Consider the following 230,686-nt stretch of genomic DNA (forward strand, 5'->3'; position numbering starts at 1 on the left):
GGAATGCCGCTACTCGAGCCGCTCGAAATCATGGCATCAGCATTCCCTGGTGGCCCGGAAGTTAATGTGACAACACCACCTGACAATGCCCAAGGCTCTCGTCTGGCAAGTCTTGGACATGGAAACCATCAGGAAGTTAGCAAAAATGCTAACATTCAATGTGCAGATCGACCCAATAGGGGCGGTGATCGGAACCAGTTGCGCTGCAATCCACCCATGCCCTCTCTATTGAATGGACCAAACCAGGAGTGATCAAACAATAGTCCAGTCGCAAAGGCTGTGCAGGTGCGCGATCAGGCGGGTCGGGCCACCACGTAAACCCGTCGCCATCGGATCTGTCCTTTGCAACGACCCAGCTGTCCGCAAAGCTGTCCCAGTGTAGGTTGTGACCGGTCGCTATGTCATGTTCACCGGTCAAAGCAGTGTATTCCGGACTGTCAGGAACTAAATTGAAATCGCCCAGCATAATTGTACTGTGGGGGGCTTTCGGCTCATGTTCACCCTGAGACCAATCCATGGCGTGGAAATTTGCCAACTCGATAGGGTCATGCTTCGGTGCCGATCCGGTCCAAGATCCACCACGAGCCCGCGCACCCTGATGCAGGGAAATCAGGTACTGCACCTGCAGCAACTTTTCCCGCCGGGACGCAGACGATAAATGCAAAGAATAGACTCGCAGCGGACCGTCCGGGCCGTCCAAGATGCTTTCAAGTGCACCAGTCTCCATGCCAAGGCTGCAAGCGGTGGCAATCTTGGGCAACAGGTGGCGGCGCACCTCCAGGATACGGAATTTAGACAGCAACATTACACCGAACTGGCGACGATGGTTTTTAACCCTGCCGTCTGTGCCAACGCTGCTGGCGTCCATGTCGAACGCCGGAAAATAGCTCCAATGGTAGTCGGGCAGGAAGCCCGCCAATTGTGCCGGCTGGTCTTCCATGCCGCTGCGGCGCCAGTTGCGCTCGACCTCTTGCAAGGCGATGATGTCGGCACCGCGCACCTCATCGGCGATACGAGCGCAATCATAAATCCCGTCCATACCCAGAGTGTAGCGGATATTGTAAGTGACCAATTTCATGGAACTTCTCAATACAGCGACGGGTTGTTTTGGGGCCGCCCACCGCTGTTTTCCGGAGCTTTGATTACAGCAGCCAAGTCTTGACCAGAGCGCCGTCGAACATGGTGCCACCACCCGGATCGCCTTCCCAACCGCCGATCTGTTCGCTGACCCCATCGATAAAATCATTGAACATCGGGATTATGGCGCCGCCTTCGTCGCGCACCATCAAACCCATCTCGTGGTAGAGCGATGTGCGCTTGATCGGATCAAGCTCAGCCTTGGCCTGCAACAGCAGTGCGTCGAAGTCTTCGCGCTTAAAGCGAGTGTCGTTCCAGTCGGCATCCGATTTGTACGCAGTTGAGTACATCTGATCCTGCACCGGACGGCCTGCCCAGTAGGACGCGCAGAACGGCTCCTTGTTCCAGACTTCGGACCAATAGCCATCGCTAGGCACGCGCTGGATCTCAAGCGGGATGCCTGCCTTGGCCGCACTTTGCTGATACAGCGCAGCGGCATCCACCGCGCTGGGGAAAGCGGCGTCCGACACTTTCAGCACAATCGGTCCATCGTGGCCGGATTTTTGGAAGTAATGACGGGCTTGATCCGGATCAAAGCTGCGCTGCTCGATATCCCCGGAAAACAGTGGATAAGCAGCGTTGATCGGCATGTCATTGCCAACGCTGCCAAATCCGCGCAGCACCTTGTCGACCATCTCCTGCCGATCGACGGCCAGTTTCAGCGCCATTCGCAGGTCGTTGTTGGCAAACGGCGGCGTGTCGGTGTGCATGACAAAGACATAATGACCGCGACCCGATATGGTCTCGATCCGCAGGCCAGGCGCGCGACCCAGCAACTTGGCGATCTTGGGCGACACCCGGTTGATGAAATGGACCTGACCGCTCTGCAGCGCTGCCGCGCGGGCGGTGTCATCGTTCAACACCAGGATCTCGATCTCATCGGCGTGGCCGCGGCCCTCGTCCCAATAATTGGCGAATTTTTTGAATGCGTAGCGGGTGCCGGCTTCGTTGACCTCGACAGTGTAGGGGCCGCTGCCAATGCCTGCAGCCGGGTGCGCCATACCACCATCCGGTTGAACCACCAGGTGGTAGTCCGCCATCAGGTATGGAAGGTCTGCATTCGGCGTATCCAGGGAAACGCTAAAATAGTCGCCATCCACCTTCATCGACGCGATACCGCGCATGATACCCAGCGCACCAGATTGTGCCTTTTCGTTTGAGTGGCGCTGCATTGTCTTAAGTATGTCGCCCGGCGTCAACGTTTTGCCATTGTGAAATTCCACACCCTTGCGAATCTTGAAGGTCCAGGTCTTTGCGTCATCGCTCGCCTCAACCGATTCCGCCAGGCGGGGAACAATCTCACCCTGCGGGCTGACTTCCACTAACAAATCGCCAAAGGCCGTAAGCACATTGGCAGTCACGGAGCTGGCAGACAGCGCTGGATCCAGGCTATCGGTGCTGGCGCCGCCTTGCAGGCCCGCACGAATCAAACCACCCTTTTTCGGACCTTCGGCGCGCACTGCAGAGGCCAAAAGGCTGTTAGCGCTGGCAGCGGCCACACCCAGCGCGCCAAGGCGGCCGATGAATTCTCGGCGGCTTATGAAGCCTTTGGCCGCCTGTTTCACATAGTGATTGATGATGTCAGACATGTTTTCCCCTGCTGGCGGCACTGGCCCCAGCAGGGCCATACAGCCTTCTTGTTGTTCATGTGCCCAAGTCAGGGCATTCACAGATTTGTTGGCAGAAAGTGGCTTTATTTACTACGTCCATTTGGGTTAAATGTTGCAAACCAATTTGGAGTTCGCACGTGCCAGGGCAAACCAAGCATTTTGCCCCACTGCCATTTTTGAAACTGGATCGCGAGGCTGGTACACCACTCTATCTGCAACTGGTTCAGCACCTGCGCCGGATGATCCAGAACGGGGAAATAAAACCTGGGCAAAAACTGCCCTCAACGCGCTGGCTAAAAGAACATCACGGAATAGCCCGCAGCACCCTTGTCGCCGCATTTGAGCAATTGGCCAGCGAGGGTTACCTGCAAAGCCAAACCGGTTCCGGAACTTTCGTCAACCCGGAGTTTCCAGGCCTAAACCCCAGCGTCAGGAACGTGCCGGAAACCACCCTTCCACCAAGGTTATCGAAGCGCGGCCAGGCGGTAACAGAGGGCCTGGATTCATCTTACTTCGATCCGGTCTTGGTGCGCCCCTTCCTGGCCAACGTTCCTGCCATAGATCTGTTCCCACACAAGATCTGGGGCCGGATCGAAAACCGAATCCGCAACCGGCTCGACAGTACAATGATGGCCTATGGCCAGCCCGGCGGCTTTGTACTCCTGCGTGAGGCAATCTGTGATTACGTACTGAACCGGCGCGGCCTGAAATGCAGCCCGAGTCAGGTCATTGTCACTACCGGCTCCCAGCAGTCGCTGAATCTGATTGCTGCTCTGCTGCTAAACCATGGCGACAAAGTGTTGATGGAGGATCCATCCAGCCCGGTGGTACGGGCTAGCTTTCTGGCTCAAGGCGGAGCCGTCGTTCCTGTCCCGGTGACGGAAACCGGCGCCGCCGTTCCGCCTGACGGCCCGGATTCTGATGGGGCACGTCTGGCCTATCTGACACCCTCCTGCCAGTATCCTCTGGGCGCCGTGATGCCGATTGCCCAGCGGTTAGAATGGATGGACTGGACCCGCCGCAATGATGCCTGGCTCATCGAGGATGATCTGGACAATGAGTTTATGTTCGGCGGACGCCCTGACCCGGCGATCTACTGCGACGACCATCATGCGCGTACCATCTACGTCTCCAGCTTCAACAACGCGCTCTTCCCGTCGCTGCGGCTTGGCTTCATCATTGCACCCCGGGCGCTGGCCAGGCCGCTGATTGCGCTCAGCGCCGTCACTGACCGCGGCCCCAACACATGGCTGCAGGCGGTTTTGGCAGAGTTTATTGAGCAGGGGCATCTGAACACTCATATCCGACGCATGCACAGTGCATATACACGTCGCCGCAAGGCGATGATTGACAGCTTTGCTCGCATTGCCAACCCGCTTGTGACCTTGCACAAGAACACTAGCGGGCTGAGAGTGATTGCAGACCTGCCTGCCAGCCTGCCGGATACGGAAATGCTGGATGTGTTGGATGCGCACGGCGTGGCGGCCTATGCGCTCTCATATTATTGCATGCAGCGGCAGGACTTGAATGGGTTATTATTGGGTTTTGGCTGCACCCATGAGGATGACATTCCGGCTGCGGTTGCGGGTCTTTGTTCATGCCTCTCTGACTTCAAGAACAATAAAATTTGAGGAAGCAGACTTTCACCTGAAAAAACTGTTACCTTTTGGAGACTTGGGCATTGTCAGGTTGTTTTCATTCGACTGAGAGATGCCATGCCGAGATGGTTTAGGCGGCCTGTTGGCCGCTGTACTGAGTCCACAAATTGTCGGCTTCCGCTCGTGAATGGCGATAAGATCAGGCTGAAAGACGGTTGCGTTTGGGTCGGAATAGGGCGGCGGTTCGATCGTGGACCGACAAGAACGGTTGCGCCTGAGAGGGTGACTTGAACTGGCCCATAACCTTCTGTCACCGCCTCGTATGTTCGTGTATAGCCTTAACACGATTATTCACTCCTTTTTGCTGGCGATGATCAATCTCCAGGGCCGATTTTGCCATATCGCAATATCGATGGCAGCTTTCGCAAGTGACTAGAGCAAACTCATAGTTTTCTCCATGCAGAAGGTGAACAACGAATGCTGTGGCGGGCCACGGGCGCTTTCCGGATGAAGGAAATTATGGCTGAGGGGCACCAAAGAGCATCGCAAGCGCGCACATCGTCGGCCTGATACCCAATGGTAAGACCGCCTACATCGACTCCGTTTGGCCTTAGGACAGCGGATATTGGGAAGCTTCAATGCCCGATTCCGCGACGAGGTGCTGAACGGCGAGACCCTCTACAGCCCACGGGAAGCTCAGGTCATGATTGAACGATGGGGAAAACACAACAACACAAAACGACCACATAGTGTCTTGGGCTACCGCCCACTGACCCCAGAAACCATCGTAGCGATGTACCCAGGCCGATCATGAACTAACATGCTAACTGGCCACTCAAGTGGGGCTGATCAGCGCCGAACGCTCTTGTCTTCGACGTTCCAGTGAAAAAGTTTTTGGATCTGGCCTTCTTGGACAGGTAAGGTTCTGCCAAAGATACGGAAGGTCACGTAGTATCCAAAATCACTTGTTTGCGCTTAGCAACTCACTGGCTTTTTCTCCGATCATAATCGCTGGGGCATTGGTATTGCCGCTGACGATTTCCGGCATGATTGAACAGTCGGCAACGCGCAGATTTTCGATTCCTTTGACCTTCAGGTTTGGATCCACAACAGAGCTTTCCGAGGTACCCATCGCGCAGGTTCCTGTCGGGTGATAGATCGAGACTGAATTCGAGCGCGCCCAATCCAAAGTGCCTTTGTAGTCATCGCGGGACAGATCAGAGGTTGGCCGGAACTCTTCTGAAATCTTAGAAGCCAGTGGATTATGCCGGGCGATGTCCCGCGCGATGTTCACGCCGTCGACGATCGTTCTGCAATCAGTTTCCGTCGACAAATAGTTTGGAATGATCTTGACGTAACTGGCCGGATCGGGGCCATCCAGACGCAGTTCTCCGCGGCTTTCCGGCCTCAGCTGACAGACGGACATTGTGAAGGCAGAAAACGGATGCACGCCCTCTCCGGGGCTGTCGGCAGACCAGGGTTGAACGTGGAATTGAATGTCAGGAGTCTGAACTTCGGGGCGGGTTTTCAGAAATCCGGTGGCCAGGCTGGCCGCCATTGTCATAGGTCCGGCCCGGAATAGCGCGTATTTCAGCGCGATCCGTGCCTGATTGAACAGGCTGCGCACTTCATCATTCAGCGTTGGCTCGTTGCATTTGAAGACCAGGCGTGCCTGCAAGTGATCCTGCAGCCCTTTGCCGACGCCGGGCAGCGAATGAACGGGTTCAATGCCGTTGGCCTTCAAGTGATCCGGGTCTCCGATGCCTGACAACATCAAAATCTGAGGTGAGTTGATGGCACCACCGGACAAGATGATTTCGCGGCGCACTTTGATCGACTTCACTTCACCCGATCGGTCGCGATAAAGAAGCCCGGTTGCTTTTTTGCCGTCCAGTTCGACCTTGGTTACCAATGCACGGGTGATGATGTTCAGGTTCGGCCTGTTCCTGATCGGTTTGAGGTATGCAACGGCCGCACTGCAACGACGACCATTCCGAGTGGTCAGCTGAAAGTAGCCAACGCCTTCCTGATCGGCCCCGTTGTAGTCAGGATTAAACGGGTAACCCGCCTCTTGGGCGGCGGCGACCCAGGCGTCACAGATCGGTCGCTGAATGCGCATGTTGGACACCGACAGCGGGCCGCCTGTACCATGAAATGCGTCTTCGCCGCGCTCTTGATCCTCGCTGCGTTTGAACAGAGGCAAGACGTCATCCCAGCCCCAGCCGACGTTACCCATCTGACGCCAGCGGTCATAGTCCTCTTTCTGACCGCGAACATACAAAAGCCCGTTCAACGAGGATGATCCCCCAAGAACCTTTCCGCGCGGCCAATCGATCGAGCGTCCATTCAAACCTGGATCTGGTTCAGTGCGGTAACACCAATCCAATGAAGGGTTATGCATGGTTTTGAAGTATCCAACCGGTATGTGAATCCACGGGTTGGTGTCAGGTCCGCCAGCTTCCAACAATGCCACTGTTGTGCTGGAGTCAGCGCTTAGCCGATTGGCAATGACGCAGCCCGAAGAGCCTGCTCCGACGACTGCATAATCCACCTCCATGACGGTCTCCTCTCAAGGTAACTGAAAAAAACACTATGCAAATTGCTGGAACTATACTAGCATTTTTTGATACAAAACGTCTCAATAATTGCGATCAGGGAGGTAAGCAATGGAGATCGGTAAGAAACTAAGCGGTGTCTCACGGCGGGATTTTTTTCGTGTGGCCGGGCGTTATGGCATGAGCTCAACGCTGCTGGCAGCGGGTGGCTTTGGCGGCGCGATGAGTTTGGCCAATTTGGCCCAAGCTGCAGAATCAACTTATGAAAAAAGGTTCTCGAAAGAACCCAAGCACACGCTGAAATTCGGTGCATCAGGTTTCAATACGCGCAACCTGCTGATCGAACGGGCAGGGGCCATCGAATTCGCCCGAGATCTGGAAGAACGCACTGATGGCGAGATTCGGATCGAGTTCATTGGCGACAACCAGATCTGCGGACAACTGAGCTGTGTTGAGAAGACTCAGCAGGGAATCGTCGACATTTATGCGGCGTCGACCCAGAACTCTGCGGGCGGTGCGCCATATCTGAACGTGCTGGACTATGCCTATATGTTCCCCAGCAGGGCGGCCCAGTATCATTTCTTCTACAGCCCCGAAAGCCAGCGCATTCTGCGAGACCCCCTCGAAAAGCGCCACGGGCTGAAATTCCTGTTCACCCACTGTGAACTGCGCGGACTGCAAATGGGCTCGACGTTCTCTGACAAGCCAACAGTCACCAAACTGGAAGAACTGTTCGGGACCAAGAACCGTGTGACAGGGACACAGCTTGGCCGGATCGCCATGCAGCTACTGAACCTGAATCCGGTACCGGTGGCATGGGAAGAAACGCTGGATGCGCTCAAGACGGGCCTAATTGATGGGGCCGAAACCTGGGCCTCGGCTGTGGCTTATGCCAACATGTCACCTGTGGTGTCGCAATCGGTGAATCTCAAGTTCTTCTGTGGCACTGAACATACGTCGATGTCGGCCAAGGTGTTCGACGGACTTGGTGGTGAACTGCAGGACGCTGTTATGGAATCGTCCTACTTCACGCAGGCCTTGATTCAGGGTGCAAATGAGGCAGCGTTGCTGAATACCGTGGGATTCTCGGAGCCGCAATTGCCTAACACGATCTTCGCAGAAAACGGTGTGCGTCCTGCCTTCCTGGCGGATGATCAGATCAAACTGGCCGAGGAAATGTGTGCGCCGAACTTCAATCCTGAACCATGGGCGCAGTGGCGCGAACGGCTGAATAAATGGGCTGGTGGCATCGACACATACCAGGAAATCTACGACATCGCGCGCGAGATTCCGGCAGACACACTGCCCGAAAATGTTGAGCCCCGCCGTTGGTGGAAGGGCGCGGCCTGATCTAACATTTAGAGCCGGCCCTTCACGGGCCGGTTTCACTAAACACCGACTGGGAGGACGGGGTTCATGTCTTTATGGGCAGATATCGGGGCAATTTTTGGCGCCTTGCTCAGCCGTGATTCATTCGAGATTCAATCCGCATTGGAATCTGACGCTGCCTGGGTTGTCGGCACAATTTTCGCCGCTCTTGGCGGCCTTCTGGTGATGCAGATCTATCGCAAAGTGCCCTTTGTTGAACGCCACTTTGAACGGTCGGTCATGGTGTATTCGTACCTCGCCATTGCACTGATCATCTTCTGGGGTGTGATCGACCGCTTCGTCTTCAACGATCAGGAACCCTGGTCCACCACCATTCCCCCGCTTCTTTTCATGATAATGGCCTGGTTTGGTGCGTCCTATAATGTCCGCCTACGCACCCATCTGAGTTTCAGCGAGTTTCGCACCGCGATGCCGCGCGGCGGTCAACTGGCGTGTTTGTTTTTGGATGCCATTTTGTGGTTCATCTTTGCAGTAATCGTCATCGTGACTACAACACGCCTCGTTGCGCTGTCAGCCTCGAACTTTCAGATCGTGCTTGGGACAGACAACATCATGCAATGGTGGTTTCTGTTGGCCGCGCCTGTGTCCTTCTTTTTGATGGTCGGTCGCGTGTTTCAGAATCTTGCTGACGACCTGCACAACTGGAAAACCGGAGAGCCGCTGATCAAGCAGGCCGTGATAGGGGCAGACTGATGACAGACGGAACTTTGGTTACACTAATTTCGCTGGGCGTCACGTTTTTGTTCATGTTGGGCGTACCGGTACTGCTGGTCATCGGATACTGGGTGATCGGATGCTCATTCGTTCTGGGTCTTACACTCGACAATATGGGTGCAGAGCTGCTGAACGTGTTTAACAAAGGCTTCGCCCTGTTGGCGATGCCGCTGTTCATCCTGACCGGTGATCTGATCAACAAATCGGGTATTGCAAGGCGGCTGAGCGATTTTGCTTACTCCTGCTTAGGCTGGATACGCGGCGGGCTGGCTATGGCATCGCTTGGGGCATGTGGATTGTTTGCGGCGATTTCCGGATCGAACTCCGCAACGACCGCAACCATCGGCTCAATGCTGCACCCTGAGATGGTTAAAGGCGGCTATGACGAACGCTTTAGCGCGGCCACGGCGGCGGCGGGCGGTACGGTTGGGATCATCATCCCTCCGTCGATCATCTTCATCGTCTATGGGTTTCTGATGAACCTACCCATTTCCGAGCTGTTCGTCGCCGGTATCATACCTGGTGCGCTTATGGTCTTTGGCATGCAATTTGCGTGCTGGATCATCTGTCGGATCAATGGGTGGGGGCACCTGATCCCGCTGCAACTGAATCGGATTCTCAAAACGGCATTTGGTGCATGGCTCGGCTTTTTCGCCATCGGCCTCGTGCTATGGGGCATCTATACAGGCAAGTTCTCACCGACCGAGGCGGCGGGTGTTACCGTTGGCTTCTGTGTCATCGCGGGCTTGGTCAGCTATCCGATCAACCGGATCATGGGCGCGCGGGATAATATCTCGCCCACAGACAAAAGCTTTGCCGAAATGCTGGTTGTCGAAGGCTTCACGATCCCTGAGATCCCCTCGATCGTGATCCGTTCGGCTCAGATCACGGGTATCCTTGCGCCGCTGATCGCAATCTCAGTGGTCATGCAGCAAATTCTGTCGCTGCTTGGAGCACAACAAACGATCGGAGATTTCGTGACTTCGATGGGGGGATATTACGCGGTTCTGTTCACATCGATGGTCATCGTCTTCTTCTCAGGCATGGTGCTGGAAAGTCTGCCGGTCACGATTATCCTTGCGCCGATCCTCGCGCCAATTGCTGCGTCGGTAGGGGTCGACCCGATCCATTTCTCGGTGATCTTCCTTGTGGGCGCATCGATCGGGTTCATCACGCCGCCTTATGGCTTGAACCTCTATGTTGCGTCCGGTGTGACAGGCGTGCCTTACTTCCGGCTGCTGCGCTACACTGTGCCGTATCTTGTGGCATTGCTGTCTGTGTGGATTTTGGTCTCTCTGGTGCCTGATCTGGCCTTGATCCTGCTGCCAAACAACTAGAGTTTAGCGGGATGGAAAACGTAGACACGCGAGACAGAGAATCCCAAATCCCGACGAATCTGCGTTTGCTGGTTATTCTTGAAGAGGTTGCAAAGCGCGGGGTCGCAGTCAAACCGTCAGACCTGATTGAAGCATTGGGTCTGGCGAAGCCGACAATCCATCGCCTGCTTCAAACGGCTGAGGCCGAAGGGTTCCTTCAACGTGATCTGGATGGGCGGTCTTACGGTCCCGGGCCACGTTTGCGGCAGCTTTCGGTGAACACGGTCTCGTCGGAGCACCTTCGGACAGCCCGCCTTGCGATCCTTCGGGGCATCGCCGATGAAATTGGCGAGACCTGCAACCTCGCTATCCCGGATCGGGAAGGAATGATATATCTGGACCGGGTAGAAACGAAATGGCCCCTGAGGATTCAATTGCCGATTGGCACTCAGGTTCCGTTTCATTGCACGGCCAGCGGCAAGATGTACCTGTCCACGCTTCGTGAGAACACGTTGGACGGGTTTCTTTCCGCTCGTAAGCTGAACGCGAACACTAAGAAAACAATAACTGATCCAGAATCTCTGCGCGCCGAAATCATGAACATCGCGCAAAGAGGGTATTCAACGGACGACGAAGAATTCATGCCCGGGATGACCGCCGTAGCTGTCCCTGTTCTGGATGGGCACGAAAGGCTTGTGGCTACGTTGTCTGTTCACGCGCCAACCCAGCGTCACGAATTGGACAGTTTGATGCAGTTTCTTTCGCTGCTGCAGTTTGGAGCGACCAAAATATCGGGATTGCTGGCGTCATAGATGCGTTTTGAAAGACTTGTTACTTAGCGAATCTTCAACAAATTGGTCGTGTCGCTAACTTTTGGTCTTGGCCAACGGCCACCTAGGTTCCAGCGCTTGTTCCCTGCGAATAGTTATCCAACTAGTATCAGGTTGAACTCCCTAAAAGGCTTCCATTTCCCAAAGGATACGGTGCTATACGCTTTGTATTGCTTTCTTCGATTCGCTGTATCCTTTCGCGATTTGGAGAAGATCATGGGTGAACGCGGTGTGCGGGTAGACCATACCATTCAGAACAGGCGCGTTGCGATATTTTTGTCGTTGATCGCAGCGCGAGTGCCGACGAAGATACAACCCGCGCCGATGTCTTGGCGCTTGGACGAAACTTACGTACATGTTCGTCGAAAGTGGACGTACCTCTATCGCGCAGTCGACAAAACAGGAAATAACCTTGACTGAGCCCAGGAACAGTCCGCTGTCAATTAGGTTAATTTACTAAAGTGCTGCCCACAAATGGCATTCCGGACAAGATCGTGATCGACAAGAGTGAAGCCTATGCGGCCGGTACTTGGGAAGTGAACATGATCTTGAAGCGTATTGGCTGTCTTGCAAATATTAAAGCGATAAGGTGCAAGGATTGAATAACATGATCGTACAAGATCATCGTTTCACAAGGCGGCGTGTTCGACACATGTGAGGGTTCATGTCATTCGAAACCGCGTCGGCCACCGTAGATGGGATCGAGGTCGCAAACATGATCGGAAAGAGGCAATTCTCCTGCGCGACGACCTCAAGCTTTCGGTTACTTTCCGAGCTTTCTGGATAAGTGCATCAAAACGAAGACTAATCCCAGCCATTCGGAAGTTTTGTTACACAATCGATTGGAACAACATAAGCCATCTTAAGTAATGCGTTTTTGCGCACAGGGCGGTTCGGCTCCTGCTTTTCAGTATGTACGGTTGTGGCCGGGAGCGTTCGGTCGCGACAGCCCTGGCGATTGGGCACGCGGACTTGTTCCTTGCGTTCAAGCCTATGATCGGTTCAAACTGGGTCCTCGCCAATTGATGTTCGGCTGTCCTAAAGATTGATCGGGTCTTTTAAGGGGCTATCGCGCTGATAAAGAACAACAAGATCTCGTCGAATGTTAGCACCCACAGACAAATCGAAGACCGAACAGCAGATAACTTTCGAGATTTTTGTTCAGGCGGAGTTTGCTTACTTGGAGCTGTCGTCCATCATTGCCGTTTTGCAGACGGCAAACGATGTTCTCAACCGCGATCTCTTTCGGTGGCAGATTACGTCGGACACGCCCGGTCTGGTGTCCAGCTGCTCAGACCTGATTGTACGTGCAACGCCTGCCATCTCTGACCAGTATCTGAGCGATTGCCTGTGTGTCGTGGGCGGTCAGTTGGGAGATGTCAGCACATGGCTGCGACGCGTCCGGGCAATGCAAAAACACAAACGACCGGTTGCCTTGTTTTCGGACGCGGCACGCGAATATATCAAGGCGACAGTGCAACAATCCGGGCCGGTCACGGCACATTGGCGCGACATAGGTTTACTGCGTGAGATTGGGGATTACCCCATGCTTTCTGAAAGTCTTGTTGCCCGAAATGGAACAGTGCTGACTTGCGCCGGGCACGGTCATACCGCGGAGGCGATCATCGGCATTCTGGCTGAGGTTCTTGAGCCTCAGGACAGGGCTGAACTGGCCTGCCAATTGATGCTGAACGACGTTCGGGGCCACGCGCAAGAGCAACCCAAAGGCCTGAGCGCGAACCCGAACTTCCTGGAAAAGCGGCTACAAAACGCGATCCGCATCATGGAAGAAAACACCGAACACCCGTTGCCAACGGCCAGCCTTGCCCGCCGTGTGGGCGTATCCACCCGGCAGTTAGAGCGTCAGTTTATGCTGCACCTGAGTACATCGCCTGGAAAATTTTATAGAAAGATCAGGTTGAAAAAAGCGTTTACCCTGGTTTCGAACTCGCAAATGCCGATTATTGACATCGCCATTGCCTGCGGTTTTGCGTCAACCTCTACGCTTGCCCAGACATTCAAGGCCGAATACGGCAAAACACCAAAGCAATTGCGGCGCACCGATTGACCATTATATGGCCTCTGGAATTTCTGGCAGGTTATGCTGAGGTGCCAAGGGTCTTATCTGCATCGCAAAGGCGGTAGACATTCACTTTCCTTGAACGTCCTTTGACAGTGAATTCGCCGCAGTCGATCAGATGAAAAGCCGGGCTGATCAGGCGCGCTGTGGCATCGCTGATCAAAATCCTGGTTTGCTCGTCACTTGGCAGTTCGCCTACCAGGGTTTCGATCCGGGCGCAGGTGTTCACCGTGTCGCCGATCACCGTGTAATTCATCCTGTCGACGGCCCCGATATTGCCGACAATCAGCGGTCCGGTGTGCACCGCGATTTTGACGCCGTACGCAACGCCAGCCTCAACCAGAGATCGCTTGATGGCCATTGCAGCCCGGCAGGCGCGCTCGGCATGATCCGTCTGGTCCTGAGGGGCACCCCAGAACGCCATCGCCGCGTCGCCGATGTATTTGTCGAGCGTTCCGCCCTCGGCCTCGATACAGCGGTTCAGGATTTCGAAATGCCGGTTCAGCATTGCTGCCGTGGCTTGTGGCGTCATGGCCTCGGATGCGGGTGTGAACCCCACGATGTCGGCGAACATGACGGTCAGTTCGACTTCGCGCGGCAACACAAGGTTAGGGTCTCCGGTCTTTAGCATTTGCCGTACAAGGGTTCGGGGCAAATAAGTTTCAAACCAGCGCAGCCCGTCGAGCATCTTGTTGAAGGCAACAGCCTGAAGGTTCAGTTCTGAGACCCGAGAGGGGGGCAGGTGGTCGATCTGGTTCAGATTCAGCTCGCTGATTTTGATGGCTTCTTCGGTCGACCTGTGAATGGGTGCCGCCAATCGTCTGGCCAACACAAGCGCCGCAATGACCGAAGCGATCAGTAAACCAAGACTGACCAGGGCGGCATCACTCAGCCGGGACCATTGGTTGCTCCAATCGCTCAGCGGAGAATACTGCCCGATCACCCACGGCTCAGATCCGAAGCCGTTGACGATGCTTGTCAAAACCAGGTGTTCTCCGTCCAGCGCCTCGACCACATATCCGACAAATGTTCCATCGTTGCCCTGAAACTCGGGTGGCTGCATCAGCATTTGTGAGATGACCGCGTCATCAAGTGCTGCGACCGAATGCAAGGGGGCGTTTGAGCTTAACGTGTTTGCAGACAGGTTCAGCAATTTGGGATGGGCCAGAACGCGAGCGTCACCGTACAGAACAAAACCGGTTGCCCCGTATTTCCCGCTTAACTCGTCGACCAGGCCCGAGAAATGGTGAACGGTAGAAGAAACGAGCACGGCCCCGAGAAAAATACCGTCTTTATAGGCAGGCACAGTCGCTGAGATATGTGTCCGGCCCTGGTCAAAGAAGGGTTCGTTCCAGAACAAACCATCATAGCCTTTAACATCTTTAAGATACTGAAGCGTGCCTGCAGCCGGAGGCTCGTATGACGTTATTAAACGTGGCCCCTCAACATCCGTGATATGTGTTGAAATGAACAGACTGCCGTCAGGATACACAATGGCAAGATCTGTCAGATACGGGACCGAAGCCACCACGCCTTTGAAATAGGCTTTCAGAAAATCGGTGTCATGCAGATCGACTTCGCCAGTGCTTGCGTCTTCTTGCAGGGACTGTGCCAGTTCCTCGATCGGAGTCGTCAGGCTGAAGATGTCGTCTTCGATGGATTCGACGATCATCGCGGCAGACGTATTCAACAGTTCCGTCGTGTTCTGAAAATTGGCATAAGTCGAAACCAACAGAACTGCGCCAGCCGATATTGCCACCAGTCCGCCAATGGTCAGCGCCAGCAGAGTAGAAATCCGGATTTTCAACCTTGTCTGGCGGTTGCTTTGCGCCTGGGCGCTTTTGTCGATCACGCCAGTGTGCTGCGTATGCTTGTCTTCGTTGACCATCTTTGAACGATATTTAGCTTGGCGACCCGTTACAACGCCTCGTTGACGTCTAAGGCGGGATCACCGTTAGCCAAGATAGGCACGCAGGCTTGGCGGCGGGTTGTCAAAGAGTTCCGCTGTCTGAACGGGGGCATGCACCGTTTCGTCTGCAACAAGTACGGTTTGGTCGGCAATACGGCGTGCATCCTGCGGATCGTGGCTGACCATCAATAGGGTCGTTTGGGTTTCGGCCACCAGATCGGCCACCAAATCTAGCATTTCGGCTTTCAAGGCTGGCCCAAGGGCTGCAAATGGTTCGTCCAATAGCAACAGTTCGCGCCGCTGCACAAGTACGCGGGCCAGGGCAACCCGGCTTTGCTGTCCTCCGGACAGTTCCGAGGGTTTGCGCGCGCCCATACCATGCAAAGAAACCCGGCCCAGAGCGGACTGAACCTGTGCATCCTCGTCTGCGGACAACCGACCGTTTGGGCGCAGGCCCAGGGCGATGTTTTGTTCAGCCGTCAGATGCGGAAACAGGTTTCCGTCTTGAAACAGCATCGCCATAGGGCGCTTGCCGGGATGCAAGTTGGAAATCTGCTGACCACCCCAAAAGATCTGACCCTTTTTCAGATCCCGAAATCCAGCGATAGTCTCCAGCAATGTGGACTTGCCCGCCCCGGACGGGCCGACAATGGCAATGCTGTTGCCAACCTCGATCTGGATATCCGCGTTTAGGGTGAAATTCCCGTTTTCAATCACGCAGCCGTCAAGCTTCAGCATGCCAGCGCCCTCCTCGGTCCAATAGCCAGAATGCGCCCATGGACAGCAGCAACAGCAGTAATGCCCCGCCTGCAGCAGCCTGCATCTGATAGGCACCCATCAAGCGGTAGATTTGCAAGGGCAGGGTCGCGATCTGCGGATCGGCGAACAGTGCGATCACACCCAGATCACCCATTGACAGAGCCGCCCCAAGGCCAGCGGCAAAACCGATCTGTGGACGCATGCGCGATAGCAAGATGCGTGTAAAAAACGTCCATTTTGTCATATCCAATGAAAGCGCGAGACGTCCGTGCCTAGCGGTTATGTCGCGCGCCGCGGGGACCAGAATGCGTAAAGCAAAGGGCAGGGCCATCGCAGCATTCACCAAAGCCGTGACAGGCAGAGCCAATGTCGTCGGGTTTGCCAAAGGCCGGATCAGGATGAACAGGCCCGTACCGATCACCAGTGGCGATGCCGCCAAGCCCAAAATGCCGCTGAGTTCCACAAGCCCGTACCGGCCGCTCGCGACAGCGGTGGCCATGGGCAAAGCAAGCAAAAGCAGGACTGCGGTGCTTGCAGCGGCAACTAAGACCGAGATCAGCGCAGCCCGAAAAACGATTGCGGGCATGTCAAACAACCCGGCAACTCCCGAGATTACGACCGATGCTAAAGGCAGTAGCAAAAAGACGGCCGCTGTGACGATCCAGAATACATCTATCGTCGGCGCACCCCCGTCCCAGCGGCGCAAGGCGCGATCGAGACCTGTTCCGAAACCGTCCCCGCGCGAAAACTTCAGCGCCACTAAAGCGGTCACAGCTGTCAGGGCAAGTTGCAGGGCGGACAACAAGGCGGCGCGGCCCAGGTCAAAATCGTAGGTGAAGGCCTGATAGATTGCCAGTTCGATTGTTGTAGCCCGTGGCCCTCCGCCCAAGGTGAGGGCAACGGCGAAGCTGGTCAGGCAGATGGCGAAGATTACTGCAAGAACCCCGGGCAGGGTCCGTTTGAGCATGGGCATCTCGATCAGTCGAAACATGGCCATGCCATTGCAGCCCAGTTGTGCGGCCAGGCGAAACCGTTCTGCAGGAATTTCCTGCCAAGCTTGCAACACAAGGCGTGTGGCCAGGGGCAGGTTGAAGAACACATGCGCCAGTACGACGCCATGCAAGCCGTAGATTCGTATGGGCGGCAGGCCGAAAATGCCGAGGATGTCCGAGATCCATCCCGACCGGCCAAAGACTTGCAGCAGACCCAGAATGGCAACGATGACCGGCAGGATGAAGGGCGCGCCCAAAAGCGCAATTAAAGCACGTCGGCCGGGGAACCTCCGACGTGCCAAAGCCCGCGCAACCGGCACGGCCAACACCACGCTGAACAATGCGGACAGCGTGGCTTGGGTCAGCGTGAACCGCAGCGCAGCCCAATCGGCGGGGCTGAACCCGCCGCTGGTTTCAGCGCGCAGCGCAACCGCCGCAAGGGTGCCCAGGATCAGCGCGGCGACCAGGGCCGCTGCACCGATACCGGGCCATGGGCTTACTGGCTGAGCGCGTTCTGCCATTCTGCCAGGGCCTGATCCCGCACGGCGGCGGCTTCATCGGGAGAGAATAGCAGCGATTTTGCCGGCACCGTCAGGGTGTCGAACCCTTTCGGCAAACCTTCTGCCGGGGTTACGGCCGGATACATCCAGTTGGTTGTTGGAATGATCTGCTGGAACGTGTCCGAGACCATGAACTCCAGAAACTGATCCGCCAGATCGGCTTGATCTGTTGCGGCCAGCTTTGCCGCTACTTCGACCTGCAGGTAATTGCCTTCGTCGAAAGCTGACGCAGCTTTGCTGCCGTCATCCTCGGCGATCAGGTGATAGGCCGGAGATGTGGTGTAACTGAGGACCATGTCCGACTCGCCCTCAAGGAACAGGCCGTATGCCTCGGACCAACCTTTGGTGACGGTTACGATGTTGTCGGAAAGATCAGCCCAAATCTCTGGTGCTTCGTCACCATAAGCTGCTTTGACCCACATCAGCAGACCCAGACCGGGCGTGGACGAGCGAGGGTCCTGGATGATGATCTTTGTATCGCTGTCCGCCAGCGCCCGGAAGTTCGCAGGCGCTGTCGCATCCGCTTTGTGAACAAAGGCGAAGTAGCCCCAGTCATACGGGGTGAACGTGTCATCGGACCACTCGATCGGCAGTGCGAAGTCGGCTGAGACAGAATTGGGCGCAAACAGGCCAGTTTCCCGGGCCGCTGCAATTAGATTGGTGTCCAATCCAAGCACGACGTCAGCGTCAGAGTTTTCCCCCTCAAGCCGGACACGCGACAAAAGGGCGGCTCCGTCTTCGACGCCAACAAGGTTCAGCTCGCAGTCGCAGACCGCTTCAAAAGCTTCTTTGACCTGCGGGCCGGGGCCCCAGTCGGATACAAAGCTGTCATAGGTGTAAACGGTAAGCTGAGGCTTGTCGGCGGCGATAGCCGAAGTTGCACTCAGAAGTCCCGCAGCAATTAGCAGATGTTTCATGTCATCCTCCATTGCGGCGAGAGGGCAAGGATGGATGAAACCGAAACCCTTCCCTCCGCCGGTTCTAGCCGGTTCAGGTTCTACGGGTTCGCTTGTTAAGCATCTCAGCGCGGCAGGCCGTGCTCCCCGAGGTGAGGCCGTCACTAGGGGGGATTGGCCAGAAAGACAACCAAATTCGGCGCCTCAGCGCGGTGCGTGTCGTATGCGGGCAAGTAAACCTGTCCGGAGTCCGACGCCCTTTGAACCTGTACTACGTTTGGTTCAAAGGGCCATAGGGTCAGAAGTAACGCAGCCAAATATAAACGTTCGCGATCATCAGGGTCAGGATCATGATCGGGAATGCAATTTTGGCGAAGGCGATGAAGCCGATGGGCTGCTTGGCCTTTTCCGCAAAAGCGGCCACCGTCAGGTTGGCGCTTGCCCCCAACAGCGTGCCGTTGCCGCCCAGACAGGCGCCAAGCGCCAGCGACCACCACAGTGGTTCAATCGCGTCCTTGCCGCCAAACGTGTCTGCGGTGGACTCGATCAGGGGGATCATCGTTGCCACGAACGGAATGTTGTCGAGGATTGCGGACAAAATGCCGGAGGCCCAAAAGATGAAGAACGCGGTCCACATCATGTCGCCTTGGGTCAGCTCCAACACTTTCTCACCGAAGAATGCTAGCAGTCCAACATGTTCGACACCGGCAACAATGACGAACAGCCCACCGAAGAAAAAGATTGTGACCCATTCAACTTCACCAAAGATGTGGTGAACCGACTCCGACTGTTCTTCACCGCTTTGATGGCCATAGGCCAGCAGCATCAACAGGCCCGCTCCGGCCAGCGCTGAGGTGCCCGGCTGAATGCCGTAGCCATGCCCAAGCGTGAAGCCCAGCAAAACCAGAGCCAAAACGGCCAGAGACTTGATCATCAAGACAACATCAGTGACCGCCTCGGATTCATTGAACCCCATGATCCGATCGCTGGCCGATTTCGGAATGCTTGCCAGTTCCTTGCGGTTCATCAGGTAAATGATGCCTGTCAGGACAACCAGACATATGGCCGAGATAGGCGCCAGGTTCACCACGAAATCGTTGAAGCTCAGCCCTGCGGCCGAGCCAATGATGATGTTGGGCGGATCACCGATCAGCGTCGCGGTGCCACCCACGTTCGAGGCCAGGATCTCGGCGACAAAGAACGGGAACACACGCGTTTCCAGGGCTTCGGTGATCAGCAGCGTAATCGGGGCGATCAGCAAAACGGTCGTTACGTTGTCCAGCAGGGCCGAGAACACCGCCGTAATGAGCGTCAGCATGATCAGGATGCCGGTTGGATTGGCTTTCACCGCTTTTGCGGCCTTGATCGCCACGTATTGGAACAATCCGCATTTGCTGGTGATCCCCACGATGACCATCATGCCGATCAGCAGTGCCAGAGTGTTGGCGTCCACACCCGCCACGGCCTGTTCCTGATTGATGATGCCAAACAGGACCATCAGGGACGCGCCCAGCATCGTCAGAATGGCGCGGTTAACCTTTTCGGTGATCAGGACCGCATACACCAAAATCAGAATTCCGGTCGCGATCCAAAGCGGATCAATGCCCAATAGTTGTGGAACAGAGAGAGCGGCCTCTCCGTGTGACGTCGAATGCGTAGCCAAGGTTTTAGTCCGGTTTGTATAGGGTTAGCTGAGTGCGCGATCCAAAAGCGAATTGGCGCTTACGGTGCCAACGAAACGGTTGGTTTCGGGCTCAACAAGGATCACGTGCCGTTTGAATTTGTAGATCAGGAAGATACCTTCCATCACCGGCGTATCAGGTGCAGCAACAGGGATGTTCGAGGGCCTCGACATGTTGTCGCGAACCTTTTCGGTCTTCAGCCGCTCCATCTGTTGTTCGAAATCTTCCCGTGTCAGGTTCATGAAGCTGAGCGAGTCGATCGCGACGCGCGACGCATCATCATTCAGACCGATTGTTGCCGCCTTCGGCAGGATCAGTTTCAGCAGTGTCGGGGCGGTGAAGACGCCAACATATGTTCCGTCTTCGGACACGACAGGCAGAAACCGTGCCCGGCTGCCCCTGATGATGTTGAAGGCCGTGGCGATGCTTTCATCCGGCAGAATGGTTTTTTGTACCTCTTGCGGTACCATCACGTCATAGCAGGTTAGGCCCATGCTTTTCCTCTGACTTCACGTGGCTTTCGGGTGAAACGGCATCCAAAAGCCACAAGGCACGCCCTTTTCGGCTTGTGAAAGCGTGTCAGGGCGAATCAAAATTTGTTGATGCGCACTGATTCCATTGCCGGGCGGAATTGACCAGCCCGGTAATGAAATTAAGTTGATAACCTTCCGTCATTGGCGACGTAGGCCAATAACGGAAGGTTGGTTTCAGCTTGCGTTTGTGTCCGCGGCGTTTTGTGCCTCAGCTTTCGTTTCCGAAATAACCGGGGCTGCCTTCGAGGCGTGGAAAGCCGCAGTCGCTCAAAGGCCCGGGTCAGCTGTAATTCGGTGTGCGTTTTTGTAGTTTGGCCGCAACGCTTTCGGCGAAATCTGGGGATTGTAGCTGCGCGGCAAAGATCTTGATTTCTGCGGCCATGTGTCCGGCCACTTCGTCACGCTGATTGCGGATCAGGGCCTTGGACTGTTTGAGCGCTACCGGGGATGAGTCCGCAATGGCTTGTGCGATCTCCTGGACTTTGCCCATCAACTCACCGTCGGCAAAGACGCGCGCGACCAACCCGTGGTTCAGGGCATCGGATGCCGTCAGAACCCGCCCGGCCAGCAAGACGTCATTGGCGACAGCCATACCGAGGGACGCAGGCAGCAACATCGAAGAACCGGCCTCGGGCACCAGACCCAGTTGGACAAATGGAGCGCTGAATGAAGCGCTGTTCGCGGAATAGACCAGATCGCAGTGCAGCAGCATGGTCAGGCCAACGCCAATTGCAGAACCGTTTACTGCGGCGATCAGGGGTTTCGGACAATCCCGGATCGCATTCAGGAACCGAATAATCGGATTTTCAGCGTCACCCGCCGGAAGACCGCCTGTCATAAAGTCCTGCAGGTCATTTCCGGCTGTGAACATATCGCCTTCACCAGTGATGACCAGCGCCCGGGCTTGATCGGTTTGACCGTATTCTTCGATGGCTTTAGCTATCGCGGTATACATGGCAAAAGTGATCGCGTTTTTCTTGTCTGTGCGAGAAATCGTGACTGTGGTGACGCGATCCTGAGTGCTGACGATGATATGTTCGCTCATGGCGTTATTCCTTGGATGTCCGGCGGAATTTGTGCCGCGTCGGCTGTGGGTTTCCTGCATTTGGGCAAGTTCGTATGCGGGCAAATAGCCTGCGTCAACAAATCAGGGCAGTTACCTCACGTCGCCGGGCGAGTGTGCGGAGTTGATCCCGCCGCTCCGGTTTTTCTGCACCGGGCGATCATTCAGGTCAGCCCGTTCTGGATTTCCATGTCAAAACGGGCTGCCCGGTCAGATCACAGACATTCCGCCAGTGTTTTTGCGATGTTCCGGATCATTTGCGGGTATAGCTTAGCCCCGGGTTCAAGATCAGAACCTAGCGGATCTATCACACCGGTATTCGCTTCGGTTCCGTCCAGGACAGTGGCGACGATGCCAGGGTTGAATTGCGGTTCCGACAGAACACAATTGATCCCTTCTTCGCGAATGCGCCCCTGAATCTCAGAAATCCGCGCCGGGCTTGGATCCGACGCGTCGCTGAGCGAAATTGCACCCGACGCGGGGATATCGAAGGCGTTTTCGAAATACTGATAGGCATCGTGGAAGACGATGAAGTTGCTTCCGCGCACAGGTTCCAGAGTTGCACTTACTTCAGCAGAGAGGGCTGCCATCTCTTCGCGCGCAGCCGCCGCGTTTGCAAAATATGCACCCGCATTGTCCGGATCCGCCGTGGAAAGCTGCGCGGCAATAACGTTCAGCCAGGTGTCGGCGTTTTTGGGCGAAAGCCAGGCATGCGGATCATGATCGCCATGCGCGCTGTCATGGTGGTCGTCATGTTCTGCATGATCCTCGTGATCGTGGTCTTCGCCCTCGGCATGCTCTTCGTGGTCATGATCGTCATGGTCTTTGTCGTCGGCATGATCCTCGTGACCATGATCGTCATGGTCCTCCTCTTCAGCGTGATCTTTATCGCTATGGTCGTGCGCCTCAAACAGCGCATCCTCGCGGAAATCCAGTAGGACGGTGCCATCCGCTTCCAGCAGGGGGGTGACTGTCGCGCCGTTGGCCAGGGTCTCGACTGCGCCTTCCATCCATGGGGTCAGGTCCTCGCCCATCCAGAATACCAAATCCGCATTCTGCAAGGCAGCCGCCTCGGAAGGGCGGAGGTTGTATTCATGTGGGGACGCGCCGGTTTGTACGATCAGGTTCGGTGCGCCAACACCTTCCATCACGCGCGCCACTAACGAGTGCACCGGTGCAATATCAACTGCAACATTTGGGACATCGGCCATTGCTGTGCCCCCCATCAACGCAGCTGTGATCGAAACAGGAAGAAGCTTTCTGGACATCAAACCCTCTATGTGATTTTATAACGTTGCGAGCGGCATATATGATATGGAATAACATGACAAGTGAGATGAGACCTGCCCCTGCTGAAGACTCCGCCCTTGTCGGATTCCAAAAGCACGACCACGCGCACTGCGTCGAAAGCAGCCTGACCGTTGCCGAGACCCGGTGCAAAGAAGAAGGTCTGCGGCTGACTCCCGTGCGGCGCAAGGTTTTGGAAATGCTGCTGCAGGAACATCGGGCCTTGGGTGCCTATACAATTCTTGATCGATTGCGCGACGAAGGCTTCGGATCGCAGCCACCAGTGGCTTACCGCGCCCTCGATTTTCTTGTCGAGAACGGGTTTGTCCACAAAATCGAACGGTTGAACGCATTTGTCGCCTGCGCGCATCCCGGGGCAACGCATTCCCCGGCCTTCATGATTTGCAGGAAATGTGATGCTGTGGCCGAAACACATTCAACACCCGCGAAGGGAGAACTGGGTGCAGCCGCGCGGGCAGTGGGTTTCGAGATCGAGCGGACCGTCGTAGAAGCCGAAGGCGTTTGCCCCGACTGCACCGAAAAGGCGTAGAAATGAACCTGATTACCGTAGAAGACCTCAGCGTTAGCTATGGGGCCAATACCGTGTTACGGCACATCAACATGGGGGTCGAACCTGGTGAAATTGTGACCATCGTCGGCCCTAACGGTTCGGGTAAGACAAGCCTGCTGCGCGCCATAATCGGTGCAATCAAACCGTCTGCCGGGCAGGTAAAGCGAAAGCTGGGGCTGAGAATTGGCTACGTCCCGCAAAAGCTGCATATCGATCCGACCCTACCGATCACCGTCGAACGGTTCATGAGACTGACCCATCGCGCGTCAAAGAAGGATTGCGCGACTGCGCTGGAGACGGCCGGTGTGCCGGATCTGTTCAAGCGCCAGATGTCACAGCTTTCGGGCGGACAATTCCAGCGTGTGCTGCTTGCGCGGGCCTTGATCAACCGACCCGAAATCCTGTTGCTGGATGAGGCCACGCAAGGGTTGGACCAGCCTGGTTCGGCCGCGTTTTATCGCCAGATCGAAGACGTGCGTCAGGAAACAGGGTGCGCTATCATCATGATAAGCCACGAACTCCACGTGGTGATGAGCGCCTCGGACCGGGTGATCTGCCTGAACGGCCATGTCTGTTGCGAGGGCTCACCTGCGGTTGTGGCCTCGGCCCCCGAATACCGCGCGTTGTTCGGAACCGGAACAGGTGGAGCGCTTGCCCTTTACCGCCATGATCATGATCACAACCACGATCATCATCATGACCATGGAACTGATTCACAGGAAGCCGCAGAATAATGCTTGATGATTTCATGACCAGAGCCACGCTGGCCGGTGTAGGCGTGGCCTTTGCTGCGGCGCCGTTGGGGTGTTTTGTGGTGTGGCGCCGAATGGCCTATTTCGGCGATGCCACAGCGCACGCAGCCATTCTTGGCGTGGCCTTGTCGCTAACGTTTCAGATGTCGGTTTTTACAGGTGCGCTGGCCGTCGCCTTGTTGATGGCGCTGACCGTGACGCTGTTGGCAGGTCGTGGGTACGCAATGGATACGTTGCTGGGTGTCATGGCACATTCCGCTTTGGCATTTGGTCTTGTGGCGGTTTCATTCCTCTCCGGTGTCCGGATTGATTTGATGGCCTATCTGTTTGGCGACATTCTGGCCGTTTCCCGTTCGGATCTGGCCGTCATCTGGGGTGGTGCTGCGCTGGTCGTAATTTTGATTGCCTGGCGTTGGTCCCAGCTGTTGACGGCGACGTTGAACGAGGAACTGGCCTATGCCAGCGGGTTCGACCCCAAGCGCGAACAACTGATATTGACGCTTGCATTGGCCATCACGGTGGCAGTCGCCATCAAGGTCGTGGGTGTTTTGCTAATAGCGGCGATGCTCATCATACCAGCCGCTGCGGCGCGCAATCTGGCGCGGTCACCGGAAACGATGGCCCTGATTGCAGCGGCAATCGGGGCGACGTCTGCTGTGGCTGGGTTGCGGGCAGCTTATGTCTTCGACACGCCGGCCGGGCCCTCGATTGTCTGTGTTGCCGCCATTTTGTTTGCCTGTTTCAGCTTGCTTGGTTGGCAGCGTCATACCAACTCCTGAAGGTGGTTCAAAAATGGAACGAACAGGATGCCGCGCGAAGCATCCTCGGTGACTGTTAGTCTTTCAAATTCGTCATCTTCCCTTATTTTGCTTGCATCCTTTCGCGGCAGATTTGCCGTGCAAGTTACGCGCCGGGCTACCGTGCGCGGTGTTGCCACGAAAGGCTGGTCGCATTGTGTCTCCTCCTATTTCAATGAAAAGACTGTGATATCAATTCGCGGGATCAAACACCTAGACAAATCCCCCTGCGCATAAGAACCTGTGACCAAACAAAAACAGGGAGAAGATTGATGAAACTGATTGCTGGCCCAGTTCTGGCCTTACTTTTCTCGACGACCTCAGTGCTTGCTGCGGGCGATGGGACCTGCGCCAAAGGCAAGACCCTAACAGAGGGCACCCTGACAATCGCAACAGGTAATCCGGCCTACTATCCTTGGGTTATGAATGACGCGCCCGAAAGCGGCGAGGGATTTGAAGCCGCCGTTGCTTATGCAATCGCCGAAAAAATGGGCTTCGACCAGGACAATGTTACCTGGGTTCGTACAAGTTTTGACGAGGCGATTCAGCCCGGCGCTAAGAACTTTGATTTCAACATGCAGCAGTACTCGATTACTCCCGAGCGGGAAGAAATGGTTGATTTCAGCCTGCCATATTACACCTCGGCCATGGCGGTTCTGACCACCCAGAACGTTGTCGATTCCGGCGCAGAAGCGACGTTGGACGGCCTCAAGGATTTGAAGTGGGGCGCTGTGGCCACGACGACCGCAATCCCGATGCTGAACGACGTGATCCAGCCTTCGAGTGAACCGCTGCTTTACAACGACAACGCTGATGTGAATGCCGCCATCATGGCCGGCCAGATCGATGCCGCAATTTATGACCTGCCTACGGCACTCTATCTGTCGGCCGTCGTGGTCGAAAGCGGTGCATTGCTTGGCCAGTTCCCTCCGGGGCAATCCGAAAGTCCTGATCAGTTCGGCGTTTTGATGGAAGAGGGCAACGCTTTGAAGGAATGCGTCAACGCAGCCATCACAGAACTGACCGAAAGCGGCGAGCTTGCGGCGATTGAAACCCAATGGCTGTCCGAGGCTACAGGTGTGCCGGTCATCGAATAGATGGAAGAAACGTCATTGCAAAAAGACTCGGTTGAGCACTCTGCCGCGACGCCAACGCGTCGCGAGGTTTATGAAGCCGAGGTACGGCGTCGCTCAAATCGCATCGCGCTGATTTCGGCGGTCAGCGTGGCTCTTGCCATCGTCGTCCTCGTCCCACTCGCCCCCGGTTGGGAGGCCGTACAACGCTCGTTTTTCAACGGCCGGGTCTTCGCCGAGACGTTTCCCGGATTGCTCGAAGCCTTTCTGATGAACGTGATGATTTTTGCGTGGTCTGCACCGCTTATTGCGATCACAGGTCTGGTTATCGCGCTGTGTCGGGACACGCGCGCACCTGCGCTTTTTCCGCTGCGGCTGTTCGGCATTGCATATACGGACATCTTCCGTGGCCTGCCAGTGGTTCTTGTTATTTACATTATTGGCTTTGGCGTGCCCGGGTTGGGCCTGCCGAGGCCTTGGAACAGCCCCTACATTTGGGGCACGCTGGCGCTGGTTTTGGTCTATTCGGCCTATGTGGCCGAGGTGATCCGCTCGGGCATTGACTCGATCCATCAGTCGCAGCGATCCGCCGCGGCTTCGCTGGGGCTAAATGATCAGGACACCATGCGCTATGTGGTCCTGCCGCAGGCCATACGAAACGTCGTTCCTGCCAATATGAACCTGTTCATCGCTTTGCAGAAGGACGTGGCGCTATTGTCCTTTATCGGCCCGGTTGAGATTTTCCGTCAGGCTGGTGTTTACAAATCGCTCTATGCCAATTTTACGCCTTATGTGGGCGCAGCGCTTATCTTTCTTGCGCTGACCATACCAGCCACGCGGTATGCGGACTACCTTATGAACAAGCAGAACAGGGCCCGTACATGACAGCAAAGTTATCCTTGCGAGGGGTGCGGAAGCGGTTCGATGATCACGAGGTATGCAAGGGCATTGACCTGGATGTGGCTGAGGGCGAGATGGTGTGCCTGATTGGCGCTTCAGGTTCCGGAAAATCCACACTCTTGCGCTGCATGAACCTGCTTGAACCCATCGATGACGGGGAGATCTGGCTGGATGGGAAAGACATCTCTGAACCGGGGCTGGACCCACAGCCGGTGCGCCAACAGATCGGCATTGTGTTCCAGAGTTATAACCTCTTTCCCCACATGACGGCGGCAGAGAACGTGATGCTCGCGCCACGTCGTGTACGAGGGCTGAGCAGAGAAGACCTGCGCCCACGGGTGACCCAGCTTTTCACGCGCTTTGGGCTGGGTGACCGGATGGAGCACTATCCAGACCAGCTATCGGGCGGCCAGCAGCAGCGAGTGGCTATCATCCGTGCGCTGGCGATGGAGCCGCAAATCATGCTGTTTGACGAGATTACAAGCGCACTGGATCCCGAGCTGGTAGGCGAGGTTCTGGACGTGCTGAGGGACCTGCGAAAGCAGGGTATGACCATGGTGCTAGCCACCCACGAAATGGGTTTTGCACGTGAGCTGGCAGACAAAGTGTGTTTCCTTGATGCCGGACGCATCCTGGAACAGGGCCCGCCCGAGGTGCTCTTTTCCGAACCGCACGAACCACGCACCAAGGCGTTCCTGTCGCGCGTGCTGTGACGTCCCGGAGGTCCTGCATTTTTGAAGGGTTACGCTAAGCGTGATGCCGAAAAACTGGCAGGCCGCAGGGACAAAGAACGCGCAGGATCGGGCGCTGATCTTTTGCAGCAAGAACTTTGAGCGGTCCAGGGGAAAGCAGCGTTTGCTATGCTGCAGATCACAAGTTGTAGAACAGACGCCCAGGCTGCGCTTCGTGACGTGGCAATTTAAGTGCTTTCTGCAGTCCAAAGACCATCGCTTGATTGGAGGTAATGACGGGTTTGTTCAGCGCGGCCTCAATCCGTTCAATCGCCTCGACCGAGCGCATGTCTGTGCAGCTTAGGACGATCGCCTGTGCGTCCGGGTGATCAGCTCTGCACGCCAGGTCGAACACCTCGCCCGGGGTCAGTTCACCTTGCCCATAGTTGCCAAGTTCGCGGCCGACATCGACACATTTGACAGTCTTAATGCCATTGCGGAGCATGAAGTCCATCGCCTGTTCATTGATCTCGCCCAAATAGGGCGATGAAAAACCGACCTTTGTTGCGCCGACTGCTTTGATCCCAGCGATCAACGCCCCTGCAGCGGTCAGCGAAACTGCACCCGAGCCCGCCTTGATCTGCTGGGCCAGCTCTGCATCAAAGGACGGTCCGTGGGTCAGCGTCGCCGAGGTGCAGCCATACAATACCACATCGGGGCGTATGCCCGAGATCATCCGCAGGTCGTGAGTGATATCCGATGCACCCAACCCCGCCATCTGATCCGAGCCGGGGATTTCATCCACGTCATATCCGCCCATGCGTTGATAATGGACTGTAGTGTTGGGCGGCCTCAACAACTCCATATCCGGTTCGAGGTTGGTGTTGGTGAAGGGTACCAGAACACCGATTTTGGCTGCGGTTCGTGTTTCGGTCACTTCAATGCTCCCTTCAGGGCGGTCAGGCACCGATCCATGATCGGCGTCTCGCAGATTGTGGCGCGCAGGCAGTCGGTTAAGCCGTATCCTCCCATGCCGCGCATTAGTAGGTCGTCCGCCCGCAGCGCCGCTTCTGCCCGTTGCGCATCCTGCGTTGAGGCAAAGCGCAATAGCACAAAGTTTGTGTGGCTTTGAGGAACGATTAGGCCCAACGCACGACATTCCACGGCAAATCGTTCACGGAATTCAGTCGTGCGGGCAACCACATTTTGCATATGCGCCTGATCGCGGATCGCGGCAGTTGCCGCCGCCTGTGAAGCGATGGAAATATTGTTTGGATTAAGCAATTTGCGCAGTTCGGCCGCAATCTCGGGCGGGAAGTACCCCCATCCTGCACGCGCTCCCGCCAGGCCATAGGCCTTGGAAAAGGTGCGCATGATCACGGTGTCCCCTCGATCGGTCAGCGCGAAGATGTCGGCCGGATCATGTATGTGATCGGAAAACTCAGCATAAGCCTGATCGACGACCAGCAGAACATCGGTGGGCAGTTCATCGCGCAGACGAAGGATTTCGGAATTGGGGATCAGGGTGCCGGTCGGGTTGCCAGGGTTGCAGACAAAGACGATCCGCGTTTCAGGTGTCACCGCGGCGATGATATCGTCGACGGATACGGTCAGATCCACTTCACGCGCCTTGACGTAATCGGCCTGAACCTGAGCTGCTGCTGAGTCAACAAACGCATATCCGTAATCCGTGCCAAGGACCCGATCACCGCGCCCGGCATAGGCACGGATCAAACAGCCGATCAGCTCCATCGAGCCCGCTCCGCACAGCACCCGTGCCGGATCGATTCCATGCACATCTGCAATTGCTGTGCGCAGCTCCGACCATTCCGGATCAGGATACAATTGCAGATCGGCCATTGCGTCACGACCCGCCTTGATGGCTGCGGGGCTTGCGGGAAATGCGCTTTCGTTCTGGGCCAACGAGATGGTGTTTTGGCCGCCGAGATCGGCCAGCGCATAGGCCGCCATTGCACTTATGTGGGGAACCGGGCGGATCATGATGTGCCCCCATAGGATCTTGCGCCTTCTGCGCTGATCAGACCGCGCGTGAGGTCTAGGGAGATTGCCTGCGGGTCTCGCTCGGCCGGGTCACCAAAACCACCGCCCCCAGGGGTTTCAAAGATCAGGTAGTCGTCCGCTTCAACGCGCAGCTCTCCTTTGCCCGGGATATCATTTTCGCCACCAAGGAAACGAATGCGCCCGGGTGCACCGGGTTTTCCACCCATGCGTCCCAGGGCGGGGAATTTGAGACGCTCAACCGACAGGAAAACGAGAAAGGGTGCACCATTGGCCGAGGTCATCTCGATCCGTTGGCCGAGACCGCCGCGATACTTGCCTGCACCTCCTGAATCCTGGCGTAGTTCGCGTTTCCAGATTGTAACCGGGGCCACGCTTTCCGTGATTTCGACCTGTGATCCGAACACGCCCGAAGGGTAAGCTGTGGCAGACAAGCCATCCGCGTGTGGCCGTGCGCCGGTGCCGCCATTGTGCACAGGCTCGACCGCAAATTCCCGACCTCCATCACGCGTCACTTCGGGTGCGTGCCGCATCGGCAGATCGAACATGCAGGATGCGCCCTCGGCGGGGACCTGATCCGGCAGGGCCTGATGCAGGCATCCAAGCACCAGGTCCGGTGTTACCTGTCCTAGCGTGTGCCGCATTGCTACCGGGGCGGGGCGTTGTGCATTGAGGATGCAGCCTTTTGGGCCGTCCACTGTAAATGGTTCCAACGATCCAGCGTTGTTGGGGATGTCAGACCCGACGATGCAGCGCAGGGCGAAGACGGTATAGGCGGTCGCATAGTTCAGCGGCACATTGATACCCTTGCCCGAGCAGCCCGACGTTCCCGTGAAATCCACATGCATGCCCGTTTTGCTGACCGTTAGTGTCGCGTGCAGTTCCAGTTCTTTTTCATAACCGTCCATCCTCAGAACGTTTCTATAGGTGCCTGCGGGCACTTCAGCGATGGCTTCAAGCGTGCCTCGGCGCGAGGTGTCGATGATATAGCTGCCCAGTTGATCCAGATCGTCGATTCCGAATTCATCCATCATATCGAGCAGGCGGTTCACGCCCGCTTCGCAGCAAGCGATCAGTGCATATATGTCGCCCTCATTCGCAATAGGCTCGCGACTGTTGGCGCGGACAATGTCCAAAAGCAAGGCGTTCGGGACGCCTTGTTCGACCAGTTTGCAGGGTGGGATCAGCAGACCCTCATCATAGATATCCGACCCTTCGGGGCCCATTCCAAGGCCGCCCAGATCCACAAGATGCGAAGTGCATGAAGTAAAGCCGACGACTTTGCCGTTTTTGAAGGCAGGCATCATCAGCAGAAAGTCGTTGAGGTGTCCCGAAGCCAGCCACGGGTCATTGGTCATGTAGATATCACCGGGCCTCATGTCCTGAACAGGGAAATGACCGCGAAGATGCATTGCGGCTTCGGCCATCGTGTTGATGTGCCCGGGCGTTCCGGTGACCGCCTGTGCCAGCATCCGACCCTCGGCGTCAAAAATCCCGGCAGAAATGTCGCCGCATTCGCGTACAATGGGTGAGAATGCGGCGCGGATCAGGGTCTGACCTTGTTCTTCAACCACCGCAAGCAGGCGGTTCCACATGACTTGCAGGCGAGCGGGGGAAAGATCGGTAGGCATCATACACCTCCTTTCTGATCTTGGATAAGGATGAGGTTTCCAATGGCATCCACATGCGCCGAGAAATCAGTAGAGACCAAGGTCGTCGTCTGCGGTTCCGTGATCAGCGCCGGGCCGCAAACCCGGTCGCCGGGGTTCAGGCTGTCACGTGGCACAAAACCAGCCTGCTTTATCTGACCATCTACATCGCAGGTGATGGGGCGGGTTTGGGCCGATGTGATAGTTGTCAGAACTGGCGTTTCCGGCAAATCTGGAACATCCGCATCTGGGGTTGCGACGCGGACAGCCCAGTTCAGGATCTCGATTTGCATTCCGGGCACGGGACGCGAGAATTGTTTACGGTATTCCGCCTCGAAAGCATCGGTCAGCGGTTTTATGTCTTCGAATGTTAGGTCGCGATCGGGCAGGGCAATCTCGATCTCGTGGCCCTGACCGTTGTAGCGCATGAAGGCCATGCGTTGTGTTTGAGTGGGTGCGTCACCGGCGCCTTGGGCAACCACGCGGCTTGCCCCGTCGATCATGTCGGAGAACAGGGTGTTGACCCGTTCCAGATCCAGGGATTCAAGTAGAGAGTAGCGTGATCTGACGATCTCAAAACTGACCGGAGCAAACAGAAAACCGACCGCGGATCCGACGCCCGGATTGGGCGGGATCACAACGCGACGGACCCCGGCGGATCGGGCCACACGGCTTGCGTGCAGGGGGCCGTTGCCGCCAAAGGCGATCATCGTACGGGAACCAAGGTCCTTGCCTGATTCCACTGCATGCATCCGGCCCGCGCTGGCCATACTTTCATCGACGATGCGACTGACGCCGTCGGCGGCCGTTGTGCCGTTCGTGTTCAGACGCGCGGCGATGACCCGGTTCAGCGCAGCTTCAGATGCTTCGGGGTCGATCTTGACAAACCCTTCGGCAAATGTGTCCGGCACGATATAGCCCAGAGTGATGTCGCTGTCAGTCACGGTTGGCTCGGTACCGCCCCGCCCAAAGGCCGCCGGACCGGGTTCTGATCCGGCCGATTTTGGACCCACAGTCAACCGTCCCAGACGGTCGACCCCGGCGATTGAGCCGCCGCCTGCGCCGATCTCGATCATTTCGACAACAGGGATACGTACCGGCATGCCCGACCCTTTGATGAACCGCGCGGCCCGCGCGATTTCGAATTGGCGCGAGGTTTGAGGCCGTGCATTGTCAATCAAGCAGAGCTTCGCAGTCGTCCCGCCCATGTCGAAAGATAAAACCTCGTCAATCCCAGCCCGCGCTGCGATCCTTGCGGCCAAAATTGCTCCGCCCGCCGGGCCGCTTTCGACCAGCCGGATCGGAAAGCGTGAGGCCGTCTGAACGGTGCACATTCCGCCACTGGCCGTCATCATCAGGATCGGACATTTCACGCCTTCTGCCTGAAACCGAGTGGCAAACCGTGCCAGATAGCTTTCCATCAACGGTTGGATGTAGGCATTGGCGACCGTAGTACATAGCCGGTCAAATTCGCGTGCTTCGGGGCTTACATCAGAGGAAATTGAAACTGTCAGGCTGGGGCGTTTTTCCGCCAGAATGTCGCGCAACCTGCGTTCGTGCGACGGGTTGGCGTAGGCATGCATCAAACAGATTGCGACCGCTTCTGCACCGGTGGCATCCAGTTCGGCCAACAGCGCGTCTATCGAACTGGCGTCCAGCGGGATCAGCACATTCCCATCGGCAGCCATTCTTTCGCGAATGGTCAGTGCCCGTTCGCGTGGGACCAGCAGGTCCGGCTTTTCCAGGTTGATGTCATATTGCGCATATCGCCGCTCATACGCGATTTCCAGAATGTCGCGAAACCCTTCGGTCGTCACGGTCGCCACAACAGCGCCTTGCCGTTCGATTAATGCATTGGTCGCCAATGTCGTTCCGTGGATGAAACCTGTCACCTCATTCAACGACCGGCCGGATTCCGCCATGACACGTTTTGCGCCCTCCATTGCGCCATCTGCGGGATTTTGGTGCGTCGTGAGCGTCTTGGTCGAAGCCAATATGGTCTCGTTGTCTGAGGCGAGCACCGTATCGGTAAAGGTGCCGCCGATATCAATGGCCAGGCGTAAGGTTTGAGATGTCATGAGGGTGTCCGAGTTGTCCGTTGTCTGGGCAGATGGCAAAGGGCGCAGAGCGCCTGCCATCATCCACTGACGACGAGGTCACAACCGGTTGCGCGGCGATCCAGAGGGTTTGGACTACAGAGCGGTGCCATATACGCAGTTTGACACGCCCAAGATGTCTCGCAAGTAAATTTGCGACCAAATCGCCTGGAAGCGACAGGTACTTGCATCTTGATTGTCTAAGCTTTTCTGCATCAACAATTCTGAGCGGTCGATGGTTCGCTTAGGATTTCTTGGAAGGAGCAGCCCTGACCAAAACACCATCCATGATGAGCGCCTTCAGGCTGGTCCGGATTTCGCTTTCCGGGAATTTCCCGATGCTCCAATGCCGGAGTGACCAGACATTACAAAGGAAATACAGATAATTGGCCATCAGCTCTGTGTTCATGGGGCGGAACACTTTCTGCTCGACCCCTTTGTCCAGAATGCCTTTCCAGCGGCCCATGAATTCGCGCTCCATATCAAATACACGTGCGCGGTTCTCGGCAGACATGGATCGCGTTTCCGAATAGACCAGATTGATATAGCGGCGATTTTCACCAATGTAGTCGATGTACCGGTCAACCGCTTTTTCAAGGTTCTGATCGGCGGGGCCAGTGAACAGCTCTCCGGTATCGAAAAAGTCGATGATGTCCTGCATGCACATCGTAGTGATCAAGTGCAGTATGTCATCTTTGTCCTTGATGTACTTGTACATCAGCGGAACCGACAGCCCAGATGTTTTGGCAATCTCGCGCATCGATGCATTGCCGAACCCATGCTTGGCGATCACCTTGCACGCGCCCTCAAAGATCTGCCGCCGCCGTTCCTCGGCGGTGTCGGACAGGGCGCGGCGCGGCTTTTCAGCCTGAGTGGATTTTGGCGTTTCCGCCAGTTGTGCTTCGACTGAGAACGTGCAGGTCACTTCCATCAGCGTGGCAGCTTCACCGGGATTGTGCCCGGCCTGAACGATCGAGACACGGTAGGAGGTCAGCAGCGAATCTTCTGGCGACATGCGTATGGCCTGGGCCTCGATTTGCCCCTGTCCCGCAGTTGCCAGATTCGTGGCCGACGTGTTGACCAGTGTTGGTTGCAAAGTGTCGCCGAGACGTCTGAGTTCCTCGCGCGCAGCATCAATCGCCAGCGCAACGCACACGCCATCTAGCTGCGATTTATTAATAAATTCATCAACTTGCGCAGCGGAATACAAAAACACGCGGCTTGCCTCCATAGGACCCTACCTGAGGGCAACATGTTGAAATCCCTATCTCTTGTCCAGTTGGAAATCGTCGCAGTGTCGTTGCGACGTAGGGAAAAACAATTCGGGGCTTGACGAAATTGCCGACCGTATGGGAATGTTAGTGAACGTTCAATCACACGCCAAGGGACGCCTGCATGAAGTTCAAGATTCTCGCCATTCCATTCGCACGCCAGCATGGCGAGGACATTCAGCTTGCTGGACGTGACCCTGCGCGGTTCAACAAGATGATGCACACGATGCGTGATCAGATGGTCCTTGCAGAAGGGCTTGGCTATGACGGCTTCTGCCTGACTGAGCACCACATGCAGGTCGAAGGCGTTGAATGCACCACGAACCCGCTGTTCTGGAACATGTACATCGCCCAGCACACCAAGAACTTCAAAGTTGGTCAGTTGGGGATGAACCTGACCGCGATGAACCCGATCAAGACTGCCGAAGACATCGCCCTGCTGGACCACATGACCGGCGGCCGCGTCTTCGCAGGCTTCTCGCGCGGGAACACGCCGCGCTGGACAGCGACCATGGGGCAGCACCTGGACATCACCTCGGCAGAATCCGACAAATCCGAGGCCGACCAGCGCAACCGTCGCGCGCTGTACGAAAACTGGCGCCTGATCAAATCGCTGTGGACCGACGACCTGACCGAACATCAGGGCGAGTTCTGGAACTTCCCGTCGAATGTCGAGTGGGAGTTCAATCCGACCAAAATCTGGGGCGGTGACAGCCCGGTTGATAGCAACAAGATCCTGCGCAAATCGGGCATCGTTCCCCGGCCGCTGCAAAAGCCGCACCCGAAAGTATATGCGCCGTTCTCGTATTCGATGGAAACCGCCAAGTTCTGGGCGTCGGAAGGGGCCAAGATGGTATCCTTCGTAACCGCCGAAAAAGAAGAATTCATGCCGGTGATTCTTGAGAACTGCCTGAAGGCCGCGCATGAAAACGGGCTGCCTCATACCACCAACAACGACGTTCTGGCTCTGGGTGCGCATCTGATGATGGGCAAGACACCGGCCAAAACCAAACAGTACCGCGAAATGTTCGACAACCTGTGGTTCTCGGCCTACGACGCGCCGCCCTATCACGTCCCATTGGGCCGCGTCTGGGACGGCTCGCGTCAACAGGTTCTGGACCAGGTCGGTGAACTGGCCGAGCGCTATCAGATCGACGAATTCTTTGTCTGGCACCACGTGAACTACTTTGGCGACGAGATCGAACAGGAAGCTCTCATCGAATTTGCCGAAGGCGTCATCAAGCCTCTGAACGGATAAGGGGAAGACCGTGTTCGATCTGCATGAAGTTTATCAGCTGTCGCCCATCGAAGAGATCATTACGGATTGCGAACAAGGCCGTATGGTAATTCTTGTCGACGATGAAAACCGCGAGAACGAGGGCGATCTGGTGATCCCAGCGGCCTGCGCCGATGCGGCCGCGGTAAATTTCATGGCACGCTTTGGTCGGGGTTTGATCTGCATGGCCATTCCGCCCGAGCGGGCCGAGCAGTTCAGCCTTGGCCCCATGACAGCGTTGAACACGGATCCACATCATACGGCGTTCACCATTTCGGTGGATGCGAAAGAAGGCACGACCACCGGCATTTCCGCCAGCGACCGGGCCCGGACCATTGCACTTTTGGCGTCCGACAACGGTTCTTCGGGAGATCTGGTTTCGCCCGGGCATCTGTTTCCATTGGTAGCAAAACCGCACGGTGTGCTGGAACGCGAAGGCCACACCGAAGCCGCTGTTGATCTGGCTCGCCTGTCCGGGCAGGGGGATTCCGGTGTGATCTGCGAAATCATGAATGATGACGGTGAAATGGCGCGCCTGCCGGATCTGCTGGAATTTGGGGCCCGGCACGGCCTTAAGGTCGGCACGATCGAAGACCTCAAACGGTACCGCCAGGATCTGCTTGCAGGCAAGGCCGCCTGACAGCCAACCCCACCTGCGTTTCAAGACACTCATGACCGAGGATATCCTATGACCGCATTTGCCGAGATCGAAACCCTGATGCAGGCGTATATCGAAAACCTGCATGACGGAGACATCAGCAAGACCGACCAGATGTTTCTGCCGGAATGTGATCTTTGCTGCGCCAACGAGGATGGCAGCTATATCCACATGACGCTGGAGAAATACAAAGAGGTCATCGGCGGTCGCGAAAGCCCGAAATCCAAAGGCTATCCTTTCTACGGGCACACAATCTCGATCGATCAATCAGGGCCGAATACAGCCTTTGTCAAGATCGACTGCGCCGTGCAACCCCGATACTTCATCGACTACCTGTCGCTGGTCCGCACAGGCGAGGGCTGGAAGATTGCGGCCAAGGTCTATTACGTCCAGCGCAACCAAGACTGATCCCCTTTATCTGATCGAGTCCCCGAATGACCGCCCCAAATTCCCAACTTTCGGCGCGTGCCATGGTGCAAGCCTTTGCCCGGCTAGAGCTGTCTCCGGTCGAGGTCACGCAGGCTGCGCTGGCCCGTATTGAGTCGGTGAATCCTAGGATCAATGCGATTTACCACGTGGATGCCGAGGGCGCGCTTGAAGCGGCCCGGGCGTCCGAGAAACGTTGGCACGACAACATACCAATGGGTCCGCTGGATGGCGTGCCGACAACAGTCAAGGACGCAATGGATTGCATCGGTATGCCCGCCTATCGCGGCTCGGCGGCAGGTGAGGCATCGGTCAGCACAACCGATCATCCCACAGTCGCACGCATGCGCGAGGCCGGTTCCGTGATCCTGGGCAAAAATACTATGTGCGATTATGGCATTCTTGCAGGCGGAGTGAGCTCAAAGCATGGGGTTACCCGCAATCCATGGGATGTATCGCGCACAACAGGCGCATCATCTTCGGGCGCGTCGGCTAGTGTTGCCGCCGGGATCGAGCCGGTTTCGATCGGCACCGACATCGTGGGATCCATCCGTCTGCCAGCCTCGTATTGCGGCCTGGCCGGGCTGAAGCCCAGCCAGGGGCGAGTGCCCTATTACGTCTGCAACAGCCCGGCGATCACGGCAGGGCCGTTGGCCCGCAATTTTGGCGACGTCGCGCTGCATATGAATGTTCTGACCGGAGAGGATACGCGCGATTTCGCGGCTTTGGCACGGGACGGTGTGAACTATGTCTCGCGCCTGACGCGCGGCGACCGCAAAGGCATGTCGGTACTGGTTATCCCCGAGCTGGGCTTGGGCGAACCGGTGGCGGAAGATGTTGAGGCAGCGCTGGAACGGACGGCACAGGTTTTGCGGGATATGGGCGTTCAGGTCACCTATCTTGAAACCGCACCGTTCAGTCGAGCGGACTGGGGACCCGCCGAGGCGTTCTACAAAATACGTACCCTGTCCGAACTGATGCGCCAACCCGTGGCCGAACAGGCGAAAACGCCCTATATCCGCGACTGGACCAACAATGCACGCGCATTGTCCGCTGTTGAGCATCAGCGGAACTTCGATCATACGCAGGCGTTACGCGAACGTGCGTTGGCGCTGATTGACGGCCATGATTTTGTCCTGCTGCCATCGACACCGGACACCGCCTTTGCTGCCGACCTGCCGGGGTCTGACCCCGATAAGCCGTTCGAAAGCTGGGCCAATACCTTCCTGTTCAACCTCACTGAGCAACCGGCATCCAGCATTCCGGTCGGACTAGACCGCAACGGGTTGCCGATCGGTATTCAACTGGTCGGACGCCGCTTTGACGATCTGGGCGTTTTGCAAATGTCGTGGCGGATCGAACTGGACATCGGAGAAATGCCGCCTGCGCCTCTGTGACGGGCGCAGATGCAGAAAAACACATTAAGAGGCAAAAAATGAGCGCAGAAAAAACGACGATTCCCGGTCAGATCATGACGATGCCACTGACGGTGACTAGCATTTTCCGTCATGGCATGCGTGCGCACCCCGAGGCGGAGATTGTCTGGCGCAACTCGGACATGACGATTGATCGCTACAGCTTTGCGGATATGGGGCGACGGACCCAGCAACTGGCCCACGCTTTGACCGAACTGGGTGTGGGGCCGGGTGACCGCGTCGCGACGCTGGCCTGGAACAACAATCGGCATCTGGAACTCTATTATGCATTGGCTTGCATCGGTGCGATTTGCCACACGATCAATCCGCGCCTGCATCCCGACCAGATCGCGTTTATTATCAATGATGCCGAAGACACGCATATGTTCTTCGACACGACTTTTGCGCCGCTGATCGATGCTGTCTCGGCCCGTTGCCCCAGCGTTCAGGGCTGGTTCAGCCTGACTGGCCCAGATCAGGTGCCGCAGATGAAGACCGCGGTCAGTGACTACGAATCCCTGATCGCGGGCAAGCCCGAGGTATATGACTGGCCCGAACTGGATGAGAACGCGGCCATGGCGCTGTGCTACACATCTGGCACAACCGGCAATCCCAAAGGCGTTTTGTATTCCCATCGTGGGACCGTGCTGCACGCCATGGGCGTGTCCGGCGGCGACTGGCTGGCGCTCAGCTCGCGTGATGCCACTTTGCCGGTGGTGCCGATGTTCCACGCCTGTGCCTGGGGTATTCCCTATGCGGCCCTGATGAACGGCACCAAACTGGTTATGCCCGGACCGGGCATGGATCCGGCCCCGCTGCGCGAACTTATGGACGACGAAGAGGTCACGATGATCTCGGGTGTGCCGACTGTCTGGCTGGGCTTGTTCGAATATCTGGATCAGCAGGGCGCCACGCTAAAAACGGTCAAACGCGCGATGATGGGAGGTTCTGCGGCACCTCTGTCTCTGATCGAGCAGATCGAAAAAGGCCACGGTATCGACGTGGTGCATGGCTGGGGCATGACCGAGCTGAGCCCGGTCGGCACTCTTTCGGTACCCAAATGGGGCGAGGATAAACTGCCAATCGACGACCGTCTTGCGCTGAAAACCAAACAGGGCCGTGCGCTTTATGGGGTCGAGATGCGTATCGTTAATGATGAAGGCGAGTTGCTGCCACATGACGGCATTGCCTCGGGTATGTTGCAGGTGCGTGGTCACTGGGTTGCCGAAAGCTATTGGGGCGGGGCCGGTGCTGATGCTTTTACCGACGACGGTTGGTTCATCACCGGTGATGTCGCGGCGATAGACGCCAAGGGCTATCTGCGTCTGACCGACCGGACCAAGGATGTCGTCAAATCGGGCGGTGAGTGGATTTCCTCGATCGATCTGGAAAACATCGCGATGAGCCACCCGGACATTCTGGAGGCCGCCTGTATCGCCGCCAAACACCGCAAATGGGACGAACGCCCGTTGATCGTTGCCGTCAGGCGTGAGGGCTCGGATATCAGCCGCGAGGACATTCTGGCGCTGTATGACGGCCAGATCGCCAAGTGGTGGACGCCTGACGACGTGGTGTTCCAGGCCGAGCTTCCGCACACCGCGACCGGCAAAGTTTCAAAGCTGCATCTGCGCGAGCAATACGCCGACTACAAGCTGCCCACTGACATCTAATACTTCCTTCAAGGATCAATCTAATGCGTTCTGCTGTAATCGTCTCAACCGCCCGTACTGCAATTGGCAAAGCCTTTCGTGGTGCTTTCAACGACACTCACCCCGCCGTTTATGGTGGCCATGCTGTCGCCGAGGCGGTCAAACGCGCCGGTGTCGACCCGTCTGAAATTGAGGACGTGATCATCGGCAATGCCGTCCCCGAAGGTGCAAATGGCGGCAATCTTGGCCGTCAGGTTGCCATGCGCGCGGGTCTGCCCGTCACCGCGTCGGGTCAGACAATCAACCGGTTCTGCTCCTCGGGTCTTGAGGCGCTGACACGCGCCTGCTCGCGGGTCATGGTCGATGGCTGCGATGTGGTTGTCGGTGGCGGTGCCGAAAGCATCTCACTGGTGATGGGGCGCGACAACACCTATCGCCTGAAAGAGGACTGGATCGCGCAGAACATTCGTGGGTTCTACGATCCGATGATCGCGACCGCCGATACTGTGGCCGAGCGCTATGGCATCACCCGAGAGGCGCAGGATGCGTTTGCCCTGCAATCTCAGCAACGCACCGCCGCGGCGCAGGCTGCGGGCAAGTTCGAAGACGAGATCGTGCCAATCACGGTCACCAAGGCGAACAAGAACAAGGAAACTGGCGAGATCACCTATGAAGAGGTCACGCTGTCGCAGGACGAGTGCAACCGTCCTTCGACCACGCTGGAAAGCCTGCAGGGTCTCACTCCAGTGATGGGTGAGGACATGTGGATCACGGCTGGTAACGCCTCGCAATTGTCCGACGGCGGCTCGGCGCAGGTCGTGATGGAAGAGAAACTGGCTGAAAAGCGCGGGCTCGAGCCGTTGGGTCGCTACATGGGCTATGTCGTCGCGGGTTGTGAACCCGATGAGATGGGTATCGGCCCGGTGTTTGCAGTGCCGAAATTGCTGGAACGCAATGGCCTCAAGGTGGACGATATCGGCCTGTGGGAATTGAATGAGGCCTTTGCATCGCAAGCCCTGTATTGCCGTGACAAGCTGGGTATCCCGAATGAGATCCTGAATGTAGATGGCGGCGCGATTTCCGTGGGCCACCCCTATGGCATGTCGGGCACGCGTATGGTTGGTCACGCGCTGACCGAGGGTAAGAAACGCGGTGCGAAGTACATCGTTGCCACCATGTGCATCGGCGGCGGCATGGGTGCTGCTGGCCTGTTCGAGGTTCTGTAAATGACTGCGATCAAAAAAGTTGCTGTCATCGGATCGGGCGTGATGGGGGCAGGCATTGCCGCCCATTTCGCCAATGCCGGTGCCGAAGTCGTTTTGCTGGACATCGTACCAAAGGATGCCGAAGACCGCTCGATGTTGGCCAAAGGTGCCATTGCACGGATGACCAAGGGCCGCGCGCCGCAACTGGCCGACCCGGCCTATGCCGCCCGGCTGACAGCGGGCAATCTGGACGATGATCTGGATCAGCTTTCGACCTGTGATTGGGTGGTCGAGGTCGTTCTGGAAGACCTCGCTATCAAACACGCGCTCTATGCGAAAATTGCGCCTTTCCTGCGCGACGATGCACTGCTGAGCTCGAACACCTCGACCATTCCGCTGGCCGACCTGGTCAGCCAGATGGATGAAAGCCTGCGCAAGCGCTTCGTGATCGTGCATTTCTTCAACCCGCCGCGCTATATGCGCCTGATCGAGCTGGTGACCGGTCCTGACACAGATCCGGCTGCTGCGGAACGTGCGCGTGCGTTCAGCGATGAATGCCTCGGCAAAACCGTCGTGCCCTGCAACGACCGCCCCGGGTTCATCGCCAACCGTCTGGGCGGGCTGTGGATGAACGCCGCTGCCCGCGAGGCCGTGGCACGTGGCATCACGGTTGAAGAGGCTGATACAGTGCTGGCCCGTCCCTTCGGCGTGCCCGAAACGGGTGTATTCGCGTTGATGGACCTGATCGGCATCGACCTGATGGGAAAATCGCGCCTGTCTATGCGCAACCTGCTCGAGGCTGATGATCCGCAGCAATTCCACACCGAAGGCTTGGAGCTGTTTGACCAGATGGCCGCTAAGGGTTTGGTCGGTCGCAAAGTCGGTGCGGGTTTCTATCGCAGATCCAAGGATGAAAATGGCAAACCAGTCGCCGATGCCGTCGATCTGGCAACGCGGGAGTATCGTGCACAGGCCAAGGGTCCGGAGTTGGCCAAAAGCTTTGGTGTCGACTTCATTGATCAGGCCGGTGATCGGTTGGCTGATTATGCCTGGGCCGTAATGGGGCCGACTTTGTCTTATGCGGCCTATTGCGTGCCCGAGATTACCGCCAACCCGGCGGATATCGATGCAGCGATGGAGCTGGGATATAATTGGCGCATGGGCCCATTCAAGCTGATCGACAAGATTGGTGCGGACAAGATTGTGGCTCGCTTGAAGGCCGAGGGTCAGGATGTGCCGCCCTTGCTGGCGCTGGCCGCTGAACGCGGCGGGATTTATTCAGGTCAGAGCCGTGACCGTAAGGTGCTGTTGCCTTCGGGCGAACAGGCAGACGTGCCGCGTGGGCCCGGGGTGATCTTTGCATCTGACCTGACGGATGCTCCGGTTTTCCAGACCGAGGCTGTTGTGCTGCGTGATATGGGTGATGGTGTCGCTCTGCTGACGATCACCGCACCTAATGCGGCTTTGGACGATCAGGTGATGACTGGTGTGAGCGAAGCACTGGACGTCGTGGGCCGAGATTTCAAAGCGATGGTCATCGGGTCGGACGGCAACCACTTTTCGGTGGGCGCAAACCTGAAAAAAGCGCTGGATCGTGCTGATGCGGGGGAATTGGATCTGGTCGAAGGGCAACTGGCCATCGGTCAGGCCACGATGCGCAAGATCAAGTACGCGCCGTTCCCGGTTGTCTCGGCCGCCTGTGGGCTCGCCCTCGGGGGCGGCTGCGAAATCCTGATTCATTCGGATCGGGTCATGGCGGCTCTGGAAAGCAATGTCGGATTGGTCGAGGCCAATGTCGGCCTGCTGCCTGCATGGGGCGGAACAACCGCCCTGTTGCTGCTCAAGGCGGCGGAACTGGGTGATGCTGTCAAAGGGGCCGAGGCTGCGTTCGATGTGATTTCAGTCGCCTTGATGACTGGCTCTGCCCCTATGGCGCAGCACGCGGGTTACTTGCGGCAAACCGATGGCGTGGTGATGAACCGCGACCGCCTTTTGGCCGAAGCAAAGACGGCAGCTCTGGCATTGGCTGAAGCGTACAATCCCGCGCCTAAGGCCGAGATCACACTGGATGCCGCCGCAATCAATGCCGCGTTGGAGCCGAAGCTGGCCGCGCTGGCAGAGGCGGTGCCCGACGCACCCTACACAGTTGAGATTGCCCGTGAAACAGCGCGCGTTCTGGCTGGCGGTGACGGCGGTGTTCTGGACGAAGAGGCGCTGCACAGGCTGGAAGCCGAAGGCATGATGCGCCTGATCCGTCAGGACAAAACAATTGAACGGATGCGTCACACCATGGCGACCGGCAAGCCGCTTAAGAACTGAGGGATCATAGGTATGGACTATCAACTCCCGCAGCGGGACATTACTTTTCTGTTGGACGAAGTTCTTGACCTCGACAAGACGCTGGCACTGCCAGGGTATGAGCATTGCGACAAAGATACGTTCTTTGCGGTCGTTGACGCGATCAACGGGTTTGTGCGCGACAATCTGGCAACCTGCAATGAGGCAGGCGACAGCCCGGGCGCACGGCTTGAAGATGGTCAGGTCTATGCCGCACCCGGTTTTGGCGACGCCTACAAGGTATTCTGCGAAGACGGCTGGAACGCGCTGGCGCTGGAAGAAGAATATGGCGGCCAACAACTGCCCTTCGTCCTGCATGCCGCCCTGCGTGAAGGTATGGCCGGAACCAATCTGGCTTTTGCCCTGATCCACGAGCTGAACTTTGGCGTTGTCGAAGCGTTGATGGCCTATGGCTCGGACGAACAAAAGGCGGTCTATTGCCCTCAGCTGACGTCCGGCAACTGGGCCGGGACCATGAACTTGACCGAGCCGCATTGCGGCACCGATCTGGGCTTGATCCGCACCAAGGCCGTGCGAAATGATGACGGATCTTATGCCATCACTGGCAACAAGATCTTCATCACCTGGGGCGACCATGACATGTCGGAAAATGTCGCCCATCTGATCCTCGCACGGGTCGAGGGCGCTCAGCCCGGACCGCGTGGACTGTCACTGTTTTTGGCGCCGAAATACATGCTGGATGCGGACAACAACACGACGGACGAGCAGAACACGATCACCATTGCCGGGATCGAGAACAAGATGGGCATCCACGGATCACCCACTTGCGCCATTTCCTTCGAGGACACCAAGGCCTGGATCGTCGGCGACGAGGGTAAAGGTCTGGCCGCAATGTTCGTAATGATGAACGCTGCGCGCCTGTCGGTCGGTCTGCAAGGGTTGGGCGTGGCTGAGGCCGCTGTGCAAACCGCGTCGGCATATGCCCACGAACGCCTTCAGGGTCGCGCGGATGGGGAACCTTTGAACCCGAACGGTCCTGCCGATCCGCTGATTGCCCATGCGGACGTACGCCGCCGCCTGCTGACCGCCCAAGGCGAAATGGACGCTGCCCGTGCGCTGGCCTATTTCGGAGCGGGCCTGCTGGACGAAGCTCATCGTGCCGCTACGTCCGAGCAGCGCAAAATGGCAGACGCGCGCCTTTCGCTACTGACGCCGGTCATCAAGTCCTACCTTTCGGACATGGGATCGCGAATGGCGAATGAGGCTGTGCAGATGCATGGCGGGCATGGGTTCATCAAGGATTACGGCGTCGAACAGCTGGTGCGTGATGTGCGGATCACTGAAATCTACGAAGGCACCAATGCCGTTCAGGCCCGCGATCTGGTTATGCGTAAGGTGCGCGGCGACAATGGTGCCGTCATCAAGGACCTGGTGGCCGACATGCTGGACGAGGCGGGGAAACTGGGCGACGACCTCTCTGACTTAGAGAAAAACTTGCGCGATGCGGCATCCCGGCTTGGGCGTTCGACCGATTGGGTGCTGGGCACGGCGCAAGGTGACGTGCTTTCCGGTGCGTGCGACTATCTGGAAATTGTAGCCCTCAGCGTATCGGCCTGGATGTCCGCCCGGATTGCTCGGGTGGCTAAGGCTGCAGCAGGTTCTCAATCGCCAGAATTCTATGCGGATCGGGTGGATGCAGCGCGCGCCTTTATGGCGCGGGCATTGCCCCGCGCTGTCAGCCACGAATTAATCATGCATGCCGGTGAACCCGGCGTTGTATGTCGGGCTGATCGCTGTCTGTAACTCCTCCTTCTTCACAGACAGCGGTTCTAAAGGGCGTTCTGGAAACAGGGCGCCCTTTTTGCGTTTCTTGACCCAAATCAAGTTTTGTTGAGACGTCAGTGGATAGAGTTTAGCGAACGATCACTAAATTCCGATAATACCATGAAAACACATATCCTTGTGCAACCTTATATGTGTTCAAAGGGCGAAGATGTCGTGCTGCCCGGCTCGGATCCGGATCGGTATGAAACGCTGTTGGAGCGGACGACCGAGCAGATGAAGTTTGCCGACGAAAACGGGTATGCCGGGTTCTGCATGACCGAGCATCACTTTCAGGTGGAAGGGATCGAAACCACGACCAATCCGCTTTTGTGGAACATGCACATCGCTGCAAACACCAAGAACCTGATGGTGGGGCAGGTGGGTATGGCGCTGACGGCGCATCACCCGATGCGTCTGGCTGAGGATCTGGCAATGATCGATCACATGTCCGGTGGCCGACTGTTCTGTGGTTTTGTTCGAGGCAACACACCGCGCTGGCTGAATACACTGGCGCAGCATCTTGATATCACCACAACCCAATCTGACCGGTCCAAGGAAGATGCCCGGAACCGTCGATTGATGGAGGAAAGCTGGGCCGTGGTCAAAAAGGCCTGGACCAACGAAACCTTCAGTCATCATGGCGAATTTTGGAACATCCCTGCCGACAACATCACATGGCCCTTCCCCCCGACCGCAAAGTATGGCGGCGAAGGTGCAGTCGACGACAACGGTAGGTTGCGCAAAATGGGCATTGTTCCGCGCCCGCGCAAGCGGACCGATGGCCGAGATTTTCCGCCGCTCTATGTGCCGTTCTCGTGGTCGATGGAGACGGCAAAGTTCTGGGCCAAGGAAGGTGCCAAGCTGGTGTCTTTTGTGTCCAAGGATGAGTTCATGGATATGACAATGCCGATCTATCTGGAAGAAGCGCACCACCATGGCCACACCGATCTGACGGTCGGAAACACCTTGGTTTTGGGCGGGCATCTGACCATCGGATCGACCGAAGCACAGGCCGAACAGCACTATCGCGATTTTGAGGAACTGTTCAATTTCGCCTATAACGCCCCGCCATATCATGTGCCGATGGGGCGCGTCTGGAAAGGCACCGTAGACCAGGTGATTGATCAGGTTGGTGCGTTGAAAGAGAAATATGGGACCGAAGAATTCGTCGTCTGGCATCACGTCGGTTACTTCACGCAAGATGAAGAGCTTGAGATGCTGGACAACTACGCCAAGGTCATCAAGGCGTTTTCCTGAGCCGAGGCAATAGAAGCAACAGCGCCCAAGCCGCCGTACTAAACGGCGGCTTGACGACTGCAGGTTTCTTACCAGCAGGCGAGGATTGGTCGGCTCTGGTCAATCAACCGCTCAAGGGTAGCCATTCCCGGCGTCGCGCCAATTAGAAGGTCTTGACACAGGCGCTCTAATATCGCTTGTATACTAATGAAAATGGATGAAGGAAGCGCGAAGGCCGAACGGTTACTTGGCATGCCTTTCTTGATCCAAAAATGAAACCGAAATCACACGCCAAATGGGGGATCAGATGGCTGACGCACCAAAAGACATGCCGGAACAGGGTCGCACACTAATCCGCAACATCGGTTTGCTTCTGACCGGTGATCTGGACTCGCCTATTGCGGACAGTGATTGCCTTCTCATCGAAGACGGAGTGATTGTGGGCCTTGAGGCCGGCGATGCGGATCGCATCGTCGATGCCTCTGGTTGTGCGGTAGCACCGGGCCTGATTGATGGCCATTGCCACCCGGTTTTCGGCGATTGGACCCCACGCCAAAGCCAGATCGGCTGGATCGAAATGAATGTTAACGGCGGCGTCACAAGCTTTATTTCCGCGGGCGAAGTCCATCTGCCCGGTCGCCCCAAGGATGCCGAAGGCGTCAAGGCATTGGCGATGGTGGCACAACGTTGCTATTCAAATTTCCGCCCGTCCGGTGCCAAGGTTTTGGCAGGAGCGCCAGTGCCTGAACTTGATTTTGATCGCGATTTCTATGCGGCAATAAAGGCGGCCGGTATCCGGCATATTGGTGAGATCGGCCTTGGGACAGTAGCCAAAGGCCCCGACGCGGCACGCGTCACCGGCTGGTGCCGGGAATTGGGAATTGAAACCATTATGCATACTGGCGGCCCTTCGATTGCGGGCTCTCACGATGTTCGAGCAGCAGATGTGCTAGAGGCGCAACCGGACGTAGTCAGTCATATCAATGGTGGACCAACCTCAATTTCCCAGGATGAAATCCGAGAGCTTTGCCGCCACGCGAAAGGGGCGCTTGAAGCGGTACACAATGGCAACGAGAAGTCGGTAATTGTGACGCTGGAAGGCGCGTTGGCCGAAGGTCGCCTTGCCGATTTCCTGATTGGAACAGATGCCCCAGCGGGGTCTGGTGTACAGCCGAATGGAATGCTGCGAATGGCAACTCTGCTGGCCAGTATTGGCGGATTGCCTGCCGAACAGGCGTGGTGCTGTGGCACCGGAAACGTGGCAAAGAGACGGGATCTTGCACAAGGCATCGTCGCACCAGGCCGCCCAGCCGATCTGGTGTTCATGGACCGCCCAGAAGGATCGGACGGTAAGAACGTTTTGGAGGGCATGGCGGTCGGCAACATCCCCGGAGTTGGGGCCGTTATGATTGATGGCAAAATGCGAACCGGACGGTCACGTTCGACCCCTCCTGCAGCGCGCGTACCCGTACTTTAAAGACACGGGAAACGTAGGTTTGATGCCTAAGCCCGACCGCCAGATGAGCAGTCGGGCTTAGGGCTTTCCCAAAAATACGAAATAGGATTGTCTGCTTCTGACGCTAACTGACCCTTGCCGAGGGTTCGTCTTCGGTAGGTTGCGTTCTATCGCATTGGCAAAGCCTCAAACTTTGGGGCGGGGGGGCGCATTAGCCCCCTTGATCGTTTAAAGCGCCGCTTCGCTGCCCAGAACGGTCGTGAACTCGTTCGAGAACGTGCCGCCGTTGCCATGGGCAATCGCAATATTCACATCATCGATCTGACGATTGCCGCCGTCGCCCCGTATCTGGGTGGCCGCCTCGATCAAGCAGAACAGGCCGTACATGCCGGGGTGAACACAGCTTAGCCCACCGCCATTGGTGTTAACCGGCAGCGAGCCGCCCGGCGCGATGTTGCCATCGGCCACAAAGGCCCCGGCCTCACCTTTCTTCACAAAGCCCATGTCTTCGAGGAACAGCAGCGTGTTAATCGTGAAGGCGTCATAAAGCTCGACGACGTCAACGTCTTTGGTAGTGACGCCGGCCATCTCGAACGCACGTTTCGAACTTTCGGTGGCACAGGTGGTGGTCAGCGTGGCGGCCTGACTGATCTCGCGGTGGGAAATCGCGTTGCCGCCGCCCAGGAAATAGGCGGGCTTTTCCTGATAATCCTTTGCGCGGTCGGCTGAGGTCACGATGATCGCGGCACCGCCATCCGACATCAGGCAACAATCCAGAACCGCCAATGGATCGGCAACCATGGGCGAGTTCAGATACTCCTCCATCGTCAGGTCATCCTGCATTGTCGCATCGGGGTTCAGCTGGGCCCATTTCCGGGCCGAGATGGCGACATGGCCGAAATGCTCTTTGGGTACGTTGAACTCGTGCATATAGCGTTGCGCGGTGAAGGCATATCCCGGCACCGGCACCATTGGTTCATAGGCGCGTTCCCATTGCGGGGTTTCGATCAACCCGTTGAGATCGCGCGCGGATTTCGCGTTCGAGCCGTAGCAGATCAGCACGTTCTTACACAAGCCCGCCTGAATCGCCATGGTCGCTTCGACCAGATAGGACATGAAGGACGATCCGCCCACCATGTCCGAGTTCGCCCAGGTTGGCTTGATGCCCAGATACTCGGCGATCGAGAGGGTGGGGAAGAAGTGGTAGAAGGTGCCGCCACAGACGCCGTCGATCTCGGACAAGTCCATGCCTGCATCGGTCAGCGCGTTCTGCGTGGCTTTGGCGATCAGTTCCATTGGTGAGGTATTGGGCGTTTTGCCCAGCCCCCAATAGCCTTTGCCAACGATTGCGGATTTGCCGCGAAGTGCATGTGCCATGATTGAATTCCTTATTCCGCGGGCTTGAAGAACACGGCGGCTTCGCCGGATTTTGCGTTGGGTCCGAAGTCGGGGGTCATGACAACGGCCTGTACTTTCATACCGATGGTGATCGCTTCGTTGTCCACGTCCACAATGCGGCTGAACATGCGAGGACCTTCGTCCAGATCAATTAGTACGTTGTTGATGTCACCGCCGTATTTCGCCGGACGCCGGATGATGGTCGAGGCAAAGACGGTGCCGCGGCCCGAGGCTTCGACCCATTCCAGATCGTCTGCTCCGGTGGTGGGGGACAGGGCGCGTGGGTAGAAGTTGTATTCGCCGGTGGTTTTTGATCGCTGGATCAGAAATTTTCCAGCGGCCAGACCGGCATGGAACGCCGCGTCGGCCTGAGGGCTGGCCTCGGGAAGAGTAAAGTCAGTCATGTGTCGTCCTTGATGTTCACGCGGCAAAGATCGCCGCAGAATGCGTGGGTTCTGGATTAAGGATGCGGTGCCGCAACAAACCGGCTTCCGGCAGGATGCGCGCCCGGACATGGTCCGCAGTGGCGCGCAACAATTCGGGTTCCGGGGCGTTGTCCGCGGCGGCCTCGAGATCCGCCCAGACGCGACCAAAAAATACCAGCCCGGTTAGCCGCATATAGTCCGAGACCGACGGTCCGATATCTGTACAGTTTTGCATGGCTTGGGTTGCGGATTTCCAGGCGTCGATCGCATCGGCCAGCTCGACCGAGCTGGGGCCCGTTGAGGCCAAATCGGCAAAAGCCTGCGCCGCCGCACCGCCATTTGCGCGGATCGCGCGACGGGCCACTCCGGTCGCCAGAACGCCGTTAGTGCCTTCGTAAATCGACATGATACGGCTGTCGCGCATGATCTGCTCAACGCGATATTCCTTGCAGAATCCATAGCCGCCGTGGATTTGCACCGCTTGGCTTGAGGCCGCGTTGACTGCGTCGGTCGCGAATGCCTTGCAGGTCGGAGTAAGGATATCCAGCAACCCCTGATCAATGCCCAAATCCATATCCACAAAAGTGCGATAGACCATCGCCCGGCATCCCAGCGTGTAGGCGTAGATATCCAGCAACATCCGCTGAACGTCACCGTGTTTGATGATCAGCGCCGAGCCTTCTGATGTTGTGCCCTGGCGCCGACCTGTGGCATGCAACCGCGAACGCTGAAAGGCCACGTCCATTTGGCCCACGGCCTGCAGGGCCACATCCAGACGCTCGGCATTCATCATAGTGAACATGGCGGCCAAACCCTGGCCTTCCTTGCCCAACAATTCGGCCTTTGCGCCGTCGAACGCCATCTGACAGGTGGGTGAGGCATGCATACCCATCTTTTCTTCGATACGGACGGTTTGGACCTGATTGCGCATACCGTCCAGCAAAACGGCGGGGCAGGCAAACAGGCTCAGCCCCCGCACACCCGGCGCTGCGTCCGGAGTGCGGGCGAGCACCAGATGCAATACGTTGTCGGTATAGTCGTGGTCACCGCCCGAGATGAAGATTTTAGTGCCGCTGAGCACATAACCTTCGCCATCGTGTGTAGCGGTTGTTTTGATCCGACCCAGATCTGACCCCGCATCCGGTTCGGTCAGGCACATCGATGCCATCCATTCGCCCGACACCAGCGGCGGCAACAGCCGCGCCTTTTGATCGTCATTGCCCGAGGCATTCAGGGTTCGAATGCAGCCCTGCGCAAGACTCAGCACCATCTCATAGGAAATACACGCGCCAGCCAGCATATCCGCCAGAACCGCGCCCAGAATGTGCGGCAGTTCTTGCCCGCCATATTCTTCAGGCGCGCAAAGGCCCGGCCAACCGGCATCGGCATAGCTCTTATAGGCGGCGACCATGCCTGGTGGCATCCGCACACGGCCATTTTCCAGACGCGCGCCTTGTTCCTCGCCGATCATGTCCAAAGGGGCAATTTCGGTGTTGATGAAGCGACCTAAGGCGGGGATTACAGCCTCGGCCAGATCGTCGCTCCAATCTGGCAGCCGCTCGGGCCGACCGATATGCTTGAGGACGAATGCAATCTCGGCTTCAGAGGCGGTGTAGTCTATCATGAGGAGGCCTTTCCTGATGCGATCACATCCTCGGATCCTTCATACAATCCAGTGACCGCGTCAGTCCGAAGCTCTAGCGCAAGGCGTTGATTGATATAGCCTTTGTCGGTGATCTCATTCTTTTCAACCGACGGGGCGTCGTGTTCGATGCGAACGCGCTGCACGCGTGTGGCGCTGCCGGTTTGCCCGGCATTGTATGCAGCCAAACGTTCGGTGATGAAGGCGCGCACAGTCGGATCATCGGCATAGCCGGCCAAAGTGTCGTCCCGTCCAGTCAGGGCCCTGCATTCTTCTGCATTCAGGAACAGCAGGGCACCAATTTCGGTCCGGTCATGGCCGGTAATGACCGCATCCGAGGCAATCGGGCTAAGGGCCTGCAGTAACGCAACACGTAAGTTGCCGACGGCGACCCAAGTGCCGGTCATCAGTTTGAAGTTCTCAGAGATGCGGCCATCGAATACGATGCCCTGTGATGGGTCATCTGGATCTTGCAAACGTCCCGCGTCGCCAGTCAGGAAGTACCCTTCGTCATCAAACGCCTCGGCGGTTTTTTCGGCGTTATTCAGATAACCTGTTGTCACATGCGGTCCGCGGACCCGCATTTCCAGCTTGCCACCATTGGGTAGAAACTTCAGCTCGGATCCCGGACCCGGCACCCCGATGACGCCTGCCTTCTCGATGGGGAAGTGCACACAGGTGGCCATCATCGCCTCAGTCAGGCCCCAGGCGCTTACAAACGGGATTTTCTCGCCCCGTTCCTGCACGCCCAATTGTTCCAGACCTTCCCAAAGATGGTCGGGTAGCCCCGCACCAGAGAAAAAGATCAGATCAAGCCGCTTGAAAAAAGCGTTGCGAAAGGCTGCGTCCTCGCGCAGGACCGGTAAAAGCATGTCAAAACCGCGCGGGACGTTGAAGAATAGGGTGGGTGAAACGTCGCGCACGTTGCGAATTGTCTTTTCAATCTCGCCCGGCACGGGTTTGCCATCATCGATATAAAAGCTGCCGCCGTTGCGCAGCATCATGTTGAAGTTGAAATTGCCGCCGAACGTATGGTTCCAGGGCAGCCAATCAACCACGACAGGTGGGGCGCTTTCCAGAAACGGCCAAATCTGCACCACGGCTTCTTGAGTGGCCAACATCATGCGCTGCGTAACGATGACACCCTTGGGCAACCCGGTTGAGCCAGAAGTGAACAGGATCTTGGCCGGCGTGTCATGGTCAATCGTGGCACGCGCTTGGGCAACCGGTTCGCCAGCTGTGGCTTCTAGGGCGTGCTCAAAGGTCAGTGCGCCATTGTCCGACAGCTGTTCGATGCCTTCCGAGGTGAGAAACTCAAAAGCATGGGCAAAGCCCTTGGCATCATCGGCATAGGCCATACTGGGATTTGTGGTCCTGACGATATGGCGCAGTTTGGCCAGCGACTCGTCGAACAGAGAGTAAGGAACGGAAACCGGCACCACCGGAATGCCCACATGCATAGCAGCCAGCATCAGCAGACCGTGCCGGACCGAATTGCCTGACAGAATCAAAAGCGGGCGGTCTTTTCCCAGTCCCTTGTTCAGAAGAAACGCAGCCAGTGAGCGGGTTTGCGCCAAAGCCTCGGAATAGGTGACGCTGATCCATTCACTGTCTGGCCCACGTTCTGCCAGAAAAAGGCGATCAGGTGCTTCTTCGGCCCAGCGTTCCAAATATTCGGAAACACACTTTACGTCCATGTCCAGCAGGTAGGGGCTGCGTAAAACAAAAGCGCCATCGCCCAGATCTTCTCGTAACACCTGTGAAGGGGCGAATTTTTTGAGATACCCCAAGTCGTGTTCTTTTTGCCGGGCTGAAATGCTCATTTTTCCTCTCCCTGTCATCGGGTCGCACTGGGCGCGACATGATGCATCATTTGAAAATCAGGCTATCCAAAAAATTGTTAGTGTGCAAATGTATTATTGATCGTTCACTAAGTTCCGATTCAACAGGTATGACGCGTCAGGAAATCGCGCAAGACCGAAGCCTGATTTCGTTGCGTCATGGCGTTCGGGGCACACAGGGAGACATGTAATGAAAATCAAAAACGCATCCGCAATCGTGACTGGCGGTGCCTCGGGGTTGGGGTTTGCGACGGCCGAGTATCTTGCATCATTCGGGGCGAAAGTGACCCTGTTCGACTTGCCCGGCGACAAGCTGGACGAGGCCGCAATGCGACTGGGGGCAATTGCCGCGCCTTGCGACGTCACCAATGAGGCCCAGGTTTCTGCGGCGCTGGTCACGGCAATTGCCGCCAAAGGTTTACCCCGTGTTGTCGTAAATTGTGCCGGCGTCACACATGGCGAGCGGATCGTAGGGCGCAACGGCCCGGCGGCGCTGGACGGGTTCGCCAGAACGGTTCAGATCAACCTGATCGGCACCTTTAACGTCATGCGCCTGGCGGCTGAGCGGATCATGCAAAATGAACCGCTTGAGGATAACGAGCGGGGGATTATCATCAACACCGCGTCGGCGGCGGCTTTTGAGGGACAGATCGGTCAAGCGGCCTATTCCGCCTCGAAAGGTGGGGTGGCCAGCCTGACCTTGCCTGCGGCGCGGGAATTTGCGCGCTCGGGCGTTCGGGTCATGGCGATTGCACCGGGTATCTTCTCGACCCCGATGATGGATTTGCTGCCGCAAGAGATTCAGGACAGTCTGGGTGCAAAGGTTCCCTTCCCGTCGCGTCTTGGACAGCCGGCTGAGTTTGCGCGCCTGGCAGGGCACATGATCGAAAACACCATGCTGAACGGTGAATGCGTGCGTCTGGACGGCGCGATCCGTCTGGAACCCAAGTAAGGCTTTGCAATGGAATATACACATATAACCTCAGAAACAGACGGCCCGGTCGGTATCCTGACGCTGGACCGACCTGCCAAGTTCAATGCGATCAATCACGGGCTGCTGTTCGAGATCGAACACTATTTCGATACCCTTTCCGATGAGATCGGCGCCGTGGTGATCCACAGTTCCGGCCAGCATTTCTGCGCCGGGCTGGACCTGTTGGAACATTCGATGCGCGACGCTGCAGGGGCGATGCATGAATGTCGCCTGTGGCACCGGATATTCGACAAAATCGAATACGGACGGGTTCCGGTCGTCGCAGCAATGAACGGTGGTGTTCTGGGCGGCGGGATGGAGCTGGCCATGACCGCCCACATTAGGGTCTCGCAGCAGGATACCTTCTATGAGCTGCCCGAAGGACGCCGCTCGATCTTTGTCGGCGGCGGCGCAACCGTTCGCGTTGGCCGGATCATCGGGGCCAGCCGGATGATGGAGATGATGCTGACCGGTCGTCGTTATGGCTCGGACGATGGACTGCAGCTGGGGCTGGCGCATTACGTTGAGCCGGACGGATCCGTGTTCGACAAAGCGATGGAGCTGGCCCGGCGTGTGACCGAGAATGCGCCGCTGTCAAACTACATGATGATGCAGGCGATCACGCGCATCAATGACATGTCGGCCAGTGATGGCTTCTTTACCGAAAGCCTGGCTGCGGCGATTGCCCAATCCTCACCCGAAGCGCGGGCCGGGATGGAGGCATTTCTGAACAAGACAGGAAAGCGGGACAATCAGTAAGTCCCGAGACACGCGGGATCTGGTGTGAGAGCGTTTCACCAGATCCCGGTGTAGGGCCGGGGCAGAGCCCCGGTTGGTCAATCGACAAAGGCGCGTTCGACCACAAAAGTTGCAGGTTTATTGTTTGCGCCCTCTTCCAGGCCGAACCCTTCCAGCGCGGCCTTGGTATCCTGCAGCATCGCCATCGAGCCGCAGATCATTCCGCGATCTGTTTCTGGTGAGATTAGCGGCAGGTCCAAATCATCGAACACTTTGCCCGATGCCATAAGATCGGTGATCCGACCTTTGAACGGATAGTCCTCACGCGTGAGGGTGCAATAGTGCCGCAAATTCTGCGCCATCTCGCCCACCAACGGATCGGATTTGAGCGCCGCAACCAATTCTTTGCCATATTCCAGCTCGCCTTTTTCCCGACAGGTATGGGTCAGGTTTACTTCGTCGAACTTCTCATAGGTTTCGGGGTCGCGGATCAGCGATGCAAAGGGCGCGATGCCGGTGCCGGTCGAGAACATCCAAAGCCGTTTGCCCGGCAATAGCGCGTCATTGACCAGCGTGCCTGTGGGCTTTTTGCGCATCAAAACCGTATCACCTTCGCGAATCTTCTGCAGGTGTTCGGTCAGCGGGCCATCGGGGACTTTGATGGAATAGAACTCGATCTCTTCATCCCAGCTGGGTGATGCGATGGAATAGGCGCGGTACACGGGTTTTTCCGCGTTCGGCAGGCCAATCATCACAAACTCACCTGACCGAAACCGGAAGGAAGCCGGGCGGGTGATGCGGAATTTGAACAGCCGGTCGGTGTAATGCTTCACTTCGGTCACGGTTTGGGCGAACACGCCCGCCGGAATGGGGAATTCAGTTTTGGTCGTAGAATCCAACGACATATTAGTCTCCTATTCTGACGGGGCTTCAGACAAGAGCGCAAGCTTGCCTTCTTTCCCGTTCCAGTCGTCTGCGTCAGGCATCGGGTCTTTCTTTTCGGTGATGACGGGCCACGCCTCTGCGTATTTGCCGTTTAGTTCGACCCACTTTTCCATCCCATCCTCGGTGTCCGGGCGGATTGCGTCGGCGGGGCATTCCGGTTCACACACGCCGCAGTCGATGCATTCGTCCGGATGGATGACCAGTGTGTTTTCCCCTTCGTAGAAGCAATCCACTGGGCAAACTTCCACGCAATCGGTGAATTTGCAGTTGATGCAGTTTTCGGTGACGACGTAAGTCATGGAGTGCCTATTCGTTAGTATGCGAATGAATATTCGTGAGAAATACGCGCCTGTCAATACGTTTCTGTACGAATGAAATTTTCCTGGGTCGGACTCTTGACCCAAATGTTAAAAAAGTTAGTGTACTAACGAAAATACGGCGCTTCGACAGGGTGGCATGATTGACAAGCTGGTTGTCGAAACATCGGACTTATGCTGTTGGGGGAGATGCAGAATTCGATCCCGGACACAAGTTGGCCGATCGCAGCAGAGTTTTGAAAGGTTCAACCCATGAGCACACCCTTGCACGGATTGAAAGTGATCGAGCTGGCCCGCATTCTTGCCGGGCCCTGGATCGGGCAGACATTGGCTGATCTGGGGGCAGATGTACTCAAGATCGAAAGCCCCGAGGGTGATGATACGCGAAAATGGGGCCCTCCGTTTATCGAGCGCGATGGCGATAAGACAGCCGCCTATTTCCACGCGGCCAATCGGGGCAAGCACAGTATCGCATTGGATTTCCGGGATGCGGGTGATCGGGCCAAGTTGCTGGATCTGATCCGCGATGCGGATGTGTTGATCGAAAACTTCAAGGTTGGCGGGCTGAAGAAATTCGGTCTGGATTATGATGGCGTCAAACAGATCAATCCCCGCCTGGTCTACGCATCCGTAACTGGGTTCGGTCAGGATGGACCCTATGCCCATCGGGCAGGGTACGATTTTCTTATCCAGGGTATGAGCGGGATCATGGACCTGACGGGCGACCCCGGGGGAGAGCCGCAAAAGATCGGCGTCGCTTTTGCAGATATCTTCACAGGCCTCTACGGGGTGATCGGCATTCAGGCTGCACTTGCTGAACGAGAGCGCTCGGGGCAGGGACAGCACGTGGATCTGAGCTTGCTGGATTGTATGACGGGCGTTCTGGCCAATCAGGCGATGAATTATCTGGCCTCGGGTGTGTGCCCAACGCGACTGGGTAACGCCCATCCCAATATAGTGCCTTATCAGGTGTTTCCGGTGGCGGATGGGCACATCATCATCGCCTGTGGAAACGACCGGCAATATGCCAGCCTGTGCGAAATACTGGGCCTGCCGGGGTTGATCGACGATACACGGTTCATGTCCAACGCGGATCGTGTGGAAAATCGCGCTGCGTTGACTGTATTGCTGACGAGTTCCTGTCTGGAATGGACCAAGACCGATCTGTTGGCGGCCCTTGAACAACACGGCGTGCCCGGTGGTCCGATAAATTCAGTGCAAGAGGCGCTGAGCGACCCGCAGATTCAGCATCGCGAGATGCAGATCAACCCGGAAGGTGTGCCCGGTCTGCGCACTCCGATCCGGTTTTCCCGGTCTGAATTGCAGTTGGACAAGGCGTCTGCCAAACGGCCCGTCAAATCATGAGATTTTGCGCAAAATCCGGATCAGATTGCGCTGTTCAGCGGTCGTCAGTGGCTTGAGCGTTTCGTTGGTGATCTGCTGACCAACATCCTTCATCCGCGCTACCATGGCCTCGCCTTCGGGGGATAGCGAAATCAGCGTGCGTCGTTTGTCGTCCGGATCGGGTTCGACAACCGCAAATCCTTTTTGACGCAGGCGATCAACGACCCCTTTGATCGTCGCAACATCCATCGCCGCCAGCCGCCCCAATCGGTTTTGAGAGCACTTGCCCAAATCGGCAATGCGGATCAGGGCCGCAAACTGGGTGGGCGTCAGGCCGTCCAATGTGTGTGACTGGAAAATCGACGCGTGGCGCTGATTGGCCAGCCGCAAAAGATAGCCGACTTGCTCGTCAAGCGCATAGCTTTCAATCGATTCCGTCATGACGGTTCCTGCCTGATTCAATTGTTCGTATATAATAATCAAAGCCATGTCCTTCCCACAAGACCAAGGTATTAGACGGCAAGATAGGTGTTTGAAATTTCTGGGTTTTCGTCGAGGTCAGCAAAGCTGCCTTCAAACCGCATTTCGCCTTTTTCGATGATATAAGCCCGGTCCGACACGATACGCGCAAAATGTAGGTTCTGTTCACTGATCAGCACCGACAGCCCCTCTCGTTTCAGTTCCGCAATCACGCGGGCCATCTGTTCAACAATGACCGGCGCAATCCCTTCTGATGGCTCATCCAACAGGACCAGCTTGGGATTGCCCATCAACGTACGGGCGATGGTCAACATCTGTTGCTCTCCGCCCGAGAGCTGTTTGCCGAGGTTCTTGCGACGCTCAGCCAGATTTGGGAACAGATCGAACAAGTGTTTCTGTGTCCATTCGGGTGCATCTGGACGTGGTTCGCGGCGTCCGACTTCGAGGTTTTCTTCGATGGTTAGATCTCCGAAAATACGACGGTCTTCGGGGACATAACCCATGCCAAGGCGACAGATCGCATGAGGGGTATTCCCCTGAACCTCGCGTTCGGCATAGCGGATGGTGCCATTGATGTGACGCACCAATCCCATGATGGACTTCATGGTGGTCGATTTGCCCGCGCCGTTCCGGCCCATCAGCGCAACCACCTCGTTTTCGCCGACGCTCAGCGAAACACCGTTGAGGATTTGCGCACGGCCGTACCAGGCCCCAAGGTTTTTGACATCAAGCATGGGCGCTCTCCGCTTCAAAGACTGAGCCACCGCCCAGATATACCTCTTGGACCAATGGGTTGGTGCGGATTTCAGACCCTGTGCCTTCGGCGATCAACTCACCCCGGTTCAGGACCAGAATACGATGGGCGTGGGCAAAAACGACGTCCATGTCATGTTCGGTGAACACCACGCTTACGCCGCCTTTGGCAACGATCTCTGCGGTCAACGCCATCAAGGCTAGCCGTTCGGACGGTGCCATGCCCGCCGTCGGTTCGTCCATCAGCAGAAGGGCGGGCACATGCGCCAGGGCAATCGCCAGTTCCAGCCTTTTCAGATCGCCATAAGCCAGTTCCGAACATGCCCGCCCGGCCTGATCCTGCATCGAGACCAGTTCCAGCAGCGCCATTGCCTCGTCCACATACATCCGCGTTGCGCGTGAAAACAGGTCGAACACCCGGCGGTGATGCGAAATCAGCGCCATCTGGACGTTTTCCACAACAGTCATCGACAGGAAGGTTGCCGTAATCTGGAACGTTCGACCGACACCCATACGCCATATCTTGCGCGGCGGGTGGCCGATCAGGGCCTGGCCGCGCAAGGATACGGAACCTGTATTCGGTTTCAGGTAGCCATTCAGCATGTTGAAACATGTAGTTTTGCCCGCGCCGTTGGGGCCGATCAGGGCAAGGAATTCCCCTTCTTTCAGATCGAAATTCACATCCTTCACGGCCTGCACGCCGCCAAAGGATTTGGACAGGTTGCGGACTTCGAGAACGTTGGTCATGCCCGGCCTCCTTTCAGGCCGCGCAGCAGGCGCTGGACACCGCCCGCAATTCCGTCAGGTGCCACTAGGACAACGATTAGAATGATGGCCCCGAAGATGAAGCGCCAATAGTCTAACCGCGTGACCCAATCTTCGATCAGTACAAAGGCACCGGCCCCCAGTATGGGACCCGCCAGTGCGTGAATGCCACCCAGAAGAACCATGATCAGACCGTCGATACTCAGCGCGATGCCGAGGCTGTCAGGAAAGACGCTGCCCTTGGAGAATGCAAAGACAACCCCGGCCAAACCGGCAAAGCCACCCGCCAGCACAAAGCCCATCCATTGATGAAACCGGGTATCGATGCCGATCGATTCAGCCCGGGTTTGGCTGTCGCGTATGCCGCGCAGGATATAGCCGAATGGAGAGAAGGCCACACGACGCAAAGCCCATATGCCGCCGATACAAAGGACGAAGGCAATGTAGAAGTAAACCTTGTCAGAGCTGGCCCATTTGGCAGGCCATACGCCAAGGATGCCATCATCCCCGCCGGTGAATTCCTGCCACTGAAACGTGACACCCCATAGAATCTGGGCCGCCGCCAAGGTCAACATTGCAAGGTAAACGCCCGATAGTCGAACGCAGAACCAACCGAAGAACAGCGCCGCAATGGCCGCGCAAACCGGACCGAAAAGCATAGCCGAGATCATGCCGAGCCCAAGGAATTTGACCGCCATCGCGGCACCATAGGCGCCAACGCCGAAATAGGCGGCATGTCCGAAACTGACCATGCCGCCAACACCCATCATGAAATGAAGCGATACGGCAAAAAGGGTTGCGACCATCACATCGACCATCAGGACCGAAGTGAAATCAGCAGTGAACAAGGGGCTAAGCGCCAGCACCAGCAGCGCGGCCATCAGCACCATTGCTGATTTCTGACCCATCAGCGCCAGTGGTTGGTCCGGTTCTTCCGGCGCGCCCTTTTCGCTGCCGGGTTTGCCGAACAAGCCATGCGGCCGGAAGATCAGGACAATCGCCATAATGACGAAGGGCAAAACGATTGAGATCTGCGGGAAGATCAGGATGGCAAAAGCGTTAAGGACCGAGATCAGAACCGCCGCTACAAACGCGCCGGACACGCTGCCCATACCGCCAATGACAACCACAACGAAGGCCTCACCAATGATGGACAGATCCATCTGCAGCGATACCGCCTCGCGCGGGATTTGCAGCGCGCCGCCCAATCCAGCTAGGAATGACCCCAGAACAAAAGCCGCTGAAAACAACCAGGCTTGGTTGACGCCAAGCGCTCCGACCATCTCGCGGTCTTGGGTTGCAGCGCGCACCAGAACACCCCATCGCGTTTTGTAAAACAGCAGCCAGATGGCCAGCAATACGACCGGCCCGATAGCAATCAAGGCGAGGTCATATTCGGGAATTGGTTCACCCATGATGCGAACCGCGCTATCCAATCCCGGCGCGCGCGGGCCCAGAAGGTCCTCTGCGCCCCAGATCGCCAGCGTTCCATCCTGAAAGATCAATACGACGCCAAACGTTGCGACCAGTTGGAACAGCTCAGGTGCGTGGTAAATGCGGCGCAGGATAGTGAGTTCGATGATCAGGCCGATCCCCCCGACGATCATTGCCGCCAAAATGACGCTGACCCAAAAGCCAAGGATGCTGCCGCTCCAGAGTGTGACCAGTGTGTAAGCGAGATAGGCGCCGACCATGTAGAACGAGCCATGCGCAAAGTTCACGATCCGCGTGACGCCGAAGATGATCGAAAGCCCGGATGCGATCAGGAAAAGCGAGGAAGCGTTCGCCAATCCAGTCAGTAGCTGTGCAAAATAGAACCCCATCGGGCCACCGTCCCTTGTTCGTGTTCTTTTTGTGGGGCGGGGCAGCTATTGCCCCGCCTAATTCGGCTTATTCCGCCGGACGCAAGGCTGCTGCGTCGTCTTCGCTGGGCAAATAATCTGCCCCGTCGGCATAGGACCAGTCGACCATCGATGGTTTGCCGTCGACTGTCCCAGTCTTGCCGACATAGGCACCCATCGTGGACTGATGGTCAGCCGCGCGGAAGGTGAAGGGGCCGGTTGGGCTGCTGTCGACGGTCAGGCCCTCCATCGCGGCTAGCAAGGCGTCAGTGTCTGTGGAATCGGCCTTTTCTAGTGCTGCGGCGATGGCGAGGATCGAGTTATATCCAACGATAGATCCGGTTTTGGGCGCTTCGCCGAACTTTTCGATATAAGCTTCAGCAAACGCTTTATGCTCGTCCGTAGTGATGTCGGTCGAGGGGTATCCGGTGACGATCCAACCCTCAGGAGCCTCAGCCCCCAGCGGGTCGAGGTATTCCGGTTCTCCGGTCAGCAATGATGCCACGTAGCGATCCTCGAACAGGAACCGCAGCGAACCTTCGCGAACAAATTTGGCCAGATCGCCGCCGAAGGTCACGTTGTAAATCGCATCCGGTTTCGAGGCCTCAAGTGCGCGTACGGTGGAACCCGCGTCGATTTTGAACAGCGGTGGCCATTGTTCTTCGACAAATTCTACATCGGGGCGCAATTTGGTCAGTTCGGATTTGAAGGCCTTCACCGCATCCTGCCCATAGGCGTAGTTCGGCGCGACAGTCGCCCATTTCACTGCGTCGAGCTTGGCGGCCTGTTCGGCCAGCATCGCGGCCTGCATATGGGTCGAGGGGCGCAGACGATAGGTGTATTTGTTGCCTTTGGACCAGACAATCGCGTCGGATAGGGGCTCGGACGCGATGAACAGGACTTCTTTCTGCTTGGCAAAATCGGAAACGGCCAGACCGATATTGGACAGGAAGGTGCCAAAGATCAGAACTGCACCGTCTTTTGAGACCAGCTCCTCGGCGATCCGGATTGCGGTGGCTGGATCACCGGTATCATCCCGGCTGATCACTTCCAGTTGCTTGCCGTCGATCCCGCCTGCGGCGTTGATCTGTTCGACCGCCAGTTGCCAGCCTTTCTTGTAGGGCTCTGTAAAGGCGGGCAGACGGGTATAGCTGTTCACCTCACCCAAAACGATGGTGTCCTGGGCCAGGCTGACCCCAGCCGTCAAACCGGTGAAGGGCAGCGCCGCAAGCGCGCCCAGTACCGTGCGTCTGATCAGATTCATTTCAAATTCCTCCCAATGATCATTGTTCACGGCCAGTTATCCCGGCTTCTTAATGTGTTGTCAGCCCTAAAGAGCGCAGCTGCTACATTCAGCGCAGCCCGTCTTTGCCTTCTGCCTCTTCGTTCGTCAGTCCGCCTACACGCGGCAGCGGTCGTCCGCTGTCGGTGACCGCAACTGCCACCATGATCTCATTCGCGCGGGGTGCGTCGTTCAACTGCACTTCGATGCCGTCAAAATGGCTGCGCACATAGGCCGCGTCCTTGTGACCAAGCGGTACGTCCAGAACCTGCCCAGGGCTGCCCATCTTCTTTGACGAGGGCACCAAGGCAGCACCCTTTTCGACCTCTTTGCGCAGGGGCGCGCCCAGCTTGGGGTGCAGGATGGCGGCGGCATGTTCCAGCTCGCCATTCTCACCCACCATCGCCGATTTACCATAGCTTTCAGCCTGTTCCGGCGTGATGTTAAGGGCCTCGACGCAACGGCGGCCCAGCAAAGCGCCCAACTCAGCCCCGGATTCCATCAGAGGTGTCAGATCCTCGACATATTGCCCGGCAAAGGGGTTTTTGATCACGGCCACGGCCACCGCCTTGCGCGTGGCGGGCGAGATCGGTCGCCCTGCTTCGAAATGGGTTTCTTCAACGTTGACTGCGATTTTGCGGATCTTTGTCATCTTAGGCCGTCCTCTCCTTTGATGTCCCAGGCCTCAAGCCCGCCCGAGCGCGAATGCACCCGCGGCCCGGTTGTCATGACCAGCGAAAAGGCCAGCTCGCCCGCGCGGGGGGCGTCATTGCAACCCACTTCCATGCTGTCGAAATGGCTGCGCACATATGAGGCGTTGATATGCGTAATCGGCACGTCCAGTCGTGCGCCAACGCCGCCAACTTTTTTGGACGATGGCACGATTGCATTGGCGGTGCCCAACAGCTGGCGCATGGCATAGCCACCCGGCGCGTGCCACAACGCGCCGTGTTCCAGTTCGCCGCCTTCGCCAACCAAAGATCCTTTGCCGTAACCTTGCACGTTTTCCGGACCGCCCAGCATGTCGATCAGGGTTTGCGCCATTTCCAAACCCAAAGGTTTGAGGTCTTCCATAAAGCCCTGAATTTCGGGTTCGTAGCGGCCTGCAAACGGGTTGGCGATCACAGCCATCGCAGCCACCCGCACCAGCGGGGTGTCGGACAGCGGTCCGCCTTCGTGATAGATTTCTTCAAGCGAAAACAGCTTTTTTCGCAGTTGAACGTCAGGCATATTGTGGAACCTTTTGAGTGGTTGAGATCACCAGTCGAGACGCGCCCGTCTGGCAGGAGTAGGAGCCAAGAGACAGATGGGCGGCAGAGATCAAACCGCGCTCAAGCATGTTCTCGGCAGTGTTCAGGCCGTGTGACAGGGCATCTTGAATATCTTGGGCAGAGAGTCGGCCGACAGAAACCGGAACGGGCAGGTCGCCCAAATCGCTGTCATCGCGCAGTTGATTGGCCGGAAGGCGCCGGATGGCCGTATGCCCGGGCAGATCAACCGCATTGGCGATCAGCGTCGCTGCCACATCGGCCATTGCTGCGTTGCTGGCCAGCACTGTAACGCTGTCGGCGATGCCAAGGCTCAAGCTGCGTCCGCCGCGACCCGACGTGGCAATACCACCAATCTTGTCGCTTGCACGGATCGCAATGCGGCCTAAGTTGCACCCGTCAAGCCCGCTCATGGCGACGCGGTAATCCTGGTCCGAACTCAGATGGACAGCAATATCTCCGCCATTATTGACCGACGCGCGATCCAGAGGTGTGGCCTGAAGCATAGCTGCCAGTACTTCGTCCGCGACAGCTCCCGCAACGGCGGCCATGCGTGTAACAAACACGTTGGAATGAGGGCGCGCGGCCTCATCCATACGGCGCGCTACCCGTCCTTGAGGGTGGGCGCATTCAGCGGTCATGGGCGTTTTCAACAAAGCCAGTTCATCCACCAAGCCCTGCAGCAAAGATTTGAACCGTAACTGGGCAGCCTCAAATGCAATATCTCGCGCCCCATCTGCCTCGACGATCAGGTCGATTGGGCCGTGTTGCAGATGCAATCTGCGACCACATGGCAATATGGCAGAGACGGGGTGCATCTGACCTTATGCTCCTTTCGCCCAGCGGTAATTTTTGGAAGACATGGGGTCGGGTTGGTTTTCGAACTGATCTACCTTGCGGGTTTCGTCCGAGATGACATCTGTAACTGGCTTGATCTCATCCATGTGTCCGCCCAGTGTGCCATAGTCGCTGACACGCATCGTGAACTCGATGGGGGCGACCAGCGCCGGGGTCGGAACGTATCCGAACGATCCCGTGGGCATGTCCAGAATGTCCACCATCACGGTGATGCCGCCACCAGGCCAAACATAAGCCTCGGCCCCGCCGCAGGATACAAAGGTCAGCGAGTCCTTGACCGATTTCGTGAGGCGAACCGGGTTTTCCGTGACCCCCGCCCGCAGGCTTCCGCCTGCGCCGCCCATGAACAGGACCGAGCAAACCGAAGGTTCGCAGTTTTCGGCAATCAGCTCGGCAGACGCCTTCAGCGCCGGGGGAATCTCGACGGGCTGAGGTTTCAGCTCGGCATCCAGTTCAAAATAGCCATATTGCTCACCCGTGGTAGATACCATCAACAGGCTCATACCTTCACGCGCGAATTTCGGATTGAAATCGCCCAGAATTTTCAGCGGATCCTCGATATCCGTACCGCCCCAGCCGGTGCCAGGTTCTGCGACCTGAAAATACCGACCCGGAGTCGAACGGCGGCCATTGATCTTGATGCCCGTGGGTTCGACATCCAGCAGTTTGCCTGCCTGATGCTCTGACAGAACGCCCGTGATGTGGTCGTCAACCACCACCACGTCATCCACGTGTTCAATCCATTGCTTGGCGAACATCCCGATTGTGGCCGAGCCGCAGCCCACCCGCATCAGCTTTTCCTCAACCCCGTTGATGATGGGCGCTTTGCCGGCCTGAACAACAACCGTGGTCTCATGTCCTTCATCACCGATCACCATCTCGACGGCTTCACGATTGCACAGCCGAAGCAGGGCATCGCAGGTGATACGGCCTTCTTTCTTGGTGCCGCCGGTCAGGTGTTCCACACCGCCCAGCGACAACATCTTGGATCCGTATTCCGAGGTCATGACGTGACCGACAGGCTCACCATTTACGCGGACGACATCGCGTTCGTGGCCGATATGACGGTCGGTGTCGATCTTCACCTTGACGCCGCAATACGAGAAAATTCCCTCGGTCACGACAGTTACCATATCCACGCCCGCGACGTCCTGGCTGACGATGAAGGGCGCGGGTTTGTAGTCGGGATAGGTCGTGCCCGCGCCGACGGCGGTCACAAAGGGCCGTTTGCCCTGCACGATGTCGCCGTCCCAATCTTCGGGGTCTTTACCATCCTTTAAAAAGGGGACCAGACGTGTGTCTTCTGTGCTTTCGATGATGGTCAGCGCATCCAGACGAACCAGATCGCCACCATGGTTGGCATAACGGTCGCAGGCCCCGATTTTGCCGTCTGCGATATAGCACATCACCGGGCAGGCGTCGCAGCGGATTTTTTCCGGTGTTGTGCGCTCAGTTACCATCTGTCAATTCCTTGATTCCTGCGCGCATTTTTGCTGGTGTGGCGGGACCTTGGGTCAGTCGAACGCCGCAGGCGCGCTTGATTGCGTTGAATAGGGCCGGGGCCGTCGGGATCAGCACGTGCTCTCCCAGCCCTTTGGCGCCATAGGGGCCGTGGGCATCCTCTTCCTCGATGATCAGGGTTTCAATCGGAGGGATGTCACCAATGGTCGGCACCAGATAGTCATGCAGGTTCTCGGTGCGGCCGGGCAGGTATTCTTCCATTAGCGCCATGCCCAATCCTTGCGCGATACCGCCCTGTACCTGACCCTCGACCAGCATCGGGTTGATCGCTTTGCCGACGTCATGGGTGGCCACGAATTTGATCGGTTTCACCGTGCCAAGCTTTGTGTCCACCTCGACAACCGCCAGATGCGCAGCATAACCAAACTGAGCATACGGAATCCCTTGACCGTTTTCGTCCAACGGTTTTGTGGGCGGGTCATAGGTTTCTTCGGAACGCAGAACATACCCTTCGGCGTCCGGTTCCAGCGTGGTCAGGTCGATCGTGTGCTGCTGTCCGTTATCATCCACAGCAATTGCGCCTGCGTTCAGGGTGATCACAGCATCAGGCCCGGCGTTCACGCGGGACAGAATCTGCGCCCGCATCGCTTCGCCCGACAGACGTGAAGCGCTGCCAGAGACATAGGTCTGACGTGAGGCCGAAGTTTTGCCCGCGTCTGGCGTGACATCCGTATCGGCCCCGATGATTTCGATCTGCGCAACCGGAACACCAAGCGCTGTGGCAAAGATCTGCGTGATCACAGTGTTTGCCCCTTGGCCGATATCCATCGCCCCTTGGTGCAGGACCAAACTGCCATCTGACCGGATGCCCGATTTGATCGTCGACGGGTTGGGCAACGAAGTGTTGCCGCACCCGTACCAGCCTGCCGCCAGTCCAACGCCGCGCTTCAAGGTATTGTTTTGTGCGTTGAATGCCTGAACTGCTGTATTTTCTTCAGCCCACGCGGGACGCAGCGCTTCGAGGCAGGCGCGAATGCCGACGCCCTGATCGAAGATCTGTCCGCAAACGGTGGGTACACCGTTTTCCAGTGCATTGTTGATGCGGAAATCAAGCGCGTCGATGCCCAGTTTATCCGCCAGTTCGTCGAACAGGCATTCCTGCGCGATGGCCGATTGCGGAACGCCAAAGCCGCGGAATGCGCCCGATGGCGGGCAATGCGTATGGATGCCTTTGGCTTCGGCGCGGTAATCGGCGATTCTGTAGGGACCCGAGGCATGAACCGGCACCCGGTTGGCTACGGTCGGGCCCCAGCTGGCATAGGCACCTGTGTTGAACAGCCCATCAAAAGTCATCCCACTGATACGACCGTCCTTGGTTGCCCCGATCTTGACCCGCAGGTCGGAAGGGTGGCGTTTGGTGGTGGACTGCATCGACTCGGTTCGGGAATAGGTCAGCCGCACCGGCTTGCCGGTTTTGAGCGCGGCAAGAGCCAGGTAAGGCTGAACCGAAATATCGAGTTTTGAGCCGAACCCGCCGCCAACCCCGGTCGGGGCAATACGGATCTGATCGCGCGGCATACCCAGAATGATCTCCAACGCGTCCAGGTCCATCACCGGAGCTTGCGTGCAGGCATGGACTTCGACCCGCCCGTTCACGATCTCGGCGAACCCAGCCTCAGGCTCGATATACCCATGTTCGACAAAGCCCGAGCGGAAATGGCCTTCGACCACAACATCTGCGTTGGCCAACGCAGTTTCTGGTGTCCCGCATTTCACGAAACCGGCACACATAACGTTGCCGTCGCGATCTGGGTGCAGCTGCGCGGCTAGGGGCGTCATGGCGTCCAGTGAATCCAGCGCTGCGGGTCTTTCTTCCCACGTTACCGGAAAATCTGCTGGGTCGAACGTTGCCAAAACCTCGGGCAGACCAATGATGGCGGCGACAGCCTCACCACGGAACCGAGCCTCGGTTTCCGCAAAGACAGGTTGGTCGGCAAAGTCGGGAATAACGCCAAAGTTGTTGCGCCCGGAAATGTCGGCCGCGGTCAGGACTGCTTCGATCCCTGAGGTCTTATTGGCCCAAGCGTCCAGATCGCCAAGTGTAAACCCGGCACGGTGGTAAGGGGAACGGATGACATGGATTTCCAACGTGCCTGCTGGGGCAACATCATCGCCAAACAGCTCTGCGCCTGTGACCTTGTCGTGCCCGTCAACGCGCCAGATGGCTTCGCCCGCGTGTCCCAATGATGCTTCGGGCAAAGCAGGCGCACCAGCGGCAACAACGGCATCGATAATCTTGCGATACCCGGTGCAGCGGCACAAAACGCCGCCTAGGGCATCCTGGACCTGCTCATTGTTTGGCTCAGGTGTCTCGCGCAGCAATGCGACGGCAGCGGTCATCATGCCCGGCGTGCAGATACCGCACTGCGCCGCACCGTGGTTTTGAAAGCTTTCTGCCAGACGTTTGGCAATCTGGTCATCTTGCGTCAGCCCGGACACCGTTTCCACAGACCGCCCAGCAGCCTGTTGCGCCGGAACCAGGCAGGCACAGACCGGATCACCATCGACCAGAACGGTGCAAGCACCGCAGTCGCCGGCATTGCATCCGATCTTGACGTCGCGTGCTGACAGCCGCTCGCGCAGCATTTCCGACAGGCGCTCACCCACGCGCGGCACCGCGCTGACGGGGTGGCCATTCAGGGTGAATTCGGTCGTGATTTCATCAGCGCGTTTATCCATGATGTTGTCCCGCCTCCGCGATTGCCCGGACACATTGTTCTGTCACAGAGTCCAGTCGGAATGCGGCGTCCCCGCGGACGTCATCAATGGGGCTAAGCGGTGCCAAATGCTCTGATGAAACTTCAACCGTTTCAGGGGATTTCCCGATCAAATCGGCTTCGAGCTGTACCAGCCTTTGTGCCACGGCTGACGCAGCCCCCACGGCGACGCGCGCATAGTTGATCCGGCGGTTTTCATCGAGGCCGATGATGACAGAAGTCATCGCGATCGAGATCACAAGGTATCGTCGCGCGCCGAGTTTTTCGAAATGTCCAACAGTCCCTTTGGGCGGATCGGGCAGGTAGATCGCCGTCACAATCTCATCGCCGGACAGCGTCGTTTTGCGCACGCCAGTGATGAACTTTGACAGCGGAACCTCGCGAAAGCCACGGGCCGAGCCAAGCTCAACGCTAGCCTCCAGCGTCAGCAGCGGTGGCACGCCGTCAGCGGCAGGCGAGGCATTGCACAGGTTCCCTGCAATCGTGCCGCTGTTCTGGATCTGCAGGCTACCGACTTCCCGCGCTGCCATTTGCAGGCCCCTAAATGCTACGGGCAAATTGGCCCCGGCAATGTCTGTCCAGCTTGTTGTGGCTCCGATTCTCCAACGGTCATCCACAATTTGGATGCCCGAAAGACCATTGATGCGTGTGACGTCCAATATGTCGGTGTGCAGCTCATGACGCTGCCGGGATGGGAAAAAGTCAGTGCCGCCAGCGACAACCGTCAGATCATTGCTGGTCAGCAAGTCAAATGCATCATCGAGCGTGTTGGGAGAAAGATACCGCAAAGTGTCTATCCTGATGAGAAATTTCTCGTTAGTACACAAATGATATTACGCGAACAAAAAAAATGTCAACGATTTGTTTGGGCCAGTTTTGTTTATCATGAGCGCGGGCAGAAGATTGGATCACGGATATTCAGTCGATTGATCATTCCCCTTATTTTCAGAGCTAATTGAGGAGCAGCCACTCTAGTCGTGATAAAATTGGGCGATGTGACGGCGCAATGCCGATTTTGTTTCACGAATGTCCAGAAGTTCCAAATTCGGTCAGTAATTCGTTGACACACTAACAAACAGCCATGAATATAGTGATCGATCACTCACCCACGTGTGGATCTTACAGCGGGCTGAAACCTACCGCCTGGTGTCAATAGGGAGGAAGAAATGAACAAGTTCAATTTGATGATGGCGACCGCACTTGCTGCTGGTCTTGTTGCAGGGGCCGCTGCGGCACAGGAAAAAGTACGAATCGCTTTCATTGATCCGCTATCCGGGCCATTTGCGACGACGGGCACACAAGGCCTGGCGATCTATCGCCACAGCGTCAAAGAGCTGGTGAACGAACCTGGCGGGCTGTTGGATGGGAATGCCGAATTCGAGATGGTGCCTTTCGACAATAAGATCAGCGCAAAGGAATCTCTCATCCAGTTGCAGGTTGCCATGGATCAGGGCATTCGCATCATCGCTCAGGGCGCATCATCCGGTGTGGCGAACGCGCTGACCGAAGCCGTTGCCAAGCACAATCGTCGCAATCCTGATGATCCGGTTATCTTCCTCAACCACTCCGCCGTTGACCCGGCGTTGACCAATGACAAGTGCCAGTTCTGGCATTTCCGCTTTGACGCCAATGCTGACATCAAAATGGACGCGTTGACCGATGACATTGCGGCCAACCCGGATATCAAAAAAGTCTATGTGATCGGTCAGGACTATTCGTTCGGTAAGGCTGTTGCTGCGGCCGCTCAGCGGTTCCTTCAGGAAAAGCGCCCCGATATTGAGATTGTCGGGAACGAGTTGCACCCAATCGGCAAAGTCAAAGACTTCACGCCTTACGCGCGCAAGATTGTTGGTTCGGGGGCAGATGCCGTGATCACCGGTAACTGGGGTGGCGACATGGTTGGTCTGGGCAAGGCGGTCATGGGTGCCGGTTTCGACAAGCCGATCTACACCTACTATGGCGCGACCTCAGGCATCACCGCGGCCTTTGGTGAAGAAGGCGACGGTATCGTCAAACTGGTCGGCGCAGGTCAGGTCAATCCGGCCCCAACACCTGAAGCGCAGGAATTCATCGAAGCCTTCTATGTAAGCTTCCCTGATCTGGACTTTGGTCAACCCCAGATGGCGAATGTTGCACCGATGCTGGCAGCCGCGATCAACGAAGTTGGCAACGCCACGGATATTAAGGCGATCGCCTACGCGCTGGAAGGTATGGAATACGACAGTATTGTCACTGGCAAGACCGTGATGCGTGAAAGCGATCACCAGACGATCCAGACCGTGACCGTGCAGGGCCAGACGCCCGAGGTCGCTTTTGAATACGACAAGTCTGGCCGCGGTATGGTTGCAGAAACTGTTGTCGAACTGGCGTCCAATGACTCAGCCACCACATGCGAGATGAAGCGCCCATAACCCTCTAACCACTCTGGTGGTTCGTCTGAAATTCGGGCGGGCCACCAGTCTGCCACTCAATAATATGCAGGGAGACACGTAATGGCGCTGTTCCTCGTGAACGTGTTGGATGGATTTGTGACTGGTTTGTTGCTGTTCATGCTATGCAGCGGTTTGACACTGATCTTTTCCATGATGGGCGTTCTGAACTTTGCTCATGCCAGTTTTTACATGCTGGGTGCTTATTTCGCCTATCAGATCAGCCTCGTCACCGGGTTCTGGGTCGGCTTGCTTGTCGCGCCATTGATTGTCGGTTTGATCGGAGCTCTGATCGAGCGATACGGGTTAAGGCGAGTTCACAAATACGGGCATGTGCCAGAACTGATCTTTACCTTTGGTCTTGCGCTGCTGATTGAAGAAACGATTCAATTCTTCTGGGGCAAAAGTCAGCTTCCATTCTCGGAACCTGCCGCGCTGGATTTTGCAGCTTTCGCTATCGCTGGAAATGCTTTTCCTGCCTACAAGGTTTTCATGATCGCCGTTGCGATGGGGATCTTCCTGACGCTGCTATACATTCTGACCAAAACCCGTATCGGCATGACCATTCAGGCCGCGCTCAGCTATCCCGAAACCGTGCAGAATCTGGGTCACAACGTACCGCTGGTCTTTATGTGCGTGTTTGGCGTGGGAACCGCGATGGCCGGGCTGGCCGGTGTCATCGCTGGTCCGGTTCTGGGGGTTTTCCCTGGCATGGCCTTGCAGCTGGGTTCGATCGTTTTTGTGACCATTGTGATCGGCGGTCTGGGTTCGCTTTGGGGCGCCCTGGTTGCATCCCTGATTATCGGCTGGCTTCAGACCTTTGCCACCGCCTATGACGTTACGGCCGAACAAGTGCTGACCGCGATCGGCTTTACCAAGCCAGAGATGATCTGGGATCATCCGCTGCAGGACCTTTGGACACTGACGCTGCCTCAGCTTGGTCCGATCTTACCGTACCTGTTGATGATCATCGTTCTTGTTCTGCGCCCGCAAGGTCTTATGGGGAACCGTGAATCATGAGTATCGCTAGTAAGACACCCTTAGCTGCGGGCACTACGCGGCTGATATCGCTATCGAACGTGATGCCCTGGGCATTTGCCGCTCTGTTCCTGTTGTGCCTGCCATTTGTGTTCCAGTCCAGTTCGGCGCTGACGATCATGAACCAGATGGCAATCACCATCGTCTTCGCGCTGAGCTACAACATGTTGCTGGGGCAGGGTGGTATGCTGTCCTTTGGTCATGCGGTCTATATGGGCCTTGGCGGGTTCTTTGCCATGCACGTGATGAACATGGTCGAGGACGGGCTGTGGTTGCCATTGCCGTTTCTGCCGATTGTCGGGGGTTTGTTCGGCATGGTCTTCGCCTTCCTGATCGGTAGTTTTTCGACCCGTCGGGCAGGCACTGTATTCGCTATGATCTCGCTTGGTGTCGGAGAGCTGATCGCCGCCTGTTCCGTCATCATCGTCGTGTTCTTTGGCGGCGAAGAAGGCATCTCGGGCGACCGAACCATGGGACCTCCTGTATTCGGATATGAATTCCTTACACAGCAAGAGGTCTATTACCTTACGGTCGTGTGGCTTTTGGTGGCAGCACTGCTGATGTATCTGTTCTCGCGCACGCCGATCGGGCGGATTGCCAACGCAGTGCGCGATAACGAGGAACGCGCCGAGTTTCTGGGGTATTCTCAGCGCAACGTTCGCTGGATTTCCTTCTGTGCTTCGGGCTTTTTTGCCGGTGTCGCCGGGTCGTTGTTCGCGATCAACTTTGAGATTCTGACCGAGGAAAACCTGAACCTTGCGACGTCAGGCTCGATCCTGCTGATCACCTTCATTGGTGGTACCGGCTTCTTTGTCGGGCCGATCATCGGCGCGGTCGTGTTCACCTTGCTTCAAACGGTTCTTGGCCTGCATACCGAATTGTGGGCGCTGTATCTGGGCATTTTGTTCGTGGCCTGTGTGATGTTCTTCCCGTCTGGTTTTGCCGGGTTGATCGCGATGCATCGACGCCCGCTCGCCTTGGGTAGACTGAATTTGCTGATCAAGCCGTATCTCAAGGTTGCAATCCCTGCGATCACGAGTGTCTTGTCCCTGGCCGCCATTTTGGAAATCCTTTTCGACAAGCGCCACGGATACGGTGGCGATCACGAGATGCATCTCTATGGCATTTCCTTTGATAGTGGCGGCTATCAGGCCGTAGCGTTTGCAACAATCATCGCCGCAATCTCCCTCTTCCTAGTGTCGCGCGTTTTGCCGGAAATCCGTGATGCCTGGGACAGTGCGAACCACGCGGAGGACCGGGCATGAGCGCTCCTGCTATTGAGCTGAAAAACCTCGAGAAAAGCTTTGGTCTGGCCAAGATCATCCAAGGCGTAGACTTGCGGATCGCCAAAGGAGAACGCCACGCGGTCATCGGGCCGAACGGGGCCGGGAAATCGACCCTGTTCAACCTGATCACCGGGCGGTTCGCGCCGACCTCCGGTGGGGTGTTTCTGCACGGCGAAGATGTCACCGGATTGAAGCCCTTCGAGATCAACCGCCGTGGCCTCAGCCGATCTTTCCAGATCACCAACATATTTCCCAACATGACCGTGTTCGAAAACATTCGGTGTGGGTTGTTGTGGACAATGGGGTATCGCTATTCTTTTTGGCACATGATTGGCCGCCAACTGGACGTTACCAAAAAGGCTGACGGTATTCTGGCGCAGATCAATCTGAGTTCGCGCCGGAATGAACTGGCTGGCACGCTGGCATATGCCGAACAGCGCGCGCTTGAGATCGGGATCACGATCGCAGGCGGGGCGGATATCATTCTGCTGGACGAACCCTGCGCCGGGATGAGCCATTCGGAAACCGACCTGATCGTCAACCTGATCCGCAATGTGACCGAGGATAAGACGCTTTTGATTGTCGAGCACGACATGGGCGTGATTTTCGATTTGGCGGACAAGATCTCGGTCCTTGTATATGGCGAAGTGATCGAATCCGACACGCCGGATGTTGTACGCGCATCGGCGAAAGTGAAAGAAGCCTATCTGGGCGCAAGTTTGGAAGAGGAGGCTGTGTAATGCTTCAGGTCACCGACTTGCACGCCTATTACGGAAAAAGTCACATTCTTCAGGGGGTGAACCTTGAAGTGGGCGAGGGCGAAATAGTCTCGCTGCTGGGGCGCAACGGGGTTGGGCGATCAACCACCTGCAAGGCGATCATGGGCGAGGTCGCCCCGCACGGGTCGATCAAGTTCCGCGGCCAGGAGATCGCTGGCCGCAAGAGCTTTGAGATTGCCAAGGCCGGGATTGGTTATGTGCCTGAAAATCGGGATATCTTTCCCGGTCTCACAACTCGCCAGAACCTGATGCTGGGGCTGAAACCCGGCCAAAAGGACGGCGATGGCCGGTGGCGTATCGAGGACATGTTCGAGATGTTTCCCAACCTGCGCAATCGTGCGGATGTGGATGCCTCGGTCATGTCGGGCGGCGAAAAGCAAATGCTGACCATTTGCCGCGCTTTGATGGGCAACCCCGATTTCATTATGATCGATGAGCCGACCGAAGGCCTGGCCCCGAAGATTGTTGAGCAGGTAGGGGATCTGCTGCTGCAGATTGCCGAGCGTGGCGTCTCGATCCTGTTGGTCGAGCAAAAGCTGACCATCGCTTTGCGTGTGACCAACCGGGTTTACGTCATGGGTCACGGGCGCATGGTTTACGAAGGCACCCCGCAGGCATTGCGCGAAAATGACGAAATCCGGAAGGAATGGCTGGAGGTCTGAGGTATCGCCGCAGGCATCTTGCTTATAACAAGCCGCGCTGCCGGCATTACCGCAAAACGACTGAAGGGAACTCCGCAAATGCAGAGCTCCCTTCTTTTGTTGGTGCCGCAGATTATTTTTTCAGGAACGGTGCCATTGTCTTAAAGAACTTCTCGTCATAGGGCGGGCGAAGAGCCTTGAAGACGCCATCCATATTGATCTGCTTGAAAATAGCTTTTGCGTGGCTGAACCGTTTGAAGCCATGCAGGCCGTGGTAAGCGCCCATGCCACTGTTTCCGACACCGCCAAAGGGGAGGGTGTTCTGGGTCGAATGCATGATGGTCTCGTTGATGCACGCTCCGCCGGAAATGGTGCTTTCCATCACCTGCTCCTGCTCGCCCGCGTCCTTGGCAAATACGTAAGCCGCCAGGGGGCGCGGCCGGGCATTGGCAAAGCTTATCGCTTGATCCAGCGAGTCGTAAGGCAGGATTGGCAGGATCGGCCCAAAGATTTCATCCTGCATAACGTCTAGCGCCGGATCGGCGTCGACGATCAGTGTCGGGGGCAGAATTTTCTCATTTGTGGCTGAGAGATCTTCATTGGCGGGATTGACCTGAACGACCCTCGCCCCTGCGGAGCGTGCCTGCTCCACAAGGCCCTTGAGCCGGTCGAATTGGCGGTCGGTCACAATATGGGTGACATCCGGGTTGCCGGACAGGGTCGGGATTGCCTCGGCAAGTTTTGCTGCAAGCTGGGTGGCGAATTCTTCCATCTTTGCGCGTGGGACCAAGACATAGTCCGGTGCCAGGCATACCTGACCCGCATTGAATCCTTTGCCGGCGGCGATCCGGGCGACCGCAAGGTTCATATCCGCGCTGGGGGCGATGATGGCGGGGTTCTTGCCGCCAAGTTCCAGTGTAGTCGGCACCATATGTTCAGCTGCTGCGCGAAGGACGTGCGGGCCAATGCTGCTGGCGCCGGTAAACAGCAGGTGGTCAAAAGGCAGGGCGGTGAACGCCTGTGCGACGTCGACGCCTCCTGTCACAACCACGGCTTCGTGCGGGGCGAAGTTTGCTTCTATCAGCGATTTCAAAAGGTCGGATGTGCGGGATGTGAACTCTGACGGCTTCAGCATGACCGAGTTGCCTGCCGCAAAGGCTTCGGCCATTGGGCCAATGGCCAGATAGATCGGAAAGTTCCAGGGACTGACAATCCCAATGACACCCAGAGGTTGGTAATGAATGCGACCGCGCGCGCCCAACAAGCCCAACGGAAACTCGACTTTTGCCTTCTCAGGTCGCATCCAGCGATCAAGGTTGTCCCGCGCGAATTTTAACTGTTTCACCGTACCAGCGATGTCGGCCGCGATCGTTTCATGTTGTGACCGATTGCCAAAATCAGCCGAGATCGCGTCAATCATGGTATCGCGATTATCCAATACCAGGTCGATTAACCGCGTGATGCGATCCTTGCGTTCAGCCGCGTTTGGCGCGCCATGTTCGGCCTGGTGGGTTTTTTGTGTCTCCAAAAGCGTCGCGAGGCTCTCGGCGGGGTTGGGGCTATGCTGGTTCAATACGCGTCTCCTGCGGTTGGTTTTGCGGTGCGCAACCGCCTTCCTGTTGGTCTGTGTGCCCGTTCTGTCCCCTTGGTCACAAGGGTCGGGTTTTCGTTTCTTTGCCGCTGGGCTGCGAAGTCTGCGTTGACATTTATCCGGCGATGTGGAAGGTAAGTGATCGTTCACTAATTAGCAAGAGCGCAGTATGACCCTGACCACAGAAGACAGGTTCAAGACCGGCATGCAGTTGCTGGCGGCCTCAACGACCATCATCACATCAGAATTCGAGGATTCGCGCGCCGGGATGGCCGCGACGGCGGTATGTTCGTTAACTGCCGATCCGCCAGCTTTGCTGGTATGCATCAACCGAACAGCGCGAACATATGGCGTGGTGATGGACAGCCGAAAGTTTGCCGTAAACCTCATACCTGATGACATGACCGAGGTTGTCGGTGCCTTTTCGTCGAAAATGGACAAGGAACAACAGTTCCAGGCAGCCGGGACATGGATCAAAGGAGATCTGGGTCTGCCTGTTTTGAAAGAGTCCGTCGTGTCCTTTGAATGTGTGGTCGACAATTGGGCAAACACGAAGACACATGCGGTGTTCTTCGGTATGGTAAAAGAAGTTCACCTGAACCCGGAAAAGTCGGCGCTAATTTATGGGCGCAAGGGATTTCACAAACTCACACCGCTGGAAGGCTGATGTAGGGTCAAAGTGAATTTTCACCTGACTCCGCACGCCTTACACCACCAAAAACCGCCACTAAAAACGACCATCACGTAACTAGTAATTTGCCGTGATGATGCCCGGGAGGAGACACCAATGCCGACGCTTGGACAGCTGATCGACCGAAACGCAGACCGCTTTGGGGATCAAGATGCTTATGTGGAACTGGACCGCCGTTGCAGTTGGCGCGAGTTAGGCCAGCGAACAGATGCGCTGGCGCATGCGTTGCGGCCGCTGGATGTCCGCAAGGGTGACAGGGTCGGGGTGATCCTGCCTGACTGCATCGAGGTTGCGGAAACCATAGGCGCTTGCGCCAAGGCCGGTGCGATTCGAGTGGGTCTGAACTATCGCCTTGCCCCGCGCGAGATTGGCGCGCTGATTGACGACGCAGGCTTGGATGTTCTGATCGTGCAGGACACGAAAGTTGCAATCGCCCAAGAGGCACTGACCTTCAGCAAACGCCAGCCGGTGCTGGTGGGAGTTGGTGCGCAGCATACGCTGGAGCGGGATTATGAAACCCTGATCGCATCAGCATCTGATCGCGGAGCCTTCATCCATACCCCGTATGAGCAATTGATGATCTGCTACACCACCGGTTCAACTGGTTTGCCGAAAGGTGCGATCTATCCTCACGCGTTGATGATCGAGTCGATGGGTGTAATCGCTCTGACGGAAGGTGCGGGTCCGGATGATGTCTGGCTGCACGCGATGCCGGCATCGGGCGTTCCGATCATTCACCTGCTGCGCAACATGTTCCACGGCACCAAATGCGCTATTGTCGGCGAATGGGATGCTGAAACGGCGCTTAAGCTTATTGACCGTGAGCAGGCGACGATCTGCGTTCTGGTGCCAACGATGCTGAACGACCTGCTGTCTTCCGGCCTGATCACGCAATACAATTGCGCGTCGATCCGGCAGCTGGGGTATGGGTCTGCGCCAATTCCACCTGCGACGGTGCGGGATGCGCTCAAGGCTTTCGGGTGCAAATTCCTGCAGATGTTTGGCACGACCGAGCTGATGGGCATGGGCATGATGCTGACCGCAACGGATCACGAGCGCGCCTTGAAAGACGGGCACAACTGTCTGGAAAGCGCGGGTCGACCACTTTACTACGTGGACGTCCGTGTTGTGGATGAGCAGGGCGATGACCTTCCCAGCGGTGAGGCGGGTGAGCTGCTGATACACTCGCCCTATTTGATACCGGGTTATTGGAACCAAGCGGTGGAGTATTCGGAAACTGTCCGCGATGGTTGGCTGCATACCGGGGATATCGCAGTGATCGATGCCGAGGGTTACGTGCATCTCAAGGACCGGGCAAAGTTCCGTATCAAGTCCGGCGGCTATAACGTGTTCCCGGTCGAGGTCGAAAACTGTCTGGCTGAACATGATGCAATCGACGAAGTCAGTGTGTTCGGCTTGCCCGATCCAAAATGGGGGGATCGGATTCATGCCGTTGTCACCCTGAACTCGGATACCCCTGTTAGCGGCGCGGAACTGCGTGAGTACTGCCGGGGTAAGATTGCCAACTTCAAGATCCCGAAAGATATCGAGATTTGGGACGCATTGCCCAAAGGCCCGACAGGTAAAATTCAAAAACGCGAAATTATCGAGATTTGCAGTCGCGACGACCAAAGCGGCGCCGCCTGAGCGCCCCTCCTGACCGAATGCTCTTGGGCGGGGAATGAAGGTTCGAAAAACAGTGTGAGGCTTGATCCTGAAATGCGGTCAAGCCTCGTCGTTTCAATGGCCCACCTCAAATGAAGCAGGCCACCCGGTTGAGCAAGTGACCCAGTGAAATCTCTGTCGCTTGCCGCGTGTACCTACGCTTCCATGTGGCGTAGAACCGATCTCTGAAAGTAGGTCAGCGGAGATTCAGCCCCCGGACCAGAGGCCATTTTGCCGACCGTGTATTTGGGCGACATCATCGCACGCTGCATTTTCTCGACGACATATACATCCTCGGTCTGGAAGTCCTGCGTTTCCAGCGGATGCACTTTCCAGTGCGAGCTTTTGATCATGCCGGATACTTTGTCATAACCGGGGATATCCTTGACGGATCCGCGGCTCGACATCCATGATTTTGCGGCCCAGACATAAGCATGCAACCGTGTCACACCGGCGCTTACAGGCTCCATCACGGATATCGAAAAAGACCAGGGGCTTGCCACGATCAGGGTTGTCGGGAACAACATGTAGACGCCGCCATAGCCTTCTTTCTCAGCATGCGGGATTTTCTTCGCGTTCCATTTGTCCATGCGCGTTGACACGAAATTCGGAACACGCGAACGCACGGTTTCGTTTTCAGTCGAGTACCAAACCTGATTGTCGCCATAAGGGTCCCAGATGTTCTTGTCCTGAGTTGGGCCGCCCAGTGTGTTCTTGTGCAGATAGGCCAGGTGGTATCCGTCGATCGCGTTCTCGAAGAACACTTTCCAGTTGCACTGCATTTCATAGGTTACAGGTTCACCGTAGGATATCAGTTCAGGGCTGGTGATGTCGTGCGGCCAGACGACATCTTCCAATCCGCTGAGCCATTCTGACAAGTCCTGATCGGGTTCGGGATTGACAAAGACAATGCCCTTGAAGACCGCGACCGAAGCCCTGTGCAGGCCGTTTTCTTTTTTGTTGATGTCCGGGAAACAGGCTTGCTGGTCGGGGATGCCACGCAGCGCGCCATCCAGGCCAAAAGTCCACGAGTGATAGGGGCACACGACCGTCTTGCCCGCATTGCCGCAGCCGTGGTCCAACAGTTCGGTTCCGCGATGTCGGCAAATGTTGTGGAACGCACGCAGTTCGCCGTCGTTTCCGCGGATTACGACCAGGGTAAAGTGCCCTGCCTTGGCCGTCATGTAATCGCCCGCATTGGCAACCTTTGACTCGACGCCAGCAAACACCCAGCTGCGCGAAAACAGCTTCTTGTTTTCCTGCGCCAGCCATTCATCTGATGTGTAGGCTTCGGGTGGCAATTCCTGGGTAGCGACCTCTGGCATTTGGTTTGGCTGTTGCATGAATGATCTCACAAATGGCTGCTAAGTTTTCATTATTGTCATTGTTGACAGGTAACCTTGAACGCGGCATATGTCAATGCAAAGTGATCGTTCACTAATTTTGACGATTTGGAAGAAATTGGCCGCAAAAACTGCGGTTAATCAAGATTTCAAGGGCTCTTGTCCTGAGCCTGATGGAGAGACTGGAAACGCTATGCCGCGCCCGAGTTTAAAACCGCAACGGTCAGAAGAAATCCTTGATGCCTATATGACCTGCGTGGCCCGGTACGGGCTTGATGGCGCCACCCAACAGCGTGTCGCGGCCGAGGCTGGCGTGAAGCGACCATTGTTACGGCACTACCTTGGCAATCGTGACCAGATGATTGAAGCGCTAAATCAGCATGTCGCAGACGCGCTCAACGCGCTGACATTGGAGTTGGACTGTCATCTTACGCAGATCGAAACAGGCGATCAGCTCTTGGAAATCCTATTTGCCAAAGATGAAGAGATCGACCCACGGCTTGCTGCTGCGTGGCAGGGGTTATCCGCATCAGTCGGGGATCATCCCGAACTTGCGGAGGCGTTGCTGGAAGTCCTGGCACGTTTTGTGGCGGTTCTTGAGAAGTTCTTTGCTCGCGTGTCGCCCGACGCCACACCAGAACGGGTGAAGGCCGTGGCGCAGGGCATTTCAACGATCTTCCTGTCCCTCGATTCACTGGCCGCACTTGACGCGCCGTCAAATTGGCGCACCGAATTGAGGCGGGCGGCTTCATTGCTGACGGAAACTTTGTGATTGCCAAGTCGGGTCGCATCCGACGACGTCAGCGCGGCAGGCCCTCTTCGGTTTGGGCCTGCGTGGACAGCCAGTGACGAAAGCTGCGCAGCGACGGGTCGTCCGACTTGGTTTTAGGCCAAACAAGATAGTAGGCGCCCATCATCTCAACCGCGCCCGGGAAGGCTGCGATCAGTTTGCCTGTCGCGAGGTCCTGTTCGATCAAATAGTTGGGCAACAACGCAACGCCAAGACCGTGAACCGCCGCTTGATTGATCGTTGTGTATTGATCGTAAATCGTTCCGGGCAATGCGTCGGGATGGCTTGTCCCCATATGACTGAACCATTCTTGCCAGGCGTGGGGCCGGGTCTGGATGTGCAGCAATGGTAGTTTCAGCAGATCTCGCGGTGATGGCGGCGCGCCTTTGGGCAGCAGGGATGGCGCGCAAACCGGCAATACACTTTCCACACGCAGCAACAGCCGATCCGTGCCGGGCCAATCGGGTTCTCCAAAATGCAGCGCCGCGTCGAAGGGTTCAGCGGTGAAACTGAACGGACGCAGGCGGGTCGACATGTTGATGGTTATTTCCGGGTGCATTCGGGCAAATTCGGGTAATCTGGGCACTAGCCACCGCATTCCGAACGTCGGCAAAATCGCAAGGTTCAAGGTGCCACCAATAGGAGCCATGTGCAGCTTTAGCGAGGCCTGAGCGATCTGGTTCAGGCCTTGCCGAACCTCGGCTACATATTCCTGCGCAACCGGCGTCAGCAGCAGGCGTTTGCGATCCCGACGGATCAGATCGACACCTAGCTGGGCTTCCAGTGTTTGCAATTGCCGGCTGACGGCACTTTGGGTCAGGACAAGCTCATCAGCGACCGCAGAAGCCGAGCCTAAGCGATCCAGCGCTTCAAGGGCGCGGAGTGATGAGATTGAGGGGAAAAGGCGGCGTGGCGTTACCATCTATGCGGTCTGCTCATGAATTGCCCCGTTATCTTGCAGTTATTTGCGCTTTGTTCAAACATCTTGTTGATTGTCTGCTTCAGTAATTGGCTGGGCCTTAAGTCCTCGTCACTGCCACTGCTGCGCATCATAGATCCACCCTTCCTTATGCTGTCCGGCCCAATAACCGATCGCAAACAGTTCGGTCATGTATTCGGGGTCGAAGGGTTCCTGCGGCTTTCTTTGAAATTCCTTGGGGATATAGGTGATGTTGGCTTGAAACCCGTCCCGGTTCGCGAGGGTCAGGATGCTTTCGATATTGCCAAGGCTTTGCGAACGGATCAGCATTTCGAACGCGCGGTTAGCCACTACGGTTGCATTTCCGGGCAAGGGATCGAAACTCGGTCCCAGCGTTTTGTTGTGGATTAACCAAATGCGGTTATTTTGGTCGCTCAGCCCAGCGTCCCGCAACAGCTGACGCATCTGCAAGTCGTATGGGTAGGCAAAAATCTCGCGGGTCAGACCGCCATCCACATGCAGTTCTTCGCGTCGAACTTCGCCATTGGTCACCTTGATTGTAACGGGTTGGAATACGACAGGTATTGAGACCGAGGCCAAAATTACGTCCCGGATAAGCTCCCGTGCGCCAAATCTCTGCAGGTGCCTAAATCTGGTTGAATCGTTAGGTCATGTGCGAGATGACACCGATCGAAACGGCAGGCATTGCAAAAAATGCGCTTACGTGTTTCGGCTGATCTCACTCTTTAAATTGTCACCATTGACAGTCGTTTGCTGTTTGCCTATCTCGTTTCAAAGCACCGTAAGATCGGGCAAGTGTTAACCACTGTTACTGAGGTCAAAACATTCAGCTTGCCAACCGTGAAGACGACGGCCCTAGGAGGGGACAGCATGCCGCAAATGTACCATGAGTTACCTGCAGAGGCGTATACATCGCAGGAGTGGTTCGACCGAGAACAGCGAGAGATATTCTCAAAAACATGGCGTTTTGCTGGTTTTATGGAAGATTTGCCCGAGCCAGGCCATTATCTTTCGGTTCAGGCGGGATTGAACAACTTGTTCATCGTCATGGGGAGGGATCGCAGGCTGCGGGCCTTCCACAACATCTGCAGACATCGGGGCACCCAATTGATCCGCGCCGTGGGAAAGACCCAAAAAGCGCTGACCTGCCCCTATCACGACTGGACCTATGATCTAGAGGGCAACCTGATCTCGGTCCCGGATGAGCATCGCGAATATAAGTTCGTCGACAAATCCTGCCTTGGCCTGAAACCTGCTTCGGTCGATATCTGGAAGGGTATGTTGTTTGTGCATCCCGACCCGAACGCAGGGTCGATCATGAAATGGTTCGGCGATGTGGACGACAAAGTCGGGCCGCACGTGCCAGAAGAGCTGGTGGAGCACGAGGACACATCCAACACCTATGAGATCAAGGCCAACTGGAAGATCGTCGTCGAGAACTACATCGACGTCTACCATCTGAGCCACCTGCATTCGAACACCTTACAGATGTATGACCACGCCAATGCGCAATATGGTTGGTATGGGCCGCACTACATCTTTTGGGAACCGCCGGTCGCAGAGTTCGCCAAAGATCAGAACAAAAAGCTTCAGATGCCTCGGGTCGTTCCCGAAGATCAGAATGGTGCATGGGTGCCGATGCTGTTTCCAGGGGTAGGAATTGGCGCGTCCGAGGACGTGTGGAACGTCTTTATCATTACCCCGCTTGCTTCGGACAGGACGCGGATTCTGAACCGGACGCGTGTTGCCAATGCCTCGGGCTGGGAGTTTTCGAAACAGGCCACCCGGTCGGCGTCCTTCTGGAACAATTTCGGCATCAAAGGCAAATATGACGGTGATGATGCGTATGATGAAAACGATCCGATGGCCTCGGGCGATTTCACGCAAGAGGACATCTATGCCTGTGAACAGCAACAGAAATCCCTGACATCGCCCTATTTTGAGGTCGGTCCAGCCGCCGTTGGGGAAAGCCCCGTGGTTCAACACCAAAGGGTCGTTCGCGATTGGTTGCAAGAAGAATGATCAACTCCGACGACCGGTTGTCGATTGCGACCTTGCTGCGGGTCTTCCGCACAAAGATCGCAACGACCTGGGGTCTGACCCTGGTTGAAACGGGGTTGTTTACTCTCCTTCCCCTGTTGATCGGCTATTCGATCGACGGTCTGTCGAATGGGGACTACACGTCGTTCATCCATTTCGGTGTTGCGATGGCAGCGCTGCTGGTTGTGTCGACGTTGCGCCGAATTTACGACACCAGGGCCTATGGCACGATCCGCGTCGAATTGGGTAAGGCGCAGGCCAAACGGGATGCGGGGCGCGAGGTCTCGGTGCTAAATGCGCGGGTGCTGATGGCCCGCGAACTGGTTGATTTTCTAGAGAATGAGGCCCCTGAATCAATGGGCGCGGTCGTCCAGGTTCTGGTCTCGGTCGGTATTCTGATGTCTTTTCACGGGGCACTTGCCACCGCCGCAGGGACCGCTGCGGTGACTATTCTGATCATCTTCACCCTGTTTTCGCGTCGCTTCTTCCGCCTGAATGGGCTGTTGAACCACCAGTCAGAAAGACAGGTGACTGCGTTGCAAAGCATGGATTTGAAAAAGATCGACCAACACTTGTTTCGATTGCGCAGGCATGAGGTTCGGTTGTCGGATTCCGAGGCGCTTGTCTACGCAGTGATTTTTGCTGTCCTGCTTGGCATGCTGGCCTTCAACCTGTGGTTTGCGGCGACGCAAAGCGGGGCGACGGCAGGGCAGATCTTCTCGGTTGTCACCTATTCGTTCGAGTTTGTGCAATCGGTCGTGGTTTTGCCGATGGTCCTGCAAAGCCTCGCGCGCTTGTCCGAGATCACCGAGCGGATCAACGCGCCGGCATCGAAACAGGGTGCCAATGCCTAATCCATTCAATTCAAATACCCGGCCCATATCGGGTATCATCACACATCCTGCCCATTCGCATGGCACGAATTTCGGAGGCTCAAATGACCAGAGACTTTCACCCGCTTGAGGTGCTTGAAACGCGTAGTGAGATCGGCGGGCAGGCCAAATCCATCATGTTCGCCGTGCCGGCGCATCTGGCCCAAGACTTTGCCTGGCGTGCCGGTCAGCATTTGACCCTTCGCTTTTGGATCAAAGGCGAAGAGGTGCGTAGAAGTTATTCGATCTCGTCCTCGCCCGTTTCAGGGGATCCGCTGCGTATCACCGTCAAACGGGTGAAAAAGGGGCTCGTCAGCAACCAAATCAACGATACGGTTCAAAAGGGTGATGTGATCGACGTCATGCCGCCATTCGGCAGTTTTTGTCTGGATACAGACCCGGAGGAACGGCGCACACACTACTTCTTTGGGGCTGGCAGTGGCATCACCCCGTTGCATTCCATGCTTCAGTCTGTGCTTTTGGCCGAACCTTGGTCGGTTGCGCATCTGGCCTATGGAAATGCGAACGCGGACAGTATCCTGTTCAAAGAGGAGTTTGTCGCATACCAGCAGGCTTTTTCTGAACGCCTGACGGTGCATCACCTTCTTTCCAAACCCTCAATGTGGTCCAGTTTCGCTTATTGGCGCCGGGGTGTCATCGACAAGGATGCGATCGAGGCGCTGATCACAGAAAATCCGCCTTATGCCCAGAATGCCCAGTACTACATCTGTGGTCCCGGCGGGATGAACAAAGCGGTTAAAGACGCGCTTATGTCTTTGGATGTGCCTGCCAATCGGATTCACATGGAAAGCTACGGCGGCGCGCAAGAGACCGATGACAGTATCAAAGGCGTTGATGCTGTTGTGGACATAACGCTGAACGGTCAGCGACAATCGGTTCAGATGGCATCTGGTCAGACGATCTTACAAGCTGCTCAACAGGCGGGGTTGGAGCCGCCATATTCCTGCCAGTCTGGGGTCTGCGGCGCGTGCCGGTGTCAGGTGAAAAAGGGTTCGGTTCATATGCGGGCGCGAACCGCTTTGGATGATAATGAGATCGCGAAAGGTGCCGTCCTGTCTTGCCAGGCGGTTGCCACGACGGATAAGCTTGCGGTCAGTTACGATTAACCCGGCCATTGGCCGGGCCGTCGCCGTCAGGTTTTGTCTTCCAGCGTTTCAGCCAATTTCAGCGCAGCGAAATAGGACGAATAACCCCATGTTTTCGGCGGTTTGAGCGGAATGAATGCATCCGTGGTGATAAACAGGTTTACGATTCCGTGGGCGACGATTTCACAGGCTTGTTTGTCGGCTTTCGGGTGCGACGCAAGAACGATATCTATCGCGACCTTATAAAAGGCCTCCATCGATTCCAGCAGCGGCTTGCGAAGTTCTGGGTAGATCTCAATCGAGTTGACGAGGGCCTGGTAACAAATGTTAGTCCGCGGATCCATCTCGCCGTCTGAGTTAAACAAGGCTTCGATCAGATTACGGACACCGGGGTGACCGGCCAGTGAGGCGCGCAATGTATCACTCTGTCTGTTAAATGTTTCGACGACATGCTCACCTAGCGCCAGAACCATGGCTTTGCGGTTGCCAAGGTGATGACGGATCAGCGGACGCTTCAACCCGGCCTGCGCCGCGATATGTTCAAGCGTGGCACCTTCGACACCATACAGTACGACGCACGACATAAAGGCATCGAGGACTTCTTTTTTACGTTGATCTTGTACCGAGGGTCGACCCATGCGATTACCCTTACACAGAAACGGAATTTTAGTGATATCTTAGTTGAAATTGACTGTCAATACTGACAGTCAATTTAAGTTTAGAGTGTCTACCGCTCTTCAGCGCTTTCTGCATTAGTGCCCATCGTTCCAGACGATAATCTAACGCAAGCAGTGTTCAAGCTTCCCGGTGGGGCGAACTGTTTGAGGGCGGTGGGTCTAGGTGAAAAGCCCAAGCCTTTCTCCTCCCGCCACATCCGCAAATCTGTTGAGATTTGGGAACAGAGTGTTCAGTGCCGAAGGTTGCACACCAAACCAAATAGATAGGTCAGCATAAAGTTGATCGGTCGAGGTCGTTGGAATCAAAACACCGTCACCCACATCAAGTTTGTTGTCGCTGGCCAGACCAAGTTCGGGGTAGTCCCCCAGAATCAGCCCGCCTTTGACAGCATTGCCCATAACCAGGGTATTGCCGCCCCAACCATGATCCGTACCGTTACCATTCGACGTCAGCGTCCGGCCGAAATCTGATCCGGTGAATGTCACGACACGATCGGCCAACCCCATGTCGTCAAGCGTTGCCTGAAAGGTGCCGAGCGCTTCGGACAATACGCGCAGCATACGGGCATGGTTCGCCAACAGTTCATCATGATGGTCCCAGCCAATATAGCGCACGAAAAACGTTTGCTGCTCGTGACCCAACCGGTCTGAGGCGGCAATCGTTTTGGCGACCATGCGCAATTGCTGAGCAAGGTCCGAGGATGGGAAGGACCGGGGTATCTTGATCCCGCGGGTTGCTGATTTGAACGTCTCGTGTTTGGACTGCGCGTCGCGGGTCAGGTTCAGATATGTCTCGCGAAAGGGGTCGCCGTTTTGATCGGCATTCATCATTCGGTTGAAACTGTCCAAAAGCAGGTTGTTGAGCGGACTTTTCTCTTCTTTCACGTACAGACCGACGCTGCCCTTGTCTGTGATTGCATATGGCAAGTCGATCTTGCCGTTCTGCGCAATGTTGTTTCCGGCCAATGAGATGTTCATGCCGATCTCGTGCGCCGATTTTGAGGGCTGCAGGTCATCGGCAAAGAACCCGAACCATCCGTCGTTCACACGCAGATCCGGACGCGAGGTTTGCCAGTGTTTGAACTGGTCCGCGTGGCTCAGCAGTCCCAGGGGGAGTGCGGCCGAGCCGTCGTAGAAATGCTCTTTCCGGACTCGTTCGATCAAGGGCCCAACATTGGCGACAAAAGAGAGGCGCCTTTGATCGAACAGCTCGGCCATTTCGGGCATCGACGGGTGCAGGCCAAAGCTGCGGCCCAGCCGATCTTTGGGCGTATCCAAGTCCAGCAGCTCACCTCGCGAAAGGGCAAGATTGGCCCGCGTTTCCGAGTATTGGCCGTGCGCGATTTTGTCCTTTGGCACCAGCATGTTGAAGCTGTCATTGCCGCCATCCAACATAACAAAAACAAGCGCCCTGCGGGCCGGTTTGATCATTCCCGTCCCTGCTTGCACCAAACCGGGCAGTGCGGCACCCATCATCGCGCCAGTCGCGGCAACACCGGTCGAGGACAAAAACTGCCGGCGCGTAAAGGATTTGGTCAGCATGGGCTCAGGCCTCCTGCACGGTGAATTCTGGGGAAACGGCAATCATGAAGGCGATGGTCTGCACCACCCATTCGGGATTGTCCGCATACTGAACATAGGCCTGCTTGATCCGTTTGCGCACTTCGGCATCAGTCCGACCGGTCAACAGTACGGAAATCCGATCTATCAGCTCATCATGACGGCCACGGTTCTGTGCGATTTTTATCTCTTCGCTCAGGTCGAAGCGCAGCGCGTTCTTGGAATTGGCCCATAGCGTATCGGGGTCAAATTCCATCACCATCATCTGTTCAGGGCCCGTGCCGATCTGAGTCGAGACCAGCGGCAAGTAGCCGCCAAAGAACCAGTAGTAGATGTTGTTGACATAAGCGACTGAGGTCGCGGCTGTGTGCAGCTCGAACTCGGGCGCGCGAAGGCCCATTTTCTGCAATGCGCCGTGCGGGGTGAAATCGGGTTTGTAGAAATTGAACACCGTGGGCGCGGACAGCGGATGCATCTGCAGCGCCTCTTGAATGTCATCACCCAGCAGCCACAGCTTGCCGGTCTGGTTATGTGCTCCAAACGCAAGCAGAACCTGCGTGACGCGATGCAAGGGCGATTTCAGCTTTTGGGACTGTACTATCTTTGTCGGGGATTTGTATGCTGAAGGCAGGCGTTTGGCGGCAACCTCATTGGTCAATGGGTAGGTCAGGATTGTGCGAACCGCGCTTTTCAGATCTCCGTTTGGACCAAATGCCCGGGACACCGCTTCGACATAGGCGGGCGAGGGATTGGAGGTGACCAGACGGTTGATCAGATGGGTTGCGATGAACGGCGCGGTCGTAGGGTGGGCAACCAGCTGGTCGATGGTCGAACGGATTTCTTTTGGGCCGGACTGATCGCCGGGCAGGGTAAGACGACCGTTCAGCAGGGCCTTTGCGCCGCGGTCGTGATAGGGCTCTTCCACGATCATCGGTTTTGTGGCGTCGATGAAAGGCACTGTCTTATAGGCGTTTTCGACCCCGTCATCAAACTGAACGGGATAGCCGTTATAGCTGTTTTCCCAGAACGATGTGTTCCACTCGTACTTATAGGCCGCGGGCAACAAGCCGGTGAAGACCCGAGCAAGCTCCTTGATGTCGCGATTGTCATAGGTCGGGATCGGATCCCCACTGGCATCTAGTTTCTCGGTGCCATCGGGGTTCAGCTCGAACAAGCCAATAGAAAACAGCTGCATGATCTCACGCGCATAGTTTTCATCCGGATGGATGTTCTTTGCCTCGTTCGCCTTTTGATTGGTCATATGCGACAGGTAGATACCCATCATCGGGTGCATCGACACATCGTACAGAAGGTCTGAATAACTGCCGAACGCGTGCTTATAGAGCAGGTCATAGTAATTCGCCATCCCGATGGCATCCAGCTCCAACGATGACGCGTCCGAGATGACTAGGATCTCGGACAGTGCCTGCGCAACACGCTGGCGCAGCAGATCGTCGCGTTGCGTCAGGGTGTGGTTCCACCAGGCCATGTGGAAATACCATTTATAGGGCAGGGCGGGGTTGTTGCCGTCGCCGTTGATCGCCCATTCGCCATGCGCGCGTTTTAGGCGCTTTCGGAAGCTCTTCCAAATCTTGCGAGTGGACTTTTCGAACGGCCCTTTGTTACCGATCGAGGCGTTCAGCTGATCATCCAACCAGCGTTCCGGGCCGGTCTTGCTAACCTGATGCAGTAACCTCTGATCGGCCCCAAGCGTGGCCTGCATCAAGAATCGACTGGTGTCTTCCAAGGATGACTTCATGGTGGATGGCGGTCCTTTAGATCTGACGACAGCAACTGGAATTGGCATAAACTGTCATGGAAGACAAAATAAAACTTAATCCCGCCGTTTCAACCCGAAGAATTCGATATCCGCAAAAAAAATGCCCCGTTTCCGGGGCAGTTGGGGTCAAATTTGTAAGGTAGCTTTAGTTTGCGTAATTCATTTTCAAACCAAGCGATGAGGTATTGCCATCGTATTCGATCGCCGCGTCTTCGAAGGCCGGCAACGATCTGACGCCTGCGCCCTTGGAATATGCCCAACCTTCTTGCGGGATCGGCCCTTTCATCTCGAACTGGCCGTTATCGTTCTGGTCATGGTGGATCATGATCGCAAGCTGTCCGGGATTCTGGTTTTTGAGAGTTCCGGAAACCGAGCTACCTGATGCCGGGATCTTTGCGTAGCCCACGATTTTCGCCATTTGGCTTTGGTCAAATGCGGCCTTATCGTCAAATGCCAGGACGTGGATGACGCCCCCGCGTCCGGCGTCAACACCAGTGATATCGATCTGTATGTCCCCAGCCGTAGCCTGGGAGGCCGCCAGAGTCATAAGGCCAGCGAAGAATGCAATCTTGGTCATTGAGTTTCTCCTGAACAGTTAACCAATGTAAATTCCGAACAGACGCCATGCGAGATCCTGCACGACGTAAAGCAGCCCGAAGGCGAACCACATGATCGTGATGGCGTAGAAAAGCGGCGGGTTTTCCTGGCTGTCGATTGTTTCAATCAAAAAGGCCTGGCCGGTCATGAAGGATGAAGCGGCCCACCACATGAACAGCAACCCCCAGATCGCGTAGACCTGAAACCATGTGGCCAACAGCAAACATAAGAAGATGATCCAAGAAAGGGGGTGGGATTTGAGGTATTGCATTGAACTTCTCTATCTATTTTCGGGGTTTGTGCCCGCATCAAAGTGGGCACGACGAAGGGTTACCTATGCCTCAAAAAACTGCGTGGCTTTGAAGAGGCTGTGTAATATTCTGGCTTGCCGCCATTGCTGATCAGTTGAAGTTCCGTCCACGCGGGCGCCGTGCCAACTCTTTAGTCATGGATTGCCTGAAGCTGGTCGAACTGCGCCTTGTCCAACCGGTAGAACATCAGGGCAACAATCGAGGCCATGTATATGACGAGGCTAAGGCAGGCATAGTTCCATCCCAGTGCACGGGTGACCTCGGGGGTCAGGTTCGATTGATCTGGCGATTCCGGAAAGCCAACATATGCCAGAAACATTCCAGAGATCGCTAACCCGCCAGCCGTCCCTGCCTTAAGCACGAATGTGATGACCGATGTGATGATCCCTTCGTTCTGGAAACCGTTCTGGCTGATACCCAATTCAACGACGTCTGCGGTCATCGACGTCAACAGGGACGTGGTCCAGACAATCAGGATGATTTGCAGAATGCCGTGAACAAACAGCAGCCAGATCAAAAGCTCGGTGCCATTTGCAGGGAAGAACCCGATTTCACGCAGCACGTAAGGGGCAACACCCACAACTGCCGAGAGGATCGACAGGTAGATCGCGCTCGACTTTTTGTCGCCGGATCGTGCGATGGGTTTCAGGGTTACGCCCGCAATCAAAGCGCCGATCAGGTTGGCCATCAGGATCAGAGCTATTTGGTCATTGTTCAGCTCCCAGAAGAACGAGGTCAGGTAGGTCCACAAAGCTGCTCCGATCCCGGCGCCCACAGCGAAAATGGCCGAGCTTACAAATATGGCAAGTAATGCGGGCAGCTTGAACGCCGCGAAAAACTGTCTGAAGAACCCTGAGATGCTGTAAGTCGCCACATGCGAAATATCCAGCATTCTATTCTGCCATTTGCGCGTGCCCAATGCGGTGACAGTGATAGCCAGCGCTATGAGGATTGCGCCGACAAGGCCTGCTTCCTGATAGCCGGCCTGGTTGAGGATGCCGTAAGGCATCGTGTCAGTCGGAACCAACCAGATCACATACATCGCGATGACCATGATCTGACCAGCAATCCAAGTGACCGAGACCTTGAGGCCAGACAACATGGTTCGTCCGCCATAGTCCTTGGTCAACTCTGGCACCATCGCGTTGTGTGGTACATCAAACAACGTCATCGCCGTCCGCAGAAGGATCGTTGTGATCAGCAGGAACCAGAATAGCTGGGTCTCTGAGGTCAGTGCTACAGGTGGGTTCCAAATTAACCAGAAAAGGAGCGCGACAGGTATGATCGCCGCGTAGATGAACGGGTGGCGCTTGCCAGCACGAGAACGCGTGTTATCCGACAAGTAACCAACAACAGGATCGGACACAGCGTCGAACATCAGAGCAATGAAAAGGGCAAACCCCACCGTTTCAGCCGGAAGGCCGATGACCAGATTGTAGTAGATAAGCAGGAAGAAGCTAAGACCGTTCGACAAGATGCCGTTGGCAATGCCGCCTGCCCCGTAAAACAGCTGCATGCTGACCGGTGGGCTTTCAGTACTGGTATTCATATTCTCCTCCGGAACTTCTTGCAGCAAGGCGGTGAGTGATCGATCACTCAAAGCAGATCATAAGGATCGTTTTTTGTCAAAGGTGTTAGACAATGGTACCTAACGACCGCGTTTGAGAAGCAAATGACCGCCGAAGCAATAGGCAACAAGCAGCGGCCATTCGCGTAGTGGGGTGCCAATCCCGACCGCGTTCGCGGTCGGGTGCTTGATCAGAAGTTATGCGACAGGCTCACACGTACAGCGGTGCCGGAAACATCCCTGATCTGCAGGCCCGCGTCAGGTTCGTTCACATCGCCAAGCGTACCATATGTGACATCAACCAGAATTCGGGTCTGACCAATCGAGTGTACGGCACCCAGCGTGATACCTTTGCCGCCGCCTTCGTAGTCAAAGCCAACAAAACCGCCTTCAGGTTCTGAGCGGGACAGAATGCCGTAGAAGTACCATTTCGGGTTCAGCAAATAGCCGACGCCAATTTGGTAGTCGACCGAGTTTTCCGCAAATTCCGCAAGAGGACCGCCAAGAACCGGAGACTGTACGGCGACATCATCCCAGTTCCTCCAGCGGATCGATCCAAAGGCACCCCAAGGGCCCCTGATCGCACTTTGCACGTTCAGTGCGACCGTCTGAGGGGTGCTCAATTGCGTCGTCACGTCAGATGGCGAAAGGGGTTGCAGCTGTTCGACACCATCCAAATCGTGATCGATTTCCGAGTAGTATGTCAGGTCGGCGCGAAAGGCGATCGACGGGATCTCATATGCGGCACCCACAAGGAAGCCGGGGTTGAAGTCACCCTCGGAATCCAGCGAGTAGCTGAGAGAAGGATTAATCAGTGCACCGCTGAAATCGTTAATCTTTTCGAACCGTACCCCGGCAAAGGCACTGAAGTTTTCATTGAACTTGTACCGCGCCATCAGGGCGACCTCGGTGCCGCGATACCTGACGTTGGTGCCAGCAGAAGGAGCGCCCGTACCGGTTGGGTACAGTAGCTTATAGTTGACCGAGTTGAAGCCGTGGATTGCGACTGCCCATTTGTCGCCTACGTCCTGTTTGTAGGCCAGGGACAGGCCGCTAATGCTGGGTGTGACGTTACCTGTTGGCTGTCCGAATTCAGTGCCTTCGGTTTTTGAATCGGCCCATCCTCCGGTGATCTCGACATAGCGGCCCTGCTCAAAAAGGAACCGGTTTACCGACGGAAACCCCTCGATCCCGCCAGCAAATGCTGGGCTTGAAATCAAGCCCGCGCCCAATGCCAATGTTGCAATTTTCTTCATTCTTCCCTCCCTTTCCTCGGCTTTGTGTCTTTAATTGTGCCGAGGGGATCTGATGTGACCGTGGCGCAAAGGCGCTTTGGCCTGTTTAAAGCGCCGTGGTTTGCGCATGGTCGTGCAACCATCGAATGACGTGTCTTCAAAAGGTTGCGTTTCCGGCCTGTGGAACTGTTTGTGGTGCAGTAGGGAGGCGCGCAGCGTTTGGCCGTCGCAATTACATACGATGGCGAAATGTGGTCTTCCGTTTGAATGCAACGCCGCGCCCCTGATGTGGGCCGCTTTGCAGCAGGCAATACCAATTGGTTCGGCGAACAAGCCGATTGCGCGTTTTTTCATAGTCCCTGTCGTTTATTGCATCCCAGTCATAGGCCGGGTTTTTGGTCTGATTATTGCGGTGCGAGTAGCCCCGGGCTGACACCTCCTCGTTGCTTAGAAGTTTTGATTGGCGCGCTCCTCCTGGGTCTGCGCCGCGTTTCGGAACAACTGTTCTGCGCGAACCCTACCAACGACCCGAATGTACTCTGGATTGGTCATGGATTTGCCCCTGTTGCTTGCCTGTTGGCTATTTGTTTGTCGGATCTGACAGTTATTTGTTGCACATAGTCGACATCTTTTCAATACGTTTGTATTGTACGTTTGAATTGGAATATTCATTCGTGGCAAACGTTGTATTTTCAGGGCTTTGATCCAGTTCTCACAAACACCAAGGTTCCGCTCACACTTTTGCGGGATTTACGCTAGGAAAGGCCGATGACGCAAAATTTGACAGAGAATCGGGCCAAACAGCGCGACAAGAACCGAGAACAGAAGCGACGCGAACTTGCCGAGAACGCGATTGCGACAATTGCGCGGGCTGGATACGCCAACACCACCTTGCGGGATATCGCGGCCTCGACAGGCGTGTCGCTGGGCAAAATTCAGTATTATTTTCCCGAAAAAGAGGGGTTGCTGTTGTATTGCGTAGATCTGTCGGTCGACCGGTTCACGTCACAGCTGAACGAGATTCTAGATGCAGAACTCAGCCCACGCGAGGCGCGCGGTGCCTATATCGAGCTGTTTGCCCATTCGATCCTCAACTATGCGCATCTACACAGGCTTTGGTATGACATCCGCAATCAGGCTATGTTCGATAGCCAGCTCAGGCCGCGAGTTGCTGACGTCGAGGCCCGGTTTGTCGCAATTTGTGACGAGCTCGGAAAAAAATTTGCTGTCGATGATGTGCGTGGTGTGGAAATCTATGTGATGCTGGACGGCGCCTTTCGGTATTACATCCAGCAAAGCATAGCTGGGATGCCAATCACGGCCGAGGACATCGTGCGGCACTTAAAGCGCATTATAGGGTACCTGACGGGTGAAATGTAAGTTGCGGACCAATACTCCGCCGTCTCGCTATTCGCTTGCCGGGGCGTATGTTCGTTCTGTTTCCGCTCGAGTTGAAGGCAAGGTTTTCCGCCGATTATCTTTGGCTGATGGAGCTCTCGCATGCAGTATATTGTCATGGCAGAAAATAAATAGAACGATGACGCATTGGCTTTAATAATGCTGAACCAACCGCGTTTGCTGTGCTTACTGCTACTTCAGTTTGGACCGATGACGTGGCCTAGGTGTTAGGTCTTCTTCCTGCGTCACGTTGACAGAGAGCGAATGATCAAGCGCCCCTGTTGCAATGGGCTGACTTAGTTGTTTTCAGGATCGCTATCGGATCGAGGGTCCTTATATCGGTTCAGGTCCAGCACGCCTGCCTGAACGGGGTCGCTTGCCAGAAACATGGTCATCACCTGATCGCTGGCTTCCCAAAACCCCGGGCTTGTCCTGCGCAGGCCATAGGTGGCTACGATATCGATCCATTCGGCCTGCGACCGCACTGATTTGAGGTCGGTTACAAAAGACGCCAGCTGGGCTTCCTGAAGTCGAAAGTAGAAATTCGTATAGCTTCCGATCACCCCCGGCAGAATGGTCAGCACGTCGGCTCGCGGATTCCTGCGATCTTTTTCTTCAAACAAGAACGCCACATTGTAATGGGCCTTATCGTGGAGCAGCGAATAGAGAGACGTGGAACCATATTCGTTGTCCACCAAAAGCAGGGAAACATCTGACAGATGCCTGACCCAATCGCCTGTTTGATCCGCGAGTGCCCGCAAGTTATCCACAACTTCTGAACTCCCATTCGAACAGTCGTCGCTTTTGCATCTGTTGATCGTGTCCTCGACAGCCCAAAGACCGTTGCCGCGATTTAGAAGTTCCAGGAGGAACTCTTGCTTAGGCGTCTCCGTTTTAAAATCTATGCCAGTCGAAAAACTGTCATCGACACGGCGCCGGTGCCAATAGGTGTGCAGCTCGGCCAGTGCCCCCTGATACCAGGTTTTGTGCATCCTTTGCCTGACGCCGCGCGGCATGAAGTTCAGGAAAGTGTCCTCACTCTCCATCCGCAGCTCGTCCATGTATAACCGGGTTGAAAGCTGGTGTTCGAGCCGACCGAAAACATCAAAGCCTGCGACCAAGTCGTAATAAATACGTTCGAACACCGGATAATCGATAACCCATGCGGTTTCCGGGATACCGCCGTGGAACCCGGTCATGGCAGAGGCATTGTCGAAATGCCGAAACACGGTAATCAGCGCCTGGGGGTTGGTGCCCTCGCCATCCCAGATTGCGTCATATCCAAACCCGTTTTTGTGCGCCGCGCTGTTGCGATATCGGGCATCCCGAAACTCAAGATACTTGATCTGGTTTTTGTGAGACATTCCCTGAAGGTCCCCCAAGAGCCCTACATTTGCAGTACCTACTGGCAATTCCAGAAAGGCCGCCCCGTCCGCCAAAAAGCTGGGGTCTGTGACGGACAGATCGGCATCTGGGTCAAGGAAACTGACCCAGAAACGATCTTCAATCACGTCAACGGCGGTTTCGCCGTGACAGACCGGTCCGCGGATGAAGCTGCGCACATAAAACAACGCGTCATCCAAAAGAAACTGATAGCGGCTGCGGGCCGGTATGTTGGCAAAGGTGCTGAAGGGGTTGCCGCCTTCGTCTTCTCCGTACGCAGGCAAGTCAGTGACGGACCAGGCCGGATCAAGGAATAGCTGCTTGTATCGCGCCAAACGATCCGGCCCAAAGCTATAGACCAGATGATCTTTGTGCACGATCGTTTCGTCGAATGCCTGCAGGCGATAATAAAACGGCCTTGGGCCGGGACTATCGAAGGGACGGCGTGTCGCGATGATCTCAATCTTTGATCCTGGTGGGCTGGCGGACCGCACCAGCTGAAAAAACTGTCTTGGATTTTCGGTTGGAAAGTGGAGGCGCGCCAGAAACAGATGTTCGTATACATATCTGCTCATCAATTGATGGCGCAGGTCGGGCGCGTTCAGAAAGGCCTCCCATTCTGTGATCTGATCCTGAATGTCCTGAGGGATTTCTGGTGTGGCCGATGGCACGGGCGCACCATTTTTAAGCCATGACATGAGGGTTTGGTATTCTTGCTCACTCAGTGGGGCTGTGGCGTAGGGCATTCCCGCCCTTGGGTTTGCCGTGCTGAAGGCGTCGAATTCCTGTGTTGTAGGACAGGTCAGGGGGCGATCAATCGACAAACCAAGCTGGGTTGGGACAGGTGCGTTAGCCGTCAAACGGGCTTGCCTGCCGAGGTTAAGGGAGCGCTCTAACACCGATCCACTCGCGCCGGTCACCTCGGATGACGGAAGAACGGGAAAAAAACCAAGATCCCGCCACCCGGGATTTGTGTGCGCGTCGATGCCAAGCCGTGTTGGTTGCGCATCTTTTAGTCGTTCGGAGTGGTAAACCGCCTCTTTACTGGCGCCGCGCAACAGGCCGGCAGGCGATGTCAGCTTGAGTTGGCAGGGTGCGTCATAGCAACTGTGACAGACCACGCAGCGGTGGTTCAGGATATCCTGCACGTTAGCCCAGTCCGCATTTTCCAGCTTGTCGTCATTGGTCGCACCGGGTGCTTCTGCATCTGACTGGGCCAACCCCTGATCAGCAAGCAAAAATGCAATCGAAGCCGCTAAAACACGGGTGATAAAACACCAATCTTGTAATGTTCGCAGCATAGATGCCCCCGTCTGAATGGTTTGTTTTCATTGACCATCACGCCAAGCCCAAAGGCTTAACAGGGTTATACTACTGAATTGATATCGTTTGTCGCGTTTCCTGAACTTTTACGTTGAGGCAACGCCGGCGGTGTTTGCCGCAGTTTCACATGCGGCAAAGTAGATGTATCTGGATCTTAGATTGCCAATAGTGTCAGACCGTTGCACCCTTGATGCGTATGGCCGATCCCACGCTACCAGCGCAAAGGCCAATGCCAATTGCGACCAACAGCTCAAATGTATCGACCGTGGCAAACGAACCATGGGCGAATACGAAGGTCGCCAACACCCCGACAATGCCCCCCATCAATGCGCCCAGCCAAATGCGGCGTGTCATCATTCCCAGGGCCAGCCCAAGGATACCCGGCAGACTGATGACGTTGGCCCCGATTGTTCCCAGAATTTCCAGCATGTCATGTCCCTTTTTCAGTCTGCCCGAGTACTCAGGAATGACTTGATGTCATCGCCGTCAGCTGCGGCCTGTTGTTGCAACGAACCCTGCGCTTTGCTGGCCAAGGTTTCGGTCACTTCCTGATACCGCTCCTGATAGCCGGGTGGCAGGCTATGGGCGATGCCCTGGTGGCAATCGATACAGGTCATGTTTTCATCAATGGCGCGTTGGTGCTCAGAGGCCGCGCGCGTTTCCTGCAACGTGAAATCCATATAGTCGAAGTTGTGGCAATTCCGGCATTCGCGACTGTCGGAGGCCTTCATCTTCTTCCAGACGGCGGTCGCCATGCTCAGACGGTGCTCTTCGTATTTCTCGGGTGTACTGATCGTGCCTGCCAGCTCGTGATAGACGTCCTTGACCGCCATGATCTTGGCTTTGATCTTGTGATTCCACTCATGTGGCACATGGCAATCGGAACAGATAGCCCGCACACCGGAGTGGTTGTTGTAGTGGATCGTCTCGCGATACTCGCCCAGATTAGTCTCCATCGTATGGCATGAGGTACAGAACTCCTCGGTATTCGTCAGCTCAAGCGTCCAGTGAAACCCGCCCCAGAACAGGATTCCAGCCAGAAAACCCGCAAGGATCAGAAAACCCGAGCTAAAGGCAACCGCCGGGGTCCAGATCCAGTTCCAGATGCGGCCAATCCACCCGCGTTTTTCAGGAGAGTCTGCCATGTTGGTGCTCCTTTCATTCTTGCGTTGGATTAATTGCCCGAGGACGGTTGAAAGACGTTTTCAACCAATGGCGGTGCGTCTGCTTGTGGTACGTGGCATTGGTTGCAGAAATAGCGGGTGCCTGCGATGTGATCCAACTCGTTGCCGTCGCGATCCAGATAGTGAGTCATCGACAATGTCGGGGCGTTGCGTTCGCCGGCTTTAGTCCAGTCGTGGCAGGACAGGCACTGATTTGTGCGCGTGTCGATCTGATATTGCTCGACCGAGTGCGGGATCAGCGGCGGTTGTTGGCGATAGTTGCGCTGCATGCGCCCTTCGACGTTCTTGTGGATCTGTTCCAGAGGGATCAGTTCATCCACATCGGCACCCCGCAGGGATTCTACCTGAGCTGATTGCGCAAGGGCGAATCCGCCCAAGAGTAAAACGGGGATAAGGGCTATAAGGCCTGTTCGGGTTGGCTTGTTCATCTTGGCACTCCCTCAGATAGGTCTGGCTGCGCGCGGATCGGGCGCGGGAACTGGATCAGTAGGTGCGGCGACCTTGTCGTCGAACCGGTGAGTAAATTTGAAGACGTCGACGGCGCACACGTCGATGCAACGACCGCAGGTGGTGCAGTCAGGGGAAAGGATCAGTGGTGTGGAACCCGACTTACCCTTCAGCGCAGGAGATATGACCTGATTTTCTGGGCAAACGGCATAGCAATCCATGCAATCATCGCAGGCTGCGCGATTTGAGGCGCTGACCCGCAGCAAACCTTTGGCACCAATCAGGCCGTAAAATGCGCCAACCGGACAGATGTGACCGCACCAGCCGTGGCGCGAAACGAACAGGTCGAACACGAAGATGGCAATGATCATGGCCCACACGAACCCCGCGCCAAAAATCAGCCCGCGATGCAGCATGGTGATCGGGTTGACCAGCTCCCATGCGATCATGCCTGTAGCGCCCGAGACGATTAGGACGGTGGCCAATATCCAAAGGCGGGTGCTGCGCTTGGGCTGCCAGCCTTTCGGCAGGTCCAAACGTCTGTGCAACCAGTTGGCTGCGTCGGTGACTGGGTTGATCGGACAAACCCATGAACAATAGACGCGCCCACCAATCAGAGCGTAAGCGGCGAGAACGATCACTCCGCCGATCAGGGCCGTCAATTCCGGCCAATGCCCGGCGATCGCGCTTTGCAGTAAGATAAATGGGTCGGTCAGCGGTAGCACGCCCAGCGTCAAAGAACCCGCGAGCGTGCCTTGCACGATCCAGATGCCGAACCACGGTCCCAGAAGAAACACAGCCAGAAAGAGCAACTGGCTTGCGCGGCGCAGCAGCAGGTATTTGTGGGCGCGCACCCAACCTTTTTCTTCGATGGCCTCCATTCCGGCCGGCATATGTGTGCGTGCACTCATTGTCCGACCCCCGGCAAATCGTATGCTGGTGCGAACCCGCCCGGCGCGGCAAGGTTGTCAGTGCCCGGACCGGGCAGACGGTCCGGCAGATCGATGAGGCCTTCGACTAGGGGACCGCCTTTGGCCTCTTTCTCTTCCCAGCCTTTGCGGTAGTGATCGGCACTGCTGGCGCGCGCCAGACGCGCAGGCAGGACCTTGATCGCGGCCTCGGGCAGAACGCAACTTTTCTCGCACATGCCGCAGCCTGTGCAGTGGTCCGCATGAACTGTCGGGATGAACAGTGCGTGGTGGCCTGAACGTTCGTTATGGGCCGTTTCCAGCGTGATTGCCTCATCAATCACAGGGCAGACGCGATAGCAGACATCGCAGCGCAGGCCGAGGAAGTTCAGGCAGTTCTCCTGATCGACAAGGACGGCAACACCCATCTTGGCATCATCAATATTGTCGAGGGCCGGATCCAATGCACCGGTGGGGCAGGCGGCCACGCAAGGGATGTCGTCACACATTTCACAAGGCACATCCCGCGCTGTGAAATAGGGCGTCCCTGTAGCAACCGCATCCACGCCCAATTCCGCCAGTTTCAATGTGTCGTAAGGGCAATCCCGCACGCAAAGCCCGCAGCGAATGCAAGCGGACAGAAACGCCTCTTCCGGTAGCGCGCCGGGGGGGCGCAACGCTTCGGCCGGCAACGCGCGGGCATCGCGGGCAAGCCATGCCAACAATGACCCGGCGACCACACAGCCGCCCGACGCACGCGCCGCATCCTGCAGGAAGCGACGCCGTTGCGGCGAAAGAGGTTTACCTTCAAAGGGCATGGGGACGGCTTTTGCCTCGCTTGTCCGTTACGCGCGCTCGACCTTACAGGCGCATTTCTTGTAGTCGGTCTCTTTCGACAGCGGGCAAGTCGCGTCCAGCGTCAGCTTGTTGGTCAGCTGATGCTCGTCGAACCATGGCATAAAGACCAATCCGCGTGGCACCTTGTTGCGGCCGCGCGTTTCAACCCGGCTGGTCACCTCGCCCCTGCGGGTGGAGAGTACGATCTCTTGCCCACGGCGCAGACCGCGATCCTTGGCGTCCTCCGGGTGCATGTAGACAACGGCTGACGGAAACGCGCGATGCAGTTCGGGCACGCGGCGGGTCATCGAGCCTGAATGCCAGTGTTCCAGCACACGACCGGTGGATAGCCACAGATCGAATTCCTCATCCGGTTCCTCGGCGGCGGGCTCATAGGGGGCAAAGATGATCTTGGCCTTGCCGTCCTCGTAGCCGTAGAACTTAACGTCTGCGCCTTCCGGCACATACGGATCATACCCTTCGCGGAAGCGATAGAGTGTTTCCTTGCCGTCGACGACAGGCCAGCGCATGCCACGGGCCTCGTGATACATCTCGAACGGAGCAAGGTCGTGCGCGTGGCCGCGTCCGAAATCGGCATATTCTTCAAACAGACCTTTCTGAACGTAGAAGCCGAAATGCTCCGCGTCGTCGTTGTGGAACCCTTCCGCCGTTTCCGACAGCGGGAACTGGTCGACCTTACCGTTGGCATAAAGCACGTCATACATGGTCTTGCCGCGATGCTCGGGCATCTTGGCCAGCAGCTCTTCGCCCCAGACCTCTTCGATGGTAAAACGTTTCGCGAATTCCATCAGCTGCCACAGGTCCGACTTGGCCTCACCCGGTGCCTGCACCTGTTGACGCCAGAATTGCGTACGGCGTTCGGCGTTGCCATAGGCGCCTTCTTTCTCAACCCACATGGCCGTGGGAAGGATCAAGTCGGCCGAAACTGCGGTGACAGTTGGGTAAGGATCCGAGACTGTGATGAAGTTTTCCGGGTTACGGTAACCAGGATAGCCTTCTTCGTTGATGTTGGGCGCGGCTTGCATGTTGTTGTTGCACTGGACCCAATAGGCATTCAGTTCGCCGTCCTTCAGTTTGCGGTGCTGCAACACGGCGTGGAAGCCGGGCTTGGGCGGGATAGTGCCCTCGGGGATGTTCCATGCGGTTTCGCAGATTTCGCGGTGCTTATCACTCGTAACAACCATGTCCGCCGGCAGACGGTGGGCAAAGGTCCCCACCTCACGCGCCGTACCACAGGCCGACGGTTGACCCGTCAGCGAGAACGGTGAGTTTCCGGGTTCGGAAATCTTTCCCACCAGCAAGTGCACGTTATACATCAGCGAATTCACCCAGGACCCACGGGTGTGCTGGTTGAAGCCCATGGTCCACAAGCTCATCACTTTACGGTTCGGGTCGGCATATTGCTGTGCCAGTTTCTCCAGCTTGTCTGCAGGGACGCCAGACAGTTCAGAGGTATATTCCAGCGTGTAGGGCGCGACGGCTTCGGCGTATTCTTCGAAGCTGATCGGATCCATCTTGCCCGAGTTCGGATTTTCGGCTTCTTGCTGCAGCGCGTTGGTGTCGCGCAGGCCATAGCCGATATCGGTGGCGGTTTTGGTGATGTTGACGTGCTTCTTGACGAAGTCTTCGTTTACTGCGCCGTTTTGAATGATGTAGTTGGCGATGTAGTTCAGGATCGCCAGATCGGTCTGCGGTTCAAAAACGATGCCGTTGTCGGCCAGTTCAAACGAGCGATGCTCAAACGTCGACAGTACATGCACTTCGCAATCCGGTTTGGTCAGACGTGTATCGGTGAGGCGCGACCACAGGATCGGGTGCATCTCAGCCATGTTTGAACCCCACAGAACGAACGTGTCCGCGTGCTCGAAATCGTCATAGCAGCCCATCGGCTCATCAATGCCGAACGTCCGCATGAAGCCTACAACGGCTGATGCCATGCAGTGCCGTGCGTTGGGGTCGATATTGTTGGACCGGAACCCGGCTTTCATCAGTTTGGATGCCGCATAGCCTTCCCAAACGGTCCATTGCCCGGAGCCAAACATACCGACACTGGTCGGGCCTTTCTTGGCCAGCGCCTCTTTCCATTTTGCGGCCATGACATCGAACGCTTCGTCCCAGCTGACCGGTTCGAACTCACCGTTCTTGTCGTATTCGCCATTGGTCTTGCGCAGCAAAGGCGTGGTCAGTCGATCCTTGCCGTACATGATCTTGGACAGGAAATAGCCCTTGATACAGTTCAACCCCCGGTTCACGGGCGCGTCTGGGTCGCCTTGCGTCGCAACGACGCGACCTTCTTTGGTGCCAACCAGAACAGAGCAGCCTGTACCACAGAACCGGCAAGCCGCCTTGTCCCACCGGATGTCCGGCGCTCCGGCCTGGGCATTTGCTTGACCGGCTGCCAGCGGAATACCAGCGGCTGACGCCGTTGCTGCGGCCGCAGAGGCCTTGAGAAAAGTCCGACGGGATTCAGAATGTGTCATTGCGTGGGCCTCCGGCTGGTGGTTGGGCTTGGGGCATCGGGCTGCGGATGGGCGTCCGCGAGATCCTCGAAATGGTGATAAGTCAGGGTCAAAGAGATGACGCCTGGGATCTGGTGCAGATCCATGATGGTTTCGGATGCAAGACGGGTTGGAGTGTCTTCGACGACGACAACAAATCGGCCATCTTCCGTTTCAGCGTGAATTTCGACACCCGGCGTGCCCTTCATCACGCGCGCTGCTGCGCTCGTGTGATCAGGTGCGACATGGGCGAGACAACCGCAGATGTTCATTGAGTAGCTTCCATTTGTGGTTGAGGTTGGCGTTCCAGCGCAATGGCATCGGCGGGACATAAACTTGGGCAAATCCCGCAGCCGTTGCATGTATCAAGGTCAAGCACCGGCTCTGCGCGGCCGCCGGTCATCAGTTTGAAACGGATCGCGCTTTGTTCGCAATTGTCCTGACAGATGCGGCAACTGATGCCGTTCATAGATAGGCAGGTGTCCGCTGTAAGCGCGGCGCGCCATGGCCAATCTGGCAAACGGTCAATCGATATCGCTTCGGTTGGACAAATCCGGGCGCAGTCACCGCAGAAGGTGCAGGGATTGTCAGTGGGCTGGAAGCGGGGATATCCATCTGTCCCGATGACGATCGCATCTTCGGGGCAAGTATCTGCGCAATCACCACATTTACTGCATGTTTCAACAAAGCACAGCTCAACCGAGCCCGGAGGTCTGGCGATATTGCCGTCCTCTGGTCTAATCTTGGCGCTGAGAAACGCGCGTCGGCTGGTCATTTGTTGCATTGCATGCGACCTGGCTACACTCGATTCCTATGATCGAGTGTATCGCATACCGCGATCCGCAGGGGGCTTTTTTGATTTAGGTCATTTTGACCTGTTAAATATTAGTCATTTAGGAAACTTTAATTTATTTGCCGAAGCGACCCTTTGAGATCATCGGCGAGGGCGCGCGGTCCGGATCAGTAGAAGAAATACAAAAACCGATCCCAGCGATGTCGTGACAATACCAACAGGCAGCTCCTGCGGGGCAAGCAAGAGACGGCTCAGGATATCCGAACCTGTAAGCAAAGCTGCGCCGACAATGGCAGCCGTTGGTACAAGCTGACTGTGCAATGGTCCTGCGATACCGCGTGCGATGTGCGGAACCATCAAACCGACAAACCCGATCACGCCCGCGACGGACACAAATACAGCGGTTGCAAGAGCTGCGACGAAGAACATTCGGAACCGTAAGCCTTGAACGGGCACACCCAGGGTGGCGGCCGTCAAATCACCAGTCAGCAGTGCATCAAGCCAGCGGCTACGGTACATCGCGTAGGCGAGGATCAATGCTAAACCGGCGCAGACCAGAGGGAATGTCTCCCACCGGGCAAGACCCAAACCCCCAAGCATCCAGAAGATAACCGAATGGGCCGCACGGCTGTCGCCCGCGAAAATCAGATAATTGGTAATAGCTGAAAACAAAAACGAAACCGCGAGCCCCGCGAGGATCAGTTTTTCGGGCGCGCTTGTGCGCAGCCCATGAACCAAAGCCAGCACAATGCCTGATGCGACAAGCCCTCCGAAAAACGCGGCCAGTGGCAGGGTCCAAAAGCCCAGCACATCTCCGGTTACTGTAATGACAAAGACAGCTCCCGCCGCAGCGCCAGAGGACAGGCCGAACAGAAACGGGTCCGCCAGATCGTTGCGTGTGGTGGTTTGCAGGACAACGCCGACGATGCCCAGCCCGGCACCGATCACGGCGGCAAACAGCGCGCGTGGTAAGCGCAGATCAAACACGATGCGGTGGAGCGGAGACATTTCCCCTTCCACTATTCCCGTGCCCAACAAGACACCGGCCAGTGCGTCAGAGGCCGGAATGGATGTGGTCCCGTAGACCGTCGAGGTTAGCAAAAGGGCGGCCAATACAGCCGCCCCCAGCAAGAGTGTAAGGCCAAGTCGGCCCATATCAATTCAGGCCCGGGTGCATGGCTTTGGCCATTTTCGAAATTGCTTCGATATTTGCCGGTCCGGGTGTCAGTTCCTCGTAGCGCAGGCCAATCCAGCGTTCGTTCTTGACCGCGTCCGTCTGAGACATCACGGGATGGTCCTGCAGGAACTTGAAGGTATCTGCGGCGCCATTTCCAGTTTGATAATCAAGTAAAACCAGGAATTCCGGGTTCGAAGCGGCAACAGCCTCCCACGAGGAACGACCCCAGCTGGTGTCCATATCATGGGTGACGTTCTCGCCGCCAGCGGCAGCAATCATCGCGTCGGGAATGGCAAACTTACCAGCCGTAAACGGGGCATCGGCGGGGCCGTCCAGCAGGAAAACGCGGGGTTTCGGCAGGTCGGCTGTCTGTGTCTCAATCGCGGACAGTTCCTCTTTCCAGCCGGAAACCAGCTCTTCCGCCTTGTCTTCAACGTGCATGACTTTGCCCAAACGAAGGACGTCGGTGAACAGCAAGTCCATGCTGGCTTCGGGGCGATCCTTATCCAGATGTACGCAGCTTTCCGTCAGGATCATCGTTTTGATGCCAAACGGCGCAAGCGTGTCGGGGGTCACGTCACCGCCCGGCTTCATACCATAGTACCAGCCCGCAAAGAAAAGGTCGGGTTCGACAGCGACCAGATTTTCAACTGTCGGGTACTTAGGCGCAAGTTCCGGTATGTCGCCGCGCAGGGTGTCAAACTCGGGGCTGGTTTTGTACCAGCCAGTGATGCCCGTCAGGCCCACGATCTTGTCCTGCAAACCCAGCGCAAAGGCCATGTCGGTCATGTTCATGTCGTGCACGACCAGCCGCTCGGGTTGAGTTTCAAACACCAGCGGCTCGCCGCAATTGTCGACAGTGATCTCGTGCGCTGTTGCGGCACTTGCAAGGCCGCTGATCAGTGCTGCGCACCAGAGAGTTTTGTTCATGTTGTTTTTCCTAGTTTGAGGTAGTGGTTCTTCGGATATCCAGTGCCGGGATCACGCGGCCTTCGTGCTGAAAGCTAAGAAAATCGACACCAAACGTTTCACGGACCCTTTCGGGTGTCAGCACTTCGTGCACCGGGCCGAAACCGGTCAGGCGCGTGGATTTCATCAACGCGACATGGGTCGCGAATTCCGGGATCATGACCAGATCATGAACGATCATGACCACCGTAATGCCCAGCTCGGCCACCAGCGACAGCATGCGTCCCTTGGCGTCCGGATCCAGATGGTTCGTCGGCTCATCCAAAAACAGCAGCGAGGGGTTCTGCGCCAGCGCCCTTGCGATATGAGCACGCTGGCGTTCCCCGCCAGATAGCACGGCCATCCGCTTGTCGGCGAGGGCAACCAGTCCGGTCAGTTTCAGGATGCGGTCCAATTCCAAGGCGTGCTCAGCCGCAGATCGATCGGCACGGATCGGGATTTGGCCAAGGGCCACGTAGTCGCGCAGAAACAAACGCCCGTCCGGCGATTCCTGCTGACTGACCACGGCGATCATTCGGGCGCGGTCCATCGCCGAAAGCTGCCGAAGGCTGCGCCCCTTTACCAAAACGTCCCCCAGCACAATCTCTTCGCCGCCGCACAAAAGATTCAGCAGCGTTGTTTTGCCAGCACCGTTTGGGCCGGCAATTGCCAGGGTTGCCCCTTCATTGAGTTCGAAATTGACGTTCTGCAGCAGTACGTCGCCGTTCAGGGCGTAATACTCCAGTCCGCGCGCCTCAAGGAAAGCTCCGCAGGTCATGCGCGTGTCTCCACCTTTAGCCGTGGCAGGCGCGCCAGGGTCTTTTCAAGAAGGGCAGGCGGGCGCTGCGTTGCGTTGGTCCAACCGTCACCGCTGCGATGGTATTGATGTGCAAATTCGGCCAAAGCATCCACGTCCTCAGCCGATTGGATGTCACCGAAAAGGTACTGCGATTTGCCTAATGCCTGAAACCCGACAGTAGTGGGCCGACCGCAACCGGCCATGCAGGAAACGCTGCGGATGCCAAAACTGGATGGTAGCTTTCTTGCAAGCGCAGCGTGCAATGAATCCGCCCGGTCAGAGCCCTCGCAGGTCTCGCAAATCAGAAGGAAATGATCAGGACTGATCGACATGGCCCACTCCGCCTGTTGCCAAGCGCGGACAGAAGGTGCCAATCATGTCATCACGTCTTAGACGTGTCATAAAGCCTCCTTCCAGGACGCCCCGCCCCGGGTTGGTTGAACATCGGATGGTAGGTCTCCTGACTTGCGGGTCGTGGCTTGGCCATCCTTCCCGACCCGTTCCGGTCAGTGGGTATTTGGCGTCGCTCACCGCTTACAGTTGCGGGGGCAGTCACGGTCTTGGCGCTTGTTGGCAACCTCACCGTATTCCCTTTTCATCCCTTGGCGAACCATAGGGAACCATCGCGGTGATGCTTGCCCGAGTTCCGAATTTGGGTCAAGCGATAATCCGCGTCGCCCCACGCACAGAGGTCATTTGTCATTTGCCAATGATCTGACTACGCTGCGTTGCAGAAATGTAGCAACAAAGGTGGATATGTTCTGGTTCCGGGGGGCCGCACATCCAATGTTTGAAACGACGAACACGCATTCAAAAACAAAGCCGGACGAGATGAAAACTCAAGAAAACAGAACCTATTCTCAATTGAAAGTAGGCGACAAGGCGCAGGTCACCCGATTGTGCACCGTGGACGACTTGTACGCGTTTGCCTCGGCTTCGGGTGACCACAACCCGCTAAATCTGGCGGCCTATGACGGAGATGGAGATGGACACCGCGAGGCTGTCGCGCCCGCCTTGTGGCCCGCAGGTCTGGTGGCTGCAGTCATTGGAAACATCTTACCGGGGGCCGGTACGCAAACACGTCGGGCGGACCTGAGTTTTCATGCTCCGGTTATGGCGGGCGAAGAACTGACCGCCTTTGTGGCTGTTACCGAAAAGCGTGAAGACGGCGACCTGACCTGTTCCGCCGAAGTGCGCCGGGTCGGGGATAACGCATTGATCCTAAGCGGCACCGTACAGGTCACGCCACCGTCGCGGCATTTGACCTTCGACTCGGTTGAGGTGCCGGGACTGATCGTTCAGCGCCACCGGCACTTCGACGCTTTGTTGGAAAAGGCACGTCCTCTGGCCCCGATGCCCACAGCGATCGTCGCCCCGGAAGAGGCGAATTCGCTGGGCGGGGCATTGCTTGCGTTGGAAAACGGTATCATTACTCCGATTTTGGTGGGCGACCCGGACAAAATCACCGCCGCTGCCGCCCAGCTTGGGGCTGATTTGGCCGGAATTGAAATTATCCAAGCCAAAGGCCACGATGTGGCTGCTCGTCGCGCCGTCGATCTGGTCGTCGAAGGCAAGGCCCGGATGCTGATGAAGGGTCATTTGCACACGGATGTCTTGTTACGCGCCGTTCTGCGCAGGGAAAACGGCCTGAGGACCGGGCGACGCTTGTCGCATGTGTTCGTGATGGACGTGCCAGGCATGTCTCGGCCCATCATGGTTACAGATGCGGCGGTGAATATTGCACCGGATCTGGAAACCAAGGCTGACATTGTTCAGAACGCCATCCATCTTGCGCATTCTATTGGCATCGAGATGCCCAAGGTTGGCGTCTTATCAGCGGTTGAGACCATCAACCCGCATTTACCGTCGTCTGTCGATGCCGCGCTGTTGTCGAAAATGGCCGAGCGTGGACAGATCACCGGCGGGCTGGTCGATGGTCCTTTGGCCATGGACAACGCGGTTGATCTGAACGCGGCGCGGACAAAAGGCATCACCTCACCAGTCGCGGGGGTCGCAGACATTCTGGTTGTTCCGAATATCGAAGCCGGCAACATGGTAGCCAAACAGCTGACATATATCTCTCATGCCGAGGCTGCCGGCGTTGTGATAGGTGCTGCGGCACCGATTATCCTGACATCTCGGGCAGATGACGATGCTTCGCGGCTGGCGTCTTGTGCTGTCGCGGCGCTGCATGCAATTGCGAATGAAAGCAATATCCATGGCTGAACATGTTTTGGCGCTGAATGCCGGGTCGTCCTCGTTAAAATTTGCGCTGTACGAACTAGTCGGGGATCGACGCCCCAGTATGCGCTGGCGCGGTCAGATCGAGCGGCTGGGGGATGCCCCACGCCTGTTGGCCCAATCAGCAGGGGGGCGGTCTGTCGACCGTCAGTTGTCTGGAGCCAAAACACATGACGAGGCCATCAGCGCGTTTCTTGAACTTACCCGCGAATACCTGCCGGACATTCACGTCCGGGCCGTGGGCCACCGCGTCGTTCACGGCGGACCAGTCTATTCGGAACCTGTAGTGGTGGACGAGCACGTCTTTGATACGCTAAGCGGTTTCATTCCCTTCGCGCCTTTGCATCAACCCTACAGCCTTGCGGGTATCAAGGCGGCCGCGGCAGCCTTTCCGGGTACCACCCAGATTGCGTGCTTCGATACCGCGTTTCACAGGACACACCCTTGGGTGAATGATACCTTCGCATTGCCTCAAAGATTCTACGAAAAGGGCGTTCGCAGATACGGGTTTCACGGGCTGAGCTATGATTACGTCTCGCAAAAGCTGAAAGAAATTGCGCCTGGTTTGTACGACGGCCGCGTCGTCATTGCGCATTTGGGAAATGGCGCGTCGATGTGTGCGGTGTCGGGTGGCCGGGCCGTGGCCTCGACCATGGGATTTTCGGCGCTCGACGGTCTGCCCATGGGCACCCGCAGCGGGCAATTGGACCCGGGGGTCGTGCTTTACATGATGCAGCAAGAAGGGATGGAGGCAGACGAAATCGCTGAGCTTCTCTATCGAAAGTCCGGCTTGCTTGGCCTGTCCGGCATGTCCTCGGACATGCGCACCCTGTTGGCTGCTGACACTCCGGACGCGCGCAAGGCGATTGAGTATTATGTCTTCCGCATCCGCCGTGAACTGGGTGCCTTGTCTGCCGCACTGGAAGGCATCGACGCTTTGGTCTTTACCGGAGGCATCGGTGAAAATGCCGCCCGTATCCGTCAAATGGTTTGCGAAGGGATGCGCTGGATCGGGATTGATATGGACCCGAACCGAAATGCAGACAACGCTACGGTTCTGTCCACTGATTTCAGCCGGGTGCGTATTCTGGCTATTCCCACAAACGAAGAGATGGTGATCGCGCGTGCAGCGGCGAGAATGGCATGATCGCTTCTAATCCGGTTTGTTTTTTCCACGTCGCGCGTATCTGAGCAGGACGCCTAGAACCGTGCTGATAATATCGGGTGACAGCATCCCGATCGGATCGCGCTTTAGGCCGACGATTGTATTGCGCGCCTCGGCGAAGTTGTCCCGGACTTCGTCCTCGATGTCGTGCAGCGCCATATCCCGCAATTCGACGGCAGCCGAAGTGTCACTTTCGGCGGTCATGGAGTTTGCGACCAGTGCGAGGATCACGGCCAGAACAAGGTTCACCCCGGCCACTATTATCGCGGCCAGAGACTTTGACATGGTCTCGGACAGCCAAAAGAACCCGGCGACGTTCAGCATGATTACTGCAAGCCCAACGGCTAACCCGGCAGCAGCGTAAAAGCCTGTGCGTTTTGCGGCGACGGACAGTTGCCTTTGAGCAATAAGTCGCTCGGCTCGCAGGATGATCGAAATGTTGCGTGAAATGCGGTTCATGTTCGGGCTCCTACCGGGAACGGCCTAGAAGATAGCCAAGCGTGAAAATCCCAAGGGCGAATAGGATCGGCCTTTTATGTGGAAACTCCTCAAGCTCTGTCATGACTTCTTCTAATTGCGTTGACCACTCATCCAGGCTTTCGACAATTCCGTCCGTCATCGATTTGTGTGGATCAGCTTGTTTGCCGTTGTTCGAATCTGAGATGCTTTCTCGTGCGCTGGATTGTTCGGCCAGTTGACGCCGCAACTCTGCGACTTCGGCTTCTAGCTGTGCTTTGGTTACCATCACTTGGGTCCTTCGATGGTCGCGCAAAAATCAGGCTCGCGACTTTTTCCTTTGTCGAGGGCCATGTTAATTCGATTTTTTGAATTCGGGAAAGGGTGTTATCCCGATGCAGCGATCAGCACCCGGCCCGGATGTGATCAAGCCGGCGCACGCGCTATCCGTTTATCAATAGTCTGATACCAGCAAGAAATCGGGCTTTGTGTTTTCTTCAATCGTTGCAAAGCGCGGAATGGGATCCTCGAATACATTATCGGTCCGGTCATCGTTGACAGTTGACACTTCGCCAATCAGGCAGTCGCCCTGTTCCGCCCAGAATGCATGCCAGATACCCGGCATCAGGGTTACGCTCTGACCGGGTTTCAGCCGCAGCAGCTCTCCAGGTTTGATGGTGACAGGGCAGTTGTCGCTGGGAACAACCACCGGGTTATCCCGGTCTATACCGCCGTCCGGGTCCGAGGCATAAATCTCCATGACCAGATCGCCGCCGCCCCGGTTGATGATGTCTTCGGCCTTAATGATATGGCGATGCATCGGGGAGAGTTGCTTGTCCCGAGAAACCAAAAGCTTCTCTGCATAAAGCATCCCGCGACCTTTGTTCAGATCCTGCACATCGCCATTGCGCAGGGTAAATAGGAACAGGCCGAGCTCATCAAACCGGCCTTGACCATAGTCGGTGATGTCCCACCCGAGACCGCGGTCACGGATGCCTTGTGCCTGTGCGCTGCGCATTTGTTCCGGCGACCAGTTGGCAAAGGGGGGCAAGACGGCCCCGAACGAGCGAATGAAGGCCTCGGCTTCGGTTTTGATGTCGTTGATATCTGATCTTTTCATCTCGGTCCCTTAGGGGGTCAAAGTTCATGCGCCCACGGCGGGTTTGCGCCAGCGCGGGAAACGGTGATGGCGGCGACGTCTGCACCTTTGGCTAACGCCGCGCGCAAGACGTCTGGGCCTAACGTCCGCAGATTGGCCTTGGTCAATCGACCTGCACGGTCCAACTCAGCCAGAACGCCAGCGTTGAACGTGTCACCGGCACCCACTGTATCGACCACCTCGACCGCTTTGACAGGCACCGAAGTTTCAGACCCGTCCGCCAGATATCCTGACGCCCCATCACTGCCGCGCGTTACGATAACCACGGAAGGTCCTGCTTGCAGGAGTAGAGGGACCTTTTCGGCCAGTGTTTCAGGCCCTGGAACGATCCAGTCTAGATCTTCGTCCGAGACTTTCACGATGTCAGATTGAGCGATCATACGGTTCAATCGCGTACGATACCGTGTTTGATCCTTGATAAACCCGGGTCGTATGTTTGGATCCAGCATGACCGCCCGGTCTGATCCGTGGCGTTCCAGCAGGGCCGCGTAGGCGTCCGCGCAGGGTTCACATGCAAGACTGATCCCGCCAAAATACAAAGCGGACACAGCAGGCAGCTGTTTTGGCATGTCCTCAGGCATCAACATGCGCCCAGCCGAGTTTTCGTCGACAAAGCTGTAGGTGGCGTGGCCGTCCAATAGCTGCACAAAGGCCAGTGTCGTTGGGCGATCCGATCGGATCACATGGCTTGCCTCCACATGGCTGGCTTGCAGCGCGTCTGCCAGTTGCTGTCCGAACAAATCTGTCGATAAGCCTGTCAACAGACCCGCCGGCGCGCCCAGCCGACCCAAAGCAATGGCCGTGTTGAAGACGGCACCACCGGAATGGGGTACGAAACCGCGCGAACCCGAGACGGTCGGCTCGGCGATCATGTCGATCAGGGCTTCACCGCAGCACAAAATCATGCCGTGGTCCTTTCTGTAACAGGGTCAGGCGGTCAGTTTACCGCGCGAGCGCACTTTTACAGAAATTGTTAGCGCCAACAATGCCAAATTCATCCTGCTCGGACACATACAGGTTCATTGAATGCCGCAAGTCACTGAACCGTCCACCGGCGTTAAAGGCATCCCGGAACGCATCCTTGAACAGCCACCGGTTTTTCTCGGCGACACCACCCACAAGGAAAACACCTCCTGTCGGCATGTAGGCGACGGCCAGATCGCCCATAATAGCCCCAAGGTGGGTTTTGAACATTTGCGCAGTTTTGACCGCAATCGGGTCGGATTCCGCCAGCGCGTCCTGCAGTATATCCTTGGCGCTGCGCCTTGGAGCATCGGTCTGTCCAGCGGCCATGCTGGCGGCTTGGTACAGAATGGGAAGGCCGGTTCCGCTGAGGAACATTTCCGCTTCGAGCACTAGGCTGTCATCAAAGAAGCATTCAGGCGCGATATGGCGTGCCGCTTTGAAGACTTCGACCTCATCCTCGTGGCGTGGGGACAGTCCGACATGGCCACCTTCACCCGACGCGGTATGGTATCGCCCTTGGGAAAACAGCAATGCGCCGACGCCAAGGCCTGTGCCGGGGCCCACAACCAGCCGGGTTCCGACCGGCGGTGTCTCAGCCCCTTGCAGGACCTCGACATGATCACCGGTGATTTCGGCGACTGACCAGGCGGCCGCGGTGAAGTCATTGATAACAAACGTATGCTGTGCGCCTGTTGCCCTGCCGATGTCGCTTTCGGATAAATCAAGATGCGCATTTGTCAGGCGGATTGTCCCGTCTTTGACCGGACCTGCTCCGGCCGCGACGACGGCACGTGGGTCGGTGCCAATCTCGTCGCGCAGGCTGTGGAACGCATCTAGAAGCTCTTGCAACGACCCGGTTGGGTATTTGCGAAGGTCAGTCAGTTGTCCGTTCGAGATGACACCCAGTCGTGTGTTTGTGCCACCGATGTCCGCGACAAGATTCCAGTGCTCGTGCATGGTTCCGGCAGGCTGAGCCATCGGCAGAGAAACAGGCCCACCGGACAAGGCCGATTTCAGCGCGTTGTACGAGGCTTTGGGCGTCCGTTCGAGGGTATTGAAATCTACATCAACCAACCCGAACCGCTTTTCATAGCCAAAGGACCACTCGTAGTTATCCAACAGGGACCAGATGAAATAGCCCCTGATTGGAACGCCGTCGTCCAACGCGTTTTGAACGGCACCAAGGTGTTTGTTGAGGTAGTCAATGCGGTCGTCATCTTGCTGGCGTTCCGGGCTCGCCATGCCGTTTTCGGTGACATAAATCGGCAAGTCGCCGGTATAATCGCGCACCGTACGGGTCAGAAAGCGCGTCAGGGCATCGGGTTCAATCTCCCACCCCATCTGTGTCTTGGGAAGCGGGCCGGGTACTTCTTCCAGGCTTGGCCATGCGGTATCGGCAGGCGCGATGAGTTTGCGGGTATAGTAGTTGAGACCGCACCAATCGACGGGCGCACCGATTGTGTCAAAGTCGTTCTGCCAGCCAGAAGGAAGGTGAGGCTCTAACCCGTCCAGAACATTTTGTGGATAGGATTTGTTGAACACTCCACCTAGGAAAAACCGGTTGTAGATCCCGTCATAAAGATCGGCCGCCTTGCGCGCAGCGGGGCTGTCATCGGCAGGTTCGGCCCATTCCAGATTGAACACAGCACCCAGGTTTGACATGCCCAGACCACGCATCGCCTCAATGGCGCGGCCATGGGCCAGCAGAACATGATGCATCGCCCGTGCCGTCGCGCGAATGTCGCGCATTCCCGGTGCATGGTGGCCTTCAAAATGGCTCAGCCAGCTGACGCACCATGGCTCATTGATCGGCGCAACACAGTACATGCGGTCGCCGATGCGGCCCATGATGACCTCGGTGAAATCGGCAAACCAGTTTGCGATATCCCGGTTGCGCCAGCCACCCAGATCGGCAAGTGGAGAGGGCAATTCCCAGTGATACAGGGTCGCACAGGGGCGAATGCCGCGTTCCAACAGGGCGTCGGCAAGCCGGTCGTAATAATCCAGACCTGCCTGATTTACGGGGCCGCGCCCCTCGGGCAACACGCGCGCCCAGCTGGTTGAGAACCGGTAGCAATCAAAACCCGCATCGCGCACCAGATCGAAGTCTTGGTGGAAGCGGTTCAAGTGGTCACAGGCCAAATCTCCATTTTCGTTTCGCACCACGTTTCCGGGCGAGGCCGCGAAACTATCCCAATGGGTTTTTCCCGCGCCACCCTGTGCGTGCCCTTCGATTTGATAAGCCGAGGTTGCGACACCAAAGAGAAAATCTTTGGGGAAGTCCGAGCGTGTATATTTCATTTTTCAGAACCTGTTTGGGGCGGGGCCGGTTGAGCCGCCAACTACCAGTTCGGCCTCCAGCAATCTAGTTTTCACCGGGTCTTCCGGAGATTTGATGCGTTCGATCAGCATTTCAGCCGCCATTTCTCCGGCCCTACGTACAGACGATCTTGTAGCGGTGAAAATCGGTACGTCCTGACCATTCTTGAGGTAAGATAAGTCGTCGTCATGGGCGATGACCGAGACATCCTTGCCCATCTTCAACCCCGCTTCGTTGAGCGCGCGACGCACTCCGATAGCGGAAATCATAGAGGCTGTCATGATGGCCGTAGGAGGGTCATCCAGACGAAGCATGTCGCGGGTTTCATGGTGGCCATAAACCTCGGTCATCTCGGCGCTGCGCATCAATTCCGGGTCGGGGGACAGACCTGCCTCATGCAGGGCTTCAAGATATCCGTCGCGGCGACGTTGAGCGAAATCCATATCCTCAAGCCCGTTGATCAGGGCAATGCGACGATGCCCAAGGTCGATCAGAAACCGGGTGGCGCGCAGGAACGAACTTTTGTTGTTCACGTCGATCCAGTCATAGGGCACGTCCACCCCGGTTGATCTGCCATGAACGATAAAGGGCACGCCCATTCTGGTTAGGACCTCGATCCGGTGTTCGTTGACCTTGGGGCCTTGCAATACAATACCATCGACCGCGCCACGCTGGAAAAGACTGCGATAGGCTTCCTCGATCGAGGTGTCATCTGCATTGGTGAACATCATGTCATATCCATGATCCGAATACTTGCGTGCAGCACCGGCGACAAAATCACCAAAAATCGGGTTCACCATTTCATGCTGGGATGATGAGGGAATCACGTGCCCAATCACCATCGAACGCCCTGTTGCCAACCCCTTGGCCCGGCTGTTCGGCCAATAGCCATGCTTGGCAGCGGCGGCTTGAACGCGCAGGCGCGTATACTCGTTCACCTCGGGGTAACCATTCAGCGCGCGGCTGACAGTGGTTTGAGATAAACCAAGGATTTCTGAGAGCTGCTTTAGATTCATCTTCGCCTCAAAGCGCCTTCAAATTTGATCATTTTCAGATTTGCGGGCGCTTCCCACCCGACTGCCACATCTTGCTGACACTGCCCTGAATATTAATAATATAGGCAACAGTAAACAGATTATTGACAAAAATTGAATGTTAGCGGATAAAGTGCGTTATCCAAAGCGCTTTGAAAATGAGTCTCAAAGGCGCGAGCAAAGTTGGGAGGAAACTTCATGAAACACTCGCTTTATGCAGGCGCGACCACGTTCGCCCTGATGGCGGGCGCGGCGTATGCCGACAAGGTCACCGTGTTCGGTCCGTGGCTGGGGCCTGATCAGGAAAATGTCGAAAAGGTTTTGGACGGCTTTGCCGCAGCGACCGGGCATGAGTACAGCTATGTCGGCTCGGACAGCTTTGAGCAGCAGATCAGAATTGATGCCGAAGCCGGATCGGCGCCTAACGTAGCAGTGTTTCCCCAACCCGGTCTGGCATCAGATATGGCCAAGGCGGGATTCCTGACGCCCCTGAGTGAAGGAACTGCGGATTGGATTCGCGACAACTATGCGGCCGGTCAGTCGTGGGTGGATCTGGGAACCTATCAGGGCCCGGACGGGCAGGACCATCTGTATGGGTTTTTCTACAAGGTTGACGTGAAATCGCTGGTTTGGTTTGTGCCGGAGAACTTCGAAGACGCCGGCTATGAAATCCCGACCACAATGGAAGAGCTGAAGGCGCTGACCGATCAGATCGTTGCAGATGGTGAAACGCCATGGTGCATCGGGCTGGGGTCCGGCGGAGCGACCGGTTGGCCAGCGACTGACTGGGTTGAAGACATGATGCTGCGCACGTTACCGCCCGAAGATTATGACGCCTGGGTCGCCAACGAATTGAAATTTAACGATCCTAAGGTTGTCGCCGCGATTGAAGAATTCGGAGCGTTTGCGCGCAACGATGATTACGTGGCCGGTGGAGCCGGTGCGGTCGCGACAACTGACTTCCGCGACAGCCCGAAGGGTATGTTCAGCTCGCCTCCGCAGTGTTACATGCACCGTCAGGCCTCGTTCATTCCCGCCTTCTTCCCCGAAGGTACGGTTGTGGGCGAGGATGCTGACTTTTTCTACTTCCCGGCCTATGAAGGCAAAGACCTCGGCAGCCCGGTCCTTGGGGCCGGCACAGTTTGGGCCATTACCAATGACAGCCCGGGCGCGCATGCGCTGATGAAATACCTGGAAACGCCCGAGGCGCATGAAGCCTGGATGGCTCTGACCGGGTTCCTGACGCCGCACAAAGGCGTCGATACCTCGGTCTTCTCAGACCCAACGCTGAAGAAGATGAATGACATTCTTCTGGGGGCCACCACCTTCCGGTTTGACGGTTCCGACCTGATGCCGGGCGGCGTGGGTGCAGGCACCTTCTGGACTGGAATGGTCGACTATACGGGCGGAACACCTGCCCAGGACGTCGCCGACGAAATTCAGTCCTCGTGGGACGCGCTGGACTAAAGCGTCTGAGATTGGGCAACCCGCTCTGCCGGGTTGCCCGAACCTATCGTCGCAAGGGAGAGCGGCATGCACCCGGCATTTCAAGGCCTGCTGACCATCGCAATCGGCGTGTCAGGTTGCGTGGGCTATTTCTATCTATCCAATCAGTTTCTGGACAGAGTTCTTTTCCCGCCTCGGGGGCCGAATGCTGGCCGCAATATCAACCGCGCGAACATGATCCGGCCTTGGTTGTTTCTGTTCCCAGCGCTGGCTGCTTTGGGCTTGTATCTGGCCTATCCGGTTGTCGAAACCCTGCGTCTATCCCTGACGGACCGCGTCCCGGGCGGCGGCTACAAATGGGTTGGGCTGGACAACTATATCCAGATGGCCAAGGAGCCCAAGTTTTGGGAAGCGATGCGCAACAACATGTTCTGGCTGATCATTGTGCCTGCAATGTCGACGGCCTTTGGCCTGTTGGTGGCACAGCTGACTGACCGCATTCGTTGGGGCAATCTCGCCAAGTCGCTGATCTTTATGCCAATGGCGATCTCGTTCGTGGGGGCATCGGTTATCTGGAAGCTGGTCTATGACACTCGTCCGGCTGAACAAGATCAGATTGGCATGCTCAATGCGCTCTATATTTTCTTTGGCGGAACCGAGCCGCAGACGTGGCTGACAATACCGTTCTGGAACAGCTTTTTGCTGATGGTTGTCCTCATCTGGATCCAAACCGGTTTTGCCATGGTTATCCTATCGGCCGCCCTGCGCGGAATCCCCGAGGAAACGATTGAGGCCGCAATTCTGGATGGGGCTAATCCGTTTCAGATATTTTTCCGGATCAAAGTGCCGCAGATCAAAACCACTATTCTTGTCGTCTGGACCACGATTACGATCACCGTCCTCAAGGTCTTTGACATCGTTTTTGCAATGACCAATGGCCAGTGGGAAACGCAGGTCTTGGCCAACTACATGTATGACAAGCTGTTCCGCGCCAACGACTGGGGCGTCGGGTCGGCTTCGGCCATGGTGATCATGCTCTTAGTGGCTCCGATCCTTGTCTGGAATGTGCGCAATGCGCGGAAAGAGATGGAGTAGGGTCATGAGCGATATCGCAGGAACCAAACCCGCCCTTCGCTGGGTCGTCCATGCCTCGGTCCTCTTTCTGGTGGTGCTGTGGGTCGTGCCAACTCTGGGCCTTTTGATCTCGTCTTTTCGCACGGCGGATCAGATCGCAACCAGTGGTTGGTGGCGGTCGCTGTTCCCGTCCGAACAAAATCTGACCCTGCGCAGCGCGGCCCCAGAAACCCAGGTTCTGGAAAACGGGATGTATGTGATCGAAGGCAATCTGTTTGACGATGGGACGAAAGCGACAATCTCAAAATGGGGCGTCAGCTCTCGTGCAGTTGATGCCTTTTCCCCTGGCGAAACAGCAGAGTTGCGCAAGGGTGGCACAATCACGGTAGACGCCAAGGGTAATTACCGGATGGAGAACCCGGAAGAGTTCACCGGCAGTCGTGGATCGCGGGTTTTCGCAACTGCGGAATTGCCGCCTGAGTTTACCTTAGACAACTATCACAAGGTTCTTCTGGCAGAAGACAGTACCGACAGCATGGGGCGGGCGTTTTTTAACACGCTGACTGTAACAATCCCGGCGACGATCATTCCAATCCTCGTTGCGGCTTTTGCGGCCTATGCCTTGGCTTGGATGGATTTCCCCGGGCGCGCTTTGATTATTGCGGCTGTCGTTGGTCTGTTGGTTGTCCCGCTGCAACTGGCCCTGATCCCGTTGCTGAAATTCCATCTGAATATTGGGATTGGCAAAGGATATCTGGGGGTTTGGATGGCGCATACCGGGTTCGGGTTGCCGCTGGCGATCTATCTTCTGCGCAACTACATGGCTGGTCTGCCCCGCGACCTGATCGAAAACGCGCGGGTCGATGGCGCGACCGAGTTTCAGATTTTTACCAAATTGATCCTGCCACTCAGCTTTCCAGCGCTGGCGTCTTTTGCGATCTTCCAGTTTCTCTGGACGTGGAATGACTTGTTGGTCGCCAAGGTGTTCCTGATCGACGCATCCGGACAGACCACCGTCATGACCAACCGCATCGTCGAGCTTTTAGGCACGCGCGGCGGGAATTGGGAAATCCTTGCCACAGCGGCCTTTGTTTCGATCATCGTCCCGCTGATTGTTTTCTTCGCAATGCAAAAATATCTGGTCCGCGGTCTGTTGGCCGGGTCCGTTAAGTAGAGGCGTCTGATGAACGTGCAGAACACCGTAGAACTACATAAAGCAACCAAAGCGTCCGCCGATTGGTGGCGGGGCGGAGTGATATACCAGATCTATCCGCGCAGCTTTCAAGACAGCAACGGCGATGGTATCGGAGACCTCAGGGGTATCACCCAAAGGCTTGGTTACATCGCGTCGCTTGGTGTCGACGCGATCTGGATCTCGCCATTTTTCAAATCGCCGATGAAGGACTTTGGATACGATGTCAGCGACTATCGTGATGTTGATCCGATGTTTGGCAGCATGGAGGACTTTAAGTATCTCCTGGATCAGGCGCATTCAGTTGGGCTGAAGGTGATGATCGACCTCGTGTTGTCGCACACGTCGGATCAGCACCTATGGTTCAAGGAGAGCCGATCCAATCGCGAAAATGCCAAGTCCGACTGGTATGTTTGGGCTGATCCCAAGCCCGATGGCACGCCGCCAAACAACTGGCTGTCGATTTTTGGTGGGTCCGCTTGGCAGTGGGATTCCCGACGCCTGCAATATTATCTGCACAACTTCCTGACGTCGCAGCCGGATCTGAACTTCCATTGCCCGGACGTGCAGGATGCATTGCTGGATGTTGCACGGTTCTGGCTGGACTTGGGTGTGGATGGTTTCCGTCTGGACACGATCAACTTCTATTTCCACGACAAACAACTGCGCGACAACCCTGGCCTGCCAATGGATCAGCGCAATGCCTCGATCGCGCCCATGGTGAACCCCTATAACCATCAGGATCACCTTCATTCCAAAAGCCAGCCGGAAAACATCGCCTTCCTCGAGCGGTTGCGCGCACTAACGGACGAATACGAAGGCCGCGCTTGTTTGGGCGAGGTTGGCGACGCGCAGCGCGGTCTTGAGATCATGGGCGAGTACACCAGCGGCGATAAACGCATGCATATGTGTTATGCTTTTGAGTTTCTCGAAAAACGCGCTTTAACCGCCGCGTACGCCAAGCAGGTGTTTGATCAGTTGGAAGAAAAGGCTGGCGATGCATGGCCTTGCTGGGCGTTCTCGAACCACGATGTTCAGCGCCACGCGACACGGTGGGCGCTGGACGATGCGGCCATCCGTCAGCACGCGGTGCTGATGATGTGCCTGCGTGGGTCAGCGTGCTTGTATCAAGGAGAAGAGCTTGGTCTGCCCGAGGCGGACGTACCGTTTGAACATCTGCAGGACCCTTACGGCATAGAATTCTGGCCGGAGTTCAAGGGCCGTGATGGCTGTCGCACTCCGATGGTTTGGGCTGCGCAGGACGAACAGTCCGGGTTCAGTACTGGAGCCCCCTGGTTGCCAGTCAGCCAAACGCAGGCCGAGCGTGCAGTAGACAGATTAGAGCAAGACCCAAACTCCATGCTGCAACATTATCGCCGTGCCATTGCGCTACGCCACGCGCATTCCGCATTGATGTCAGGCCAACAGCGCGAGATGGCGCAGTCTGGACCGATCCTTGCCTTCCTGCGTGAGGACAATGTCCAACAGATATTCTGCGTATTCAATCTGGGATCTGACAGCGCGGAAATCACACTGCCCGACGGTATTTGGCAGGCAATCGGGCAAGAGTTGGGCGGCGTCGAAGGGGCGGGGACAATCACCCTCGACGCGGCTCAATTCTGTTTGATGATGCGCGAAAAGGAGTAAGCCATGTCGGAACTCAATCTCACGGATGTGGCAAAGACCTATGGCAACGTCGATGTGCTCAAAAATATCAACTTGGACATCGAACGCGGTGAACTGATCGTTTTTGTCGGGCCCTCTGGCTGTGGAAAATCTACGTTGCTGCGCATGATTGCTGGACTAGAGAAGATTTCGGGCGGAACGCTTGAGATCGAAGGTCAGGTGATGAATGATGTACCGCCCGCGCAAAGGGGCATTGCGATGGTTTTCCAAAGCTATGCCCTGTATCCGCACATGACGGTGCGCGAGAATATGGCCTTTGCATTGAAGATCGCCAAAATGCCATCGGACGAGGTCGACGCAGCGGTAGACCGCGCAGCTCGTATCCTACAGTTGGAACCGTTTCTGGACCGCCTTCCCAAGGCCCTTTCCGGTGGTCAGCGGCAACGGGTTGCAATCGGCCGGGCGATCGTGCGCGACCCAAAAGTTTATCTGTTTGATGAGCCTCTTTCCAATCTTGATGCGGCGCTGCGCGTCGCGACCCGCATCGAAATCGCACGCCTGAAAGAGGCGATGCCGGACAGCACGATGGTCTACGTCACCCACGATCAGGTCGAGGCGATGACATTGGCCACCCGGATTGTCGTCCTGGCCAACAAGGGGATCGCGCAGGTCGGCACCCCTCTCGAACTGTATGAAACGCCTGACAATGAGTTTGTCGCGCAATTTATTGGCTCACCTGCAATGAACCTTTTGCCGGGGGTCATCACGCAGACTGGTGAGCGCACCGTCGTAAAACTGGATGGTGGTGGGACCGCGGTGACCAGCATCCCAACCGATGCAGCCGACGAGGGTAAACAGGTAAATATCGGAGTGCGTCCCGAAGACTTTCACCCCGTTGAAAGCAATCCGATTATGGAAGGGATTGTGGACTTTACCGAAGCACTTGGCGAGGTCACGCTGTTGTATTTTGCCGCCAAAGACGGGGAGGATCCCACAATCGCAAAACTGCCGGGGGTCCAAAAAAACATGCGGGGCCAAACCGTTGCCGTTTCGGCAGATCCGGGCAAGGTTCACCTTTTTCATCAGGGCCTGTCTATGAGAAAATAACTGTAACCCAAACCTGATGGATCGACGGGTGCGATGCACTACGCGAATGCCCCTTTTCATACAGCTTGGAACGTTGTCTGGGTCCCACGGCAGCAAGTCCCGGGATCTGTGTGCGTTGCCAAAAGCATGCAGTTTACGACTGTTTTTGACGTGATTTTTTTCGGCCTGGCATGACAGAACCCACTTTTTCCCAATTGGATTGCGGCCCAAAATCTGGGCCCGGACCGGACGGGCAACTGTGTTAATTTCTTAAGAAACGTGGCAAAAATAGGCTACTTCGGTCTCAATATGTGACTGCGGATCCAGGGGGTAACTAGCCATATTTGCTAGATTAAATCGCAATCTGGACATACGAAATTGCCAATCCGTCACTTTTGGCCTGACAATGCCCCCGCAAAGTTCTAGCGTGGCAACCATAATAACAAAACAACACAGTCCAATAACGGGAGAACTTAAATATGGCTGAACGGAAAACCGTTTCCAGACGCTCGGTCCTGAAAGGCGCGGGCGCAGCAGCACTGGCAGCACCGCTTTACAGCAAAAGCGCGTTGGCATCTTCGGGTGAAATCAACATTCTGATGTGGTCGGACTATCTGCCGCCCGCATTCCTGCAAGAGTTTGAAACTCTGACCGGAATCAAAGTGAACTATACCGGTATCGGATCGAACGAAGAAATCATCAACAAGATGAAGGCCACCAAAGGCCAAGGCTTTGACATCGTATCGCCGACGAACAACCGCTCGCTGCAGTGGGGGCCGCTGGAACTGCTGCAGCCCTTCGACATGAACAAGGTTCCGATTGATCTGGTGAACCCTGCGATGGCGCAGATCGGCACCGACGCCTGGAACTTTGGTGACAGCGGAGTGCACTGGCTGCCGCATATCTGGGGTACAGAAGGTATTGCCTACCGCACCGACCTGTGGCTGCCCGAAGGAGACGCCCCGTCCTATGGGGACGTCTGGTCCGAAGCAAACGCAGGCAAGACCATGGGCCGCGCGCATTCGATGATGCTGGGTGCGGGTCTGTATATGGAAGCCTCCGGAGAGATGGAGCCTGGCTCTGTCTGGGCCGCGTACGGCGACGAAGACACCATGCGCAAGGTCTGGGGTCAGATCACTGACTGGTGCGTCGAGCGGAAGAACCGGATCAAGCTGATCTGGAACGATGCTGACACCCAGAAAAACGGCCTGTTGAACGAAGGCGTTATTGTCGGCCAGACTTGGGATGGTCCGCCGCTGGCGCTGAAATCAGCTGGTGAGCCGGTGCACTATCAAGCTCCGGTCGAAGGTGCGATGGCATGGGTCGACGGTTTGTCGATGCCGACCGGTGCGCAGAACATCGACCAGGTTTATGCCTTCATCGATTTTGCCTATCAGGCCAAGCCTGCAGGTGTCGCCATCGACAGCCACGGCTACAACTCGCCAGTTCTGGGTGCCGACCAATATGCCGGCGACACCTACAAGAAGAACTTCGCCGAGGCCTATCCGGGCGACTCGCTGGCAAACCTGAACCCATGGCCTGCTGAGGCTCCGTGGTATGCCGAAACTCGGACCGAGTTCGTCAACAAGTTCAAAAGCGCCTGATTGCTTTGACAAGGTGCCCTCCGCCACTGTGCGGAGGGCTATCAACCCGCATGCCACAACGGCGTGACGGACGCTATTTCGGTGCGGTCACGGACCGTACCTGACGGAGATACCAAAAATGAGTGCAGGGGTCGGTGTAGATCTTGAGAACCTGTGGATCCGTTTCGGTGATTTTGTTGCTGTGAGGGATGCAAACGTGAACATCAACGGGGGCGATTTCTTTTCGTTTCTCGGTCCCTCGGGGTGTGGCAAAACAACGATCCTGCGGGCCGTTTCGGGCTTTCTGGAACCAAGCGAAGGCAAAGTTCTGATCGGCGGCAAGGATATGCGGGGCATTGGCCCGAACAAACGCCCGACCGCCCTTATTTTTCAGAACCTCGCGTTGTTCCCGCTGATGAAAGTGTGGGAAAATATCACCTTCTCATTGGAGATCAGCGGCGCAAGCGCAAAAGAGCGCCGAAAGCGTGCCGATGAGTTGCTGGACATGATCGCTCTGCCCGACCAGGGTGACAAGTTGCCAAGCGAGTTGTCCGGTGGTCAGCGCCAACGGGTTGCCATCGCGCGCGCGCTATGTGCAGAACCGGATGTACTGTTGCTGGATGAACCGTTGTCCGCGCTGGACCTCAAACTGCGCCAGCATATGCGCACCGAGCTGCGAGAGATTCAAAAACGCGTCGGCATCACCTTCATCTATATCACCCACGACCAGGGCGAAGCCCTGACCATGTCAGACAATATCGCTGTCATGCGGGCTGGTGTGATCGATCAAATCGCTGATGGCAAGACCATTTATAATGATCCCAACACTGCATTCGCGGCCTCTTTCGTAGGTGAAAACAACGTATTCCGCGGCAAAATTAAACAGATTATGGGGAACGAAGCGCTGATTTCAACGAACCGGTCTGGTGAATTGGTTGCACGCATCTCGACCGCCAACCAAGGAAAGCTGGCAGTGGGTGATGACGCCATGATGTTCATTCGCCCCGAGGCTTTTGCGATCGCCTCCGATGGTGCGTCAGGCGATCACTTTGTCACCGCGCGGGTGAACCACGAAGAATTCGAAGGTAACGTCTTCAACATCTTTACCGAAGGTGACGGCGGAAAAGAGATCAAGGTGTCCTTGCCAAACCTCGGCCAATCCTTCGATGACCACACAGGCCAAAACATCACGTTGGAATATGAGACCCGCAATGCGGTTCTGGTTCCGGCGGGTGAATTGGCCGCGGAATAAGGGGGCCGACTATGCCAGGCTTCCTGAAAGAATTCTTTAACCGAAACGGCATTGGCATGGGCGCCGCAATATTGGGTCTTGTCCTGTTCTGGACCATTGGCCTGATCATTCTGCCCCAGCTGTCGATGCTGGATTTCTCCTTCCGTCCGAATCTGCCACCGCCCGAGATTGGCGGGCCTAAGGACGTCTATACGCTGGAGAACTACAAGTACCTGATCTATGGCCCCGAAGGTGGTAGTCAGTCCTATAATGCAGTCGACCTGAGGGTCTTTTTTCGCACACTGCTGGCCGCAGTCTGTGTGACGGTCTTCAACCTGATCCTCTGCTATCCGATTGCCTATTATCTGGGCCAGTCCAAGGGCAACCACATTCGCATCTTCGCGATCATGCTGATCATCCCATACTGGATCAACGAGATTTTACGTGCCTTTGCCCTGCGGATCATCTTTGGTGAGACCGGTGTTCTGAATACCCTGTTCGTGGGGCTGGGCATCTGGGATACGCCGTTTGACTTTATTCGCAACGACATCGCGCTCTATGCCGGTCTGGGTTACGCTTACATCCTGCTGATGATCTTCCCGATGTACAACGTGATCGAAAGTCTGGACAAAAACCAGATCGAGGCTGCGCGCGATCTAGGTGCGCCATGGTGGCGGATCCACTGGCGTGTGGTCATTCCTTACGCCAAACCGGGCATCAGCTCGGGCTGTACCATGGTGTTCATGCTGAGTGCCGGTGCGCTGGCCGCGCCGCAAATCCTAGGCGGACCGTCCAGCCTGTGGTTCACGCAGCTGATCTACCAGCAATTCAATGACAACAATGACTGGCCGCAGGGTGCCGCCTACGCCATCGTTCTTCTGGTGACCTGTATCCTGTTCGTGCTGGCGATGATGCGCCTGTTCAAGGTGAACATGGGGGATATCGGGAAATGAATAATTCCTTCCTTCGTGTAAGCATCTGGGTCTATCTGGTCATCTTCTTCCTGTACCTGCTGGGCCCGCTGGTAATCATGTCGGTCACGGCCTTCAATTCGTCGGCCTTCCCGCGCATGACGCCGTGGGAGTGTCTGACCTTCCAGTGGTTCGGCGAGCTGTTTCAGGATCAGCGTATCCTGAACGGCATCAAGAACTCGCTGATCATTGGCGCCGGAACGGTTATTCTGTCGGTGGCGATGGGTCTGGCCGGTGCGTTGATGCTGACCCAGATCTGGCCTAAGTTACGGGCGACCTACTATACGATCATCATCGCTCCGATCCTGATCCCGGGTGTTGTTCTGGGCATCTCGACTTTGGTGTTCTGGGATCGGATCAACCGGATGCTGGGACTGGGTGCAGATAGTTTCCTGTCCAACGGTATCTTTCTGACGGTGATCGGCCAATCCACCTTTATCGCAAGCTATTGCATGTTGGTTCTGGTGGCGCGCCTGCAGCGTTACGATGTGGCATTGACCGAAGCGGCGCTGGACCTTGGTGCAACGCATGCTCAGGCTTTCCGCAAGATCCTGTTGCCCTTCATGCGTCCTGCGATCGCGTCGGCTGCAGTGCTGGCGTTCCTCGCTTCGTTCGAGAACTACAACACGACCACTTTCACCTTTGGTGAATACCCGACGCTGACGATCGAACTGGCCCAAAAGGTGCGCTACGGCATTACGCCCGCCATTTCGGCTCTGGCCTTCATCATCGTGGCGTTGACAGTGTTCTTTGCCTTGTTGAACGAAGCCAAGCTGAAGCGTCAGGAACTGGTGGCCGCAGCCCGCAAGAGCGCCACAGTTGAGGAGCTGGCCGGCAAGATTAAGCTGCCCAGCTTCTTTGCTGGCAACATGGCGGCTGTCCTACTGGTTGTGTTTGCGGTTGCGACGATCACTGTCGTTGGCACCGCAACGGCCTACAACCCCGGCCAATGCATCGCCAATGTGAAAGAGCAGAAACGCCTGGAAGCGGAACAACGCATTCAAGAGCTGCGCAAGCAGCGCGAAGAACAGCGTAAGAAGCGCGAGGCCGAAGAAGCCGAACAAGGTGGTGCGCAGCAATCCACACCGAAACCATCCAACAACAGTGGTTTTGGCAATGTCTTCGCGCCGAATACTCTTGGTGGGGACGCCGAGGAGGAGAGTTCAGATACTGAAACTCCGCCTTCAAACAACGGTGGCTTTGGGGGCGTGTTCGACCCCAACAGCCTGCAGACTGACCAGTAGGTTTTGAAGCTAAATCCAAAACGAGCGCCCGGAGAGGTTATTCCTCTTCGGGCACTTCTTTCTGCGTGACAGCAATGTCACAGGCGTCAACGACGTCACCGTTCCATGCGACCGGTTGCGCATTGTAGTTTATTAGGAAAACATGCGTGGCCGTCTCGCGACGGCGAAACCCTTTGGGCATCGGATATAGGGTAACCTCGGTTTTGCGCGCGGCCATTTCAACGACCCGGTCCCACAATGTGTCATCCGGGAAACCTGCCAGATACCAAAGGCGACTTTCACCCAAAAGCGCAGGGGTGCCATCTGCAAATGTCAGCAAATTTGAGGCAGCCCCCGAAACCCTGTCGATCCAATGTTGCGCCGCGCCGCCGCCTTCAACGCCACGGCGGATGTTAGGCGGCAATGTCTCAACTAGGTCGACGTCGCATTTCAGACCGTTCAGACCGGGTCGTGCCCGGGGAATCTGGAAATCATGTGTGATCGCCCCGCTGCGTGGGCCCAGGATGAGCAGATCACTGGCCTCCACCAATTGACGTTCCAAATTGTCGCTCACGGTGGCTATCCCCGGAGCAAGGATGAACTTGTAGCCAACACGCGGAATGTTGGTTGAGGACACGAAGTCCACAGACAAGCCCGCCCGCCGCAAGGCGCGATACGCCGAGAAAACCAGACCAAAATAGTCAAATCCCGCGCCTTGGGGCTGTGTCGACCAAGCCCAATCCGAGGCGTAGTCGAACACGATAGCTACCTGGGCCTGTGTCTGCACGACATTGCCGATCTCTGACAACGCGTCCGAAGTCTGCTTTGCCTCGGTCACGGCCGGGGCAGGGCGGTTGTTGGGTGTCAGCAGCCCCGCATGCATTTGCTCTTGCGCAAACGGCGCCTGCCGCCAGCGGAAATAGCTGACAACCTCTGCACCATGCGCCACTGCCTCTAGGGACCACATCTTAACCATTCCGGGTAGTGGTGCCGGATTGTACGGGGCCCAATTCACCGGGCCGGGTTGCTGCTCCATCACCCACCAACGCCCGCGGCCGACCGCGCGATACAGGTCATGATGAAAGGCCTGCATGTCCGGATCGCCCTGCTGAAGAAAGGCAGTTTTGTGGGCTTCATCCGCCTCAAGCCGGTCAGAGAGGAAGCCGATTGGATAGCTGTCCCATGTGGCGATATCCAGATCTGCGCCAACCTTGAAATGGTCGAAATCCAGCACTCGACCCATATAGTTGTGCAACAAAGGCGCATCGGTCAAAGCGCGCAGTACATCTGCCTGGGCTTTGTTATACGCAACGACCTGATCCGAACTGAAACGCCGGAACGCCAGAACATGCGCCGGGTTGGGTTCGGTCACTGTCATATTGGGCAGATCAATCTGGTCGAAATCACGATACTCCATCGCCCAGAATATGTTGCCCCATGTCTCGTTTAGCGCTTCAATGCTGCCGTATTGATCCTTTAGCCAAAGCCGAAAGGCATGCAGAGCGGCGAGGCCGTAGCTGACCGTCGTATCGTGACAGCCATATTCATTGTCGATCTGCCAGGCCGCAACATGCGGGTTTCGCCCATAGCGCTCGCCCATGATCCGGGCGATGCGGACGGATTCCTGGACATAACCCGGATGGCTAAAACAATAGTGCCTGCGTGAGCCGAATTTTCGTGTATTCCCCTGCGCATCCACTGCCAGCATGTCTGGGTGTTTCTCAAGCATCCACCGCGGAGGCGCCGCAGTGGGCGTCCCCAGTACAACCTTGAGCCCAGCCGCCCCAAGCGTTTCGATTGCACGGTCCAGCCAACCCAACTGCAGTTCGCCTGGAGCCGGCTCCATTCGGCTCCAGGCAAACTCACCGATCCGGACCCAGCTTATGCCAGTTTCAACCATCCGAGCCGCGTCTTCGGCCCACATGGCCTCGGGCCAATGTTCCGGGTAATAGCAAACACCAAGTTCTGGTTTCATAGAAGGACTCTGTGTTCTGCCTGGCCAGTGCCAGCATCCAATGCGCCAAAGGTCATGCCATTGGTTGGTTGTGTTTTAACAGTGTCTGCGTCCAACCCCTGACGGGCAGTGGTGCAAAACAGCGTTGTCAGATCGTCGCCGCCAAAGGCGGGACAAGATGTATGTGCGGCCTGAAACGAAACGGCATGCCGAAACCGCCCGTTCGGGTCATAGCAAGCGACACGGTTTGCCCCCCATTGGGCGATCCAGATATTGCCTTCTGCGTCGACCACAGCGCCATCGGGAAAAAGGTCATCAGCGCGCAAATCGAGAAACACCGTGCTATTGCCTTCGGGCCACCCCGTCTCAGGCTCCAGCGAGCAGCGCCTAACCTGTTGTGTGACTGTATCTGTGTAATAGACGCAGGACCTGTCTGAGGAAAAACAGATCGCGTTCGAGATTGTGACCTCGGGCACAAGCAGGCGTAGTTCGCCCTGCCAGTACCGATAGATCGCGCCCGCCTCTTGTTCTGCGTTTTTACCCATCGTCCCAATCCAGAACCCGCCCCACGGGTCTGCGCGCCCGTCATTGGAGCGGGTGACCGGGTTGTTCGCCTCAAGCGAGACGATCAGGTCTTTTTGACCACTGTTCAAACCAAACCGCCACAGACCGGTTTCCGAGGCCATCACTATTGTATCCCGGTCAACCCAACCTGCTGCTGAGACATGTTCCGAAAACTGCCAGCTGTGTTGCTCAACCCCGGTCTGCGTCATCAAACGTTTGTTGATGATGTCAAACCAGTACAGTTGCTTGCGTTCAGGATGCCACAGGGGTCCTTCGCCAAGCTCACAAGGGCGATCATCAAAAACAAAGCTCATCCAGCAGCCTCGTCATAGGCAGCGACGATCCGCTTGGCCTGACCGGCAATTTCCACGACGGACATCCCCGGTTTGAACAGGGCCGATCCGATGCCAAACCCGTCTGCCCCAGCCTTGATCCATTCGGCGAAGTTCTCAGGTCCAGCGCCACCAACGGCATAGACCAAAGTACCCGATGGCAATACAGGTCGCAGTGCGGCCAAACCACTTGGTCCGGCGGTGACACCCGGGAACAATTTCAATCCCGTCGCGCCAGCCTTAAGCGCAGCAAACGCCTCGGTCGGGGTATAAACGCCCGGCCAGCTTTGCATGTTAAACGCGACAGAACGCAAAATGACCTCGGCGTCATAATTCGGGGAAACGATCAGCTTACCGCCAACTTGCGAAACGGCCTCTACCTGCTCGGGGGTCAGAACCGTGCCAGCGCCGATCAATGCTTGATCGCCGAATGAGCTGGCCAACGATTCAATGCTGTTCAGCGGGTCAGGCGAATTCAACGGCACCTCGATCTTGTTGATACCAGATTCGATCAGGGCATGACCTACATTGACGGCTTCTGCCGGTTGCAAGCCACGCAAAATGGCGATGATGGGGCGGCTCATGCGGTTTGCCTCGTTAGTTTACGGGCCTGTGCCAGACCTGCCAATGTGCATTGAGTTGCGTTAGCTGTGTCTACGAAAGCGCCCTGTAATTGCAGCGCACGTGCGTAGATTTGGGACATCCCTTCAGCGCCGATGATTGCCAGTTGCTGCCCCAACCAGTAGGGGCGTGTTGCGCCCAACTCGGCCCCAATCAAAAGCCCGGATAACTTGGCTCGGGCTGTCCCCTTGTCCTGATTGTGCAACAAATCCGCTGCTCGCAGTCCGAACAGGCGCGCAGCCAATTGTTCGGGTTTGGACAACGCGTCTGCCGTAGCTTCTGCGAAGGCGTCGACGTCCCAGCCGTCACCGACCGAATGCTTGAGCACTGATTGCTCGGAGAGCAGTTCAAACATCTCACCCGTCATGAACGTTCGAAAGCTCACGACTTCTCCTGCGCTGATCTGAACCCATTTTGAATGCGTCCCGGGCAGGCAGATAACCCCGTCCCAGTTCGGACGGGTTGCTAGAAAGCCAGATATTTGAGTTTCCTCACCGCGCATAACGTCTGGCGGTGCGTTCTGTTTAAGACCGGGCACCACGAATGCGCGTATCCGGGCATCGGTACCGGGTACCCGTATAGGCGCATCCGACAGCGGTGCTGACGGGACGGCCGAATATGGGGCTTCGACCCAACCTTGCCGCGCACCGACCATACCGCAGGCCACAACGTCGACAGGTTCAGGACCCAACCAGTCAGCGATCAGGTCAAGCAAGGCAGATTGAAACGCATCTCTGCTCAGCCGAGCCATTCCCCGATCAGACTGGGATTGCGCCAGTACGGTGTCGCCCTGCATGGCCCAAGCCCGCAGTTGGGATGTTCCCCAGTCGACGGCTATCCACTCTGCATTCATGGCCTTACCCCGTTACTACAACGCCGCCATCGACGGCCATGCACTGTCCGGTCATCGCGCGGCTGGCACCCGAGGCCAGGAACAATGTCGGTGCGATCATGTCTTCGGGCGTCAGGTGTTCTTTCAGGCACTGGCGCTCCAAATGCGCTGCCAGGTCATCCGGCGTCGCCCACATATCAAGTTGCTTTTGCGTCAAAACCCATCCGGGAGCCAGCGCATTGATACGAATTTTTTGCGGCCCCAATTCGCGTGCCAAAGATCGCGTCATCCCGGTGATCCCGGCATTCGACGTCGTATAGATTGGGTACCCCGCATTCCCCATCATGTAGCTGATCGAGCTGAAGTTGACGATTGAACCCCCTTTGCCAGTCATTTGGCGCGCAGCCTCCTGACAGGCGAAGTAGTAGGCCTTGAGGTTCACCTCAATCATCCAGTCCCAGAACTCGGCGGTGGTTTCCTCAAGCGAGTGACGCTTGTCGTTAGCGGCGTTGTTGACCAACACATCCAAAGGTCCATGTGCCTCGGCAGCCTTTTGCATTGTGGCGTGCAGCAGTTCGGTATCCGTCATGTCGCCCTGCATAAACAGCGGCGCGCGGCCATGTTTGTCTCGCATTTCCTCAACGAATGCGCTGGCGTCCGAGCGGCCGATAAAGGCAACGTTTGCGCCCTGGGCCAAAAAACCGTCTGTCAGTGCGGCCCCTACACCTGAGCCGCCGCCGGTAATATAGACCGAGGCGCCGTTTAGATCGTGAAAAGTGGCTGGATGGTCCATCAGTGGCTCTCTCTGGTCACAAGGCGGGTGTCTTTGCCGACGAGGAAGTCTAGGTCCGCGCCCTGATCGGCTTGCAGCACGTGGTCGATATAGAGTTTCGCGTAACCGCGTGTGTAGTGCGGATCTTCCGGTTGCCACGCGGTGCGGCGGGATTCCAGTTCCTTTTCATCGACCAGCAGTTCCAATTCGCCCTTGCTGGCAGAAACCCGGATACGGTCCCCGGTGTTGACGAGTGCCAGCGTACCGCCTGCCTGTGCCTCGGGGCTGACATGCAGGATGACGGTGCCATAGGCGGTGCCGGACATGCGGGCGTCGGATATGCGGATCATGTCGCGGACGCCTTCCTTCACCAGTTTGGCCGGGATCGGCATGTTGCCGACCTCGGGCATGCCGGGATAGCCCTTTGGGCCGCAACCCTTCAGGACCAGAATGGTTTCAGACTTTACTGGCAGATCATCCCGGTCAATATTTGCTTTCAAGTCTTCGATGCTCTCAAAAACGTAGGCCTCGGCTTCTGTTTCCAGTAGCGCATCCGTCGCGGCCGAGGGTTTCACAATGGCCCCGTTGGGCGCGAGGTTACCGCGCAGCACGCGCAGACCAGCGGCGGGTTTCACCGGATCGTCGAAGGGGCGGATAACGTCGGGGTTAAAGCATTCTGCCCCTTCAAAATGCGCCGAGATATCTTTGTTCAGAACGGTTTTTGCGGGGCGCAGGAAGGGTTTCAACTCGTTCAGAACCACCGGCACACCGCCCGCGTAGCAGAAATCCTCCATCAGGTATTTCCCTGAGGGCATGCAGTTCACCAGTAGTGGGATTTCCGACCCGATTTCAAAATCTTTCAGCGTCAGGTCTACGCCCACGCGGCCCGCCAGCGCGAGTAGATGCACTACTGCATTGGTCGAGCCGCCAACGGCCGCATTGGCCAGAATGGCATTTTCGAACGCTTCCTTGGTCAGGATGTCCGACGGCTTAAGATCTTCGTCCACCATCTCGACAATCCGTTTACCCGTCAGGTGTGCCAGCGCCATACGGCGGGCATCAACTGCCGGCAGGGCGGCGTTGGTGGGCAGGGACATACCCATCGCTTCCACCAAAGACGCCATGGTTGAGGCCGTACCCATGGTCATGCAAACACCTGCGCTGCGTGACATACCGGATTCGGCGTTCATGAAATCCTTCAAGGTCATCTCGCTGGCACGAACGGCCTCGGAAAATTTCCAGACATCTGTTCCGGATCCAATGTCCTTGCCACGGTATTTTCCGTTCAGCATCGGGCCAGAGCTGACCACGATAGAGGGCAGATCTACCGAAGCGGCCCCCATCAGCTGCCCCGGCGTGGTCTTATCGCAACCACCCAAAAGGACTACGCCGTCGATGCCATAGGCGCGAATAGATTCCTCGACATCCATTGCCAGCAGGTTGCGGAACAGCATGGCGGTGGGTTTCATTTGGGTCTCGCCTAGCGACATGACGGGAAATTCGACCGGAAACCCTCCGGCCTCCCAAACGCCACGTTTGACGCCTTCGGCCAGATCCCGCAGGCCCGAGTTGCAGGGGGTCAGTTCCGACCAGGTGTTGCAGATGCCAATGATCGGACGACCATCGAACGCGTGATCGGGAAAGCCTTGGTTCTTCATCCAAGATCTGTGGATAAAGCCATCCTTGTCCAGCTTGCCATACCAATGCTGAGAGCGGCGTTTTTTTGTCATTGTTTTTAAGCCTTCTAAATTTGGGATCAGGCCGCCTTGGCGGGTTTGCACCAATCTGGCAACCAATCGGCATGTGCCACCAACAGGTCACTAACCAAGCTGCGGATCTGACGCAGGTCCAGTTCAGCGGCCGTATGCGGGTCCATCATAGCGGCGTGGTAAATGTATTCTGGGTTCTGCTCAACCAATGCCCGCACAGTCAGTTCCTGCACGTTGATCTGGCTGCGCATCAGCGCGATCAGCTGGGGCGGAATATCTGTTACGACCGAAGGTTGGACACCGTTAGTATCGACAAGGCAAGGTGTTTCGACAGCCGCGCCAAGGGGGAGTTGAGGGATCTGTCCAGTATTGGGCAGGTTCCCATACGCCACGTAGGGCGTATCCGTCACGATCGCATTCATCAGGTCAGCGGCGAACTCATGGCTTCGGATCACTTCAATATCACGCCCGTCAGTCAGGGTCTTTGCCTGTTCTTTCCAACTGGCGATCTGTTCCTCGCAACGGGTTGGGTATTCATCCAGAGGGATGCTGAACTGCTCAATCAGGTCCTGGCGGCCATCTTTGATGAACCATGGAACGTATTCCGCCAAGTGTTCTGAACTTTCCGTGCAGAAATAGCCCAGATGTTCCATCACCTCATACCGCACCTTGTTGGGGCAACGTGGCATCAAAAGCGGTGGTTTGGGAATTTGCCCGCCGGCATACCCTTGCCGCAATGCCGGGTAGAGGTCGCGCCCGTCATGCTCTAGCCTCAGGAAAAAGGCAACGTGGTTCACGCCTGCCACCTTGTAGCGGAACTCGTCCTTGGGCAGGTCCAGATCGTGAGCAAGTTCTTCAACGGTGTTTTGGACAGAGTGACACAGGCCGACATGTTTCAGCGCCGGGAAACGTTCTGCCAGCGCCCATGTGTTGATCGCCATCGGGTTCACGTATTGCAGCAGCGTTGCGTTTGGGCAGAGCTGCATCATGTCTTGTGCAACGTCCCACAACACAGGAACCGTGCGCAGGCCTCGCATGATGCCGCCGACACCCAGGGTGTCAGCGATGGTCTGGCGCAGGCCGTATTGTTTGGGGATCTCGAAATCCGTCACCGTGCAGGGCTTGTAGCCGCCGACCTGGAAGGCGGTGATGACGAAATCGGCGCCTTCAAGCGCGGCGCGCCGGTCGGTATGCTTTGAGACAGATGCCCCTGTTCCGACAGAGCGGATCATCGCCCTGGCGACGGCCTCGCTTTCGGCAAGGCGCACGGGATCGATGTCCATCAGCGCAAAATGGCTGTCGGCCAGTGCAGGCGTCAGCAGGGCGTCGCCCACGATATTCTGCATGAAGATCGTGGAGCCTGCCCCGATAAAGGTGATCTTGGTCATGTGGCAAACCTTTGGTTTGACGTTATTTTACGGCACCGAGGGTCAAACCCGCGATGAAGTGTTTCTGCATGAGGAAGAACATGGCCACCGGCGGCAGAGCCGCGACGATGGAACCGGCACTCATTAGTTGATAGGCCGCCCGAAATTGGGCGTTAAAACTGGTTATACCTGCTGTCACGGGTTGGCTTTCCGCACCCTGTGTCAGGACAACAGCCCAGAAGTAGTCGTTCCAGATGAAGGTGAAAATCAACACACTGAGGGCCGCGATCGCCGGTTTCATCAGCGGTAGGACCACGTACCAGAAAATGCGCCATTCACTGATGCCTTCAACGCGAGCCGCCTCGATCAGTTCGAAGGGCAGGGCGCGGATAAAGTTGCGCATGAACAACGTGCAAAAGCCTGTTTGGAAAGCAATGTGGAACAAGACGAGGCCGGTTTTGGTGTTGTAGAGACCCAACTCCAACGTCAGGTCGCGCACCGGAACCATTAGAATCTGGAACGGGACGAAGTTGCCCGCAACAAACATGAAAAAGATCCAGATGTTTGAGCGGAATTTATAGATCCCCAGTGCAAACCCGGTCATGCAACTAAGCGCAACGGCACCGATCACTGTTGGAATGGTGATCATGAACGAGTTCAGCAAATAGCGTGGCATGTCCGAGTTGAAGAATACCTGCCCATAGTTGTAGGCACCCTCAAAGCTGGACGGCATCCCCCAGTAGTTTGCGTTGGTAAAGTCGGCTGCCGGCTTGACCGAGAACAGCGCTACCGCCAACAGGGGGCCGAGCCACAGCAGCAGTGCCAGGGGCAGCATCGCCTGGTAGGTGATCTGAGCCCCGCGGGGTTGTTTTTCGATGGGTTTGGGAAACATCTTAATGCCCCCTTTCTTCGCGGTACATCGACCACAGGAAATAGGCGATGAAGCACAGCATGATCAGGAACAGGATCACCGCGATGGCGGCGCCATATCCCATGCGGAAGCCGTATTCTGACAGCGCGACTTCGAACATGTAATAGGCAAGCACACGGGACGAACCGAACGGGCCACCCTGGGTCATGATCGAGATCAGATCGAATGACCGAAGCGCGCCGATGATGGTGACAACGAAAGCAATGAAGGTGGCTGGGCGTAGTTGAGGCAGGATGATGTGCCACAGCATCCGCCCGCCTTTTGCACCGTCCAGACGTCCGGCCTCGATCTGTTCAGGATCCACAGCGTTCAGGCCAGTGAGATATAGGATCATGCAATAAGCTGTTTGCGGCCAGAGACCGGCAAAGATGATGCCGTAGGTGACGAAACGCTCATCCCCCAGAACATTCAGCGGGCCGAAGCCGAAGAATCCCAGGAATTCGTTCAACAGGCCGAAAGTCGGATCATAGAACCACGTGAAAACGAGTCCGACGACGACCTGAGAGATGACAAAGGGGAAGAAAAACAGCGACTTATAGAGCCGAATGCCCCAGACGGTTTGATTCAGGAACAGAGCAATGAACAGACCAGCTGGGATTGCCAGCAGGTACATGATCAACCAGATCAGGTTGTTCTTCAGCGATATGTAAAACGCGTCGCGGTCGGCCAATTCCCAATACAGGTCTTCGTAGTTGCGAAAACCCACATATTCCGCTGCGCCAAGCCCATCCCATTCGTACAAGGACAAGTTGAACGATTGGAACACTGGAATGATCACATAGACCATGAAGAACAGCAGACCCGGGGCCAAAAATAGCCAGGGCGCTATGCGCTGTTGATTTCTGTGGAACCAGCTTTCTTGTTCAGGGACATCGACGGCTGACATGCGCTCACTCGGTTTTGGATCAAAGAAGTAAGTCGGGTATGCACCCGCCTTACGCACGAAGTGGTGCAGGCCGGGCAAAAGCCCGGCCCGACCGGTTTAGTTTTCGTAGATACGCTGACGTGCGCGTTCCAGTTTGGACAGGATACGGTCAGCATTGTCCGGCTTGACCATGAATTCCTGGAACCCTTCCATCGACACCTTCGCCATTTCCGCAGGTGCGTCACGATCCCAGAACTGGGCTACGCCACCGGGGCTGTTGGCGGACAGCATCTCAAAGCCTTGCTGCAGGAACTTGTCTTCATCAACAGACGATTGAGCGTTCACAGGCAGCTGGCCCAGGTTCGCGCCGTTGTTGATCTGAGTTTGCTCATCCGCGGAAACGGCAAAGCGCAGGAACTCACGCGCGGCTTCTTTATTCGATGCGTTGGCCGGGATGTGGAAGGTATCAGTTGGCGCATCTTCCGCCAATTCTACATCCGGGTTGATAGAAACGAACTGATAGAAGTCCAATTGGTCGTCGGTCAGTCCCGCTTCGCGCAGCGGCGCAACAGCAAAGTTACCCATCAGGTACGCGGCGGCTTCGCCGTTCACCATGAAGGGCAGGGCCTCTTGCCAGCTGTACGTCTGATGGTTGTCGACGAACGCGCCCATGTCGATCAGCTGTTTCCAGTTGGCGAAGGTCTGCTTGACCCGGTCGTCTTCCCAGCTGATTTCGCCATTGGCAAGCTGGTTGTGGAAGTCAAACCCGTTGGTGCGCATGTTCAAGTAGTCGAACCAGCCGCCAGCGGTCCATAGGAACTTGGTGCCGATCGTATAGCAGGCGCGACCGGAATCGACGATCTTCTGACAGTTCGCCAGCTCTTCTTCCCAAGTCGTTGGCTCGGTCAGGCCCAGCTCGTCAAAGATGTCTTTGCGATAGTAAACACCCCACTGATAGTAGGTGTAGGGTACACCCCACTGCTTGCCGTCGATGGTCATCGCACCTTTGGTCGATGCCAGATTTTCGGCGATCTCAGGTTCGGCCCACAAGTCCGATACATCTTCGAACAGGCCTGCCTCGACGTAGGGCTTCATGCGGTTTGCCGCATACCACGTCGCCACGTCCGGCGTATCCGCAGTCAGGAAGTTGCGGATCTGGGTCTTGTACGCCTCGCGGTCGATTACTGTTGTTTCGATCTCCAGTCCCGGATGCTGTTCCGCAAAACGGTCGATCATTGCCTCCATCGTCGCGCGCGGCGCGGGGTTGGAGGTATCGAGAAAGATTCGCAGCTCACCGGTCAGTTCGGCGGCGACAGGTGCGGCAAGTGCGACACTGGCTGCCAAAGCGGCGGCAGTGCGCTTGTACATGGAATGCATGGTTTCCTCCCTTAGCTTCCATTTTATATTTTTGAAGTTCCAAATAATGAAACTGTGTTTTATATATTGAAAACTACACATCAACTCGGTTAGTCTTGTCAAGACCCTCGTGCCGATTGCGATGGGTTAATTGGAGGAGAACAGGCATCCGTGGCTGGTGACGGAACAATAGGAAAAGCATGTGATGTGCTGGATCAGGTGGCTGCGTTCGCGCGCCCGGTTCGATTCGCAGAGCTGTTGGAAAGCAGCAATTTCCCCAAGGCGACCCTGTATCGGTTCCTGCAAACGCTGACCAATCAGGGAATGCTGTCGTATGATCCGGACCGACAGACATATACGCCCGGGTTGCGGCTGGTTCGGCTAGCCCATGCGGCATGGACACAAAGCTCGCTCGCGCCAATTGCACGACCGTTTCTGGATGCATTGAGCCGGGAAACCGGGGAAACGGTGCATCTGGCGCAGCTCGATTCAAATCAGGTGCTGTACGTGGATAAACGCAACGCAGCCCAGCCGATTGAGATGTATTCGCAGGCTGGCAAGGTCGGTCCGGCCTATTGCACAGGCGTGGGTAAAGCCATGATGGCGTTTCTGGATGAGGCCGGGCTGGACCGCGCCGCGTCTCAGCAAAGCTACCACCGCTTTACCGATAAGACACTGACATCCGAGGCGGCGTTGCGCGCGGATCTCGACCTGATCCGCAGCCGTGGCTATGCCGTTGATGACGAAGAGCATGAGCCCGGCATCATCTGCATTGCCTGTCCTATCCTTACCTCAGGCGGGCGGATGTTGGGGGCGATTTCCGTGACCGGATCGACCGAACGGATGAATTTCGACCAATTGGAAACCTGGGTTCCCCGTGTTCGCCGTGTGGCCGAACAAATCGGAGCCGAAGCACAGGCCTGGCGGTTCCCCGAGACCCGCCCGAGCGCCGAAACAGACAGGATGCAAGCGACATGACAGGTGTGACTCTGAACCAGGCGATCAAGCGGTATGGCGAGACGCAGGTTATTCACGGCATTGATCTGGAGATCGAAGATGGAGAGTTTTGTGTCTTCGTCGGCCCTTCGGGCTGTGGTAAATCCACTTTGCTGCGGATGATAGCGGGCCTAGAGGAAACGACCGAAGGGCAAGTCCATATCGGCGCACGCGACGTGACCCATATGGATCCGGCCAAGCGCGGCGTAGCCATGGTGTTCCAGACCTATGCCCTTTATCCGCACATGACCGTGGCAGAAAACATGGGCTTTGGTTTGCGCATGAATGGCGTGGAAAAGTCCGAGATTAACAAGAAAGTGCAAGACGCTTCGAACATCCTCAAGTTGGATCAATACCTCAAGCGTAAGCCCAAAGCCCTGTCTGGTGGTCAACGTCAGCGGGTCGCCATCGGGCGTGCCATTGTGCGGGGCCCCGAGGTGTTTTTGTTTGACGAGCCACTGTCCAATCTAGATGCGGAGCTGCGCGTAGAAATGCGGGTCGAGATCGCGCGGCTGCACAATGAAATTGGCGCGACCATGATCTATGTGACCCACGATCAGGTCGAAGCGATGACAATGGCCGACAAGATCGTGGTGCTTCGCGATGGTCGGATCGAACAGGTCGGCGCGCCGATGGATTTGTATCGCGACCCAGACAATCGGTTTGTGGCGGGATTTATCGGGTCACCAGCCATGAATTTCCTTGATTGCGACATCGTCGATGGAAAGGTTTCGCACCCGGCTCTCAGCGAGCCGCTGGATGTGCCTGTAAACGTACCGGCAGGGATGAGTAAAGTGACCCTTGGCATACGTCCGGAACACATCGCAGTGGATCGGGCAGGCGATACCTGCACGGTTGATCTGACCGAAGCGCTTGGCGGTGTCAGCTATACGTATCTGCTGACGCCCAATGGCGATAAGCTGATTGTCGAGGAACGAGAAGATCAGCGCAGCAAACAGGGTGAACGCATCGGGCTGTCAGTGCGACCGGAACGCGCGATGCTGTTCGATCCCGAAACAGGTCACCGCCTTCGCTGAAAAATCCATTTTGTAATTTGAGCGCGCCCGATCATCGATCCGGCGCGTTTTTAATTTTTCTGGATTTTGTATCCAATATCCGTTATGGCGATTCTAAAAGCGTGTGTAACCGCCCAGCCATCGAGGAATTTACCAATGTCGACCAATGTGTTCACCGGCACGATGCCCGCTCTGATGACACCATGCAAACCCGACCGGACGCCTGACTTTGATGCGTTGGTGCACAAAGGAAAGCAGATGATCGACGCGGGTATGTCCGCGGTGGTCTACTGCGGCTCGATGGGGGATTGGCCCTTGTTGACCGATGCACGGCGGATGGAAGGTGTCGAGCGTTTGGTCGACGCGGGTTTGCCCGTTGTGGTCGGGACCGGAGCCATCAACACCAAATCCGCGGTGGCCCATGCGGCCCATGCACAAAAGGTAGGCGCCGTTGGCCTGATGGTCATTCCACGCGTTCTGTCCCGCGGCAGTTCACCTGCCGCGCAGAGGAACCACTTCAAAGCGATCTTGTCAGCTGCCCCCGATGTTCCGGCGATCATCTACAACAGTCCGTATTATGGCTTTGCTACGCGGGCCGACCTGTTCTTTGCTCTGCGCGCAGAACATTCAAACCTGATCGGCTTCAAGGAATTCGGGGGCAAAGACGATCTGCGCTATGCGGCCGAGAACATTACCAGTCAAGATGATCAGGTAACCCTGATGGTGGGTGTCGATACCGAGGTCTTCCACGGTTTCGTAAACTGCGGCGCAACCGGGTCGATCACCGGGATTGGCACAGCCTTGCCGCGCGAAGCGCTGTTGCTGGCTGCTTTGTCCAAAAAAGCGGCGCAGGGCCATGCTGAGGCCCGCCAACGTGCGCTTGAACTGACCGAGGCGATTCAGGTGCTTTCCAGCTTTGACGAAGGCCCGGATCTGGTGCTGTATTACAAGCACTTGTTGGTTCTGAACGGGGAACAGGAATACCGATTGCACTTTAACGAGACGGATGAGTTGACGGAAGCACAACGTAACTATTGTGAACAGCAATATGATCTTTTCCAGACTTGGTATGCCGATTGGTCGAAACAGGGTGGGGTGATCTCTGAATGCACGTGATCGACAGTCACACAGGCGGCGAACCGACGCGTGTCATACTGGATGGCGCGCCCGATCTAGGCTCTGGGCCGTTGGCGGAACGAGCACAGCGGCTGGTGACAGAGCATGAGGCGTTCTATCGCTCTGTCATGTTAGAGCCGCGCGGCCAGCCAGCCATGGTCGCTGCGTTACTGGTCGAGCCGGTTGATCCGACATGCGTGACTGGTGTGATTTATTTCGATGTCGATGCCGTTTTGGGCATGTGTGGGCACGGAACCATCGGTCTGGCGGTCACATTGGCTCATCTGGGACGAATCGACGTGGGCCAACACCGGATCGAAACGCCTGCCGGGGTGGTGACGGTCAAGTTGCACGATGCAAACACCGCAACCGTGATCAACATTGAAAGCCGCAGAATTCATCAGGCCGTTACACTGGATGTCGCGGGCTATGGCCATGTCACAGGCGACGTTGCATATGGCGGCAACTGGTTCTTCATCGTTGATCCCAGCCCGATCCCGGTCGAGCCTGCCAATATTCGCCAACTGACGGATATGACGGTCGCCATCCGAGAGGCTTCGATCACGCGCGGGGTTGGCGGCGAAAAAGGCGAACCAATTGACCACGTTATCTTTCAAGATGATTCACCAGATCCGTCAGTTCACAGTCGCAATTTCGTTCTGTGCCCCGATGACAATTATGACCGCTCACCGTGCGGAACGGGCAGCTCGGCCCGACTGGCCTGTCTGGCGGCGGACGGGCGCTTAGCGCCGAGTCAGGAGATCATCCAGCAAAGCGTGATTGGCAGTTCCTATCGGCTGTCCTACCAGCCCGGGCTAAACGGGGGTGTTATCCCCTCGATCACCGGACAAGCATTCGTCATGGCCGAAGCGACGTTGTTGTTCAACGATAACGATCCTTTCAGAGCCGGGATCGAAACATGACCTTACAAGTCGTTGTCATCGGCGCCGGAGTAATTGGGATTACGACCGCGCTCGAACTGCAACGACGGGGCCATTCCGTGCTTGTCTTGGATCGCAAGGGCATCGCGGCTGAAACATCAGCCGGTAACGCCGGGGCGTTTGCCTTTTCTGAGGTCGAACCACTGGCCACGCCCGGCATCATGCGCAAAGCACCGAAGTGGTTGTTGGATCCGTTGGGCCCACTATCTATCCCGCCGGCCTACGCCTTGAAAATTGCGCCGTGGATGTACCGGTTTTGGCGCGCCAGCCGACCGGACCGCTATGAAAACTTGCTTGGTGCACAAGCCAGTTTGATGGCGTTTTCCAAAACTGCGCTTGATCAACTGATATCTACCGTCGATGGCGAGCACTTGCTGCAACGCGATGGGCAGATGCAGTTGTATGAAAGCGAGGCTGAATATCGCGCCAGTTTGCCGACATGGAAATTGCGGCGCGAACACGGGATCGAATTTGAACTGATTGAAAGCCCGGCCGCAATTGCCGAGATGCAGCCGGGACTCAGCCCTCGGTTCACCCATGCCGGATTTACGCCGAACTGGCTGAACACTGTTGATCCAAAACGATGGGTCGAACACCTTGCTGAGGTCTTTCAGGGTCGCGGCGGTCGGATTGAACGGAAAGATATCCGAACCCTGTCACCGCAGGAAAATGGTGTGCGGGTCGCATGCGCGGACGGAACAATCGAAGCGAGCAAGGTGGTGGTTGCCGCAGGTGCTTGGTCTCATCACATCGTGCAAACATTGGGCGATCGCATTCCACTGGAAACCGAGCGTGGATACAATACGACTTTGCCGGAAGGCGCATTTGATTTGCGTATGCACCTAACATTCTCGCGCCACGGCTTTGTTGCCAGCAAAATAAATGGTGGCGTGCGCGTCGGAGGGGCAGTCGAACTGGGCGGGTTAACCTTACCGCCAAACTACAAGCGCGCCGATATTTTGTTGGAAAAGGCGGCGGCGTTCCTGCCTGGACTAAAAACCGAAGGTGGCACGCAATGGATGGGATATCGTCCATCGTTGCCGGACAGCATTCCGGTGATCGGCCCGTCTAGTAAATCGGCGGATGTCGTTTACGCATTCGGGCACGGGCATTTGGGCCTGACCCAATCTGCTGGAACTGCGGAACTCGTCGGGGCGCTGGTCGATGGGCAAGACCCGCCAATATCATTATCGCCTTACGCCGCCACCCGATTTTAAGGAGGGGATATGCGCAGCATTAAGACCATTCATGTCGTGTCGGCCCATGCCGAAGGCGAGGTCGGCGACGTCATCGTTGGCGGCGTCTCGCCGCCGCCCGGTGACACGATCTGGGAGCAACGGACGCATATTGCCAACGATCAAACGTTACGAAATTTCGTTCTGAACGAACCGAGAGGCGGTGTGTTTCGTCATGTCAATCTTCTGGTTCCGCCCAAACATCCGGATGCTGACGCCGCCTTTATCATTATGGAGCCCGAGGACACTCCACCCATGTCTGGTTCAAACTCGATCTGTGTTGCCACGGTTTTGCTGGATAGCGGGATCATCTCGATACAAGAACCCGAGACAATTCTGACGCTTGAAGCGCCCGGAGGCCTGGTTCGCGTGCGCGCTGAATGCCGGGGCGGTAGGGCAGAACGGATCCACGTGCAGAACCTCCCCAGTTTTGCCGGTAAGCTCTCTGTCCCGTTAGAGGTTCCGGGTTTGGGCACGCTGACTGTTGATACGGCTTTTGGAGGCGACAGTTTCGTGGTTGTTGATGCCGCTAAGCTGGGGTTTGACATAACCCAAGACGAAGCACGTGAAATCGCCCGGACAGGCGTTACAATTACGAATGCCGCCAATGCCCAATTGGGGTTCTCGCATCCCGAGAACCCGGAATGGACCCACATTTCCTTTTGCGCTTTTTGTGGCCCGCTTGAAAAGACGCCTACTGGTTGGCGCGGTAAATCTGCCGTTGCCATCCAGCCCGGAAAGGTGGATCGCTCGCCCACGGGAACAGCGGTTTCTGCTCGTATGGCGCTGATGGCGGCCAAGCGACAAATGACCGCCGACCAGACATTCGAAGCAATATCCATAATTGGCTCACGCTTTTCCGGACGCATTGTCAAGGAAACGCAGATGGGTGCCCTATCCGCGATCATCCCCGAGATCAGCGGTCGCGGTTGGATCACCGGTATCCATCAGTACATGCTTGATCCTGACGACCCGTGGCCGGATGGCTACCGTGTCCGAGACACTTGGGGCGCTTAGTTTTTCAGCATTACTTCAAGAAACGAGGGCTTTTGTGTACCCCGTGTCAATATGCGCCGCCTGTTGACGATTGATCCCAAGCCAATCGTGATTTATGGGAGACCTTGTCAACACAGAGTCACCGTTGGGCGGTAGGTTGAAAACGCCCATCATTAGCCACCCGTTTGTGGCACACTCTAGGATCGCACGCCCCGAAAGGCTTAAAAAAGGTAAAAGAATATGGCAGATAACTCAAACTTCGACATATTGTATACCATTGTAGACGAAGCGCCCGAACTGGCCAGCGCATCGTTTCTGCCCATCATTCGCAAATTTGCCTCTGCGGCGGGTGTCAGTGTCGGAACCAAGGACATTTCACTGGCGGGCCGTATTCTGGCAACGTTCCCCGAGAACCTGACTGACGCGCAACGCATCACCGATGATCTCGCGGCTCTGGGCGAGTTGGTGAAAACTCCGGATGCTAACGTCATCAAACTTCCCAACATCTCGGCGTCGGTCCCGCAGTTGGTGGCGGCAATCGAAGAGTTGCAGTCGCAAGGCTATGACATTCCGAACTACCCCGAAGAACCCTCGACTGACGAGGAAAAGGCGATCCGCGCGCGTTACGACGCGATCAAAGGCTCGGCTGTGAACCCGGTACTGCGCGAAGGTAACTCGGATCGTCGCGCGGCGCGTGCGGTGAAGAACTATGCTCAGAAGAACCCGCATTCGATGGGGGAGTGGGCGTCGGACAGCAAAACCAAAGTGTCGTCGATGTCTGGCAATGATTTCTACGCTAACGAGAAGTCAGCCACCATTACCGCCACTCAGGCGGGTGATGCCAAGATCGAATTCGTCGGCAATGACGGCAGCGTCACTATCCTGAAAGACGTCTGGCCGCTGGCCGAGGGCACAGTTGCTGACGCCACTTTCATGTCGGTCAAGGCGCTGTCATCCTTCCTGGCAGATGCGATTGAGGACACCAAGAAAGACGGCACCATGTTCTCACTGCACATGAAAGCCACGATGATGAAGGTCTCGGACCCGATTATCTTTGGCTTCGCGGTCAAAGCCTGGCTTGCCCCGGTATTCGAAAAATTTGGCGCTGAACTCGACGCTTTGGGTGTGAACCCGAATTCCGGCTTAGGCGATTTGCTGGAACGTGTTCAGGGCAATGCCGATATCGTGGCTGCCATCGAAGCGATCAAAGGTGATCGCCCGTCCATGTATATGGTCGACAGCGACAAAGGCATCACCAACCTGCACGTGCCGTCAGACGTGATCATCGACGCCTCGATGCCCGCCATAATCCGGGCAGGCGGAAAAGGCTGGAACGAGGCTGGTGCAAAGGGCGACACCAATTGTGTGATCCCCGACCGCTGCTATGCGTCGGTTTATGATGAGAGCATCAACTTTTTTAAAGCCAATGGCGCGCTGAACCCTGCTACTGTCGGTGCTGTCGCCAACGTTGGTCTGATGGCGCAAAAAGCGGAAGAATACGGTTCGCACCCGACGACGTTCCAAGCGCCGGCCGACGGTGCCATCCGTATCGTTCTGGCCAATGGCGAGACGCTGCATTCGCATGACGTTGAAAAGGGCGACATCTGGCGCGCCTGCACTGTGAAGAAAGCTCCGATCGAAAACTGGATCCAGTTGGCCATGGACCGTCAGCGTTTGACTGGGTCCGAGGCGATCTTCTGGTTGGACGCAAACCGCGCCCACGATGCGGAACTGATCAAATACGTCAAACCGGCGCTTGAAGCGGCTGGTGTGGCCGACAAGTTCCTGATCATGGCTTCGCGCGAGGCGACCCGCCAATCGTTGGAAACCATCACGACAGGTAAGGACAGCATCGCTATCACGGGCAACGTGTTGCGCGACTACCTGACTGACCTGTTCCCGATCCTGGAACTGGGCACGTCGGCCAAGATGCTGTCGATTGTGAAGCTGATGAATGGCGGTGGTCTGTTCGAAACCGGCGCGGGTGGGTCCGCTCCGAAACACGTGCAGCAATTGGTCGAGGAAAACCACCTGCGCTGGGACTCGATGGGTGAGTTCTGTGCTTTGGGTGAATCGCTGAACTTCCTGGCCGACAATAATGGCAACGCCAAAGCGGGTGTTCTGGGTGCTGCGGCCGAAGCGGCCACGCAAGGCATCCTGGACAACAATAAATCGCCCAGCCGTAAAGTTGGGCAGCCAGATAACCGTGACAGCCACTATTGGTTCGCACGCTATTGGGCTGAGGCTCTTGCCGCGCAATCGGGTGATGCTGAATTGGCAGCAGAATTCACGCCGATTGCAAAAGAGCTGGCGGATAAAGAAGATCAGATCCTGTCTGAACTGGCGAACGCTCAGGGTGCTGCCGCAGATCTCGGTGGATATTATCACACCGATCCTGCCAAGACCGCAGCAATAATGCGCCCCAGCGCGACACTGAACGCGATCATCGGCTGATAAACAGTACCCACGTTTTGCGGCGTGGGTATTTTCGGAATGATGAGATCAATAGAAAAAAGGGCCGACCCCCAAAGTCGGCCCTTTTTTGAGTGAGTGGTCAGGCCGAAGCCTCACCGGTGTAGTTAATTTAACGTTAGCTAATCCACGAGTTTTGGAAATTAGGGGATTCCCGTACTTTTGGGACCTTTGGGTTCAACCTGTAGCTAAACCACCTGTTTAAAACGAAAAAGGGCCGGTCAAATGACCGGCCCAATTCGCGCGAAAAGTCGAATGATCAGTTAGATGCTGCGTTCAGCTTTTCATTTTGTTCGCGAAGGGTGTCCGAGATAATCGCGTACCATTCGCCGGACTGACGCATTTCGTTCAGGCCCTTGTTCATCATTGCAATGTACTCACGTGCGAACGGGTTGGTGCGGTGTGCAAGAAAGCTCATCGACGACAGGGTCGACACATAGGGGTTTTCGACCAGATCTGTCGAAGTCAATCCCATGTCATTCATGGTCGAAGCGAACAGATCGACTTCAAACGCGGCGACATCCGCTGTGCCGGTCAGAACGGCATCAAGGCATTCGCGAGCAGAGTTAGGTTGGACCACATTCGTATTTTCGCGGTTCAGCCCGACTTCTTCCAGGACCACCATGCTCCAACCTGACATGCGGCAAATGGTTGAACCTTCAAAGTCTTCGAACTTTGTCGCGCTTGCATAGTCGCTTTCCGGCAATGTGAAGAAACCACCTACGATGTCGTATACGGGGACAGAAGCCACGAATTGCGTACACCTCGCTTCAGTTTCAGACGACCATTCGTATGTGCGGTTCGTACAATCCGGGACGGTCCAGGCGATTGAAATATCGAACGCACCCAGCGGCAACAATGTGTCCAGATGCGAGCTCCAGTCGTCGACAAAGCTGACGGAGTAATCGCGGCTGTTGCCTGCACGCTGAAGACTGGTTGTTGCCAGACGGGTCATGATACCGCCGCCACCCAGTGCTTCACTGGTGAAGGGTTCCCAACCGTTACCCGCCACCATTTTGATTGGGGGGGCGTAAACATTTGATCTCTTGACGCTTGCCGCGCGTTGCTCTTCTGCTGCGATCAGTTCCTGCGCGGACTGACCGTTTGGTAGGCTACCATCCTCACAGGGCAAGGCCAGAACCAGGCCTGGCTCAAGTGCGTTTGGGTTGGTGATGATGTTACGGTTCGCGTTAAAGATCGGCTGATAGTTCGACGTGCCGTATGCCGCGATCGCAATGGTCGCCATCGTGTCGCCGTCCGCAACTGTATAATTGGTACAAGCTTCTTGCGCAGCGGCGGCACCGGCGCTCAGAGCGGTGACGGCGGTGGCCGACAGTACAACTTTCTTAAGGTTCAATTCAAACATGTCCACTTCCTCCAGACTTTTCTTCTAGTTAGGCCACATGGGGCCTTAGCCATTTTCCATTTGATGACGCAGAGCGGTTGAAACGATGTCTCGCCACTCTCCGGATTGCTGCATGATGTTCAAACCCTGATTGAGCGTCTCAAGGATCGCTTCCCCATCCGGGTTATCTTTATGGGTCATGACGTTAAGCGACTTGATCGCCGCCAGATTGGGGTTTTCTACAATACGGTGTTCGTACCCCAGCCGTCCGATTGCTTCGAAGGCCAGATGAGCTTCGATCGCGACGATATCGGCTGTCCCGTTCATAAGCGCGTGAAAGCAATCATCGGGTGAAACCGGCCGCATTAGCGAGATCGCCGGTGCGTACAGTCCGACCGCGTCCATGTGCGACAGCGACCAACCTTCGGGACGACAGATTGTTGTCCCGGCGAAGTCCGCGTAGGTCAATGTTTGCTCATAGCCCGAGCCCTCGCGGGCAAAGAACGTGTCCACAACTTCATAGAACGGGTTAGAAAAGTTGTATGTATCGCACCGCGCGCGGTCTTTTTCAGAAAGCGTCTCGGCCTCTTCACAGTTTGGACGCGACCAGGGGAAGGTGGCATCGAAAGCGAGTGTCGGCATCAGAAGATCTAGATGCGACGACCAGTCGTTGACGAACTGGATCTTATAGGACTGTTCGGGCGCGGCGCGCAGCATCGCTGTTTCGACAAGGTAGGTGTAGAGCCCGCGATTGGGCAGGGCCTCGTCGGTGAAAGGCGCATAGTTACCACCAGTGATAAGCAACAACTGACGGTCGCGGATTTCGGGGCGTTCGCCGGCATCTGCGTTACGGATCAGCGCTGCGGCTTCTGCCCGCGCGGATTCGATCTCATCCTTGGCAGCCGATTTTGCAGCGATCACTGCATCTTCGCTTGCCTTTTTGGCTTCAGCTTCGGCTTCGGCAACGCGGGCTTCCGCCTCTGCGATGGCTTTCGCCGCGCGATTCTCGGCTGCCTTGACCAGCTCGGCTGCCATTTCGGCGGCCATGGCTTCGGCCTCGGTCTGCGGCGCGGCCGGTGCGCGCCCGATCTCTTCCAAACAAGGCATTGTCAGAAGGTCGCCTACCCGAATGATGTTCGGATTGTTTCCGATCACGTCCCGGTTTGCATCGTAAATGATACGAAAGTCTTCGGTCGAATAAACTTCGATGGATAACTCGCGCAGGCTGTCGCCCCGTTGAATTTCGTAGGTTGAGCATGCCTGTTGCGCCGAGGCGGTACCCGCAGCGGCAGCAAGTGCCAGGCTTGATATGATAAGATGGTTTCTCATGGGTCCTGTTGCTTTGCCTTTTTTAGTTTTTTGTAAGTTTGACAACACCGATTGAGATGTTGTCCTGATCCGGGTCGCCCTTAGCGTTCAGCGCGGCCTGCAACGCCCCAGCTATGTCTTGTGCAAGCCCGCTGGCATTGGATTGAAGAATGGATTGAATTTCAGCGTTGCTGAGATATTGGAGGCCATCGCTTCCCAGAACCAAAACATCCGAAGGTGTCAGGTCCAACGGGGTTTCCGGGCAATCGACCTTTGGAATTGCCGCACCCATGATGACCGAAGTCAGTTGGTTGCGGTCAGGATGGGCCAGGGCTTCGGCCTCGGTCAAAGTCCCTTCGGCCAATTGTGCATCAATCATAGGAGCCATCGAGTGATCTTCGTTGATCTGCGACAGCTCTCCGTCCCGGAACAGGTAAAGCGGGCTGTCGCCGATCGAAATCCAGAACAGCCGCTGGCCCAACAACAAAGTGCCCAACATGGTTGAGCCCATGTTGAATCCAGTACCTTGTTCCTCGGAATAACAGGCAATGGACGCATTGGCTTGCATTGCCGCAAGGGGCAACGCGTCGATCAATGCGGACTCGGGTGTCGTTGAACCTTCAAGCTCGGCATCTAACGCGTCACGCCAGGCCTGGATCACAAGGTCCGAGGCGACTTCACCTGCCGCATGCCCGCCCATGCCGTCAGCGACGACGACATAGCTTGCATTCGCCGCATCGAACATGCGCGAAGCAACCGCGTCCTCCTGCGTGTCACGCTGGCCCTTGTCCAGGATCAGCGCAATATCATATGCCGGTGTCGCCAGCATCTATTAGGAATCCCGCCAGTCAAAGCCATCGTCACAGAAGGCGGCAAAGCGGACTGATGTTTCGCTGATGCGGATCAGATCCCCGCTGGACAGTGGGACGGTGCTGAGAACCGGCTTGCCGTTCAGACGCACCAGGTTGGCCTTGCCGCCGTGTCCCAGATAACATTTGCGGTCCTCGGGGTCATAAGCAATCACCGCATGGTTGCTGCGGGAAATACCAGTGTCTCCAAAGTCGAGCTGAATGGCCTGATCGTCGTTGCGGCCAATCTGCATCAAGCCCTCGGTCAGCGTTACGCTCGCACCCCGGCCCGGACCACTAGTGATGACCAGCCAACCAACCGGGAAAGACTGTTCGGCATTGTCTGTCTTGGCTGCAGGTTCTGCTGTCTCGATGAGGTCCTGCACATGCGTGTCGGCGCGTTCGAAACCCAGGAAGGTTGTCTTGACGCGACCACGACGATCTTCGGCAGCCGCGGGCTGCGGAACCGGAGCAACCTCAACCAGTGGTTCTTCGGCGACCGGTGCTTCTAGCACCGGTTCTGCGGCGGGTTCGTCAGCGATTACCTCGATGATCTGTTCCGGCTCGGGTTCCTCGACTTCAAGTACCTCGTGTTCGACAACCTCTTCGACTTCTTCCTCAACTGCCGAGTGCAGCGTCAACACGGTTTCTGCTTCGGGCGCGGGTACTTCGTCTGCCACGTTCTGAACTTCAGCGATAACTTCAGCGACGACGACATCATCTTCAGCCTCAGTTGCATCTGCTACGTCTTCCTCAGAGAATTCCGGCATTTTCTCTTCGGGCACCAACTCATCGGTTTCTTCGTAGCTGTCCGAGGACATATTGCCGCCTGCCAGCGCTTCGCGCAGGGCATTGAAATCGGCGATTGGTTCGGTCTTTTCCGCCTCTGGCGCTACTGCTTCTTCGGCTTCGTTCTCTTTCGGTTTGCCGGCACCTTCGAGAAGCCGGCTAAGAGGGCTTTTGTATTTGAACATGGTGTCGACACCTTTATTCCTTGGCACAGGACAATGGTCCTATGGGGCTGCTTCTTACCTCTGTGCGCGGTTGCACAACGGCACGGATATTTGTGACAACAAAGTCACTTTCTATTTCCGCGACGGGCCGGTTCCCGTCAGGGGTGCCGAATTTGGCGCTACCCTCAGCAAATACATACTGGCAGATCACATTCGAACCGGTCAGATCACTCCTGCGCTAATGGCATGTCAGCATCCGTCTCGACGCCACTGCGCAAAACGCTGAAACGGGCCTGCGGCTGGTCTTCGGAAACGAGTTTGGCCAACAAAACATCAAGGCTGTCCGAGCCATCAATGCCAGTGACAGAAATTGTCTCTGAGACCAGGACATCCCCTTCCTGCAAGCTGCCTGCCGCCTCCGGCGGAACCGAGCTTAGAACTGTTTTCCAACCCGCACCGTCTTTGTTCTGAATTGTGAAAACGTAGCCATTTTCCAAGCCGAGCACGCGCATTGCGGGCAGTGCCAACAATCCGTTCTGAGGGCGGGTTTCACCCAATGTGCGATACCGGGCAGAAACGCGGATGTAGCCGTCCGGGTCCACATTCAGATCGTTCAACACCTGAGCAGCAAAAGTCGTATCTGCCTGCACTGGCTTGCCGTTCAGAGTGAAGATCGTGGCGCCGCGCGTGACCCACTCACCCACAATTGACGCGTCCATATCCTGGTCAACACCAGTTATCGCAATCACGTTGCCGGTCGAAGCCCGGCGGCGTGATGTCTGAAACGGGATGTCTACGTCCCAGTGAGAGAATGCGATCTGCTGTTCTGCGAGGTTCACCGGTTCCGCCGGAACAGGCGGCGTCGGCTCGACGGTCGCGGCTTCAGCCGTTTCCGTCGCCGCAGCTTCTTCCTGCTCCGTGACAACCGGATCTTCTTGCGCCTGCTCGACAGGCTCTGGAGTGGATGCGACCTCGGCCTGCTTGGTCTCAGTTGGTTCTGGTGCCGGCTCCACTTCGGCTGCGGTCACTTGTTCGACCGGGTCCTGCTCGGATGTTTCGACTGAGGCGGTTTCTTCCACCGTTTCCGTTACTACGGGCGTTTGCGTCGATGCGGTGTCTTCGGCCGGAGTTTCCTCTCCGGACATCAGGAAGAACCCGCCCGCCGCCAAAGCGGCGACCACGGCCACACCCGCAACAATTTTGCCTGCACCACTGGATCCGCTTTTGACCACAGTATCCACCGCGACCGGAACTTCATCCTTCGATGTGAACGTGGCGAGCCCGTCGTCGTTCTTGTCCTCATTGCCCAGTGCAATGTCAGTGTTTCCGGCAAGCAATGCGGTGACAACGGCTTCGGCGTTTTCGCTTTCAGCCTTGATCCTGGCTTTCTCTTCTTCTTCGTCTTTTTGGTCCATCGCCACGATCACCGACACCGGCCGATAGTCAAAGCTGTCGAACATCACGCCGGGGCCGCGGAACATGCGTAGCCAATCTAATGCGGTCTGTAGGCGATCCGTTGCGTGAACTTCCATCGCCTTGTCAATGGCTTCCAGGAACCCGTCGGGGTAGCCTTCGATACGCCCCGCCAGCGGTGTGTAGGGGTCCGTCTGACCGTTGTTGAATGCGTTCAGGCGGGTCTGACCGTCGATCGGACGTTCGCCGCTGATGGCGTGATACAGGGTCGCCGCAAGAACATAGAGGTCACTGCTTGGTCCTTGTTCCGCGCCGCGTACATAAAACTCATGCGGCGAATAACCATCCTTGATAACCCGCAGGGTCATCAGCGCGGCGGACTGGTGCGCAGCCTGTTCGCGCGCGGCGCCAAAGTCGATCAGTACCGGATCACCATTTTCGTCGATCAGGATGTTGTCGGGCGAAATATCGCGGTGTAGCATGCCGCTTTGGTGGATGAAAGACACCGCCGACAGCATTTTTTCAGTGACCTGAACGATAAAGTCTGGGCCAGCTTTGTTTTTGGAATCTTCAACGTAGTCCAGCAGATCGCAGCCACGGATAAAATCCATCGCGATATAAGCGGTCTCGTTGTCTTCGAACACCTGATGAACGTCGACGATATTGGGGTGTACCAAGCGAGCGTGATTGCGTGCTTCGAGAATAAACAAGTCGATGATTGCGCGCAAATCGTCCTTGTAGTCCGGCTCGACCGGTTCAACCATATCGCCGTTACGACGGCAAAGGGCACCGGGATAGCACTCTTTGATCACAACTTCGCGTTCCAGACTGTCCCGCGCAAGATAGGTGATCCCAAATCCGCCATTGCTGATAAAACGCAGGATCTCGTACTGCCCGCGCAACAGCTTGGCGCCTGGTTGAAGACCTTCAATTTTCGGTTCGTCGTGCGTCGCGCCGACGGCCTGGTTGTGGCTCATTTCTTTCCGCCCGTTCTAATCGTTTTGCGGCTTACTTAACTGGGCTTTCAGCCCGCGAACTCACAACCAAACACAACCGCAGGACACTCATGTACGTTAGACGTTTCAAATTTGACTTTATTGGGGCCGCCTGATGGCTTCACTAAGAACCCACCGCAAAGAAAATCCATATGTGGTGCCAGTGCCCATGTAGAAATCTAAATGTTGATTTTCTGGCAGCAAAACTTGCGGACTGAGTGCCTGTTTTTTGCGGATTGGTCACTAAATCCGAAACAATAAACGCGCGATTCTGAGGGCTTCGAATCGCTGCATTGCGGCTCAATTAAAACGGGTAGGCATCAGGTTCCGGTTTTTGCCTGAACGGAATCGACGCGGCTGCCAGCCCAGGCGAGGTTGTCGCTGAGCTGGGCGAGGATGCTGATCGCGTCCTTCAGTGGCGCGTCACCGCTTTCGAATTGCAGTAGCAAAAGAAGATCAGTGGCCTTTTCAAACTCGCCGGGAATCCAGTCAGCTTCAGTGGCGATTTCGCCCCCTTGCTCCAGACGCTCTGCAAAATCTTCGACGATTTCCTGACAACTGTTCAGGAATGCGGCGGGTTCAATATCCGATGTCTCGCGCAAGTCGTCATAGATACTGGCAATCGCCGCCAGCCAGTCTTCAAGGATCGGGTTTTCAAGCGGGGGAAGGGCGGATTCCAGCGTCGCATGGATCGAGGGCGCTTCGACCTGCGCTGGTTCAGCTTCTGCGATGTTCAGGCTGGCCAGAAACGGAAGAAACTCCTGCTCGATGTCATTTTGGGCAGCTTCCAAATCCTTCAAACGCCGCTCGGATGCGACTTGCAGGACCTGTTCGGCCAGATTTTGACCGCCACAGGTCTCCCACAAATCAAAATCAGGCTCGGGTTCTTGCGCCATAGCCTTGACGGCGACCGGTGTGCCAATCGGCACGACAGACCGAAAGAATTTACCTTTTTCTTTTTCCAACCGGTGCAGAACACGGTCCAGAGCATCCCGAACCGGGGGGAGATCCGCGTGGGTTACTGCCAGCAAACTGTTCGAGCGCAACTCTTGCGGAACTTGTGCCCACAGGTGGCGCTCAGTCTCACGCCAGGCATTGGTTCCGTTCGTGCACCAGATGGCACAATCGACATAGGATAATAGGTCCAGAGTGGACTTGTAGGTGTCATCCAGTGCGCCGGTTCCCGGCAGATCGAACAATGAGATCTCTTGCAGGGCAGGGGTATTCAACCCAACCGAGATAAAATCAGGGTTATCCGCCGCGGCTTTTTCCAGCGCAATGCCGGAATAGACTTTGGGCTCTTTGTCCCACCAGCCAACCGTGGTTTCCGGTGCGTCTGCATAGGCCACGATGACCAATGGCAGTTTTAGATGCTGCGGACCCGTGGGCAGAATGTCCGCCCCGGCCAGCATGTTTGCGAGGCTGGATTTTCCGGCGCCGAATTCCCCGGCAAAACCGATATTGACCGCATTCGAAAGCCGTTCGGCATGAAACAAGGCGCGCTCGCGCATCTTGTCCAGACCCGCCTCTGACGGCAGGTTTTCGGTGGCGGTCAGGAAGCGTTCAAGCTTGCGTACTTCCTGTTCGGTTCCGGGAAATTCAATCATTCCGCAGCCTCTGCTAATTTCTTGTCGGCGCTATTGCCGCCGAATACCGCATCCAGATCATCTGCAACACGTTGCGCCTGATCGAATGCTGCCTGTGCTTCTGCACGAACATTGGTTTGGCCGGTTCCGACCCGTTGTTCAAGATGTCCAGCCAACAATGCCAGATAATGGTCAAGAACGGTGTTCAGACGCTCAAGCAGATCGGCGCGCGCCGTGTCCACCAGATCGTCCCCGATCATTTCGAATTCCTGAACGATCATCCGCTCGGCCCGAGCGACCACACTTTTACGCGAAATCAGACGGGACAGCCAGCTGACGCGCAATTCCACGGTGATGCCCCGGGTCAGTGCAGTGGTATCCGGACGGAACCACCGAACCGCACTGGTGTTCATCCGACTATCGGCCGGGTCCTGCCAGCCGGGCAGGGCGCGAAGCGCGGCATTGCTGTTCATGTCGACGGCGTAAAGCTCGCTCAGCATTCGCTGCCGCACCACCTGTGTTGCACCCTGAACCAGCTCGCGCATGCGGTCCCGCAGCGGCGAAAAGTTCAGTTCGGTGTCACCGCCCTTGGCCAACAAGGGGGAATCGCCATTCGGACCGCGGACAACGGCGGAAACGGCTTCGGACACAGTGTCATCCATGACGCCGCGAAGATTGGCCAACACATCATCCATATCGTCAATGATCTGTGTGTTTTTTTGCGAAACCAGCGCGCGCAGCTCAGCCAGTGTTTTGTCGTTTTCGTCGCCGTCGGTCATGTCGGCGGAGTTTTCGTCGTCAATTACGCGCAGATGGGCCTTGGACCGTTCCAGCTCACCTTGCGCAAAACTGTTAAGGTGCTGCCAGGCCATCTTGAGCTGTTCGTCACGGGGCCCTTGGGTCAAGGCGTGCGTAACGTGGCGGCGCAGGTCGGGCAGACCAGAGGCGATCATTGCGGCAAAGCGCAAAACGCCCTCACGGCTGATTGGGCCGGGCCCCTGTTTGATCTCTTCTACACCGTCCAGATATTGCTTCATCTGCTCGGGGTGGGCGCGCAGCCAAGCCAGAACGTGATCGTGGTTCACGCCGGTATCGTCACCGGTCAAGGCATAATGGGCCCATTGGGCACTGCCCATAAGAACATCGATGTCCGAGTTGCCCAGGGCTTTTTCCAGGCCATCCAAAACGTCCGCCCGGACTTTTCCGGCATCCTCGGCGCCACCGCCCAATTCGTCGACGCGGTTGATGAAGACGACGATTTGCCCCAGTTCCAGCGCCTGCATCAGGCGGAACAGCTTAAGGTCCGCGCGGGACAGAGCCTGATGCGCGGACAATACAACAACAAAGAAATCGGATTCCTTGAGGTATTGGCGCGAGATTTCTTCGCGGATCAACAGTGGGTCGTTGACGCCGGGCGTATCCGTGACCGTCAGCGGGAACGGAAAATGGCCAATGTCAAAGTAGACCTCGGCCTTGCGCGTGATGTCACTGTACAGTCCCCGATCTGAACCGGGGTCGTATTCTTCGCTGTCGGTCGGATCGTCACCCGCACAAACATAACGGGCCAGATCGTCCGAGTTCAGATGCTCCAGATCGTGATGCTGACCCAGCAACTGCTCATAGCTGTCGCCTAATCGCAGTTGGGCTCGGGTTTTCATCGCGTCGACCTGCTCTTCGATCATCTCGCGCTTATAGCTGTCCTCGTCGTCGGGGAACATGTTGCGCAGTTCTTCGCCCTCGGCGATCAGCGCCTGCCACTGACGGTTATCGAAGAAATGAAATTCGGCCCCTTGGGTCCGACCCGAGGGGTGACCGAAATGCATGTCGGTGATCACGGTCGTCCACGGATTAACATCCGAGGGCAGGTATTCGGCCTGCCCCGTAAACCCGTTGATAAGGCGGGACTTGCCAGCCTTAATCTGCCCGACAAATGCAATTGACGGTTTCAGATTTGATAGATCGCCTACAATACGTGAAATAAACTGGCGGGTCTCGTCGTTGCTGACCCCGTTCATGTCTTTGGCGATTCGAATTAACTCACGACGGTTATTTTCACTCATACTGTTACCCTGGGTACTTGCAATCACAGATTGAATTAGTCGAAAAATTGAATATTACGGGCGCGCTCATTCGGAACGCTCCGTCAGAGATGTCCACAAATTCACAATGGCGCCTAGCTTGCGCGCCTCGTGAACGACTATGGAGAATTCCTTGCCGTCATTCAGGACGGCCAAACCAGAACCTTTACCGCCGGACGGACGCATGACGATCAGTTGCGGATGATCCAGCGCGGCGGCAGCGTCATAATCCCAGCCCGACAGGTCACGTGCGAACTGCGCCAGCAAAGTTTGATCTGCATGTAATGGCTGATCTTCACTACAATCGCCATCAGACTGAACCGTTTCCCCGCCTTCAGCTTTGACCTGGATGCGACCAACAGCCAAACGCTGGCTGCCGAGATAAAACTGGTTGGCCAAATCGCTGGCATCATCTGTTCGTGCCACGTCATTTGCGGGCTCGGCAGTGTCCGGAACGACCGCTATGACGGGTTCAGCTGGCATTTCGATCATCGTGCAAGCACTAGCGATTTCGCTAAAAGTGATTCCGACATCGTCCGCTTCCAGCGTGGCGTCCGGCCGCAAGGATATCAGGCTGAGCGGTCCAGGCGCCGCTGCAATATCGGTTACCAACTGTGCCAATTGGCCAGCCAGCGTATCGCGCTCTTCGGCCTCAAAATCAGGCGCAACGCCGGACCGGACACGAAAGACATCAGTAACCCGAGAGCTGTTGACCTCAATCGCGAGACAATCGCCATTGGCAGCCGTAAACTCCAACCGGCGCGGCAAAACAGTGCCACGGATGGACTGCAATACTTTTTCGCGGCGCTCAAGCGCAGTGTCACCAGCAAGCGCGACGGCTGGCTCCAGCCGGGCAACCGATGATCGCCCAATGTCCTCGAGCAAATCGAGTATGTTTGTATCCATCATGCCGTGACCCCCTCTGGTCCCGTCTAAACTGCGGCCGCGACGGGCCCCAGACTGAGATGCGATTTTGTCAGTGCCAACCCTACATTCGCGCTGTTGCGACAGATGTAGCAGACCACATGATCCGGATAGGCCTGCGTCCGCAAGAAAATGTTCAACCGATCCTTTGAAAACACCGCGATTTCCCCAAATCCCGGATTTTCGGTATCAGCATTACCCGATTTCCGCAGCAATGCTTCAAAAGCACCCACGCCGCCGCCCTGAAACAGGTTCGCCACTGCAAGCGCGAGACTGTCCAGCACTTCGGCGTCCTCTTGATCGCGGACACTGGTCCCCAATAACATCCCTGTTTCCATGTCGACATACCCGGCTGCGACGCAGTCGGGTATCGTTTTCATCGCAGATTTCAGTGCGGCTTCGATAGACATCGGGCTTCCCGTCCTTCTACCTTGGTTTCACGTTATAAAACATGCCATTCAGCCCCGCCCTTGTTCCCGGCTTTCGGAAGCGTTGAAACGTCTTTTTTAGCGTCGCGGGCGCCGTGTTCAGCGGCGATCTTGTCGAACTCTTCCAGGAAGGCCGCAAAAACCTTTTTCAGGCCTTCCGGGTCTTCGGGAAGATCCTCACCAGCGGTGATCTCGCGCCACATCGCCGATGCGCTGAGTGTTGATCCGGCGTCCGCATTCAGCAATTTCTCTAAGGATTCAGCCTCGGTCCCTGTCTCGGGCGTTCCGTTTGACATAGGCACGACCTGTGTTTCGATCAGGCCGTTGGTTTCGGGTTCCAGTTCGAACTCATCGGCTGCACCATCCGATTGCTCGGCGAGCAATGCAACGATTGACGACACAGATGTGTCAGCGCGTTGTGCGTCTGCTTCTGGGTTTTCAGATACAGCATCTTCAGCTTGGTCAGCCAGCTTATCCTCGATCGACGCCAACAGGTGATCCTGACCATCGGAGGCGGTGTCAGACTGATTTGCCTCGCCTTCACCCTCGGCTTCCAGTTCCAAGGTCTCTTCTTCGTCGAAATCCTCGTCATCCAGGTCAAGAAACGCGTTTTCTTCCGAAGGGATCTCGGCAACATCGGCCAAATTCAGAGGCTGACTGGGCGTTTCCCGGAAAAAAGAGCGCAATTCGTCCTGATCGGTTTCAGGAGTGGTCTCTTCCGAGATCGCGGTCATTTCAGCCCGCAACCGTTCGGCCTCATCCGCGTCAATGCGGGGTGCGCGTTCAGTGTCGCCTGAGCGTGCCTCGACCCGGGAAGGACGGACCGGAAAGCTTGTTACGACTTCGTCCTGCAGATTTTCGTCCTGAACGGGATCGACCAGCTTTAGCGGCGCAGGCTGTTCTGCGCTCTCGGCGGGTTTGCGCGGTCGGTCAGGTTGCACACTGGGCATATGAGCAAGACTGTTGTCGATCTGGTAACGCGCCAGCATGTCTGCCCGGTTGTCCATGATCTGTTCGGTAATCTCAAGAAAACTGTCCACCATCTTGCCGCCGCCACTGCGTCCCCACAGTTCGGCATCACCGCTCTTGTCACGTGCGGTAATCGCATCGCGGGCCGAGAACAAAATCGACCGATTGAACAGATGCCCTGCCTCGCGGTTGACCCGGCGCAACACCTTCTGGCGGTCCTTCGCGCCCAGTGTATCCGCGCGGGTGACCAACAACAGCGAGTTGTGTTGCAACCGCTCCGGCAGCGCTACCCATGTCGCCCGTTCGGTCTCGCGCCAGGCCTGGGTAGAGTGTGTGCACCACAGCACCCCATTGGCCTGACCCACGGCGCGACGCCAGACATCAGTTGAAATCTTGGGGTCAGAAATGCCGGGCGTATCGATCAGATCGACCGCCTCGAGAATGTCGGATTCAAGGAAAATACGAACGAATTGGGCGTCGTTGACACCGACAGACTCCAACGCATCTAATTCGATGTTTTCGCGTGTGCCGTCATGGCGCTGCACATACGCAGATTTCTTGCCCCAGCTGAACCAGACCGGCGGCAACTGGGTCGCAGTCACCTGAGTCGGCAGCGTGTGCGACCGAAGCAGAAAGTTGATCAGCGTGGATTTGCCGGCGCTGAACTCGCCCATAAGCGCAAAGATCGGCTTGCGGCGGGACCACTGCTCAATGCGCTCCCATGCCTTGGGCGAGACGAAACGGGTTTGTGAGTCTTTTGCCATATCGCTACTTATGCTGCCTCGTTACTAAGATCTTTCAGGATGTCGCCCAGAATATCGTCACGCGATTTCTGTGGTGTCAGTCCTGCCATCAGAGCTGCGTTGCGGCTTGGGTCACTCTCGGCCGAAGCCGAAATGCTAAGCAACGTCTCTTTCTGCTCGCGCATGAAATCCGACAGGATCGCGCGAACGTTTTCCAACACGGCTGCAACCTGATTTTCCTCGATATCCTTGGTGATCGAATTCGCCTCAGACGCGATCAGGCGCGTATAGTCTGCTGCATAAGCTTCGAACCCTTTGCGGCGTTGCCACCAGCGACGCCACCAGGTGCTTTGCAAGTCCAATGCGATTGTTCGCCCAATACCGAGTGGGGGTGGGACACGCGGAACAATGGGTGCTTCGATACTGAACTCACCCAGGTGGTTGCCGAGTATCTTTTGATACAGCGTCTCAATATCTGCGGCCGCCGTATTGTACAGCGCACCTGCTTCTTTGCGCATTGACCGCGCAAAGCTGAAATACGCGGCCTTTTGCAAGGTGCGCAGACCTGCTGGGTCATACTGCCATGTGCCTTGTTCGCCGTTCAGCTCAAGGTGGGCAATTAGCGAATCCGTTGCACGTTTGACAAAGTTGGTTTCCGCAGAATTCAGTCTCTCCAACACCTTCGTGCGCAAGGATGCGGTCAGTTCAGCTACTTTCTTTTCGTATTGATCCGAAAGTGAGGCGATCGCTTCCTCTGGCGATACACCATCCAGATCACGCACAAGACCTTCGCCGCCCGAAAGGGTCTTGGCAACTGCCGTGGCGCGGATTTGACTGGCGATATTGCGGGCGCGGTGGCGGACGCGATCCAGCAAACGGGTGCCTGCGCCTTCGGCGATGCGTTCGTTCATGGCCAACAGAAGATCAGGCAAGCCGGACAGTGCCCAGATCTTGTCGAGCGAGGGTGCCTGATCGCCAAAACCGGCAGCCAGATAGAACGTGTTCAACGCCTCGCGCGATTCATCGGACAGAATCTCGGGGTTGCCCGTCAACGCGGCCTCGGCCCACAAGGCGCTGCCAAAGACAACGCTGGTATTGGCATCGATATTGTTCTGCTTGAGCGTGTCCTGAATACGGTCACGGATTTCGGGGACCTGATTGACCGGATCGGCCAATTCGTCAATTCGGTTCACAAACAGGATGATCTGCCGGTTTTCGAACTGCGCGATAATCCGCATCAGCGCCATGTCCATGGTTGTAAGCGCCTGGCTGGCAGCCAGAACAACAACGCAGACCTCAGATCCGCGCAAGCTGCGCAGGGTGATCTGTTCGCGGACCATAAAGGTATCGTTGACACCCGGCGTGTCGCACAGTTTGAGCGCAATCGGGTATTGCGGAATGTCCATATACAGTTCTGCCGACTTCGTCACATCGGCGAACCGCCCGGTCTTGGGGTTGATGTCCGGATCATCTTCGTCACCCAGACAGACATAACGCTGGATCAGCTCTTCGTCGAAGTAATCATATTGATGGCTCTGCCCCAGAATCAGGTCGAAATGCTGGCCCAATCTGGATTCGGATTTAGCCTTCATCTCGCCGATCTGGCGGCGAATGTCATCCATCTCATCATCGGCACCGGCGCGGTTTGCCAGTTCACCCAGACGGCCGCCGCCGACCATCAGGTTGTCCCATTCTTCTTGTTCAAAGAAGGTAAACTTGGCGCGTTTGTCGCCTTCTGTGCGGGTGTTGATGTTCAGCGTGGTCACCACCGATGTCCACGGGTTTACATCCGATGGCAGCAGGGCAGGGCGCCCGGCCAGGATGTTCACAATCGAGGACTTACCAGCCTTGACCTGTCCGACCATCGTAACGCTGGCCGAGAAATTCTCCATCCGCGTCTTGAGCGTGGCAAGACGTGCGGACGAACGTGCATCCGCCACCTCTGTCAATTGATCAATCTGTGCGGTCAGCGAGTTCATCGCTGACGTCATGGGCGTCAGTGCCTCATTGCCAACTGACAAAAGATGGTCGTTGCGCGCCATGTTCAGCCTCCGGTTCCTGTCGCGGCCAACGTGTCTGTTGGCGTGCTGGTCATGGTGTCGATTCGGGCGATCAGATTCAGCGCATTGCCCAGGATAGCGGCTTCGGCGCCCGGCGAAATCGACTCGAAGGTGTGGCAATCCGCCAAAACTTCGATCGAGCTGAAGCGCTCGCTATTTTCAAGGCGGGCAAGACGACGCCCGGTCGGAAAACCCTCGGATTTGGTTTCGGGCAGCGGCATACGCGAGTTTGCAAGCAAGTATCGCCGCCCCGAGCGCGTGCGCAACGACACGCCAAACCCGGTGTTTGGATGGTCGCGGTTCAGGGATTTGAGTTCGCCAAGAAAACTTTCACGCGCAAGACCAACGGCTTCTTGCTCGGCAGCAGCGGAGTTCATCATATTGGTCACGTTTCAGACCCTTGTACTGGAGTTGAGCGAAAAAACTCGTACAGCGCCCGAAGGCAAAAAAGACTCATTAACTCCTTCTGCCTATAAGCGGCTTTCAAGGCGGTCTTATTTTGACGCGAATAAGATTTTTTGGCGTTTGAATTGTGTCGCAATTGTGGTCGGTGGTATTTTTCAACCACAACTTACGGGCGTATTTTCGGCATCGATGTAGACAGCGCCATTTGCCGTTTTCAGCATTCAAGAGGGCAAAACTTGCAACGGCGCAAATGTGCGATACTTTTGAGGTAGGAGTTAGGGAATTGGAAATAAAGGAAAACCTGCCATCTTTTTTAAAGCCGGCCCAACACAATTTACGCAGAGGACGTCTGTAAAGTTTGTGGTTGTTGGAATCGTCTTTGGATTCTCACCACTGCAGGATCCTAAGTGAGAGGCACTTTACTCAACGTTAGATAGTTTTCAAACTATCACCAAAAGGACCTGAGTGTTGCTAAATGCAAAACAATGAAATTGAAAAAATCTGATCTAGGAATCTTTTTTGTCTGCTCGGAAAACGCCAATAATCAGACTGCTTTCCTGGCGCGAACAGCAACATATGAGAATAACCCGCATCCTGCTTGGCAGCGGCGTCCAGCACACATCATATGTGCGCGGCGGTCAGTTCAGAAGCATGTTCCGCCGATGTCATCAATAATCTTGTGCACAACTCAATTTTACCTCTCGCACTCCGCAGCAAGCTTTGCTATTCACGCCGACATTCTGGCACTGAGTGCTTGGGTTGCGGGTGTGGCGAAATTGGTAGACGCACCAGATTTAGGTTCTGGCGCCGCAAGGCGTGGGGGTTCATATAGTAAGTAGAAGAAAGTTACTGTAAGACTAAAACTGTGCGAGCGTGGCGAAATTGGTAGACGCGCTGGATTTAGGTTCCTGTGGATTAACCTCCGTGTCGGTTCGAGTCCGACCGCTCGCACCATACAGACTTGTATTTACTTGATACTTCCTGATTTCCAGCTTTCAAGCTAATTACCTGTGCCAGTGGGTGACCCCCAATCATAGAGCCTTCCAGCGTTATTTCTCGACTCAATTGCGGAACAAACAGAAAACTTTATCTTGCGTGGAAGTATTAACCTACCTATTAATTTACTTTAATGGAGTAGTTCAGTGACATTTAAACCAACCACTTACCACCTGATCAGATCACTGCCGTCACCGAAAATGGCGGGAGAGCACGTCCCGATGTTGCTGGTGTCGGCAGAAGACGGAACTGTAATTCGGGAGGCGTATGAGTACCTGCACGATGAAACATGTTCTGCAATGAGCCAAAGCTGGCGCAACCAAGCAGTGAAAACGATTGGCTTGTTTTTCGACTTCTTCAAAGCAAAAGGTAGTCCAGATTTGCGTGAGCCGGATAAGGCCAATAGCCTTGTCAATGAGTTTTTGTTGGCTGTTTACAATGGAACGGTCCAGCCAGACGGAAGTGATGAGACCGGTCTGAATTGGTCTCCGGCCAGCAATAAGACATATTCGATGCGGAAATCGCACCTCAAAGGGTTCCTAGGCACGCTGGAAGATCTCACCGGAAACAGCAGCATTCATCTATCGCGTTTCGCTAGGTCTGCACTTTCTGCTCGTGCCCATGAATTCGCAAAAGAACGGTCGCTTCTTTATCACCTTAGGCGACCGGGAAAGTCACTTGAGGTGGTGGCCAAGAGCTCCAGAGCCTCGGAGAATACTGTGAAAAAGGCTGTTCCTTTTCCTGGGAGCGCCCTGGTCGAATTGATAACCAAGGGCTGTCGTAAGTCACGCTCAAATCCAGATTTTTATGACAGATCTGGCAATCCTACATTGGCTAGTGAATTTAGTTTAAACACTCTCTTGGCCGTACTGTTAATGGCGGGTGCTGGGTTGCGTAAGTCGGAGTTGTTCCACCTTTTTCTTCAGGATGTCACACCTGAAGGTGTTTATATGTATGACCCAGAACAAGGGTGGATGGACGAGCAAGAGAAACCACGAGTGGAGTTCTTGCGTGACGAGTTCAATTTGTTGCCACGGAATCGAGTATCGGGCGGTTTTCATGCTGGTTTCAAAAGCTTCCTAATCACTGATGGGAAGAAGGAGCGCTCAAAGCTTCATTTTTTACCGCAATATGAGAAGCTCTTTTTTGCAGTCTTCTCTGAGTATCGGCGTCACGTAGTTCCGAGAAACGCAAATCATCCCTACTTGTTTGTCTCCACCGATCCAGAAAATTATGGAGAACCATGGACTATCGGTGCACTGAACATGGCTTTTCAGAGAGCCATGAACAAAGCGGGCATTCCATCCAGCAAGTTTGACGGTACAAACATTCACGGGCTGCGTCATAGTTATGGTCAGTCATTGGTGTGCATGAATTTGTCCCCTCTAATCATTCAAGAGTGCATGCACCATTTGAGTATCGAAAGTCAGAACGTCTATACCCGCCCAAGCAGTAGTAAAATTAATGACGAACTTCAAAGGGCCGCTGCAATAATGGAGGGTAGAGAGCCGCCTCCAGTCGACAGTAAAACGCCCGACTTGATCGGATTCAAGTATGACAGCGATCCCGCTGGGATATTTGCGCCACATTCGCTGGGAGTGATGAATGACCGACTTTGACTATGTGACAACTGATGCAGCTCAAGTCGGGAATACTACAATGAATCTTGACCCGAAAAGGCTGTGGGTCAATGCCGACTCCAAGGGGTGGAGGAATGCGAACCAAGCGGTGAAAGAGTGGGCGAAGATTGAGGATAGCTTCTTCTATAAGGTGGAATCCAGAAAGTACCTTTGGGACAACTTTTTCTGCAATTCTCACAAAGTTCGGACGCCGACGTTTTGGGAAGGAGTTTTGGCGCACGTATCCAACTGGGAAATGCTAGACGTCCACCAACAAACCAGGACTGTAATACGTGCCTCACTGATGGAGGTGTTGGAAATTTATCTGTCAAATGAGTGTATTCTACTGCCGCTTGTACAAGCCCGAGGAGAAAAGACCCCAAAGTGGCACGTGAACAGGAAGCCCAACAGATCGGGTGCTCCCTATGAAGAGATTCTCAACAGAATGCAGGAAGTATCACACGACCGACGCTCTGTCGGCGCCTTCAACACTGTTTTTTGCAGCATAAGCCTTAACGATGAGTCTGACTATACAGCCGAAGCCCATTCAGTGTTTCGTACTTCAGGCTTTCTGGACGATGAAAACAACACGGTGAGGCTCTATCAAAGGGCGCTGCAAGCAGCCAACTTGTTGGCAGTAGAACGGGGAAAATCCGCTCCGTTTCAAACTGCATTTAGAACTCGGGGCCGAGATCAGATTGTCGTTAGAGAGAATCGAAGAAATCAGTCAATTCCGTATGCGAAAAACGTTACGCTTCCGAAGTACGATCCAGATCAAGCTCTGGTCAACTATGTTTCGGAAGCGACAGAACGACTTAAAATAGCTCGTGCAGATGAATGGCTCTCGGCTATTAGGCATTGGGTCGGCGCAAGTGAAACTTCAGATATCTCCAAACTCTACGCAAACGCATGTGACTTTTTGACGTGGATTGCATCCCAAGGGCTTAATGACATCAAGCCATTGGATGTCAAAAGACACATGGTTGTCCGTTCGAGGGAAAATACTCGCGTTAAGCAAACCTATGTTGAGTATTTGAAGGCCTCGGGCAAAAGTCAAAATCAACGAAAAAATGCGCTCCGAGAGAGTGTTAATTTTTTCGCCATTATTTTTGACCAGCATTCCGACGACCTCGGCAAGGTTGTTCATTCTCCATTTAAGGAAGCAGACAAGAAACGATTTGCCGAAAGGGGCTCAAGGGGGCGAGGGAAATCCAACAAGCCGGTGCTGCCGAAGTCCATCATTGAGTATGCAAAACAAGTGCTTATCGAAGATGACTACGCGTTTGGTCGTCAGTTCAGCCACCAGTACGCGCTCAATGCGGTCGGTCAAAAGGTCTTCGTTCCCACTGAAAGCAACCTTCTTTATACGATGCTTTGCCTGCCCATTCGAAAGGCTCAGGCCGCCATGCTGGACAGTGGCGAAGCGGACGAGTTTATTGTTTGTCTCGATGGGTCGAAAATTGCAAATGATCATACGCTTGCAACCAAAGGTCGCGAATTCGGATTTACTCGAACATTCACAGATCAGCACTCAGACAAGAGCTTTGTTGGATTTTACATAAATACAAACAAAGAGCCCGTTGGGGAGCAACAGGGCTATGAAATCCCTTACAACCATGTTGAATTGCTGAAGATTCTACAGCACCAAAGACGGTTCCAGGAGCAAAATAATCCGATCAATGTCATGGTCGACCGGTCTCAGATTGGGCCGCATGACTGGCGTTACAAGGGCAGTTTGGATCCCTCGAAGTTAAGGAAATTTACGTTTCTTTTCAGGGACATTCAGAAAAATGGGTTTCGGTGGGATGTACTCTCACCAAGCGCGATAGACAAGTTCTGGTTACTTCTACTGGAAGAGATTCAAGACCGCTTAGAGAAAGACGGGACACCGGCGGAGCTTGTTTATCGCGATTCCAGGGGTGGTTTGAAAACTCCCTACACACTTCACTCCCTACGCGTAAGCAATATTACTCACTTCATCGAAGCTGGGGTTCCAGTCCATGTAATCGCTGAGTTTCTGTCTGGTCACAGCCAGCTGGTTATGACTCTGTACTACACCAAGTTGGGATCGCACAAGATAAACGAAGCGATCCAAGAAGCAGCCGGCCAACTGGAAAGAATGGATGAGGATCAATACTTTGAAGCGCTTACGAAAGAGACGCAGTCGTTCATCGATGAGCATCTAGTTGGGCACATAGATGGAAAACACTTCCTTCCTGAGGGCGATCCAGGCCTGTGGCATATTGATGTAGATGGAATCTGTGTTTCCGGTAAAACACTTTGCTCTGTAGGTGCTGAAAACACCGACTTAGAAAGCGGGAAAGTAACTCATCGGGCCATCACTCCGGACGGATTTAACTGTGCTGGTTGCCGGTTTCACGTCACGGGTCCAGCGTTTTTGCCGGGTCAGGTTACTCTCGTTAACACGCTTTTTTACGCAATTAACGAGCGTAGGGAGGAACATGACAAAATTTATCGGCAACTTCTTGAAGTCAAAGCCAAGCAAAACAATCGAAAAGCAAAGCGGCTGCAAGATACACTTGATAAGATCGAGCTTGAATTAGAAGATAGAATCTCAAGCCTCGGTGTGCGAGTTGGCAATGTTTACACCTCACTTGAACTCATGAACAAACAGGACACTGAGGGCTCTGATTCAACGGCTCTTATTACGCGTCTAGAAGAGGACGAACTTCGTGCTCAGTTGAAGGAGGCAAGGCAGTTCGAAACTATCGAGTGGGCTGCACAAGCTGTTGAATTCTTTCCGCATTTACCCGTTCCCGGTGCCCGTTTTCGCAAAGGTCTGCTTTTGGAGCAAATGGCACAGCGTAATGGGCTCCAACCTCTGCTGCTGCATCTTTCCCAAGATGAGGCTGAGCGGGCGGGAAATCGGCTGACTACCATGATGATCTCAATGTTCGGAGAGGCTGAAGTGAGCGATCTAATGGAAGGTAAGGCTTCATTGACGGAGCTGGGAGTGTTGCGTGATTTTAACGCCATGGTTGGCAAAGCGATACCGTCTTCAACGGCTGAAAAGGCGTCCTTAGACACAGATGAGCTAATGCTTATTGGTAACGCAAATGGCTGAAAAACAAATCAGTACAGCGCAGATGAAGCAGGAAAGCGTTGGCCGCTTCAATGCTTGGATCGCAGAACGAAAGGCCAAGGAAGACTGGTCCGGATACATCCGCCGTGGCCAGCTGAATCGAAGTGAGATCTCAACTGAATGTGGGTTTGCCAGGTCGGCCTTCTCAACCAACGATCTTCTGAAATCTGCCTTAGCTGAAGCGGAAAGGAAGCTGATTGCGGATGGCATTCTTGTGCCAGCATCTGCTTCGACTGGAGCCAGCGAACAACAAGAGAAGCGAGCGCTTGTTGGCCCTGACCCTAGAGATCAGGAAATCAAGCGCCTGAGAGAACGAGTGTCCACGCTTGCCGCTGAGAACGCTGAACTCAAAGCGCAGCTGAAGTCTCGAAACACAATTCTCGATGAAATTATTCCGAGTGGTCGCCGGGTCACCCTTGGAGATCAGCTATGAAGCAAGCCTGTGAGCTTTGGTTTCGGAGCCGCGCCACCCTCGCAGCAAGTGACTTATCTGGCGCCGGGGGAGTGTCAACTGGGTTGGTGCGGCCCGCAGCGACGAAGGAGCGAGGACACGGCCCTGTTGATGCGAGGACGGGGTCTGATACGTCTAAATGCGAGAGTGTGGATGCGGAAACGGGAGCAAAGTGTGGCTTTGGTTTTGGAGGGTCGTCATCTGAGCAAATCAGAGATCTGAACTATGTTACCTTTCTCCGTGAAGATCCTGACTTTGTCGGAATAGGTAATGCTCGCGCTGGTAAACTGATTAAAGCTTTTGGGAAGGACCTTCACGCTGCGATTATCAGCAAAGACAAACGCATCAATGACGTACTACCGCTTGAAGTCGCCGCTACCCTTTGCTCGATTTATCCACAGAAGATCGAACAAGCCAATCTAGCACTCTACCTGGACCAGCTCGGCATTAATAGATGGGTTGGTCGACTAATTGTTCGCGCCTGGGGATCTCGCGGTCTTGAGGCACTTAGAGAAAACCCATACTTGCTTATTTCCTGGCTTAGCTGGCCAAAAGTTGACGAACTCGGCTTGGCAATGGGTGTCGAAGGTAATGACCCTAGGAGGCTCGCAGCGGCCGTAGAAGCCGTGTTGTACACTCGGCTAGAGCGTGGGCACACTTGGACCCCGGAAAAGACCCTGGCGGCGCGTTTGAGAGCGCTCCTTGGCTCTGATGAGTTCACAGCAGAGGCGCTAGACGCATCGGTCGAACACATGGGGGCAATCGTAATTGCGGGGGGATATCAGCCAATCGGTGCTGGCGTCATGGAAAGAGTGCTCGCCAAATGCGCTCTCAGGCTCTCTCAGGCGCAGGGAGACCTTTTTAGGATCGAGGTTCGCTCTAGCGTTATTGACGGCATTCTCAAGCCAATAGAGCGGACACAGGGCTTCCCCTTCACACATCAGCAACGAAAAGCAATCGAAACCGCGATTAACCATCCATTCTGTCAGTTGGGTGGTTATGCGGGCAGTGGCAAGACAAGCGTCTTGAAAGGTGTCTGCACCGTGGCTGTTGCGAATGGCCGAACGGTTCATCTGATGGCATTAGCAGGAAGGGCAGCAAAGAGGATTACAGAAGCCACAGGCTTTCCAGCATCCACCATCTACAAGTTCATCAAGGACCACCAGGGAGTCGAACTGGACTCTTCGCACATGATCGTCATCGATGAGGCCAGTATGGTCAGTCTGCCGGACATGTATCGTATTATCCGGGCCGCTGGAGATGCACAGATAGTCCTTACGGGAGACCCCGCACAGTTACCGCCTATCGGTTTTGGCACCCCGTTCAATGACTTAATGCGTGACGATGACGTCCGCTCGGTCACCCTGGATCGTGTTCACAGGCAGTCAGAAAATTCAGGCATTCCATCTATTGCTGAGGGTGTGCGGGAAGGCATCACCCCAAACCTGTTTGGTTTTTCCGGTGCAGGTGAAGGTGTCACCTTCTTTGATGCAGCACCGGAAGAAGCCGCAGAAGTCATCAAGAGTATAGGGCGACAATTTATTCTGGCTGGAACTGAGCGGGACGATTTTCAAATCATCTGTCCCATCAAAAAACACGCAGGCGGTGTTATTGCGCTCAACAACTATTTCTCAGGACTGAAACCAGATCGCCCAACCATGCTTGGCAGACCAGACATCAGGGTTGGAGATCCAGTAGTTTACCTAAAAACGGATCTCGAAAGAGGACTGCGCAATGGCTCTCTTGGCCGTCTTTTGGAACCTGAGTTGGCTGAGTTTGATGGTGAACAAGTTGAGCTGATTTGGTCAGATTCAGACAATATTGACCTCGCCTATTGTCTAACAGTCCATAAATCACAAGGCTCTCAGTGGCGCCGTATAATCATGCCCATCTTCAATCATGGCAACAGTAAATTCGTTGATAGGTCGATGATCTACACTGCAATTACTCGTGCATCCGAGCAAGTCGTTCTGGTTGGCGACTTCGAGGCGCTAAGGGCTGCTGTAGAAGGTCAAACAGCTGCAAACCGCCGAGAAACAGCAATAGACTATCACATCGGAAGGTGTCTCAATGACTGATCTAGATGTAGCCATGGCGTTGGCAGGCGAGCTTAAACAAAATGGTTCGGCGCGACGGGTTACAGCCGTCAATAACATTGTTCAAGCTTGCCATCACCTTCTTGAACAGAAACAGAAAATAAATGTCGCCAATGTAGTAGCAACGGCAAAAGCCCTTGGTTTGAAGGGACCTGCGGCATCCTCTATCTACAACGCAGAGGAACTGGGAACGTTGGTTCAAGCGTTTGCCAAGACGCAAAAGGTAGTCCCCGATGACACCATGAGCCGCGCTCTTTCAAGCGACGAAGATGAGCTGCTAGCGGCGATTGTGAATCCACGTCTCAAAAGTATGCTGCGCGACCTGATTGCAGATCGGAACAAAGCAAAACAAGAGATCAGAATTCTGGATAACTTTGTTAGGAAGGTTAAGTCCAGCGACTTGTTCCTGGGGCAAACGGCAGCCCAGGAAAACCTCGCTCTTGAGAAACAGGCCACTATCAGCGAAGCCGAAAAGCAAGTTGTTCGACACTTTTTTGAGGAGACGCTAGATGGATATGGTTTCGAGCTTGAAAGCGACGACTTGTGCCGTAGTGGGAGGCCGATTGGCGCGAGACAGTTTGTCGCGCTGATGCGAAAGCTCACGGGTGGTGACTTGAAGTGTTGAATTCCTAGGTAATCACTGTTGGCTTGATCTGGCGCACGGGCCAGCGGCGTTAAAACGCAAAGGAAGAACTTTCATTCGCATAAAACCTTACGACGCGCCGATCTGACCCTTTGCAAATTTCTCCAGTAAGTTTGCGCTAGGATGGTTGGAGATTGAGATGAGTTTATTGGCTAGAGCGATTGGTAACATCGCGTTATCGTACATATCGCTTCTAAGCATCGCCACCATCGTTAAAATCTCATCTAAGTTCGGAATGGAGTCCCTTTCGTATTTTGCGCGCGTTTCGGTTACCGGAACCGAAGCAACATAGACTTTAGAGTCACTTGATTTGAAAATGACTTTTGCCCCGTAGTAAGTGGTATTTCCGTAAGCAGGTGCGCTCTCGCTGCGTCCAGGAAGGATGTGCTTGTAGATGTAATCATTGTCCATAATCAAGAACTGGTTGGGCTTAAGCTTCCCTTCGATCAGCTTTGCATGCTCGACAAATGCACCACTCTTCTCCAAACCAACTGCGAACAACGTATTTGAAGCTTGAAGGTGAGCGACCAGTTTAAGCATTGGTTTATGTAAGTTTGCAGTTTGACCAAAAAAAGCGAGGGGGCCATCTTTTACGAAAAAGAACTCGCCTAGCTTTTGAGGCGCCTGATCGACTATAGCCTTCAACCAGATCAGCATCACTATTTGCTCAAGAGTTGTAGTCAGATAGCCAAGCGCACCGCTAGCCCCCACTTCCTCATCTGCTACCTCATGCAATCGAAAGACATCTGTCAAAAATATCTTCTCATTACACGCCGGGCAAGGCGAGGTATAATCGTCTGATAAGCCCTCTCGGGAAAGCGGAATTTTCGTTTTGCTGCAATTTGCATTAGGGCAAGATGCTAACTCCCAAACATCCATTTTATTGGGCGAAAATTCGCTAAAAATAAACCATTTGAGCGTTTCCAATCCGTCTGTCACGTTGTCTTTTAGAAGACTAAAAATCGAAAAACGAAAAGACTCTACAAAAGTGTCCATATTTTCCACGGTTATTGTTTTTGTGGGAATTGGAGCTTTGAGTCTATCAATATTTTTTAGCTTTGAGATGTCCTCTGGGGCAATGAATGGTTTGGGGTCTAATGCTTTGAGGTCTTCAAGACTGAAGTACAGAGCTCCAAGCTGCAAAAACGCAAAAGTTGCAGATGGAAATGCTTCTCTAACAACGACGTCCTGATAACCCCCATCTATAGCGATGACACCTTTGACGCTGTCTATGGGCTTTTCGATCAAGTCAAAAGCTAAAGACTCGACATCCACGTCCTCAGCTGCCGTTGGCAACACGCATTTTGAAAGGAACGACTTAACGGATTCATCGTTAATAATATGACTGTGTGATGACTTGCTGGCCCGCTCAAACGGGCGCCTTCCTTCAGAGTAGCTCAACTGAAAATACCCCCCGGAAACAGGCCAACTTGGGTTGGGACTACAAATGCACTGGAATACGTTTTCAGACGAACAAAGCCTTGGTCGTTGGTCGCACTAAACTTGACAAGCGACGACGTGAAGTCTGAGAAATCATAGTATTTTTGCAATTCGCGTGTTTCGTCAGAGTTATTCAAGTGGGCAATGAACCAATTCTGAGTGTTTTTTAAAATGTTAGAGCTTATCGAACTCACTTCCTGTGTGGCATAAACCATCCCAAGATTGAGCTTGGCACCTTCCTTTGCAAGCCGATTGTAGATTTGCTTCAGATCGGATCCCTCTTTCTTGGGAAACAGGTTGTGAGCTTCCTCAAAATAAAACTGTATGAAATTGTTGGGTTCATTCTTGACGAACCGTCCCATTGCGTTTTGAAAAATTTTTACACAAATACGCTCAGAATACAGGCCTTGGATCTCTTCACTACCTTGTGAGAGATCGACGATCACAATCTGACCGTTTCTGAGAGCTTCAACGATTTCGACATCAAATTGTGCCGTGGACGTTGCCGTATGCTGCTCGATAATCCCTCGGAATTTCTGGTATCCACTGACGTTGGCGACCTTTGCTGCGGAAGTTCTGCGTTTGGTCAGAAAAACAAGTAGCGCCTGCATATCCTCGTCAAACAGCTGCCTCCCTTTCTTGTTGACGTAGTCATCAAACACCTTTTGTCCCGCCGGAGACCAAACGGCATCGAACCAAGCGAAAGCTTGATCATATGTAATCCCAGATTTTGGGTCTAATCCTTTGGCGATAGCGTTGAGATCGGCATTTCCAGAAAACTTGATTTTGTCAAAGCCCGCTGGTCGCGTGAAGCCTGCTTTATAAAGACACAATTGGTACGCAGCAACTTTTCGATCATAGCGTATTCTTGAAGACTGATTGGTGGAGTAGTCTTCTGGTTGGGACATGTCCACAGACCTAAAGGACTCTACATAGTCTCCAGCTTTGTCTCCGAGATGGGCACATAGAAGCTCAAACCCACCTAGAATATCCGAGTAGAAGTTTACCTTCATAACCTTGAAGCCTTCGTCTGTTTTGTCGACGATGCTGTATCTTATGGTCCTGTCAGAGTAGATTTCCGAAATGGATGTGCCTTCATCTTGGAGATTTGGATTCGCGTATTCTCCGTTGATGTCAAATATGATTTGCCCAACAGGGAAATTCGGAATTCCCCCAATGATGCTATCGACATACTTTGTGCTTGAGCCGGCTTGAACTAAACTCTTGTTCTTCGACTGATCACTCATTTGGCAAGTAGCCTGAATAATTTTTTTGACACTGTTTGACTTACCCGTCCTAGTCATACCGAACATTGCTGTTCGTTTGCCGAGGAAATCGTCAGGGAGTACGTACACGGGAACTGTAGCAGCGTCTTGAGCTTGAAAACGGCGGCTCGAACTGTACCTAACGTCACCGATCCTAAACGGCGTAGATGATTTTTTGTCTGTAAAGTTGACGATCATCTCAAGGTATTCTGGTGTTGGTTTATAGACCTCATAGTTGTGCGAACTGTAGAAGTTCTCCAGGTCGGCGCCGAATTGGATTACTCCTTTTTCGTCTTTGTAAAATGTACCCAATACCCTGCATTCTATTCCGGAGAAGCTGAACTCGTACCTAGTAAAACTGTCGAGCTTGTTCTCTGGGCCTGTGGTTTCCAGATTGTCCTTGTAGTATTCGACCATTGAAGAGACGACTTCACTATCGTTAGGAAGCTTTGCCGGGTTGATAACCCTTAGCAATAGTGCTTCGCTAATGCTCTCCTCGTTCTTATAGAACGCCAACAGAAAACACCCTTGAGGCAGTCCTCTCGCTTTCTGTTTCCAATCATCGCAGACTAAAAGCCCAAGGGAGTCGTAGTTCAATGAGTAGGGTCGCCCGACAAACGTGCCGCATTTAAAGTTACCTTGCTCATCCTTTGCAAAAATATCAGATTGCGTGATGGCCTTTATTTTACTGCTAATGTCCATTTTGCCTCAAAACTCTAAACGTTTTCGGATTGGGCAACCAACGGGTCGCCAAGTCTTATTTTGGATTGCTCTGCATATTTCTCTTGCATTTCAATACTAATCCAACGGCGTTTGTTCTTTTCCGCCGCAAAACCTGTAGTATTTGAACCCCCAAATGGATCGAGCACCAAGTCGTTCACATCTGTCAGGAATTGTATGAACATTTCCGCAAGTCCGACCTGCATTCTAGCAGGATGAGCAGCGACACCCCTTTCTCGGCAGGCACGCAAAAAATAATCGTTTGAAGACGTGTTCGCCATACTAAGTGCATTTGGCAATCTGACTTCTCGATTGGGGTCCAGACTTTCTATTTCCAAGAAATTGTGTGCGATACTACCACCGTTATCAGTCAAGAAACTTGTCTCACCAATTGAATGTTCCGAAGAGCGCTTCCCGTGGTTGTAACTGCCCCTTTCGTGGAGCTTTCTCATGCTCTTGCTGTAGGGCCGCAGTATTCGTCGGTTGTCCGCCTTAGGGTTGTCATTCTTGGAGAGCCACCAAACGTTGGTATAGCTGTCAGTTACACGAATGCGGTTTATGGTTACCCAATTTGCGGGTGATGGCAAACGTGACGGGTTATAACAAACAAATTGTTGGCAAAGCCGTAGATCGGCCTGAGGGTGTTGGGCAAATGATAACAATGCTTGCATAGGAAGCAGCGACTGAATCGGCCGACCGGGCTCCCAGGCATTTCCAAGTTCGACAACGATTGAGCCGTTTTCAGTTAGCAGTCTACTCCAAATCGGTGCCATACCGCTGATCCATTCAAGGTATTCAGCACCTTGAAGGTTTCCGTAGCTCTTTTTTTTGTTCAAAGGGAAAGGAGGTGAGGTAAGGATGAGTTGAACTTTTCCCGCCAGATCATCCTTGAGATCCCCTGATAGTACCTTGAGCGAGTCACCGATTAGGTAGTCACCAAGCTTTGTGCCGTGGTCGCGCCTCAATATTCTTCATCCATCAATGCCTGTTTGCTTGAGACACTATTTCGCTGGCCAAGAAAGCACAACGAGAACGCGATGTTTCGGCTCAAAAAGTTGCTCACTTGGGTGACTGGGTTAGCATGACCTTACAGTTGTGTCGTAACGCCATCTAATCGCGATACTTGTCACTGCATATCCTTCTTCCAAGGATTGGGAATGCTAGGGTGCGGTGCCAAATTTTGATCAAGGCCAATTCCGTCGACGTAGATATTGATGATCTGGATATCAGTTTGTTGAAGTTCGACGTGCAACCTGTCTGCCGCAGATTCGTTATAGTTTGCGTTCGCTGAGTGCTTTTCACTTAGTCCGCCAAAGCTTGAAACGAGATCTGCCATTCCAAATATCATAGCTATACCCGCTAAACTATTGTTCTCCTTGGCAGAAGCACGAGCCCGTTCCATATTCTCGTAGGCGGCCTTGAGTTGTCTAGAAGACTCCGATCTGGCACGCATCAGTCTATCAATTTCAAACTTTAAGTTACTTTCTCTAAGTTGCTGTTGGTATTGATGCGATAGCTTCTCCATGTGTTGGGACCTTCTAGCCAAGTTCTGAAGCGTATCGTCGGATTCTTGGGACCTGCGCAGAATTTTCAGCCTTGTAACTTCAAGCAGTGCCTCCTGTAAGAAATTGGCAGTGTCGTCGATCCTAAACATCTGAATTTTATCATTTTCTACTTTCTTAAACCACAGAAAGTAAGACTTTGACATTGACGACTTTAACAATGCTCCAGGAATCTTTTGCCCGTTCTCATACTGAAGTTTCCCGAGTATTGCATTCGCTAAGTCGGGACTTACGGTCTCAAGCGGCATAGACAAAAAACTAGCGGCCGCGAGAGCTGGGTCGGCTCCAACACCAACGGGAATGGGACCCTGCGGAAGGTAAGTGCCGATTTTTTCATTGTCCCCCATCCGCTGGACAGGAAACCACATTAAAACACCGTTGCCTGTCGGAAGCTCGCTAAGAGTTTGGACGGCCAAAGACGAAGCCTCCATCTGGGGTGCAAAATTCCCCAAGTTATATTTTATTTCGTCGTAGATCCCTGGAACTTCATTTTTTATGGTTTCTTCGATTTCTTGCGACAGTTCAATTATTTCAATGGCCGTACCAACAGAAATAGTCTTGTAGTTTCGTCCAGCTTGTGAGGGCGCTGCAACCATCGAAAAAAAAGTCAAAAAAAGTATGCCTTTTAGGCAGCCTGCTATAAACCGAGTGTGTTCCATGTCATTTGTCCTGGCTGCAAAGGCCGGAGGCCGAGTCGAATGTTTCTAAACAGTATGCAGCAAGCGCAGCCTTAGTTCTTTCCTGTGCGAGTTCCACTGCTTCACGCAACGCTTTAGCTCCGTAGAAGTCAGCCTCCGCTATATTTAGTTTGGCAACAGCTTTTCTCATTGGCTCGATGTTCCGAGCTTCCCAATCGTCTTTATCTTGTTTGGACGTAAAGTCTTTGTGCTTTTTGCATTCAAGATAGGCAGGGAATTTGTTGAGTGACCCCTCCGCTTCCCCACCTGGTCCATCGTAAAACTCGATCTGCCTGTAGATGATAGGCTCCTGGACCTGAACATTGGAGAGTTTTAGTCTGAGTTGGGTAAACTGATTAAAATAGTAGTAGCACCAACCAGCGTCGTGAACCTCACCTTGACTCTTCGAACCCCAGCCGTTGAAGGGAACGCTAGGCTGCACTTGGTTATTGCTAGAACACTTATAACCTTTCCGCCTTCTTCCTGTGCTACAAATCAACAAATGGTCTCCGGAAAACTCTCCGAAAGCAGCATCCCGAAGCTCTGGATAAGGCCTCATGTTGTTTTTGGCCGCGTCGTATCTCTTTGCTGCGGCTACTTCCACCTTTGGAATAGAGTTCTCTCTGTTTGAGTCCAACGCGGTTTCGAAGTATTTTAAGTATGCTTTTCCCGCCTCTTCTCCGTCCCTGAGGTTGATGCTGAAACTGTGCTCGAAAGCTTCCAAACTCGTTAGCTCTAGCACAAAAGACTGCTCAAGTTCTTGAGCGACGACGATATGCGCAATACCCCTAAAGTCTTCCCGTTCGCCGAACAAAATTAATCTTCTGCGAAAATCTGCAAATTGTTGATACAAAGTATAAACTTCAGAATAGTAGGCCTTGTTGTCAAAATATTCTCCGCGTTCCTCGGTGTTGCTTTTCGACGCTTTTTTCTCCAGGAAGCCCATCCATGCGCTCGCCATTCCAGCGTAAAGCTCTGTCTCCAAGGCTGCAAAGTTGGCATCGTATACGTGCTTGTAGAGTTGTTCTATTTGAGCAGAAATGTTTTGCAGTTGCACATTGATTGCCCTGACTTCTGCAACTATTGCCTGCAACAGTTGGTATTGGGCCTGCATTATGCTGGATGCTGGGTCTTTTTTCATAAAGCCAACCAACATATTTCCTACTTGGGCAACCACGCCGATTACTGCCATGGCCGTCATTGCTTCTGACGACGCAGGTCGCGTAGAGCTTAAAAAGGTAGATTTGGCTAACGCCGCAGTAGATAAAGTACTTGAAATAAAAGACCTTCTTGACAGTGACTTTGGCATTTTTACCTCCCAAAGCTCTTCATACTAAAATCCGCTAATCATTGTGCCATGGACCCTTCGAAAAACGAAGCGCTTATTGTGGAGGCACCCGAAGCCTAAACCACGCCGGATAGAATCTGATCACAATACTCCGCAGGCCGTGATGCAGCCGGTCAGTGGCTTGGAACCTGGTCATCTTGAGCGCCCATTCCAAATTACATCGTCTCTAAGTGTGGAATATCACGGGAAAAGCATCGAAGTATGATCGTAAGGCATCGAAATCTACTAATAGTAGCTACTTTGTTTAAAAGTAGAATTAATAGTAGGTAAAAAGACCTTCTACTAATTTGATTTGTCGCCAACATAGCTTAGAAAATTGGGCTTTTTGAGTGTCGGTCAATCAATCAGTAGATTTTATAGTGTATATAAAGGTTCAAGTCCCTCCACCCGCACCATATCGTTTCAGAGAATTTTCCATTCCGGATCGCCTTTGCGGGCTTTCAGGCAATCGATAAAGTTCTATACTGGACAGCCGACTGGATTTTGACACCTGAACAGTCGGGTGCGTTCGCGAAGCGAACGATTAGGTGACTGCATCCATAGTGAATACACCGTTCTCCATGTCTTGGAACGTCGGGTTGCATGGCCTTCTTTTCGGAACGTGTTGTCAGGAGATCAGGTAGTAGGTCGTTGGGGACGTGCCCAAAATAGCCAACGCAGCGACAAGCCAAACCAAAACACAAACCCAGTACGTCCCCGGATTTTCAGCACGGGTTACCCGTTCCCACAAGTAGGTCGAACCAAATGCCAAGTCTCTGATAGCCCATATCAACAAGCTAAGCCCCACATAGAACCAAATATCCATAATTCCCTCGCGTGATGAGTTTGGCGCAACTTAGATTGTCATAAATGATTGCGCAATTGTGCATTGATCATTTACGGGCAATTGTCGGGCAAAGAACTTGTTTTAGGCCGGCCTGTCGGCGACCTCATCACGTTCATAGCACGCGCATGCGGACCCACAACGTCGCCGCTATTGCCCTGCCAATCCCATCTGCCGCACTGCCAGGTCGCGCAATATCTCTTCGGATCCGCCGCCAATCGCCATGATTTTGATTTCGCGCCATACACGCTCCACAGGGTTACCCAGCATGTACGCGGCACCGCCAAAGATCTGCATCGCCTCAGAAGCAACAAATTGCAATGACGTCGTGGCCTGAACCTTGGCTTTGGCAATTTCGGCGACAGGCATCAGGCCCTGCTCAATCGCCCAGCAGATCCGTTCGATATATGCCTCATTCATATCAATCCGGGCGGACATTTCCGCAAATTTGTGGCCAATGACCTGATGTTCGACCAGTCGCTTGCCGAATGTCTCGCGTTCCCGTGCCCAGTCCAGCGCACTGTCGTAGCATAGTTTCATCATTCCCAACGAAGCGGATGTCAGGCCGAGCCGTTCAAAGTTGAAATTGTTCATGATTGCGATGAAGCCCCTGTTCTCAGGCCCCAACAGGGCAGTAGAATCCAGCTCGCAATCATCGAAATGCAGCGTCGCTTGCTGTGAACTGTGCCAGCCCATCTTGCCACCCAAAGGTGTGCGGCTGAACCCGGGCGCGTCATGAGGGACCAAGAACAACGAAATGCCGGTCAACCCGGGGCCGCCAGTGCGGGCACCAACCACAAACCATTCGGCATCTATCCCCCCGGTGATATAGGTCTTTTCCCCGGTCAGTATCCATTTGCCGCCTTTGCACTCGGCTCTTGTTTGAATATTGGCAACGTCCGACCCTGCGCCCGGTTCGGTGATCCCAAGGGCCGACATCGTGCGCCCCGAGATGATCTCGGGCAGCACTTTTTGTTTGAACTCCTCGGAAGCAAATTTCGCAATTGGGCTGATTGAAATCGTGCGCCCCCCTACGGCGGCCCCGATACCGGATGCCCCACAGCCAAACAGGATTTCGCTATAATCATGGCGCATAAATGCATTGTCGAAACCCAGACCGCCGTATTCCTCATCGATCCCAAAGCCAAATACTCCAAACTCAGCGATTGCTGCATGCAGTTCCCATGGGACGCTGCGATCCGCCTCCCATTGCTCAATATGCGGTTTGATTTCGGCATCGACAAATCGCTGGAAATTCCCGCGGAAAGCTTCGCGTTCCGGGGTCATGAAAGGGGATGGCAGGGTCATTCGACCTCCTCGATGTCATTTTCGGGCAATACCTGAAGCTGGCTTTCCATCATGCGGGCAAAGCGATCCATCATCTGGGTAAGGTATTCTGGCGACGAAACGAATTTTTCATGCAACAACAAACCACGCAGGAAGTTCCGGGCGATACTCCACAACAATTCAGTGTCGTCACGGTTGCCTGTTGCGCTGACATACCGGGCTGAGATCAGGCTCAGGTTCGATTTGTCCCAATCGCTCAGGCTCTGTTCAAGCATGCCGAACAGTTCCGGATCGGTTCGGCATGCAACCAGAATCTCGACTATGGCGCGCCCGCCTGCGGAATTTACGATATTGGCCCAGGCAGACATAATCAGATCATAGACGGGCTGAGGGGCGCGATCATGTGGCCAGAGCGGGTTTTGCGCATTGCCCAGCAGTCGCATCGCGGTAGCCGCGACCAGGGCCTGTTTCGTGGGGAAGTGATGCGTAATTGCCCCGCGTGAGATGCCCGCCTTGGCCTGCACCTTGGCAAAAGTAGTCTCGGCATACCCAAGCTGATCTAGACAGGTGACCGTCGCATTGCAGATTTTGGCCTGCATATCCCGGGACCTTTGATCCTGGACTGAGGGTTTCTTTGGCATCGTATCCGTCATCTTCCGTCGCGTCGCAGTGGCAAATCTTCGTTGACCAAGGCGGTCAGCAGATCATAAAAACAGAACAGTCGGTCTGTAAACTGCAGATCGCACCCAAGCGGGAGAGACGTGCGTGACACATTCTCTGCGGATCGGAGGAGCAAGTGGTTTTTGGGGGGATGCCCCTCATGCGACACAGCAATTGCTGTGTGCCCCAAAGATTGACTTTCTAGTCTACGACTACCTAGCCGAAATCACCATGTCGATCATGGCCCGCGCCCGCATTAAAGACCCCCAAAAGGGATATGCGGTGGATTTCGTCTCTGACGTTATGGTCAACAAATTAACCCAGATCGCCGAGCAGGGCGTCAAGGTGTTGTCAAATGCAGGTGGGGTCAACCCAGTGGCCTGTGCTGATGCATTGCGTCGCAAATCTGCAGAATTGGGATTGAACTTGAAAGTTGCAGTGGTCGAAGGTGACGACCTGCTGCCACGAGTGGCCGAGTTCGTCAATCGGACTGAGATGTTTTCCGGTGCGCCGATGCCGCCGACCGAAAAGATCGTCTCGGCGAATGCTTATATTGGGGCAGGGCCGATATTGGCGGCGCTGCACGCCGGGGCTGACATCGTCATCACAGGCCGCTGCGTCGACAGCGCACTTACGTTGGCCGCGTGCATGTATCATTTTGGATGGCGGCACGAGGACCACAACTTACTGGCTGCCGGGTCGCTTGCGGGGCATCTGCTGGAATGTGGACCCCAAGCCACTGGCGGGAATTTCACGGATTGGGAAATGGCGGGGGATATCGCCCAAATCGGCTATCCGATTGTCGAGGTAAGCGCAGACGGCGGGTTGGTCCTGACCAAGCCGAAGGGCACGGCGGGATGTGTGACCCCGGCTTCGGTCTGCGAGCAGATGCTGTATGAGATCGGCGACCCGCAGTCCTATATTCTGCCTGACGTGATTTGCGACTTTTCCGATGTCAGGATTGAGCAATCCGAGCCAGACCATGTAACCGTTTCGGGTGCAAAAGGCCGCGCGCCGACCGGACAGTTCAAAGTGTCCGCCACCTGGGCGGATGGCTATCGCGCGGGCATGACGATTCTGATCAACGGGCGTGAGGCACGACAAAAGGCGAAGACTTTTGCCCAAGCGGGGTTGGATCGCGCGCGCGCTGTCATGCACCGGATGGGCGCCCCCGACTATCGCGAGGTGTCGTTTGAAACCTTCGGAGGTCGGCCTGGCGACGGCGATTACGAAGAGATCTCGTTCAAGGTAGCCGTGAAACACGACGACCCTCGCGCAGTTGGAGTATTCCTACGCGAGATGACCGGGTGCGCACTGGCCGCACCGCCGGGGTTGCACATCTTTACCGGAGGAGGGCGTCCAAAACCCTCGCCAGTCGTTGCCCTGTTTTCCTTCTCGGTGCCAAACGACACGCTGACCTATTGCGTAACGATGGATGGGGAGCAGATCGCCTACAATCCGCCGAAAACGTCCCCACTAGACCCGGAACCTGTCCCTGCAAAAGCCCCAGAAACAGCCGATGAAAAGGTGACCGAGTGGATCACATGCCCTTTGGAAGATTTGGCCTGGGCAAGATCGGGGGACAAAGGCGACACCGCAAGCATTGGGGTCATTGCACGCCATGATATCTTTTTGCCCTATATTTGGGCTGCGCTGACCGAAACGACGCTGGCAGATGTTTTTTCTAACTACTTATCTGGCAGGGTCGAACGGTTCTATCTTCCTGGAACGCACTCCATGAACATTCTGCTGCACAATGCGCTGGGTGGCGGTGGCGTCGCCTCATTGCGCAACGACGCGCAAGGCAAGAGTTATGCCCAGATATTGCTGGCCACACCGATCAGGATTCCTGCAGAGTTATCCTCATACACCGAGCGAGGAGAAAGCTGATGGGTTTTGTCAGTAAAGTCGTCCGCGATTCTGACAGCTTTGCCAAGAACCGAGCCGATATGCTGGCTCTTGTCGACGAGATGCGCGCGCTTGAAGCGCGTCCTGTCGCCCTGTCAGAGAAACGGCGCGAACGGATGGAGGCCCGGGGGCAGATCACACCCCGTGACCGTTTGGCCCAACTGTTGGATCCCGGAATGCCTTTTTTGCAACTGCACGGGTTGGCGGGCTACTGCGTCGATACAGGCGATCCTGAGCAATCGGTTCCGGGCGCGTCATTGGTCATCGGCATCGGCTTCATCTCGGGCGTGCGCTGCATGATCATCGTCGACGATTCTGGGATCAAGGCCGGCGCGATGGTCGAGATGTCAGCTGTGGCCTTCCTGAGCGCGCAAGACATGGCATTGAAACAGAACCTGCCTTTTGTGCATCTTGTCGAAAGCGCCGGTGCAAACCTGATGGAATACAAGGTCGAATTCTGGGCCAATGGCGGCAAACTGTTCCGCAATCTGGCCCGCCATTCAGCCGCGGGCCTGCCCAACATCGCAGTGCTGCATGGCCCGTCAACCGCCGGCGGGGCCTATATGCCTGGCCTTGCGGACTATGTCGTTGGCGTGAAGAACAACGGCATGGCCGCCTTGGCCGGTGCCGCCTTGGTTCACGCGGCGACGGGCGAAAAGGCCAATGACCTTGATCTGGGCGGGTCCGAGATGCATGCCACCACATCCGGGCTGGTCGACTATCTGGCCGAGGATGATCCGCACGGTATCGAAATGGCGCGGAACGTGATGGCCCGGCTGGATTGGAACAAATCCTTGCCTGAGCGTCGCTGCAAAGAAGTGCAGCCACCGAATTATGATGCGGATGAGATCGCAGGCATTGTTTCCACCGATTATCGCGTTCCCTATGACGTCCGCGAGGTTGTGGCCCGCATAGTAGACGGCTCGGACTTTGAGGATTTCAAGCCCGACTATGGCTCGGCGACTGTCTGTTTGCAGGCCGCAATCAATGGTATCGCTGTGGGTATTCTTGGAAACAACGGGCCACTGGACCCTGCAGGCGCGAACAAAGCCGCACAGTTTATCCAGCTATGCGGTCAGTCTGACATTCCCCTGATATTTCTGAACAACATTACAGGGTTCATGGTCGGCACCCAATATGAACAAAGCGGCATGATCAAACATGGGGCCAAGATGATCCAGGCCGTTACGTCAGTCGATGTGCCAAGGATCACACTCTATGTCGGGGCAAGTTTCGGGGCTGGTAATTACGGGATGTGCGGCTACGCCTATGACCCGGACTTCCTGTTCGCCTGGCCCAATGCGGCAACGGGGGTGATGGGCGGCGAGCAAGCCGCCGGGACGATGGAACTGGTTGCGCGCGCAGGGCTTAAACGCAAAGGGATCGACCCCGACGAAGCCAAACTGGCAGCGCAAAAGGCAGCTATCACAGCACACTTCACACGACAGGAGAATGCGTTCTACACCTCGGGCCGGTGTATCGATCATGGCGTCATTGACCCCCGCGACACGCGACGTGTGCTTGGTTTTTGCCTTGAAACCTGCCTTGAGGGTCGCGCGCGGACGGTCAAACCCAGCTCGTACGGGGTGCACAGGTTCTGACCATGCTTCATTACTACCAAATCCACATCCAAGACAGATAGCAGAGGCTGAGGCATGACATTCGACACGCTTCTCGTTGCCAATCGTGGGGAAATCGCCGCTCGTATCATGCGAACCGCCCGGTCGCTTGGCCTGCGCACAGTGGCCGTTTTTACAACCGTTGACGAACGGGCACCCCATGTCGAACTTGCTGATGAGGCAGTTTGGATCGGTGAAGGATCGATTGGTGACAGCTATCTGAACGCGAAAAAGATCATTGCTGCGGCTCAGAAAGTTGGGGCAGGGGCGATCCACCCGGGCTATGGGTTTTTGTCCGAAAACGCGGGTTTTGCAGCGGCCGTCGAGGCCGCGGGCCTGACTTTTATCGGACCCGATCCCGAAGCGATCCGGCTGATGGGCGACAAGGCCGTCGCCAAACGCCTTATGATTGGCGCGGGCGTTCCCTGCGTTCCAGGGTATGAAGGCGATGATCAATCGGGTGCCGCACTGGTCGCTGAAGCGAGCAAAATCGGTTTTCCCATCATGGTCAAAGCCGCAGCTGGTGGCGGTGGACGCGGAATGCGCGTGGTCCAATCCGCCGACGCTCTTTCTGATGCGATTTCAATCGCAAGATCCGAGGCCGAGAACGCTTTTGGATCCGGCGAACTGATCCTTGAGAAAGCGATCGGTGATGCGCGCCATATCGAATTTCAGATTTTTGCCGATGGGTACGGGAACGTAATTCATCTCAGTGAAAGGGAGTGCTCGATTCAGCGTCGCCACCAAAAAGTCATCGAAGAAGCCCCAAGCCCGGTCATGACGACAGAGTTGCGCGCAAAAATGGGAGCTGTGGCGATTGAGGCGGCCCGTGCGGTGAACTATCGCGGCGCCGGAACCGTGGAGTTTCTATTGGAACCGTCCGGCGTGTTCTATTTCCTTGAAATGAACACCCGACTACAGGTTGAGCATCCTGTGACCGAGATGGTCACTGGCATCGACCTAGTGGCGCTACAGATCGCTGTCGCGCAGGGTGACGCCCTTCCGATCTCTCAGGAAGACGTCACCGTGACCGGCCACGCCATTGAGGCGCGGCTTTATGCCGAAGACCCCGCTAACGGATATCTGCCGGCAACCGGTCCAATTGATTTCTGGCAGGCTGCGACTGGACCAGGAATGCGTGTGGACTCCGGCATTCAACAAGGGCAGGAGGTATCGCCTTTCTATGACGCCATGCTTGCAAAGATCATTGCGCATGGTCCAACCCGCGAAACGGCACGTGCGATGCTGATCAAGGCTGTGAGCGAATCTATTTTGCTGGGAACGGTGACAAATTCGCGGTTTCTTGCAGATGTGCTGCAGCACAGAGATTTTATTGCCGGCGATGCAACGACAACATTTCTGGATCAGACCTACCCCTGGGGCTTTCCTGCTTACCGGGTAACTGCGCAGGACGTCGCCTTGGCGGTTGCGCTGTTGTTGGATGCGGATCAGGCCCGCGCAAGGGCGGCGGCGGGCTATGTATCCGCCGAACAGTTGGGTTGGTCCAGCGCGGCGTTGCCGCCGTTCGCAGTGACGCTTGCCTATGGTGACGAAGAGATACAAACGCGCGCACGCGTCTGCCCCGATGGATGGACGGTATGGGTTGAGGGCAACGCGTATGATGTCTCGTTTATCAAGCGCAGCAGCGGGAAGATCCGGGCACGTATAAATGACAACACCGTCCACGCCACCGCACACATAACCCGGGACACGGCCCAGATCTCCATCGGCCCCGAGCGCCTGACGTTTCGACGCCTGCGTCCCGGTGCATTGGATGCGGGAACGATCGCTAGCGGTCGCGTCACCGCCCCCATGCCGGGTGCCTTGGTCGAGGTGGCGGCAAGACCCGGTCAAAGCGTTTCGATAGGCGACTGTCTGGCCGTTCTCGAAGCCATGAAGATGCAGCACCAGATCACTGCTGCCGTTGCAGGCGTCGTGACCTTTGTCCACGTTGAGGTCGGGCAGCAGCTGAGCGCGGGGGATGTGATGATCGAGATTGACGAAACATAGATGAAATTGGGTGTGTGTCGACCACCGCCACTTCATCCGGGGACATCGAATATGCAAACACAAAATCAAGGGAACAAGCAGTGCAACAGGCAACGGATTTTCTGCAAGAAAGCGAGGCATTGTTTGCCATTCTGGACGGTATTTCGGGCGATCAATGGGAAATTTCAACTCAGTTCAAGGGTTGGACGCTGAACGATGTTCTGGTGCATCTGCACTATTGGAACCAGATGGCAGATCTGTCGCTTCAGGACCCCGACGCGTTCACTGCGCGCATTGGCGCGTTGTTTGTCAAAGCCAAGGCCGAAGGGCTGCGCGCAGCGGAGAACGAAGCGATCCTGCTGCGTGGGAACGAGCTGCGCGATTCCTGGCGGACACTTTACACAGATATTGGCACGCGTTGGGCCGATCTCGATCCAAAGCACCGGGTGAAATGGGCCGGTCCGGATATGTCTGTACGCTCGTTAATTACGGCCCGCCAGATGGAGACTTGGGCACACGGGCAAGAGGTTTTTGACGTTCTTGGTGTCGAGCGCGTCGAACATGACCGGGTCAAGAACATCGTCATTCTGGGTGTGAACACGTTTGGCTGGGCCTATCAGGTCAACGGCAAACCTGTGCCTGAGGCGATGCCGCGGCTTGAACTGACCGCGCCATCCGGAGCCTTGTGGGAGTTCGGTGAACGGGGGGACAATCGGATAACAGGCCCTGCGGTAGAGTTTGCGCAAGTCTCGGCCCAAACCCGCAACATCACAGATACATCTCTAAAGGTGGAAGGGCCGGTTGCTGCCGAATGGATGTCAATCGCGCAGTGTTTTGCCGGTGGTCGCGAAACGCCTCCTGCACCGGGTAGCCGTCACCGCGCTCGGGGCCGCAGATCGCGTGAAAGAAGTTGAATATAAGCCTTGAACCCGGCACAAAAGAAACCACCCGTCCGACCGAAAGCGAAGATATGCTGCAGTTTAATGTGACAAAACTTGCATCTGGCCTGATCGTCGCTGTTGTCATCGGCTGGCTGCTGGTGCTGGGCAAAAGCATCCTTCTTCCGGTGCTTTTGGGCATAATCGGAATATACATTCTGGACTCGACCGCCTCGACAATCGGCCGTGTTCCGGGGTTGCGCCACATTCCACGCCGCGGGCGCCGTTTGCTTGCGCTGCTTGCCATATTTCTAACGTTGGTTCTGATAGGGGTCTTTCTTGAGGCAAACGCGCAAGCGGTCGCCCAGAATATCCCGCGTTACCAAACCAACTTAAAAGCGCTGATTGACTCGGCAATGGCGATGTTGGGCGTCAAAAAACTGCCAGATTGGTCCACGATCGAGCAGACGATTGCTGGCAAGTTCGATATTTTGGGGTTTGTGCAGGGGACGCTTTCAACAGTGCAGGGTTTCGGGACGGTCATGTTGATGACAATCCTTTATATTGTGTTCATCCTGTCCGATCTGGATGACATGCCGGAAAAAGTTAGAAAGGCTTTGGGTGATGCCGAAACAGCTGACCGGTCGCTGCAAATCGTCGCCCAGATCAACCAGAAGATTGGCAGCTACCTAAGCGCAAAGACCCTGATCAACGTCATTTTGGCTGTGATATCATATGTGATCATGTTGTTGCTTGGGATCGAGTTCGCAATGTTCTGGGCCATATTGATCGGACTTTTGAACTATATTCCGTACCTGGGTTCCATTGTTGGCGTTCTGTTTCCCGTAATGCTGAGCCTCGTGCAATTCGGCGGCATCTGGCATGCCGGGGTCGCACTGATCGCGCTTATGGCCGCTCAGCTGTTTGTCGGAAACTTCCTTGAACCCCGCTTGGTCGGAAACTCGGTGAACCTGAGCGGATTTATGGTGCTGTTTTCGCTGACGATCTGGACCGCGATGTGGGGTCTGGCAGGCACCATATTGGCGATACCGTTGACTGCCGTGGTGATGATTATCTTGTCGCAAATCCATTCTACGCGACCGCTGGCGATTTTGATGTCAGAAAGCGGCGAACTTGACTGATTGCTCCAAAGCCCGGTTTTAAGTGTTTAAAAATTCGCCATCTTCGGTGCGCGACCGCCACCCATTAGTCGGGGTGGCAGCCGGCTTAAAATCTTTGACGTTTAAAGTTTAATGCGGAACGCGGCAAAACCATCGGCGCCTTCGCCTGCGTCTTCGATCACCACTCCTTTGACATCGCTCATATAGTCGCGCGCTTTGGGGCCGGTTTCGAAAAGCACCGTGGTATCTGCGAGCGGGGCGAAGGACCAGTTGGCGTCCGCTTTTGGATCAATTGTGCCCTGCTCGACAATGTAGCGAACGATGACGTCGCGGTTGGTATCGGGGGCCTCGAAGACAACCGTGTCGCCCAATGCGCCCGGGAAAGACCCGCCGCCAGACGCGCGGTAATTGTTAGTGGCGATGATGAATTCCATGTCATCCGTAACCGGCGTGCCGTTGAAGGACAGGTTCACAATCCGCGCCGCGTCTGGGTTCACTTCTTCGCCTTTTGGTCCAAATCGCGAGGGCTGGGACAGGTCGATCTCATAGGTCACGCCGTCCATTACATCAAAATTATAGGATGGGAATTCCGGGTTAAGCAGAATTGCGTCGGCCGAGCCCGGCTCGACCTGATTGAACATGCCTGCCGAACGCTCTAGCCAGCCTCGAACCTGTGCGCCGTTCACGCGGACCGCCCGCACGGTGTTCGGATAGAGATACAGGTCAGCCACGTTTTTGATAGCCACATCGCCCACTGGAACGTCGGTATAATACTCTGGCCCACCACGGCCACCGGCCTTGAACGGAGCGGCGGCTGATAGGATGGGCAGCCCTTCGTGCTCGGTGCCCTTCATCATCTCTTCGACATACCATTTTTGTGCAATCGACACGATTTGCACTGACGGATCATCCGCGACGAGTGCGAAGTAGCTGTGCAAAGGCGCGGACGTCTTCCCAACGGCGCGGCGCACATAGGCCAGTGTTTCGTCGTGATCTTTGGCGACCGAATCCAGCACGGTCTGGTCGTCGCCAACCAGCGCGGTGATTGAGCGATCTTCGTTGCGCTTTGAGATCGGGCGCGCCTCGGACGTCGTTGTTACAACGCGCCATTCATTCCCGTCGCGTTCCAGCAACAGGTCCAGCAGACCCAGATGCGAGCCCCAGAAACCGCCCATGACTGCTGGTTTGCCCATCAGCGTGCCTTTTTCGACGTCGATACCCGGGCGATCCGCGAATGTAGGCGAGGGGAAGACCAGATGATTGTGGCCCGTGACCAGCGCGTCGATGCCATCGACGCCGGCCAGCACGACCGAGGCGTTCTCCATCCCATCAGTGTGATAGGCCTCACCGATGCCCGAATGCGACAGGGCGATGATCAGATCACAGCCTTGCTCTTGCATTTCTGGCACATACGCTTTCGCCGTATCGACGATGTCGCGGGCCTGAACCTGGCCTTCCAGATGCTTGCGGTCCCAATTCATGATCTGAGGTGGGGTAAAGCCAATGACGCCAACCTTGATCGGATGCTTACTGCCGTCACCCATTTCAATCTCGCGGTCGAGAATGGCGTAAGGCTTGACCAGGGTCTTATCGTCGCGTGGCCCCGCGCCTTGTTCCTTGGCAATATTGGCCAAAACGACAGGGAAATCCGCCCCGGCGAGTGACTTTTCCAGAAAATCCAAACCGTAATTGAACTCGTGGTTGCCCAAAGTAGCGGCGTCATAGCCCACGGTGTTGAATGCGGCGATGATCGGATGGCTGTCGCCTTCTTTCATACCACGCTCATAGGCGATGTAATCGCCCATCGGGTTGCCCTGCAAAAAGTCGCCATTATCCACAAGCAACGAGTTGGTTGCCTCTGACCGAATGTCATTGATGATCGATGCGGTGCGCGACAGGCCTACCGTATCGCGCGGCTTGTCTGCGTAGTAATCATAAGGGAAGACATGCACATGGATATCGGTGGTTTCCATGATCCGAAGATGCGCCTGATTGTCGGCAGCAGCGGCCGAAAACGGGTGTAGGGTGATTGCGGCGGCGCTGGCCGTAGTTGTGGCAAGGAACTGGCGGCGAGACATCGAAAAATGGCTGGAGGAGGTCATTCGGAACCTTTCAATATGTTGGCTAACGCGCCTTCTGCATGACTTACAAAACAACCGTGTGACACTGGTATCCAAAGCGTTTGCAGCGGCGCGGCGCATGCGGGAATGTTTGGTACTGATGCCCATTGTGATCTGCTTACCCAATCATGGCAACATGTGTCGATTTGAGACGGTTGATTATCGCGCGGTGCATATTGCGGAAATAGCGACAGCGGCATTGGGATAGAATGTTCCGCATCGTTTGCTAAAGCGGCGTTGGCACAGCGGACCATTGCAAGCATCCGCGTTTTTCCGCCTGAGTGACACAGATGGTAAAATTTGGTTGTGATAACGATCTTTATCTATAAAAGAATGTGTAGCCATGAGAGTTCTCGAAAAGTATCTATAAAATGAAAAATACCTCCCCGATATGGTCCCGCGACGCTGCTCAAGCTCTGTATGACCTTCCGCTGATGGATTTGCTGTTTCGCGCGCAGACAGTGCACCGGGAGAACTTTGATCCCAACAAGGTCCAGACATCGAAACTGCTGTCGATCAAAACAGGTGGCTGTGCCGAAGATTGCGCCTATTGCTCGCAATCAGCACGGAACGGATCCAAACTGTCGGCCTCGAAACTGATTGAGGTTCAGCGCGTTCTGACCGAAGCCCGCAAGGCCCGCGACGGCGGTGCAACCCGTTTCTGCATGGGTGCCGCATGGCGCGAACCCAAGGACCGCGACATGGATGCGCTTGTCGCAATGGTCGAAGGTGTGCGCGAGATGGGGATGGAAACCTGCATGACCCTTGGCATGCTGGACGATAATCAGGTGATCCGTCTGCGCGATGCGGGGCTGGATTACTATAACCACAACATCGACACGTCCGAGCGGTACTATCCCGAAGTCATCACCACACGCACCTTCGCGGACCGCATTGACACGATGAACCGTGTGCAGGAAGCAGGCATCAAGGTCTGTTCCGGTGGCATCCTCGGAATGGGGGAAGAGGTTCAGGACCGTGTCGATATGCTGGTCACATTGGCCAATATGAACCCGGCACCGGGTTCGGTGCCGATCAACATGCTGATGCCGCAAGAAGACACGCCTCTGGCAGACGCCAAACCCATCGATCCGATCGACTTTGTAAGGGTCATTGCCGTTGCGCGGATCATGATGCCACAATCTTATGTACGGCTTTCCGCCGGGCGCAGCGATATGAGTGAGGAATTGCAAGCCATGTGCTTCTTCGCCGGTGCGAACTCGATCTTTGTTGGCGAAACGCTTTTGACGGCAGAAAACCCCGAAGAAGACACCGATGCCATTTTGTTCGCAAAGCTTGGGCTGCAGGCGGAAACATCAGCCGAAAAATCCTGTTTGGATGCTGCTGAATGAAAGCACTGAGTCGGTTGAACTCGATGCTTGAACTGTTGGACACCCGGCACCGCCGCCGGGTGTTGGCGCCAGCGCGCGGTCTGGACTTTGCGTCCAATGACTACCTTGGTCTGGCGCAATCGTCATTCCTGCGCGATGCCGCGCAAACGGCATTGGCGCAGGGTGTGCCGCTGGGGTCCGGTGGCTCCCGTCTGTTGCGGGGTAATCATCCCGAACATGAGGCGCTTGAACGCGAGGCCGCCGCCTTTTTTGATGCTGAGGCTGCTTTGTTCATGGGCGGAGGATTCCAGGCCAATCAGGCGATTTTCTCGACCCTTCCTGCGGCCGAAGATCTGATCCTTTACGATGCTTTGATTCATGCAAGCGCGCATGAAGGCATGCGGATAGGACGCGCCCAAACACGTGCTTTCGCCCATAATGATGTGACCGCAGCGCGTCTGGCCATTGAGGCGTGGTTGGCAGAAGGCGGGTCTGGCCAAATCTGGATCGCAGTAGAAAGCATCTATTCCATGGAGGGCAACATTGCGCCCTTGGCCGCGCTGTCTGATCTGGCCTGCGAACACGGTGCCATATTGGTCGTGGATGAGGCTCATGCGACCGGAGTATTTGGCCCGAACGGTAAGGGCCTGGCGCATGGCCTAAAGGCTGAGTTGCTGACTTTGCACACATGCGGCAAAGGGTTGGGGGTTTCGGGCGGATTGATTTGCGGCCCTCGGGTGTTGATCGAAACACTGATCAACCGCGCACGTCCGTTTATCTTTGCCACGGCCCCATCACCGTTCAACGCGGCCCTTGTTCGCGCGGTTCTACAGCATCTTCAAACAGATAGCTTGCTGGCCCAGAATACCCTGTCCCGCATTCGCCACGCGCATGCCGCAGCAAGTCAGATCGGAATACCCCAAGTGGCGCTGAACAGCCAGATTATCCCCATAATTCTAGGCGATGACGCCAAAACAATGGAAATGGCCGCAACGTTACAGGCCAAAGGTTTTGATGTCCGTGGTATCCGGCCGCCGACCGTGCCACGGGGCACGTCGCGCCTGCGTGTGTCGATCACCGGCAACGTGGGCAAGGATGACATATGCGCCCTGTTCGAAACACTGGCGCATCAACAGGCGGAGGCGGCATGAGCGCTGTTATCGTCACTGGCACCGACACTGGTGTCGGAAAAACGGTTTTTGCTGCGGGGCTGACAGCCACGCTTGGCGCAACCTATTGGAAACCGGTACAATCCGGGCTTGAGGATGCAACGGACACAGAAACCGTCGCCTCGCTTTCCGGTGCTGAAATTTTGCCGGAAGCCTATCGCCTGAACATGCCAGCCTCACCGCATTTGTCGGCCGAAGACATGGGTGTCGAGATTTCGCCGGATCGACTTGCGCTGCCGCAGGTCAACGGCCCCTTGGTCGTCGAGGGGGCAGGCGGGGTCATGGTGCCGCTGAACCGCAAGACCTTTTTCCTTGATGTCATCTCGGGGTGGCAGGCACCCGTGGTTCTTGTGGCCCGGACCGCGTTGGGGACGATCAACCACACAAGCCTGTCCCTGATGGCCTTGCGGGGTGCAGGTTGCAACGTCGTCGGCGTAGCGTTTGTAGGCGACGCTGAGCCAGAGGTTGAACAGACCATCGCCGAGATGTGTCAGGTTACCTATTTGGGACGCTTGCCGTATCTTGAAACCCTGACGCGGGAAACGCTATCGGATGCCTTCCATGTGATCGACACCGCAACAATTCGGAGGGCTCTGTGACCGCTCTGGAGTTTGATGCCCGCCACCTTTGGCATCCCTATACGAATGTTCTGAACCCTGGTCCGATGCATCTGATCACCGAGGCCGAAGGGGTATGGCTGACCCGCGAAGACGGCACTCGGATGATCGACGCAATGTCGTCGTGGTGGTGTTCGGTGCACGGGCATCGCCATCCGGCCATTACTGCGGCGATGCAGGAACAGCTGCAGCAAATGCCCCATGTCATGTTCGGTGGCCTGACGCATCGACCCGCAATTGACCTGGGCCGCAAGCTGGTCGAGCTGTTGCCTGACGGGCTGGATCGCATTTTCTACAGCGACAGCGGATCGATCGCGATTGAAGTCGCTTTGAAAATGGCCGTGCAGTTTCAGATGGCGCTGGGTCACACGGGGCGCACGCAGTTTGCGACCATTCGCGGCGGATATCACGGGGACACATGGAAAGCGATGAGCGTCTGCGACCCCGAGAATGGGATGCATGGGCTGTTCAGCGGCGCGCTGTCGATCCAACATTTCCTGCCACGCCCGCCGATATCGTTTGATCAGGAATGGACGGATGATCCAACCCTGAATGGGCTGGATGCATTAGCAGAGCTGCTGGAAACCAAAGCCGATCAAATCGCGGCCCTGATCCTTGAGCCAGTGGTCCAGGGCGCGGGTGGAATGTATTTCTATCACCCCAATTGGCTAAAAGGCGCGCAAGACCTGTGTAAAGCGCACGGAATTCTTGTGATTTTTGACGAAATCGCGACCGGGTTTGGCCGCACGGGCGAACTGTTCGCGATGAACCACGCCGAAGTGGTTCCTGACATCATCTGCTTGGGCAAAGCGCTGACAGGCGGCCATATTACTCTGGCCGCGACCGCCACGACTGAGGATGTCGCGCGCCGAATTGGCGAAAGCGAAGCCAGCGTTCTGATGCATGGCCCGACCTATATGGCCAACCCGCTGGCCTGTTCTGCCGCGGTGGCCAGTCTGAACCAACTATCGGTCAGAGATTGGCGCGCCGAAGTGCACGCGATCGCCGACCAGATGAAGCAAGAGCTTGCCCCCGCACGTGAATTGCCAGGCGTTGCCGATGTGCGCGTGCTTGGCGCGATCGGGGTCATCGAAATGGAGCAATGGGTTGATCCTGCGGTTGCGCATGCGCTGGCACCCGATACCGGCGTTTGGTTGCGCCCGTTTGCCCGCAACATCTATTGCATGCCGCCTTACATCATCTCTGCGAATGATTTGAGCCGTGTAACATCGGCCATGATCTCGCTCGTCAAAGGCATACCATGAAACAGCAGTGGTTATCGCGTTCGGGAACGGACGAGTTGATTCTGGTTTTTGGCGGTTGGGCGCTGGGGGCTGCGCCTTTTACTGGACTTACAGGGCGCGGCGATGTGCTGTTCGTCGACGACTTCCGCCACTTTGACGATCCTCTGCCTGATATTGCGCAATATGACCGCGTCAATTTGATTGCCTTTTCTTTTGGCGTCGCATCTGCGGGCCACTGGCTGGCGCAAACTGGGTTTCGTCCCGATCGGCTGATTGCTGTCAGTGGCACGCTATGTCCGGCTGACCCCGAGCGTGGAATCGCACCGGATATGATCCGTGCCACGGCGGAAAACCTGACCGCAGCCAGTTTCGCAAAGTTCTGTCGCCGTGCCGGATTAAACGGGCCGGTTCCTGAAATTGATCTGGAGGCTGCGCAGGCGGAGCTTCACGCCGTGATCGACCGTGGTGGCGCACCCGAAGTGGCGTTTGACCGAATTTGGATCCCCCAGCGGGACCGTATTATCCCGACCCCCGCGCAAGAGGCGGCATGGGCGCACCAACAATCTGCCGTGCGTGGTATTGCCACCCCGCATGTTCCATTTCGCGACTGCCAGAACTGGCAGGAGTGGATCTCATGAACGTGCAGATCGCGGACCGCGTCCAGCGCAGTTTCAGTCGCAGTTTCCGCAGCTATCACGGCTCGGCCAGCCAGCAGGCCAAAATCGCGGATCGGCTGGTCCATGAGATGCGGGCCGGCGGCGCACCGCATCGATTCGCGACCGGATTGGAGTTTGGGTGTGGCACAGGCCACCTCACGCATCGGGTATGTAGCGCATTCGATATTGGTCAGTTGACGGTCAATGACCTGTCGCCCGAAGCAGCTGAGACCGCAACGGCCGTCGGTGCGGACTTTTTGTGCGGCGACGCCAAAATCGTCGAATGGCCGTTTCAGCCAAAGCTAATCACGTCAGCGTCTATGGTCCAATGGTTGCATGACCCTGCAACCTTTCTGCAGCGCGCAGCCAAAGCATTGGCTCCTGGTGGGTGGTTGGCGGTTTCAGGCTTTGGACCGGAACAGTACCGGGAACTGGTGAAAGTCGGTTCCACTGCCAAAGCGCCGGGCTTGTGCCGATCTGAAGATTTGGCCGCGGCAGTCGAAGGCCAATTAGAGATTATCAGTTGCGGCGAAAACCTTTCTGCACTGCACTTTGATACGCCCCGAGGCGTTCTCAATCACCTTCGAAGAACTGGGGTCAACGGGCGCGCGCAGAAGGTCTGGACCAAAACCAGTCTTGCCCAATTCACGGAAAAATATGTCCGGCACTTTGGCGACGATGATGGCGTGTCCCTGACATATAACCCGACGTGGATCGTGGCCCGCAAACATGGCTGAGTGCCGCTGCCAATCAATGCGCTCATAGGCTTCGGTTTGGATACACGAGATCTCAGAGCCCGGGTTGGTCAGTACCGCTTCGGCCAATAGACGCTGCTTTCCTACTTGTTGAAGCTGGTGCAGATGACAATGGAACGCGCATTCAGCGAGCGGTAGTTTACAGCTGTAAGGTCTTGCAATCATGGACCCATTCTTGCTTGCCGGCGCGGTCAGTACAGCAAATTGAGCATAAGGAGTGAAACAACAAGAAACAGGATCGTCATAACCCCCCCTGAGCGGACAAAGTCCATGACTTTATACCCTGCAGGACCCATGATCAGGGCGTTTACCTGATGGGTCGGGATTATGAAGCTGTTCGATGTTGATATGGCAACCGTCAGGGCAAATACGGCCGGATTTCCGCCAGCTGCCACCGCAATGGAAACGGCCAATGGCACAAGCAGAACAGTGGCCCCGACATTGGACATCACCAATGAAAACGCCGTGGCCAAAATCGCAACGCCGGCCTGAAGGGACCAGATCGGCCAGCCGTCCAGAATGACCATGATCTGTTGTGCAATCCATGCAGCCGTGCCGGTGTTCTGTACCGCCTGACCCAGTGGAATAAGGCATGCGAGCAGAAAGACTGTGTTCCATCCGACCGCACGGTAGGCTTCATCGACACTCAACACACGTGTCAGCATCATTCCCGCGGCGCCGGTTAACAGACAGAGCGAGAGCCGAATGTCGGTGAACAGGATCATCGACAAGGAAACGGCGAAAAACGCCAGCGCCCAACCGACCTTTTGCGGGCGCAGTTCGTCTTGCGGGAAGTCAGTGGTGACGACCACAAAATCGGGATCGCGCTTGATCCGCATCAGGTTGTCCCAGCGTGTATGGGCCACAAGCATGTCGCCTGCGTGAAACTCCTCAAGCCCGATTTGGGTGGACTCGTGCGTTTCGGATTCAACATGGCTGAGCGTTTCCTCGCCGCGATGGATGGCAAGCAACGACATACCGTATGTCTTGCGGAACAATAGCTCGCGTGGGCATTTCCCGATCAGCTTGCTGTCGGGTGTTATGACAACTTCAGCGATGCCTGCATTGGTTGGTGCGAATTCTTCGACAAAGATGTCCAACGCCGGCAGCACGGTCAGCCCGTATTTCTGCGCAAACTCCTCTACGACCCAGCGTCGACCAATGATCGCCAACCGGCAAGGTGCAGCAATTTCGGCCGTCAGGACCTGAACCATCGAGGTTTTGCCGCGATAGAATGTCGAAATGATGTACAGGTGGTTTTCGTGGTTTATGTCGGCCAAAATCTGCCCGACCAAAGGGCTTTCGGCTGGAACGATTACTTCAAAAACATCGGCTTTCAGGCCGTAGACACGTTGCAGATACTCCTGCGTTCCCTGTCCGGTTCCGGTGTTTTCCGATCCCTCATCACCCGGTAAAACCCACCGACCCAGCAGCAGAAAGTAGGCAATGCCAGTTAGGATCAGAACAATCCCGATCGGCGTCACAGAAAACAGGCCGAACTGTTCCATTTTCTGACCGTCGGGCAGGCTATTGTTGGCTGACTGGATCAGATCGTTCAGCAATATAAGAGGCGAAGATCCGACCATCGTCATTGTGCCGCCAAGGATGGCGCAGAATCCCATGGGCATCAGCAAGCGCGACAACGGGATGCCCGATCGGGAAGATATTCGGCTGACGACCGGAAGAAACAGCGCAGCGGCCCCAACGTTCTGCATGAACGAGGAAATGACCCCAACAGTGCCCGAAATAATAGGTAACACGCGTTTCTCGGACGTACCGCCATATTTCAGAATAACAGCGGCGACTTTGTTCATTATGCCGGTCTTGTCGAGGCCCGCGCCGACGATCATGACCGCGATAATGGAAATCACCGCATTGGATGCAAATCCATCAAACAGGTGCGGCACGTCAGCGAGTTTTTCGAGCCCGGGCGCGTAACTGAGAAGGCCGATAAGGACCAGAACAAGTATGGCAGAAAGGTCAATTCTGACGATTTCGGATACAAAGAGAAATACGGTGAAGGCAAGAAGGGCGCAAACAACACCCATCTCAAAGTTAAAAGCCACCTGTTCCACAATCGTCACCAGGAATTTGTTCTTACATTAAGGAAACATCTAACCCAGCAATGTTGGATTGTCATGATGTTTCAAAACTGCAAGCTCGAGCGAAACAAAATTACCACCGCTGCCAAAACGCCACGTTTCAAACCGGTGCGGGGGCCCCTTTGATTGCTTGTCAGGCTGGGGCCTTCACGCCTCTCAAGTCATCGTGGTCAACCACGCCCACGGTAAGGCGGCACACCCTGATCCGGGATCCAGACGCCTTCGGGCGTTGGGCCAGTTTGCCAGAACACGTCGATCGGAATGCCCCCGCGCGGATACCAGTACCCTCCGATACGCAGCCACCTTGGCTCCAGAAACTCCTGCAGCCGGCGGGCAATCGAGATGGTGCAATCTTCGTGAAAGGCGCCATGATTGCGAAATGAGCCCAGAAACAACTTGAGCGCCTTGCTTTCCACCAACCACTGATCGGGCACGTAATCTATCACCAGGTGGGCAAAATCCGGCTGGCCCGTCATCGGACAAAGCGAGGTGAATTCGGGCGCGGTAAAGCGCACGTTGTAATCCACATCAGCCTGCGGATTCTGCACGCGTTCCAGAACCGCCTCTTCCGGGCTGGCTGGCATTTTGGTGTCTCCGCCCAACTGGGTGAGGTTACTGTAGATACTATCGGTCATGTTATCTCTCCTGCAGTCAGACGCCGCGTTTGTTGCCCCAGATCAGCACATGTAGCTGGGGCAGAATGCGAGGCGCGAACCAACCGGCATTCAAAGTCTTATCTATCAGCCATTCCACACGGCTGGTGGCATTGGTCAAATCAACCGGGCTGGCCGGATCGGTTTCCGGGTTACCGGGTTGAAGGTAAAGCGGAAGGTCCGGATACCGGTCGGCTACGCTGCGTGCCCAGTCAAAATCAGTGTCGTCAAAGATCACGATCTTGAGGACAGTTTGCGCAGGGCGCACGTTGAGGCAGGCGTCAAACGCCGTCCAATCCATATCCTCGCCACTGCTGGGGGGTTTCGGGCTGAGAACAAGCATAGCAAGGTCGGAAAACCACGGCTTTGCGATTGACCCTTGGGTTTCGCATAAAAAGGCATAGCCTTCCGCTTTGCCCTGCCGGATCAGCGGACCAAAATCCTGAATGGCGGGATTTCCGCCAGACAGAGACACGGTCAGTGGCCGCCCGCCTGACAAACGCTGAACCTCAGACCAGACGGCCTGCGTTTCCATTGCTGCCCAATCGTGGCGATAGGTGCTGTCGACAGCATGGAGGCTGTCGCACCAGCTGCACCGGAAATCGCATCCGCCCGAGCGAACAAATACTGTCGGCTGACCGATCAGCGCGCCTTCGCCCTGTACCGTGGGGCCAAATATTTCGGATATTCGTAGGGTCATGGGCGATACTCGGCCCATGTCTTGGGCGTCTCGGACACTTTCACCGCAGCGGTTTCGGGCCAGCGGGCCGCGCACCAGTCAAAGAAGTGCCGCGCGAGGTTTTCGGCAGTCGACACGACGTTCAGCACATTGTTCAGGTGCCGGTGGTCAAATTCGTCGTCGATATAGGTCTTGAGCGATTTCAGCTCGTGGTAATCCCGCACGAACCCATCCGCGTTCAACTCGCGCCGGGCCAATTCGACCACGACGACATAGTTGTGTCCATGCATCCGGGCACACTGATGATCTTCGGGCAGGTGGGTCAGCTGGTGCGAGGCGGAAAAGTGGAACTCTTTGGTGATCCGGTACATTAGACCTGTGCCCCCGCGATGGCCGACTTCCAGAATTCGGCGTCTTCGTATTGCGTTGGGTCCGGCACACCGGCCAGATCAAACGCCTCGCGCCGTTCAACGCATGTTCCGCAACGGCCACAATGCACGTCGCCGCCCTTGTAACAGGACCAAGTCAGATCGAACGGGGTATCCACGCGCGCGCCTTCGCGGACAATATCGGCTTTGCTGCGGTGCACGAATGGCACATGCAGCGCCACATCCACGTAGCCGTCCAACGCGGCGCGCTGCATGGTGTCAAACGCATCGGTGAATGCCGGACGGCAATCGGGATAGATGAAATGGTCGCCGCCATGCACAGCTGTCGCGACTGCGTCGTCACCCTGTGCTGCTGCCACGCCATAAGCGATGGTCAGCATGATCGCATTGCGGTTGGGGACAACCGTGACCTTCATCGTTTCTTCCGCGTAATGCCCGTCAGGCACGTCGACATCGTCGGTCAAGGCCGAGCCTGTCAGCGACGCGCCGACAGAACGCAGATCAATCACGTGATGGGGCACGCTCAGCCGCTCTGAACAGAGGGCTGCGAAGGTCAGTTCCTTGGTGTGGCGCTGACCATAGTCGAAAGACACAAGCCGTGACAGGTTTCCTTCCGCGGCCAGCACATGCGCAAGCGACACGGAATCCAGTCCGCCGGAGCAGACCAATGTAGTTTTCATGTTTTCAGTCCTTGTTTTGATAACCGGGTAGGCTGCGACCGGCGGGCGGGACGCTTACGGTCTTTTTCCGGTAAGCGCAATGCACGAATTGGTGGACAAAAGAGACCTTAGGCCTGACCGCCGCGCCCTTTAGGGATTGGGAAAGCGCGGCGGCACAAGTCCAGCTTGAAACCAACTGACCAATGTCACAATGGAAAAGACGGGCAAACCCGTAGCGCGCTGAATATCTGCCGCGTATGGGCACATATTCGTGCATTCCAGCACAATCGCGCCAAGGTCCGGATTTTCGGACTGCAGCGCAATTGCGGCATCAACGTTATCGGCACGGGCCTTATCAACATCCAGGGCAAGTTCGTTCCCAAGTATCGCGCGTGTGAATTCGCGCCCGCCTTCGGTGGAACTGATGGGTGTATCGTCCGGCACCTGAGCGCTGCGCAGATGATCACGGGTCAAAGTGGAGGCGGAAATGGTCAGAACCCCCGTGCGTTTTCCGGCCGGAAGGATACCGTTCACCATCTGCACCTGCATCAAAGATGAGGTCACGACCGGAACCGGTACAGCCTCGGACAGCTCTTTCTGAAACAGGGACAGAAACCCGCAATTGGTGGTAATGCCGTCCGCGCCGTCCTTGACCAGTTCACGCGCGGCATCGATGAATGCGTCCAACATGCCCTCGGCCCGGTGCCGAACGACCAGGTCCGGCGAGGCATCCCGCACAATGCGATAGAGCACCGGAAAAGGCCATGTTAGCGCATTTCCCATATCACCGGGGATGCGTGGGAATTGGGCGTCTAGCATAAGAATACCCACCGACGCTCCGTAAATAGATTTGCCGCCTTGGGCGATCATCCGTGCGCCTCCTCGATAATGCGGGCCGAGATGTCTTCGGACCCTTCCATGTAGATGCTGGATATGCCGTGGCGCACGGCGTCCTGCACCTGATCCATTCGCTTGGAAATATGCGCGCCCAGTACGCTCGTGGCCTCATCTGCGTCGCGATCCAGCAAGGCCTGCATGACCCGTTTATGTTCGTCTTTAGAGCGTTGAACCCGATCCAAACTCATGGAAACCCAGCGGATATATCGGATGCGTTCGTTGATCCGGGTCAGGGTTCGCACCAGTTCGTTGTTGCCAGACAGTTTGGCGATGCCCAGATGAAAGGCCTCGTCCCTGCTGACGGCTTCTTCGACGGTCAGGCCGGTGATGTCGATGCCGGTCGCATAAAGCTCATCATGAAGTGTTTCTAGGTCTCTGTCGGACGCCTTTGTGCAAGCAATGCGCGCGGCGGCGGATTCGATGATTTGGCGCAGCTCGAACAGGTCAAACACGCTCTGCGGGTCCAGCGGGCGGCAGAAAAATCCCAGACCGGGGCGAAAGTCGAACAGGTGTTCGGCCACCAACCGGTTCAGGGCCTCGCGCAAGGGGGTTCGGCTGACGCCCAATTCCTTCGACAGCGCCACCTCGTTCAACCGATCACCTGGTCGAAGGTGAAACGAGACGGCCATCGCCTTTACCTGATCATAGATGTCGTCAACGCGTGGACCTGCCATAAGTGCCGCCTTTTTCCGTTTGCCAAGGCGTGCCACAGGTTGCTCTTGAAATCAATATACAAAACTGTATACAGGTCTGCATGCAGATTAAAATCAAAGGAAACCAGCGATGACCGGGACGAACTATCTGACAGGTGCTGAGGCAATGGTGCGCATGTTGGAAGCACACGGCGTGAAACACATGTTCGGCCTGTGCGGTGATACCACGTTGCCCTTCTATGACGCGTTGGCGCGGATGGATCATGGTATTCAGCACATTCTGACCCGGGATGAACGTCACGCGGCCTATATGGCGGATGGATACGCACGCGTCACTGGCAAGCCGGGCGTCTGCGAAGGCCCGTCCGGAGGCGGGGCGACTTACATACTGCCAGGGGTGATCGAGGCCAGCGAAAGTTCGGTTCCCATCCTGGCGATCACCTCTGACGTGGCGACGACCAGCCGCGGAAAATACCCGTTGACTGAGTTGGATCAGGCTGCGCTGTTCAAGCCGTTGGCAAAGTGGAATGCGTCTCTGGACGACGCCTCGCGTTTGCCTGCGATGGTGCGGGCTGCGTTTCGTGCTATGACGACCGGAACACCGGGCGCAACACATCTGGCGCTGCCCTTTGATACGCAGAAAGGTCCGGTGGACGAAGCTGAGGTTTGGGCAGATGCACGCCACCGCAGCTATCCCGCCGAACGGGCTGGACCGGATCTGGATGCGATTGAAGCGGCCGCGGATATCCTGGCCAAAGCCAAATCAGCAGTCATCGTTTGTGGCGGCGGGCCGGTTCTTTCCGGGGCCGAGGAGGCGTTGCGCCAAGTTGCAACTCTGTTGGATATCCCAGTTGCCACAACAGTTTCCGGTCAGGGTTCCATTGCCGAAACGGATCCGCTGGCCTTGGGTGTCGTTGGCTCGAACGGTGGTGTTCCAGCCACGCGCGTCGTTGTGGATCAGGCAGATGTGGTCATGTTTGTCGGATGCCGCGCGGGGTCGGTCACGACCGAACGCTGGCGCAGCCCTGGGCGCGACGCCACTATCATCCATATAGACAGCGACCCGATGGTGATTGGCGCAAATTATCAGACCGATGTCGCCATCTGTGCCGATGCCCGTTTAGCGCTTGAGGCGTTGGCGCGATCGCTGAAAACGCGGAACGATTTGCCAGGCTTTGGTGGAGCGGCCCAGGCCCGTGCCGCTTGGGAGGCCAAGCTGGCCGCGTTCGCTCCGCTTGCGGCAAGTCGCGAAACTCCGATCCGGCCCGAAGCAGTAATGGCGGCTCTTGCAGACATCCTGGACGACGATGCGATTGTCGTCGCTGATCCGGGCACCCCGTGCCCATACTTCAGCGCGCACTATCGTTGGCGCAAACCGGGGCGGCATTTTATCACCAATCGGGCGCATGGCGCGTTGGGTTATTCGCTGGGTGCCGCTATGGGCGCGCATGTGGGTCGGCCATCAGTCAAGACACTGTCCGTTATGGGGGATGGATCTTTCGGCTTCACCTGTGGTGAGTTTGAAACGATGGTGCGGCACAAGATGCCAATTACCTCAATCGTATTCTCGAACTCGGTTTTTGGCTGGATCAAAGCGGGTCAGGATGCAGGCTTTGGGCAGCGTTACTACAACGTCGATTTCAATCGGACCGATCACGCCGCTGTTGCGTCGGCGTTTGGGGTCAAATCCTGGACGGTGAAGGACCCGGACGACTTGCGCAAAGTGTTGAAGCAAGCTGTCGAGCATGATGGCCCAACGCTGGTCGACATCCACTCACAACAGCTTCACGAAGCTGCGGCACCGGTGTCGGAATGGGTGGCGTAAGACGCGATGGACGGGGTCAGTTGGGCAAGAAACTCTTGCGCAATCATTGATAAAGGGCGTCCTTTTGCGGTGATTATCGCAAGATCCAGCGTGACGGCTGGTGTGAAAGGGCGGGTTTGATACCCGCCCTCTTCGTCGAAGGTAACGGTGAACGGATCAATCATCGCCACGCCCATACCCTGTTTGACAAAGCTCAGCAGGTTTTCCGACAAATGCGTGTGTATTCGCGTCTGCCAGGTACGCTCTGCAGCCTGAAAAATGTCACGGGTTCTGCGATGTGTTTGGTGCTCGGGGCCCATGACGATGAACGGCTCATTCTCCAACAGCTCTGGTGTCAGAACGTCATGGGTCGCCAAGTGGCTACCTTCGGGGAACGTGGCCATCGTTTCAAAATGGAAGACCTGAAAGTTCAGCGTGTCGTGGAGTATTGGCATCTCGACGATGCCGATCTCGAACAAGCCCGAGGTTACCCACTCTTGTATTTTCGAAGAATACTGAGACTGAAAGCTGACGGATAGATTGGGGCGTGACTTGGCAAAGCGTGCTATCTCTCGCGGCATGAAACCGAACGACAACAAATGGGGTGCCGCGACCTGCAACTGCCCGGGATGCTTGTTCTGAAGATCCGACACGGCCTGCGCGACGTGATCCAGCCCGCGGACCACGGTATCGACCTCTCGATACAAAAGCTCGGCCTCTGGCGTCGGCAAAAGACGTCCTTTGTTGCGTTCGAACAAGGGCAACCGGGCCTCGCGTTCCAGCTGGGCCAACAGATTGCTGATGCCCGGTTGTGAGATTCCCAGAACCGACGCGGCCCCAGTTACGGTACCCGTTTCCATGATGGCGTGAAACGCCTGCAACTGACGAAAGCGCAGAGACATAGCTTACCCTATCATTTCTTATGATGGACTTACGAAAACATAGTATTTGAAATGATATGCCGGTCAAGGCAGGCTTCCACCTACCGCTGGGGAGGACGAATGGTCGATCTGACACAACAAATCATCGGCTACGACCTGTGGCATCTTGAACTGCCTGTCACATCTCGCCGGGACCACGGTATTGGATCTGTCGAAGGTGTGTGCGAGGTCGTTGTCCTACGCCTGACGTCCGAGGATGGTAGCCACGGATATGGCGAAGCCTCACCCTGGTCCGTATTCACCGGAACGCCCGAAGCAACTTACGCCGCATTAAATAGGTATCTGCGTCCGTTGGTCATGGGGGCGAGGGTTGCTGACAGAGCCGCCATCATGGCGCAGGCCGCATATGCGGTTGCGCATTGCACCGAGGCTAAAGCGGCGCTGGAAGCGGCTTTGCTTGATTTGACGGGCCGGATCAGCGCCGTTCCTGTCTGGGCCTTGTTGGGAGGGAAATGCCGCGACGCGATCCCGCTCAGTTGCTCTATCGCCAACCCCGATTTTGCGCAGGATATAGATCTTCTGGCCCGTTTGCAGGACGACGGTGTACGGATCGTGAAGCTGAAGACTGGGTTCAAGGATCATGCTTTCGATATCATGCGGTTTGAGTTTTTGGCGAAGCATTACCCACAGTTCTCGGTGCGCGTAGATTACAATCAAGGTCTGTCAATCGAGGACGCACCGGCGCGGGTACGGGACGTAGCATCGTTCAATCCCGATTTCATCGAACAACCGGTACGCGCACATCACTACGGCATGATGGCGAAGCTACGGCAAATGACGGATGTGCCGCTACTGGCCGATGAAAGCGTTTTTGGCCCCGAGGATATGGAACGGGCTGCAAGCGAAGGGATCTGCGACGGTGTGTCGATCAAAATCATGAAATCCGGAGGTCTGGTGCGCGGGCAAACAGTCGCTCGTATGGCTGCAGCACACGGCCTGAGTGCTTATGGCGGAGATATGTTTGAGGCTGGCCTGGCACATGTGGCAGGCACTCAAATGATCGCCGCCACACCGGAAATTACGCTGGGCTGTGAGTTTTATCAGGCCTCTTATTTCTTGGCAGAAGACATTCTTGAGGAGCCTTTCAAGGTGAAACAGGGCCAGGTCATAGTCCCCGACACACCGGGTCTTGGAGGGAAGCCGGACGAGGCAAAGCTGAACCACTATGCTGTTTCCAAAGCGGTGGCGGCATGAGCGAGAAAAAGACAATTGCCATTATCGGTGCCGGTATCGTTGGTGTCTCGACCGCCGTCTGGCTGCAACGTGACGGACATGATGTCATCCTGATCGACAAGGCCGGCCCCGGAGAGGGCACTTCGCATGGCAATGGCGGTGTGCTGGCCTCTTGCTCGATTATTCCGGTCACGGTGCCGGGGCTTTTGAAAAAAGCGCCCAGGATGCTGTTTGACCCGTCGCAACCTTTGTTCATGAAATGGGGCTATGTACCCAAGCTCTTGCCGTGGTTGACGCGCTATCTGAAACACGCAAACGCAGGCGACGTCGAACGTATAGCGGCCGCGCTAACCCCCATTGTCGGAGACAGCCTAAACGATCATCAGGCCCTGGCTCAGGGTACGACGGCCGAGAGATGGATTGTGCCATCCGACTACCTGTTCCTCTACGAAAACCGCCAGCATTTCGAAGGCGATGCCTTTGGTTGGGGTGTTCGGCGCAAGCACGGGTTCAAGTGGGAAGAACTAGAGGGTGCCGCGTTCCACGCCTACGACCCGATCTACAGCAAAGATATCGGGTTTGCTGCCAAACTTTCCGATCACGGACACATTACCGATCCCGGGCGGTACGTGAAAGACCTCGCGGCACATGTCGAGGCCAACGGCGGCAGGGTCATCCGTGCTGCTGTTGAGGATGTCGTACACGAGAATGGCAAAGTCTCAGGCGTTCGGGTGGCTGGTGAGACCATCCCGTGTGACACTGCAATTGTGACTGCGGGCGTCTGGTCGGGACCTTTGGCCAGCAAATTGGGCGTTTCTGTTCCACTGGAGACAGAACGTGGTTATCATCTTGAATTGGTGGAACCTTCCGCGATGCCGAAAAGTCCGGTTATGGTTGCTTCGGGCAAGTTCGTTGCCACGCCGATGGACGGCCGCATCCGGCTGGCTGGGATTGTCGAATTCGGCGGGCTGGATGCGCCGCCTTCGAGGGCACCGTTCGAACTGATGCGCAAGAATGCCCGGGCGGCCTTTCCGGGAGTGACATGGAAGGACGAAGTAGAATGGATGGGGCACAGGCCCGCGCCGGCAGACTCGATCCCGATCATCGGCGAGGTGCCGGGAATTGACGGAGCGTTTATGGGGTTTGGCCACCATCATATCGGCCTCACGGGCGGGCCGAAAACAGGACGTCTGCTGGCGCAGATGATCGCGGGCAGGACCCCAAACGCAGACATGAGCGTCTATGCGCCGTCTCGCTACGCGACTTAAGAAATGTCCGGTAACACAAGCCGGCAACACAAAATTAAACAGGGAGAAAAAGATGAAGAAATTGACAAGCCTTCTGGCGGCAACCGCTTTGACAGCCGCAGCAACCGCACCGGCGATGGCCGAGAAATGGGATATGCCAATGGCATATTCGGCATCGAACTTCCATTCGGCCACGGGTGCGGAATTTGCCAAATGCGTGACCACAGGCACCGGTGGCGAGGTTGAAATCGTCACGCATCCGTCCGGGTCGTTGTTCAAAGGCGCCGACATCAAGCGTGCCATTCAAACCGGGCAAGCACCAATTGGTGAGCGTCTGCTGTCCGGTCACCAGAACGAAAACGCACTGTTTGGGTTCGACTCGATCCCATTCCTGGCAACGTCGTTCGATGACAGCGCCAAGCTATGGGAGGCCGCAAGGCCCTCGATCGAAAATCTGCTGGCTGAACAGAACTTGACGTTGCTTTATGCCGTGCCGTGGCCGCCGCAAGGACTGTACTTCAAAGATGAGGTGAACTCGGTCGCCGACATGGAAGGCATCAAGTTCCGGTCCTACAACAATGCCACATCCCGCCTAGCTGAGCTGACTGGAATGCTGCCTGTGACGATCGAGGCTGCAGAAATCAGCCAGGCTTTTGCCACTGGTGTCGCGGACTCGATGGTGTCGTCGGGATCGACCGGGTATGATCGCAAGGTTTGGGAAAGCCTGAATTATTTCTACGAAGTAGACGCGTGGTTGCCGCGCAACTACGTCATGGTCAACTCAGACATCTGGGCTGGCGTTTCTGATGCCAACAAGAACGTCATCAAGGCCTGCGCTGAGCTTGCCGAGTATGCTGGCAACTGGCGTGCCAAGGAATACACCGGCTTTACCCTGCAAGGTCTGCGTGATGGCGGCATGACGGTTGGTCCGGCCTCTGAACAGATGACAAACGAGCTGAAAGAGATCGGTGTCACCATGACCAATGAGTGGCTTGAGGCCGCAGGTGACGAGGGCAAGGCCATCGTCGATGCGTTCAATTCGTCTCAGTAACTGGCCAAGGATGGGCGGCGGATCAACCTGCCGCCCGTTTCCATAGAATAACTAATAGTGGGGACAGCATGGCGGCACTACGAGGGCTCAGGTCCGTATTGGATTTCATCTATCAGGCAGCAGGGGTTCTGGCAGCGCTTAGCCTGATCGCCATTTTGCTGCTGATCGTTGTGCAAATGCTGGCCCGCTGGACCGGTGAGGTTTTTCCCGGCGCCCCCGATTACGCGGGCTATGCGATGGCCGCCGCGTCCTTTCTGGCCTTTGCCAATGCGCTGAACCGAGGCAGCCACATTCGTGTGTCTATCCTGCTCAATGCGGTTCCCGATCGGGTTCGCCGCTTCCTTGAGATATGGTGTTTTTCCGTTGGTACAGCGGTGATGTGGTACTTTTGCTGGTACGCTTATCGCTTTGTCTATTGGAGCTGGAAGTTCAACGACATCAGTCAGGGTCAGGACAAAACCGCGCTGTGGATTCCGCAGTCTGCGATGCTGATCGGCGGGGTCATTCTTGCAATCGCCCTGACCGATCATCTGGTCCACGTCCTCTTCCGTGGCAATCACCGTATCGTCCGCGATCTGGCCGATCAGAGCCACGGGGAATAAGCGCATGGAAAATCTGTCTGTCATCATCCTCTTCCTCTTTGTTCTTTTCACCCTGTTGGGCACCGGCGTCTGGGTCGGTCTGGCGCTTATGGGCGTTGCCTGGGTCGGGATGGAGCTGTTCACGACACGGCCCGTCGGCGACGTGATGATCACCACCATCTGGTCGGCGTCCTCGTCCTGGACCCTGACCGCGCTGCCGATGTTCATCTGGATGGGCGAAATCCTGTATCGAACGCGATTATCCGAGGACATGTTCAAAGGTCTGTCGCCGTGGATGGCACCTTTGCCCGGTGGATTGGTGCACACCAATATCGTGGGCTGCACAGTCTTTGCCGCCGTATCCGGATCGTCGGCGGCGACACTGACGACGGTTGGCAAGATGTCCATCCCTGAACTGCGTAAGCGCAATTACCCCGAACGAATGATCATCGGAACACTGACCGGCGCGGCAACACTGGGCCTGATGATCCCACCGTCATTGACGCTGATCGTGTATGGCGTGACCATCAATGAATCGATCACTAAGCTGTTCTTTGCAGGTATTCTGCCCGGATTGGTGCTGGCGACGATGTTCATGGGATACGTCGCGATTTATTCGAAATTCGGGAAAGACTGGAACCCAAACAGTGAGAGCAAACTGAGCTTTTCTGAAAAGCTCAAGAACTCACGCTTCCTGTTGCCGGTAATCCTGCTGATCATGGTGGTGATCGGGTCGATGTATCTGGGCTATGCCACGGCGACCGAAGCCGCTGCCTTCGGCGTGATCGGTGGTCTGTTGCTGGCCGCAGGGCAGGGGTCCCTGACCTGGAAGACGTTTACTGAAAGCCTGATGGGGGCCACCCGGACCAGTGCGATGATCGCTCTGATCCTGGCCGGGGCCGCGTTCCTGTCTCTGTCCATGGGATTTACGGGCCTGCCGCGCGGTTTGGCTGATCTGATCGCCGGATGGGAGCTGACGCGGTTTGAACTGTTGATGGTTCTACTGGTCTTTTACATCATTCTGGGGTGTTTCCTTGACGGTATCTCATCAGTCGTTCTGACCATGGCCGTGGTGGAACCGATGATCCGGGATGCAGGTATCGACCTCATCTGGTTCGGTATCTTTATCGTGGTTGTCGTTGAAATGGCGCAGATCACGCCGCCGATCGGCTTCAACCTGTTTGTGATGCAAGGCATGACGAACCATGAGATGAGCTATATCGCCCGCGCGGCAATTCCGATGTTTCTGATCATGGTGGTGATGGTCTTCGTCCTGATCTGGTTCCCGGAACTGGCCACATGGCTGCCGGAAAACCTTAGGCAAAGCCCGGGCGGGTAGGGGGCTTTGAACCCACTTCATCTGGCGGCGCGTAACGGTCCTTATGTACTGGTCGCAGGACTGGCTGCTGGATTGTTGCTGCCTGCGCTGGCCGAGCCGATGCGGGCGGTCTTGCCGCCGCTTGTCGCACTGCTGCTGTTTCTGACTGTCCTTAGAATTGAGCCTTCTTTGTTGTTGGGGTCATTGGTCGATTTACGCCAGGTGGCAAATACAGTGATCGCGTTCCAGCTGGTTTTGCCGCTATTAGTTGTGACTATTGGCATGATCGGTGGATGGACCGGCACGCCGGTCTTTTTGTCTCTGCTGATCATGGCCGCGGCTCCGTCCATCTCGGGCAGTGCGAATATGTGCCTGATGATGGGACATTCGGCAGAACACGCCATGCGCCTGATGGTGATCGGGACCGCCGTATTGCCGTTGACCGTGTTTCCCATATTCGTTCTGATGCCCGAGTTGGGAAACTTTCAATCCGTTCTGATCGCCGTCTTGCGCCTGTTTGTGACGATTGCGGGGGCGACTGTTGCAGCCGTGTTGTTGCGCCTCGCGTTTCTGAGAAACCCATCCCAAACCACGCTAAAAAATTTAGAAGGGTTGGCAACAATCACACTCGCCGTATTTGTGATCGGCTTGATGCCGTCCGTGACCGCGACAGCTCTTGTTGACCCCGGTCTTGCGATTTTTTGGGTCGGGATCGCATGTCTGGCTAATTTCGGCGCGCAACTGGTGATGTTTTTTCTGACACGCAACCGAGTGGCTGCCGACAAAGCCACCGCTTTATCCATTGTCGCCGGAAACCGGAATGTCGCGATTTTCCTGATTGCGTTGCCACCCGAGGTAACGGCGCCACTTTTGGTGTTCATCGGGGCCTATCAGATCCCGATGTACCTGACCCCCATTGTAATGCGCCGTTTTTACCAAGCGTCGGGCAGGTTGGGGTAAAGCGGGTGCGACAACATTCGCCGCACCCGCTTTTGTATTAGAAATGCACCGAGCGGGCAGTACCAGGTACTTCCATCGGTGGTGCAAATTTGGTCAGGTCAATGCCTTCGACTGCGACTTTATATTCCTCCAGCGTCGGCGTACGACCCAGAATAGCTGACAGAACAACAACCGGGGTCGAACCCAGAAGGGATTCACCCTTCTTTGTCTCACTGTCCGCTACAACACGGCCTTGGAACAGACGGGTGGACGTGGCCAATACGGTGTCGCCTTTGGCGGCTTTTTCCTGGTTGCCCATGCAAAGGTTACAGCCCGGGCGCTCAAGATAGAGGATATTCTCGTACTCGGTCCGTGCGGTTTGCTTGGGGAACAGGTCATCGAATTCAAAGCCCGAATACTTCTGCAAAATTGCCCAATCACCTTCTTCTTTCAGCTCATCAACGATGTTGTATGTCGGTGCGGCAACAACAAGCGGGGCCTTGAACTCGACCTTGCCATACTCGTCTTCGAGATTGCGCAACATCTGGGCCACGATCTTGATGTCGCCCTTGTGCACCATGCAGGAGCCCACAAAGCCGAGATCAACCTTCTTTTCAGCAGCGTAGTACGAGATCGGGCGGATCGTGTCGTGGGTATAACGCTTGGACACATCGGCATTGTTCACATCGGGGTCGGCGATCATCGGTTCGACGATCTGATCCAGATCCACGACGACTTCGGCAAAGTATATGGCGTTGTCATCAGGGCGCAGGGCCGATTTTTCACCCGAGCGAATTTCGTCGATACGTTTGTCCGCGATGTCGATCAGGCCCTGCAGCATCTGAACATCGTTATCCATGCCCTTCTCGATCATGATCTTGATCCGCGACTTGGCGATTTCCAGCGATTCAATCAGCGTATCGTCGTTCGAGATACAGATCGACGCCTTGGCCTTCATCTCGGCCGTCCAGTCGGTGAAGGTAAAGGCCTGATCCGCCAGCAGCGTACCGATATGCACTTCGATGATGCGACCCTGGAATACGTTGTCGCCGTGTTGCGCCAGCATCTGCGCCTGCGTCGCGTGCACCACGTCGCGGAAATCCATGTGCGGTGCCATTTCGCCCTTGAACGTCACCTTGACGGATTCCGGGATAGGCATTGTCGCCTCACCCGTGGCCAGCGCCAGTGCAACCGTGCCCGAGTCCGCACCAAAGGCCACGCCTTTGGACATCCGCGTATGGCTGTCGCCGCCGATGATGATGGCCCAGTCATCCACGGTGATGTCGTTGAGCACCTTGTGAATGACGTCTGTCATCGCGTGGTACACGTCCTTGGGATCACGCGCAGTAATCAGGCCGAATTTGTGCATGAACGCCATCAGGCGCGGGGTGTTGGCCTGCGCCTTGAGATCCCAAACCGAGGCAGTATGACAACCAGATTGATAGGCACCATCGACACTGGGCGACAGGACGGTGGCGGCCATAGCCTCAAGCTCCTGACTGGTCATCAGACCGGTGGTGTCCTGAGAGCCCACGATATTGACTTTGGCGCGCACGTCAGAACCGGCATGTAACACTTTGCCCGGGGTCGCACCGCGCGCATTGGCATTAAAGATCTTTTCGACGGCCGTCAGTCCCTGACCTTCATGGCTGACTTCCTTCGCAGGAGCGAAGGCCGACTTCAGTTCGATGCCCAGCGTCTCACACGCAAATGTCTGCAGTTTCTTGCCAAAGACGATGGCATAAGAGCCGCCAGCTTTCATGAACTCCATCTTTTGCGGCGTGAAAGAGCCGGCCATGTCGACCAATTCTTCACTGCCATCCGCGCTATAGAGCTTTTTCTTTTTCGTGTTGATGGTCAACACGGTGCCGGTCTCAACCGAATAGCGCTGTTCCAAGATCGGGTTGCCATCGTTGTTGAGGATCGCCTTACCATCCTCGTCCACTTTCTTGACCCAGTTCTTCAGGTCGACACCGATACCGCCGGTCACGCCCACGGTTGTCAGAAAGATGGGCGAAATGCCGTTTGTGCCAGCCACGACTGGTGCAAAATTGACGAAAGGCACGTACGGGCTGGCTTGCTTGCCGGTCCAAAGCGCCACGTTGTTGACGCCCGACATCCGCGACGAACCAACGCCCATAGTGCCTTTTTCCGCAACCAGCATCACGCGCTTGTCGGGGTGCTGCAACTTCAGCGCTTCAATCTCTTTTTGTGCGGCCTCGGAGATCAGGCATTTGCCATGCAGCTCGCGATCGGAACGCGAGTGCGCCTGATTGCCCGGCGACAGAAGGTCAGTGGAAATGTCACCCTCGGCTGCAATATATGTGACAACTTGGATTTCTTCGTCCACATCAGGCAGCTTGGTAAAAAATTCGGCCTTGGAGTAGCTCTCAAGGAGATCCGCAGCAATCTTGTTGCCCGCCTCATAGGCAGCTTTCAGGCGGTCCGTATCAGCCTCGTACAGGAAGACCTGAGTTTTCAGAACCTCGCCCGCCTGAACCGCTATGTCTTGCTTGTCGCCCAGTGCAACATCCAAAAGCACGTCAACCGACGGTCCGCCCTTCATGTGGGACAGCAGTTCGAACGCGAATTCGGGCGAGATTTCTGCGACTGTTACCTCGCCGACGACGATGGACTTCAGGAACGTTGCCTTCGCACCCGCAGCACTGGTTGTGCCGGGCAACGTGTTGTAAATCAGGTGGTGCAGCGAATCTGCGCGATGCGGATGACCACTATCCTTGATTTGTTCGATGACTTCCTCGACCAGCGCACCATCGTCGATGGGTTTCGGGCTAAGCCCTTGTTCTTTGCGCGTTTCAATTTCATCCAAGTAGTCTGAATACTGGCTCATGGCTGTTTCCGCTTTGTGTGAATCTGCTGCTGTTGAGAGGCGTGGGGCAACCCGCTCGATCGTATTTGTATGCACCGGTATACAATTGCCGCCCAGGTTTCAAGGTACCGCTTTGGAAATTTACCGGTTTTGTTTAATCACTGTACCCAGCTCAATTTCTGAATGCCGGTCGAAACCTTCTTCAAGACGATTTTACCGAGATCCGGCAGTAGAATTCTCGAAAACCCCGAGCCCAGTCACAACGACATGGAGGCCTGCGGATCGAGTCACCACCGGGCCCGGCAGTTCCGGAAGCTAGGCCATGAAGTCAGACCGATGCCCCCAATGTAGGTGCGGACCTGCGTCAGCCATGCATTCGGACGCTGAACGTCCGGCGAGCGGATGAGGACAACCCAAACAGGTTCTGAAACAACGCAGTCGAAGGCTGGGTGCCGGGGGAACATCCATAAACCAAACATCCGTTTTGCCCTCACGACGCGCAATTTCGGGTTGAGCACACTTTGGATGCCGGTCGGCGTCCTAAAGTTATTGCTTGGAATCGTTCCGCTCGTCGATCCGGTTCGTTAAGATGATGTCCGAGGCAACAAGCAGGAAAAACCGATGCGCAACGCAATTTTCTTTCACCTGGCAGTATTTGTTCTAGGGATTTTTATGACCACTGAGGCTGCAAAAGCGGCCTCACTTGGACGATACGAGGTTTTTGGTGTCGAAGAGGGTGACATGCTGAAAATGCGTGCTGGGCCGGGAACAGGGTATATCGTTATCGTTGGGCTTCCAAATGGAACTGCCCTGCGAGTTCACAGTTGCGAACAAACTGGTGGCACTCGTTGGTGCCGTGTGTCGCTTGATCGCGCGCGTCAGCTCAAGGGATATGTGTCCTGGGCCTATTTGCGAAAATTATGATGTGACAATTCCGGGGGCCACCGTTCGTGCAGCGCCGAGAAAGGTCGATAAAATCCATCTTTGCTGTTGGGCTATCCGGCGACTGTTCTTCTTGGTCGCCGAAAGCAATACAGTTTCTAGATTAGTCGCGACCCTGCCGAAAAAACCAGCCTCCAGGGGATTATTGAGTATGACGCACGTAAACCTGTCTCCCAGAAAGGATCTTCTTTGATCAGACTTTCTGCGTCTTCTATTGAGTCCACATCGACCAGCCAAAGCCCATCGCGCCCTTGTCTTTCGGGATCTGACAACGGGCCGGCCGCCTCAATTTTAGGTGCGTGGCGTTCAAGGAAACTTAGATGCTGCGGCATATGGTTTTTGCGGATGCTAGGGTCGGTTTGCGGTGCATCTTCGAAGAGAATGATGAAATTCATAAGCTGTTCTCCTATTTCGAACACCATCATTAATGCACAGCAGTTTCGCCGATTGAATTGGATATTCTGCCAGTCTAGTCTGCAGAAATGCAGAGCACAAACTGGGATGATCTCAGATATTTCCTAGCCCTTTTTCGCGGCGGCAAGCTGAAAGCCGCCGCACAGGCGACAGGGGTGAACGAAACAACAGTGGCACGCAGGGTCAAGGCGCTTGAATCTGATCTTGGCCTATCCCTGTTTCTAAGTAGCGCTGCGGGACGATATGAACCCACCGATGCTGCCTTGGATATTCTCAGCTACGCTGAAACCATGGAGTCCGCGAACCGGGCGCTGCAATTACGTGCAGACAGGACGGCAGATCACGTGTCAGGAGTCGTTCGGATCACCTCTGTACCGGTCATCATCAATCGCGTTCTCGTGCCCCAAATTGACGTGATTGGCCAGTTGCACCCTCAATTGACGATCGAGCTGTTTCCAAGCTCGGACAATCTAGACCTTTCCAGGCGTGAGGCGGATCTGGCCCTGCGGTTTGCCCGCCCATACGAGGGTGGCTTTCGCATTAAGGCCCAGAAACTGGGCGAGCTGCAATTTGGCGTATATGTAGATCGAAAGATCTCAGCAGATGACGCGGAAAATCTCGGCTGGATCAACTATGATGATGCCAACGCCAGCCTGCCGCAGGCCAAATGGCTTGAGAAAACGATCTCTGCTTCAAGCACGCGGCGTGCCAATATCCGGGTGGCTGACGTCGAAACCGCACTGGAAGCGACGGCAAATGGTCTAGGGAAAACACTGCTGCCATCGTTAATCGCGGATGGCGACAAAAGGCTCCGCGCCCTCTTACTTGATGATCAGACAAATCCGGTCGCCCGCGATGTATGGCTGTTGTCACATGTCGACCAAACTGGGCGAGCGTCGATTTTGGCCGCAAAAAAGTGGTTGGTAGACATCAAATGGTCCGGTCTGGATTGAAAGCCCCGGAACGTTTCTACGAACCGCCTTGCGGCCAGTGCCAAGGTGGCATTGGATCGCGTCTCGGCTTTGGCGAAAGCTTTGGAATGCGACGCCGCGTACCTAATAGCCCCGAGCACCTGCGTAAAGCTGCCAATGCGTTAGAGTTCGGCCAATGCTCAGGTTCAGCGAAATTTGGATCACTGTCCTGAAAACAACAAAGGCGCCCTTGGGCGCCTTGTTTTATTGGTCGGAGTGAGAGGATTCGAACCTCCGACCCCTGCCTCCCGAAGACAGTGCTCTACCAGGCTGAGCTACACTCCGACCGTGGCGCGTGATCTATACTTGCATTTTTGGATGTGCAAGGGGGTTTCCGTGTCGTTTGTGCGAATTGCCTTCGTCGTTCCCGGGCATCGGATCAGGTTAAAACACCAGTTTGATACAGTCGGATTTTGGTGCCACCGTGGTCCACAATTGGCCCGGGGGGCAACAGCGGCAGGCGGGTGGATCGGGCCAGGCCTGCGTTGCTGGTCACGATACCGATACGCCAGCCCTTGAACTTGGTTTGCAGTACCTTGCCCAAGCTGCCGTAAACGGATCGCAGGCGTTTTTCATCCCCGATCCGGGCACCATAGGGTGGGTTGACAATAACAAGACCTGCGGCATCCGACGGGGGTTTTATGTCGCTGACCGAGCGCGCCTGAAAAATGGTGAAATCGGCAACCCCGGCCCGGTCAGCGTTTTTGGTCGAGGCCTCAATCGCTCCGCTATTGCGGTCTGAGCCATGAAAAACGACGTCCGGTTTGGCCAAAGGTTGTTGCTGGCGCATCGAGGACCAGGCGTTGGGGTCAAAACTTGGCAGATTTTCAAAGGCAAAGCTGCGAGAACGGCCGGGGCGCAGCCCCAGCGCGATTTCGGCGGCTTCAATAACAAAGGTGCCAGAGCCGCACATCGGATCCAAAACTGGCTCGGACCCATCAAATCCGCACTCTCGGAGGAACATTGCCGCCATCGTTTCGCGCATCGGGGCTTTGGCGACAGCCGGTTTGTGGCCGCGTTTGTGCAAAGGCTCGCCGGAACTGTCGATCGAAAATGTGCACAGGTCCTTTTCGATGCGCAGCAGGACGCGCACGGCCGCATTGGGCGAAACCGGTGCGCCCAGAGTTTCCGTAATTGCCACTTCGATACGTTGCCGGGCGGCCCCTGCATGGTAGATTCGGGATTTTCGACTTGTCGCTTCGACTTTGACGGGCACATCGGGGCGCAAAAAATCGGACCAGGGAAATTTTCGGGCCCGTTTATCCAGTTGTGCCAAATGAACTGCGGGAAATCCGCCCAATCGCACCAGAACCTTGTTCGCACCGCGCAGACACAGGTTCGCGCGCCAGACTTCAGGCCAGCCGCCGCGACAGGTGACGCCGCCGGGTACCGGCTTTGTATCTGCGAATCCCTGCTCGACCGCTTCGGCATGCAGCGGGGCTTCAAGGCCGGGCGTTGCCACCAGAAAAATCTCAAAATCGTTGTTTGGTTCCATCCCGGGTGCTTACACCGGAAGTGTTGCGGGTGCGATATGCAATTTCAACAGGTTCAAAAGGCAGTCCTTCAAGTTAATTTGACAAAATATCGGCAATTTAGGCAGCAACGGGTTTGCGTTTGGCAACATCCCCGCGTAAAGGGACCGTGATCAAAACGAAGCTTGGAATGAAAACAGGTGCTATGCGCCTTTTTTGCTCTCAGGCTCCCACATACAGATCGTTTTGTGCCACTATGCAGTGGTGGGAACGATGTGTTGCAGGAAAGAGGCTTGGAAGACAGTAGCGACATGCAAACTTTCAAACTGAAAAAAGGGTTGGAGCTGCCGGTGCAAGGCGCGCCAGAGCAGACGATCCAACCGGGTCCTGAATTCAGGTCTGTCGGGGTTTTGGGGGCTGATTATCTGGGCCTGAAACCGCGCATGCTGGTTCAAGAGGGTGAAGAGGTTCAGCGGGGCACACCGTTGTTTTGCCACAAGGACGTGCCCGAGGCGATGATGGTCGCCCCGCTCAGCGGCAAGATCGTGGCCATCAACCGTGGTGCGCGTCGGGTGTTGCAGAGTGTCGTGATCGAAGTCTCGGACGTCAACGACACAGGTCTGGATTTCTCGGCTGTGGGCAATGCCGATACCGCCGAGGGCGTGACCGAACGTCTATGTGCGGCTGGCCTGTGGACCGCTTTCCGCACGCGGCCCTATTCCAAGATGCCCGCACCGGGTACCATGCCCACGGCAATTTTCGTGACAGCGATGGATAGCGAGCCTCTGGCCGCTGATGCCGCGATCATTATCCAGGATGCAGGTGACGCCTTTGCTGTCGGCCTGAGCGCAGTTGCCAAGCTGACCGAGGGCAAGACGTATCTGTGCCAAAATGAGGGCGCAGCCCTATCGGGCGCCGACGTTCCGGGTGTTGAAACCGCAGCATTTTCCGGACCGCACCCCGCAGGCCTGGCTGGAACCCACATCCACTTCCTTGAGCCGCTGGCCGGCGAAAAGCAGGTTTGGACAATCGGCTATCAGGATGTCATCGCGATTGGCCGTCTGATGCAAACGGGCCATCTGGATCCGAACATCGTGGTTGCCCTTTCAGGCCCCGGCGCGCGTCAACCCCGCCTGATCCGCACCGTCATGGGGGCCTCGACCGATGATCTTACCCGTGACGAAATCAATGTGGACGGCACGGCCCGTGTGATCTCGGGCTCGATCCTGTCGGGCCGTCATGCAGAGGGGCCACAAGCCTACCTGGGCCGTTTCGCGCGTCAGATCAGCATCATCCGCGAAGACCATGATCAGCATACGTTGGGCTGGATTCTTCCAATGCCGTCGAAATACGCGGTTCAGCCGGTTCTTGGCTCGGCCTTTGCCAAGAAGCTGTTTGCATTCACGTCAAATCTGAATGGTGGACGCCGTGCGATGGTTCCGACCGGTACATTCGAACAGTTGATGCCGCAGGACTATTTGCCGACGCAATTGCTACGCGCTTTGCTGGTAATGGACACCGATACTGCACAGGCGCTAGGTGCGCTGGAGCTGGACGAAGAGGACCTTGGCCTTATCGGCTTTGCCTGTCCGGCGAAATATGAATATGGGCTGGCGCTGCGCGACTGCCTGACAAAGATTGAAAAGGAGGGCTGATCCGAATGGGTTTGCGCAACTTCTTTGACCGGATCGAGCCGAACTTTACCAAAGGCGGCAAGTACGAGAAGTATTTCCCCATCTACGAGATGGTCGAAAGCTTCATCTACACTCCGAAAACCGTAACCTCCGTTGCACCCCATGCGCGGTCCTACGTGGATATGAAGCGGATCATGACATATGTCGTGATCGCCACGATCCCCTGTATCCTGTGGGGAATGTACAATACCGGCTTTCAGGCAAACTCGGCCATTGCCGCGCTTGGACCCGATTCAGCCACTGGCTGGCGGATCGCCATCCTGCAGATGTTCGGTATCTCGCTGAACCCCGCCAGCATCTTTGCCAATGTGATGCACGGGATGATGTATTTCCTGCCGATTTACATCGTCACTCTGGTTGCAGGCGGTATCTTCGAGGTCATCTTTGCGACTGTTCGCGGCCATGAAGTGAACGAGGGTTTCCTTGTAACTTCCATGCTTTACACGCTAATCTTGCCCGCATCTACGCCACTTTGGCAGGTTGCGTTGGGCATCATCTTCGGGGTGGTGATCGGTAAAGAAGTCTTTGGCGGCACTGGCAAGAACTTCCTGAACCCAGCACTTGTCGGTCGTGCGTTCCTTTACTTTGCCTATCCGGCGAACATGTCGGGTGACACGGTCTGGACCCCGGTTGATGGCTTTTCAGGCGCGACGGCGCTGTCGGTATCCGCCTCAGAAGGATATCAGGCGTTGGCCACTGAGGGGCTGACATGGTGGAATGCGTTTCTGGGTCAGATGCAGGGCAGCTTTGGTGAGACCTCGACCCTGGCTTGTATGATCGGTCTGGCATTCCTGCTGATGACGCGCATCGCCAATTTCCGCCTGATTGTCGGCTGTCTGGCTGGGACCATAGGTCTGACGCTGCTGTTCAACCTCATTGGGTCGGATACCAACCCGATGTTCGCGATGCCATGGTACTGGCACGTCGTCGTCGGTGGTTACGCTTTCGGTCTGGCTTTCATGGTGACCGAGCCCGTTTCAGCCAGCCATACCAACATGGGCCGGTATATCTACGGTGCTCTGATCGGTATCATGGTTGTGTTGATCCGTGTGGTGAACCCCGCTTTCCCCGAAGGCATGATGCTGGCAATCCTGTTCGGTAACGTCTTTGCACCGCTGATTGACTACTTCGTCGTTCAGGCAAACATCAAACGGAGGGCGCGTCGCCATGTCTGATACGCAATCCCCAGAACCCAAGGGCGCGATTGCCAAGTTTCTGGCGGCCTCGCCGGACTCGGTCGGTAAAACGATCTTTATCGCCGTCGCCGTTTGTCTGGTGGCCTCGATGGTTGTGTCAGCCGCAGCCGTAAGCCTGCGCCCGGTCCAGGAAGCCAACGCGCTGAAGGACAAGCAGATCAACGTTCTGCAGGTAGCTGGTGTTTACGAACCCGGCACCGACGTGTCCGAGGCATTCGCCGCATTCGAGCCGCACGTTGTTGAACTTTCGACGGGTGAGTTCGTCGACGACCAGTTCGATCCCGCAACATTCGACGATCTGGCCGCCGCAAGCGATCCAGAACTGAGCGTCGCGCTGGACGATGACCCGGCTGGTATTGGTCGCAAGGCGTTGTACCGTGTTGTCTACCTGCTGCGCGACGAATCCGGCGAGTTGGACAAGGTGATCCTGCCGCTGCACGGCTATGGTCTGTGGTCGACGCTTTATGGCTTTATCGCGCTGGAAAACAACGGCAACGATATCTACGGCCTTCAATTCTATCAGCACGGCGAAACCCCCGGTCTTGGCGCCGAGGTGGACAATCCGCGTTGGAAAGCGTTGTGGAACGGCAAGAAGCTGCGGGATGATGCCGGTGATCTGCAGATCACAGTATCCAAGTCGCAACCTGCCGCTGGCCCCGACTTTTATGTAGATGCGCTGGCCGGTGCCACGCTGACCTCGGTTGGCGTTGATAACCTGGTGAAATTCTGGATGGGTGATGCGGGCTTCGCTCCGTTCCTGGCCAAACTGCAAGCAGGAGAGTTCTGATGTCCCAGACCAAGAGAGAGATGCTGGTCGACCCGCTTGTCGACAACAACCCGATCACACTGCAGGTGCTGGGTATCTGTTCGGCACTGGCGGTAACCTCTTCGCTGCAGGTTTCCTTCGTGATGGCGCTGGCGGTTACCTTCGTGACCTCGTTCTCGTCCTTCTTCATCTCATGCCTGCGCAACCAGATCCCGGGCTCGATCCGGATTATCGTCCAGATGGTGATCATCGCCTCGCTGGTGATCCTGGTGGATCAGGTTCTCAAGGCTTACGCCTTTGAGATTTCGAAAACCTTGTCGGTTTTTGTCGGTCTGATCATCACCAACTGTATCGTGATGGGCCGCGCCGAGGCATTTGCGATGAAGAACCCGCCTGTCGCGTCCTTCATAGATGGTCTGGGCAACGGAATGGGCTACGGCCTGATCCTGCTGCTGGTCGGTTTCATTCGTGAGCTGTTCGGCAACGGATCGCTGTTTGGCGTCACCATTCTGCAGACCGTCAACAATGGTGGCTGGTACGTGCCCAACGGCATGCTGCTGCTGCCGCCGTCCGCGTTCTTTATCATCGGTCTGATCATCTGGGCCTTCCGCACATGGAAGCCGAACCAGGTCGAAGAACGTGAATACAAAATTCAGCAGGTAGAGGCCCACTGATGGAAGGTCTGATTTCACTGGCCGTGAAGGCCATCTTTGTTGAAAACCTCGCACTCAGCTTTTTCCTCGGGATGTGTACCTTCATCGCCGTGTCCAAGAAGATCTCGACCGCGCTGGGTCTGGGCATCTCGGTCATGGTCGTTCAGGCGATCACCGTTCCCACGAACAACCTGCTGCTCAGTTATCTGCTGAAGCCCGGTGCGTTGGCCTGGGCGGGTTTCCCTGATGTGGACCTGACCTTCCTTGGTCTGATCTCCTACATTGGCGTGATCGCGGCGATGGTGCAGATCCTTGAGATGGTTCTGGATAAGTACTTCCCGCCGCTCTACAACGCGCTGGGGATCTTCCTGCCGCTTATCACAGTGAACTGCGCCATTCTGGGGGGATCGCTGTTTATGGTCGAGCGTGACTATAACTTTGCCGAAGCAGCCACTTATGGTGTGTCTTCGGGCTTTGGCTGGGCACTGGCGATCACCGCTATGGCGGGTGTTCGTGAAAAGCTGAAGTACTCGGATATTCCGGATGGCTTGCAGGGCCTTGGCATCACTTTCATCACCGCGGGACTGATGGCGATGGCCTTCATGTCTTTCTCGGGCGTGAAGCTGTAAGGAGGGACGAATGGAAACTTTTAGCCTGGGCGTCGTCCTTTTCACCCTGATCGTTGTCGCTTTGGTGGCCCTCATCATGGCCGCCCGTTCGAAACTGGTATCGACTGGCGATGTGAACATCACAATCAACGGCGAAAAAACCATTTCCGTTCCCGCAGGTGGCAAATTGCTGCAGACACTGGCGGCCGAAAAGCTGTTTGTGCCTTCTGCCTGCGGCGGTGGTGGCACCTGTGCGCAGTGCCGCGTGCGTGTTCATTCAGGTGGCGGTTCGATCCTGCCGACTGAAGAAAGCCATATCACCAAGCGCGAAGCGTCTTGCGGCGACCGCCTGTCCTGTCAGGTTGCGGTCAAGCAGGACATGAACATCGAAGTTCCCGAAGAGGTCTTTGGCGTTAAGAAATGGGAATGCACAGTTCGCTCGAACGAAAACGTGGCGACCTTCATCAAAGCGCTGACCCTGGATTTGCCCGAGGGCGAGGACGTGAATTTCCGCGCTGGCGGATACATCCAGATCGAAGCCCCTGCGCATGCGTTGAAATACACTGATTTCGACGTGGAAGAGGAATACCGCGAAGATTGGGACCGCTTCAATCTGTGGCAGTATGAATCGGTTGTGAACGAACCGATCGAGCGCGCGTATTCAATGGCCAACTACCCGGATGAAAAAGGCATGATCATGCTGAACGTCCGCGTTGCCTCGCCACCTCCCGGTTCCGAAGGTATCCCAGCAGGTCAGATGTCGTCTTACATCTTCAACCTGAAACCGGGTGACAAGGTCACCATCTCGGGCCCGTTTGGCGAGTTCTTTGCCCGCGACACCCAGAAAGAGATGGTCTTTATCGGCGGTGGCGCCGGTATGGCGCCCATGCGCAGTCACATCTTCGACCAGCTCAAGCGTCTGGAAAATCGCGACCGCAAAATCAGCTTCTGGTACGGCGCACGGTCCAAGAAAGAGATGTTCTTTGTCGAGGATTTCGACACTCTGGCCGAGGAATTCGACAACTTCGAATGGCATGTTGCCCTGTCGGATGCGCAGCCAGAGGACGATTGGAAAGGCTACACCGGCTTTATCCACAATGTTCTGTTCGAAGAATATCTCAAGAACCACCCCGCACCTGAGGACTGTGAGTTCTACATGTGTGGCCCTCCAATCATGAATCAGTCGGTCATCAACATGCTGCTGGATCTGGGCGTGGACCGCGAAGACATCATGCTCGACGATTTCGGCGGGTAAGAAACAAAGAACCGGCGCTCATACGCGCCGGTTTTCTTTTGTGCTCAAAGGCGAAGGTCGCTGGCCTCTAACGGTAGGACCGACTTGACGTCGAAGACCACGCTTGTGTCTTTTCCGAAAGCACTGATTTGCGCGGGCTCGACATTCAAAAACTCTCGATGTGCGACGGCCAAAACGACGCCGTCATAGGCGTGTTCCTTAGGGGTGTTGACCAGGGAAATGCCATACACGCCCTGTGCTTCGGAGGCATCGGCGTGCGGGTCATGCACATCGACCTCAATACTATAATCCTTCAGTTCGTCTATGATGTCGACGACCCTGGTGTTGCGCAGATCCGGGCAGTTTTCCTTGAATGTCAGCCCCATGACCAGCACGCGAGCTGATCCGACGTCAATCCCGACGCGAGTCATCCGCTTCACCAGTTGCGACACCACATAGCTGCCCATGCTGTCGTTCAGGCGTCGCCCGGCCTGAATGATCTGTGGATGATGGCCGACCGCCTCTGCCTTATGTGTCAGGTAGTAAGGGTCAACGCCGATGCAGTGACCGCCGACCAGGCCAGGACGGAAGGGCAAAAAATTCCACTTGGTACCAGCTGCGCGCAGAACGGCATCAGTATCAATGCCCAGACGTCCAAAAATCATTGCCAGTTCATTGACCAGCGCGATGTTCAGGTCGCGTTGGGCGTTTTCGATAACTTTCGCGGCTTCGGCTACGCGGATGCTTTCCGCTTTGTGCGTACCTGCCGCGATAATCCGGCCATAAAGCGCATCTACCAGATCGGCAACTTCGGGTGTCGAGCCCGAGGTCACCTTGCAAAGGTCCGAGATCCGATGGGCCTTGTCACCCGGATTGATCCGCTCGGGGCTGTATCCGGCAAAGAAGTCCTTGTTGAATGTAAGCCCTGAAACCCGTTCGAGGACCGGCACACAGTCTTCCTCGGTTGCACCTGGATAGACCGTAGACTCGTAAACCACCAAGTCACCTTTTTTCAAGATATGTCCGACCGTCTGGGACGCACTCAGCAAGGGCGACAAATCCGGTTGTTTGCCCGCCGTGATTGGCGTTGGAACCGTCACAATAAAGGTATCACATCCTGCCAGATCGGAAGGTTCCGAAGTAAAGGTCAAACCTGTCGCTGCGTTCAGATCATTGGGCTCAACTTCCTGAGTGCTATCCTGCCCCGCGCGCAACGCGTCAATGCGTTTGGCATTGATATCAAACCCAATGACCGGGCCCACCCCGGCAAACGCCACTGCCAGTGGCAGGCCGACATAACCCAGGCCGATGACGGAGATTTTACGGGAATTGGGGTTTGTTTCGAGCATGCGGCACTTAGTTCATTTTCCGTGATAGTCGCGGAACCATTCCACGAACTGGGCAATCCCGACCTTGAAATCGGTTTGTGGGCGATACCCGGTTAAGCGCTGCAACAGATCGGTATCGGCCCAAGTGGCCGGGACATCGCCCATCTGTATGGGCATATAGTTTCTGATTGCTTTCTTGCCGACAGCTTCTTCGATCGCCTCGACGAAATCCAACAGGCGCACTTTGTCGCCATTTCCGATATTGACCACGCGCCAGGGCGCTACGGGCGAAAGGCTGTCGCCTTCTTCGATGTCATCCGCGCTGTCGGGGCGCACGGGCGGGCTGTCAATCAACAGCCGGATTCCGCGGACAAGATCACCCACATTGGTAAAATCGCGATACATGTCGCCATGATTGTAGATATCGATCGGACGGTCATCCAGAATGGCATCCACAAACTTGTAAAGCGCCAGGTCCGGCCGCCCCCAAGTGCCATAAACGGTAAAAAACCGAAACATAGTTGTGGGCAGGTTCCAAAGATGCGCGTAGGAATGGCCCATGGCCTCGTTGGCCTTTTTGGTAGCTGAATAGATGGTCAGAGGCGTGTCGGCCTTTTCGACCTCGGTGAAGGGCATCACCTCATTCGCGCCATAGACCGACGAGGTGGACGCCATCAACAGGTGTTCAACCTTATGTTCGCGGGCAACCTCCATCACGTTGAATGTGCCCACAATATTCGAGTCGATATAGCTGCGCGGATCCTCCAGGCTGTAACGCACGCCTGCCTGACCAGCCAGGTGCACAATCACGTCAGGCTTAAAGTCATCTCCAACCTGTTTGAGTTTTTCGTGATTTTCCAGCAAGTCCTCGGTAACGGAAAACCCAGGGTTTTGCAGCAGCATTTGATGCCGGCGGTTTTTCAACGCGACATCATAGTAATCGGTCATCCCGTCATAGCCGTGCACCCGGAATCCTTCCGAAAGCAACAGTTTTGCAAGATGGAACCCAATGAATCCCGCTGTACCCGTTACCAGAACGTGCTTCATTTACCCTCGACCTATAACCGAACAAATTTTGGCATCAAGGATACTGTCAGTCAGCCAAGGTCAAGGGATTTCTGCCGGAAGGATCAGCCTACGATCATTTGTTTCATGCGTAACGCTTCATACTCGAGCTCTTTCAGCCGGAAATGAACAACGTCACCGATTGTGACGACGCCGCGCAGTTTGCCGTCGCCAACAACGGGCATGTGGCGAAAACGTCCTTCGGTCATTGTTTTCAGGACATCATTCAACAAATCGTCTGGTGAACATGTCTTGACCTCGCGCGTCATCAGATCTTCGACGGACTGCGGCAGGGTCTGGCCGGGCGTGTCAGCCATGCGTCGGACGATGTCACGTTCGGACAGAATACCCTGAAGGGTGCCGTTCTGGTCGGTCACGACCACGGCACCAATCCGCTTTTCACTGAGGGTATTCACGACCGAATGGATCGTGTCGTTTGGGCGCACCGCAAATACAGCATCCCCTTTACCCGCAAGCAATTTTGCCACCGTCGTCTGCGAGTGCGACAGATTGGATTCAACCGATTGGCTATGCGTGCTTGTATCGGTCTTGTCGCCGCGGGTAGGGGGCTGATATGAGGTTGGGGCCATTGGCAATCTCCTCTTATTTTTGAGATGGCTTCCCTTACACCTTACCGCAGCAATGCGGTCTGTATAGGGTGCAAATGTCCAAACCGGGGAAAACTGCCGCTAAACAAGGATATCCGGCCTTTTGTCTGACTTGTACCTTACCCCGCCCGTCGCAGTGCTGATTTTCTTTGCCGTAGTCGTGTGCGGGCATAACTTTAGAATGGCTTGGAAACAGCAGGCTGTCGGCTGGCAAAAGAAAGCTTGGCTATTTGGTGTGCCTGCCGGCATCGGGCTGCTTATGTTGGGCTTCCTGCCGCTAAAGCTGTGAAGTCGGTTTGACTCTGCAAGGGGCCGCTGGCATATGCCGGGCACGGTTTTCCTCTGGAGGTCTCTCGATGCGCCTTTTGCCTGTTCTGGCTGTTGCAACACTTGTTTCCGGATGTCTCTTTGACAAAGAACCCGAGGTTGTGCGCCTGTCCGGTGAGACCATGGGTACCACATTCAACATCACCGCTATCGGCACGGATGTGGATGAGACTGCATTGGGCTCTGCCGTCGAAGAGACGCTGGCAGACGTGAACGCCAAGATGTCCAACTGGGACCCCAACTCAGAGGTTTCGACATTTTCGGCGTCGTCCAGCACGGAACCCACCGAGGTTTCCGAAGAATTTGCGCTGGTCATAGGAGCAGCGAATGACGTGCACGATAAATCGGGCGGCACGTTCGACGTAACGCTTGGCCCGCTGATCGAACTGTGGGGCTTTGGTCCGCGCAAGCCAGAAGATCCGGTGCCATCAGATGCCGAGATTCAGGCGGCGCTGCAGAGCGTTGGGCAGGAACGCCTGCTGACGTTGGACAGCGACAACGGAACTTTGGCCAAATCAGATGCTGACGTGGGCATCAACCTGTCAGCAATTGCCAAAGGATATGGCATCGACGCGGTG

The 230,686-nt window shown here is 55.8% G+C and carries 193 protein-coding genes, 2 tRNA genes, 5 pseudogenes and 2 riboswitches (1 of these 202 cut by a window edge); of the genes and pseudogenes, 90 read left to right on the forward strand and 110 right to left on the reverse strand.

Annotated features, from left to right (window positions below; all coding sequences use genetic code 11):
* Positions 1–148 precede the first annotated feature (148 nt).
* Complete coding sequence (locus tag QMP16_RS07785; RefSeq protein ID WP_282151902.1) at positions 149–1,078, reverse strand: endonuclease/exonuclease/phosphatase family protein; 930 nt, start codon at positions 1,076–1,078, stop codon at positions 149–151.
* Positions 1,079–1,142: 64 nt separating this feature from the next.
* A complete protein-coding gene (locus QMP16_RS07790) occupies positions 1,143–2,726 on the reverse strand; it encodes an ABC transporter substrate-binding protein (protein ID WP_282152168.1) in 1,584 nt (527 codons plus the stop codon).
* Between the two features lie 158 nt (positions 2,727–2,884).
* Here QMP16_RS07790 and QMP16_RS07795 point away from each other — a divergent pair, with 158 nt between their 5' ends.
* Entirely contained in the window at positions 2,885–4,378 is a 1,494-nt protein-coding gene (locus tag QMP16_RS07795) for a PLP-dependent aminotransferase family protein (RefSeq protein ID WP_282151903.1), read from the forward strand.
* A gap of 598 nt (positions 4,379–4,976) precedes the next feature.
* Positions 4,977–5,164 (forward strand): annotated as a pseudogene (locus QMP16_RS07805) (integrase core domain-containing protein); the annotation flags it as partial.
* A 142-nt stretch (positions 5,165–5,306) separates the two neighbouring features.
* Here the strand turns inward: QMP16_RS07805 and QMP16_RS07810 are convergent.
* Positions 5,307–6,902, reverse strand: a complete 1,596-nt coding sequence (locus QMP16_RS07810) for a GMC family oxidoreductase (protein WP_282151904.1) — start codon at positions 6,900–6,902, stop codon at positions 5,307–5,309.
* A gap of 109 nt (positions 6,903–7,011) precedes the next feature.
* Between QMP16_RS07810 and QMP16_RS07815 the strand changes: the two genes are divergently transcribed.
* The 6 genes and pseudogenes from QMP16_RS07815 to QMP16_RS07840 all read left to right on the forward strand — a co-directional run bounded on the left by QMP16_RS07815 (position 7,012) and on the right by QMP16_RS07840 (position 13,217).
* On the forward strand, positions 7,012–8,250 hold the full coding sequence (locus QMP16_RS07815) for a TRAP transporter substrate-binding protein (RefSeq protein ID WP_113791428.1): 1,239 nt from the start codon (positions 7,012–7,014) through the stop codon (positions 8,248–8,250).
* Positions 8,251–8,316: 66 nt separating this feature from the next.
* Positions 8,317–8,982 carry a TRAP transporter small permease gene (locus QMP16_RS07820; protein ID WP_108859803.1) on the forward strand — a complete coding sequence of 222 codons (666 nt, stop codon included), beginning with the start codon at positions 8,317–8,319 and terminating at the stop codon, positions 8,980–8,982.
* A complete protein-coding gene (locus tag QMP16_RS07825; protein ID WP_058276698.1) occupies positions 8,982–10,340 on the forward strand; it encodes a TRAP transporter large permease in 1,359 nt (452 codons plus the stop codon). Before QMP16_RS07820 ends, QMP16_RS07825 begins: the two co-directional genes overlap by 1 nt.
* Positions 10,341–10,351: 11 nt before the next feature.
* Entirely contained in the window at positions 10,352–11,131 is a 780-nt protein-coding gene (locus QMP16_RS07830; protein WP_282151905.1) for an IclR family transcriptional regulator, read from the forward strand.
* A 132-nt stretch (positions 11,132–11,263) separates the two neighbouring features.
* A pseudogene (locus QMP16_RS07835) lies at positions 11,264–11,936 on the forward strand (IS6 family transposase).
* 315 nt (positions 11,937–12,251) lie between these two features.
* Positions 12,252–13,217, forward strand: a complete 966-nt coding sequence (locus QMP16_RS07840; protein ID WP_282151906.1) for a GlxA family transcriptional regulator — start codon at positions 12,252–12,254, stop codon at positions 13,215–13,217.
* Between the two features lie 31 nt (positions 13,218–13,248).
* Here QMP16_RS07840 and QMP16_RS07845 read toward each other — a convergent pair whose 3' ends face one another.
* The 8 genes from QMP16_RS07845 to QMP16_RS07880 form a co-directional block, all read right to left on the reverse strand.
* Positions 13,249–15,117: an adenylate/guanylate cyclase domain-containing protein gene (locus QMP16_RS07845; RefSeq protein ID WP_282151907.1), complete on the reverse strand. Its 1,869-nt coding sequence runs from the start codon at positions 15,115–15,117 to the stop codon at positions 13,249–13,251.
* A 66-nt stretch (positions 15,118–15,183) separates the two neighbouring features.
* Positions 15,184–15,876 (reverse strand): thiamine ABC transporter ATP-binding protein, encoded by a 693-nt coding sequence (locus QMP16_RS07850; RefSeq protein ID WP_282151908.1) that lies wholly within the window; start codon positions 15,874–15,876, stop codon positions 15,184–15,186.
* Complete coding sequence (locus tag QMP16_RS07855) at positions 15,863–17,410, reverse strand: thiamine/thiamine pyrophosphate ABC transporter permease ThiP (protein WP_282151909.1); 1,548 nt, start codon at positions 17,408–17,410, stop codon at positions 15,863–15,865. The genes QMP16_RS07850 and QMP16_RS07855 overlap by 14 nt, the downstream gene beginning before the upstream one ends.
* A complete protein-coding gene (gene thiB, locus QMP16_RS07860) occupies positions 17,386–18,366 on the reverse strand; it encodes a thiamine ABC transporter substrate binding subunit (protein ID WP_282151910.1) in 981 nt (326 codons plus the stop codon). Before thiB ends, QMP16_RS07855 begins: the two co-directional genes overlap by 25 nt.
* A 33-nt stretch (positions 18,367–18,399) precedes the next feature.
* Positions 18,400–18,505: riboswitch (TPP riboswitch) on the reverse strand.
* A 138-nt stretch (positions 18,506–18,643) separates the two neighbouring features.
* On the reverse strand, positions 18,644–20,008 hold the full coding sequence (locus tag QMP16_RS07865; RefSeq protein WP_282151911.1) for an ArsB/NhaD family transporter: 1,365 nt from the start codon (positions 20,006–20,008) through the stop codon (positions 18,644–18,646).
* A 24-nt stretch (positions 20,009–20,032) separates the two neighbouring features.
* Entirely contained in the window at positions 20,033–20,521 is a 489-nt protein-coding gene (locus tag QMP16_RS07870; RefSeq protein ID WP_282151912.1) for a CBS domain-containing protein, read from the reverse strand.
* Between the two features lie 319 nt (positions 20,522–20,840).
* Complete coding sequence (locus tag QMP16_RS07875; protein ID WP_282151913.1) at positions 20,841–21,605, reverse strand: enoyl-CoA hydratase-related protein; 765 nt, start codon at positions 21,603–21,605, stop codon at positions 20,841–20,843.
* A 233-nt stretch (positions 21,606–21,838) separates the two neighbouring features.
* Positions 21,839–22,891 carry a zinc ABC transporter substrate-binding protein gene (locus tag QMP16_RS07880; protein WP_282151914.1) on the reverse strand — a complete coding sequence of 351 codons (1,053 nt, stop codon included), beginning with the start codon at positions 22,889–22,891 and terminating at the stop codon, positions 21,839–21,841.
* Positions 22,892–22,947: 56 nt separating this feature from the next.
* Between QMP16_RS07880 and QMP16_RS07885 the strand changes: the two genes are divergently transcribed.
* The 6 genes from QMP16_RS07885 to QMP16_RS07910 all read left to right on the forward strand — a co-directional run bounded on the left by QMP16_RS07885 (position 22,948) and on the right by QMP16_RS07910 (position 27,716).
* Positions 22,948–23,460, forward strand: coding sequence for a Fur family transcriptional regulator (locus QMP16_RS07885; protein WP_108859557.1), 513 nt, complete (start codon positions 22,948–22,950; stop codon positions 23,458–23,460).
* A 2-nt stretch (positions 23,461–23,462) separates the two neighbouring features.
* Complete coding sequence (locus QMP16_RS07890) at positions 23,463–24,215, forward strand: metal ABC transporter ATP-binding protein (protein WP_282151915.1); 753 nt, start codon at positions 23,463–23,465, stop codon at positions 24,213–24,215.
* Entirely contained in the window at positions 24,215–25,012 is a 798-nt protein-coding gene (locus QMP16_RS07895) for an iron chelate uptake ABC transporter family permease subunit (protein ID WP_058272042.1), read from the forward strand. The genes QMP16_RS07890 and QMP16_RS07895 overlap by 1 nt, the downstream gene beginning before the upstream one ends.
* A gap of 287 nt (positions 25,013–25,299) precedes the next feature.
* The gene (locus QMP16_RS07900; protein ID WP_432653398.1) at positions 25,300–26,127 is read left to right on the forward strand and encodes an ABC transporter substrate-binding protein; all 828 of its coding nucleotides are present in this window, start codon (positions 25,300–25,302) and stop codon (positions 26,125–26,127) included.
* Positions 26,128–26,988: an amino acid ABC transporter permease gene (locus QMP16_RS07905; RefSeq protein WP_282151917.1), complete on the forward strand. Its 861-nt coding sequence runs from the start codon at positions 26,128–26,130 to the stop codon at positions 26,986–26,988.
* Positions 26,985–27,716, forward strand: a complete 732-nt coding sequence (locus tag QMP16_RS07910) for an amino acid ABC transporter ATP-binding protein (protein ID WP_282151918.1) — start codon at positions 26,985–26,987, stop codon at positions 27,714–27,716. The genes QMP16_RS07905 and QMP16_RS07910 overlap by 4 nt, the downstream gene beginning before the upstream one ends.
* Before the next feature lie 157 nt (positions 27,717–27,873).
* Here the strand turns inward: QMP16_RS07910 and QMP16_RS07915 are convergent, their stop codons facing one another.
* The 5 genes from QMP16_RS07915 to QMP16_RS07935 all read right to left on the reverse strand — a co-directional run bounded on the left by QMP16_RS07915 (position 27,874) and on the right by QMP16_RS07935 (position 34,654).
* Positions 27,874–28,611, reverse strand: a complete 738-nt coding sequence (locus QMP16_RS07915) for a maleate cis-trans isomerase family protein (RefSeq protein WP_282151919.1) — start codon at positions 28,609–28,611, stop codon at positions 27,874–27,876.
* Positions 28,608–29,675: a pyridoxal phosphate-dependent aminotransferase gene (locus QMP16_RS07920; RefSeq protein ID WP_282151920.1), complete on the reverse strand. Its 1,068-nt coding sequence runs from the start codon at positions 29,673–29,675 to the stop codon at positions 28,608–28,610. The genes QMP16_RS07915 and QMP16_RS07920 overlap by 4 nt, the downstream gene beginning before the upstream one ends.
* A complete protein-coding gene (locus tag QMP16_RS07925; protein WP_282151921.1) occupies positions 29,672–31,324 on the reverse strand; it encodes a hydantoinase B/oxoprolinase family protein in 1,653 nt (550 codons plus the stop codon). Before QMP16_RS07925 ends, QMP16_RS07920 begins: the two co-directional genes overlap by 4 nt.
* Positions 31,324–33,420: a hydantoinase/oxoprolinase family protein gene (locus QMP16_RS07930; protein WP_282151922.1), complete on the reverse strand. Its 2,097-nt coding sequence runs from the start codon at positions 33,418–33,420 to the stop codon at positions 31,324–31,326. The genes QMP16_RS07925 and QMP16_RS07930 overlap by 1 nt, the downstream gene beginning before the upstream one ends.
* Before the next feature lie 262 nt (positions 33,421–33,682).
* The gene (locus QMP16_RS07935; RefSeq protein ID WP_282151923.1) at positions 33,683–34,654 is read right to left on the reverse strand and encodes a TetR/AcrR family transcriptional regulator; all 972 of its coding nucleotides are present in this window, start codon (positions 34,652–34,654) and stop codon (positions 33,683–33,685) included.
* Positions 34,655–34,833: 179 nt separating this feature from the next.
* Between QMP16_RS07935 and QMP16_RS07940 the strand changes: the two genes are divergently transcribed.
* The 10 genes from QMP16_RS07940 (at position 34,834) to QMP16_RS07985 (ending at position 48,173) form a co-directional block, all read left to right on the forward strand.
* Complete coding sequence (locus QMP16_RS07940) at positions 34,834–35,967, forward strand: LLM class flavin-dependent oxidoreductase (RefSeq protein WP_282151924.1); 1,134 nt, start codon at positions 34,834–34,836, stop codon at positions 35,965–35,967.
* 10 nt (positions 35,968–35,977) lie between these two features.
* Entirely contained in the window at positions 35,978–36,625 is a 648-nt protein-coding gene (ribB, locus tag QMP16_RS07945) for a 3,4-dihydroxy-2-butanone-4-phosphate synthase (protein ID WP_282151925.1), read from the forward strand.
* A gap of 48 nt (positions 36,626–36,673) precedes the next feature.
* On the forward strand, positions 36,674–37,051 hold the full coding sequence (locus tag QMP16_RS07950; protein ID WP_282151926.1) for a nuclear transport factor 2 family protein: 378 nt from the start codon (positions 36,674–36,676) through the stop codon (positions 37,049–37,051).
* A 26-nt stretch (positions 37,052–37,077) separates the two neighbouring features.
* A complete protein-coding gene (locus QMP16_RS07955) occupies positions 37,078–38,466 on the forward strand; it encodes an amidase family protein (RefSeq protein ID WP_282151927.1) in 1,389 nt (462 codons plus the stop codon).
* Positions 38,467–38,504: 38 nt separating this feature from the next.
* Positions 38,505–40,154, forward strand: a complete 1,650-nt coding sequence (locus tag QMP16_RS07960) for a long-chain-fatty-acid--CoA ligase (protein WP_282151928.1) — start codon at positions 38,505–38,507, stop codon at positions 40,152–40,154.
* A gap of 23 nt (positions 40,155–40,177) precedes the next feature.
* A complete protein-coding gene (locus tag QMP16_RS07965; RefSeq protein ID WP_282151929.1) occupies positions 40,178–41,359 on the forward strand; it encodes an acetyl-CoA C-acyltransferase in 1,182 nt (393 codons plus the stop codon).
* A complete protein-coding gene (locus QMP16_RS07970; RefSeq protein WP_282151930.1) occupies positions 41,360–43,657 on the forward strand; it encodes a 3-hydroxyacyl-CoA dehydrogenase/enoyl-CoA hydratase family protein in 2,298 nt (765 codons plus the stop codon).
* 12 nt (positions 43,658–43,669) lie between these two features.
* A complete protein-coding gene (locus QMP16_RS07975) occupies positions 43,670–45,439 on the forward strand; it encodes an acyl-CoA dehydrogenase family protein (protein ID WP_282151931.1) in 1,770 nt (589 codons plus the stop codon).
* Positions 45,440–45,580: 141 nt separating this feature from the next.
* Positions 45,581–46,717 carry an LLM class flavin-dependent oxidoreductase gene (locus QMP16_RS07980; RefSeq protein WP_282151932.1) on the forward strand — a complete coding sequence of 379 codons (1,137 nt, stop codon included), beginning with the start codon at positions 45,581–45,583 and terminating at the stop codon, positions 46,715–46,717.
* A 286-nt stretch (positions 46,718–47,003) separates the two neighbouring features.
* Complete coding sequence (locus tag QMP16_RS07985; RefSeq protein ID WP_282151933.1) at positions 47,004–48,173, forward strand: amidohydrolase family protein; 1,170 nt, start codon at positions 47,004–47,006, stop codon at positions 48,171–48,173.
* Between the two features lie 207 nt (positions 48,174–48,380).
* Here the strand turns inward: QMP16_RS07985 and QMP16_RS07990 are convergent, their stop codons facing one another.
* Genes QMP16_RS07990 through QMP16_RS08005 form a run of 4 tightly spaced genes read right to left on the reverse strand, consistent with a single transcriptional unit; the run spans position 48,381 to position 53,440 of the window.
* Positions 48,381–49,529, reverse strand: coding sequence for an acetyl-CoA acetyltransferase (locus QMP16_RS07990; RefSeq protein ID WP_108859576.1), 1,149 nt, complete (start codon positions 49,527–49,529; stop codon positions 48,381–48,383).
* 11 nt (positions 49,530–49,540) lie between these two features.
* Positions 49,541–49,954 carry a Zn-ribbon domain-containing OB-fold protein gene (locus tag QMP16_RS07995; RefSeq protein WP_282151934.1) on the reverse strand — a complete coding sequence of 138 codons (414 nt, stop codon included), beginning with the start codon at positions 49,952–49,954 and terminating at the stop codon, positions 49,541–49,543.
* 16 nt (positions 49,955–49,970) lie between these two features.
* Complete coding sequence (locus QMP16_RS08000; protein WP_282151935.1) at positions 49,971–51,599, reverse strand: acyl-CoA dehydrogenase family protein; 1,629 nt, start codon at positions 51,597–51,599, stop codon at positions 49,971–49,973.
* Complete coding sequence (locus QMP16_RS08005; protein ID WP_282151936.1) at positions 51,596–53,440, reverse strand: feruloyl-CoA synthase; 1,845 nt, start codon at positions 53,438–53,440, stop codon at positions 51,596–51,598. Before QMP16_RS08005 ends, QMP16_RS08000 begins: the two co-directional genes overlap by 4 nt.
* Positions 53,441–53,648: 208 nt before the next feature.
* Between QMP16_RS08005 and QMP16_RS08010 the strand changes: the two genes are divergently transcribed.
* Positions 53,649–54,410: an SDR family NAD(P)-dependent oxidoreductase gene (locus tag QMP16_RS08010; RefSeq protein WP_282151937.1), complete on the forward strand. Its 762-nt coding sequence runs from the start codon at positions 53,649–53,651 to the stop codon at positions 54,408–54,410.
* A 9-nt stretch (positions 54,411–54,419) separates the two neighbouring features.
* On the forward strand, positions 54,420–55,190 hold the full coding sequence (locus QMP16_RS08015) for a crotonase/enoyl-CoA hydratase family protein (RefSeq protein ID WP_282151938.1): 771 nt from the start codon (positions 54,420–54,422) through the stop codon (positions 55,188–55,190).
* Positions 55,191–55,267: 77 nt separating this feature from the next.
* Here the strand turns inward: QMP16_RS08015 and QMP16_RS08020 are convergent, their stop codons facing one another.
* Together QMP16_RS08020 and fdxA are read right to left on the reverse strand one after the other, a co-directional pair.
* Entirely contained in the window at positions 55,268–56,074 is an 807-nt protein-coding gene (locus QMP16_RS08020; RefSeq protein WP_282151939.1) for a ferredoxin--NADP reductase, read from the reverse strand.
* 9 nt (positions 56,075–56,083) lie between these two features.
* Entirely contained in the window at positions 56,084–56,413 is a 330-nt protein-coding gene (fdxA, locus tag QMP16_RS08025; RefSeq protein ID WP_282151940.1) for a ferredoxin FdxA, read from the reverse strand.
* Between the two features lie 270 nt (positions 56,414–56,683).
* Between fdxA and QMP16_RS08030 the strand changes: the two genes are divergently transcribed.
* Positions 56,684–57,796, forward strand: a complete 1,113-nt coding sequence (locus QMP16_RS08030) for a CaiB/BaiF CoA transferase family protein (protein WP_282151941.1) — start codon at positions 56,684–56,686, stop codon at positions 57,794–57,796.
* Here the strand turns inward: QMP16_RS08030 and QMP16_RS08035 are convergent.
* The 11 genes from QMP16_RS08035 to QMP16_RS08085 form a co-directional block, all read right to left on the reverse strand.
* A complete protein-coding gene (locus QMP16_RS08035) occupies positions 57,791–58,216 on the reverse strand; it encodes a MarR family winged helix-turn-helix transcriptional regulator (protein ID WP_282151942.1) in 426 nt (141 codons plus the stop codon). The genes QMP16_RS08030 and QMP16_RS08035 overlap by 6 nt on opposite strands.
* Positions 58,217–58,287: 71 nt before the next feature.
* The gene (locus QMP16_RS08040) at positions 58,288–58,989 is read right to left on the reverse strand and encodes an ABC transporter ATP-binding protein (protein ID WP_282151943.1); all 702 of its coding nucleotides are present in this window, start codon (positions 58,987–58,989) and stop codon (positions 58,288–58,290) included.
* Positions 58,982–59,755, reverse strand: a complete 774-nt coding sequence (locus tag QMP16_RS08045; protein WP_282151944.1) for an ABC transporter ATP-binding protein — start codon at positions 59,753–59,755, stop codon at positions 58,982–58,984. The genes QMP16_RS08040 and QMP16_RS08045 overlap by 8 nt, the downstream gene beginning before the upstream one ends.
* Positions 59,752–61,596, reverse strand: a complete 1,845-nt coding sequence (locus tag QMP16_RS08050; protein WP_282151945.1) for an ABC transporter permease — start codon at positions 61,594–61,596, stop codon at positions 59,752–59,754. Before QMP16_RS08050 ends, QMP16_RS08045 begins: the two co-directional genes overlap by 4 nt.
* Before the next feature lie 67 nt (positions 61,597–61,663).
* Positions 61,664–62,878, reverse strand: a complete 1,215-nt coding sequence (locus tag QMP16_RS08055; RefSeq protein ID WP_282151946.1) for an ABC transporter substrate-binding protein — start codon at positions 62,876–62,878, stop codon at positions 61,664–61,666.
* A gap of 88 nt (positions 62,879–62,966) precedes the next feature.
* On the reverse strand, positions 62,967–63,548 hold the full coding sequence (locus QMP16_RS08060; RefSeq protein ID WP_282151947.1) for an amino acid synthesis family protein: 582 nt from the start codon (positions 63,546–63,548) through the stop codon (positions 62,967–62,969).
* On the reverse strand, positions 63,545–64,126 hold the full coding sequence (locus QMP16_RS08065) for an amino acid synthesis family protein (RefSeq protein WP_113788527.1): 582 nt from the start codon (positions 64,124–64,126) through the stop codon (positions 63,545–63,547). The genes QMP16_RS08060 and QMP16_RS08065 overlap by 4 nt, the downstream gene beginning before the upstream one ends.
* Positions 64,119–64,982, reverse strand: a complete 864-nt coding sequence (locus QMP16_RS08070; protein WP_282151948.1) for a UPF0280 family protein — start codon at positions 64,980–64,982, stop codon at positions 64,119–64,121. The genes QMP16_RS08065 and QMP16_RS08070 overlap by 8 nt, the downstream gene beginning before the upstream one ends.
* A gap of 6 nt (positions 64,983–64,988) precedes the next feature.
* Positions 64,989–66,482 carry a 6-hydroxynicotinate reductase gene (locus tag QMP16_RS08075; RefSeq protein ID WP_282151949.1) on the reverse strand — a complete coding sequence of 498 codons (1,494 nt, stop codon included), beginning with the start codon at positions 66,480–66,482 and terminating at the stop codon, positions 64,989–64,991.
* Positions 66,472–69,222: a molybdopterin-dependent oxidoreductase gene (locus QMP16_RS08080; protein ID WP_282151950.1), complete on the reverse strand. Its 2,751-nt coding sequence runs from the start codon at positions 69,220–69,222 to the stop codon at positions 66,472–66,474. Before QMP16_RS08080 ends, QMP16_RS08075 begins: the two co-directional genes overlap by 11 nt.
* The gene (locus QMP16_RS08085) at positions 69,215–70,048 is read right to left on the reverse strand and encodes an FAD binding domain-containing protein (RefSeq protein ID WP_282151951.1); all 834 of its coding nucleotides are present in this window, start codon (positions 70,046–70,048) and stop codon (positions 69,215–69,217) included. The genes QMP16_RS08080 and QMP16_RS08085 overlap by 8 nt, the downstream gene beginning before the upstream one ends.
* A 378-nt stretch (positions 70,049–70,426) precedes the next feature.
* On the opposite strand from QMP16_RS08085, the gene QMP16_RS08090 reads away from it, so the two are divergent.
* The 5 genes from QMP16_RS08090 (at position 70,427) to QMP16_RS08110 (ending at position 75,454) form a co-directional block, all read left to right on the forward strand.
* Positions 70,427–71,671 (forward strand): branched-chain amino acid ABC transporter substrate-binding protein, encoded by a 1,245-nt coding sequence (locus tag QMP16_RS08090; RefSeq protein ID WP_282151952.1) that lies wholly within the window; start codon positions 70,427–70,429, stop codon positions 71,669–71,671.
* A gap of 81 nt (positions 71,672–71,752) precedes the next feature.
* On the forward strand, positions 71,753–72,709 hold the full coding sequence (locus QMP16_RS08095) for a branched-chain amino acid ABC transporter permease (protein ID WP_109311132.1): 957 nt from the start codon (positions 71,753–71,755) through the stop codon (positions 72,707–72,709).
* Positions 72,706–73,992, forward strand: coding sequence for a branched-chain amino acid ABC transporter permease (locus tag QMP16_RS08100; RefSeq protein ID WP_282151953.1), 1,287 nt, complete (start codon positions 72,706–72,708; stop codon positions 73,990–73,992). Before QMP16_RS08095 ends, QMP16_RS08100 begins: the two co-directional genes overlap by 4 nt.
* Positions 73,989–74,753, forward strand: a complete 765-nt coding sequence (locus QMP16_RS08105) for an ABC transporter ATP-binding protein (protein ID WP_282151954.1) — start codon at positions 73,989–73,991, stop codon at positions 74,751–74,753. Before QMP16_RS08100 ends, QMP16_RS08105 begins: the two co-directional genes overlap by 4 nt.
* A complete protein-coding gene (locus tag QMP16_RS08110) occupies positions 74,753–75,454 on the forward strand; it encodes an ABC transporter ATP-binding protein (protein ID WP_282151955.1) in 702 nt (233 codons plus the stop codon). The genes QMP16_RS08105 and QMP16_RS08110 overlap by 1 nt, the downstream gene beginning before the upstream one ends.
* A 112-nt stretch (positions 75,455–75,566) precedes the next feature.
* On the opposite strand, the gene QMP16_RS08115 is transcribed toward QMP16_RS08110, so the two are convergent.
* Positions 75,567–77,006, reverse strand: coding sequence for a coniferyl aldehyde dehydrogenase (locus tag QMP16_RS08115; RefSeq protein ID WP_282151956.1), 1,440 nt, complete (start codon positions 77,004–77,006; stop codon positions 75,567–75,569).
* 187 nt (positions 77,007–77,193) lie between these two features.
* On the opposite strand from QMP16_RS08115, the gene QMP16_RS08120 reads away from it, so the two are divergent.
* Both QMP16_RS08120 and QMP16_RS08125 read left to right on the forward strand, forming a co-directional pair.
* Positions 77,194–77,691 carry a flavin reductase family protein gene (locus tag QMP16_RS08120; protein ID WP_109311127.1) on the forward strand — a complete coding sequence of 166 codons (498 nt, stop codon included), beginning with the start codon at positions 77,194–77,196 and terminating at the stop codon, positions 77,689–77,691.
* Between the two features lie 120 nt (positions 77,692–77,811).
* Positions 77,812–79,362 (forward strand): class I adenylate-forming enzyme family protein, encoded by a 1,551-nt coding sequence (locus QMP16_RS08125; RefSeq protein ID WP_282151957.1) that lies wholly within the window; start codon positions 77,812–77,814, stop codon positions 79,360–79,362.
* 173 nt (positions 79,363–79,535) lie between these two features.
* Here the strand turns inward: QMP16_RS08125 and QMP16_RS08130 are convergent, their stop codons facing one another.
* A complete protein-coding gene (locus QMP16_RS08130) occupies positions 79,536–80,723 on the reverse strand; it encodes an aromatic ring-hydroxylating oxygenase subunit alpha (RefSeq protein WP_282151958.1) in 1,188 nt (395 codons plus the stop codon).
* A gap of 193 nt (positions 80,724–80,916) precedes the next feature.
* Here QMP16_RS08130 and QMP16_RS08135 point away from each other — a divergent pair, with 193 nt between their 5' ends.
* Positions 80,917–81,495, forward strand: coding sequence for a TetR/AcrR family transcriptional regulator (locus tag QMP16_RS08135; RefSeq protein ID WP_282151959.1), 579 nt, complete (start codon positions 80,917–80,919; stop codon positions 81,493–81,495).
* A gap of 28 nt (positions 81,496–81,523) precedes the next feature.
* Here the strand turns inward: QMP16_RS08135 and QMP16_RS08140 are convergent, their stop codons facing one another.
* A complete protein-coding gene (locus QMP16_RS08140; RefSeq protein ID WP_282119323.1) occupies positions 81,524–82,435 on the reverse strand; it encodes a LysR family transcriptional regulator in 912 nt (303 codons plus the stop codon).
* 108 nt (positions 82,436–82,543) lie between these two features.
* Positions 82,544–83,077, reverse strand: a pseudogene (locus tag QMP16_RS08145) (hypothetical protein); the annotation flags it as partial.
* Between the two features lie 246 nt (positions 83,078–83,323).
* Between QMP16_RS08145 and QMP16_RS08150 the strand changes: the two are divergent.
* The 3 genes from QMP16_RS08150 (at position 83,324) to QMP16_RS08160 (ending at position 86,492) form a co-directional block, all read left to right on the forward strand.
* On the forward strand, positions 83,324–84,475 hold the full coding sequence (locus tag QMP16_RS08150) for an aromatic ring-hydroxylating oxygenase subunit alpha (protein WP_282151961.1): 1,152 nt from the start codon (positions 83,324–83,326) through the stop codon (positions 84,473–84,475).
* On the forward strand, positions 84,472–85,347 hold the full coding sequence (locus QMP16_RS08155) for an ABC transporter six-transmembrane domain-containing protein (RefSeq protein ID WP_282151962.1): 876 nt from the start codon (positions 84,472–84,474) through the stop codon (positions 85,345–85,347). Before QMP16_RS08150 ends, QMP16_RS08155 begins: the two co-directional genes overlap by 4 nt.
* 83 nt (positions 85,348–85,430) lie before the next feature.
* Positions 85,431–86,492, forward strand: a complete 1,062-nt coding sequence (locus QMP16_RS08160; RefSeq protein WP_282151963.1) for a 2Fe-2S iron-sulfur cluster-binding protein — start codon at positions 85,431–85,433, stop codon at positions 86,490–86,492.
* Between the two features lie 26 nt (positions 86,493–86,518).
* Here QMP16_RS08160 and QMP16_RS08165 read toward each other — a convergent pair whose 3' ends face one another.
* The 7 genes from QMP16_RS08165 to QMP16_RS08195 form a co-directional block, all read right to left on the reverse strand.
* Entirely contained in the window at positions 86,519–87,109 is a 591-nt protein-coding gene (locus tag QMP16_RS08165; protein ID WP_282151964.1) for a TetR/AcrR family transcriptional regulator, read from the reverse strand.
* Between the two features lie 198 nt (positions 87,110–87,307).
* Complete coding sequence (locus QMP16_RS08170; RefSeq protein WP_282151965.1) at positions 87,308–88,690, reverse strand: DUF1501 domain-containing protein; 1,383 nt, start codon at positions 88,688–88,690, stop codon at positions 87,308–87,310.
* Between the two features lie 4 nt (positions 88,691–88,694).
* The gene (locus tag QMP16_RS08175; protein WP_282151966.1) at positions 88,695–90,467 is read right to left on the reverse strand and encodes a DUF1800 family protein; all 1,773 of its coding nucleotides are present in this window, start codon (positions 90,465–90,467) and stop codon (positions 88,695–88,697) included.
* Between the two features lie 166 nt (positions 90,468–90,633).
* The gene (locus QMP16_RS08180; protein WP_282151967.1) at positions 90,634–91,065 is read right to left on the reverse strand and encodes a DUF2141 domain-containing protein; all 432 of its coding nucleotides are present in this window, start codon (positions 91,063–91,065) and stop codon (positions 90,634–90,636) included.
* A gap of 18 nt (positions 91,066–91,083) precedes the next feature.
* The gene (locus tag QMP16_RS08185) at positions 91,084–91,302 is read right to left on the reverse strand and encodes a hypothetical protein (protein ID WP_282151968.1); all 219 of its coding nucleotides are present in this window, start codon (positions 91,300–91,302) and stop codon (positions 91,084–91,086) included.
* Between the two features lie 224 nt (positions 91,303–91,526).
* Complete coding sequence (locus QMP16_RS08190) at positions 91,527–92,945, reverse strand: MFS transporter (protein ID WP_282151969.1); 1,419 nt, start codon at positions 92,943–92,945, stop codon at positions 91,527–91,529.
* Between the two features lie 209 nt (positions 92,946–93,154).
* Positions 93,155–94,219 (reverse strand): hypothetical protein, encoded by a 1,065-nt coding sequence (locus QMP16_RS08195; RefSeq protein WP_282151970.1) that lies wholly within the window; start codon positions 94,217–94,219, stop codon positions 93,155–93,157.
* A 747-nt stretch (positions 94,220–94,966) separates the two neighbouring features.
* Between QMP16_RS08195 and QMP16_RS08200 the strand changes: the two genes are divergently transcribed.
* The gene (locus QMP16_RS08200; protein WP_282151971.1) at positions 94,967–95,578 is read left to right on the forward strand and encodes a TetR/AcrR family transcriptional regulator; all 612 of its coding nucleotides are present in this window, start codon (positions 94,967–94,969) and stop codon (positions 95,576–95,578) included.
* 314 nt (positions 95,579–95,892) lie between these two features.
* On the opposite strand, the gene QMP16_RS08205 is transcribed toward QMP16_RS08200, so the two are convergent.
* From QMP16_RS08205 to QMP16_RS08270, 14 genes and pseudogenes are all read right to left on the reverse strand, one after another.
* Positions 95,893–98,280: a fatty acid cis/trans isomerase gene (locus tag QMP16_RS08205; RefSeq protein WP_282151972.1), complete on the reverse strand. Its 2,388-nt coding sequence runs from the start codon at positions 98,278–98,280 to the stop codon at positions 95,893–95,895.
* 193 nt (positions 98,281–98,473) lie between these two features.
* The gene (locus tag QMP16_RS08210) at positions 98,474–98,731 is read right to left on the reverse strand and encodes a hypothetical protein (RefSeq protein ID WP_282151973.1); all 258 of its coding nucleotides are present in this window, start codon (positions 98,729–98,731) and stop codon (positions 98,474–98,476) included.
* A gap of 14 nt (positions 98,732–98,745) precedes the next feature.
* Positions 98,746–99,447: a NapC/NirT family cytochrome c gene (locus QMP16_RS08215; protein ID WP_058272027.1), complete on the reverse strand. Its 702-nt coding sequence runs from the start codon at positions 99,445–99,447 to the stop codon at positions 98,746–98,748.
* Positions 99,448–99,476: 29 nt separating this feature from the next.
* Positions 99,477–99,914, reverse strand: coding sequence for a nitrate reductase cytochrome c-type subunit (locus QMP16_RS08220; protein WP_058276667.1), 438 nt, complete (start codon positions 99,912–99,914; stop codon positions 99,477–99,479).
* Positions 99,915–99,926: 12 nt separating this feature from the next.
* Complete coding sequence (gene napH, locus QMP16_RS08225; RefSeq protein ID WP_109311112.1) at positions 99,927–100,844, reverse strand: quinol dehydrogenase ferredoxin subunit NapH; 918 nt, start codon at positions 100,842–100,844, stop codon at positions 99,927–99,929.
* A complete protein-coding gene (napG, locus tag QMP16_RS08230; protein WP_282151974.1) occupies positions 100,841–101,659 on the reverse strand; it encodes a ferredoxin-type protein NapG in 819 nt (272 codons plus the stop codon). The genes napH and napG overlap by 4 nt, the downstream gene beginning before the upstream one ends.
* Before the next feature lie 27 nt (positions 101,660–101,686).
* Positions 101,687–104,179, reverse strand: a complete 2,493-nt coding sequence (gene napA / locus QMP16_RS08235; protein WP_282151975.1) for a nitrate reductase catalytic subunit NapA — start codon at positions 104,177–104,179, stop codon at positions 101,687–101,689.
* Positions 104,176–104,469, reverse strand: a complete 294-nt coding sequence (locus tag QMP16_RS08240) for a chaperone NapD (RefSeq protein ID WP_058276663.1) — start codon at positions 104,467–104,469, stop codon at positions 104,176–104,178. Before QMP16_RS08240 ends, napA begins: the two co-directional genes overlap by 4 nt.
* The gene (locus QMP16_RS08245; protein WP_282119520.1) at positions 104,466–104,666 is read right to left on the reverse strand and encodes a 4Fe-4S dicluster domain-containing protein; all 201 of its coding nucleotides are present in this window, start codon (positions 104,664–104,666) and stop codon (positions 104,466–104,468) included. Before QMP16_RS08245 ends, QMP16_RS08240 begins: the two co-directional genes overlap by 4 nt.
* A 60-nt stretch (positions 104,667–104,726) precedes the next feature.
* Positions 104,727–104,981: pseudogene (locus QMP16_RS08250) on the reverse strand (4Fe-4S binding protein); the annotation flags it as partial.
* A 150-nt stretch (positions 104,982–105,131) separates the two neighbouring features.
* Entirely contained in the window at positions 105,132–106,145 is a 1,014-nt protein-coding gene (locus QMP16_RS08255; protein WP_058272020.1) for a FecCD family ABC transporter permease, read from the reverse strand.
* 1 nt (position 106,146) lies between these two features.
* The gene (locus QMP16_RS08260) at positions 106,147–107,097 is read right to left on the reverse strand and encodes an ABC transporter substrate-binding protein (RefSeq protein ID WP_282151976.1); all 951 of its coding nucleotides are present in this window, start codon (positions 107,095–107,097) and stop codon (positions 106,147–106,149) included.
* Positions 107,098–107,107: 10 nt separating this feature from the next.
* Positions 107,108–107,893, reverse strand: coding sequence for an ABC transporter ATP-binding protein (locus QMP16_RS08265; RefSeq protein WP_282151977.1), 786 nt, complete (start codon positions 107,891–107,893; stop codon positions 107,108–107,110).
* Positions 107,890–108,246, reverse strand: coding sequence for a DUF1636 domain-containing protein (locus tag QMP16_RS08270; RefSeq protein ID WP_282151978.1), 357 nt, complete (start codon positions 108,244–108,246; stop codon positions 107,890–107,892). Before QMP16_RS08270 ends, QMP16_RS08265 begins: the two co-directional genes overlap by 4 nt.
* 101 nt (positions 108,247–108,347) lie before the next feature.
* Positions 108,348–108,552: riboswitch (cobalamin riboswitch) on the reverse strand.
* 193 nt (positions 108,553–108,745) lie between these two features.
* On the opposite strand from QMP16_RS08270, the gene QMP16_RS08275 reads away from it, so the two are divergent.
* Together QMP16_RS08275 and QMP16_RS08280 are read left to right on the forward strand one after the other, a co-directional pair.
* Positions 108,746–110,140, forward strand: coding sequence for a bifunctional enoyl-CoA hydratase/phosphate acetyltransferase (locus tag QMP16_RS08275; RefSeq protein WP_282151979.1), 1,395 nt, complete (start codon positions 108,746–108,748; stop codon positions 110,138–110,140).
* Complete coding sequence (locus QMP16_RS08280) at positions 110,133–111,302, forward strand: acetate/propionate family kinase (protein ID WP_282151980.1); 1,170 nt, start codon at positions 110,133–110,135, stop codon at positions 111,300–111,302. The genes QMP16_RS08275 and QMP16_RS08280 overlap by 8 nt, the downstream gene beginning before the upstream one ends.
* A gap of 6 nt (positions 111,303–111,308) precedes the next feature.
* Here the strand turns inward: QMP16_RS08280 and QMP16_RS08285 are convergent, their stop codons facing one another.
* The 7 genes and pseudogenes from QMP16_RS08285 to QMP16_RS08315 all read right to left on the reverse strand — a co-directional run bounded on the left by QMP16_RS08285 (position 111,309) and on the right by QMP16_RS08315 (position 117,237).
* Positions 111,309–111,779, reverse strand: a complete 471-nt coding sequence (locus QMP16_RS08285; RefSeq protein WP_058272016.1) for a phage holin family protein — start codon at positions 111,777–111,779, stop codon at positions 111,309–111,311.
* Between the two features lie 10 nt (positions 111,780–111,789).
* A complete protein-coding gene (locus QMP16_RS08290; RefSeq protein WP_282151981.1) occupies positions 111,790–112,065 on the reverse strand; it encodes a hypothetical protein in 276 nt (91 codons plus the stop codon).
* 165 nt (positions 112,066–112,230) lie between these two features.
* On the reverse strand, positions 112,231–112,896 hold the full coding sequence (locus tag QMP16_RS08295) for a D-lyxose/D-mannose family sugar isomerase (protein ID WP_282119350.1): 666 nt from the start codon (positions 112,894–112,896) through the stop codon (positions 112,231–112,233).
* A gap of 17 nt (positions 112,897–112,913) precedes the next feature.
* Positions 112,914–113,840 (reverse strand): carbohydrate kinase family protein, encoded by a 927-nt coding sequence (locus tag QMP16_RS08300; protein ID WP_282151982.1) that lies wholly within the window; start codon positions 113,838–113,840, stop codon positions 112,914–112,916.
* Between the two features lie 37 nt (positions 113,841–113,877).
* Positions 113,878–114,879: an ROK family protein gene (locus QMP16_RS08305; protein WP_348774589.1), complete on the reverse strand. Its 1,002-nt coding sequence runs from the start codon at positions 114,877–114,879 to the stop codon at positions 113,878–113,880.
* Positions 114,880–114,900: 21 nt separating this feature from the next.
* A pseudogene (locus QMP16_RS08310) lies at positions 114,901–116,202 on the reverse strand (GH1 family beta-glucosidase); the annotation flags it as partial.
* Positions 116,203–116,205: 3 nt separating this feature from the next.
* Entirely contained in the window at positions 116,206–117,237 is a 1,032-nt protein-coding gene (locus QMP16_RS08315) for a LacI family DNA-binding transcriptional regulator (RefSeq protein ID WP_282151983.1), read from the reverse strand.
* Between the two features lie 216 nt (positions 117,238–117,453).
* Between QMP16_RS08315 and QMP16_RS08320 the strand changes: the two genes are divergently transcribed.
* From QMP16_RS08320 to QMP16_RS08360, 9 genes are all read left to right on the forward strand, one after another.
* The gene (locus QMP16_RS08320) at positions 117,454–118,722 is read left to right on the forward strand and encodes an ABC transporter substrate-binding protein (RefSeq protein ID WP_282151984.1); all 1,269 of its coding nucleotides are present in this window, start codon (positions 117,454–117,456) and stop codon (positions 118,720–118,722) included.
* 66 nt (positions 118,723–118,788) lie between these two features.
* Complete coding sequence (locus QMP16_RS08325) at positions 118,789–119,796, forward strand: carbohydrate ABC transporter permease (RefSeq protein ID WP_170418733.1); 1,008 nt, start codon at positions 118,789–118,791, stop codon at positions 119,794–119,796.
* A 4-nt stretch (positions 119,797–119,800) separates the two neighbouring features.
* Positions 119,801–120,949, forward strand: a complete 1,149-nt coding sequence (locus tag QMP16_RS08330; protein ID WP_282151985.1) for a carbohydrate ABC transporter permease — start codon at positions 119,801–119,803, stop codon at positions 120,947–120,949.
* Positions 120,950–120,958: 9 nt separating this feature from the next.
* Positions 120,959–122,614 (forward strand): alpha-glucosidase, encoded by a 1,656-nt coding sequence (locus QMP16_RS08335; RefSeq protein ID WP_282151986.1) that lies wholly within the window; start codon positions 120,959–120,961, stop codon positions 122,612–122,614.
* Between the two features lie 3 nt (positions 122,615–122,617).
* Complete coding sequence (locus QMP16_RS08340; RefSeq protein WP_282151987.1) at positions 122,618–123,700, forward strand: ABC transporter ATP-binding protein; 1,083 nt, start codon at positions 122,618–122,620, stop codon at positions 123,698–123,700.
* Between the two features lie 458 nt (positions 123,701–124,158).
* On the forward strand, positions 124,159–125,283 hold the full coding sequence (locus tag QMP16_RS08345; protein ID WP_058276645.1) for an extracellular solute-binding protein: 1,125 nt from the start codon (positions 124,159–124,161) through the stop codon (positions 125,281–125,283).
* A 118-nt stretch (positions 125,284–125,401) separates the two neighbouring features.
* Positions 125,402–126,514, forward strand: a complete 1,113-nt coding sequence (locus QMP16_RS08350; protein WP_058272004.1) for an ABC transporter ATP-binding protein — start codon at positions 125,402–125,404, stop codon at positions 126,512–126,514.
* Positions 126,515–126,525: 11 nt separating this feature from the next.
* The gene (locus tag QMP16_RS08355) at positions 126,526–127,446 is read left to right on the forward strand and encodes an ABC transporter permease (protein ID WP_108859642.1); all 921 of its coding nucleotides are present in this window, start codon (positions 126,526–126,528) and stop codon (positions 127,444–127,446) included.
* Entirely contained in the window at positions 127,443–128,708 is a 1,266-nt protein-coding gene (locus QMP16_RS08360) for an ABC transporter permease subunit (RefSeq protein ID WP_282151988.1), read from the forward strand. Before QMP16_RS08355 ends, QMP16_RS08360 begins: the two co-directional genes overlap by 4 nt.
* A 37-nt stretch (positions 128,709–128,745) precedes the next feature.
* Here QMP16_RS08360 and QMP16_RS08365 read toward each other — a convergent pair whose 3' ends face one another.
* The 10 genes from QMP16_RS08365 to QMP16_RS08410 all read right to left on the reverse strand — a co-directional run bounded on the left by QMP16_RS08365 (position 128,746) and on the right by QMP16_RS08410 (position 140,011).
* Entirely contained in the window at positions 128,746–130,662 is a 1,917-nt protein-coding gene (locus QMP16_RS08365; RefSeq protein ID WP_282151989.1) for a beta-galactosidase, read from the reverse strand.
* Entirely contained in the window at positions 130,659–131,519 is an 861-nt protein-coding gene (locus QMP16_RS08370) for an SMP-30/gluconolactonase/LRE family protein (protein ID WP_282151990.1), read from the reverse strand. Before QMP16_RS08370 ends, QMP16_RS08365 begins: the two co-directional genes overlap by 4 nt.
* The gene (locus QMP16_RS08375) at positions 131,516–132,121 is read right to left on the reverse strand and encodes a 2-dehydro-3-deoxy-6-phosphogalactonate aldolase (protein ID WP_282151991.1); all 606 of its coding nucleotides are present in this window, start codon (positions 132,119–132,121) and stop codon (positions 131,516–131,518) included. The genes QMP16_RS08370 and QMP16_RS08375 overlap by 4 nt, the downstream gene beginning before the upstream one ends.
* Positions 132,118–133,011: a 2-dehydro-3-deoxygalactonokinase gene (locus QMP16_RS08380; protein ID WP_282151992.1), complete on the reverse strand. Its 894-nt coding sequence runs from the start codon at positions 133,009–133,011 to the stop codon at positions 132,118–132,120. The genes QMP16_RS08375 and QMP16_RS08380 overlap by 4 nt, the downstream gene beginning before the upstream one ends.
* Before the next feature lie 4 nt (positions 133,012–133,015).
* Positions 133,016–133,783: an SDR family NAD(P)-dependent oxidoreductase gene (locus QMP16_RS08385; RefSeq protein ID WP_282151993.1), complete on the reverse strand. Its 768-nt coding sequence runs from the start codon at positions 133,781–133,783 to the stop codon at positions 133,016–133,018.
* Positions 133,783–135,492: an IlvD/Edd family dehydratase gene (locus QMP16_RS08390; protein ID WP_282151994.1), complete on the reverse strand. Its 1,710-nt coding sequence runs from the start codon at positions 135,490–135,492 to the stop codon at positions 133,783–133,785. Before QMP16_RS08390 ends, QMP16_RS08385 begins: the two co-directional genes overlap by 1 nt.
* A 26-nt stretch (positions 135,493–135,518) precedes the next feature.
* Complete coding sequence (locus QMP16_RS08395; RefSeq protein ID WP_282151995.1) at positions 135,519–136,859, reverse strand: alpha-glucosidase/alpha-galactosidase; 1,341 nt, start codon at positions 136,857–136,859, stop codon at positions 135,519–135,521.
* A gap of 22 nt (positions 136,860–136,881) precedes the next feature.
* Positions 136,882–137,730 (reverse strand): carbohydrate ABC transporter permease, encoded by an 849-nt coding sequence (locus QMP16_RS08400; RefSeq protein ID WP_058271994.1) that lies wholly within the window; start codon positions 137,728–137,730, stop codon positions 136,882–136,884.
* Position 137,731: 1 nt separating this feature from the next.
* Positions 137,732–138,655 (reverse strand): carbohydrate ABC transporter permease, encoded by a 924-nt coding sequence (locus QMP16_RS08405; protein ID WP_058271993.1) that lies wholly within the window; start codon positions 138,653–138,655, stop codon positions 137,732–137,734.
* Positions 138,656–138,751: 96 nt separating this feature from the next.
* A complete protein-coding gene (locus tag QMP16_RS08410; protein WP_058271992.1) occupies positions 138,752–140,011 on the reverse strand; it encodes an ABC transporter substrate-binding protein in 1,260 nt (419 codons plus the stop codon).
* A 150-nt stretch (positions 140,012–140,161) separates the two neighbouring features.
* Between QMP16_RS08410 and QMP16_RS08415 the strand changes: the two genes are divergently transcribed.
* From QMP16_RS08415 to QMP16_RS08445, 7 genes are all read left to right on the forward strand, one after another.
* Positions 140,162–140,968 (forward strand): IclR family transcriptional regulator, encoded by an 807-nt coding sequence (locus QMP16_RS08415; protein ID WP_282151996.1) that lies wholly within the window; start codon positions 140,162–140,164, stop codon positions 140,966–140,968.
* A complete protein-coding gene (locus QMP16_RS08420; protein WP_282151997.1) occupies positions 140,965–142,023 on the forward strand; it encodes an ABC transporter ATP-binding protein in 1,059 nt (352 codons plus the stop codon). Before QMP16_RS08415 ends, QMP16_RS08420 begins: the two co-directional genes overlap by 4 nt.
* 135 nt (positions 142,024–142,158) lie before the next feature.
* Entirely contained in the window at positions 142,159–143,118 is a 960-nt protein-coding gene (locus tag QMP16_RS08425; RefSeq protein ID WP_282151998.1) for a dihydrodipicolinate synthase family protein, read from the forward strand.
* Positions 143,109–144,041 carry a proline racemase family protein gene (locus tag QMP16_RS08430; protein ID WP_282151999.1) on the forward strand — a complete coding sequence of 311 codons (933 nt, stop codon included), beginning with the start codon at positions 143,109–143,111 and terminating at the stop codon, positions 144,039–144,041. Before QMP16_RS08425 ends, QMP16_RS08430 begins: the two co-directional genes overlap by 10 nt.
* Positions 144,038–145,276, forward strand: coding sequence for an NAD(P)/FAD-dependent oxidoreductase (locus tag QMP16_RS08435; RefSeq protein WP_282152000.1), 1,239 nt, complete (start codon positions 144,038–144,040; stop codon positions 145,274–145,276). Before QMP16_RS08430 ends, QMP16_RS08435 begins: the two co-directional genes overlap by 4 nt.
* A gap of 9 nt (positions 145,277–145,285) precedes the next feature.
* Entirely contained in the window at positions 145,286–146,311 is a 1,026-nt protein-coding gene (locus QMP16_RS08440; protein ID WP_282152001.1) for a trans-3-hydroxy-L-proline dehydratase, read from the forward strand.
* Between the two features lie 219 nt (positions 146,312–146,530).
* Positions 146,531–148,744, forward strand: coding sequence for an NADP-dependent isocitrate dehydrogenase (locus tag QMP16_RS08445; protein ID WP_282152002.1), 2,214 nt, complete (start codon positions 146,531–146,533; stop codon positions 148,742–148,744).
* Between the two features lie 277 nt (positions 148,745–149,021).
* Here QMP16_RS08445 and QMP16_RS08450 read toward each other — a convergent pair whose 3' ends face one another.
* From QMP16_RS08450 to QMP16_RS08505, 12 genes are all read right to left on the reverse strand, one after another.
* Positions 149,022–150,128 carry a transporter substrate-binding domain-containing protein gene (locus QMP16_RS08450; protein ID WP_058271983.1) on the reverse strand — a complete coding sequence of 369 codons (1,107 nt, stop codon included), beginning with the start codon at positions 150,126–150,128 and terminating at the stop codon, positions 149,022–149,024.
* A gap of 45 nt (positions 150,129–150,173) precedes the next feature.
* A complete protein-coding gene (locus QMP16_RS08455; protein WP_282152003.1) occupies positions 150,174–151,436 on the reverse strand; it encodes a substrate-binding periplasmic protein in 1,263 nt (420 codons plus the stop codon).
* Between the two features lie 22 nt (positions 151,437–151,458).
* A complete protein-coding gene (locus tag QMP16_RS08460) occupies positions 151,459–152,244 on the reverse strand; it encodes a PP2C family protein-serine/threonine phosphatase (RefSeq protein WP_282152004.1) in 786 nt (261 codons plus the stop codon).
* Between the two features lie 3 nt (positions 152,245–152,247).
* Positions 152,248–153,237 carry an FHA domain-containing protein gene (locus QMP16_RS08465; RefSeq protein WP_282152005.1) on the reverse strand — a complete coding sequence of 330 codons (990 nt, stop codon included), beginning with the start codon at positions 153,235–153,237 and terminating at the stop codon, positions 152,248–152,250.
* 206 nt (positions 153,238–153,443) lie between these two features.
* Positions 153,444–155,606 carry a serine/threonine protein kinase gene (locus tag QMP16_RS08470; RefSeq protein WP_282152006.1) on the reverse strand — a complete coding sequence of 721 codons (2,163 nt, stop codon included), beginning with the start codon at positions 155,604–155,606 and terminating at the stop codon, positions 153,444–153,446.
* Positions 155,607–155,944: 338 nt separating this feature from the next.
* Positions 155,945–157,231, reverse strand: a complete 1,287-nt coding sequence (locus tag QMP16_RS08475) for a dynamin family protein (protein WP_108859664.1) — start codon at positions 157,229–157,231, stop codon at positions 155,945–155,947.
* Positions 157,228–159,270, reverse strand: a complete 2,043-nt coding sequence (locus QMP16_RS08480) for a dynamin family protein (RefSeq protein ID WP_282152007.1) — start codon at positions 159,268–159,270, stop codon at positions 157,228–157,230. Before QMP16_RS08480 ends, QMP16_RS08475 begins: the two co-directional genes overlap by 4 nt.
* A 66-nt stretch (positions 159,271–159,336) precedes the next feature.
* The gene (locus tag QMP16_RS08485) at positions 159,337–160,197 is read right to left on the reverse strand and encodes a hypothetical protein (RefSeq protein ID WP_282152008.1); all 861 of its coding nucleotides are present in this window, start codon (positions 160,195–160,197) and stop codon (positions 159,337–159,339) included.
* Between the two features lie 23 nt (positions 160,198–160,220).
* Entirely contained in the window at positions 160,221–160,622 is a 402-nt protein-coding gene (locus QMP16_RS08490) for a hypothetical protein (RefSeq protein ID WP_282152009.1), read from the reverse strand.
* 32 nt (positions 160,623–160,654) lie between these two features.
* Positions 160,655–162,373 carry a dynamin family protein gene (locus QMP16_RS08495; RefSeq protein WP_282152010.1) on the reverse strand — a complete coding sequence of 573 codons (1,719 nt, stop codon included), beginning with the start codon at positions 162,371–162,373 and terminating at the stop codon, positions 160,655–160,657.
* 8 nt (positions 162,374–162,381) lie between these two features.
* Entirely contained in the window at positions 162,382–164,394 is a 2,013-nt protein-coding gene (locus tag QMP16_RS08500) for a dynamin family protein (RefSeq protein WP_282152011.1), read from the reverse strand.
* Positions 164,395–164,396: 2 nt separating this feature from the next.
* Positions 164,397–164,792 carry a hypothetical protein gene (locus QMP16_RS08505; RefSeq protein ID WP_174822482.1) on the reverse strand — a complete coding sequence of 132 codons (396 nt, stop codon included), beginning with the start codon at positions 164,790–164,792 and terminating at the stop codon, positions 164,397–164,399.
* 892 nt (positions 164,793–165,684) lie between these two features.
* Here QMP16_RS08505 and QMP16_RS08510 point away from each other — a divergent pair.
* The 6 genes from QMP16_RS08510 (at position 165,685) to gmtX (ending at position 173,707) form a co-directional block, all read left to right on the forward strand.
* Positions 165,685–165,771, forward strand: a tRNA-Leu gene (locus QMP16_RS08510).
* 188 nt (positions 165,772–165,959) lie between these two features.
* Positions 165,960–167,432, forward strand: a complete 1,473-nt coding sequence (locus tag QMP16_RS08515; protein ID WP_282152012.1) for a site-specific integrase — start codon at positions 165,960–165,962, stop codon at positions 167,430–167,432.
* Positions 167,419–170,517, forward strand: a complete 3,099-nt coding sequence (locus QMP16_RS08520) for a VPA1269 family protein (RefSeq protein ID WP_282152013.1) — start codon at positions 167,419–167,421, stop codon at positions 170,515–170,517. The genes QMP16_RS08515 and QMP16_RS08520 overlap by 14 nt, the downstream gene beginning before the upstream one ends.
* The gene (locus tag QMP16_RS08525) at positions 170,510–170,968 is read left to right on the forward strand and encodes a VPA1267 family protein (RefSeq protein ID WP_282152014.1); all 459 of its coding nucleotides are present in this window, start codon (positions 170,510–170,512) and stop codon (positions 170,966–170,968) included. Before QMP16_RS08520 ends, QMP16_RS08525 begins: the two co-directional genes overlap by 8 nt.
* A 167-nt stretch (positions 170,969–171,135) precedes the next feature.
* Positions 171,136–173,064, forward strand: coding sequence for an AAA family ATPase (locus QMP16_RS08530; protein ID WP_282152015.1), 1,929 nt, complete (start codon positions 171,136–171,138; stop codon positions 173,062–173,064).
* Positions 173,057–173,707: a gamma-mobile-trio protein GmtX gene (gene gmtX / locus QMP16_RS08535; protein WP_282152016.1), complete on the forward strand. Its 651-nt coding sequence runs from the start codon at positions 173,057–173,059 to the stop codon at positions 173,705–173,707. Before QMP16_RS08530 ends, gmtX begins: the two co-directional genes overlap by 8 nt.
* Positions 173,708–173,794: 87 nt before the next feature.
* Here gmtX and QMP16_RS08540 read toward each other — a convergent pair whose 3' ends face one another.
* The 7 genes from QMP16_RS08540 to QMP16_RS08570 form a co-directional block, all read right to left on the reverse strand.
* The gene (locus QMP16_RS08540) at positions 173,795–175,126 is read right to left on the reverse strand and encodes a hypothetical protein (protein ID WP_282152017.1); all 1,332 of its coding nucleotides are present in this window, start codon (positions 175,124–175,126) and stop codon (positions 173,795–173,797) included.
* Positions 175,123–177,132 (reverse strand): ATP-binding protein, encoded by a 2,010-nt coding sequence (locus QMP16_RS08545; protein WP_282152018.1) that lies wholly within the window; start codon positions 177,130–177,132, stop codon positions 175,123–175,125. The genes QMP16_RS08540 and QMP16_RS08545 overlap by 4 nt, the downstream gene beginning before the upstream one ends.
* 14 nt (positions 177,133–177,146) lie before the next feature.
* Positions 177,147–178,115 carry a DNA-methyltransferase gene (locus tag QMP16_RS08550; RefSeq protein WP_282152019.1) on the reverse strand — a complete coding sequence of 323 codons (969 nt, stop codon included), beginning with the start codon at positions 178,113–178,115 and terminating at the stop codon, positions 177,147–177,149.
* 161 nt (positions 178,116–178,276) lie between these two features.
* Positions 178,277–179,371 (reverse strand): hypothetical protein, encoded by a 1,095-nt coding sequence (locus QMP16_RS08555; RefSeq protein WP_282152020.1) that lies wholly within the window; start codon positions 179,369–179,371, stop codon positions 178,277–178,279.
* 1 nt (position 179,372) lies between these two features.
* On the reverse strand, positions 179,373–180,698 hold the full coding sequence (locus QMP16_RS08560; RefSeq protein WP_282152021.1) for a hypothetical protein: 1,326 nt from the start codon (positions 180,696–180,698) through the stop codon (positions 179,373–179,375).
* A gap of 1,012 nt (positions 180,699–181,710) precedes the next feature.
* Complete coding sequence (locus tag QMP16_RS08565; RefSeq protein WP_282152022.1) at positions 181,711–182,868, reverse strand: acyl-CoA dehydrogenase family protein; 1,158 nt, start codon at positions 182,866–182,868, stop codon at positions 181,711–181,713.
* The gene (locus tag QMP16_RS08570) at positions 182,865–183,488 is read right to left on the reverse strand and encodes a TetR/AcrR family transcriptional regulator (protein WP_282152023.1); all 624 of its coding nucleotides are present in this window, start codon (positions 183,486–183,488) and stop codon (positions 182,865–182,867) included. The genes QMP16_RS08565 and QMP16_RS08570 overlap by 4 nt, the downstream gene beginning before the upstream one ends.
* Positions 183,489–183,612: 124 nt before the next feature.
* Between QMP16_RS08570 and QMP16_RS08575 the strand changes: the two genes are divergently transcribed.
* The 5 genes from QMP16_RS08575 (at position 183,613) to QMP16_RS08595 (ending at position 191,043) form a co-directional block, all read left to right on the forward strand.
* Entirely contained in the window at positions 183,613–185,397 is a 1,785-nt protein-coding gene (locus tag QMP16_RS08575) for an acyclic terpene utilization AtuA family protein (protein WP_282152024.1), read from the forward strand.
* Positions 185,397–187,016: an acyl-CoA carboxylase subunit beta gene (locus tag QMP16_RS08580; protein WP_282152025.1), complete on the forward strand. Its 1,620-nt coding sequence runs from the start codon at positions 185,397–185,399 to the stop codon at positions 187,014–187,016. The genes QMP16_RS08575 and QMP16_RS08580 overlap by 1 nt, the downstream gene beginning before the upstream one ends.
* A 54-nt stretch (positions 187,017–187,070) precedes the next feature.
* Entirely contained in the window at positions 187,071–189,044 is a 1,974-nt protein-coding gene (locus tag QMP16_RS08585) for an acetyl-CoA carboxylase biotin carboxylase subunit (protein ID WP_282152026.1), read from the forward strand.
* A gap of 80 nt (positions 189,045–189,124) precedes the next feature.
* Positions 189,125–189,937, forward strand: a complete 813-nt coding sequence (locus tag QMP16_RS08590) for a TIGR03084 family metal-binding protein (protein ID WP_282152027.1) — start codon at positions 189,125–189,127, stop codon at positions 189,935–189,937.
* Positions 189,938–189,993: 56 nt separating this feature from the next.
* Positions 189,994–191,043: an AI-2E family transporter gene (locus QMP16_RS08595; RefSeq protein WP_282152028.1), complete on the forward strand. Its 1,050-nt coding sequence runs from the start codon at positions 189,994–189,996 to the stop codon at positions 191,041–191,043.
* A 101-nt stretch (positions 191,044–191,144) separates the two neighbouring features.
* On the opposite strand, the gene QMP16_RS08600 is transcribed toward QMP16_RS08595, so the two are convergent.
* Positions 191,145–193,124 carry a bifunctional 2',3'-cyclic-nucleotide 2'-phosphodiesterase/3'-nucleotidase gene (locus tag QMP16_RS08600; RefSeq protein ID WP_282152029.1) on the reverse strand — a complete coding sequence of 660 codons (1,980 nt, stop codon included), beginning with the start codon at positions 193,122–193,124 and terminating at the stop codon, positions 191,145–191,147.
* 389 nt (positions 193,125–193,513) lie between these two features.
* Here QMP16_RS08600 and bioB point away from each other — a divergent pair, with 389 nt between their 5' ends.
* Genes bioB through QMP16_RS08630 form a run of 6 tightly spaced genes read left to right on the forward strand, consistent with a single transcriptional unit; the run spans position 193,514 to position 198,896 of the window.
* The gene (gene bioB, locus QMP16_RS08605) at positions 193,514–194,494 is read left to right on the forward strand and encodes a biotin synthase BioB (RefSeq protein WP_282152030.1); all 981 of its coding nucleotides are present in this window, start codon (positions 193,514–193,516) and stop codon (positions 194,492–194,494) included.
* Complete coding sequence (locus tag QMP16_RS08610) at positions 194,491–195,624, forward strand: 8-amino-7-oxononanoate synthase (protein ID WP_282152031.1); 1,134 nt, start codon at positions 194,491–194,493, stop codon at positions 195,622–195,624. Before bioB ends, QMP16_RS08610 begins: the two co-directional genes overlap by 4 nt.
* Positions 195,621–196,241 carry a dethiobiotin synthase gene (gene bioD, locus QMP16_RS08615; protein ID WP_282152032.1) on the forward strand — a complete coding sequence of 207 codons (621 nt, stop codon included), beginning with the start codon at positions 195,621–195,623 and terminating at the stop codon, positions 196,239–196,241. The genes QMP16_RS08610 and bioD overlap by 4 nt, the downstream gene beginning before the upstream one ends.
* Positions 196,238–197,524 carry an adenosylmethionine--8-amino-7-oxononanoate transaminase gene (gene bioA / locus QMP16_RS08620; protein WP_282152033.1) on the forward strand — a complete coding sequence of 429 codons (1,287 nt, stop codon included), beginning with the start codon at positions 196,238–196,240 and terminating at the stop codon, positions 197,522–197,524. Before bioD ends, bioA begins: the two co-directional genes overlap by 4 nt.
* Positions 197,521–198,141, forward strand: a complete 621-nt coding sequence (locus tag QMP16_RS08625) for a pimeloyl-ACP methyl esterase BioG family protein (RefSeq protein WP_282152034.1) — start codon at positions 197,521–197,523, stop codon at positions 198,139–198,141. Before bioA ends, QMP16_RS08625 begins: the two co-directional genes overlap by 4 nt.
* The gene (locus tag QMP16_RS08630) at positions 198,138–198,896 is read left to right on the forward strand and encodes a methyltransferase (RefSeq protein ID WP_282152035.1); all 759 of its coding nucleotides are present in this window, start codon (positions 198,138–198,140) and stop codon (positions 198,894–198,896) included. The genes QMP16_RS08625 and QMP16_RS08630 overlap by 4 nt, the downstream gene beginning before the upstream one ends.
* Positions 198,897–199,105: 209 nt before the next feature.
* On the opposite strand, the gene QMP16_RS08635 is transcribed toward QMP16_RS08630, so the two are convergent.
* The 7 genes from QMP16_RS08635 to QMP16_RS08665 all read right to left on the reverse strand — a co-directional run bounded on the left by QMP16_RS08635 (position 199,106) and on the right by QMP16_RS08665 (position 204,967).
* A complete protein-coding gene (locus QMP16_RS08635; protein WP_108859683.1) occupies positions 199,106–200,962 on the reverse strand; it encodes an SLC13 family permease in 1,857 nt (618 codons plus the stop codon).
* A 224-nt stretch (positions 200,963–201,186) separates the two neighbouring features.
* A complete protein-coding gene (gene queF / locus QMP16_RS08640) occupies positions 201,187–201,651 on the reverse strand; it encodes a preQ(1) synthase (protein WP_108859684.1) in 465 nt (154 codons plus the stop codon).
* A gap of 16 nt (positions 201,652–201,667) precedes the next feature.
* A complete protein-coding gene (queE, locus tag QMP16_RS08645) occupies positions 201,668–202,369 on the reverse strand; it encodes a 7-carboxy-7-deazaguanine synthase QueE (protein WP_282152036.1) in 702 nt (233 codons plus the stop codon).
* Positions 202,366–202,719, reverse strand: a complete 354-nt coding sequence (gene queD, locus QMP16_RS08650) for a 6-carboxytetrahydropterin synthase QueD (protein ID WP_108859686.1) — start codon at positions 202,717–202,719, stop codon at positions 202,366–202,368. Before queD ends, queE begins: the two co-directional genes overlap by 4 nt.
* On the reverse strand, positions 202,719–203,417 hold the full coding sequence (gene queC / locus QMP16_RS08655; RefSeq protein ID WP_282152037.1) for a 7-cyano-7-deazaguanine synthase QueC: 699 nt from the start codon (positions 203,415–203,417) through the stop codon (positions 202,719–202,721). Before queC ends, queD begins: the two co-directional genes overlap by 1 nt.
* A 129-nt stretch (positions 203,418–203,546) precedes the next feature.
* Positions 203,547–204,266 carry an aspartate/glutamate racemase family protein gene (locus tag QMP16_RS08660; RefSeq protein ID WP_282152038.1) on the reverse strand — a complete coding sequence of 240 codons (720 nt, stop codon included), beginning with the start codon at positions 204,264–204,266 and terminating at the stop codon, positions 203,547–203,549.
* A complete protein-coding gene (locus QMP16_RS08665; protein WP_282152039.1) occupies positions 204,263–204,967 on the reverse strand; it encodes a GntR family transcriptional regulator in 705 nt (234 codons plus the stop codon). Before QMP16_RS08665 ends, QMP16_RS08660 begins: the two co-directional genes overlap by 4 nt.
* A gap of 109 nt (positions 204,968–205,076) precedes the next feature.
* Here QMP16_RS08665 and QMP16_RS08670 point away from each other — a divergent pair, with 109 nt between their 5' ends.
* Positions 205,077–206,771: a thiamine pyrophosphate-binding protein gene (locus QMP16_RS08670; protein ID WP_282152040.1), complete on the forward strand. Its 1,695-nt coding sequence runs from the start codon at positions 205,077–205,079 to the stop codon at positions 206,769–206,771.
* Here QMP16_RS08670 and QMP16_RS08675 read toward each other — a convergent pair.
* Entirely contained in the window at positions 206,732–207,652 is a 921-nt protein-coding gene (locus QMP16_RS08675; RefSeq protein WP_282152041.1) for a LysR family transcriptional regulator, read from the reverse strand. The two genes, QMP16_RS08670 and QMP16_RS08675, sit on opposite strands and share 40 nt — an antisense overlap.
* A gap of 99 nt (positions 207,653–207,751) precedes the next feature.
* Between QMP16_RS08675 and QMP16_RS08680 the strand changes: the two genes are divergently transcribed.
* The 6 genes from QMP16_RS08680 (at position 207,752) to QMP16_RS08705 (ending at position 214,021) form a co-directional block, all read left to right on the forward strand.
* Positions 207,752–208,885: an enolase C-terminal domain-like protein gene (locus QMP16_RS08680; RefSeq protein ID WP_282152042.1), complete on the forward strand. Its 1,134-nt coding sequence runs from the start codon at positions 207,752–207,754 to the stop codon at positions 208,883–208,885.
* Positions 208,882–210,132, forward strand: coding sequence for an NAD(P)/FAD-dependent oxidoreductase (locus QMP16_RS08685; RefSeq protein ID WP_282152043.1), 1,251 nt, complete (start codon positions 208,882–208,884; stop codon positions 210,130–210,132). The genes QMP16_RS08680 and QMP16_RS08685 overlap by 4 nt, the downstream gene beginning before the upstream one ends.
* A gap of 52 nt (positions 210,133–210,184) precedes the next feature.
* The gene (locus QMP16_RS08690) at positions 210,185–211,162 is read left to right on the forward strand and encodes a TRAP transporter substrate-binding protein (protein WP_282152044.1); all 978 of its coding nucleotides are present in this window, start codon (positions 210,185–210,187) and stop codon (positions 211,160–211,162) included.
* Between the two features lie 68 nt (positions 211,163–211,230).
* Positions 211,231–211,764, forward strand: a complete 534-nt coding sequence (locus tag QMP16_RS08695) for a TRAP transporter small permease (RefSeq protein ID WP_113788635.1) — start codon at positions 211,231–211,233, stop codon at positions 211,762–211,764.
* Positions 211,765–211,768: 4 nt separating this feature from the next.
* Positions 211,769–213,082, forward strand: a complete 1,314-nt coding sequence (locus QMP16_RS08700) for a TRAP transporter large permease (protein ID WP_058272117.1) — start codon at positions 211,769–211,771, stop codon at positions 213,080–213,082.
* A gap of 6 nt (positions 213,083–213,088) precedes the next feature.
* On the forward strand, positions 213,089–214,021 hold the full coding sequence (locus QMP16_RS08705) for a hypothetical protein (RefSeq protein WP_282152045.1): 933 nt from the start codon (positions 213,089–213,091) through the stop codon (positions 214,019–214,021).
* Between the two features lie 37 nt (positions 214,022–214,058).
* Here QMP16_RS08705 and QMP16_RS08710 read toward each other — a convergent pair whose 3' ends face one another.
* A complete protein-coding gene (locus QMP16_RS08710; protein WP_282152046.1) occupies positions 214,059–216,851 on the reverse strand; it encodes a bifunctional aconitate hydratase 2/2-methylisocitrate dehydratase in 2,793 nt (930 codons plus the stop codon).
* 651 nt (positions 216,852–217,502) lie between these two features.
* On the opposite strand from QMP16_RS08710, the gene QMP16_RS08715 reads away from it, so the two are divergent.
* Positions 217,503–217,754, forward strand: a complete 252-nt coding sequence (locus QMP16_RS08715; protein WP_282152170.1) for an SH3 domain-containing protein — start codon at positions 217,503–217,505, stop codon at positions 217,752–217,754.
* Between the two features lie 116 nt (positions 217,755–217,870).
* Here the strand turns inward: QMP16_RS08715 and QMP16_RS08720 are convergent, their stop codons facing one another.
* Entirely contained in the window at positions 217,871–218,167 is a 297-nt protein-coding gene (locus QMP16_RS08720; protein ID WP_282152047.1) for a YciI family protein, read from the reverse strand.
* 87 nt (positions 218,168–218,254) lie between these two features.
* Here QMP16_RS08720 and QMP16_RS08725 point away from each other — a divergent pair, with 87 nt between their 5' ends.
* Positions 218,255–219,139: a LysR family transcriptional regulator gene (locus QMP16_RS08725; protein WP_282152048.1), complete on the forward strand. Its 885-nt coding sequence runs from the start codon at positions 218,255–218,257 to the stop codon at positions 219,137–219,139.
* A gap of 226 nt (positions 219,140–219,365) precedes the next feature.
* Here QMP16_RS08725 and QMP16_RS08730 read toward each other — a convergent pair.
* Both QMP16_RS08730 and QMP16_RS08735 read right to left on the reverse strand, forming a co-directional pair.
* Positions 219,366–219,442: transfer RNA gene (locus tag QMP16_RS08730), tRNA-Pro, on the reverse strand.
* Positions 219,443–219,536: 94 nt separating this feature from the next.
* Positions 219,537–220,652 (reverse strand): THUMP domain-containing class I SAM-dependent RNA methyltransferase, encoded by a 1,116-nt coding sequence (locus QMP16_RS08735; RefSeq protein ID WP_282152049.1) that lies wholly within the window; start codon positions 220,650–220,652, stop codon positions 219,537–219,539.
* A 288-nt stretch (positions 220,653–220,940) separates the two neighbouring features.
* On the opposite strand from QMP16_RS08735, the gene QMP16_RS08740 reads away from it, so the two are divergent.
* The 6 genes from QMP16_RS08740 to nqrF are packed head-to-tail and all read left to right on the forward strand — an operon-like array spanning position 220,941 to position 226,801.
* Positions 220,941–222,284 carry a Na(+)-translocating NADH-quinone reductase subunit A gene (locus QMP16_RS08740; RefSeq protein WP_282152050.1) on the forward strand — a complete coding sequence of 448 codons (1,344 nt, stop codon included), beginning with the start codon at positions 220,941–220,943 and terminating at the stop codon, positions 222,282–222,284.
* A 5-nt stretch (positions 222,285–222,289) separates the two neighbouring features.
* Positions 222,290–223,498: an NADH:ubiquinone reductase (Na(+)-transporting) subunit B gene (locus QMP16_RS08745; protein ID WP_282152051.1), complete on the forward strand. Its 1,209-nt coding sequence runs from the start codon at positions 222,290–222,292 to the stop codon at positions 223,496–223,498.
* A complete protein-coding gene (locus QMP16_RS08750) occupies positions 223,491–224,306 on the forward strand; it encodes a Na(+)-translocating NADH-quinone reductase subunit C (RefSeq protein WP_058272102.1) in 816 nt (271 codons plus the stop codon). Before QMP16_RS08745 ends, QMP16_RS08750 begins: the two co-directional genes overlap by 8 nt.
* Positions 224,306–224,959, forward strand: coding sequence for an NADH:ubiquinone reductase (Na(+)-transporting) subunit D (locus QMP16_RS08755; protein WP_058277140.1), 654 nt, complete (start codon positions 224,306–224,308; stop codon positions 224,957–224,959). Before QMP16_RS08750 ends, QMP16_RS08755 begins: the two co-directional genes overlap by 1 nt.
* A complete protein-coding gene (gene nqrE / locus QMP16_RS08760; protein WP_058272100.1) occupies positions 224,959–225,567 on the forward strand; it encodes an NADH:ubiquinone reductase (Na(+)-transporting) subunit E in 609 nt (202 codons plus the stop codon). Before QMP16_RS08755 ends, nqrE begins: the two co-directional genes overlap by 1 nt.
* A 10-nt stretch (positions 225,568–225,577) precedes the next feature.
* Positions 225,578–226,801, forward strand: coding sequence for an NADH:ubiquinone reductase (Na(+)-transporting) subunit F (nqrF, locus tag QMP16_RS08765; RefSeq protein ID WP_058277141.1), 1,224 nt, complete (start codon positions 225,578–225,580; stop codon positions 226,799–226,801).
* Between the two features lie 44 nt (positions 226,802–226,845).
* Here the strand turns inward: nqrF and tviB are convergent, their stop codons facing one another.
* The 3 genes from tviB to QMP16_RS08780 form a co-directional block, all read right to left on the reverse strand.
* On the reverse strand, positions 226,846–228,129 hold the full coding sequence (gene tviB, locus QMP16_RS08770) for a Vi polysaccharide biosynthesis UDP-N-acetylglucosamine C-6 dehydrogenase TviB (protein WP_282152052.1): 1,284 nt from the start codon (positions 228,127–228,129) through the stop codon (positions 226,846–226,848).
* Positions 228,130–228,141: 12 nt separating this feature from the next.
* Complete coding sequence (locus tag QMP16_RS08775) at positions 228,142–229,155, reverse strand: GDP-mannose 4,6-dehydratase (protein ID WP_282152053.1); 1,014 nt, start codon at positions 229,153–229,155, stop codon at positions 228,142–228,144.
* Positions 229,156–229,238: 83 nt separating this feature from the next.
* Entirely contained in the window at positions 229,239–229,763 is a 525-nt protein-coding gene (locus QMP16_RS08780) for a CBS domain-containing protein (RefSeq protein ID WP_058277144.1), read from the reverse strand.
* A 374-nt stretch (positions 229,764–230,137) separates the two neighbouring features.
* On the opposite strand from QMP16_RS08780, the gene QMP16_RS08785 reads away from it, so the two are divergent.
* On the forward strand, positions 230,138–230,686 hold the 5' portion of the coding sequence (locus tag QMP16_RS08785; protein WP_282152054.1) for an FAD:protein FMN transferase. Its footprint extends 477 nt past the window's final position; 549 of the gene's 1,026 nt are visible here — the first part of the coding sequence; its start codon is at positions 230,138–230,140; its stop codon lies beyond the right edge, outside the window.

Source organism: Ruegeria atlantica, assembly GCF_947495585.1.
Classification (GTDB): Bacteria; Pseudomonadota; Alphaproteobacteria; order Rhodobacterales; family Rhodobacteraceae; genus Ruegeria; species Ruegeria atlantica_G.

Coding starts and splice junctions, on each gene's coding strand:
- QMP16_RS08570 (WP_282152023.1), bottom strand. CDS start 183,488: ATGCCAAAGAAACCCTCAGTCCAGGATCAAAGGTCCCGGGATATGCAG.
- QMP16_RS08200 (WP_282151971.1), top strand. CDS start 94,967: ATGACGCAAAATTTGACAGAGAATCGGGCCAAACAGCGCGACAAGAAC.
- QMP16_RS07920 (WP_282151920.1), bottom strand. CDS start 29,675: ATGATCCGCCCGGTTCCCCACATAAGTGCAATGGCGGCCTATGCGCTG.
- QMP16_RS08685 (WP_282152043.1), top strand. CDS start 208,882: ATGAGCGAGAAAAAGACAATTGCCATTATCGGTGCCGGTATCGTTGGT.
- QMP16_RS08105 (WP_282151954.1), top strand. CDS start 73,989: ATGAGCGCTCCTGCTATTGAGCTGAAAAACCTCGAGAAAAGCTTTGGT.
- QMP16_RS08120 (WP_109311127.1), top strand. CDS start 77,194: ATGACCCTGACCACAGAAGACAGGTTCAAGACCGGCATGCAGTTGCTG.
- QMP16_RS08485 (WP_282152008.1), bottom strand. CDS start 160,197: ATGATGGATACAAACATACTCGATTTGCTCGAGGACATTGGGCGATCA.
- QMP16_RS08285 (WP_058272016.1), bottom strand. CDS start 111,779: ATGAACCGCATTTCACGCAACATTTCGATCATCCTGCGAGCCGAGCGA.
- QMP16_RS08020 (WP_282151939.1), bottom strand. CDS start 56,074: ATGTCGTTGGATTCTACGACCAAAACTGAATTCCCCATTCCGGCGGGC.
- QMP16_RS08070 (WP_282151948.1), bottom strand. CDS start 64,982: ATGCACCCCGTCTCTGCCATATTGCCATGTGGTCGCAGATTGCATCTG.
- QMP16_RS08060 (WP_282151947.1), bottom strand. CDS start 63,548: ATGACAAAGATCCGCAAAATCGCAGTCAACGTTGAAGAAACCCATTTC.
- QMP16_RS08075 (WP_282151949.1), bottom strand. CDS start 66,482: ATGGTAACTGAGCGCACAACACCGGAAAAAATCCGCTGCGACGCCTGC.
- QMP16_RS08100 (WP_282151953.1), top strand. CDS start 72,706: ATGAGTATCGCTAGTAAGACACCCTTAGCTGCGGGCACTACGCGGCTG.
- QMP16_RS08460 (WP_282152004.1), bottom strand. CDS start 152,244: ATGCTGGCGACACCGGCATATGATATTGCGCTGATCCTGGACAAGGGC.
- QMP16_RS08555 (WP_282152020.1), bottom strand. CDS start 179,371: ATGGAACACACTCGGTTTATAGCAGGCTGCCTAAAAGGCATACTTTTT.
- QMP16_RS07995 (WP_282151934.1), bottom strand. CDS start 49,954: ATGACTGACTTTACTCTTCCCGAGGCCAGCCCTCAGGCCGACGCGGCG.
- QMP16_RS08245 (WP_282119520.1), bottom strand. CDS start 104,666: ATGAACGGCATCAGTTGCCGCATCTGTCAGGACAATTGCGAACAAAGC.
- QMP16_RS08015 (WP_282151938.1), top strand. CDS start 54,420: ATGGAATATACACATATAACCTCAGAAACAGACGGCCCGGTCGGTATC.
- QMP16_RS07810 (WP_282151904.1), bottom strand. CDS start 6,902: ATGGAGGTGGATTATGCAGTCGTCGGAGCAGGCTCTTCGGGCTGCGTC.
- QMP16_RS08410 (WP_058271992.1), bottom strand. CDS start 140,011: ATGCATTCCATGTACAAGCGCACTGCCGCCGCTTTGGCAGCCAGTGTC.
- QMP16_RS07885 (WP_108859557.1), top strand. CDS start 22,948: ATGACAAGTGAGATGAGACCTGCCCCTGCTGAAGACTCCGCCCTTGTC.
- QMP16_RS08495 (WP_282152010.1), bottom strand. CDS start 162,373: ATGGCAAAAGACTCACAAACCCGTTTCGTCTCGCCCAAGGCATGGGAG.
- QMP16_RS08720 (WP_282152047.1), bottom strand. CDS start 218,167: ATGAATTTCATCATTCTCTTCGAAGATGCACCGCAAACCGACCCTAGC.
- QMP16_RS08520 (WP_282152013.1), top strand. CDS start 167,419: ATGACCGACTTTGACTATGTGACAACTGATGCAGCTCAAGTCGGGAAT.
- QMP16_RS07790 (WP_282152168.1), bottom strand. CDS start 2,726: ATGTCTGACATCATCAATCACTATGTGAAACAGGCGGCCAAAGGCTTC.
- QMP16_RS08040 (WP_282151943.1), bottom strand. CDS start 58,989: ATGCTTGATGTCAAAAACCTTGGGGCCTGGTACGGCCGTGCGCAAATC.
- QMP16_RS08375 (WP_282151991.1), bottom strand. CDS start 132,121: ATGAGCCGCCCCATCATCGCCATTTTGCGTGGCTTGCAACCGGCAGAA.
- QMP16_RS08625 (WP_282152034.1), top strand. CDS start 197,521: ATGAAACAGCAGTGGTTATCGCGTTCGGGAACGGACGAGTTGATTCTG.
- QMP16_RS08780 (WP_058277144.1), bottom strand. CDS start 229,763: ATGGCCCCAACCTCATATCAGCCCCCTACCCGCGGCGACAAGACCGAT.
- QMP16_RS08630 (WP_282152035.1), top strand. CDS start 198,138: ATGAACGTGCAGATCGCGGACCGCGTCCAGCGCAGTTTCAGTCGCAGT.
- QMP16_RS08725 (WP_282152048.1), top strand. CDS start 218,255: ATGCAGAGCACAAACTGGGATGATCTCAGATATTTCCTAGCCCTTTTT.
- QMP16_RS08270 (WP_282151978.1), bottom strand. CDS start 108,246: ATGTCGATCAGTCCTGATCATTTCCTTCTGATTTGCGAGACCTGCGAG.
- QMP16_RS08180 (WP_282151967.1), bottom strand. CDS start 91,065: ATGACCAAGATTGCATTCTTCGCTGGCCTTATGACTCTGGCGGCCTCC.
- QMP16_RS08290 (WP_282151981.1), bottom strand. CDS start 112,065: ATGGTAACCAAAGCACAGCTAGAAGCCGAAGTCGCAGAGTTGCGGCGT.
- QMP16_RS07815 (WP_113791428.1), top strand. CDS start 7,012: ATGGAGATCGGTAAGAAACTAAGCGGTGTCTCACGGCGGGATTTTTTT.
- QMP16_RS08665 (WP_282152039.1), bottom strand. CDS start 204,967: ATGGCAGGTCCACGCGTTGACGACATCTATGATCAGGTAAAGGCGATG.
- QMP16_RS08050 (WP_282151945.1), bottom strand. CDS start 61,596: ATGGGGTTCTATTTTGCACAGCTACTGACTGGATTGGCGAACGCTTCC.
- QMP16_RS07880 (WP_282151914.1), bottom strand. CDS start 22,891: ATGTCCAGAAAGCTTCTTCCTGTTTCGATCACAGCTGCGTTGATGGGG.
- QMP16_RS08400 (WP_058271994.1), bottom strand. CDS start 137,730: ATGTTTCCCAAACCCATCGAAAAACAACCCCGCGGGGCTCAGATCACC.
- QMP16_RS07890 (WP_282151915.1), top strand. CDS start 23,463: ATGAACCTGATTACCGTAGAAGACCTCAGCGTTAGCTATGGGGCCAAT.
- QMP16_RS08715 (WP_282152170.1), top strand. CDS start 217,503: ATGACCACTGAGGCTGCAAAAGCGGCCTCACTTGGACGATACGAGGTT.
- QMP16_RS08670 (WP_282152040.1), top strand. CDS start 205,077: ATGACCGGGACGAACTATCTGACAGGTGCTGAGGCAATGGTGCGCATG.
- QMP16_RS08580 (WP_282152025.1), top strand. CDS start 185,397: ATGGGTTTTGTCAGTAAAGTCGTCCGCGATTCTGACAGCTTTGCCAAG.
- QMP16_RS08150 (WP_282151961.1), top strand. CDS start 83,324: ATGCCGCAAATGTACCATGAGTTACCTGCAGAGGCGTATACATCGCAG.
- QMP16_RS08710 (WP_282152046.1), bottom strand. CDS start 216,851: ATGAGCCAGTATTCAGACTACTTGGATGAAATTGAAACGCGCAAAGAA.
- QMP16_RS07855 (WP_282151909.1), bottom strand. CDS start 17,410: ATGGCAGAACGCGCTCAGCCAGTAAGCCCATGGCCCGGTATCGGTGCA.
- QMP16_RS07980 (WP_282151932.1), top strand. CDS start 45,581: ATGAAAACACATATCCTTGTGCAACCTTATATGTGTTCAAAGGGCGAA.
- QMP16_RS08365 (WP_282151989.1), bottom strand. CDS start 130,662: ATGAAACCAGAACTTGGTGTTTGCTATTACCCGGAACATTGGCCCGAG.
- QMP16_RS07870 (WP_282151912.1), bottom strand. CDS start 20,521: ATGGGCCTAACCTGCTATGACGTGATGGTACCGCAAGAGGTACAAAAA.
- QMP16_RS07985 (WP_282151933.1), top strand. CDS start 47,004: ATGGCTGACGCACCAAAAGACATGCCGGAACAGGGTCGCACACTAATC.
- QMP16_RS08325 (WP_170418733.1), top strand. CDS start 118,789: ATGCACCCGGCATTTCAAGGCCTGCTGACCATCGCAATCGGCGTGTCA.
- QMP16_RS08215 (WP_058272027.1), bottom strand. CDS start 99,447: ATGGCAGACTCTCCTGAAAAACGCGGGTGGATTGGCCGCATCTGGAAC.
- QMP16_RS08260 (WP_282151976.1), bottom strand. CDS start 107,097: ATGAACAAAACTCTCTGGTGCGCAGCACTGATCAGCGGCCTTGCAAGT.
- QMP16_RS08735 (WP_282152049.1), bottom strand. CDS start 220,652: ATGGAACCAAACAACGATTTTGAGATTTTTCTGGTGGCAACGCCCGGC.
- QMP16_RS08035 (WP_282151942.1), bottom strand. CDS start 58,216: ATGACGGAATCGATTGAAAGCTATGCGCTTGACGAGCAAGTCGGCTAT.
- QMP16_RS08165 (WP_282151964.1), bottom strand. CDS start 87,109: ATGGGTCGACCCTCGGTACAAGATCAACGTAAAAAAGAAGTCCTCGAT.
- QMP16_RS08680 (WP_282152042.1), top strand. CDS start 207,752: ATGGTCGATCTGACACAACAAATCATCGGCTACGACCTGTGGCATCTT.
- QMP16_RS07910 (WP_282151918.1), top strand. CDS start 26,985: ATGACAGCAAAGTTATCCTTGCGAGGGGTGCGGAAGCGGTTCGATGAT.
- QMP16_RS08295 (WP_282119350.1), bottom strand. CDS start 112,896: ATGAAAAGATCAGATATCAACGACATCAAAACCGAAGCCGAGGCCTTC.
- QMP16_RS08635 (WP_108859683.1), bottom strand. CDS start 200,962: ATGGGTGTTGTTTGCGCCCTTCTTGCCTTCACCGTATTTCTCTTTGTA.
- QMP16_RS08470 (WP_282152006.1), bottom strand. CDS start 155,606: ATGAGCCACAACCAGGCCGTCGGCGCGACGCACGACGAACCGAAAATT.
- QMP16_RS08500 (WP_282152011.1), bottom strand. CDS start 164,394: ATGGCGCGCAACGACCATCTTTTGTCAGTTGGCAATGAGGCACTGACG.
- QMP16_RS08275 (WP_282151979.1), top strand. CDS start 108,746: ATGAAAACTCAAGAAAACAGAACCTATTCTCAATTGAAAGTAGGCGAC.
- QMP16_RS08340 (WP_282151987.1), top strand. CDS start 122,618: ATGTCGGAACTCAATCTCACGGATGTGGCAAAGACCTATGGCAACGTC.
- QMP16_RS08700 (WP_058272117.1), top strand. CDS start 211,769: ATGGAAAATCTGTCTGTCATCATCCTCTTCCTCTTTGTTCTTTTCACC.
- QMP16_RS08695 (WP_113788635.1), top strand. CDS start 211,231: ATGGCGGCACTACGAGGGCTCAGGTCCGTATTGGATTTCATCTATCAG.
- QMP16_RS08195 (WP_282151970.1), bottom strand. CDS start 94,219: ATGAAGAAAATTGCAACATTGGCATTGGGCGCGGGCTTGATTTCAAGC.
- QMP16_RS08205 (WP_282151972.1), bottom strand. CDS start 98,280: ATGCTGCGAACATTACAAGATTGGTGTTTTATCACCCGTGTTTTAGCG.
- QMP16_RS08475 (WP_108859664.1), bottom strand. CDS start 157,231: ATGATTGAATTTCCCGGAACCGAACAGGAAGTACGCAAGCTTGAACGC.
- QMP16_RS08345 (WP_058276645.1), top strand. CDS start 124,159: ATGGCTGAACGGAAAACCGTTTCCAGACGCTCGGTCCTGAAAGGCGCG.
- QMP16_RS07950 (WP_282151926.1), top strand. CDS start 36,674: ATGACCGCATTTGCCGAGATCGAAACCCTGATGCAGGCGTATATCGAA.
- QMP16_RS08370 (WP_282151990.1), bottom strand. CDS start 131,519: ATGAGCTTTGTTTTTGATGATCGCCCTTGTGAGCTTGGCGAAGGACCC.
- QMP16_RS08335 (WP_282151986.1), top strand. CDS start 120,959: ATGAACGTGCAGAACACCGTAGAACTACATAAAGCAACCAAAGCGTCC.
- QMP16_RS08140 (WP_282119323.1), bottom strand. CDS start 82,435: ATGGTAACGCCACGCCGCCTTTTCCCCTCAATCTCATCACTCCGCGCC.
- QMP16_RS08450 (WP_058271983.1), bottom strand. CDS start 150,128: ATGTTTGAATTGAACCTTAAGAAAGTTGTACTGTCGGCCACCGCCGTC.
- QMP16_RS08175 (WP_282151966.1), bottom strand. CDS start 90,467: ATGAAGTCATCCTTGGAAGACACCAGTCGATTCTTGATGCAGGCCACG.
- QMP16_RS08545 (WP_282152018.1), bottom strand. CDS start 177,132: ATGGACATTAGCAGTAAAATAAAGGCCATCACGCAATCTGATATTTTT.
- QMP16_RS07940 (WP_282151924.1), top strand. CDS start 34,834: ATGAAGTTCAAGATTCTCGCCATTCCATTCGCACGCCAGCATGGCGAG.
- QMP16_RS07840 (WP_282151906.1), top strand. CDS start 12,252: ATGTTAGCACCCACAGACAAATCGAAGACCGAACAGCAGATAACTTTC.
- QMP16_RS08600 (WP_282152029.1), bottom strand. CDS start 193,124: ATGACCTCCTCCAGCCATTTTTCGATGTCTCGCCGCCAGTTCCTTGCC.
- QMP16_RS08690 (WP_282152044.1), top strand. CDS start 210,185: ATGAAGAAATTGACAAGCCTTCTGGCGGCAACCGCTTTGACAGCCGCA.
- QMP16_RS08430 (WP_282151999.1), top strand. CDS start 143,109: ATGCACGTGATCGACAGTCACACAGGCGGCGAACCGACGCGTGTCATA.
- QMP16_RS08445 (WP_282152002.1), top strand. CDS start 146,531: ATGGCAGATAACTCAAACTTCGACATATTGTATACCATTGTAGACGAA.
- thiB (WP_282151910.1), bottom strand. CDS start 18,366: ATGAAACATCTGCTAATTGCTGCGGGACTTCTGAGTGCAACTTCGGCT.
- QMP16_RS07960 (WP_282151928.1), top strand. CDS start 38,505: ATGAGCGCAGAAAAAACGACGATTCCCGGTCAGATCATGACGATGCCA.
- QMP16_RS07925 (WP_282151921.1), bottom strand. CDS start 31,324: ATGCCTACCGATCTTTCCCCCGCTCGCCTGCAAGTCATGTGGAACCGC.
- QMP16_RS08380 (WP_282151992.1), bottom strand. CDS start 133,011: ATGAATGCAGAGTGGATAGCCGTCGACTGGGGAACATCCCAACTGCGG.
- QMP16_RS08190 (WP_282151969.1), bottom strand. CDS start 92,945: ATGAATACCAGTACTGAAAGCCCACCGGTCAGCATGCAGCTGTTTTAC.
- QMP16_RS08465 (WP_282152005.1), bottom strand. CDS start 153,237: ATGTTCAAATACAAAAGCCCTCTTAGCCGGCTTCTCGAAGGTGCCGGC.
- QMP16_RS08130 (WP_282151958.1), bottom strand. CDS start 80,723: ATGCAACAGCCAAACCAAATGCCAGAGGTCGCTACCCAGGAATTGCCA.
- QMP16_RS08240 (WP_058276663.1), bottom strand. CDS start 104,469: ATGAACATCTGCGGTTGTCTCGCCCATGTCGCACCTGATCACACGAGC.
- QMP16_RS08170 (WP_282151965.1), bottom strand. CDS start 88,690: ATGCTGACCAAATCCTTTACGCGCCGGCAGTTTTTGTCCTCGACCGGT.
- QMP16_RS08455 (WP_282152003.1), bottom strand. CDS start 151,436: ATGAGAAACCATCTTATCATATCAAGCCTGGCACTTGCTGCCGCTGCG.
- QMP16_RS08320 (WP_282151984.1), top strand. CDS start 117,454: ATGAAACACTCGCTTTATGCAGGCGCGACCACGTTCGCCCTGATGGCG.
- queC (WP_282152037.1), bottom strand. CDS start 203,417: ATGAAAACTACATTGGTCTGCTCCGGCGGACTGGATTCCGTGTCGCTT.
- QMP16_RS08390 (WP_282151994.1), bottom strand. CDS start 135,492: ATGACAAAAAAACGCCGCTCTCAGCATTGGTATGGCAAGCTGGACAAG.
- QMP16_RS08750 (WP_058272102.1), top strand. CDS start 223,491: ATGTCTGATACGCAATCCCCAGAACCCAAGGGCGCGATTGCCAAGTTT.
- QMP16_RS08220 (WP_058276667.1), bottom strand. CDS start 99,914: ATGAACAAGCCAACCCGAACAGGCCTTATAGCCCTTATCCCCGTTTTA.
- QMP16_RS07895 (WP_058272042.1), top strand. CDS start 24,215: ATGCTTGATGATTTCATGACCAGAGCCACGCTGGCCGGTGTAGGCGTG.
- QMP16_RS08110 (WP_282151955.1), top strand. CDS start 74,753: ATGCTTCAGGTCACCGACTTGCACGCCTATTACGGAAAAAGTCACATT.
- QMP16_RS08300 (WP_282151982.1), bottom strand. CDS start 113,840: ATGATTTTGTGCTGCGGTGAAGCCCTGATCGACATGATCGCCGAGCCG.
- QMP16_RS07990 (WP_108859576.1), bottom strand. CDS start 49,529: ATGGCACATGCACTTCGCGGCAAATCCGCAATCGTTGGCAAAGGCTAT.
- QMP16_RS08755 (WP_058277140.1), top strand. CDS start 224,306: ATGTCCCAGACCAAGAGAGAGATGCTGGTCGACCCGCTTGTCGACAAC.
- tviB (WP_282152052.1), bottom strand. CDS start 228,129: ATGCTCGAAACAAACCCCAATTCCCGTAAAATCTCCGTCATCGGCCTG.
- napH (WP_109311112.1), bottom strand. CDS start 100,844: ATGAGTGCACGCACACATATGCCGGCCGGAATGGAGGCCATCGAAGAA.
- QMP16_RS07970 (WP_282151930.1), top strand. CDS start 41,360: ATGACTGCGATCAAAAAAGTTGCTGTCATCGGATCGGGCGTGATGGGG.
- queE (WP_282152036.1), bottom strand. CDS start 202,369: ATGACCCTACGAATATCCGAAATATTTGGCCCCACGGTACAGGGCGAA.
- QMP16_RS07965 (WP_282151929.1), top strand. CDS start 40,178: ATGCGTTCTGCTGTAATCGTCTCAACCGCCCGTACTGCAATTGGCAAA.
- QMP16_RS08135 (WP_282151959.1), top strand. CDS start 80,917: ATGCCGCGCCCGAGTTTAAAACCGCAACGGTCAGAAGAAATCCTTGAT.
- QMP16_RS08330 (WP_282151985.1), top strand. CDS start 119,801: ATGAGCGATATCGCAGGAACCAAACCCGCCCTTCGCTGGGTCGTCCAT.
- napG (WP_282151974.1), bottom strand. CDS start 101,659: ATGCCCTTTGAAGGTAAACCTCTTTCGCCGCAACGGCGTCGCTTCCTG.
- QMP16_RS08160 (WP_282151963.1), top strand. CDS start 85,431: ATGACCAGAGACTTTCACCCGCTTGAGGTGCTTGAAACGCGTAGTGAG.
- QMP16_RS08425 (WP_282151998.1), top strand. CDS start 142,159: ATGTCGACCAATGTGTTCACCGGCACGATGCCCGCTCTGATGACACCA.
- QMP16_RS08280 (WP_282151980.1), top strand. CDS start 110,133: ATGGCTGAACATGTTTTGGCGCTGAATGCCGGGTCGTCCTCGTTAAAA.
- queF (WP_108859684.1), bottom strand. CDS start 201,651: ATGACCGATAGTATCTACAGTAACCTCACCCAGTTGGGCGGAGACACC.
- QMP16_RS08005 (WP_282151936.1), bottom strand. CDS start 53,440: ATGAGCATTTCAGCCCGGCAAAAAGAACACGACTTGGGGTATCTCAAA.
- bioD (WP_282152032.1), top strand. CDS start 195,621: ATGAGCGCTGTTATCGTCACTGGCACCGACACTGGTGTCGGAAAAACG.
- QMP16_RS08315 (WP_282151983.1), bottom strand. CDS start 117,237: ATGAATCTAAAGCAGCTCTCAGAAATCCTTGGTTTATCTCAAACCACT.
- QMP16_RS08385 (WP_282151993.1), bottom strand. CDS start 133,783: ATGGACCATCCAGCCACTTTTCACGATCTAAACGGCGCCTCGGTCTAT.
- QMP16_RS08585 (WP_282152026.1), top strand. CDS start 187,071: ATGACATTCGACACGCTTCTCGTTGCCAATCGTGGGGAAATCGCCGCT.
- QMP16_RS08155 (WP_282151962.1), top strand. CDS start 84,472: ATGATCAACTCCGACGACCGGTTGTCGATTGCGACCTTGCTGCGGGTC.
- QMP16_RS07845 (WP_282151907.1), bottom strand. CDS start 15,117: ATGGTCAACGAAGACAAGCATACGCAGCACACTGGCGTGATCGACAAA.
- QMP16_RS08525 (WP_282152014.1), top strand. CDS start 170,510: ATGGCTGAAAAACAAATCAGTACAGCGCAGATGAAGCAGGAAAGCGTT.
- QMP16_RS08000 (WP_282151935.1), bottom strand. CDS start 51,599: ATGATAGACTACACCGCCTCTGAAGCCGAGATTGCATTCGTCCTCAAG.
- QMP16_RS08560 (WP_282152021.1), bottom strand. CDS start 180,698: ATGCCAAAGTCACTGTCAAGAAGGTCTTTTATTTCAAGTACTTTATCT.
- QMP16_RS07975 (WP_282151931.1), top strand. CDS start 43,670: ATGGACTATCAACTCCCGCAGCGGGACATTACTTTTCTGTTGGACGAA.
- QMP16_RS08490 (WP_282152009.1), bottom strand. CDS start 160,622: ATGTCTATCGAAGCCGCACTGAAATCTGCGATGAAAACGATACCCGAC.
- QMP16_RS08395 (WP_282151995.1), bottom strand. CDS start 136,859: ATGACCAAGATCACCTTTATCGGGGCAGGCTCCACGATCTTCATGCAG.
- QMP16_RS08435 (WP_282152000.1), top strand. CDS start 144,038: ATGACCTTACAAGTCGTTGTCATCGGCGCCGGAGTAATTGGGATTACG.
- QMP16_RS07825 (WP_058276698.1), top strand. CDS start 8,982: ATGACAGACGGAACTTTGGTTACACTAATTTCGCTGGGCGTCACGTTT.
- QMP16_RS07830 (WP_282151905.1), top strand. CDS start 10,352: ATGGAAAACGTAGACACGCGAGACAGAGAATCCCAAATCCCGACGAAT.
- QMP16_RS08090 (WP_282151952.1), top strand. CDS start 70,427: ATGAACAAGTTCAATTTGATGATGGCGACCGCACTTGCTGCTGGTCTT.
- QMP16_RS08740 (WP_282152050.1), top strand. CDS start 220,941: ATGCAAACTTTCAAACTGAAAAAAGGGTTGGAGCTGCCGGTGCAAGGC.
- queD (WP_108859686.1), bottom strand. CDS start 202,719: ATGTACCGGATCACCAAAGAGTTCCACTTTTCCGCCTCGCACCAGCTG.
- QMP16_RS08080 (WP_282151950.1), bottom strand. CDS start 69,222: ATGGATAAACGCGCTGATGAAATCACGACCGAATTCACCCTGAATGGC.
- QMP16_RS07785 (WP_282151902.1), bottom strand. CDS start 1,078: ATGAAATTGGTCACTTACAATATCCGCTACACTCTGGGTATGGACGGG.
- QMP16_RS07905 (WP_282151917.1), top strand. CDS start 26,128: ATGGAAGAAACGTCATTGCAAAAAGACTCGGTTGAGCACTCTGCCGCG.
- QMP16_RS08305 (WP_348774589.1), bottom strand. CDS start 114,879: ATGGCTCAGCCTGCCGGAACCATGCACGAGCACTGGAATCTTGTCGCG.
- QMP16_RS08420 (WP_282151997.1), top strand. CDS start 140,965: ATGACAGGTGTGACTCTGAACCAGGCGATCAAGCGGTATGGCGAGACG.
- QMP16_RS08095 (WP_109311132.1), top strand. CDS start 71,753: ATGGCGCTGTTCCTCGTGAACGTGTTGGATGGATTTGTGACTGGTTTG.
- QMP16_RS08745 (WP_282152051.1), top strand. CDS start 222,290: ATGGGTTTGCGCAACTTCTTTGACCGGATCGAGCCGAACTTTACCAAA.
- QMP16_RS08565 (WP_282152022.1), bottom strand. CDS start 182,868: ATGACCCTGCCATCCCCTTTCATGACCCCGGAACGCGAAGCTTTCCGC.
- fdxA (WP_282151940.1), bottom strand. CDS start 56,413: ATGACTTACGTCGTCACCGAAAACTGCATCAACTGCAAATTCACCGAT.
- QMP16_RS08350 (WP_058272004.1), top strand. CDS start 125,402: ATGAGTGCAGGGGTCGGTGTAGATCTTGAGAACCTGTGGATCCGTTTC.
- QMP16_RS08595 (WP_282152028.1), top strand. CDS start 189,994: ATGCTGCAGTTTAATGTGACAAAACTTGCATCTGGCCTGATCGTCGCT.
- QMP16_RS07875 (WP_282151913.1), bottom strand. CDS start 21,605: ATGAGCGAACATATCATCGTCAGCACTCAGGATCGCGTCACCACAGTC.
- gmtX (WP_282152016.1), top strand. CDS start 173,057: ATGACTGATCTAGATGTAGCCATGGCGTTGGCAGGCGAGCTTAAACAA.
- QMP16_RS08405 (WP_058271993.1), bottom strand. CDS start 138,655: ATGTCAGCCGTCGATGTCCCTGAACAAGAAAGCTGGTTCCACAGAAAT.
- nqrE (WP_058272100.1), top strand. CDS start 224,959: ATGGAAGGTCTGATTTCACTGGCCGTGAAGGCCATCTTTGTTGAAAAC.
- QMP16_RS08505 (WP_174822482.1), bottom strand. CDS start 164,792: ATGATGAACTCCGCTGCTGCCGAGCAAGAAGCCGTTGGTCTTGCGCGT.
- QMP16_RS08355 (WP_108859642.1), top strand. CDS start 126,526: ATGCCAGGCTTCCTGAAAGAATTCTTTAACCGAAACGGCATTGGCATG.
- QMP16_RS08610 (WP_282152031.1), top strand. CDS start 194,491: ATGAAAGCACTGAGTCGGTTGAACTCGATGCTTGAACTGTTGGACACC.
- QMP16_RS07930 (WP_282151922.1), bottom strand. CDS start 33,420: ATGACATCTCAAACCTTACGCCTGGCCATTGATATCGGCGGCACCTTT.
- QMP16_RS08360 (WP_282151988.1), top strand. CDS start 127,443: ATGAATAATTCCTTCCTTCGTGTAAGCATCTGGGTCTATCTGGTCATC.
- QMP16_RS07955 (WP_282151927.1), top strand. CDS start 37,078: ATGACCGCCCCAAATTCCCAACTTTCGGCGCGTGCCATGGTGCAAGCC.
- QMP16_RS08255 (WP_058272020.1), bottom strand. CDS start 106,145: ATGGGCCGACTTGGCCTTACACTCTTGCTGGGGGCGGCTGTATTGGCC.
- nqrF (WP_058277141.1), top strand. CDS start 225,578: ATGGAAACTTTTAGCCTGGGCGTCGTCCTTTTCACCCTGATCGTTGTC.
- QMP16_RS08660 (WP_282152038.1), bottom strand. CDS start 204,266: ATGATCGCCCAAGGCGGCAAATCTATTTACGGAGCGTCGGTGGGTATT.
- napA (WP_282151975.1), bottom strand. CDS start 104,179: ATGACACATTCTGAATCCCGTCGGACTTTTCTCAAGGCCTCTGCGGCC.
- QMP16_RS08440 (WP_282152001.1), top strand. CDS start 145,286: ATGCGCAGCATTAAGACCATTCATGTCGTGTCGGCCCATGCCGAAGGC.
- QMP16_RS08210 (WP_282151973.1), bottom strand. CDS start 98,731: ATGCTGGAAATTCTGGGAACAATCGGGGCCAACGTCATCAGTCTGCCG.
- QMP16_RS08265 (WP_282151977.1), bottom strand. CDS start 107,893: ATGACCTGCGGAGCTTTCCTTGAGGCGCGCGGACTGGAGTATTACGCC.
- QMP16_RS08030 (WP_282151941.1), top strand. CDS start 56,684: ATGAGCACACCCTTGCACGGATTGAAAGTGATCGAGCTGGCCCGCATT.
- QMP16_RS07850 (WP_282151908.1), bottom strand. CDS start 15,876: ATGCTGAAGCTTGACGGCTGCGTGATTGAAAACGGGAATTTCACCCTA.
- QMP16_RS07820 (WP_108859803.1), top strand. CDS start 8,317: ATGTCTTTATGGGCAGATATCGGGGCAATTTTTGGCGCCTTGCTCAGC.
- QMP16_RS08775 (WP_282152053.1), bottom strand. CDS start 229,155: ATGAAGCACGTTCTGGTAACGGGTACAGCGGGATTCATTGGGTTCCAT.
- bioB (WP_282152030.1), top strand. CDS start 193,514: ATGAAAAATACCTCCCCGATATGGTCCCGCGACGCTGCTCAAGCTCTG.
- QMP16_RS08125 (WP_282151957.1), top strand. CDS start 77,812: ATGCCGACGCTTGGACAGCTGATCGACCGAAACGCAGACCGCTTTGGG.
- QMP16_RS08055 (WP_282151946.1), bottom strand. CDS start 62,878: ATGAATCTGATCAGACGCACGGTACTGGGCGCGCTTGCGGCGCTGCCC.
- QMP16_RS08675 (WP_282152041.1), bottom strand. CDS start 207,652: ATGTCTCTGCGCTTTCGTCAGTTGCAGGCGTTTCACGCCATCATGGAA.
- QMP16_RS08045 (WP_282151944.1), bottom strand. CDS start 59,755: ATGACCAACGTTCTCGAAGTCCGCAACCTGTCCAAATCCTTTGGCGGC.
- QMP16_RS08065 (WP_113788527.1), bottom strand. CDS start 64,126: ATGCCTGACGTTCAACTGCGAAAAAAGCTGTTTTCGCTTGAAGAAATC.
- QMP16_RS08480 (WP_282152007.1), bottom strand. CDS start 159,270: ATGAGTGAAAATAACCGTCGTGAGTTAATTCGAATCGCCAAAGACATG.
- QMP16_RS08010 (WP_282151937.1), top strand. CDS start 53,649: ATGAAAATCAAAAACGCATCCGCAATCGTGACTGGCGGTGCCTCGGGG.